Raw genomic sequence first — 169,139 nt, 5'->3', positions numbered from 1 at the left:
GGCCAAGCGCGACTGCGCCACGCCCTCGAGCAGCGCGACGGTCGCGTCGTGTGGCGTGTTGCCACGCAGCAGGGCCATGCCCGCCTGCCGCTGGCGCCGGTTCAACTGCGCAAACTGCGCGATAAAGTTGATCCATTCGGCTGGCTGCATGGCCTGCTCCCTGTGTGGTGGGTATGCAGAGTCAGACAGCAGCGCCAAGGAAAGATTCCTGCATTTCCCCTATTTGTCGATGACATAGCTTTTTTTTTCGCCCGCAACAGCTCAGACGAGGCCGCCATTCGCCCGCAAGGTCTGGCCATTCACCCAGCGTCCATCCGGCCCGGCCAGGAAGGCGACGGCGGCGGCGATGTCCTCCGGCGTGCCCAGGCGCTCCAGCGGCGCCATCTTGCTCATGCGTTCTATGGTGTCTTCCGTCTTGCCGGTCAAGAACAGGGCCGTGGCCGTGGGGCCGGGGGCGACGGCGTTGACGGTGATGTTCTTGCCGCGTAATTCCTTGGCGAAGATAGTCGTCATCGTCTCGATGGCCGCCTTGGTGGCGCCGTAGACGGCATAGCCGGGCAGGGCCAGGCCAATCACGCTGGTCGAGAAATTGACGACGCTGCCGCCGTGGCGCAAGCGCGTCGCTGCCTGGCGCATGGTGTTAAAGCTGCCTTTCACATTGATGGCGAACAGCCTGTCGAAGGTGGCGTCGTCCGTGTCGGCCAGGGCGGGCAACTCGGACGGCATGACGCCGGCGTTATTCACCAGCACGTCGACGCCGCCGAAGGCCGCTTCGGCCGCATCGAACATGGCCTGCACATCGGCCGCATCGGCGACGTCGGCTTTTACGGCGATGGCCTGTCCGCCGTCGGCCGCGATGGCCGCCACCAGCCTCTCGGCCTCGACGTTGCCGCTGGCGTAATTGACGACGACCCGCATGCCGTCGCGGGCCAGGCGGCGGGCGATGGCGGCGCCGATGCCGCGCGACGCGCCCGTGACGATGGCGACCTTGGCGGGGGTGGATGCTGTATTCATGCTGCTTCTCCTGTCATGGTGGGCGGCGCGCAATGCCGCGCCAGTGCAGCCATTGTGATCTTTATCTTGGCATGGATAAAGATGGCAAGGATGGTTTCAGCGTGCAATCTGCATTAACAATGCTGGTGGCGGCTGCCGGACATATACCCTGTATCGGCCAGGCGCGCATGTCCATGGTGAGGAATAGGACGGGCGGATTTTGCGGCCCGCCAGCCCATCCCGGTAAATTGCGCAAAGGAATGAAATATTTCTCAAAGTTAACTTTACACGTCAAATAATTTGGCCCATGATCGCTGCACTACCCCTTTGTCCCCGACCCCGACAAGAAGGAGCGCAACATGCGCCGAGCACCCGTATTATTCCTTGCCCTCGCCATGGCCTTGCTGGCCGCTTGCGGCGTGAGCCTTGAGCAGGCCGCCGTGGCGCCTGTCGCGCCAGTGCTTGCCGAGCTGCCGTCCGACGCCCGGGAGGCCGCCGTGCAGCCAGCCGAGGGCGATGGCCGGCACGCCTACCTGCACAGGGTGGGCGGCCACGACTATGTCAGCCTGAACCAGAGTGGCCCGGAGGGCGGCCTGCCCATCCTGACGGGGGCGCAGCGCCATGTGCGCGCCATCCGCCTGCTGGCTGCCGATCCGGCGCAGGCGCGGGCCATGCTGCGCAGCCTGAAGCTGCCAGCGCACCAGCGCAAGCTGTGGGGAGGGGAGGAAATCGTGCTCGATGCGGCCAGCTACGACATGCTGCAGGCGGCCCGCGGCAAAGGCAAGCCGCTGTATGCCGAGCTCAGGCTGGTAGGACTGGAAAAGTAGGGCCGATAGGCAAACGGGGCCGCATGGCCCCGTTGTCGTGATGCCGCCTGCGAGCGGTTAAATTTCCAGGTTGTCGATCAGGCGGGTCTGCCCCAGCTTGGCGGCGGCCAGCACCACTAGCGGTTCGCCGGCGGCCAGTTCGGCCGCGTTCGGCGCTTGCAGATTGGCGCGCTTGCGCACGGCGATGTAATCCGACTTCCAGCCGCGGCCGTCCAGCAGCCGCATTGTGGCCTGTTCCAGTTCGCCCACGGCCAGGTTGCCCTTGCGTACTTCCTCGGCGACGAAGTTAAGGCCCTTGTACAGTTCCGGCGCTTCCGCGCGTTCGCTTTCCGACAGGTACATATTGCGCGACGACAAGGCCAGCCCATCGTCGGCGCGGTAGGTTTCCGCGGCGATGATTTCCGTCGGCAGCGCGAACTGGCGCGCCATGTTGCGGATGATCATCAGCTGCTGGTAATCCTTTTTGCCGAACACGGCCACGCGCGGGCCGACGCAGGAAAACAGCTTGGTGACGACCGTGCACACGCCTTCGAAGAAGCCCGGGCGGAATTCGCCTTCCAGCGTATTGCCCAGGTCATCGGGCGGGCGCACGCGGTATTCCTGCGGTTCCGGGTACAGTTCTTTTTCCGTCGGGGCGAACAGCACGTACACGCCTTCCTTTTCCAGCTTGGCGATGTCGGCCGCCATGGTGCGCGGATATTTTTCGAAGTCTTCATTCGGCCCGAATTGCAGGCGGTTCACGAAGATCGAGGCGACGACGGGGTCGCCATGCTTGCGCGCCAGGCGCATCAGCGACAAATGGCCTTCATGCAGGTTGCCCATGGTGGGCACAAACGCCGTGCGCAGCTGTCCGCTGAGCTGGTCGCGCAATTCTTCGATGTCGGAAATAATTTTCATGGATTGCTTTCGCTAAAACCCCGTTGTACGGTGGTCAGTGACAAAGGGAAGGGATCAGGCGGGCGAATAGGCCAGCCGGACGTAGATGGGTGCAAACGGTTCTGCCTGCGTGATTTCGATCAGGGTTTCCTTGGCCAGTTCCAGCAGTGCCACGAAGTTGACCACCACCACGGGCACGCCGCCGGCGATGTCGAACAGTTCGCTGAATTCCACGAAGCGCGACGATTGCAGGTGGCGCAGGATGCTCGACATGTGCTCGCGCACGGAGAGTTCCTGGCGGCTGATGCGGTGATGCTGGGTCAGCTTGGCACGCTTCAGCACGTCGAGCCACGCCTGCTGCAAGTCCACCGGTTCCACGTCGGGCCAGGTGGGCGTCAGGCTTTGCTCGATGAAGATCTGCGTGCGCACGAAATCGCGCTCGAACTGGGGGATGGCGTTCAGGTCGTAGGCGGCCAGCTTGATCTGCTCGTATTCGAGCAGGCGACGCACCAGTTCGGCACGGGGATCGCCGCCGTCTTCCTCGACGTCGCTCTTGCGCGAAGGCAACAGCATGCGCGATTTGATTTCGATCAGCATCGCCGCCATCAACAGATACTCGGCCGCCAGTTCCAGGTTGCGCACACGGATCTGGTCGACATATTTCAGATATTGCAGGGTCACCTGCGCCATCGGGATATCGAGGATGTTGAAGTTTTGCTTGCGGATCAGGTAGAGCAGCAAGTCGAGCGGGCCTTCGAAGGCTTCGAGGAAGATTTCCAGCGCGTCCGGCGGAATGTACAAGTCCGTCGGCATGCGCAGCAGGGGCTCGCCATACAGGCGGGCAATGCCCGCCTCGATCGGATCGGCGGCGGGCGCCGCGTCCGCTGTTGCAGATGCTGCAGGGTCGCCGCCCCCGTCGCCGCTAGCGACGGGGGCGGGCGACTCGATGACTGCGCCCGCGCCGGAAGCGTCGGCTTCCGGCGTGACTGCAGACTCTTCAGGCAACATCGTGCCGGTTCCAGGTCTTAGTTCTTGTTCTGGTAAACGTAGGCCTGTTGCTTGATGGCCGATGCCATCTGGCGTTCCTGCTCATCCATGCTGACGGGCGGCTTGTCCCACAGCAGGGCGCGGCCCGCTTGCTGGCCCGCTTCCATGCCAGGGTTCTTGGCCTTCAGTTCAGCGATGAACAGGGTGTGGTCGGATACGTAGTTGGTGTGTTTTGCAGGCAGTTTCATAGTGTCTTCTGAGTGTCTTATAAGTAAGGTCAGCCGGCCGTATTCTACCGCGCCGGATGCACTGGCGGGTTGTTGTATGGGCAAGCCAGGGGCGAAAATGCTAAAAATCAATACCTTAGCAGGCGGCGCATCACCATCGGCGCCGGTTCGGCGGGGTTGGCGTGCGAATATTCCAGTTCCTCGGCCAGGTCGAATTCGAAGGCCGCGTAAAAATCGATGAGCTTGCGCTGGTCGCGCCGCACGGCCAGGCGCAATTCTTCCGCCTGGCACGACAGGCCGTGATGAATGATGGCTTCGAGCAGATGCTGCGACACATTGCTGCCCCGGTAGGCGGGCAGCACGCCCATGCGCGCTATCTTCCAGATGGCGGGATCGCTGTCGAGCGGCATCCAGCGCAAGGAACCGGCCGGCACGTCGTCGATCAGCAGCACGAAGCCGCCGCCGTGGCGCAATTGCTCCGCCACCTGCTCGGCCGTTTCGTGGTGCCCGCTCGATGACGGGGCCACCTTGCCGGCCCACGCGGCGCGGGTCAGCTCGGCAATCAGTTGTGCATCGGCATCTGTTGCTTCGCGCACCACGATATTCATCATCGGTCCTTGTGCGGGCTTAGCGGATGCGCATGCCAGGTTCGGCGCCTGGCCACGGGTTCAGGATGTAGATGCCCGGATTGGCCTTTTCGTCGGCGGCGGATGCAGCCATGACCATGCCTTCGGAAATGCCGAACTTCATCTTGCGCGGCGCCAGGTTGGCCACCAGCACCGTCAGCTTGCCGACCAGTTCTTCCGGCTGGTAAGCCGAGCGGATGCCCGAGAATACATTGCGCAGACGGCCTTCGCCCGCGTCGAGGGTCAGGCGCAGCAGCTTGTCGGAGCCGTCGACCAGTTCGCAGTTGACGATTTTGGCGATGCGCAAGTCGACCTTGAGGAAGTCGTCGATCTTGATCTCGGGCGCCAGCTCCTCGATGGCAGCAGCCGGTATTGCAGCGGCCGGCGCGGGCGCGGCGTCATTGGCGGCGTCGCCGGCCGGCGCGGCAATGGCAGCGGCCGCTTGCGGCGCATCGAACAGCGCTTCGATCATCTTGGCATCCATGCGCGTCATCAAATGGCTGTAGGCACCGATGGTACGGCCCAGCATGCTGTTCGAGACGGCGTCGCCGAACACCTGCGTGTCGGCCCAGCTGAATTCGGCGTCGTTGAGGAACGAAGCCACGTTCTTTGCCACGGCCGGCAGCACGGGCGACAGCAAAATCGTCAGCTGGCGGAACAGGATCAGGGCCGTCGTGCACACGTCGTGCAGCTCGGCCGTCTTGTCCGCGTCCTTGGCCAGGATCCACGGCTTGTTTTCATCGACATACTGGTTGGTGATGTCGGCGATTTCCATGATTTCGCGCAAGGCCTTGCCGAATTCGCGGTTTTCAAAATGCGCGGCAATGCTGGCCTGGCGCTCGACGATGACGCCGTTGACGTCCGCCGTCAGTGCGCGGTTGATCCAGCCTTGCGCGCTGTCCGACAGCGTGGACGCCAGCTTGCCGTCGAAACGCTTGGCGATGAAGCCGGCGCAGCGGCTGGCGATGTTGACGTATTTGCCGATCAGGTCGCTGTTCACGCGGGCCACGAAGTCGTCGCCGTTGAAATCGAGGTCTTCCACTTTCGAGTTCAGCTTGAAGGCGATGTAGTAGCGCAGCCATTCCGGGTTCATGCCCAGGTCCAGGTAGCGCAGCGGCGAAATGCCCGTGCCGCGCGATTTCGACATTTTTTCGTTGTTGACCGTCAGGAAGCCATGCACATTGACTTTCAGTTTGTCGATCACCGGGTGACCGGCGAATTTCAGCATGGCAGGCCAGAACAGCAGGTGGAAGGAGACGATGTCCTTGCCGATGAAGTGGATCTGTTCCGTCGTCGGATCGTTCAAGAGGGCGTCGAAATCGATGCCTTTCTTGTCGCAATAATTTTTCAGGCTGGCCAGGTAGCCGACGGGCGCGTCCATCCACACATAGAAGAACTTGCCCGGCGCATCGGGAATCGGGATGCCAAAATAGGGCGCATCGCGCGAGATATCCCAGTCGGCCAGCTTTTCACCCGCTTCGCCCAGCCATTCGCTGACCTTGTTGACCATTTCCGGTTGCAAGCGGCCTGGCGTATTCAGCCAGCTTTTCAGGAATTCGAAGCAGCGCGGGTCGGACAGCTTGAAGAAATACTGTTCCGACGGCTTCATGACGGGCGTCGCGTTGGTAAACACGGAGAACGGGTTGACCAGGTCGGTCGGCTGGTAGGCGGCGCCGCACACTTCGCAGTTGTCGCCGTACTGGTTCTTGGCGCCGCATTTCGGGCATTCGCCCTTGATGTTGCGGTCGGCCAGGAACATGCCTTTGACCGGATCGAAGAAGCGGTCGACGGTTTTCGTGACGATCAGGCCCGTATCGCGCAGCTTGCGGTAGATCGATTGCGACAGGTCGACGTTTTCCGGCGAGTCGGTCGAATACCAGTTGTCAAAGGCGATATGGAAACCGTCCAGGTACTGGGCGCGGCCGGCGGCGATGTTGGCGACGAATTGCTGCGGCGTGATGCCTTCCTTTTCGGCGGCGATCATGATGGGCGTGCCATGCGTATCGTCGGCGCCCACAAAGTGCACTTCACGTCCGGCTGCGCCATCGCGTTGCATTCGCTGGAACCGGACCCAGATATCGGCCTGGATGTATTCCATGATATGGCCAATGTGAAAAGCGGCGTTTGCGTAAGGCAGGGCAGTGGTGACGAACAGCTTGCGAGTCATGATTGATGCACTTTTGGGATGGATAATAGGGCATTTTAACAGCGGAAACGCAATATGAGCAGATGCAGGGCTGGCAAGTAGTGCTTTTGTCTCCATCGCGCCATGCAAATTTACGCTAGACTGCGCGTATTGCATACGGAGATTGTCATGAGCATCACAGTAGAAGACGTGAAGGCCGCACTGGCCCAGGTTATTGATCCCAATACACATAAAGATTTCGTTTCCAGTAAAACCGTCAAGAATCTGAAGGTCGACGGCGATGATATTTCGCTCGACATCGAGCTTGGCTATCCGGCGAAAAGCCAGATCGACCTGATCCGCAAGTCCGTGCTGGCCGCGCTGCGCGTGCTGCCGGGCGTGGGCAATGTCAGCGTGGGCGTGTCGTCGAAAATCATTTCGCACACGGTGCAGCGCGGCCTGAAGCCGATGAGCAATGTGAAAAATATCATTGCCGTCGCTTCCGGCAAGGGCGGCGTGGGCAAATCGACGACGGCCGTCAACCTGGCCCTGGCCCTGGCGGCCGAAGGCGCCACCGTCGGCATGCTGGACGCCGATATCTATGGCCCGTCGCAGCCGATGATGCTGGGCATCAGCGGCCAGCCGAAGACCCTGGACGGCAAGAGCATGGAGCCGATGGAAAACCACGGCCTGCAAGTGTCGTCGATCGGCTTCATGATCGATCCGGACGAGCCGATGGTGTGGCGCGGCCCGATGGTCACGCAAGCCTTGCAGCAGCTGCTGGACCAGACCAACTGGCGCGACCTCGATTACCTGATCGTCGACATGCCGCCAGGCACGGGCGATATTCAATTGACCCTGTCGCAGAAAGTACCCGTCACGGGCGCCGTCATCGTCACGACGCCGCAGGACATCGCCCTGCTGGACGCGCGCAAAGGCTTGAAAATGTTCGAGAAGGTCGGCATTCCCATCCTCGGCGTGGTGGAAAACATGAGCACGCACATCTGCTCGAACTGCGGCCATGCGGAAGAAATCTTCGGCGCCGGCGGCGGCGCGAAAATGTGCGCGGACTTCGGCGTGGAATTCCTCGGCGCCTTGCCGCTGACCATGGCCATCCGCCAGCAGACGGATTCGGGCACGCCCACCGTGGTGGCCGAGCCGGAAGGCCCGGTCGCCGTGATCTACAAGCAGATCGCCCGCACCATCGCCATCAAGGTGGCGGAAAAGGCCAAGGACATGACCAGCAAGTTCCCGTCCATCGTCATCAAGAACGATTAAGCCTGGCTGTGCCTGAGAGCGCGCCGGCCGGCTGATCCCGGCTGGCAGCGTCAGTCAGCAGTCGCAGTCGAATCGATACCCGGCCTATGCCGGGTATTTTTTTGCGCGGACGGGGGCGGCTTGCCGCGCGGGCCGGATCGTTGTCATATGAGTATTTTTCCTGGCCGGCATGGCGTTGGATAATCGGCAAAATTTCCCTGCTGCACTCTCCATGTTGCACCCTATAATGCAGCTCGCCTGCTGCCGCATGCCTCCCTATCCGCTTCCATTGCCCCGCCCATGAATAATTTCCGCGCCAGTTCCACTTCCACCCGCCACGCTTTCTTGCGGGGAGGGGGCGCGCTGGGGCGGATGATCGACGGCCACGACTGGTCGCGCACGGCGCTGGGGCCGGTGGAAGCCTGGCCGGCGCACATGCAGACGGCCGTGGCCATGCTGCTGCGTTCGCCGATCGCCATGGCCAGCATGTGGGGCGAGGAGGGCATATTGATCTACAACGATGCGTATGCCGTGGTGGCGGGCGAGCGCCATCCGCAGGCGCTGGGCATGTCGACCTTCCTGGCCTGGCCCGAGGCGGCCGAATTCAACGCGCAGGTGCTGCGCACGGTGATGGCGGGCGAATCCGTGCGCTATACGGATATCGAGATGACCATCACGCGCGGCGCCGCGCCGGAACGCGTGTGCTTCAACCTCGATTACTCGCCCGTGCCCGATCCCCATGGCGAACCGGCCGGCGTGCTGGCCATCGTGTATGACACGACGGAGACGGTGCGCGCGCAGCGCTGGCGCCATGGCGAGCATGAGCGCCTGCGCGCCATGTTCGAGCAGGCGCCCGGCTTCGTCGCCATGCTGACGGGCCCAGACCACGTCTTCACCCTGGCCAACCGCGCCTACATGTCGCTGGTGAACCAGCGCGACGTGCTGGGGCGCCCCGTGCGCGAGGCCCTGCCCGAGGCGGCGCAGCAGGGCTTCGTGGCCTTGCTCGACGGCCTGTATGCGAGCGGCGAGACGTATGCCGGTTCGGCTTCGCCGTTCTTCGTCGAGACCAGCGACGGCAGCGCGCCCAGCAAGCGTTTTCTCGATTTCGTCTACCAGCCGATGAAGGACGACGCTGGCGCCGTGTTCGGCATCTTCGTGCAGGGCGCCGACGTGACGGATCGCGTGCTGGCCGAGCAGGCCATGCGCGACAGCGAAAGCACCTTCCGCATGACGGCGCAAGCCTTGCCGAACCAGGTATGGGCGGCGTCGCCCGACGGCATCCTCGACTGGTTCAACGAGCGCGTGTATGCGTACAGCGGCGCGCGCGAGGGCGAGCTCGATGGCAACCGCTGGGGCAGCATCGTGCATGCGGACGACGTGCTCACGGCCGGCCAGGCCTGGCAGCAGGCGGTGCTGGCCGGCGAGATCTATGAAACGCAGTTCCGCGTGCGGCGCCACGATGGCGTGTACCGCTGGCACCTGGTGCGCGCCACGCCTGTGCGCGGCGCGGATGGCACCCTGCAGCGATGGATCGGCACGAATACCGATATCGAGGAACAGAAAAGGGCGAATGAACTGCTGGCGCGCCAGGTCGATGCGCGCACCGAGGAGCGCGACCGCATGTGGCGCCTGGCTACCGACATCATGCTGGTGGCCAGCCTCGATGGCCATGTGGTGGCCGTCAATCCCGCCTTCAGCACCTTGCTGGGCTGGCGCGAGGAGCAGGTGATCGGTTGCCGCCTGGCTGATTTCCTGCCCGGCGACAGCAGCCTGCTGCTGGCCGCCGCGCTCGACGCCTCGGTGCACGGCCAGGGCGCGTTCCGCTGCGAGGCACTGTTCCGGCGCGCCGACGGCGGCGACAGCATGATCGCCTGGACGGGCGCGCACGAAGGCGGCTTCACGCATGCGGTGGGGCGCGACATCACGGATGAACGCGAGGCGGCGGAAGTCGTGCGGCGCAGCGAACTGGCGCTGCAGCAGGCGCAGAAGATGGACACCATCGGCAAGCTGACGGGCGGCGTGGCGCACGATTTCAACAATCTGCTGCAAGTCATTTCGGGCAATTTGCAGCTGCTGGCCACGGAAGTGGGCGACAGCGCGCGGGCGCAGCAGCGCATCGCCAGCGCCCTGGGCGGCGTGACGCGGGGCGCCAAGCTGGCCAGCTACCTGCTGGCATTTGGCCGGCGCCAGGCGCTCGAACCCAAGGTGGTGCGCATCGGCGCGCATGTCGCCGCCATGGACGACATGCTGCGCCGCAGCCTGGGCGAAGAAATCGATATCGACATCACCTTGCCGGAAGGCTTGTGGAAAGTCCTGGCCGACGTGGCGCAGGTGGAAAACGCGGTGCTCAACCTGTGCATCAACGCGCGCGACGCCATGGGCGGCAGCGGCAAGCTGACCATCGAAGTGGCGAACGCCGTGCTGGGGCAGGGCTATGTGGCGCAGCATGCCGACGTCGCGGCGGGCGAATACGTGATGATCGCCGTCAGCGATACGGGCAGCGGCATGAGCGAGGACGTGCTGCGCCAGGCTTTCGATCCGTTTTTCTCGACCAAGCCGGAAGGACAGGGCACGGGCCTGGGCCTGTCGATGGTTTTCGGCTTCGTCAAGCAGTCGGGCGGCCACGTGAAGATCTACAGTGAGCTGGGCAACGGCACCAGCGTCAAGCTGTACCTGCCGCGCGCGCTGGGCGAGGAAGACGTGGCGCAGCCGCCGGACCTGCGCGTGGCGGTGGGCGGCACGGAAACCATCCTGGTGGTGGAGGACGACGCGGAAGTGCGCCACACCGTCATCGGCCTGCTGGGAGAGCTGGGCTACCGCGTGCTGCAGGCGCCCGAGGCGGTGGCCGCCCTCGACATCGTCAAGAGCGGCATGCCCATCGACCTGCTGTTTACCGACGTGGTCATGCCCGGCCCCCTGCGCAGCCCGGAACTGGCGCGCCAGGCGCGCGAGCACCTGCCCGATCTGGCCGTGCTGTTTACCTCGGGCTATACGGAAAACGCCATCGTGCATGGCGGCCGCCTCGATGCGGGCGTCGAGTTGCTGGGCAAGCCCTACACGCGCACGGCGATGGCGCGCAAGATCCGCCATGTGCTGGCCAATCAGCAGCAGCGCAAGCTGGCGGCGCGCCAGCAGGCCAGCCTGGCGCTGTCGCCGCCAGGCGCCCAGCCGCAGGCCGGACTGCGCATCCTGCTGGTGGAGGACGATGAGCTGACCCGCGTCACGACGGCCGAGCTGCTGGGCTACATGGGCCACGCCGTGCTGGATGCGGCGGACGGCGAAAGCGCCATCGCCATGCTGGGCGACAGTGCCGTCGACGTCATGATCACCGATATCGGCTTGCCGGGCATGTCGGGCGAAGCGCTGGCGTCGCAGGTGCGCGCGCGCTGGCCCGCAACGGGCCTGGTATTCGCTTCCGGACAGGACCAGCAGGCCGACATGCCCGGCGCCGTGATCCTGCGCAAGCCGTACGACCTGCGCCAGCTGCAGGACGTGCTGCGGCGCTTCGGCGCGCAGGGCTGATTGCCAGCGTCCCGGCATGCCAATTTGGATTGTCTTTGTCATCATCTTGTCATATCGTTTGCGTATGCTGCCCGGTGCCGAAAAGGGCGCGCGGCGTCCTTGCGAACAATTTTGATGAACGAGCGGATATGACGAAGAATTTTTCCCTTTCACGGCAGCTGGCGCATGCGCTGCTGCTGGTGTCGAGCGTGGCGGCATGCCAGGCCCATGCTGCCAAGGCCGCGCCTGCCACGCCCGCCGCCGCGGCGCAGCCCAAGCTGGTGGTGGTGCTGGTGGTCGACGGCTTGCCGCAGGAGCAGGTGACGCGCTACCGCGACCAGTTCGGCCAGGGCGGTTTCCGCCGCCTGCTGGAGCAGGGCGCGTGGTTCAGCGATGCGCACCAGGCGCATGGCATCACGGTGACGGCCATCGGCCACTCGGCCGTCCTGTCGGGTGCCTACCCGTACCAGCATGGCGTGATCGGGAATAACTGGATCGACCCCGTGACAAAAAAATCCGTGTACTGCACCGAAGACGGCAATTTCCATTACATCGGCGAAGAGACCAGGCCGGACGACGGCACGTCGCCGGCCAAGCTGCGCGTGAGCACCCTCGGCGATGAACTGCGCTACGCCACGGGCGACAAGGCCAAGGTCATCACCGTGTCGGGCAAGGACCGCGGCGCCATCCTGCTGGCCGGGAAAACGGGCACGGCCTACATGTACATGGAAAAGACGGGCAATTTCGCCAGCAGCACCTACTATATGCAGCAGCATCCGCAATGGGTGCAGCGCTACCAGGCGGCCAAGCCGCAGGACCGCTACTACGGCAAGAGCTGGACGCCGCTGCTGGCCGATTCCGCCTATGCCCGCGACGCCCGCGATGACCTGGTGCCGGCCAAGCCCGGCGCGCGCAACACCTTCCCGTTCGCCTACTACAGCGACAGCGGCAACCTCGATGGCGACTATTACAGCCGCCTGAAGGCCGGTCCCTTCCTTGACGAACTGACCCTGGAATTTGCGCGCGCCGCCGTCGATGGCGAGCAGCTGGGCCGCAATCCGGCCGGCGTGCCCGATATCCTGGGCGTGAGCCTGTCCGCGCACGATTATGTGAACCACGCCTATGGCCCGGAAAGCAAGATGTCGCACGACCATCTGCAGCGCCTGGACCGCATGCTGGCCGGCTTCTTTGCCGACCTGGATAAAAAAGTCGGCATGGATAATGTCGTCGTCGTGCTGACGGCCGACCATGGCTTTGCCAACGTGCCGGAATTTACGGAAGCGCGCGGCATTTCCGCCAAGCGCATCGACGGCGACAAGCTGGCGGCAAGCCTGGACCAGCACCTGGCCGGAGCGCTGGGCGTGGACAAGCTGGTGACGACGTGGTCGATGCCGAATATCTACCTCGATTACGCGCTGGCGGAAAAGAACGGCATCCGGCGCGCGCAGCTGGAAAACGCGGCGGCCCGCTTCCTGCTGGAGCAGGATGGCCTGGCGCAGATCTACACGCGCACGCAGATGGAGTCGGGCGCCGTCGCCACGCGCATGGACACGCTGATGCGCCGTGCCTGGAACCGCCAGCTGTCGGGCGACCTGATGGTGGTGACGAAGCCGGCCTGGTATTTCGGCAAGGGCGTGGGCGGCACCTCGCACGGCTCGCCGTATACCTATGACACCAACGTGCCGCTGATGGTCTTCGGCCCGCGCTGGATCAAGCCGGGAGCGTATGGCGAATACGCGGAAGTGGTCGACATCGCGCCGACCCTGGCGCACCTGCTGCGCGTGCGCCAGCCGTCGGCTTCCGAGGGGCGCATTCTGACGGAAGCGGTGCGCTAAGGTCAGCCTGCGGTTGCCCGGGGGCAGACCCGGCGGGTCTGACCCCGGAAAAGGTCATAGCAGCCAGTCGATCGGCAGCACCGACAAAATCGCCACCCCCATGCGCTTCCAGATGCTGGTGCCCGGTTCCGTGTCGTAGCGCGTGGTGCTGCCGTTGGCGTTGCGGGCGATCCAGTACAGCGAACCGTCCGGTGCCAGCAGCACCTGGTAGGCGCGCTGCGGGATCGTGGTGCGCATGGCCTGGCCCAGCTGGCGCGCCAGTACCGGGCTGTCGATGACGAGGCCCATCTCCGTGTTCAATTCGACGGAGCGGGGATCGAAATTGAACGATCCCACGAAGATGCGCCGGTCATCGACCGAAAAAGTCTTCGCATGCAGGCTCGATGCGGAGCTGCCGAAGCGGCCCGGCTGTTCGCGCGCATCGCCTTCCTCCCACGAGCGGCGCGATTCATACAGCAGCACGCCCGCCTCCAGCAGCGGTTTTCGCCACTTCGCATAACCGGCATGCACGGCCGCCACGTCGGTCGCTTCCAGCGCATTCGTCAGCACGCGCACGCCCACGCCCTTGTGCGCCAGCTCGGCAAAGGCCTTCGTGCCAGCCTTGCCGGGCACGAAATACGGCGAAATCAGGTCGAGTTCCTTTTCCGGCACGCCCAGCAGGTTTTCCAGATTGTCCGCCACGCTCGTGCCGGGTTTGGCCTTGTCCAGCACCTTGGCCGGGTCGTCGCTGATCATGCGCGTCCTGGCCCATTCGAAGGCCAGCTGGCGATCCATCAATTGCCGCACGAAGGGCGAGGTGCGCAACGCCCGCACGTATTCCTCGGCCGCCTTGGTGTCGTCGATGCGGTCCGCCTCGGCGGCGATGGTGGCCGCGTCGCCATCCACTGGCCTGGTCAGCAGCAGCTGCGCCGGGTAGGCCGAGGGACTGTTCCAGTAGCGGTCGAATTCATGCGACACCTCGTCGACGACGGGGCCGACGGCCAGCACATCGAGGTCGGCGAACAGCACGTCGCCGGCCGCGCCAAAGTATTCATCGCCCACATTGCGTCCGCCGACGATGGTGGCCTGGTTATCGGCGGTGAACGATTTGTTATGCATGCGCCGGTTGACGCGCGAGAAATCGGTGACAAAGGCCAGCGCGCGCGGCGAACGGGGCACGAAAGGATTGAACAGGCGGATTTCGATATTTTTCTGCTTGCCCAGCATCGTCAGGGTCTGGTCCAGGCCCGACGTGTTGTTATCGTCGAGCAGCAGGCGCACGCGCACGCCCCGTTGCGCCGCCTGGCGCAGGGCGTCGAACAGCAGGGTGCCCGTGATGTCGTTGTGCCAGATGTAGTACTGCACGTCCAGGCTGCGCTGGGCGGCGGCGGCCAGCAGGGCGCGCGCGGCAAACGCGTCGCGCCCGTCGGCCAGCGGGTAGATGCCGGACACGCCCGGATGCTGGGCCGCCAGCGGCGCGATGGCCACGCCAAGCGGCGTGTCGGCCGTGCCGGTGATGACGGTCGATGCCGTGCGCCCATCCAGTGATGGCAGCGAGGCGCAGCCGGCAAGGAGGGCGGATAGCAGCAGCGGCAGCACGAAGCTGGCGCTGCGGGGGAGGGCGGGGGTGTTGGCGGGCATGGCGGGCTTTCATCGAGTTGTGCCGATGGTAGCAGATGCGCATGCCCGCACGCGGGCGCGTGCTTGAAACGGATTAGAGCTGTTCGAGGGCGATCAGCTCGGCCACCGTCTGGCGGCGGCGGATCAAGCGCGATTGCTCGCCGTCGACCAGGTATTCCGCCGCGTGGGGGCGGCTGTTGTAGTTCGACGACATCGACGCGCCATACGCGCCGGCGCCTTCGAAGACCACGTAGTCGCCCACTTGCGCGGCGGGCAGCAGCCGCGTTTCGACCACGCCGCCATCGCGCTGGGTAAACACGTCGCCCGATTCGCACAGGGGGCCGCCGACGACAGTGGCGCATGCGGGGCTGGCATCCAGCGCGCGGCCGTCATGCGCGATGACCGACATTTCATGGTAGCTGCCGTACATGGCGGGGCGCATCAGTTCATTGAAGCCCGTGTCGAGCAAGGTGAAATGGTTGCCGCCCATTTGCTTGGTGGCGCGCACTTCGGCCACCAGCAGGCCGGAATCGGCGACGAGGAAGCGGCCCGGCTCGATTTCCATGTGCACGGGGTGGCCCAGGTGCGCCTCGATCTGCTTGCGCGCCGCATCCCACAGCTGGAAGTAGTGATCCGTGTCGACGGGCTGCTCGCCTTCGCGGTAAGGCACGGACAGGCCGCCGCCCGTGGAAATGGCTTCGATGTCGTGGCCCATGTTCCTGACCAGGTCGACCATGGTGCCGCAGACGGTTTCCAGGTGGCTGTAGTCGACGCCGGAACCGATGTGCATGTGCAGGCCCACCAGGTGCAGGCCATGCGCGCGGATGACGGCCAGCGCCTCCGGCAGTTCTTCATGCCAGATGCCGTGCTTGCTGTTTTCGCCGCCCGTATTGGTCTTGTTGCTGTGGCCATGGCCATAGCCCGGGTTGATGCGCAGCCAGACGCGGTGGCCGGGCGAGACAGGACCCAGCTGGCGCAGCATGTCGACGGAGCCGCAATTGACTTCGATCTTTGCCGCCGCCACGCGCGCCAGGGTGGCGCGGTCGAACAGGTCGCAGGTAAACACCAGGCCGGCGGCGCCGTTGGTTCGCGCCGGCGTGAAGCCTGCCTGCAGCGCGCGCTCGATCTCGCCCAGCGAGACGGCGTCCACGTGCACGCCCGCCTCGCGCATCAGGGTGAGCAGATGGATGTTCGAATTGGCCTTTTGCGCGAAGCGCACGGTGTCGAACTGCGCCAGCTGCGCGATGCGCGCGCGGATGGTGGCCGCATCGTAGACCCACAGGGGCGTGCCGTATTCCTGGGCGAGTTGGGCGAGGGTGGCGTCTGGCACTGGTTTCATGGTGTGGTCTTTGTCATGTGGTGAGATGGCGCCGGATCGCGCGCACGCTGCGCGCTGATCCGGCCTGCATGCAGATGATGGGGCTTTTCTCGGTAAACATAAAATATCCATTTGCGCTGACCTTATTCATTTATGATATGCCCATGACTATCTCCCTGCGCCATATCGAGGTTTTCCGCGCCATCATGACGACGGGCAGCGTGACGGCCGCCGCCGCCATGCTGCATACTTCGCAGCCCACCGTCAGCCGCGAGCTGGCGCGCCTCGAACATTTGACGGGCTTGACCCTGTTCGAGCGCGAGCGGGGACGGCTGCGCCCGACGGCACAGGCGCTGCAGCTGTTCGAGGAAGTGCAGCGCGCGTATTTCGGCCTGGAGCGCATCGTCAGCACGGCCACGGCCCTGCGCCAGTTCGACCAGGGGCAGCTGTCGATCGCCTGCCTGCCCGTGTTTTCGCAGTCCTTGCTGCCGCAGGCCTGCAAGCTGTTTGTCGCCGAGTTTCCCAAGGTGAGCATCAGCATCACGCCACAGGAGTCGCCGCTGCTGGAAGAGTGGCTGTCGGCGCAGCGCCATGACATCGGCCTGACGGAAGTGGGCAATGCGCCGCCGGGCACCGCGCTCGACACCCTGATGTCCGTCGACGAAGTGTGCGTGCTGCCTGATGGCCATGCGCTGGCCAGCAAGGCCGTGCTGCAGCCGGCGGATTTCGCGGGCCAACCCTTCATCAGCCTGGCCGCCGTCGACCCCTACCGGCAGCAGATCGACGCCATCTTCGCGCAGGCGGGCGTGGAGCGGCGCATGGCGCTCGACACGCACAGCGCCGCTTCCGTGTGCGCCATGGTGCGCGAAGGCGTGGGCCTGGCCATCGTCAACCCGCTCACGGCGCTCGACTATGCGGGGCAGGGCTTGCAGATCCGCCGCTTCGGCGTTTCGCTGCCATTCACCGTGAATCTCGTGAAGCCCTTGCACCGGCCCTTGTCGCAGCTGGTGGCCCTGTTCGAACAGGCGCTGCATGCGCAGGCGGGCGCCGTCACGCGGCGCTTGCAGCTGCTCTAGGAACGCCGGTGGAGCGGCGGCGGTCAACAGAGTAAAATGGTGTTTTCTTAATTTAAGCCTGATTACTTCGATGACCACAACCGCTACTCCCGTGCGTACCCGCTTTGCTCCCAGCCCGACTGGCTATCTCCACCTGGGCGGCGCCCGCACCGCCTTGTATAGCTGGGCCTTCGCCCGCCACTTCGGCGGCACCTTCGTGCTGCGCATCGAAGACACGGACGTGGAGCGTTCGACGCCGGAAGCCGTGCAAGCCATCATCGAGGGCATGCAGTGGCTGGGCCTGGACCACGACGAAGGCCCGTTCTACCAGATGCAGCGCATGGACCGCTACCGCGAAGTGGTGGCGCAGATGCTGGCTGAAGGCACGGCGTACCACTGCTATTCCTCGCCCGACGAAGTTGAAGCGATGCGCGAACGCATGCGCGCCGCCGGCGAAAAGCCCCGCTACGACGGCACCTGGCGTCCGGAGCCGGGCAAGACCCTGCCGGCCGTTCCCGCCGACCGCAAGCCTGTCGTGCGCTTCAAGAATCCGCTCGACGGCGACGTCAGCTGGGACGATGTGGTCAAGGGCACCATCACGATTTCGAACCGCGAACTGGACGACCTGGTGATCGCCCGTCCGGATGGCACGCCGACCTATAACTTCTGCGTCGCCGTCGATGACTGGGACATGGGCATCACGCACGTGCTGCGCGGCGATGACCACGTCAACAACACGCCACGCCAGATCAATATCCTGCGCGCCATCGGCGCACCGCTGCCGCTGTACGGCCATCTGCCGATGATTTTGGGTTCGGACGGCCAGAAGATGTCCAAGCGCCGCGACGCCGTCAGCGTCATGGATTATCCGGCGCAGGGCTTCCTGCCCGAGTCGATGCTGAACTACCTGGCGCGCCTGGGCTGGAGCCACGGCGATGATGAAGTGTTCTCGGTGGAGCAGTTCTGCGAATGGTTCAACCTCGATCACCTGACCAAGTCGGCCGCGCAGTTCGACCTGGAAAAGCTCAAGTGGCTCAATAACCACTACATCAAGCAGGCTGACAATACGCGCCTGGCCGGCCTGGCTAGAGCGCAGATGCTGGAAGCCGGTGCCGTCTTCGAAGGCGCGCCGGATCTGGCGCTGGTGCTGGGCATGATGAAAGAGCGCGCGCACACGGTCAATGAGCTGGCTGCCGCCTCGATGCTGTTCTTCCGCGAGCCGCAGCCGGAAGCGGATCTCGTGGCGCAGCACATCACGGATGCGATCAAGCCCGTGCTGGCGCAGTTTGCCGAACGCATCGCCACGGTGGACTGGAGCAAGGAAGCCGTCGCTGCCATGATCAAGGAAGTGCTGGCCGCGAACACCATCAAGATGCCGCTGCTGGCCATGCCTTTGCGCCTGATCCTGACGGGCCAGCTGCAGACGCCGGCCATCGATCAGGTGGTGGTGGTATTTGGCCGCGAGACCGTGCTGGCGCGCCTGGCAAAGTGGCTGTAATCGCCGCGATGTAAGACGCGTAGAAGTAGGCGTGGAAACAGCGTGTGGAAACCGTCCCTATGAAAAGTTGCTCATAGACGAAAAAGGGTATTTGCAGAGTGAAACTTCTTTGCTATACTCTTGTTTCTGCACCAACGGGGGTATAGCTCAGCTGGGAGAGCGCTTGCATGGCATGCAAGAGGTCAGCGGTTCGATCCCGCTTACCTCCACCAGCAGCAAAATCGCAGTCAGGTTTTGTTAGTTGTTGAAGTGGTGCAGTAGTTGTTTGGAAGTTCCGCGGTCCCCATCGTCTAGAGGCCTAGGACATCACCCTTTCACGGTGAGTACAGGGGTTCGAATCCCCTTGGGGACGCCAGGTAGTTGTGTTATAGTAGTGGCAGTTGTTTGTACTGATTGTTGTAAGTTCAGGTTCGTAAAAAGCGGGCTCTGGATGGAAAGCAAGTAGTGGAACAAAGTCGCCAAGTGCGGCTTTTATTATTTCTGCGCCCGGGGGGTATAGCTCAGCTGGGAGAGCGCTTGCATGGCATGCAAGAGGTCAGCGGTTCGATCCCGCTTACCTCCACCAACAGCGCAGGAGTAAAGTAGTAAAACTGTAGTTCCGAGGTCCCCATCGTCTAGAGGCCTAGGACATCACCCTTTCACGGTGAGTACAGGGGTTCGAATCCCCTTGGGGACGCCAGTTCGGTCTGGTGTTGTTGTCGTAAAGAAGTAGCAGTGTTTCTGCGCCCGGGGGGTATAGCTCAGCTGGGAGAGCGCTTGCATGGCATGCAAGAGGTCAGCGGTTCGATCCCGCTTACCTCCACCAACAGCGCAGAAATCACACGATAATCAAAGTCGCCATGGGCGGCTTTTTTTATTTTCGGACGGTTTTCCGCCATACCCCCCCCAGGGGAGTGTGGCTAAGCTGTGAGCGCGCTTGCATGGCATGCAAGAGGTCAGCGGTTAGCTCCCGCCTTACCTCCACCAACAGCGCAGAAATCATACGATAAACAAAGTCGCCTCGAGCGGCTTTTTTTATTTCCGGACGGTTTTCCGCCATACCCCAGGGAGTGTGGCTAAGCTGTGAGCGCGCTTGTATGGCATGCAAGAGGTCGGCGCTTAGCTCCCGCCTTACCTCCACCAACAGCGCAGAAATCACATGATAATTAAAGTCGCCTCGAGCGGCTTTTTTTATTTCCGGACGGTTTTCCGCCATGCCCCCAGGGGAGTGTGGCCAAGCTGTGAGCGCGCTGGCATGGCATGCAAGAGGTCGGCGCTTAGCTCCCGCTTACCTCCACCAACAGCGCAGAAATCACACGATAATCAAGGTCGCCTCGAGCGGCTTTTTTTATTTCCGGACGGTTTTCCGCCATACCCCTCCAGGGGAATGTGGCTAAGCTGTGAGTGCGCTGGCATGGCATGCAAGAGGTCAGCGGTCAGCTCCCGCCTTGCCTCCACCAACAGCGCAGAAATCACACGATAATCAAAGTCGCCTCGAGCGGCTTTTTTTATTTCCGGACGGTTTTCCGCCATGCCCCCAGGGGAATGTGGCTAAGCTGGGAGGGCACTGGCATGGCATGCAAGAGGTCAGCGGTTGGCTCGCGCCTTGTTTCCACTGGCAGCGCAGAAAATTACGTGGCTGGCAAAGCCATCTTGAATGACTTTTTTAGTTCCGCGATTTTTTTCGCCCTTCCTTTTCACTCGCCACTTATTGCATGTCTGCCTTGGGCGCCTGGCGCGGCATATCCGCATCAATTGCATTCCAGAATGCCATTTTTGCCGCTCGTCGTTTTTGGGCGGACATGCTGCTATCGAAAGCTTAAGATATCCTTGGTGCGAACCGTGGGTGGCGGGGCTCGTGCAAGCTGCCGTTTTGACGCCTGTCAGTCACCATGAAATTACTCAACTCCGGAGGTGGAATGTCCCGTTTATTTGCGCGCATATTGTTTGCCGCGTTCTTTTGCGCGCCGGTGGTCGCTGCCGCGACGCCTGCCGCTCCCTTTGATCCCGCTGCCCACAAGTTGCAGGCAGGGCGCATCAACGAAGTGATGGTGCTGGGCACGCCGCACCTGTCGCAGTTGCCGAAGTCGTTTGATCCTGCGCATCTGAGTTTGCTGAACGCGCGTTTGCTGGAGTGGCAGCCGCAAGCCGTCGCCATCGAAGCGTTGTCCGGCCTGCAATGTGCCTATCTGCGCAGCTACCCGCAGCGTTATGCGGACACGATCAAGTCATACTGCTGGGACCCTGCTGCCGCACAAGCGGCCACCGGCCTGGATGTGGTGGCGGCCACCGTGCAGGCGCAGCGTCTGCTGGCCGCGTGGCCGCCGGCGCCCACTGCCGCGCAGCGGCGCACCCTGGCGTCGCTATTCCTGGCCGGCGGCGAGCGTGCTTCCGCGCTGGTGCAGTGGCTGCGCCTGCCGGTGGAGGAGCGGCGGGCGGGCGACGGTCTCGACGAGAAACTGGCGGCCATGCTCAATGACAGGATGCAGCGGCGCGGCGAAGATGTCCTGATCGCCGCCGTCGTGGCGGCAAGCAGCGGGCATGAGCGGGTGTATGCCATGGATGACCATACGGCGGATGAGCCCGCCGAAAACGAGAAGGAAGAGAGGGCTTACGGCGCGGCGCTCATGAAGGCGTGGGACAACCCGCATACGGCGCAGCGCAAGCGCATCAGAGATGAGCTGGAAGCGGCATTGGCGACGCCGGCCGCCGTGCTGGCCATGTATCGCGCGCACAATGCGCCGGCCATGGCCGGGATGGCTTTCCGCAGCGATTTCGGCGCGGCGCTCGAGGAGCCATCGCCACAGCATTTTGGCCGCAACTACGTGGCCTACTGGGAAACGCGTAATTTGCGCATGGCATCGAATATCCGCGAAGTCATGATGGCGCGCCCCGGCATGCGCGTGCTGGTGCTGGTGGGGGCGTCGCACAAGGCTTACCTGGAAGCCTATCTGCAGCAGATGCATGACGTGCGCATCGTCGGCACGGACGCTGTCCTGCGCCAGGGCGACTGATTCCGTTTTCCTGGCTTCCTGTCATCATGGCGTTCCCATGGGGGCGGGAAGTGCAATAAGATGGAAAATAAGACGGCCGGCAGTTGATTTCATGAATCGCTTCGTGTTAAACTTCGCGCACGCTTTTTTGAGGGGCTAAACAAAGCCTTCAACGAAGAGTACGCTGAGAGTAAAACCAGCACAGGTCCCCATCGTCTAGAGGCCTAGGACATCACCCTTTCACGGTGAGTACAGGGGTTCGAATCCCCTTGGGGACGCCAGGATTTAGTTGTAAAGTAATATTGCAGTGCTGAATCGGCCTGACAAGTCAGGCTTTTTTTGTTTCTGCAATATTGCTGTAGTACCGGGTCAGGATGCGAAGTAGTGCATTCAGGACAGATTTCTGTCCCCATCGTCTAGAGGCCTAGGACATCACCCTTTCACGGTGAGTACAGGGGTTCGAATCCCCTTGGGGACGCCAGATTCGCAAGTAGTAGCGCAAGTAGCAAGTAACAGGTCGGGATGCAGGGTAGCGCATCCAGGACAGATTTTCTGTCCCCATCGTCTAGAGGCCTAGGACATCACCCTTTCACGGTGAGTACAGGGGTTCGAATCCCCTTGGGGACGCCAGACCGGCTGAATCAGCCAACAAAAAAGCCGCCTGGTCACAGAGCGGCTTTTTTGTTGTTGGCTGCCATGTCAACGTTTTTTTCTTCCCATTACCTATGCCATTCGCTACCGATCGCGCGCCATCTCTGGCTATCTTCTGTAAAGTTGTCGACAACTACGGCGATATCGGCATTTGCTGGCGCTTGGCGCGGCAGTTGCAGGACGAGCACGGCGTGGCGGTGACCTTGTGGGTCGACGATCTGGCCAGCTTCCAGCGCATCTGCCCTGGCATCGACGTGGCGGCAGAGGCCCAGCAGGCGTCCGGCGTTAGCGTGCGCCACTGGCGCGGCCAGGATGGGGCGTTTGCGCCAGCCGACGTCGCCGATATCGTCATCGAGTTTTTTGCCTGCGACATTCCGCCCGACTATATCAGCGCCATGGCGCAATGCGCGCCCCATCCCGTCTGGCTGAACCTGGAAGGCTTGACGGCGGAAGAGTGGGTCGAGGGCTGTCATGCGCTGACGTCGCCCCGCCACGGCATGATCAAGCATTTCTTTTTTCCCGGCTTCACGGAGAAAACGGGCGGTTTGCTGCGCGAAGCGGCGCTGGACGAGCAGCGCCTGGCCTTCCAGGCGGATGGGGTCGCCATGGCGGCATTCCTGGGTCGCTTTGGCGTGACTGCGGCGGACATGGCCGCGCTGAAGGTGTCGCTGTTCTGTTATCCGTCCGCGCCCGTGGCCGAGCTGTTCGCCGCTTGGCAGGGCGGTAAGAGGCCGGTAGTGTGCCTGGTGCCGGAAGGCGTTGCATTCGACGCCGTTCAGGCCTTTATCGGCGACGATGCGGCGGTGGCAGGCGCTGCGCGCACGCATGGCGGACTCACCGTGCGCGTGCTGCCGTTTGTCCCGCAGGACGAGTACGACCGCCTGCTGTGGGCCTGCGACGTGAATTTCGTGCGCGGCGAAGATTCTTTCGTGCGCGCGCAGTGGGCCGGCAAGCCTTTCCTCTGGCATATCTACGTGCAGGATGAAAATTTGCATCACGTCAAATTGCGCGCCTTCCTGCAGCGCTACGCGGTGGACGGGGAGGGGGTGGTCGACAGCCTCGTGCAGGCGGCGCTGGCCTGGAATGGTGCCAGTGCCGATCCCTTGCCGTGGACGGCGCTGTGGCCCGCATTGCAGGCCGACATGCCGCGCATGGCGGCACGCGCGCAGGGCTGGCAGCGGCAGATGCAGGCCAATGGCGATCTGGCAAGCAACCTGCTGGCATTCGCTGGCGCGTCGAGATAGGCGCTTGCCAAAAATTAAGGTAAAATGCCCGGTTATTTCTAACGTATTTTTAACCGATCAAACGCAAGCTTGCGGCGCTGATGGCACCCAGGCGGCAGATGGTCTTCATGCAACCCACTTTTTACGTACATTCCTATGAAACCCGCAAAAGAAATTCGTGTTGGCAATATCATCATGGTCGACAGCAAGCCAATGATCGTGTTGCGTTCTGATGTCAACGGTTCGAGCCGCACGGGCTTCACCTACAAATGGAAGATGAAAAATCTTCTGACGAACACCCCGATGGAAAACGTGTTCCGCGGCGACGACAAGTTCGACGTTGTTGTTCTGGACAAAAAGCCAGTGACCTATTCGTACTTCGCCGACCCGCTGTTCGTCTTCATGGATGCCGAATACAACCAGTATGAAATCGAAGAAGAAAACCTGGGCGATGCACTGCATTACCTGAAGGACGGCATGGAATGCGAAGCCATTTTCTACGACGGCAAAGCCATCTCCGTTGAACTGCCTACGACCATCGCCCGTCAAGTGGTGTACTCGGAGCCTGCAGTCAAGGGCAATACTTCGGGCAACGTCCTGAAGGAAGCCAAGATCGAAAACGCCATCGACGCACACCGCCACACCGTGCAAGTGCCACTGTTCGTTGCACAGGACGACGTCATCGAAATCGACACCCGTACCAACGAATACAAGCGTGTCGTACGCAACTAACAGATCGTCGCACTGCGATGCATGCAGGGCCCGGCACGCGCCGGCCTGGCGCGCTCCAGTTGTAGATCGTCAAGAAACGCTGCCTTCGGGCAGCGTTTTTTTTTGCTTAAAAAATAATTCCATTAAACAACTATTGAGTTGCTAGGGCTGCTATCCTATGAGGCACGCATTGTTGCGTTAGAAACACTGAAGTTCCCTGGAGATACCATGCAGCGCAGTCACATGTTACGCAATGGCACCTATCCGGGCGCCACGCCTGCGGCCGTGCCCGCGCGCGCTTCGCGTCCCGTGCTGTCCCGTCCCACGGCGCCCGCCAGTCCCATGGCCCATCTGCTCGATGCGGGCGTGCTGCCGCAGCAGCAGATGATGCGGGCCGGCAAGCTCAGTTCGCATGCGCTGACATCGCAATACCTGGCGCGCATCCGTTCCCTGTGCAGTATTGGCGCGCGCGCGCACGCCGGCATCGAAATCAATCCCGACGCCTTGAAAATTGCCCTGGAAATGGACCGCGAACGGCAAGTGCGCAAGGTGCGCGGCCCCTTGCATGGCATCCCCATCGTCTTGCGCGACAATATTGCCACCGGCGACCGCATGAAGACGCGCACGCAGGCGCCAGCATCGTCGCATGCCGGCTGCGATTCGTTCATCGCGTCGCGCCTGCGCGCGGCAGGCGCCGTCATCATCGGCAAAAGCAATTTGCGCCAGTGGGCTGCCGTCAGCGTGCCGCATGCCAGTGCCAGCTGGGCCGGACTGACCATCCTTGCCGTCGATAGCGAGGCGGACGGTTCCATCGTCGCGCCCGCTTCAAGCTGCGGCCTGGTTGCCATCCAGCCGACGGGCAGGGCCGCCCCCGGCCAAGGTGCCGAAGCGGCCACGGCCGGACCGATGGCGCCCAGCGTGCGGGAAGCGGCGTGGCTGCTGGCGGCCCTGTCCGGCGATTCGGGCGCCGATGGCCTGGCGCTCGACCCCGCCGGCCTGCGCGGGCGCCGCATCGGCGTGGCGCGCGCCCTGTTCGGCCAGTGCGCGGAGACCGATGCCGTCATCGAGCAGGCGCTGCAGGTGCTGCGCGAGCAGGGCGCCGAGCTGATCGAAACGATGCCGCCGCCTGCGCCTGCGCCCGCGCCCGCGCCCGCAGCCGATGCCATCGGCGACTTGCTGCGCGGACTCGCGCTCGACGCGCTGGCGGGGCCCACTTGCCAGGGCATGCCGCTGGCGCGCATGGTCCAGCCGCACATTACCGTGCCGGCCGGCATGGTGCGCGGCTTGCCAGTCGGCCTCTCTTTCATCGGCGCACTTCATGCGGAGCCGCAACTGATTGCCATGGCGTATGCCTATGAGCAGGCGACCTTGCACCGGCGCATGCCGGCCTTGCCATCCAGCATTACCGAAGCGCTGCGCTGAACATGAACTTTCTTTCCTTTTAGCTATCTTTTGATATCCTATGCTTGCAACTTTGCTGCTGAGTGCGGTCGTGACTGCCGCTGCCACTCCTTTCGATGTCACGCAACTGTCCGGCAGCTGGTCCGACAGCTTCAATACCAACAGCGTTTGCGACCAGCCGCGGCACTTTACGCGCATGCAGCTGTCTGACGATCATGCGCGCCTGGCGATCTTCAGCGACCGCATCTGGAAAAGCACGCTGGGCGAGACCAACCGCTTCGCGGCCACGGTGGTGGCGGAAACGGAGCGCAGCCTGACTGTGCGCTATGACAATGAAACGCGCCAGGCGGGGAATGGCAAGCTGGTGGAGTGGCAGCTGATCATCGTTGCGCCCGGCGTTTACCGCTGGCGCCAGACGGATTGGCCGGAAGGCAAGGTCAACGGCGTGGTCGGCATCCGCTGTTCTCCCTGATGTGGTCCAGGATGCCGGCGTAGAGGCCGGCATGCCATTCTGCTATGCTGCCGGCATTATTTGCTGCTTTAGGAGATGTCATGTCCGCACGTTTATTGTTGCCCTTGCTTGTCAGTGCTGTCGTGGCGCTGGCTGCCATGCCGGCGCAAGCCCGCACCCCGAAGCTGTCGCTGATCGAGCAGGCGCAAAGCTGTGATGGCGGCGCGTCCTGCCCGTATTTCGCCGACGTCTACACGGCCGACTACGCGTTCCGCCAGGCCTTCAACGTGGCCCTCAAGAAGGCGGGCCTGAAACGGCAGCGCTGGGTGCCGAATGGCGTGACCAGTCCCCTCAAGCCCGTCGAGATCGACGGCAAGGCGCGCCTGCTGAGCAGCGTCTGCGAGCCGCACAATTGCGGCCACCGCTATTCCATCCTGTACGATCCGGCCCAGCGCAGCATGACGGGCGTGTACATGGGCAGCGATGGCAAGGGTGGCTTGCGCACCGTGTATTTCGGCGAGCCCAGCATCGCCGAAGCGGACATGCTGTACAAGAATTGATGCCCGCGCCACTGCATATCTCCAGCGAGCGCGACGCGCTGGATGTAGCCATGATCCACCGCTACCTGAGCGAGCAGTCGTACTGGAAGCGGGGCGTGGCGCTGGAAACGGTGCGCAAGGGCATGGCCAATGCGCTGTGTTTTGGCGGCTATGTGGAGGGCCGCCAGGTGGCCTTCGCCAGGGTCGTCACCGATTACACGGACTGTGCCTACCTGCGCGATGTCTTCGTGCTGCCGGAATACCAGGGAAGGGGTTACGGCCGGCAGCTGGTGGCTGCCGTGCTCGATGACGCGCGCCTGCGCGACGTCGGCTGGATGCTGGGAACCGACGATGCGCACGGGCTGTATGCCAGCTTCGGCTTTGAGCCATTGGCGTCGCCACACAAGTATATGCGCCGCCCCGCGCCGTAAAAATTATCAAAATAGCCTTTAAGTGTCAAGATAACTATTAACATTATTATACATAATAATGTTGCCTTGATAATGACAACATGTCATTATGCGCGCTCTGCGGCCATTGCGCAGCGGTGCTTTGCTGGTGCTGTGCTTTGCCGTCATCCCCGGATGCGGCAAAGGTGGTGAGCGGTCCGATTGTTCGTCCCTTGGCACGTTTTCTCGACACTTTGAAGGAATACATCATGAAACAATATGGCGCCGAGTTTCTCGGCACGTTCTGGCTGGTGCTGGGCGGTTGCGGCAGCGCCGTGCTGGCTGCCGGTTTCCCCGGCCTGGGTATCGGCTTTGCCGGCGTGGCGCTGGCGTTTGGCTTGACGGTGCTGACGATGGCCTACGCCATCGGCCACATCTCGGGCTGCCACCTGAATCCCGCCGTTTCGATCGGCTTGTGGGCGGGCGGCCGTTTTCCCGCCAATCAGTTGCTGCCGTACATCATCGCGCAAGTGCTGGGCGCCATCGTGGCCGGCGGCGTGCTGTACGTGATTGCCAGCGGCCAGGCGGGCTTCGATGTCAGCAAGGGCTTCGCCTCGAACGGCTATGGCGCCCATTCGCCGGGCGGCTATTCGATGCTGTCGGCGCTGGTGATTGAGATCGTGCTGACGATGTTCTTCCTGATCGTGATCCTGGGCGCCACCGACAAGCGCGCCCCGGCAGGCTTCGCGCCGCTGCCGATCGGCCTGGCGCTGACCCTGATCCACCTGATCAGCATTCCCGTCACCAACACCTCCGTCAACCCGGCCCGCAGCACCGGCGTGGCGCTGTACGTGGGCGACTGGGCCACCAGCCAGCTGTGGCTGTTCTGGCTGGCGCCCATCATCGGCGCCTTGCTGGGGGCGCTGGCCTATCGCCTGATCGCAGGCGAGAAGAAATAAGCTGATTTGACCTGATGGCGGTTGCAGGCCGGCTTGGCCCGCATGGCGTCAGCCGGCAGTGCCGCCGGCTGGGCCTGTCGGCTGACGCGCCGCCTTGCCGCACCAAGCCGACCTACGCGCCGCGCCACTCGCTCAGGTAGTGCTGCGGCGTGCGGCCCAGGATGCGGCGGAACATGGCGCTGAAGGCGCTGGGGCTGGCATAGCCGAGCGCGTAGGCAATGGCAGCCACGCCTTCGCCCCGGTCCAGGCGGCAAAAGGCCTCCGCCAGGTGCACCTGCTGCAGCCATTGGCGGTAGTGCAAGCCCGTTTCCTTGGGGAACAAGCGGATCAGGGTACGGGCGCTGGCGCCCGCATCGTGGGCCCAGTCCTCGATGCTGCGCCGGCTGCCGGGCGCATCCATGATGGCCGAGCACACGGCCACCAGGCGCCGGTCGCGGGGCCAGGGAATGGCGATGGGGACGGTGTCGGCGGCCGCCAGTTCCGACAGGATCAGGTGCGCCAGCCAGTCGCCGCGGCCATCGAGCGCATATTCCACGGGTTCGGCCAGCAGGGCCAGGATCAGCTCGCGCAACAGCCGGCTCACTTCCAGCACCTTGCAATCGGGCCCGAAGGTGGCCGCGACCTGCGCTTCGATGTACACGGTGCGCATGCTCAGCTCGCTGAGGATGTGCACCTCGTGCATGATGCCGACGGGAATCAGCAAGGCGCGCCGGGGCGGCAGCATCCACACGCCATGTTCGGTCGTGACGCGCATCACGCCCTCGGTCGCATACAGCAGCTGGGCGCGGATATGGCTGTGCGGCGGCGTGACGTCGCCCGCCTGGTATTGCTTGGACATGGCCGTCACGGGGCGCGGCACGTGCTGGTAGTCGTGCGAATCGGTGCTGCGGCTGAAAGGCATGCCGTTCGCATCGGCCAGGGCAGGGTGGTTGGTGTACATATGCTGGTTGCCGGATGGATTGCCGGGTTTGTCACCGGTTTGTCACTTGCGCGACGATTATTGGAAGTTAGTAGTTCGGTGGCCATACTATACTGGGTTCTTTGCCGGGCCGCCTGCCGGGCCTGCTTATTGCGGAAGAACCATGCACACCACCACGACGTCTCCCGCCGCCATGCCGGCGGCTCCCTCGCTCCAAAGTTCCCAACAACAATCCGGTCTGGCCATGCACATCCTGGGCGCCGTCGCCTTCGTGCATTTGCTCAATGACTTGATCCAGGCATTATTGCCGTCGATTTATCCGATGCTGAAAGCCGAGTTTTCACTCAGTTTTACCCAGGTCGGCCTCATTACCCTGACGTTCCAGTGCACGGCTTCCCTGCTGCAGCCGTGGATCGGCCTGTACACGGACCGCCGTCCGCTGCCCTTCCTGCTGCCTGTCGGCATGTGCTTTACCCTGGCCGGCGTGCTGATGCTGTCCATCGTCTCGACCTTTCCGACCCTGCTGATCGCCTCCGGCCTGATCGGCGTCGGTTCCTCGACCTTCCACCCGGAAGCGTCGCGCGTGGCGCGCATGGCCTCGGGCGGCCGCTACGGCTTTGCCCAGTCGCTGTTCCAGGTGGGCGGCAACGTCGGCTCCGCGCTGGGACCGCTGCTGGCCGCGGCCGTCATCGTGGGCCGCGGCCAGGGCAATATCGCGTGGTTCAGCCTGCTTGCCGTGCTGGCCATCGGCGTGCTGTACAAGGTCAGCCACTGGTATCGCGGCCACCTGGCCAGCTTCAAGCCGAAGGCGGGCGGCCACGGTCCTAACCTGTCGCGCAACAAGGTGATGGGCGCGCTGGGCGTGCTGGCCCTGCTGGTGTTCTCGAAATACATCTACATGGCCAGCCTGTCGAGCTATTACACGTTTTACCTGATCGACAAATTCCACCTGTCGATCGGCGCGGCGCAGCTGTACCTGTTCCTGTTCCTCGCCGCCGTGGCTGCCGGCACCTTCATGGGCGGCCCCATCGGCGACCGCATCGGCCGCAAGCGCGTGATCTGGATCTCCATCCTGGGCGCGGCGCCGTTCACCCTGCTGCTGCCGTATGTCGACCTGTTCTGGACGGCCGTGCTGACGGTGATCATCGGCTTCGTGATTTCGTCCGCGTTTTCCGCCATCGTCGTCTTCGCGCAGGAACTGGTGCCGGGCAAGGTGGGCATGATCGCCGGGATCTTCTTTGGCCTGATGTTCGGCGTCTCCGGCATCGCCGCCGCCGCCATGGGCCACCTGGCCGACGTCTCGGGCATCGCCTACGTGTATAAAATCTGCTCCTATCTGCCGCTGCTGGGCATCCTGACGGTGCTGCTGCCGCATATCGAGCAGGCGAAAAAATAAGACTGCGGCGCCGGCGGGCTTGACGGCCCGCCGGCGCGCATGCGATATTCTCACCATGATTTCCTCCATCCTCATTCCAGTCACTGTCTCCGGCGCCGCCATGCGTGCCGCCGCGCCGTGTCCGTGTACCTGGCCCCGCGAGGATGCGGCCCTGCGCCGATAACGTTGACTCCTCATGCCGATGGCCACAGTGTTGAAAAACCTGTGGCCATTTTCTTTTTCCGCTACGCTCATGAAAGCCTCCGCATGACACTACATTTGTACGATACGTATGCGCGCAGCCTGCGCCCGTTCGAACCCCTCGCCGCCGGCCGGGCGGGCCTGTACGCCTGCGGCCCCACCGTCTACGACTATGCGCACATCGGCAACCTGCGTACCTACCTGTTCGTCGACGGCTTGCGCCGCGCGCTCGAGTTCAACGGCTTGCAGGTGCGCCACGTGATGAATATCACGGACGTGGGCCATCTGACGTCGGACGCGGACAGCGGCGACGACAAGATCGAGGCGCGCAGCGCCCGCAGCGGCAAGTCGGCCTGGGACATCGCCCTTGAATTTACCCGCGCATTCGAGGGCGATCTGCGCGCCCTGAATATCCTGCCGCCCACCGTCTGGTGCCGCGCCACGGACCACATCGCCGAGCAGATCGCCTTCATCGGCGACCTGGAAGCGAAGGGCTACACCTACCGCACGGCAGACGGCATCTATTTCGACACCACGCGCCAGGACAGCTATGGCAAGCTGGCGAATCTGCACCGCGACGGCCTGCAGGCTGGCAAACGGGTGGAGCTGGGCGAGAAGCGCGATCTCTGCGACTTCGCGCTGTGGAAGTTCAGCGGCGTGCCGGGCCAGCGGCAGATGGAATGGGACAGCCCCTGGGGCCTGGGTTTCCCCGGCTGGCATATCGAGTGCTCGGCCATGGCGGAAAAGCACCTGGGCGCGTATTTCGACATCCATTGCGGCGGCGAAGACCATGTGGCCGTCCACCACAGCAACGAGATCGCGCAGACGGAAGCGCGCCACGGCACGCGCCTGGCCAACTTCTGGCTGCACGGCGCCTTCCTGAAAACGGGAGAGGCGAAGATGTCGAAATCGTCGGGCGATTTTCTGCGCTTGCACAGCCTGGTGGAGCAGGGCATCGATCCGCTGGCCTACCGCTACCTGTGCTTGGGCGCCCACTACCGCAGCAGCCTCAATTTCACGGACGAAGCCTTGCGCGCGGCCGCCAGCGGCCTGGCGCGCCTGCGCAGCAGCGTGCACGGGCTGGGCGCGGCGGCTGGCGAGGCCGATCCCGCATGGCATGAGCGTTTTACGACCTGCATCAACGATGACTTGAATTACCCGCGCGCGCTGGCCGTGGCCTGGGAGCTGCTGAAAAGCGACGTGCCGGACGCCGTGAAAAAGGCCACCATGGCCCGCTTCGATGCGGCCCTGGGACTCGACCTGCTGGCGTGGCGCCCGGCGCGGGTGGACGTGCCGCCGCAGGTGCAGGCATGGATGGAAGAGCGGACGGCCGCCCGCGCGCAGCGCCAGTGGGCCGAGGCGGACCGCCTGCGCGCACTGGCGCGCGCGGCCGGCTACGAGATCGAGGATACGCCGCAGGGACAGCGGGCGCGCCTGCTGTGACGGGGGCATCGATGCCAGTGCGGCATAATGGCCGTCTGATGAATGCGGGAGAAGCCGTGAAGCGTGGTGTGCTGTTATTGAGTTGTTGCCTTGCCTTGCCAAACGCCGTCCATGCGGCCAGCGCCTGCCCCGGCTTTCCCGCGTTGGCCACGTCGGGCGAGGCGCTGCTGGCGCAAGTGCGCGCGCTGCCGCCTGTCGGCGTCGACCGCGAAGTGCAGGCGTGCGCCCCGAAAACCGTCATCGATTTTGCCTACAGCGGCGGGGTGCTGTGCCGCTTTGGCGATGAAGCGGAGGCGGCGACGGCCGCCGTCACGCGCCTGGCCGATGGCGGGGAGCTGGTCGAGTACCTGTATCTGTTCCCGTATGCGCCAGAGCGTCACGCGCGTCTGCTGGCGCTGCTGGGCGCGCAGTTTGCGCCGGTCGCCAAGGCGGCCTACCCCGCCTTTTTGCGAGGCGCCACGCCGGGCAAGGAAACCACGGCCCTGTTCATCCACGGCGGCTACTATATCTCGCTGGGCAAGCCCACCGGCGGCGATCCGGCGCAATGGTATTCGAACGTGATCTTTGAAAAGGTGGACAAGCCGGCACTGGGCGTGCGCAAAGTCTGCCAGGACGCCGGCGATGCTTGAAGCGCTAGCCTTTCCGGCCGCCCTGGCCGGCACCGTGGCGCAGCTGCTGCCCATCCTGTCCAGCAAGCTGATGCGCCCGCCGTCGGAAGCCTTCGAGGTGCTGCAGGATGGCCGGCGGCTGCGCATTCCCCTGCGTACCTACCATGACCGCGACGCGCTGCTGGGCGCCGCCGGGCTGCCCGGCGACGCCGGTGTTGCCGCCCTGTGCCTGGGCACGCGACACCATGACGGCCACGTGCGCGAACACTGCGTGGCGCAGCTCTTGCTGCAGGAGCAGGCGTGGACGGTGCCCTTCGTCGTGCACCTGTGCGGCGAATACGTGCTGGAGATCGTCGGGCGGATCGGCGCGGCACTGCCGGCCTGGAATGCGCAGGCGCTGGCGCGCTACCTGCGGGAGAATCCCGCGTATGTCGCCACGCTGCAGCGGCGCGCCGTCAGCTACTGGAACTGCTACTACCGCCAGCAATACCCCATATGGGACGAGTACCCGGGAAGCAGGGCCATGGCGGCCCTGCGCGCATTGCAGGAGCTTACGCCTCGATGAAGCGCATCTTGAAGCTGCGGCCCTTGATGTTGCCGAAGTCGCGGCCCAGCGAATTGCCCGCGTTCAGGCGCTTGAAGGCCGCTTCGGCCACGGATCGGTCGATGGCCACGTAGGTCATGAACTCGAACACGTTGATCTTGCCCACCTGTTCCTTGGTGAGACCGGCGTCGCCTGTCAGCGCGCCCAGCAAGTCGCCCGGGCGCAGCTTGTCCTTCTTGCCGCCCATGATGCACAGGGTCACCATCGGCGCCGGCAGGGCTTCTGCGCCATCGTCCTCGTCCAGTTCCTTCAGTTCGTGCCATTCGACGGCGCTGTTCTGGTATTGCTCGATCAGCTTGACCCATTTTTTCTCGTTCGGCGCGCACAGCGACAGGGCCAGGCCCTTCTTGCTGCCGCGGCCCGTGCGGCCGATGCGGTGGATGTGCACTTCCGTATCCTTCGAGACGTCGACGTTGATCACGGCGCCCAGGTCGGAAATATCGAGGCCGCGCGCGGCCACGTCGGTGGCCACCAGCACGGAGCAGCTGCGGTTGGCGAACAGCACGAGGATTTCATCGCGCTCGCGCTGTTCCAGCTCGCCGTACAGGGCCAGCGCGGAAAAGCCTTGCTGGCGCAGTTCCTCGGCCAGCTCGCGGCAATGCACCTTGGTGTTGCAGAAGGCCAGGGTCGATTCCGGCTTGAAGTGCTTCAGCAGCTTGCCGACGGCGGCATTGCGCTCGTCGAAGCCGATTTCATAGAAGCGTTGTTCGATCTTGTCGTTGTCGTGCTGTGCCTCGACCGTCACTTCCAGTGGATTGACGAGGAAGGATGCCGTGGCGCGGCGGATGTCTTCCGGATACGTGGCCGAGAACAGCAGGGTCTGGCGGCGCGCCGGGCAGGCGCTGACGATGCCGGCGATTTCCTCGTAAAAGCCCATGTCCGTCATGCGGTCCGCTTCGTCCAGCACCAGCGTCTGCACGTGGTTCAGGTTGATGGTGCCGCGGCCGATATGGTCGCGCAGGCGGCCTGGCGTGCCGACGACGATGTGCGCGCCGTGTTCCAGCGAGGCGATTTGCGGGCGCATGGGCGCGCCGCCCGTCAGGGTCAGGATCTTGATGTTGCCAGCCGCGCGTGCCAGGCGGCGCAGCTCATTGGCCACCTGGTCGGCCAGCTCGCGGGTGGGGCACAGCACCAGGCCCTGCACGGCGAACCAGGCCGGATTGAGCTTGTGCAGGATGCCGATGCCGAAGGCGGCCGTCTTGCCGCTGCCCGTTTTCGCCTGGGCGATCAGGTCGCGGCCATCGAGCACCGCCGGCAGGCTTTGCGCCTGGATGGTGGTCATCTCGTGGTAGCCGAGCGAATCCAGGTTGGCCAGGAAGGCGGGCGTCAGCGGCAGGCTGGAAAAGGCGGTAGTGGTAGAGGTGGTATTCATGGAGGGCGTCGCCGGTAAAAAACGGTGGATGGGCACAGTCTACAGGCATTACGCCCTTGTGCGGATGGTGGTGTGGCAGCTGGCGGCAAACGGCCGCCGGCGTTGGTGTGTCAGGTATCAGGCGCCCAGATGGGCAGGCCGGTCAGATCGAGGCCGGCGTCGCGCGTCCACACGGGCAGGCCCGTGGCGTCGGTCGGCTCCAGCAATTCCAGCTGCACCTGTTTCAAGGCCACCTTGCGCACGCGCACGCGGCGCTGCGGTTCCGGCGCCGGCTCTGGCGCGTCGTGCGCTGGCGGCGGGCCGAAACCGGGCAAGTCGATGGTGGCGTTGTCTTTTTTATCTCTCATTTCTGAACCTCTGGTCCCCGGCCGCGAAAACCCGGCGCCGGGGAGCGGGCAAAAAGTTGTCCGCTGTGTGAATACTCTGTACGCTTGGTCCACAAAACAAAAGCCCGGCTACTGGAGTCGGGCTCATGGTTGGGACAACCTGCAGGAAAACTTATCCTGCGGATTCAAGAACCTGTTCGGGCAGGAGGCTGTCTGCTGCTGATGTATTCATCTGCCGGGACAGGTTCAAAGTGCGGCACGCAGTGTATCACAGGCGTGCCGCACTGTGGGTGGCTTATAACGCCTGACAAAACCGTAGCGAGCGGCAGTGAGTTGTGGCTGAGAAGCGCGACTGTGCTTTAGCACAGTGAGCATCGCAGGCCGCAAATCACGGCGCGCAGCAGGTTTTGGATGGCGTTTAGCGGAAGCTCAGGGCACCTGTCAGATCGCCCGGCGGCAGCGCGCCGCGCGCGGCGAAGGCGTCGTTGCGCACCTTCAGGCCTTCGAGCAGGGGCAGGTCGTGCAGGCGCGTGATCAGGCGCAGGATCGACGTGGTGTCATAAAAACTGTGGTCGACGGCGCCTTTTTTCGCGTACGGCGAGACGACGATGGCGGGAATGCGCGTGCCCGGGCCCCAGCGGTCGCCCTTCGGCGGCGCCACGTGGTCCCACCAGCCGCCGTTTTCATCGAACGTGATCACTACGATCATGTCCTTCCACTGCGGCGAGGCCTGCAAGTGCGCGATGATGTTGGCCACGTGCTGGTCGCCCGACTCGATGTCCGAATAGCCGGCATGCAGGTTCAGGTTGCCCTGCGGCTTGTAGAAAGTCACGGCCGGCAGCTTGCCCGCCACGGCGGCGGCGAGGAATTTGTTCGAGATCGGGCTGTCGCCCGTGCCGCCATCGCGCAGGTGTTCCGCGCGCGCGGCCGTGCCGGGGGCGAACTGCTTGAAGTAGTTCAGCGGCTGGTGGTGGAACTGGAAGTTCGGCTTGCTGCCGCCGCCCTTGTGGTCGAGCGCCGCTTGCCAGCCGCCGCCGTACCATGCCCAGCTCACGCCCTTGCGCGACAGCAGGTCGCCGATGGTGTCGTAGGTTTGCGGCGGCAGGGTATTGGCGTCGGCCGGATCGGCGTGCAGCGGGTCGCCGTCGTAGGCGGGACGGATGTAGCTTGGCTGGTAGGGCGGCGCCATGGTGTTGACGGCATAGCCGTCCGGCGTGATGGCGCCGTCGTTGACGTATTTCGGCTTGCCGTCCAGCGCCGAGGCGGGGCAATCGGGCGCGATCGCCAGGCGCACGCCTTGCGGGCCGTCGGACAGCACGGCGATCTTTTTCTTTGCCGCCGTCTCGGACGCGTTGAAGTATTCGTTGGCGCGGCCCGTCACCAGGAACTGGTGGTTCATGTAGGAGCCGCCGAAGGCCGCCATGAAGAAGTTGTCGCACAGGGTGTACTGCTCGGCGATCAGCCACAGGTTCAGGTTTTTCGACGTTTCGCCGTAGTGGCCCATCACCAGGCCGCCGCTGTCGGCCCACGCGGCGAAGCCGTCGTTCTTGCCGCCGTTGATCTGCATCTGGTTGTTGTAGAAGCGGTGCACCAGGTCGCGCGTGATGATGCTCTCCGGCAGTGGCTTGCCGGCCGCGTCGCTCAATTTGTAGGGCGCGTTGGCCAGGCCCGTGATCTGATCTTCCTTGATCAGGTAATCGATGCCGCCGACGTTCTGCTGGTTCGGCACCAGGCCGCCCCAGATCTTCGGCAGGGTGGCCAGCGGCTTGCCGTCGCGGTCCAGCTGCTGCGCCTGTTCCGCCGTGACGGCGGACAGGGGCGCGCTGGTGCCGGGGAAGTTGGCGAACAGGTTGTTGAAGCTGCGGTTTTCCAGGTAGATCACCACCACGTTCTTGACGTGCGCCTTGAGTTTCGCGTCGAGCGATCCCTTGGCGATGGTCTTTCTGGCTGGCGCGGCGTCGGCCAGCGCGGGCAGGCTGGCGGCCAGGCCGACTGCGGAAGCGGCCTGGAAAATGAGCCGGCGCGAGGGATTGGCGGGTTGGTCGGCCGGATCGGCTGGCAGGGCGGGGGCGAGGTCCTTCACACATTCTCCTTGGGTGTCTCTGTGGCACGGGCCGCTATCGCTGCCCGTGAAGCGGAAAATTGTATCACCGGCCCTTGGGTAATGTGAAATATTCGCCCCGTGCCTCCCCAGCCGATTCAGGACATCAGAACTGGTAGCGCACGCTCAAGGCCACCTTGCGCGCCGGGCCGTACATGCCCGAATACCACCAGTCCGACACCGACGCCGTGTACTTCTTGTCGAACAGGTTGGCCACGTTGACGCTCGCCGACAGCTTGTCGCTGACGTCGTAGCGCGCCATCAGGCTGGCCACCGAGTACGCCTTCTGCTCCCAGTGCAGGGTGCGCTCGATCTGCCATGCATCGATGTCCGAATACACGCGGCTTTGCCAGTTCATGCCGCCGCCCACGGTCAGGCGCTGCAGCTCGCCGGGCAGGCGATAGGTGGTCCACAGTTTCACCAGGTGGCGCGGGAAGGTGGTCTGGATCGCCTTGCCCGTATTGTTTTCCGTCTGGCTGTACGACCACGACGCCGACACATTCCAGCCCGGCGCGAGGGCGCCCGTCGCTTCCAGGTCCACGCCCTGGGTCTTGGCGCCCTTGATGGTGCGGTTGGCGGGATTGCTGGTGCCTGGCACGGTGTAGCCGGGGTCCGATTCGGCCAGGTTGCTCTGGCGGATCTGGTACAGCGCGGCCGAGGTGTTCAGGCGGCCATCGAACCAGCCGCTCTTGATGCCCGCTTCGTAGGTCTTGCCCGAGCGCGGCGCCAGCAGTTTGCCATAGCGGTCTTGCGCGGCCTGCGGCTGGTAGATGGATGAATAGCTGGCGTAGAGGCTGTGCGTGGCGTCGATGTCGAACACCAGGCCGCCATACGGCGTGAAGACGCGGCTTTCCGAGGCCGGGGACTCGCCATAAAATGACACGGCAGGCGCATCCGAGATGTAATTCTCGCTGTAGCGCAGCACCTTGGCGCCGGCGATCAGTTTCAGGCGCTCGGACAGGTTCAGGCGCGTGGCGGCATAGGCGCTGGCCTGGCGGCGCGTGCTGTCGTAGGTGACGAAGGTATCGCCAAACACGGGTGCCGCGAGGCGATTCCAGCTATACAGGTTGACGGGGGTCTGCTGGATGTCCTTGTCGAAGCGGCCATCCGTCGTGCTCTGGAAGTCGTTGTAATCCATGCCCAGCGCCAGCTCGTGCTGGCGGCCGAAGGCGCTGAACGGACCGCGCACATTGACGTCCACGCTGTTGACCTTGAGCCGGTAATCGCGGTAGTCGCCGTTCAGCATCAGGCCATCGCCCGTGGCCTGGTCGGGAAAGGCGCTGCTCACGCTCATGTAGACGGCGCGCTCTTCCTGCGACGACTGCACGCGGTTGGCCGAGATTTTCAGCTTCCAGTCGTTCGCCAGCGCGTGTTCCAGAGTGGCGAAGACGTCGGTCGAATTGCTGCCGAAGCGGTTCGATTTGGCGGCCGGGCTGAAGGAACGGGGCAGGTCCGTCATTGCGCCATTGCTGTAGAACAGGGGGAAGCCCAGGTAGGACAGCGAACCCTTCGAGCGGTTGCGCTGGTGCGTCACGCCGGCCGTCAGTTTGGTCGCGGCCGACAGGTCCGCTTCGATCACGCCATACACCACTTTCTTGTCGCGGCTATAGCTGTCGATGATGCTGTCGGCTTCCTCGTACAGCGTGACCAGGCGGCCGCGCAGGCTGCCTGCCTCGTTCAGCGGGCCGGAAATGTCCGCCACGCCGCGCCGCTCGTCGCGGGAAGCCAGTTCGCCTTCGAGCGAGGCCTGGAACTGCGCCGTCGGCTTCTTGCGCACCATGTTGATGGCGCCCGAGGCGTCGCCGGCGCCCGTCATCAGGCCCGAGGCACCGCGCAGCACTTCGATGCGGTCGTACAGCGCCATGTCGGCCAGGCTTTGCGACGGTATCGCGTTGAGGCCCAGGTTTTCCGAGTGCGTGTTGACGCCGTCGAGCTGGTAGTTGGTGATCGCATAGCCGCGCGAGGTAAAGCCTGAGCGTTCGCTGCCCAGCGAGAACAGGGTGATGCCCGGCGTCTGCGCCATCACTTGCGCGATGGTGTTCAAGCCCTGGTCCTGCATGCGCTGCTGCGTGATGACGCTGACTGACTGCGGCGTTTCCCTGACCGACAGGCCCAGCGGCGTGGCCGTGGCGATCGGCAGGGGCGAGACATACGCGCCCGAGCCTTCGGTGGCGTCCTGCTGCGCCTTCACCGATACTTCCGGCATCATGGACAGCGCTTCGCCGCCCGCCGCCGCGTCGGCCGGGCGCAGCACGTAACTGCCATTGGCGCTGCGCTCGGCCTTCAGGCCCGTGCCGCGCAATACGCCGTTCAGGGCGGCCAGCACGTCGTGGCGGCCCGCCAGGCCGGGGGACGTCTTGCCGCGCGTCTGTTCCGGCGTGAAGCTGAGGATGACGCGCGACTGGCTGGCGACCTGGCGCAGCGCGGCGGCCAGGTCGCCCGCGGGAACCTGGAAGTCGAGAGTGGCGGCGGATGCCGCCGCGCTTTCCTGCGCCAGCGCGGGCGCGGGCATGGTCAGCAGCAGGGCGGAACCGACGAAGACGAGCTGGATGGCATGCGCCATGCGCGTGCGCGGCGGGCGTGACCGAAACGGGGTTCGGAAAGACATAACTGGAGACATGGTTACCTTGTGTTGGAGTCGTCAAAAAGAACGTTGCCTACACAGGTCACGCGAGAAACGGAAACGGGTAAGTTTTTTTTGCGGCGCGCATTAACTGATTTCGCGGCGCCGCTGCCGCGCCTCCACCTGCACCCAGTAGCGCGTGCGCAGGCGCACGTCGACGGGCAGGGAGTCGGGCAGCGACAGCAGCACGGCATCCAGGTCGGCCAGCGGGAAGACGCCGGAAATGCGCAATCCCGCCACGGCGTCGTCGCAGCCCAGCAAGCCATGGCGATAGCGGCTCAATTCGTGCAGGAAGTCGCGCAGCGGCATGGCGTCGGCCAGCAGCAGGCCCTGGCGCCAGGCCCAGATGTCGGAGGTGATGGCATGCGCGGGCAGGATATGCTGCGCCGTCATGCCGCCGCCCTGGCCCGCGCGGACGAGCAGCTTGCCATCGCCCCGGCGCGGTGTCAGCCTGACCGTGCCTTCCTCGACGGCGACGGTGGTGCGCTCTCTTTCCTGGCGCACCGAATAGCGCGTGCCCAGCGCCTGCGCGTGGCCGTGCGCCGTCTCGACGAGGAAGGGGCGGTAGGGCACGCCCGTTTCGCGCGCGGTGGCGATGAAGACTTCGCCCTGCGCCAGCTGCAGCAGGCGCTGCGTGGCCGTGTAGCGGATGTTGACGGCGCTGCCGCTGTTCAGGTGCAAACGAGTGCCGTCGGGCAGGGTCACTTCGCGGCTTTCGCCCACGCCGGTGGACAGGTCGGCCAGCGCGGCGCGCGCAAAGCCGGGCGCGTATTCCGAGCGCGCGCCTAGCCAGCCCGTGATGCCGATGGTGGCCATGCATGCCAGCAGCTGCAGGCTTTTGCGGCGCGTGGCCGGGCGCGCCAAGGGGCTGTGCAGCAGCGCCTTGCGGCTGGCCTGGGCATCGAGTCCCTGCAAGCCGCCGCTGACGTGCTCGATATGGCTCCATGCCCGTTCGTGTTCCGGGTGCGCCTGGCGCCAGTGCCGCCAGGCGTTTTTTTCCGCCGGCGTCGCTTCTCCGCTCATCAGGGTGGTAAGCCATTCGGCCGCCTGCATGGCGATGGCCAGGTCGATGGGCTGGCCGTTGGCATAGACTTTCGCGCCGCGCATGTCAGCTTGCCGCGAAATCGGGCACGGCAAAAAAGCACAGCAAATTGGCCTTGCTCAGGTATTTTTTGACGGAATGCGTGGTGGTGCCCAGTTCGGCGGCGATCTCCGCGTAGCTCATGCCGTCCAGGTGGGCCAGCAGGAAGGCGGCCTTGGCCTTGCCGGACAGCCGGTCCAGCGCGCGGTCGATCAGCTGCAGCGATTCGAGCAGGATGGACAGGGTTTCCGGCGATGGCACGCACGCTTGCGGCGCGTGCAGCAGGGCGTCCAGGTAGGCGCGTTCGAGTTCCTCGCGGCGGCAGTGGTTGGCCAGCAGACGGCTGGCGATGGTGGCCAGGAAGGGGCGCGGCTGCAGGATGTCCGCGCTGCTGCGCGCGACGAGAACCTTGATGAAGGTGTCCTGCGCCAGATCGCCCGCCAGCCCCGCATCGTGCAGGCGCCGCTTCAGCCAGCGCAGCAGCCAGGAATGGTGCTCGGCGTACAGCGCGTGAAAGTCGGATGGCGGGGAAGCGGCGGACAGCATATCGATGCGCAATAATCTAAATGAGAATTGTTCTCATTCTAACTGAGCGGCACGCGGCAGGCAATCAGGGAAAGCGCGGCGTTGTTGAAATGCGACTGGGGCATGGCTGCGCGCCTTTGTAAAAGTTTCTGTAGCGCAAGCTTTCATGTGAGAAAATGCGGCTTGTCGATGTGAGGCGGAGCGAAAAGATGATGTGGATGGTTGGCGGTGCCCTGGTTCTCCTGGTCGCCAGATTCTTATGGTTGGCCTATTTTCATCGTGTCAACGCGATGTCGCGCCAGGCTGAAATGATGAACTGGCTCGACATCGGCCGCGTGTCGAATGCGAATGGCGGCAAGGATATTTTGCTGGCGCGTAATGAGCGCGGCGTGAGGATCGACTGGCGCACGGGGGAAGTGTGGCTGATGAATCCGAAAGTGGCCGAGCCGTTCGCCGATTTCCTCGCCGTCGAACGCTGGCTGACCCTGCGCGACATGGCGCCTGCCGCCAGGCCGGTCGACGCGGCGCCCGCGCCCGTGGAACCCGAGCCGGCGCCGGCGCCCGGCCCCGTGCGCGACAGCTTGCCTGCCTTCCAGCAAAAGGTCGACGATTGCCTGGCCAAGGCAGAGGGCGGACAGGAATTGCTGGAAACGAAGCAGGCATTCGAAGCGGGCAGCGATGCTTATCTGGAAGCATCGACGGAATTGAGTCAGGCGGCATTGGAACTGGACGTGTCGCCGGCGATGGTCGCCACGTTTCATATCAGCGCGCTGGCCGCCTTGACGGAAACGACGGGCGCCGACAAGCTGGAGCGGGTGGCGGCCAGCCTGCACGCGGCGGCCCGGCAGATCAGGGTTGCCAGCGTCGAGTAAGCTGGCAGGCACTGGCAAGTCCCTGAAATGCAAAAACCGCTGAATCCCTTGCAGGAGTCAGCGGTTTTTCAGTATTGGTTGCGGGGACAGGATTTGAACCTGTGACCTTCGGGTTATGAGCCCGACGAGCTGCCAGACTGCTCCACCCCGCAGGCGAATTATATACGAGTTTGCTGCATTGCGGGAATGAACTTTGCCTGGCTTGGCATTTCGCTTACTTTTGCTGGAAAACCGTGGCCGTTCCCTGGCGCGTAAACGGCGTGCCCATACGGACTTCCTTGCCGCGCAGTTCGTATGGCAGGAAAGTCATCACCGAATAGCCGTCGCGATGGTCGAGCGCCACGGCTATCGCATCGGATTGTTTGCCGGACGAGGGCAGGGGAACGGTGGCGTCATACACGAGGGCGGTTGCCTTGTATTCGCCGTCGGCGGCGCCTTGCGCAAGCGCGTCCTGTATCAGCTTGATGATGTCGGCGGGCAGCGGCGCCCCATCTTGCTCCTCGCCATCGTATCCGCCGATGGCGACGATCTGGCCGGTAGACAGGATGGCGGCGCCAAACGGCATGAACTCGCCACGCTTTTCCAGTTGCCCGATGGCGAATGGCACGACGAAGTCCTGCAAGCGCCCGTTATCGGCAGGCGCGTCGGGGTGTGTGTGTGCCGCGGCAGGGGAAAGCAGGCAGGCAAGCAGTGCGGCGGTGCGAAGCGGCGACATAGGGGGGGGGCAGGCAAATGAAAGTGGCAATTTAACATGCCAGGATCCTGCATGTGACGCTATGACGCTGCGCAATAGAAAAAGCCGCTGATCTTTTGCAAGAATCAGCGGCTTTCCGGTATCTGGTTGCGGGGACAGGATTTGAACCTGTGACCTTCGGGTTATGAGCCCGACGAGCTGCCAGACTGCTCCACCCCGCAGGCGAATTATAGCGGGGTTTGCTGCATTGCGCAATGGCCGGGTTTCAGGCGCCCGATCAGGCCGCCGCCAGGCGCCACAGCGACGTGACTTCCTGCGAGCGGGCCGCATGCAGGAAGTCGGTGGCGTCCTGCGCGCGCGGGTGGGTGGGTTTTACGTCCAGGCGGTCGACGACCTTCAAGCCCGCTTGTGCGATCCACTCCAGCAATTGCGCGCGCGGGCGCAGGCCCAGGTGCTCGGCCAGGTCGGACAGGATCAGCCAGCCTTCGCCTCCTGGCTCCAGGTGGTCGGCAAGGCCGGCGAGGAAACCGCGCAGCATGCGGCTGTCCGGATCGTAGACGGCATATTCGATCGGCGAGCTGGGGCGTGCCGGCAGCCATGGCGGATTGCACACGACCAGCGGCGCGCGGCCAGCGGGGAACAGGTCGGCCTGCACCACCTCGACCTTGTCGGCCACGTCCAGGCGGGCCAGGTTTTCGCGCGCGCAGGACAGGGCGCGCGGGTCCTGGTCGGTGGCGACGATGCGTTCGATGCCGCGCTGTGCCAGCACGGCGGCCAGCACGCCCGTGCCCGTGCCGATGTCGAAGGCCAGCCTGGCGCGCGCCGGCAGCGGCGCATCGGCCACCAGGCCCACGTATTCGCCGCGGATGGGCGCGAACACGCCGTAGTGCGGGTGGATGCGCTGGCCCAGGGCCGGCAGTTCCACGCCCGTGCGGCGCCATTCATGCGCGCCGATCAGGCCCAGCAGCTCGCGTAGCGAAGCGACGAACGGTTCTTCGCCACGGCCATAGGCTTCATTGCACGCCAGTTTCACATCCGGCGCGCGGCGCAGCGGAATCGTGTAGTCGGCGTCGAAGGGCAGCAGCAGCATGGCCAGGGTGCGGGCGCGCTGCGACTGGGCCTGGCGGTGCAAATGGAACGCTTCCGTGGCGGTGGGTTCCGGTTTCGCCAGCTTGGCGGCCTTGGCCTTCTTGCTGGGCTTGTCGTTTTTGTGGTCGGCGCGCCGCGCCAGCGCCTGCAGCAGCTGGCGCGCGTTCTGGAAGTCGCCGCGCCACAGCATGGCCGTGCCTTCGCAGGCCAGGCGGTAGGCCTGGTCGGCCGTCGTGCGGTCATCGGCGATGACGACGCGCTTGGGCGGCGGCATGCCGCTTTCCGAGCGCCAGCGGGCCGAATGCTCGGCGCCGTTTTCGCTCCAGTGGATCTGCGGATGGACGGTAGGTGAAGAAGTGTCGGACATGGGATTCAATCGATAGAAGGTGGGCGCGCGGCATGGTCGCCTGCGCAGGCCGTCTTCTATTATACGTTGGCACCCGTGCTGGCCGTGCTGCCGGTGGTGTCCGTGCCGTAGGCTTCGGCCAGCGCGCGGGCGCGCGCCTGCGTTTCGGGCGTGGCGTCCGCCGTCTTTTTGCCGGCGTCCAGGGCGGCGTCCGGCTGCACCAGCTTGAGCAGGCGCAAGGTCAGGGTCCCCGCCTGGTCGCCGTCCTTGCCGCTGGCGCTGGCGTCATTGGCGTTGCTGTTGGTGTTGCCATTAAAGATGCTGCTTTGCAATTGCTGGCCCAGCAGCTTGAACAGGTCGTTCAGGTTGCCGCCGAAGTGCGTGGCGGGCAGTTCCCTGGCGGGCAAGCCGGCGTCATCGGAGGACTGGGCTGCCTGCGCATCCTCTTGCGTTTGCGTCAATGCGCCCGCGCTGATGGTCGACTGGTATTGCACTTCCATTTCGAAATCGAAGGTCTGGCCATCGGCCGTGGTGATCTTGCCCTTGCCGAGGAAGCGGGCGTTTTCATCGAGGCTGAAGGCGGCCGCGCTGCTGCTGCCATGCGCGCCCGAGACGCTGGCGCTGCCACTGCTGAAGCTGGAACCGGCCTGCAAATCGACGGAATCGAAGGCAATGCTGGCGCCGTCGCCGAACAGCTGGCGCGTCATGGTGCCGAGGAAATCCTGCGCCGCGTCGACGGTGGCGTTGCCGAGCGCATCGGTGCGCTGGGCCAGTCCCTTGGCCGACAGGTCAAGGCCATTTTTCGACAACGCCACCACGTCTTGCGTGGTGCGCTGCATCAGGGGCGAAGCAGCCAGGCCAGCCGCAGCCGTATTGGCGCCCGCTGCGGGCGGCGTTTGCCCTGCCAGGGTGTTGGCGGCAGGCTGGCGCGAGCCGGAAGTGAGGGCGGGAAGCTGGGGCATGGTCGATTCAAAATGGGCGTAGTACCGTTATTAACGGCGTCTCGCGCCCATTCTTTAACCATTAGTGGTGGTGCGACCAGCTACCGTCCGCCGATTCCAGGTACGACTTGACGGCATCGGCCTGGCCCGTGGCGTGGCGTTTGAGCTCGCCGCACGCGCAAATGCCCTGGTATGGCTGGATATGCGAGCAGGCGGAGACTTTTTGCAGGAAGACCTGCATGGATTTGTGACATTTTACGCACTTGAAGGTGAGGCTGCGGGCGGCTTTCATGGGTTTCCTTGAACTGTTGCGGGGCGTAGGTGGTGTTTACGCGAAGGCGGCGATTTTAACGCACTCCGCCCGTCGTTACACGTTGTTGCATCTGCGCCACGCGCAGGTCAACTGAATCCGTGCCGTGGCGTTGAACGTATATAGGAGGCCGTCTGGCATCCATCGAAGAGGTAGCACCATGGACAAGTGTGACAAGCAACTGCCTGCAAAGCCTGCCAAGGAACTGGTCAGGAAATGGTTGAAAGCGGAGCTGGAGCAGCGCCGGCCGCCGCCCGACCCCGAGCAAATCCGCCGCGAACTGGGCTGGGACATGCTCAAGCTGTGCCGCGAGCCGGCCACCCGCTAATGAACTGCTTGCCTAGCGCACCGTCACCACGCTCCTGCCGCCGGAACCGGGCTGGACCAGGATCTTGGTGGCGATGCGCTCGGTCATTTCCTGCACGTGCGAGATGACGCCCACCTTGCGGCCCATGGCCTGCAAGCCGTCGAGCGCATCCATGGCCACGCGCAGGGTTTCCGTGTCCAGGCTGCCGAAGCCCTCGTCGATGAACAGCGATTCCACGCGCACCCGGTTCGATGACAGCGAAGCCAGCCCCAGCGCCAGGGCCAGCGAGACGAGGAACGATTCGCCGCCCGACAGCGAGTGCACGGAGCGCAGCTCGCCGCCCATGTCCTGGTCGCGCACCATCAGGCCCAGCGACGGGTTGTTCGGGTTGTCGATGCGTTCCAGTTGATAGCGGCGCGCCAGGTGGTTCAAATGCGCGTTGGCATAGCCGAGCAGCACTTCCAGGGTGAATTGCTGGGCATAGTTGCGGAAGCGCTTGCCGTCTGCCGAGCCAATCAGTTCATTCAGGCTGGCCCAGCGCCGTTCGATGCTGGCCTGCGCCTCGATCTGCGCCAGCATCGCCTGCGCGCTGTGGCGCTTGGCGTCATCCTGCGCGATGGCCAGGCGCAGGCGCGTCGCTTCCTGGTTCGCCGCCTGGCGTTCCTGCAGCAGCGAGGCGAGCGCCGCGTGCAGCACGGTCACGTCCGTCTCCAGCCCGTCTGGCGGCTGTGCCAGGTGCGCCGCATGCTGCCGCTGGCGCTCGGCCAGCACGGAAACGGCGGCCGTATGGCGGTCGGCGATCACTTGCAGCGCATCGCGCTCGGCGCGCATGGCCTCCACGGACACCGTCAGGCGCGCGCGCAGGGCGTCGAGCGTGGCGGGCGCGTGGCCGCCATGCGCCTGCTGGAACTGCCGCAGCCAGTCCTGCAGGGCAGCTGCGGCGCTGTCTTCCTGCGCACGCAGGGCGGCCAGGCGCTGCGACAGCTGCGCGCAGGCTTCGTCGAGGCGCGCGCGTTCCTGGCTGGCCGCCTGCGCCGCCGCCTGCCGCTGCGCCAGTTGCGCTTTCGCCGCCGCGATATTGGCGACCAGCGCGCGCTCGACGTCGGCCACGGCCTGGCCTTGCCACAGCGCGTTGCGTTCCGCTTGCAGGGTTTTCAGGTGCTTGTCGAGGGTGGCGAATGCCGCATGCGCTTCCTGCGCCATGTGCTGCGCCTGGCCGGCCGCCAGCGTGGCGCCATCCAGCTGCGCCGTCATGGTCGCCAGCGCATGGCTGCGCTTGTCCTGTTCCGCGTGCTGCTTCAGCCATTGCCGGCTTTCCGTTTCGCGCGCGGCGCGGAAGTCGGCCGGGCCGGCGCGCCAGCTGTCTTTCCAGTCTTCGGCGCCCTCGGCCTCGGCAAACGCGCCATCGAGCTGCGCCAGCAAGCCATCGAGCGCGCCGCGCGCCGTCTCGCCCTTGTCCGTGTTCGCCGCCTGCTGCGCCTGCAGCTGCGCCAGCCGCGCCTGGGCGTCGGCGAGTGCGCCCGTGCAGCGCGCATGCTCGCTGGAGGCCAGTTCGTGCGCCGCCTGCGCCTGCTCGCGCCCGATGCCGGCCTGGCGCAGCGCCGCCTCCTGCTGCGCCAGCGCCTGCAAGCCGGCCGCATTCGCCGCCAGCTGCTGCGTGAACCAGTCCGCGCGCAGCGCCGCGGGCGGCAGCTGCAAGGTGTCCGCATGCGGCTGCCACTGTGCCTCCAGGCTGTCGATGGCGGAAGGCAGGGCGGCCAGTTCGGCCGCCGTCTGCGCCTGTTCGCGCGCGCTCGCGGCCAGCGCGGCCCTGTGCGCGGCCAGTCGCTCCACGTTGGCCCGCGCTTGCGTGCGGCAAGCCAGCACCTGGTCCTGCAAGCTGGCCAGCATCGCCTGCAAGGCGTCGTCGGCGTGGCTGTACGGGTGCTCCAGCGCGCCGCAGACGGGGCAGGGCTGGTCGTCCTGCAGATTGGCGCGCAGCTGCTCCACGCTGGCCGCGCATGCCGCTTCCGCGCCCCGCAAGGATTTCTCCGCCTGCGCCAGTCCCGCTTCCAGCGGCGCCGTTTGCGCCGCTTCCGCCGCCATGGCGGCGCTTGCCGTCTGCGCATCCTGCGCCAGCTGCGCCGCCCTGGCTTGCCACTGCGCCAGCGATTGCTGCTGGCGCGCCAGTTCGCTCCAGGTCTTTTCCGCGCTGGCCAATACGCGCGCGCGCGCCTCCAGCTGGCCGCGCTGTTCCTGCAAACTCTCGCCATCGATGGCGCGCACGGCGGCTGCCGCCGCTCGCCGCTCGTTCTCGCGCGCCGCCAGCACGGCGGCGGCGCTGGCCTGCGCCGCCTGCGCCGCCTGCGCGGCGTCTCCGGCCTGGCGCACCAGCTGCGCCGACTGGGCCACGCTGGCGTCGGCCGCATCGGCTTGCGCGGCGGCCTGGCCGGCCTGGGCGAACAATTGATCCCACAACTGCCACGACTGCGCCAGCGCCTGCCAGTGCCCGTGTGCTGCCAGCCATGCATGCCCCTTTTCCTGTTCCGCCTGCATGCCATGCTGGCGCTGCTGCAGCGCGTGCAATGCGGCGCGCGCCGCGTCGTTGGCCTGGTCGGCCGCCAGCGCGCCATCCTGCGCCTGGCGGTGCGCCGGCAAGTGGGCCGCCATGCCCGCGTCGAGCGCCTTGGCCTGGTCGAGCAGGGGCGCCGCCTCGCGCTGCGCCGCTTCCTGCGCCTGCAAGGCGTCAGCCGCCTGCCGGGCGGCGCCGGCCTGCTGCGCCTCATTGGCCACGGCATGCGCGGCCTGCTGGCGCGCTGTCGCCAGCGCCGTATCGGTGGCGGCGATATCGCCCGCCAGGCGTGCCACGGCGTCGACCAAGGGGCGCGCCGGCTGCAGCAATTCCCACTGCGCCAGCGCCGCGCGGCGCTCGTCGGCGGCCGCGCGCTCCACGGCGGCGCTATCGAGCGCCTCTTGCGCCGCCGTCGCCAGCGTCTGCAGCTTGTGCGTCTCCTGGTGCCAGCGCTGCTGCTGTTCCAGCACGGCCTTGCGCAGGTCGATGGCGTGCAGGGCGGCTTCGGCGGCGACGCCCAGCGCTTGCGTTTCGGCCCGCTCTTCCGGCGACAGGGGACGCTGGTCGGCCAGTTTTTCGCCCAGGCGTTCGAGGATCTGCTTTTCCTTCTTCGCCCGTTCGAAGGCGCGCACGGAGATATCCGTGTAGATGCTGCTGCCCGTCAGGGTTTCCAGCAATTCTCCCCGCTCATTGTCTTCCGTCTTGAGGAAGGTGGAAAATTCGTTCTGCGCCAGCAGCACGGCGCGCGTGAACTGGTCGAATGACAGGCCGATGCGCTTTTCGATCTCGTCCTTGACTTCCGTCTTGGTGCCGCCGATGGGCTGCAGCGCGGGCAGCTGGTGCAAGCTCATGGCGGTCGCCTGCAGCGCGCCTTCCGCCCGGGTGCGAGAGCGGCGCACGCTCCAGCGCGCGCGGTAGCTGGCGCCGTCATTACCGACGAAATCGACTTGCGCGTAGCCGTCCGGCGTCCCGCGGCGCAGCAGGGTGCGCGTATCCTGGGCGTTGACGGTTTCCTTGCCCACGTCGGGCAGGGCGCTGCCGCGGCCCAGCACCTTCAACAGGCGCGGCGTGGCGTCGTACAGGGCCAGGCACAGCGCGTCGAGCAGGGTGCTCTTGCCCGCGCCCGTGGGTCCGCTGATGGCGAACAGGCCCGCGGACGCCAGCGGTTCCTGCTGGAAGTCGACTTCAAATTCGCCGGCCAGCGAGGCCAGGTTCTTGCCGCTGATTTTGAGGATTTTCATGGTTTTTCTTGAGCGGTCATGCGCCGGGCAGCAGCAGTTCGGCCAGGGCCGAGAGGAGTTCGGGCGGCGCGTCCTTGGCGTATTTTTGCCGGTACAGGCGGCGGAAGATGTCGTCGGGCTGCAATTGCCCCAACTGGTCGAGCGTCATGGACTCGGGAGCGCTGCTGCGCGCCGCGCTGGACGTCTCGATCTTCGCCAGGCGCACGCTCTTGCCTTCCAGCGCCGCCTCGATGCGCGTGCGCAGGCCAGGCTCGGGCGCGTCCAGGCGCACGCGCACTTCCAGGAAGGGCTGCGTTTCGGCCGGAGAGTCCGGCAGGTCGAGGGCGGCCAGCTGCGCCAGCACCTCGGCGATCGGCGCCGGCGCGCCGGGCACGCGCAAGAGGGGCACGGCGCGCGGCACGTCGATGGCGCGCACGTCCTTCAGCTGTTCGTCATCGATATCCAGGCACAGCACCTGGTGGCGATAGTGCACTTCCGCGAAGGACAGGGGAATCGGGCTGCCGCAATAGCGGATGTGCCCCTGGCCGCCCACGGCCTGCGCCTTGTGCAGATGGCCCAGCGCCGCATACGCGATGGACGCATCAAAAATCCCCGACGGCAGCATTTCCGTGCCGCCGATGACGATGCGCCGCTCGGAGTCGTTCGACATTTCGCCGCCCACCATGTGGCAATGGCCCATGGCGATGATGGCCTGCCCTGGCTGCCGGCGCGCCAGCGCCAGGTCCGTCAACTGGCGGTACAGCAGGGCGATGCCGCCCAGGTAGGCATCCTGCGCGTCGCCGGCCGGCAGTTTCGGCACGTCGCCGGGGCGCAGGAAGGGCACGGCCAGGCACCAGGCCTGCACCCGGCCGTCGCTGCCGGCCAGCGGCAGCAGCAGGCGCTCCAGGTCGATCTGGCCGTCGTCGCCGCGCAGCAGATGGCCGATGACGTGCGTGCCGTGCGCCGCCAGCAGGGGGCCGGGCGCTTCCAGCCGGCCGGCCGAATCGTGGTTGCCCGCGACGACCACCAGCTGCAGCGCCGGCAGGCGCGCGCGTGCCTGCTGCAGGAACACATACAGCTGCTTTTGCGAGGCGGCCGAAGGGTTGGCGTTGTCGAACACATCGCCCGCGACGAGCAGAACGTCGATCCGTTCGGCCACGAGGGTATCGAGCAGCCAGTCGAGGAAGCGCTGGTGCTCGTAGCCCCGCTCATAATTGTGCAGGGTCTGGCCCAGATGCCAGTCGGAAGTGTGCAGCAGGCGCATGGTGGGGCAAGGGTAGGGAAGACAGGCGCCAATATAGCAGGAATGAGGGGGGGGCAGACCCGGGGAATCCGGCCCCGGCCTTCAATCCACGGTCGCGCCGGCCCGGTAGGTATTGCGCCCATCCTGTTTCGCCTGGTACAGCAGCACGTCGGCGCGCTGCAGCAGCACGGCGGGCGAGATGTCTTCGTCGCGGTAGAAGGCCAGGCCGATGCTGGCGGAAATGCGCACGGTGATGCCTTCCAGTTCGAACGGCTGCTGCATGGCGGCGACGATTTTCTCCGCCAGCACGGCCGCGTCTTCCGGCTTGCCGATCTGCTCCATGATGATGGTGAATTCGTCGCCGCCCAGGCGGGCGATGATGTCGGTGACGCGCATGGTCTGCGTCAGGCGCTGGGCGAAGGCGCGCAGCAGGGCGTCGCCGATGCCGTGGCCGTGCGTGTCGTTGACGGGCTTGAAGCGGTCGATATCCATGTACATGACGGCCATCAGGTGCCGCTGCTGGCGGCTGGCGTGCATGGCGTCGCTGAGTTTTTGCTGGAAGCCGGCGCGGTTCGACAGCCCGGTCAGGGCATCGACCTGGGCCAGTTTCAGCAGCCGCTGTTTTTCGCGCTTCTGCACGGTGATATCCTGGCGCATGACGTGAAAGCCCGCCACCTGCAGGTTGTCTTCGCCGATCTGCGGGATGTAGATCACTTCCATGCAGCGCTCGATGCCTTCTTTTTCGTCTTCTTCCTCGAAGCTCAGGGTTTCCCCCATCAGCACGCGCTCGATGTAGGGCGCCACCGTCCGGTAGCGGTCCTCGCCCACGGTCTCGCGCACGCTCTTGCCCAGCACGTGCCGGCCCGTCAGGCCGAATTCGCGCTCGTAGGCGAGGTTCAGGAAGCGGTAGACCTGGTCCGCGTCGACATAGGCGATCATGGCCGGCAAGGTGTCGGCGATGGTGCGCAGGCGCGCCTCGCTTTCCAGCAGCGCCACTTCCGATTCGCGCAAGGTGGTGATGTCGTCCAGGCTGCCCACGTAGCCTTCGATCCGGCCATCGATGAGGATGGGGGCGATCTTCATGGAGACCCAGACCAGCTTGCCGTCGCGGTGCAGGCAGCGCAGGGTGGACTGGAAGGGCGCGTGGCTGCGCGTGAGCTGTTCCAGCGCCACGTGCATCAGCGGATAGTCTTCCGGGTGCAGCGCGCTGGTCCAGCCGGCGCCCAGCGCGGCGGCGCGCGGCAGGCCCGTGATGGCCTCGAAGGTGCGGTTGGCGTAGGTGCAGCGGCGCTGGCGGTCCAGGCGCACCAGTCCCAGTGGCGAGGCGTCCGTGACTGCGGCCAGCTCCGCCTGTTTCTGGCGCAGTTCCAGCTCCTGCTGGCGGCGCTGCGAGATATCTTCGGCGATGCACAGGATATGCTCGACCTGCTGGCGCTCGTCGAAGACGGGCACGGAGACGGCGTGCAGGTAGCGCAGGCTGCCATCGGACAGGCGCAGCGGCTTCTCGGTATGGTCAATGACGCCCCGTTCGGCCAGGATGGCGCGGTCGTCCTCGGCGTCGTGCAGGCCGAAGTCGGGCGGGAAGGCGGCGCAGTCGGTCTTGCCGATGACGTCGTCCGCCAGGTAGCCCGTGATGTCTTCGGCGGCCTTGTTCCACACTTCCATCTGGCCGAAATTCTCTGGCCGCGCGCTCTTCACGTACACCAGCACGGGCAAGTGGTCGATCAGCGACTGCAGGAAGCTGCGGTTGTCCTGCAGCGCCAGTTCATCGTGCTTGCGCGCGCTGATGTCGCGCGAGGTGACGGCCACGCCGTCCGTGATCGGCACGACCTGGTGGCGCAGCCAGCGCGTGCCGCCCGACGCCAGCGGCAGCTCGAACTCGTCCTCCAGCGGCTGGCCCGTTTCCATCACCAGCAGGAAGCGCTTGAAGAAGCGCTCGCCGCGCAGCAGCGGCACCTGCGGCAGCACGCGCTGGCCCAGCAGTTCCGAGCGTGGCTTGCCCAGCATGTCGGCGGCCCGCTCGTTGACGTCGGCGAAAATGAAGTCCTCCACCGGCTTGCCCGGCGCGGGGCGCCAGGCTTTCAGCAGCAGCACGGAATCGAGGCTGCCCTGGTGCGCGGCGCGCAGCAAGGCCTGCGTTTCCTTGGCTTGGCGGATGCTGCGGCGCAGGCGGGCGCTCTGGCGCGTCAGCAGCGCCGTGAAGCCGGCGATCAGCAGGCTGGCGGCGATCAGCGCGCCCAGGTATACCTTGCGGCGGTGCTCGAAACGGGCCAGGGCCACGGCGCGGCTGACGCCCACCACGGCCAGCAGCGGGTAGCGCGGCAGCTCGCGGTAGCTGTAGATGCGCGAGGTGGCGTCGACGGGCGGCTCGATCACCAGTTCCTCGGGCGCGTGATCCGGCGCGCCGGGCATGCGGAAATCGATGCGGTCGCTGATGATCAGCTGTTCGCCGATGCGCCCCACCGTCAGGCCGCTGTCGCGCGCCACCAGCATCAGCGCGCCGTGTTCGTCGAGGTTCAGGCGGTCGTAGTCGTCGACGAAATAGGTGGGATCGACATGGATGATGATGGCGCCGGCGAAGCGGCCCTGGCCATCGTTCAGGCGGCGCGCCAGGCGGATGGTCCAGTGCTTGCTGGCCGCGTCGAGCATGGGCGTGTCGACCAGGGCCGTGTCGGCCGGATTGGCGGCCAGCGCGCGGAAGAAGGCCTGGTGCGCCAGCTTTTCCGGGAAATACGCGTTGGCGCTGTCGATCACGTTGCCGTGCGCGTCGACCAGCGCGATGGGCAATTCCAGCTTCGATGGCAGCACGCTGTCGAGCAGTCCCTGGCGGCGCGTGAATTCATTGAGGCGCAGCTCGCCGCTGGATTCTTCATATTTGAGCTTGAACAGCTGCGTGGCGTGGTCCGTCTGGCGCAGGATGTAGGCGGTATGGTCGGCCAGGGTGCGCGCCAGGCTCTGGCTGCCGGCGACGGCGTCGCGCACGGCTCCGGCCTGTTCCTGGCCCACCTGATAGATGACGGCGCCCCACATCACCAGCAGCAGCAGGAGCGCGAACAGGGGCACCAGGCTGATGCTGTAGAGGCGGCTGGCGAGGCGTTGCAGGGGTCTCGTTATCGATATCACGGGCACTTGCAGGCTAGAATCATTGAAAAGGGGAGGGCGGGTGGCGCGCATCATAGCCGATATTGGCCACCCTGCGCTGAACCCGTTGCTGTCGCTCCCATCGTCTGTTCGTGGTCTGTCGCTGGCCTTATTCTGCGTTAAATCAAGTAGCTGTGGTGCCACGCACGTTAAAAAAAGCACGCCGCCCCCGGTACGGGCGGGCGCCGTGGCAGAAAAAGTACAATTGCGCCGCCTTCCTCATTAAAATGGGCGCTTCTTCCTCCCATATCGAAAGTTGTCATGCAGAGTAAAAAGCCCGACGCGGCAAGACTGGACAAGATCGTGGCCGAAGCGCGCCGCGCCGCCGACCAGCGCGAGAGCGGCTACCGCGAGCGTTCGCTGAAGATGTACCCGTGGGTATGCGGCCGCTGCATGCGCGAATTCACGCGGGCCAACGTGCAGCAGCTGACGGTGCACCACCGCGACCATAACCACGACAACAATCCGCCCGATGGCAGCAACTGGGAGCTGCTGTGCCTGTATTGCCACGACAACGAACACTCGCGCTACCTGGAAGCGGACCGCGGCGCCGGCCTGCTGTCGGCCGAAGTGGCGCCGGCCACGCACAATCCGTTCGCCGCGCTGGCGGGCCTGATCAAGAAAAAGGACTGAGCGGGCCGCCTGGCCCCGATCCCATGCGCATCCTGCTGACCGAAGACGACCCGCAACTGGGCCGCGCCACGCAGATCGGCCTGGAACAGGCCGGCCATGCCGTGGACTGGGTGCAGTCGGCCGAACACGCCCATACGGCCGTGCGCCTGCACGACTATGCCTGCATCCTGCTCGACCTGGGCTTGCCGGGGCAGGACGGCATGCAGGCGCTGGCTGCCTTGCGCGACAACGGCTACGGCGGCGCCGTGCTGATCGTCACGGCGCGCGACCAGGTGGGCGAGCGCATCGCCGGCCTGGACGCGGGCGCCGACGATTTCATTGTCAAGCCATTCGATCTGGACGAGCTGGCCGCGCGCATCCGCAGCGCCTGCCGCCGCGCGGCCGGCCGCCTGCGCGAGCACCTCGTGCATGGTGAGCTGGTGCTCGATATCGCCGACCGGCAAGTGACGCAGGGCGGCCAGCCCGTGACCTTGACCTTGAAGGAATTCCGCATCCTGCAATTGCTGCTGGAGCATGCAGGCCGGGTATTGAGCCGCGAACAGCTGGAAAAGAACCTGTACAGCTGGGGCGGTGAAGTGGAAAGCAATGCCGTGCAGGTGCACATCCACCACTTGCGCAAAAAGCTGGGGCGCGAGCTGATACGCACGGTGCATGCGATCGGTTACTGCATCGACAAGCCGCAAGCGGCTTGATCAGAAAAACGGGCCGCCCTGAGGCGGCCCGTCGCGGTGATGGCTAAGCGCCCGTCACGGCATCAGAAATCGACAGTGGCCGACAGCCACAAACGGCGCCCGTCCAGGCTGTTGACGTAGCGGTTGGCATAGGTCAATGCCGGTGCGCGGTAAGGCTGGTAGTCGATGAAGTCCTTGTTGAGCAGGTTGTACACGGCCGCGTTCAGCGTGACGCGCTTGTTCAGCTGGTAGCTGCTGCCCAGGTGCAGCATGGTGTAGCCCTTGTAGTCGCCCAGCGCGGCCTTGGCGGCGCGCGTGGCGGCCGAGGTGCCCGGATCGCGGAAGCGCTCGCTGCGGTATTCGCCGCGCAGCCAGCCATTCCATTGCGGCGAGATATCCCACGACAGGCGCGCATTGGCGGCGTGCTTGGGCGTGTCGCTGAGCGGCATGCCCGCGTTGCTGCCGCTCTTCTGTTCGCTTTCCGTGTAGGTGTAGTTGGCGCTGGCCGACAGCGTCTTGCCCAGCGGGAAACGGGTGTTCAGCTCGACGCCGCGCGTGACGGCCTCGTCCACGTTGATCGACTGGCCGAATGCGTCCACATTGGGCCAGTTGCCGAAGCTGACGCAGCCGGGACGGTTCGGCGATGGACGATAGCTGCAGTTGATGAGGCCCGTGCCCGTGGTGATCTTGTCCTTGAATGCATTGTTGAACACGGAGCCGCTGGCCGTCCAGCCGGCCAGGTTGTCGAAATACGCGCCGATTTCCGTCGTCGTGCTCGTTTCCGGCTTGAGGTTCGGGCTGCCGACGAGGGGAATCGTGCCCTGGCCGCCGAAGCCGTTGATGCCTGGCGACAATTGCTCCACGCGGGGTGTCTTGTAGCCCTTGCTGACGCCGCCCTTGATGGTCCAGCTCGGGTTGGCGTTCCACACGGCATACGCGCGCGGGCTGGTCTGGCCGCCGAAGATGCTGTGATCGTCATAGCGTGCGCCGACGGTCAGGGCGACATTGTCCAGCACTTGCCATTCGTCCTCGGCGAACAGGGCTTTTTGCGTGAATTCGAATTTCGCCGGCGCCACGCCGTCCGTCATTTCCGCTTTCCACCATTGCGCGCCGATGGTGGCCATGTGTTTGCCCAATGGCAGTACCAATTTGGTATCGAAGACCTGGCTTTCCACTTCCAGCGTTCGGGCGCTGCCGGCGACGGCGCCCGGCGTGCCTGGCGGGATCGTGCGGCCCAGGGTTTCCGTCTTGTTCACCATGTAGCTGCTGTCGAGCGTGCCGAAGCCGAAGCGGCCCGTATGCGACAGGGTCCACTGGTCGCGCTTGTATTTCTGCTCGGGGCCGTAGCCGCCCTGCACCGACTGCGTGCCCAGCTGGCCGCGCGAATTGTCGTAGGTCTGGCGGCCTGCGTCCGCGTCGAGGATAACCGTGTGGAAGCGGTTCGGCGTGAAGGACAGGCGCGCGCCGAAGTTCTCCACGTCCGAGCGCACGGGGTTGGCGCCCATGCTGGCGGGCACTTCCGCGCCGGCCGCGTTGGGGACGCGGATGTCGGCCGCGTCGCGGCGCTGCTTGCTGCCGCGCAGGGACAGGCCCAGCAGGTCGGTGGCGACAGGGCCGCTCAGGTAGAAGCGGCCCGCCTTGACGTCGCCGAAGTCCGCTTCTTCCTGCAAGGTGTAGTCGGCCGAAACGGAGCCCATCCATTTTTTGCCCACCTTGCGCGTGATGATGTTGATCACGCCGCCCATGGCGTCCGAGCCGTACAGGGTCGACATGGGGCCGCGGATGATCTCGATGCGCTCGATGGCGGCCAGCGGCGGCATGAAGCTCGTCTGCGTGCCGCCGAAGCCGTTCGGCGTGACGTTGCCGGCCGCGTTCTGGCGCCGGCCATCGATCAGGATCAGGGTGTAGTCGCTGGGCATGCCGCGGATGCTGATGTTCATGCCGCCCGTCTTGTCGGCCGCCGCGCCCACGTCGATGCCTTCCACGCTTTCCAGCGCCTGCGTCAGGTTGCCGAAGCGCTCCTTCGACAGCTCCTCGCGCGTCAGCACGGTGATCGAGGCGGGCGCCTGCCTGATGTCCTGTTCGAAACCGGCGGCGGAAACGACGACTTCCGGCATGCTGGCCGGTGTGGCCACCTGGGCCTGCGCAGGCAGGCAGGACAGGGCGGCCAAGGCCAGGGCCAGGGTGGTGGGACGCGGCAGGCGCGCGCGGTGGGTGCGGTTGGACATGCAAACTCCTGATGGTGGACTGGTTATTATTTCGTTGTGGATGTGTGCTGCGAATGGCGTTGCTTTGGTAATGGGAATCATTGGCAAAATAAGAATCATTTACAATTGCGGACCTGGCTTCCCATAAAATATTTCGCTCCGGATCTTGCGCAGAAGTTCTTAAGAGATTCTTAACAAGCCCGCGGCATCATGCAAACTCTTCCTCGGGGTCGCCCCATGCTCATAGTCTCCGCCACCGTTGGCCCGAAAACGCACGTGCATCTGGCGCAGGCGGGCGCATGAACGGGCCGGTCCTGCAAACCTGGTCGCTGCGGCGCAATCTGCTGGCTGTGCTGCTGGGCCTGACCCTGGCCCTGTGGGTGGGCAGCGCCGCCATCGTGTACGTGGAAGCGCGCCGCGAAAGCCAGGAACTGTTCGACCAGTCGCTGATCGAAACGGGGCATCTGCTGCTGTCGCTGGTGGAAAAGGACGTGCGCGAACATGGCTTGACGGGGCCCATCGACCTGCCCCTGCGCGGCCATCCGAACCCCCACCATTATTTGCTGTTCAAGGTGCGCGACGCGCAGCAGCGCGTCTTGTACCGCAACGACGCGGCCTCCGATATCACCCTGTCGCGCAGCGCGCCCGATGGCCTGTCGTGGACGACGATCGCCGGCCAGCGCTGGCGCCTGTATTCGCTGTGGGACCAGCCGCGCAGCCTGCAGCTGCTGGTGGCCGAGCCGACCAGCCACCGCGACGACATCAGCCGCGGCTTCTTTTACCGCATCGCGCTGTTCGGCCTGCTGCTGGTGGCGCTGGCCACCATCGCCATCTGGTGGAGCATCCACCGGGTGTTTCGCGTGCTGCAGGCCTCGGCCGATGAAGTCTCGGCGCGCACGCCGCACGACCTGGCCGACGTCAGGCTGCAAGGCGCGCCCGCCGAACTGCATCCGCTGCTGCTGGAAATTAACCGCCTGTTCGGCAGGGTGCGGCACAGCCGCGACAACGAACAGCGCTTCACGGCCGATGCGGCGCACGAACTGCGCACGCCGCTGGCCGCCATCAAGACCAATCTGCAAGTGCTGCAGCGGGCCCGCAGCGCGGACGAGCGCGACGAATTCATCGCCGGCCTGAGCGCCAGCGTGGAGCGCGCCGCGCGCCTCGTCAACCAGCTGCTGGCGCTGGCCCAGCTCGACCCGCAGGCGCCTGCCGGCGCGACGTTGGCGCCCGGCGACCTGGCGCCGCTGCTGGCGCGGCAGGCAGAAGCCTGGCAGACGCTGGCCGCGCCATACGGGCTGTCGCTGGCGGTCAATGCGGCGCCGGCGCCCTGCGCAATGGACGTGGACAGCCTGCAGATTTTGCTGCGCAACCTGGTCGACAATGCGCTGCGCTATACGCCGGCGCCCGGCAGCGTCGCCGTCAGTTGCGGCGTGGAAGAGGGACGCAGCTACCTGCGCGTGGCCGATACGGGCCCGGGCATCGCCAAAGAACAGCATGCGCGCGTGTTCGAGCGCTTCGTGCGCCTGGTGCAGGTGGAAAGTGCGGCACAGCTGCCGGGCAGCGGGCTGGGATTGTCCATCGTGCGGCGCATCGCCGAGCGGCATGGCGCGCAGATCGTGCTGGGCCCCGGCCTGCAGGGCCGGGGACTGGCGCTCACCGTCATCTTTCCATGACGGCGGCGCCAGCGGTGCTGCAAACGCCTACAGCGACTTCAGGAAGGCCAGCAGCGCATCGCGGTCCGTCTTCGACAGGTTCTCGAAGCGCTGGCGCGCCTTCGTCCCTTCGCCGCCATGCCACAGGATGGCTTCCGTCAGGCTGCGCGCGCGGCCGTCATGCAGGTAGCCGGCCTTGCCGCCATTGCCCATGACCTTTTCCGTGTAGCCGATGCCCCACAGCGGGGCCGTGCGCCACATATTGCCTTGCGCCTGGCCTTCGCTGAACTTGTCGGCCAGCTCGGCACCCATGTCGTGCAGCAGCAGGTCGGTGTACGGGCGGATGGTCTGGTTGCGCAATTCCGCAAACAGATGGCCCGCGCCCGTCTTCATTTCCACCGTGTGGCAGGCGGCGCAACGCATGCCCTGGAACAGCTTCGCGCCGGCGGCCACCTGCTGCGGGTCGACCTTGAGTTCCTCGATCGGCGCCACGCCTTGCGGGAAGCCGCTGGCGATGCTGCGCTGGGCCGGCACGGCCACCAGGGCCAGGTATTGCGTGATCGACTGCAGGTCCGCTTCCGAGATACCGGGCTGCGCGCCGCCGGTTGCGCACGCCGCCGGTCCCGCCATGCAGGCGCGGCTGCGGTAGACGGGCGAGGTGACGGCCATGTCCAGCAGCAGCGCGTCGGCCGCCTGGTGGCGCAGGGTGGCCTTCGATGCTTTCCAGCCGAAGCGGCCCAGGCGCACGGCGCCCGTTTCCGGGTCATACACATAGTTGGGCTGCCCCTTGACGCCATCGGCGTCCGGCGCGCTGCGGGCGCGCGCCAGGATGTCCGCTTCCGGCACGGCTTCCAGCAAGCCCGTGCCGATCATCGGCGGCGCCGCGCGCAGCGAGACGATGGCGGGCACGGGGCCTTCGAAAGCCAAGGCAGGCTTGCGCAGTTCGACTTGCGTGCCATCGGCCAGGGCCACGATGCGCGCCGTGAAGCCGCCCACGCTGACGCTGTTGCCCCAGTTTTGCGGCACGCCGGAAGGTGAGACGGCATTCATCTGGATCGCCGTGCCGTATTGCGGATGTGGCACCTGCTGGCCCGCCGCATTGACGCTGGCGACGCGCACGGCCATGGTGTCGAGGCGCTGGTTCAGGGCCGCGGGCGCCGGGCTGCGGCCATTGTTGACGTGGCAGGCGATGCAGGCCGACTGGCCGTAGCGCTGCCCCTGCAGCTTGACGGCCGGCGCGTAGCGGTCGTTGCCGCCTTCGTTATGCTCGCCGGTGGTGAAGTTCGTGTGCACCAGGCGGCGGCCTTCGACGAAGCGCTGCATATTCTGCATGCCGATATGGTTGTGCGGCTGCTGGAACATGAACAGGGCGTTGTCCGAGTAGTTGTACGACACGGAACCGAGGCCGCCGGACAGGGTTTCTTCCGGCAGCGGCACGGAATTGAGGCGCGGCTGCACGCCGTACCATGGCCGCAGGCCCGCGCCCACCACGTAGGTCCATTCATACGAGTAGTAGCGGATGCCGCCATCGTCGCCTTTCGACGCCATCGAGGCGGTGCTGGAGAACATCGATGGCGACACTTCGATGATGTCGCCCGCCGTCAGCGCGCGCGCCTTGACGTCCGTGCCATTCGGCATGCCGGCCGCATCGAGGCCGCCATGGCCGGGATACTCCTTGATCAGGAGCGTGCAGGCGCCGTTGATGCCGTTGGCGTTCGTCAGCCTGTCGTTGGCGGGATAGGCCATGGGCTTGCAGACGGGGACATTGCGGTCCACCAGTTCGCCGGGCGACATCCAGCCGTAACCCGTCACGCCGGGACGGTCGAAGCCGCGGAAGAAGGCCACGCCGCCGGAGAGGAAGTCGACGGTGGTGTACTGGTTGACGATCAGGGTGGGTCTGGTGACGCCGCGCACCTTGCTGTTGTCGATGATTTCCACGCCCCAGGTGCGGTTCTTGAAGTACTGCGGCACGAAGGTCAGGTAGTTGCCCGGTCCCTTGTCCTGCGGCAGGCCCGTGACGGGGTCGACCGTTTCATTCGGGCCGTAGCCGATTTCGTTCCACTCCTCGCCCCGCTCGCGGCCATGGCGCGCCAGGCCGCGCGCGCCGAAGCGCGTCACCAGGGTGCCGTCGGCCAGGGTGAACTGCAGGCTTTCCAGCGGCTGCGCGGCGGCCGGCAGCGGCGTCATGCCCGTGCCGTCGGCAGGGAACTGCAGCGCCGAGGTGGTGCTGGACGGCAGGCTGTTGTCGCTGCCCGGCGACTTGAAGCTCACTTCCAGCAGCGAGTAGCCGTACTGCGTGGCGCGCGCCACGCCCTGCAGGCGGATGTAGCGGGCATTGGCACCCAGGTTGAAGAATTCCTCGGTGCCGCCGCGGCCATTCGTCACGTAGCGGATTTGCGACCATTGCTGGCCGTCGTCGGACACCTGCAGCGCATACTGCTTGCCGTAGGCGTTTTCCCATAGCAGCTTCATGTAGCCGACGGGCGTCTTCGCGCCGAAGTCGAACTGGATCCAGGCGCCGTCCTCGAACTTGCTGGCCCAGCGCGTGCCCGTCTTGCCGTCGATCGCCATGGCGGCCGACATGCCGTTGTTTTCCACGGGCGAGGAGGTGGCGGCCACGGGGCGGATCTCCACGCCCGGCTGGTTCGGGTCGCCGGTGACGGGTGGCGGCTCGGTGACGGGCGGCGTCTCGGGCGGCAGCGCCGGCGTGCCAGAGAAAGCCTGGATCTCAAAGATGGAATAGCCATACTGGCCCGAGCGCTTCACGCCCTGCATGCGCAGGTAGCGGCCCTGGGCGGCAAAGCCCGTGATGTCCTCGATGCCGCCCTGGCTGTCGTCGACGCGCCGGACGGTGGTCCAGTGCGCATTGTCGTCCGAGACCTGCAGCAGGTAGGCGCTGGCGTGCGCGTTTTCCCACGCGATGTGCACGCGCGTGATGGTTTGCGAGGTGCCGAAATCGAGCGTCAGGTATTCATTGTCCGTAAAGCCGCTGCCCCAGCGCGTGCCATCGTTGCGGTCGATGGCGGCGCTGGCCGACAGGTCGCCCCGTTCCGCCGAACTGGCCGTGGCGGCGACGGGCGTGAGCGCCGTTTCCGACGCGGTCTGCGCCAGCAGGCGCTGTGCCATGGGCGGCGCGCTGGCGGTCTCTCCGCCGCCGCAGGCCGCCAGCAGCATGGCCAGGGCCAGCGGCAGGCCCTGTCCGGAGCGACGCAGGAGGCCGGGCCGTCGTGGCCGTTGCCGAAGCAGGGATGTGTGCATGTTCTCTTCCTTGTTTTTATGAATTAAGCGAGATAGATGAATGAGCGGGACTGGCCGGGCGGCCCGTCTGCGTTTTTCCCTCCACCCGTGCCGCGCCCATGCACATGCGCTTCCGTCACTGCGGCGCCTGGCGGCCGGACGGCGGCCAGGACGATGCGCGGAGGCTGAACAAGGACGGGAGCAGGGCATTTTTAAATTGCCTCACGGCAATATTTTTCATAAATTATAGAAGCATGGGAGGCCTGTCAAGCGGTCCCTCGCAGTTGTCATCAAATCGTCATGCTGCCCTGGTTTTTCGCACTATCGCGGTGCGGAACATGAAAAAAAATACGCGACAGCATGAAAAAAATTCAGGAAAAAATGCCGGGTGCGGCACGGGAATGCGGTATCTTCCAGATATGCCTGCCGATGGCGCGCGCCCCTTTTTTGCTGAGGACTATCCGACCTTGCCGACCATGCCGACACCTTCCGCACCTTCCGCCACCCCGCTGTCCCTCGCCGCCGCCCGCGCGCTGCACCTGGCCGCGCAAGGCCTGCTGCAGGCGCGCCGCAGGAAAGCCGTCAAGGCCGACGTGCTGGCCGCCATCCGCCAGATGGGCGTGCTGCAGATCGATACCATCCACGTGGTGGCGCGCAGTCCCTACCTGGTGCTGTGGAGCCGGCTGGGCGATTACCCGCAGCCCTGGCTGGAGCAGCTGCTGGCCGAGGGCGCGCTGTTTGAATACTGGGCCCACGAAGCCAGTTTCGTGCCCATCGAAGACTATGGCCTGTACCGCCATCGCATGCTCGACCCGGCTGCCATGGGCTGGAAATATTCGGTGAAATGGATGACGGAGCAGGGCGATGCCGTGGCGGCCGTGCTCGAGCACATCCGCGCCAACGGCGCCGCGCGTTCCGCCGACTTCGAGCGCACGGATGGCCAGGCGGGCGGCTGGTGGAGCTGGAAGCCGGAAAAGCGCTCGCTGGAAGTACTGTTTACCTCGGGCGTGTTGATGATCGCCAAACGCCATAACTTCCAGCGCTATTACGACCTGGCCGAGCGCGTGCTGCCGCACTGGCACGACGGCCTGCTGCCGTCCGCGGACCAGGTGCGGCGCCAGCTGCTGCTGGCCAGCGTGAAGGCGCTGGGCCTGGCGCGCGCCAGCTGGATCAGCGACTACTTCCGCACGAAGCAATCGCGGGCCAGCCTGGCGCACGATCTGCAAATGCTGGCGGACGAGGGCGCGCTGCTGCGCTGCAGCGTCGCCGGCTGGGACGATGCCGTCTACGTGCATGCCGCGCATGGGGAATTGCTGCGCGCGGCGGCGGCCGGCAAGCTGGCGCCCACCTTGACGACGATCCTGTCGCCGTTCGATCCCGTCGTGTGGGACCGGCGCCGCGCGCTCGAATTGTTCGGTTTTGACTACCGGCTCGAATGCTATACGCCGGCCGAGAAACGCCAGTACGGCTATTTCACCTTGCCTGTCCTGCGCCGTGGCGCGCTGGTGGGCCGCCTGGACGCCAAGGCGCACCGCGCGCAGGGCCGCTTCGAGATCAAGTCACTGGCGCTGGAAGACGGCGTGCGCATCAGTCCCCGCCTGGCGCAGGACGTGGCCGGCGCCGTGCAGCGCCTGGCGCTCTGGCATGGCTGTCCCGGGATCGATATCGTGCAGGCGCGCCCGGCAGCCTTCGGCGCGCTGCTGGCAGAGGCGCTGCACGACGGCGGCGCTGCCGCAAGGCGGGCCGCATGATGCTGCCGCCGGCTCCGCCCCACCTGCTCGACGCCGACGGCCTGCCCCGGTTTGGCCGCTACACGGGCCAGCTGGGCGCCTTCGACTGGGCCGCAATGGCGCCGCCGTACGCGCGCGGCGCTCTCTGGCGCCTGTTCCACCACAAGCGCTGGCATTACGTGGCCCTGTCCACGCCCGCCCTGTTCTGCGGCGTGGCCATCGTCGACCTGGGCTGGACCAGCACGGCGTTCGCGTATGCCTTCGACCGCCACAAGGGCAAGATCGTGGCTGCCTTTTCGCAGGATGGCGTGCCGGGCCTCTCGGCTGGCGTGGCGCCGCACGCGGGAGGCAGCAGCCGCTTCCGTTTTTTCTCGCAAAAGATCAGCATCGAAGCCCAGCCCCAGCAGCGCTACCGCCTGCTGCTCGACTGCGGCCTGTTCGGCATCGACGCGGAATTCGGCCCGCCCGTCTCGCCCACCCTGCTGGCCGTGGGGCCGGTGGCCGATGGCGGCGCCGTGCACGCCACGCAAAAGTCGGGCGGTTTGGCGCTGTGGGGCACGGTGCGCTGCGGCGCCATGGGCTACAGCTTGGACGATGGCGTGGCCAGCTTCGATTATTCGAACGGCTTGCTGGCGCGCGAGACGGAATGGCGCTGGGCCTCGGCGCACAGCCTGGACCTGGGCTTCAACCTGCAGGCCGGCTATTTCGGCGCGCATGAAAACGCGCTGTGGCTCGATGGCCAGCTGTACCCGCTGGGCCGCGCGCATTTCGATTTCAACCCCGACAACCCGCTGGCGCCGTGGCATGTGTGGACGGACGATGATTTGCTGGACCTGCATTTCAAGCCCGAAGGCGCGCGCCGCGAAGACAAGAATAGGTGGATCGCCGCCAGCCGCTATATCCAGCCCATCGGCACCTTCAGCGGCTGGGTACGCGCCAGCGCGGACAGTCCCAAGCGCATCGTGGCGCAGCTGGCGGGCGTGACGGAAAGCCACCGCTCGCGCTGGTGAGGACGGGCTTTTTCGTGAAATGCACGACAAGGTCAAATTTTTTTGGCAACGCATCCTATACACTGGCGCGTAGCCGCTCCGGCAATCCGCTTCGGCAATCCGCTTCGGCAATCGACAAGGCCAGAACATGAGTATCCGTAATCTCGACAAGCTGTTCAAGCCGGCCTCGGTGGCCCTGATCGGCGCCACGGCGCGCGAACACAAGCTGGGCGCCATCGCCCTCTACAACCTGCTCGGTGGCGGTTATCAAGGCGAGATTTGGCCCGTCAATCCCAAGTACGACGAGCTGATGGGCTTGAAATGCTACCGCAAGCTGGCGCAGCTGCCCAAGGCGCCGGACCTGGCCATCATCTGCACGCCGCCCGCCACCATCACGGCCCTGATCCGCGAACTGGGCGCGCTGGGCACGCGCGCGGCCATCGTCATGACCTCCGGCCTCGATCCGAAGCGCGAACAGTCGCTGCGCCTGGCCATGCTGAAAGCGGCCAAGCCGCACCTGCTGCGCATCCTCGGCCCCAACAGCATGGGCTTGCTGGTGCCGAAACTGGGCCTGAACGCCAGCTTCGCGCACCTGGGCGCGACGAGCGGCAAGATCGCCTTTGTCTCGCAATCGGGCGCGCTGGTATCGGGCGTGCTCGATTGGGCCAATGCGCACGGCGTGGGCTTTTCCAAGTTCATTTCGCTGGGCGGCAGCTACGACATCGACTTCGGCGACCTGCTCGACTACCTGGCCGGCGACATCGACACGGCCGCCATCCTGCTGTACATGGAAGACATCCACGCGGCGCGCAAATTCATGTCGGCCGCGCGGGCGGCGGCGCGCAGCAAGCCCGTCATCGTGCTGAAGGCGGGGCGCGAGGCGGAAGGCGCGGCCATGGCGGCCTGGCACACGGGCGCGCTGGCCGGCTCGGACGCCGTGTACGACGCGGCCATCCGCCGCGCCGGCATGCTGCGCGTGTATTCGGCCGAGGAACTCTTCGACGCCGTGGAAACCCTCACGCATATCCGCGCGCAGCGCGGCGAGCGCCTGGCGATCTTATGCAACGGCGGCGGCCTGGGCGTGATGGCCACGGACGCGCTGGTGGGCAGCGGCGGCAAGCTGGCCGAACTGTCGCCCGATACCGTCATCGCGCTGGAAAAGGCGCTGCCGCGGGGCTGGTCGCACGACAATCCCGTCGGCCTGCCCGGCGACTCGGCCGTGCAGCGCTATGCGGACGCCATCAAGCCGCTGCTCGACGAGCCGCAGGCGGACGCCTTGTTGCTGCTGCACGCGCCCACGGCCATGGTCTCGTCGATCGATATCGCCGAAGCCGTCACGCCGCTGATCAAGGCGACGTCGCGCACGGTGCTGTCGTGCCTGTTGGGCGGCACCACCGTGGCGCCCGCGCGCCAGGTCTTCAACCGGGCCGGCATTCCCACCTACGACACGCCGGAAAAGGCCGTGCATGGCTTCATGCAGATCGTGCAGTACCGGCGCAACCAGGAAACCCTGATGCAGGTGCCGGCGCAGCTGCCCATGTCGGCCACGCCGCGCCGCGCGCGCGTGCGCGAAATCGTCGCCGCCGCGCTGGCGGCCGGCCAGACGGTGCTGGGCGAATGCCGCTCCAAGGAGATCCTGGCCGCCTACGGCATTCCCGTCGCCACCACGCGCATGGCGGCCGACGTGGAAGAGGCGCTGGCCGTGGCGGCCGATATCGGCTATCCGGTGGCGCTGAAAATCCACTCTCCCGACATCGCCCACAAGTCCGACGTGGGCGGCGTGGCGCTGGACCTGGAGACGCCGGACATCCTGCGCACGGCCGCCGCCGCCATGCTCAAGCGGGTGCGCCGCATGCGGCCCGACGCGCTGATCGACGGCTTCACGGTGCAGCAGATGGCGCGCCGGCCGCAGTCGCATGAGTTGATCGTCGGCGTGACGACGGATGCCGCCTTCGGCCCCGTCATATTAGTGGGGCAGGGCGGCATCGCCGTGGAAGTGACGGCCGACCACGCCATCGGCCTGCCGCCGCTGAACATGGTGCTGGCGCGCGACATGCTGGCGCGCACGCGCGTGTCGAAGCTGCTGGCCGGCTACCGCAGCCAGCCGCCGGCCGACATCGACGCCATCTGCTACACGCTGATTCAGGTGGCCGAACTGGTGGCCGACATCGGCGAGCTGGCCGAACTCGACATCAATCCGCTGCTGGCCGACGCGGACGGCGTGATCGCCCTCGACGCGCGCATCCGTCTGCAGCCGGGCCAGAAGAGCGACCGGCTGGCCATCCGCCCGTATCCGCAGGAGCTGGAAGAGCAGGTGACATGGATGGGCCAGCCGATTTTGCTGCGCCCCATCCGTCCCGAGGACGCGCCGCAGCACATGGAGCTGTTCCACGCGCTGGACCCGGACGACGTGCGCCTGCGCTTTTTCACCTCCATGCGCGAGCTGCCCGTGTCGCAGCTGGCGCGCCTGACGCAGATCGACTATGACCGCGCCATGGCCTTCATCGCCACGCACACGGGGCCGGACGGCAAGCCGGAAACCCTGGGCGTGGTGCGCGCCGTGGCCGACCCGGACAATATCCACGCCGATTTCGCCATCGCCGTGCGCTCGGCCCTGAAGGGCAAGGGCCTGGGCCATATCCTGTTCGAAAAGCTGGTCGACTACTTCCGCAGCCGCGGCACGGAAGCGCTGGTGGGCGAGGCCATGGCGCGCAACAAGGGCATGCAGCGGCTGGTGAAAAGCTTTGGCGGCGAGGTCACGCCGTCGGAAGAGCCGGGCGTCGTTAACCTGCATATCGGCCTGCGCTGAGGCCGCAGAAAGCGGGCCGCCGTCCCGCTTGAGTTTGTGCAGGATCAAACCCGCCCATGTCGGTAGTCTTTACACTTTCACTTCCAGGATGATTCATCCGGCACGCTTTGGGAGTGAGTGCATGCTTACTGCAACATATATATTGGTGTCCTTGTCAGTGGAACAGGCCAGCATCCGCATGAGTTTGCTGGCATTTCAGAAGTACATGCATGTGCAATTGCGCCACCAGAGCAGCCTGAGCCTGGCGCAGCTGCAGTACGCGGGGGACTGGCTGAGCCGGCTGTACCAGGGCGGCTACTGGCGCAAGGTGGAGATGTACCTGATTCCCGCCATCCGCCAGGCCAAGCCCCATGCGGATGGATTGCTGGACGAAATCAATGGCTTGAATCACGCGGCGCTGGAAAGCATCAATGCCGTGCAGCGGCACGCGGGCGCCGCCATCGACAATTCCGAACTGCAGGCCGGGCAACTGTGCGCGGCCATCGACGGCTTTTGCGCGGCCCTGCTGCAGCGCCTGGAAAAAGAGGAGCGCGAACTGTTTGCCCTGGCCCGCAAGGTCATCGTGGGCGAGGCGTGGTTCGCCATCGCCTATCAATTCCTGGCCCACGATGCGCGGGCACAGGAAGCGCGCCGCGACAAGGCGCAAGTGCTGCCCTTTGTGTTGCCGGCACCCATGGCGGCGGCTGGCAGTGGTGTGGAAACGGCAGTGCAGGACAGCGCGCCCGCCGTGCCTGCGCCGGCACGGCCGTTGCGTGCGCAGGCTTGAACGGGTAGCGAGCGCACACCCCGCCATGCCACGCTTGCCGGGGGCGCTTTTGTTCCTGTGAGCGGCGTGCCGCCAGAGGAGAAATAGCTAAGGAAAAGATTGGCTTTATTCATTTGATAACTTGTTCAGCCCTGTCCGATGCAATACCCCGGGCTTTGTTATGATGGTGGTTTTGATCCACGCGAAACCCGTCATGTTCGAATTTCTTTTCAAGCGTTCTGCCAGCAAGACTGCCGCCCCCGATCCTGTCGTGGCAGAACAGGCCGCCGCGTCGGCGCAGAGCGCATCGCGCCGCGCCGAACAGGTGGCGCGTGCCCATGCCGTGGCGGGCGACGAAGCCGCCGCTGCCGATTTCATTGTTTCCAGCGAATTTGCCGATGCCCGTTTGATCGCGGCCGAACACGTCCACTCCCTGCCCCTGCTGGAAAAAGTCCACCAGGCCATGCGCAACACGGACCGCCGCGTCGCCAAGCTGATGCAGGGCCGTATCGACCTGATCCGCCATCAGGCGGCCGAAACCCAGCGCGCCCAGGCCAGCATCGACACGGCGCAGCGCCTGTTGAACGATGAAAAGCTGAGCCCGAACCAGGTGGCCGAACTGGACCGCCAGTGGCAAGTCATCAAATCCACGCCGGAACTGGCCACGGCCTTCGCCGCCGCGCGCGCCGCGCTGGCCGCCCGCCTGGAAACGCAAGTGCTCTTGCAGCGCGCCGTGATCGATGCCGTGGGCGCCATGCGCGCGCTGGCTGCCGGCGGCCAGTCCGCCGACGGGCTGGCGCAGGCGCTGGCCCGCCTCGATGCGCAGCACGCGCAACACGCGCAATCGCCTGAGCGCGCTTCCCTGCCGAAACACCTGGAAAGCGACTTCGGCCAGGCGCGCGAACAGGCGCAGTCCGCCCTGCAGGCGCTGCAGCAGCACCAGGCCGTGTTCGATGCGCGCCAGCTTGCCCTGGCCGACTGGCAGGCGCAGGACGCCGCCGCCCTCGACGCCGATGCCTTGCAACGCGCCTGGCAAGCCTTGCCGCGCCTGCCCGAGTCGCCCTTGTCGGACAGCTTGCAGCAGCAATTCGCGGCCTTGCTGGCCAGTGCGCCAGCCCCCGTGCAGGCAGCGCCTGTGGCCGCCGTGCCTGGCGAAGCGGCGGAGCATGCGCCTGCGCCGCGCAAGCCGCGCCAGGAGCACGCCCCCGTCTCGAAGGAAGCGACGGAACAGTTCTTCAAGACCCTCGACGCCATGGAAGCGGCGCTGCAGGAAGGCTTGCTGCACGTGGCGTCCGAGCACGACAAGACCTTGCGCGATACCAAGCATGGCCGCTTGACGCCGGCCCAGTCCGACCGCCTGGCCCATGTGCGCGCGCAGTTCAAGCAGCTGGCCGACTGGGCCCGCTGGGGCGGCAACGTCTCGCGCGAGGAACTGGTCAAGGCGGGCGAGGAACTGCCGGCGCAGCAATTGCCGATGGCCGAACTGGCCAAGAAAGTGGGCAGCCTGCGCGAACGCTGGAAGTCGCTCGACACCTTGTCCGGCCCGGCGCCCAAGTCCCTGTGGGAGCGCTTCGACGCCGCCTGCAGCGTGGCCTATGCGCCGGCCGCCCAGCATTTCAAGCAGCTGGCCGAAGAGCGCCATGGCAATGCGGCCAAGGCCTTGGCCCTGATCGCGGAAACGGCGGCCCTGGCAGCGGAAGAAAGCACGGACTGGAAACACGTCGCGTCAAGCTCGCAGCGCCTGCGCCAGGCGTGGACGCGCCTGGGCACCATCGACCGCAAGGAAAAGAAACGCCTGGATACGGAATTTGGCGCCGCGCTGGACGCGCTGTCGAAGCCGCTGGACACGCAGCGCCAGATCGAGACGGCGCGCCGCGAGCAGCTGATCGTCGAAGTGGGCCTGCTCAAGCCATCCGAGCGCAACACGGTCGACATGCTGAAAGCCCTGCAGGATAAATGGCAGGAGCTGGCCAAGGCCTTGCCGCTGGAACGCCGCGCCGAGCAGGCGCTGTGGCAGCGTTTCCGCGCCGCCTGCGACGATATCTTTGCCAAGCGCAAGGAAACGGCGCATGCGGCCGACCATGAGCGCCGCGAACACCTGCATGCGCGCGAAGCGCTGTGCGCCAGCCTGGAAACGGCCGTCATCCCCGACGGCGACGACAAGGCCCGCACGGCCGCCATCAACCAGTTGCTGCGCGATACGCGCAGCGCCTGGAACGCCACCGGCCCCGTGCCGCGCGCCAGCGAAGCGAAGATCGAGCAGCGCTACCAGGCGGCCGTGGCCGGCGTGCAGGCGCAGGCGGACGCCATCGCCGAGCGCGCCGGCGCGGCGCAGGCCAACGCCTTGCGCGACAAGCTGCGCCTCGTGCAGGCGCTGGAAGCCTCCTTGGCCGATGGCGAGGCGAGCGTCGACGCGCAGGCGTGGAGCGCGCGCTGGAGCGCCTTGCCGGCGCTGGACGCCCAATACGAACGCAGCCTGCAGCAGCGCTTCGCCGGCGCGCAAGCGGCGCTGGGCGAGGGCAGCGCCGCCTACGTGCAGCAGTTGCAAGCCAACCAGGCCCGCCTGCTTGATGAAGTCTTGCGCCTGGAAATTGTCGCCGGCGTCGACAGCGGCGCCGAATTTGCCCGCGACCGCCTGAAAATGCAGGTGGAAGTGCTGCAATCGTCGCTCAAATCAGGCCAGAAGCCGCTCACGCAAGTGTCGCAGCTGATGCAGCTGTGCGCGATTCCCGCCGCCACCGACGCGCGCACGGCCAGCCGCATTGAAACCCTGCTGCGCCGCATCGGAGGCCAGGCCAGATGAGTACCTCCGTCCGCGTCCAGCAGGCCGATTTTGACCTGAGTGAAGAAATCGCACAATTGCGTGCAGGCAACCCCAAGGTGGGCGCCGTCGTCGGCTTCGTCGGCACCGTGCGCGACATGAACGAGGGGCTGGACGTGGCGGCCATGGAACTCGAGCATTATCCGGGCATGACGGAGAAATCCATCGAGGCCATCGTCGAGCAGGCGCGCGCGCGCTGGCCATTGTCCGGCGCGCTGGTGATCCACCGCGTGGGGCCCTTGCTGCCGCAGGAGCAGATCGTGCTGGTGGCCGTGTCGTCCGCGCACCGGGGCGAGGCCTTCGCCGCCTGCGAGTTCATCATCGATTACCTGAAGACGGAAGCGCCGTTCTGGAAGAAGGAAGACACGCCCGAAGGGGCGCGCTGGGTCGACGCGCGCGACAGCGACGAGACGGCCTTAAACAAGTGGGCCGCAAAAGCAAGCGCCATTTGAATCGTACGCGCGCCGCACCGTAGCATTTGCCTTAGTGCATCAGTTTTCTGCTTTGTGTATGCTTGAAAAGTACTGCCTCACCCCAATTTGGTTAACAACTAATTAACCGGGAGCGCTTTTCATGCGACAAGATAAACTGACTACCAAGCTACAAGAAGCCCTGGCCGATGCGCAAAGCTTGGCTGTGGGCAACGACAATCCTTACATTGAACCAGTCCATCTGCTGACGGCCTTGTTGAACCAGGACGACGGCGGCGCCCGCTCGCTGTTGCAGCGCGCCGGCGTTAACGTGGGCGGCCTGTCGAAGGCCCTGACCTCGTCGATCGACCGCTTGCCGAAAGTTTCCGGCACGGGCGGCGACGTGCAGGTCAGCCGCGAATTCGTGGCCCTCTTGAACCTGGCCGACAAGGAAGCGCAAAAGGCGGGCGACCAGTTCGTTTCCAGCGAAATGGTGCTGCTGGCGATGACGGAAGACAAGTCCGACTGCGGCAAGCTGGCACGCGAGAACGGCCTGACCCGCAAGGCCCTGGAAGCGGCCATCGACGCCGTGCGCGGCGGTAACAAGGTCGATTCGCAAGAGGCCGAAGGGCAGCGCGAAGCGCTGAAAAAATACACCCTGGACGTGACGGAACGCGCGCGTCAGGGCAAGCTCGACCCTGTGATCGGGCGCGACGATGAAATTCGCCGCACCATCCAGATCCTGCAGCGCCGCAGCAAGAACAACCCCGTGCTGATCGGCGAACCTGGCGTGGGCAAGACCGCCATCGTCGAAGGCCTGGCGCAGCGCATCGTCAATGGCGAAGTGCCCGAGTCCCTGAAGGGCAAGCGCGTGCTGTCGCTGGACATGGCCGCCTTGCTGGCGGGCGCGAAGTTCCGCGGCGAGTTCGAGGAACGCCTGAAATCCGTGCTGAAGGAACTGGCCATGGACGAAGGCCAGACCATCGTCTTCATCGACGAGATGCACACCATGGTGGGCGCGGGCAAGGCCGAAGGCGCGATGGATGCCGGCAATATGCTGAAACCGGCGCTGGCGCGCGGCGAACTCCATTGCGTGGGCGCCACCACCCTCGACGAGTACCGCAAGTACATCGAGAAGGATGCGGCGCTCGAGCGGCGCTTCCAGAAGGTGCTGGTCGACGAGCCGACCGTGGAGGCGACCATCGCCATCCTGCGCGGCTTGCAGGACAAATACGCGCTGCACCACAAGGTGGAGATCACGGACGCGGCCATCATCGCGGCGGCCGAGCTGTCGCACCGCTACATCACGGACCGCTTTTTGCCGGACAAGGCGATCGACCTGATCGATGAAGCGGCGGCGAAGATCAAGATCGAGATCGATTCCAAGCCGGAAGTGATGGATAAGCTGGAACGCCGTTTGATCCAGCTGAAGATCGAGCGCGAAGCCGTCAAGAAGGAAAAGGACGAAGCATCGTTGCGCCGCCTGGCCTTGATCGAGGAAGAAATCGTCAAGCTGCAGCGTGAATACAATGACTTCGAGGAAATCCTGAAGGCAGAAAAAGCCGTGGTGCAAGGCAGTACGCACATCAAGGAAGAGATCGAAAACGTCAAGCTGCAGATGGAGCAGGCGACGCGCGAGAGCAACTGGCAGAAAGTGTCGGAGCTGCAGTATGGCAAGCTGCCGCAGCTGGAAGCCCAGCTCAAGCAGGCCGACAGCGGCATGCCGAAGGTCGATCCCGATCATCCGAAGCTGCTGCGCACGGAAGTGGGCGCGGAGGAAATCGCCGAAGTGGTGTCGCGCGCGACGGGCATTCCCGTGTCGCGCATGATGCAGGGCGAACGCGACAAGCTGCTGCACATCGAAGAGAAGCTGCATGAGCGCGTCGTCGGCCAGGATGAAGCGATCACGGCCGTGGCGGACGCCATCCGCCGTTCGCGCGCCGGCTTGTCCGACCCGAACCGTCCGTATGGTTCCTTCATGTTCCTGGGACCCACGGGTGTCGGCAAGACCGAGCTGAGCAAGGCGCTGGCGACTTTCCTGTTCGATACGGAAGAATCGATGATCCGCATCGACATGAGCGAGTTCATGGAGAAGCATTCCGTGGCCCGCCTGATCGGCGCGCCGCCAGGCTATGTCGGCTACGACGAGGGCGGCTACCTGACGGAAGCCGTGCGTCGCAAACCGTACAGCGTGATACTGCTCGATGAAGTCGAGAAGGCCCACCCTGACGTCTTCAACGTGCTGCTGCAAGTGCTCGACGATGGACGCATGACGGACGGCCAGGGCCGGACGGTGGACTTCAAGAATACCGTCATCATCATGACCTCGAACCTGGGTTCGCACAAGATCCAGGCCATGGAGAGCGATGATCCCGGTGTCGTGAAGCTGGCCGTGATGGCCGAGGTACGCTCGCACTTCCGTCCCGAGTTCGTCAACCGTATCGACGAAATCGTCGTGTTCCACGGCCTCGACGAGAAGAACATCGGCGCGATCGCGAAGATCCAGCTGAAGATCCTCGAAGAACGCCTGGCGCGCATGGACATGGCGCTGAGCCTGACCGACGCGGCACTGCAGCAAATCGCCGAAGCGGGCTACGACCCGGTGTATGGCGCCCGTCCGTTGAAACGGGCGATCCAGCAGCAGATCGAAAATCCGCTGTCGAAGCTGATCCTGGAAGGCCGCTTTGGCCCGAAAGACGAGATCCGCATCGACGCCCAGAACGGCAACCTGGTATTTACGGGTGCGCAAGTGGGGCTGGACAAGGTGTAATTTACCCCAAAGGCGAACAAAAGCCGGGGTCAGACCCGCCGGGTCTGACCCCAGTTCTACGCTGTGGGGTGTTGGCGCAAGTTAACATCGGCATAATCTAAAGCAGGGCGGTATCAGGCTAGACCTGATACCGCCCTTCTTGTTATGATCGGCACTATTTTCTGACTAATTCCGGAGGCGGTACGATGGCAAACATATGGCAGGCAGGGCAGCGCATTGGAGTGGGATTGACCTTGGCGGCCGCCGTGCTGGCATTGCCTGCCCAGGCTCTGGCCCAGGAAGAGAAGGTCTTGAACATCTATAACTGGTCGGACTATATCGGCGACGATACGATCAAGAATTTTGAGAAGGAAACGGGCATCAAGGTGCGCTACGACGTTTTCGACAATAACGAGATCCTCAATGCGAAACTGGTGGCGGGCAAGTCCGGCTACGACATCGTCGTGCCGACGGCCCAGTGGGCGCGCCTGCAGATCGATGCGGGCCTGTTGCGCAAACTCGACAAGAGCAAGCTGACGAACCTGGGCAACCTGGACCCGAACCTGCAAGCGAAGCTGTCGAAGATCGACCCGAACAACGATTACCTGGTCGACTGGCTGTGGGGCTACACGACGGTGGGCATCAACGTCAACAAGGTCAAGGCCGCGCTGGGCGCGATGCCGCTGCCCGACAACGCCTGGGACCTGATCTTCGACCCGAAATACGCGTCGAAGCTGAAATCGTGCGGCGTCTCCTTCCTCGATTCGCCGTCGGAAGTGCTGCCGGCCGCCCTGCAATACCTGGGCAAGCCGGCGTATTCCAAATCGGCGGCCGACTATCAGGAGGCGGGCAAGGTGCTGCAGGCCATCCGTCCCTACGTGACCCTGTTCAGTTCGTCCGGCTACATCAATGACATGGCCAACGGCTCCGTCTGCGTAGCGCTGGGCTGGTCGGGCGACATCAATATCGCGCGCCAGCGCGCCATCGATGCGAAGAATGGCAACGTGATCCAGGTGCTGGTGCCGAAGACGGCCGCGCTGATGTTCGACACCATGGCCATTCCGGCCGACGCGCCGCACCCGAACAATGCGCACCTGTTCATCAATTACATCCTGCGTCCGCAAGTGCATGCCAGCCTGAGCAACAAGGTGTTTTACGCGAATCCGAATCCTGCCAGCATCAAGTATGTGCGCAAGGACATCGGCGAAAACAAGGCGATCTTCCTGTCGGATGCCGACAAGCAGCGCATGGCGGCACCGGAAGCGACCACGGCCGATATCCGCCGCCTGATGACGCGCATCTATACCAAGTTCAAGACGGGAGTGTAAAAACAAGGATGGCGCGAGAGACGGACTTGTGGCCGTCGCTGGCGCCATGCGATATTGCCGAGGTGAACACTACTCGTGGTAGCGGTCCAACAGCTTGTGATGACTGCCGCGCATTTCTTCGATCAATTCAAAGGCGACGAAGCCGATGATGGCGGCGAAGATGGCGATGAAGAGAAAAACGAGGAAGGTTAACATGGTCTTTCAGCCGCCGTTGGACGGCTGTCCGCTGGGTTGCTCAATGTGCCAGAGCAGCGCTCCAACACGTAGTTGATGCAATTAAACTCTAGCAGATCGGCAGCGCTTTGCAAGGCTGCCGAGTTGTAATTTCCACCAGAATTTGTCCCAGCGCACTTTTTGCGCATTTCCCGGCGTGAGGCCCCTTATTTCACGAACAGGTCATGCGTCATGTCGGCCTTCAGGTCAACGCTGATCGGGGCACCGGGCTCGCGTCGGGAGAACCTGGTCATCCTGCGCTGGCCTTGCGCATTTCCCTGCTTGAACACTCTTACTTTACGACCAGATCATGCGCCATCACGGCCTTCAGGTAAACGCTGATCGGGTCACCGGGCTCGCGCTGGGAGAACCACCACGCGCTGGCCTTGCGCATTTCCCAGTCCTGCACTTCGCCCGTCAGCAGCAGGGCGGCCGCCTGGCCCAGGGTGGGCTGGTGGCCGACGATGAGCACGGTTTCCTTGCCGGCCGGCCAGTTGGCCGCCTTCAGGATGTCTTCCGCTTCGGCGCCGGGCGCCAGTTCCGGCATCAGCTTGAACTTGCGCCCCAGCGCCTCGGCCGTCTGCAGGGTGCGCAGGGCAGGGCTGACAAGGATGCGGCAATTCTCGGAGAGTTGCGAACCGAGCCATTCGCCCATGCGGCGCGCCTGTTTCTGTCCCTTGACCGTCAGTGCGCGTTCCAGGTCGGGCACGCCCGGCTCGGCTTCCGCGTGTCGCCACAAGATGAGATCCATGCTGTGCTCCTCTCTGTTGAAAGTCGAAATACGCTTATTCGCCGACCTCCGCGCCCGGCGTGCCCAGTGTGTGCATCAGGTATTGCTGGGCGCTGAACGGACTCTGCTTGCCGCGCGGCTTGCGGCGCGCATAGTGGCCCGTCGGCTCCAGTTCCCATGCATTTGTATTATCCTTCAAATACGGATTCAGGCCTTCGGCGATCACGCGCCGTTTCAGCGCCCGGTCCAGGATGGGGAAGGCCACTTCCACGCGGCGGAACAGGTTGCGGCTCATCCAGTCCGCGCTGGCCAGGTAGACATCGTGCGCCAGGTCATTGCGGAAGTAGTAAATGCGGCTGTGTTCCAGGAAACGGCCGATCACGGAGCGTACCTTGATGTTTTCCGACAAGCCCGGCACGCCCGGCTTCAGGGTGCAGGCGCCGCGCACGATCAGGTCGATTTTCACGCCGTCGGTCGAGGCCGCATACAGGGCGCGGATCACGGATTCATCCACCAGCGCATTGATCTTCACGATGATGCGTCCGCGCCGGCCCGCGCGGGCGATCTTCGCCTCGTTGCGGATGGCCTTGATGATCTCGCTTTGCAGGCCGAACGGCGCCAGCCACAGGTGGTTCAGGTTGTGCGGCTTGGTCAGGCTGGTCAGATGGATGAACACTTCGTTCACTTCCACGGCCAGGTCCTGGTTGGACGTCAGCAAGCCGAAGTCCGTGTACAGCTTGGTCGTGGTGGGATGGTAGTTGCCGGTACCCAAGTGGGCGTAAAAGCGCAGCGCGCCTTCCTCGCGGCGGATCACGAGCGCGACCTTGGCGTGCGTCTTCAAGCCCACCACGCCGTAGACGACCTGCGCGCCAGCCTGTTCCAGCTTGTCGGCCCAGTTGATATTGGCTTCTTCGTCGAAGCGCGCCATCAGTTCCACGATGACGGTCACTTCCTTGCCCAGCTTCGCCGCCGTGATCAACGACTCCATCAGATCCGAGTTCATGCCCGTGCGGTAGATGGTTTGCTTGATGGCCACGACGGACGGGTCGTAGGCGGCGCTGCGCACGAAGTCGATCACCGTCTGGAACGACTGGTACGGGTGGTGCAGCAGGATGTCATGCTTGTTCAGCGCGGCAAAGATGTCGTTGCCGATGGCCTTGTGCGCCAGGCCGGGGAAGAAAGGCGGGAAGCGCAGTTCGGGCTGCTTGACGTGGTCGATCATTTCCGACAGGCGCACCAGATTCACGGGGCCATTGACGCGGTACAGCCGGCTTTGATCGAGATTGAACTGGTCGAGCAGGAATTGCGACAGTTCCGGCGGGCAGTTGCGCGCCACCTCCAGCCGCACCGAGGTGCCGAACTGGCGGCCCACCAGCTCGCCCTTCAGGGCCTGGCGCAAATTCTTGACTTCATCCTCGTCAACCCACAGGTCGCTGTCGCGCGTGACGCGGAACTGCGAATAGGCGATCACTTCGCGCCCGGCGAACAGGTCCGAGATATGCGCATGGATGACGGAAGACAATAAACAGAAGGACACGCCGTCACCGGAAATGTCATCGGGCAGCTTGATCACGCGGGGCAGCACGCGGGGCGCCTTGACGATGGCGATCGCCGTGCCCCGTCCGAACGCATCCTTGCCGCTCAGCGAAACGATGAAATTGAGACTCTTGTTAACGACTTGCGGGAACGGGTGGGCCGGGTCCAGGCCGATCGGCGTGAGCAGGGGGCGCACCTCGCGGTCGAAATATTCCTTCACCCACGCGCGCTGCGCCTCGTTGCGGTCGCTGTCGCGCAGCAAATGCACGCCCGCTTCGCGCAGGGCAGGCAAGACTTCGTTATTCAATATCTCGTACTGGCGTTCCACCAGCGCATGGCATTCCTTGCCGATGCGTTCCAGATTGGCCGCCAGGGCAGGGTGGCCGGCCAGCGAGCCGCCGATGCTGCCGGCCGCCAGCAGGCTGGCCACGCGCACCTCGAAAAACTCATCCATATTACTGCTGACGATGCACAGGTAGCGCAGGCGTTCGAGCAGGGGAATGTTCGGATCTTCCGCCTGGGCCATCACGCGCCGGTTGAAAGTCAGTTGCGACAGTTCGCGGTCAAGCAAGATGCCCGATTTCGTCACTTCCATGTGCAGTTCAGGTTTCATATTCTTTTGTCTTTGCAGATAGTTAATTCTAGCCGTATTTCATCATGTATGACGTGTTGTGAGTGTAATCATGAAATATGACGTAAGCGTGACATAAGCTGTCATAAAGCGTCGCCCGCCCTGTCATTTTTCGCGTCAAAAATGGCATTTCCCCGGGCGTAGGCAAATATTTCAGGAAATTTGGCGCATGTCATAAAGCTGTCATATTCGCTTGCTAGACTGCGCAGCATTCAACCGGGACTTTGTGCCCTAACAACCCTGAGGACTTGATATGCAAATGAAGCAAATGTTCAAATTTATCGTCGTGGGTGCTTCGGCAGCGATGGCATTTTCTTCCGCTTCCGTCATGGCGGCAGATATGACAGGTGCTGGTGCAACCTTCCCGTACCCAATCTACGCCAAATGGGCTGAGACTTACAAAGCCAACACCGGCAACGGCCTGAACTATCAGTCCGTCGGTTCCGGCGCCGGCATCAAGCAAATCAAGGCCAAGACTGTTGAATTCGGCGCGTCCGACATGCCGTTGAAGGCTGAAGAGCTGGAAGAGTCGGGCCTGATGCAATTCCCGGCCATCATGGGCGGCGTGGTCACCATCGTCAACCTCGACGGCGTGACGCCAGGCCAGCTGAAAATGACGGGCAAGATCGTCGGCGACATCTACCTGGGCAAGATCACCAAGTGGAGCGCTCCTGAAATCGCTGCCGTGAACCAGGGCGTCAAGCTGCCAGATACGGAAATCACCGTGGTGCACCGCGCCGACGGTTCGGGCACGTCCTTCCTGTTCACCGACTTCCTGTCGAAAACCAACCCGGAATTCAAATCGAAAATCGGCGCTGGCTCGGCTGTGAAATGGGCAGTGGGCGTGGGCGGCAAGGGTAACGAAGGCGTTGCTGCCAACGTACAGCGCATCAAGGGTTCGATCGGCTACGTCGAGTGGGCTTATGCCAAGAAAAACAAAATGTCGCACACCCAGCTGCAAAACAAGGACGGCAACTTCCTGCAGCCTGACGACGAAAACTTCAAGGCCGCTGCCGCTTCGGCACCATGGACGCAAACCCCAGGCTTCGGCGTGGTACTGACCGACCAGGCTGGCAAGAACAGCTGGCCTATCACCGGCGTGTCGTTCATCCTGATGCACAAAGTGCAGGCTGACGCAGCCAAGGCCAAGGAAGTCCTGAAATTCTTCGACTGGGCCTACAAGAACGGTGGCGCCGCTGCTGCTGAACTGGACTACGTGCCAATGCCGGCATCGGTCGTGAAACTGGTGCAGGAATCGTGGAAAGCCAACCTGAAAGACGCATCGGGCAAAGCCATCTACTAATGCGATAGCTTGACCAGATAAGTACCGATCCTTGTCCCCGCCAGCAGCACGGCGGGGCAGGGAGTTAGCCAGGACCGCCCGCAAGCCCTTGCAGACGGTCCTGGCTAAAGAAGTAATAATAAAACAAGAGTTCACAACAGCAGTACCTGCAAGCAGTAATACCGGCAGTACCACCCACATCTGGCACACTATGAGCGCACAATCTACCTCTTCCACGATCCCCATGCCAGGCGGCACCATGACCGATTCCATCAGTCACGCGCAGATGCTTTCCACCATGCGCAAGCAGCGCTTCCAGGACTTCATGTTCCACAAGGTGACGATGCTGTTCGCCCTGTCGGTGCTGGTCGTGCTGGTCGGTATCATCATTTCGCTGATCATGGAATCGATTCCGGCCTTCCAGACCTTCGGCCTGCATTTCATCGTGTCGGCCGAATGGGATCCCGTCAATGACCAGTACGGCGCCCTGATTCCCATCATCGGCACCCTGGTGACATCGGTGATCGCCCTGCTGATCGCCTTTCCCGTCAGCTTCGGCATCGCCCTGTTCCTCACCGAGATCTGCCCGGCCTGGCTGCGTCGCCCGCTGGGCACGGCTGTTGAGCTGCTGGCCGGCGTGCCATCGATCATCTACGGCATCTGGGGCCTGTTCGTCTTTGCGCCCCTGTTTGCCGACCACGTCCAGCCGCTGCTGAAGGCTACCCTGGGCAACCTGCCCCTCATCGGCCAGCTGTTCAGCGGCCCCATGATGGGCATCGGCCTGCTGACGGCCGGCCTGGTGCTGGCCATCATGATCATCCCTTTCATCGCTTCGGTGATGCGCGACGTCTTCGAGATCGTGCCTGCCGTGCTGAAGGAATCCGCATACGGCCTGGGCTGCACGCGCTGGGAAGTGGTGCGCAAGATCGTCTTGCCATACACCAAGACCGGCGTCGTCGGCGGCGTCATGCTGGGCCTGGGCCGCGCGCTGGGCGAAACCATGGCCGTCACCTTCGTCATCGGTAACGCCAATAAACTGTCGTGGTCGCTGTTCGCCGCCGGTAACAGCATCACCTCCCTGCTGGCGAATGAATTCGGCGAAGCGCAATCGGCATTGCACGTGTCCTCGCTGTTCTCGCTGGCACTGATCCTGTTTGTCATCACCTTTATCGTCTTATCCGCCGCCAAGCTGATGCTGGCTGGCATGTCCCGCAAGGAAGGCACGAAATGAGCCAAGTAAGCACTCTCGACGTTCCGGCCAAGCCGGCCATGAATCCCGTCTACCGCAAGCGCCTGCTGATGCACCGCGTCGGCATCGCCCTGTCGGTGGCCGCCATGGCCCTGGGCCTGGCCGTGCTGGTGTGGATCTTGTTCACCCTGGTGGTGAAGGGCTTTGGCGCCCTGTCGGTCGATTTGTTCACGCAAACCACGCCAGCCCCGGGCAGCGAAGGCGGCGGCTTGATCAATGCGATCGTCGGCAGCGCCCTGATGGTGGGCCTGGCGACCCTGGTCAGCACCCCGATCGGCATCCTGGCCGGCATCTACCTGGCCGAATACGGCGAAGAAAACAAGCTGGCGCAAGTGACGCGCTTCGTCACCGACATCATGCTGTCGGCCCCGTCGATCGTCATCGGCCTGTTCGTGTACGCGCTGTACGTGGCGCACGTGAAACACTTCTCCGGCTATGCGGGCGCCATCGCGCTGTCGCTGATCGCCGTGCCCGTGGTGGTGCGCACGACGGACAACATGCTGCGCCTGGTGCCGAACAGCCTGCTGGAAGCCGCGTTTGCCCTGGGCGCGCCGCGCTGGAAGGTCGCCACCCTGGTGCGCTTGCGCGCCGTCAAGGCGGGCGTCATCACCGGCGTCCTGCTGGCCCTGGCGCGTATCGCCGGCGAGACGGCACCGCTGCTGTTCACGGCCCTGAATAACCAGTTCCAAAGCTTCAACATGAATGCGCCGATGGCCAACTTGCCGTCCGTCATCGCTTCGTTTGCGATGAGCCCGTACGACAACTGGCGCTCGCTGGCCTGGGGTGGCGCACTGCTGATCACCTTCAGCGTGCTGGCCCTGAATATCCTGTCGCGCACCGTGTTCAGCCAAAAAGTCCCTAATTAAACAGATATCGAGCGAAGCGAACCCATATGAATACGCAAATGAATCCAGCCCAAGACTTGGCACCAAAGAAAAAAACCATCGAGATTTCGGGCCTGAACTTTTTTTACGGCAAAACGCAAAGCTTGCATAACGTCAACCTGGACATCCACGAGAAAAAAGTCACGGCTTTCATCGGCCCGTCCGGCTGCGGCAAGTCGACCCTGCTGCGTACCCTGAACCGCATGTATGACTTGTATCCGGGCCAGCGCGCGGAGGGTTCCATCCTGTACCGCGGCCGCAACGTGCTCGACGCGGACCAGGACGTCAACATGCTGCGCGCCAAGGTTGGCATGGTGTTCCAGAAACCGACGCCATTCCCCATGTCCGTGTACGACAACATCGCTTTCGGCGTGCGCCTGTATGAAGACCTGTCGAAAGGCGAGATGGATGAGCGCGTCGAGTGGGCCCTGAAAAAGGCCGCGCTGTGGGGCGAAGTCAAGGACAAGCTGACGAAGAGCGGCCTGTCGCTGTCGGGTGGCCAGCAGCAGCGTTTGTGCATCGCGCGCGGCGTGGCCGTGAAACCGGACGTGCTGCTGCTCGATGAACCGACCTCGGCGCTGGATCCGATCTCGACCTCGAAAGTGGAAGAGCTGATCAGCGAACTGAAACAGGATTACACGATCGCCATCGTGACGCACAATATGCAGCAGGCGGCACGCTGCTCCGACTACACGGCCTATATGTACCTGGGCGAACTGGTGGAATTCGGCGAAACGGACCAGATCTTCATGAATCCGGCCCGCAAGGAAACGCAGGATTACATCACGGGCCGCTTCGGCTGATCCGCCTGGCATAACGACATACAAGACAACTGAATACGGAGAGACAGCATGATAGGCGAACATTCATCCAAGCAATACGACAACGAACTCGAAGCGATCCGCTCGAAGGTACTGCTCATGGGCGGCATCGTTGAAACCCAGTTCCTTGACGCGATGACCTGCTTTCGCATCGGCAATCCGGAACGCGCCGACCGCGTGATGCGCGAAGACGACGTCGTCAACCAGCTGGAAGTGTCGCTCGACGATGCCTGCAGCCATCTGATCGTGCGCCGCCAGCCGGCCGCCAACGACCTGCGTACCATCATGGCCACCATCAAGGTGATCACGGACCTCGAACGCGTGGGCGACGAGGCGACGAAAATCGCCCGCGTGGCGAAGAATCTGCACAAGCGCGGCAACGGCGTCGTCAACCATTACGAGATGGTGCGCGGCATTGCCAACACGGCCACCGACATGCTGCATGATGCGCTGGATGCGTTCGCGCGCAATGATGGCAAGCAGGCATTACAATTAATTGCACAAGATGCCATCATCGACCATGAGTTTCGGTCTATCATGCGCAACTTGATTACTTTTATGATGGAAGACCCGCGCACGATTTCGGCGGCGCTCGATACCCTGTGGGTGGCCAAGGCCATCGAACGGATCGGCGACCATGCGAAAAACATCGCCGAATACGTGATTTACGTGGTTGAAGGCAAGGACATCCGCCACACCAAGGTGGCTGCTCCCGCCATTTCCGAGGAGCTCCCTGAGTAAGCTTTATGGCATCTGATAAAACCACGGTATTGATTGTTGAAGATGAGCCGGCCATCGTTGAACTGGTGACCTATTCGCTGCGCGAATCCGGCTGGAATTGCTGTTCTGTACAAAACGTCGCCGATGCGTGGGAATTCATCCAGCACCGCACGCCCCATTTGATCCTGCTGGACTGGATGCTGCCGGATCAAACGGGCTTGCGCCTGCTGTCGCGCATCCGCGCCGACCGCAATTTCGCCGCCATCCCCGTCATCATGCTCACCGCCAAGAGCATGGAAGAAGACAAGCTGGCCGGCCTGAACAGCGGAGCCGACGATTATGTCACCAAGCCGTTCTCGCCACGCGAGCTGCTGGCGCGCGCCAAGGCGCTGCTGCGACGCAAGAGCCCGGAACACGCGCAGGCGCCCATGCGCGCCGGCAACGTGGCCCTGGACCCCGTCAGCTGCACCGTGATGATGGATGAGCAGAAGATCGATATCGGCCATGCCGAGTACAAGCTGCTGAAATTCCTGCTGGCCCATCCGGAGCGCGTGTTTTCGCGCAGCCAGCTGCTCGACAAGGTGTGGGGCGACCATGTGGTGATCGAGGAACGCACGGTCGATGTCCACGTATTGCGCTTGCGCAAAGCCTTGAAGGAGGCGGAAAGCCTGATCAAGACCGTGCGCAGCGTTGGCTACATGTTGTCTGAAAAATAAAGCTGGCCTCTATGAATCCGAAATTGCTGTTCTGGGTACCGGCCGCCTTGCGCATGCTGCTGGCGCTGCTGGGCGTGGCCGTCGTCTGGTATCTGTTTGGCGCCACGTATGCGCTGGGCATCGCCTTCGTGCTGATGGCCATGATGGTGTTCGTGCAGCTGTCGTATCTGTTCCAGCTAAGTAACTGGCTGGACAATCCGCAAAGCGCCAAGCTGCCCGACGGCTGGGGCGCCTGGACCAGCATCTTCGCGCGCCTGTACCGCATGCGCCGCGACGACGAGAAAAACCAGGCCGAGCTGACGGAATGGCTGGCGCGTTTCCGCCAGGCAATGCACCTGCTGCCCGATGGCGTCGTCATCATGGATGACGTGCTGTTCCTTGAATGGTGCAACCCGGCCGCCGAGAAGCACCTGGGCCTGACGCACGAACGCGACAAGGGCATGCGCGTCACCAACCTGATCCGCAGTCCCGAGTTCATGGACTACATCATCCTGGGCCGCTACGACCAGCCGCTGACGATCACTTTCCGCAACCGCAAGCTGATCGTGCAGATCATCCCGTTTGAAAACCGCCGCCAGATTCTCGTCACGCACGACGTGACGGAGACGGAGCGCATCGAAATGATGCGCCGCGATTTCATCGCCAATGCCTCGCACGAACTGCGCACGCCGCTGACGGTCATCGTGGGCTTCCTGGAGATCGCTTCCGCCGAGCTGGACCTGGACGCCGCCACGCGCGCCGCCCACCTCAAGCTGATGACGGAGCAGGGCCACCGCATGCAGCATTTGATCGAGGACATGCTGACCCTGTCGCGCCTGGAATCGGTCGACTATCCCCTGCGTCCCGAACCGGTGGATATCAGGAAGCTGATGCAGCAGGTCTTGCGCGATGCCAAGGCGCTGTCGGCCGGCAAGCACGAAGTCAAGATGGAATGCAACGGCCCTGACGTGCTGGGCAGCTACGACGAGCTGTACAGCGCGTTCGGCAACCTGGCCTCGAATGCCGTGCGCTACACGCCGGCCGGCGGCAGCATCACCCTGCGCTGGCAGGATGGCCCGGCCGGTCCGCAGTTCATCGCGCAGGATACGGGCATCGGCATCAGCCCGGAGCATATCTCGCGCCTGACGGAACGTTTCTACCGCGTCGACAAGAGCCGTTCGCGCGAAACCCAGGGCACGGGCCTGGGCCTGGCCATCGTCAAGCACGTGCTGCTGCGGCACGGGGGCACGCTGGCCATCCAGTCCGTCGCCGACAAGGGCAGCAGCTTCATCGTCAGCATGCCGAAGTCCGTCGTCACGCCGCTGAAGGGCGAACTGCTGGTCAAGTAAGCGGGACGGGGGCGGTGCCCCCTGTTTCCCCGGCGACTGGTGCAATGTTGGCAAAAGTCGTTACAATCAGGCCATGACTTTAATCAACGCTTCTTTTCGCCATGCCGGTGCGCAGCAACTGGCGCAGTCGCTGCTCGCCGCGCGCCAAGCTACCTTGTCCCTGTTCGATTGTTATGTGTCCGCCGGGCTCGACGTGGTGGAACGCATGCCGCGCCATGCGCAGCTCAATCCGCCGCTGTGGCAGCTTGCGCACATCGCCTGGTTTGCCGAGTGGTATATCCTGCGCGAAGCCCCGTCCAGCCATCCGGCCGACGCCGTGTATAACTCCCTGCTCACGCGCGGCGACGACTTGTTCGACGCCAACATGCTGGAGCAGCGCGCGCGCTGGACGCTCGAACTGCCCAGCCCCGGCGCTGTGAAGACGTATTGCCACGAAGTGCTCGACCGCGTGCTTGACAAGCTCTCGCGCGAAGCCAATGTCGATGGCGCCCTGTATCCGTACCGGCTGGCGCTGGCGCACGAGGATTTGTGCGGCGAAGAAATGCTGGCTGGCTTGCAATGGCTGGGTGTGGAAGCGCCCGCAACCCTGGCCGCCAGTCCCGCCTTGCCGCTGCCGGCAGGGGAAATCGCCTTTGCCGGCGGCAGCATCGAGCTGGGTTCGCGCCGCGACGCCGGTTTCGCCTTCGACAATGAATGCCCGCCGTATGCCTGCTATGTGGCGCCATTTTCCATCGACGCCGTGCCCGTGTCGAATGCCCAGTACGCCGAGTTCGTCTCGGACGGCGGCTACCAGAACCGCCAGTTCTGGAGCGCGGCCGGCAGCGCCTGGCTGATGCGGCAGGAGCGCTCGTCGCCCCTGTACTGGCTGCGCGAAGCGACGCAATGGCGCACCATGCGTTTTGGACGGCGCACCACCTTGCCGCCGAACGAAGCCGTGCGCCACATCAATCTGTACGAGGCGCAAGCGTATTGCGCCTGGGCCGGGCGCCGCCTGGCGAGCGAGGCGGAATGGGAGTATGCTGCGCTGTCCGGCCATCCGCTGTTCCGCTGGGGACAGGTGTGGGAATGGACGGCGACGCCGTTCGAACCGTATCCGGGCTTTGTCGCCGACGCCTGGCGCGAATATTCGCTGCCGTATTTCATGCAGCACCAGGTGCTGCGCGGCGCCGCCTTCGCCACGCCGCCGCGCCTGCGTTCGCCGCACATGCGCGCCTTTCACGCGCCGGAGCGCGGCGACATCTTTGCCGGCTTGCGCACCTGCTCCTGGTAAAGCGTTCACCGCCGTCACAATTTTCAGGATTTCTTTTGAGTACAGATAACGCCCCGCAGTTCATTCCCAAACGCATTACGCCCACCCCGGAACAGGTCGCCATCCAGACGGCGCAAAAGAAAGTCGTGCTGATCGACGCCAACGCCGGCGCCGCCAAGACGACGACCCTGGCCCTGCGCCTGGCCGAGGCCCTGCACCGGGGCCGCGCGCCTGAACGCATGCTGGCCCTGGTGTTTACGGAAGCGGCCCGCGTGGCCCTGCGCCAGCGCCTGCTGGAAGTGGGCGTGCCGCTGGGCGTCGTCAAGCGCCTGACCATCGATACCTTCGACGCCTTCGCCGCCAAGGTCTTGCAGCAGATGGAGCGCGTGCAGGTGGCGGCCATGCGCAGCGATGAAGAGCTGCGCCCCGTGGCGTGGGAAGCGCTGGAAGTCGTCGCCGAGAAATACGCCGACCGTTACCCTCTGGAAATCAACATGACGAACGGCGCCATCGCCGAATTCCTGAAATTGCAGCTGCGCACCAAGGCGCGCATGGACTTCCAGCATCCCGACTTCGAGAGCAATTCCCTGGAAGACAATCTGGAGCTGCTGGGCATGTCGCGCACGCATTATCTGTGGCTGCGCGAATATGAAGGCTTGCGCGGCGCCGACACGGGCGATATCCAGTTCCGCGCGCCGTTCGATGCCACTTACGACCTCGTGCGCATGCTTGACGGCGATGAACCGCTGCGCCAGCAGTTGCCCGCCTTCCAGATCATCGTGGCCGATGAATTGCATGACTTGAATGAAGCGTCATTCCGCCTGCTGACCATGCTGATCCGCCGCGGCAACGCGTTTTTTTGCGGCGCCGGCGACAAGGACCAGGTCATCTATACGTGGTCGGGCGCCGACCACCGCTTCCTGCGCCAGCGTTTCGAGCAGGAATTTCCCGCCTTGCAGCGCTTGCCGCTGACGGCGTCCTACCGCTACGGCCCGCAGCTGGCGCACGCCGTCGGCGTGCTGAAAAACAAGGCCAGCGTTTCGGCCCTGTCGCGCGCCACCCACATCGAGCTGCTGCAGTACGACCATGCGCAGCCGCAGGCATGCAGCGCGCAGCTGATCGCCGCGCTCGAGCATGCGCATGCGGGCACCACGGCCATTCTCCTGCGCGACCGTGACCAGGCCATCCGCGTGGAAACGGCGCTGTTCCAGAGCGGCATCGCGTATGGCCTGGTGGACATGAACAGTTACTTGCTGAGCCAGGAAGTGCTGATGCTGCGCGGCATGGTCGCCATCGCCCGCAAGGATTTGCACGCGATCAAGAACGGCCCGCGCCGCGGTGACATCCTCGAAGCCCTGGCGGCGTTCGCGGAAATCCCGTTTACCCGCACGGAGTTGCAGCAAGCCAAGGCCGACGTGGCCAATTACCCGGACTTGCTGGAAGGCTTTTTGACCAATCAGCTGGCCAAGTCGCACAACCAGGCCAAGGCGGCCCTGACCGAGGCGGCCGTCGACTACCTGCGCGCGCTGCCCCCCGATGCGCTGGCGGGCGATGCCTTGCAGCACATCTTTGGCCTGATGCAGCTGGAACAGACGGCGCGCCGCATCTATGTCGATCCGGCCCAGGCACGGGTCGTCGCCCGCTCCTTGCACGGTTTCATCGACGTCTGCCGCGAGGCGGGCGTGGCGCTGGGCGGCTTTGCCGGCTGGCTGGGCGAGATGGAAGAGGCCGTAGCCGTGACCAGTGGCAAGGCCAAGGTGGTGATCGCCTGCATCGACCAGATCAAGGGCCTGGAATACCACCACGTGATCCTGCCCTACCTGGCCGTCGATGAATTCCCGCGCAGTAAGACCGACCCGCTGGAAGAGGAAAACCGCTTTTACGTGGCGGCCACGCGCGCGCGCGACAGGCTGAGTTTGCTGACGCCGGAAGACCCTGCCTACCGCAGCCGCTACATCGACGCCTTGCAGCTCAAACAGAAGATTGTTGCGTCCAAGTCATAGATCATTTGTCGTGCCACTGCTTTTTGCGAAAGACGAAAGCGGGCATACTGGACTGGTGTGATTGACAGCAATCTAACCAGACAGGGAGCAAGATATGAACGTGTTTTTGACGGGTGCGGCGGGTTTCATCGGCAGTTCCATTGCGGCGGGCCTCGTGCGCGCCGGCCACCAGGTGACGGGCCTCGTGCGCAAGCCGGAGCAGGTGGCCGAACTGGCCACCATCGGCGTGCAAGGTGTCGTCGGTACCCTGAACGACCGCGAGCTGATCGTTGAACAGGCGAGGGCGGCGGACGCCGTCATCAATGCGGCCAGCAGCGACCACCGCGGTGCCGTGGAAGCCATCATCGAAGCGCTGGCCGGCACGAATAAAGTGTTCCTGCACACGAGCGGCTCGTCCATCGTGGGCGACGCCTCGGGCGGCGAAGGCACGCAGCAGATTTATTATGAAGACAAGCTGCCGGCCCCCACGGCCGACAAGGCGGCCAGGGTCGCCATCGACGACCTGATCCTGGCCAGCGCCGCGCAAGGCGTGCGCGCCAGCGTGCTGTGCAACACCCTGATCTACGGCCATGGCGCCTTGCCGCGCGACAGCGTACAACTGCCGCGCTTGCTGAAACAGGCGCGCAAGAGCGGCATCGTGCGCCACGTGGGGCCGGGCCGCAATATCTGGTCCAACGTGCATATCGACGATGTCGTCAGCCTGTACCTGCTGGCGCTGGACAAATCGCCGGCCGGCACTTTTTACTTTGTGGAATCGGGCGAGGCGGCATTCCGCGACATGACGGCCGCCATCGCCGAAGCGCTGGATCTGGGCCCGGCGCAGGACTGGCCGCTGCCGGAAGCGATCGCCGAATGGGGCTATGAAATGGCATCCTACGGCCTCGGTTCCAACAGCCGCGTGCGTGGCGATCGCGCGCGCAAGCTGCTGGGCTGGCAGCCGCAGGGACCGTCCGTGCTGGAGTGGATCCAGCGCGACATGCTCCATCCGCCGCAGTGACCGGCTGCCTGGGTTGATGCAACTCAGCAAGTGCGTTTCTGTGTGCGCTAGCGAACGGTGAAATTTCGCAATCGGGAGTATGATGGCTTTGCTTGGTTGAGACGCACTGCCGTGAAGTGGGCGGCATGTTCGATCTTCCAGCAGGTCAGCCGGTCGCCTCAAGGATCGGCACCATATTTCTCCACATGCACGTCATCGCGATGTGCATGGGAATCCGCAAGTCGTGTACTGCATTAACCCCTTCAAGGCCGGCGCCAGCCGGTCTTTTTTTTCGCCATCTCTTCCCGCTGTCGCCATCCACCGTCCCGTATCCGCCATTCGCCGAAGAAGGCTGTCGCTGCGCGCCCGTTGCGGGTATCTTTACGCTCGAACAATCCAAAAGGGGGTAGCGTGAAATCTGAACAAGCATATGGCCGGCGTACCCAGCTGCTGTGGGGCGTGCTGCTGATCGCCATCGGCGCCATCATCCTGCTGGACCGGCTCGATGTGATCTTCCTCCACGATTACTATGCACTATGGCATTATTGGCCGGTGATCATGGCCATCTTCGGCCTCAACAAGCTGCTTGCGCCCGTGTCCGCCAGGCAGGTGCTCAGCGGCCTGTGGCTGATATTCTTCGCCGCCTGGTGGTATGTCTCGTACGAGGAACTGTGGAACCTGAATTTTTATAACAGCTGGCCGGCCCTGCTGATCGCCTGGGGCGTGGGGCTGGTGCTGGAGCCGCTGTTGAACAGACACTTTATTGCCTACCGGGAGTCCGAGCATGAAAAATAAACCGCAGATGCACTCGGCCTCGCAAATCGTGCTGGGCGTGCTCGTCATCGGCCTGGGGCTGCTGTTCCTGCTCGATAACCTGGGTTTCATCAATGTGCGCTACACCTTCCGTTTCTGGCCCACCATCCTGATCATTTTCGGCCTGCTGAAAATATCGCAAAGCCGCACGCGTTCCAGCTACATCGTCGGCGGCGTGATGGTCTTGCTGGGCGTGAGCTGGACCCTGAAAGCCATGGGACTGTTCTACGTCAACTGGAGCATGCTGTGGCCGCTGGTGATCATCGCCGTTGGCGTGGCCGTGGTGTCGAAATCCCTGCCCGGCGCGCAGCAGCGGCAGCGGCGCCGGCATTTCTCCGCGCGCCAGGACGGCGCTGCGCCCGCCGATGCGTTCGGCCAGCCCAGGAATGGCGCCGTTTCACTGGACAAGGAGCCGACGGCGACGCCGGGCGCCAGCGCAGCGGCCGATGACGACAGCATCATCGAAGTGACGGCCATCCTGGGCGGCTTCGTGCGGCGCGTCTCGTCGCAGCGTTTCCGGGGCGGCGACATCAACGTCATCATGGCGGGCTGTGAAATCGACTTGCGCCAGGCCTCGATCGAAGGCGAAGCCGTGCTGAACGTGTTTGCCCTGTGCGGCGGCATCACCATCAAGATTCCGCCTGACTGGAGCGTCGTGCTGCAGGGCACGCCCATCCTGGGCGGCTTCGAAGAGAAGACCATCGTGCCGCCGAACCAGGACAAGCGTTTGTACGTGACGGGCTACGCCATCATGGGCGGCCTGGAAATCCGCAACTAGGCGCGCATGTCCGGGGCCTTGTCGAAGCGGCGCGGCGCCGTGGCGGTATTGCTGGTTTGCATGATACTGGGCCTGGCCCTGGCGTCCGTGCTGGCCAGGGTGGCCCACGCGCCCTGGCTGAATGCCGCCTTGCTGGTCGTGCCCGCCACGCTCGTGTATGCGATCGGCACGGGCTTTTCCGCATTTTACCTGTGCCGCGCCTATCCCTTGACCACGCGCCATCCGGCCGCCATCGCCGGCGTGATGGGCGTGGCGGCCCTGTTTGCCGGCTTGCTGTGGGCCACCCTGCTGCAATTTTTGAATAGCGTCAGCCTGCTGCTGGAGGTGCACTGGCTGGGCGTGAACCTGGCGCCCTCGCTGCTGGCCCTGTTTTTCGGCCTGGGCGTGCTGCTGTATTGCCTGGCCGCCGCCGTGCATTATCTGCTGCTGGAATTCGTGCGCGCCAGGATGGCCGAGCAGCGCGGGCTGGAAGCGCAGCTGATGGCGCAGGAAGCGCAGCTGCGCATGCTGCGCACGCAGATCGACCCGCATTTCCTCTTCAATAGCTTGAATTCCATCAGTGCCTTGACGTCCATCAATGCGGCCGGCGCGCGGCAGATGACCTTGCAGCTGGCCAGCTTCTTTCGCCAGAGCCTGAGCATGGAAGCGCACCGGAAGATCACCGTGCAGCAGGAACTGCTGCTGATCCGGCATTTCCTGGCCATCGAGCAAGTGCGTTTCGGCGCGCGCCTGCAGGTCGACGAAAGCATCGACGAGGCGGCGCTGGCTTGCCTGCTGCCACCCATGCTGATCCAGCCGCTCGTGGAAAACGCCGTCAAGCATGGCATTTGCGGCTTGACGGAGGGCGGCGTGATCGCGCTCCAGGTCCGGCGCGCGGGCAGCCTGCTGCAGATTTTGCTGCGCAACCCGGTGGAGGCGGACCAGACCGCGGCGCGCGGCAATGGCGTGGGCCTGGAAAATGTGCGCCAGCGCCTGGCTGGCGCGTATGGCCACGAGGCCAGCGTGCACTGGGCGCGGCGCGCCGACATGTTTGAAGTGACGCTATCGATGCCGGCGCAGACCGGCGAGACGGAGGAAAGATGATGCAGGCAAAAATGCGGGTCGCCATCGTCGACGATGAGCTGCTGGCGCGCGGCGTGCTGCGCGAATACCTGGCGCGCCATGACGATATCGACATCGTGGCCGAGTGCGCCAATGGTTTCGAGGCCGTCAAGGCCATCGCGGAACTGGAGCCGGAACTGGTGTTTCTCGACATCCAGATGCCGCGCCTGGACGGCTTTGAAGTGGCCGAACTGATCGGATCAAAGACGCGGCTGATCTTTGTCACGGCCTATGACCAGTACGCCCTGAAAGCCTTCGAATGCCATGCGCTCGACTACCTGCTCAAGCCCTTCAGCGAACAGCGCTTCGAGCAGGCGCTGGCCCATGCGCGGGCCCAGCGCAGCATGCCGGACGCCTCGGCTGGCGTGCAGGCGGCGGCGCGCGAGGCGGCCACGCGCGCGGCGCCCCTGGACCGCGTGCTGATACGCGACGGCGCCAAGGTCCACGTCATCGCCAGCGCCCGCATCGACTACATCGAGGCGCAGGACGATTACGTCAGCATCCGTTCCGAAGGCAAGTCCTACCTGAAGAGCCAGCGCTTGAGCGAGCTGGAAACCCAGCTCGATCCCGCCAAATTCCTGCGCGTGCACCGTTCTTACCTGCTCAATATCGACGGCATCCGCCGCATCGAGGCGGCGACGAAAGACAGCCACGTGGCCATCCTGCGCGACGATACGCGAATACCAGTGAGCAAGGCGGGCTACCAGAAGCTCAGGTTGCTGGTGGGCTAGCCGGCCAGCTGCACATCCCACCACGTCGGCAGCAGCTGGCGGATTTCCGGGCGCGAAAAGCGGTCATCGATCAGGTAGACGACGCCCTTGTCCGACTGCGTGCGGATGACCCTGCCGGCTGCCTGCACCACCTTTTGCATGCCGGGATACAGATAGGTGTAGTCGTAGCCGGCGCCGAAGATGTCGCCCATGCGCTGACGGATCTGCTCGTTGACGGGGTTGATCTGCGGCAGGCCCAGGGTGGCGATGAAAGCGCCGATCAGGCGCGCCCCCGGCAAGTCGATGCCTTCGCCGAACGCGCCGCCCAGCACGGCGAAGCCGATGCCGCGCGTTTCCAGGCCGAAACGGCCGAGGAATTGCGCGCGCGCAGCATCATCCATGCGACGGGGCTGCTGCCAGATGGGCACGTCGGGATAGTGCTGGGCAAACAGGGTGGCCGTCTTTTCCATGTAGTCGAAGCTGCTGAAAAAGGCCAGGTAGTTGCCTGGCGTCTCCGCATACTGGCGCGCCATCAGCTGGGCGATGGGCAGCAGCGAGGCGGCGCGGTGCTGGTAGCGCGTGGAAATGGTATCGGCCACGCGCACGGATAGCTGTTCCGCCTGGAAGGGCGACTCCACGTCGACCCAGGCCGTGTCGTCCGGCATGCCCAGGGTGTCGCTGTAGTAATTCCACGGACTCAGGGTGGCGGAAAACAGGGCCGTGCTGTGGCTGGCCGCGAAGCGTTCCTTGAGGAAGGGCGCGGGGACGATGTTGCGTATGCAGACGGTGGAGCCGGCATTGACTCCCGTATTCGTTCTGCTGACGTCAAACAGCGAATGGGCGCCGAAACTTTCCGCCAGGCGGTTGATCAGCAGCACGTCAAAGTAAAAGCGCTGCAAGTCCTCGTCCAGCGCCGTCGCGTGCTCGGCCATGTAGTCGCCGATGGCCGTCGCCACGCCTTGCAGGGCGCCAAAGAATTTATCCGGCAGGGCCGCATGCACATGGTAGTCGCCGTCCTGTTCCTTCAGCAGGGCCGTCCACTGGCGCGACAGGCGGTCCAGCGGCTTCTTCAAGGCGTCGGGCGCGAACTTGCGCAGCAGCTTCAGGTTGCTCTGCTGCAGTTCGGCCGTGTACATGCTGCGCGCGCGCGACACCATATTGTGCGCCTCGTCGACCAGCACGTTGACCTTCCAGTCGTGCGCCAGGGTCATGCCGTACAGCATGGCGCTGAGGTCGAAATAATAATTGTAGTCGCCGATGACGACGTCGCTCCAGCGCGCCAGTTCCATGCCCAGGTAGTACGGACAAATACCTTGCTGCAAGGCGATGGCGCGCACGGCTTCCTTGTCCAGGATCAAGCCGCTGGCCAGCGCCACTTCGCGCGCCAGCGGCAAGCGGTCGTAAAAGCCCTTGGCCAGCGGACACGATTCGCCATGACAGGCCTTGTCCGGATGCTCGCAGGCGCTGCTCTTGGCGCTCAGTTCCAGCACGCGCAAGGGCAGCAGCGGCGCGCTGTCTTTGAGGATGGCGCAGGCGTCGAGCGCCATTTGCCGGCCCGGTACCTTGGCGGCGAGGAAAAACAGTTTATCCAGACCGTGCGCGGCCGTGGCTTTCAACATGGGGAACAGGCTGCCCACCGTCTTGCCGATCCCCGTGGGCGCCTGCGCCAGCAAGCCGCAGCCGCGGCTGCTGGCCTTGTACATGGCTTCGGCCAGCTGGCGCTGCCCCGGGCGGAAATCCGCGTGGGGAAAGGCCATGGCCGCCAGCTGCGCATCGCGGCTGGCGCGGTGCGCCAGCTCCTGCTCGGCCCAGTCGAGGAACAGGGCGCAATGCTGCTCGAAAAAGATGCGCAGCGCCTCGGCCGTGCATTCCTCGTGGATCACCGTTTCCTTCTGGCTCACGATATCGAAATACACGAGCGCCACGCGCAGCATGGGCAGGTTCAGCTGCTGGCACAGCAAGTGGCCATAGATGCGCGCCTGCGCCCAGTGCAGCTGGCGGTGGTTGGCGGGCATGGCGTCGAGCTCGCCCCGGTAGGTCTTGATTTCTTCCAGCTGGCGCCGCGCCGGGTCGTAGCCATCGGCGCGTCCCCGCACGTGCAAGGCCCCGAAGTCGCCGGAAAGGCTGATTTCGCGCTGGTAATCATCGTCGCGCCGGCCCGTGACGGTGGCGTGGCCCGCCATGCCTTCCTGCGCCGTGGGCGACGGCGTGAAACGCAAGTCCAGGTCACCCACCTTGGCCGTGAATTCGCACAGGGCGCGCACGGCGATGGTGTAAGTGCCACGGCTCATGCTGCCTCCTGCCATTGCAGGTAGCACACGCTGACGGGCATGGCGTGCCGGGCGCAATAGGCGATCCAGCGCAGCTGGTTGTCTTGCAGGCGGTCGCCCGGTCCCTTGACTTCGATCATGCGGTAGCGCTGTTCCGCCGGCCAGAACTGGATTAAATCAGGAAAGCCGCTGCGGTTGCTTTTAATGTCGAGCAAGATGCGTTCGAACGCTTTTTTCAGGTGCGCGGCGGGAATGCACGCCAGCGCCAGGTCCAGCAAGCCATCGCCCAGCACGTCCCAGCTGACGAACGGCGAGACGATGCCGTGCTTGGCGGCCAGGGTGGCGCGGATGGCCGCCCGGTAGCTGCCGTCGTCCAGCCGGGCCAGGCAGGCGGCGAAGTCGGCGCTGCGGCGCAGGTAGAAATCGGCGCTGTGCAAGTCGGCCGGGCCCCGGTGGAAAGGGTGGAAAAAGGCGCCGGGGATGGCCTTGAAGATGGCGGGCCAGCACAGCAGGCCAAACAGCGAATTGATCAGGGTATTTTCCACGTAGTACACCGGCGCGCCGTCATGGCTCAGGTGCTGCTGCACCACGCCTTCCACATAGCAGGCCTGGCCTGGATGCGGCAGCAGCAGGTCGATGCGCTCCACGCTTGCCGCCGCACTGGCCGCCTGTTTGGCGTGGCCCAGCTTGCGCCGCAGTCGGGGCGCCATGCGCAGCAGTAATTGCTGTTCCGCCTCGCTTTCCGGTGCGGCCAGGGCGATGAGCAGGCGGTCGTAGGCCGCTTGCGCTTGATCATCCTTTTCCAGCACGCGGATGGCGCGCCCGCGCGCGCCCGGATAGCGGCAATCGGCATAGGCGCGGTAGGCGGCGGGCCAGTCCTGGCATTTTTCCAGGTGCTGGCCGATCTGGAAGCACAGCTTGTCGCGCCGGCCGACCAGCCAGGTATTGTCTGGCGGCAGGGGCAGCGCGACCAGTGCCTGCAGCACTTCATCCGCTGGCGCGCCGTCGTTGTAGCGCTCGCGGCACTGGTGCAGCACTTCATAGTGCTCGATATCCTGGCGCGTGCGGAAACCGCGCGAAGCGGGCGAGAATTCCACTTTTTCGTACTGGTACACGCCCAGGTCGGAGAGCACGAATTCCGACCAGTCCTGGTGATAATTGCCAAAATAAATCAGGCGCAAACGGTCGCACAGGGGCTGCATGCCGATGCGGTACAGCACGTCGGCGGACGCAGGATGCCAGGCGGAAAACGCTTGATCCTGCGCATGCTGTTCGCGCAAGGCATCCAGTTGCTCGGCCTTGCGCGCCCCTTTCAGGGGGGCGGCCAGATCGAAGGCCTGGGCGATTTCCGCCTTCAGCAGCAGTTCGAACAGTTCTTCGAGCGAGATGACGGGATCGGCCACCACCCAGCCCGTTGCCAGCAGGGGCAGGGCGGCCGCGCGCGTATCGCCGATTTCCGGGTAATTGAGTTTGCTGGCGCGAAACAGACAACCCTTGCGCATGACGAGGCGCACGAACAGGGCGCGCGACGGCAGGGGCAGCGCGGTGTAGTCGGCGATGAATTGGGTTTCTTCAGCGCTCAGCAGGTCGGCATAGCGCGTGCCGATCCAGCTCAGCACATCCTGGAAATTATCCAGATAGTACAGGGGATTTTCCAGGACTCTCAGCATGGGAATATCAATAGGGCAAGATGCAAGGTGATCGGCTTTACTGTGTTTATATACAGTTTAAACCTTCATCCGCCGCTTGCCCAGCGATTTCATGCTCAGCTGGGCGCGCCGTAGGCAAAACAGCTGTCGAATTTTTCGTAGGGAATGCATTCCGCGCGCAGGCTGGCCAGTTCGATATCGGTCAGCAAGCCCCGGTGCGCCTCCTTGCGTCCTTTCGGCAGCGTCACGTCGTAATCGAGGATATCCCTGGCCAGCAAGGCCTGCAGCAATTGCGCCTGGCGCGCCGTCAGGTAGCGCGCATGCGTGGCCATGGTTTTTTCCAGCTGCTCCCTGAATTCCCCGTCGCTGACCGCGTTGTACGTATCCTGGTCGGCCATGCCCTTGAGCAGCATGAGAAACAGGAAATCGTGCAGATTCCTGGCCAGGTACTGGGCTTCCTCCTGGTCGTGCCACAGCAGCACGACCGGCATGTCGTCGCCTTGCCGGCCGCTGGCGAAAAAGCAGTAGTGGTCGCCGGCGCCCGTTTGCGCGAACGGCATGAAGCGCAAGGCGGGATCGATATGCCGGTAATCCCCGGGATCGGCCAGTTCCTCAAGCGCTGCCGCGACGGCCTTGACGCTCAGCAGTTCGAAATCGTCGGCATGCAGCAGCAGGGTGGGCTGGTCCTTCAAAGTGGGGTAGACCTCCCGGTACCAGTCGGGTCCATATTCGCCCACGTCCAGCATGCCGTCGCGTTCGAGCTGCTTGTAGAGTGGCGGATAGGCAAAGCCATGGGCGCGTTCGATGTCGGAGAGGGTCATGAAGGTCGTCGATTGGTGTCATGGGGATGGCGCGCACTGTAGCATGGGCCGCGTGCCGGCGGCGGCACGGTTGCCGTTCGCCTTCCCCAATTAATAAACAAATTAGTTTACTTATGTGCCGGCCCCGGCTATTCTTGCCGCATCACTATCATCAAGACACCTGTCAAGGCTGCATGAAAAATATCCTCCTGATTTCCGCCGCCTGTTTGCTGGCGCTGCTGTCGACCATAGGCGCGTCCCTGCCGTATCCCATCCTGCCGCCGCTGTTTGCGGCCGAAGCGCCGAATGCCTTCAATAATTTCCTCGGCTTGCCCTCCAAGCTGCTGTTTGGCCTGGCGCTGACCATCAATCCGCTGGGCCTGCTGATCGGCTCGGCCTTGCTGGGGCCGCTGTCCGACCGCTATGGCCGCCGCCCCTTGCTGATGCGCACGGCCGTGGGCGCCGCCATCGGCCACGCCATCACGGCCTGGGCGCTGGTGATCCAGTCGTATCCGCTGTTCATCGTCGCCCGCTTCATCACCGGTTTGCTGGAGGGCAATGGCGCCGTGGCGCGCGCGATGCTGGCCGACCAGCTGACGGGACCGCTGCGCCTGCGCGCCATGTCGTGGCTGAACGGCGCGTTTTACCTGGGCTGGCTGGTGGGGCCCATCCTGGCGGGCGCCACCCTGCACTGGGGCGTGACGGTGCCGTTCTGGATCGCCGCCGGCGCCCTCATGCTCGTCGCCGTGCTGGTGGCCGTGGGCTTGCCGCGTGAAACGCCTTCGTTGCTGACCACGTCCTGGTGGCAGGTGGCGCGCGACCAGCATTCGCTGAACCTGCTGCGCCACGACGAACTGCGCACCCTGTTCATCGTGCAGCTGGCGCTGACCTGCGGCGTGGCCAGCTTTTACGAGTTCTATCCGCTGTGGCTGGTCGAGACAGCCAATTACCATGCGCAGGCGATTGCCTGGGTGAACGTGGGCCTGTGCGGCACCATGACCATCACCTCCTTGCTTGCAGGCGGTCCCAGCCGCCATGCGCCCTTGCTGCGGGCCAGCTGGTATGCCTGCGGCGTGGCGCTGGCCGTGGGCGTGCTAGCGATGGGCAATATCTGGGTGGGCATCGCCGCCATCGTGCTGTTCGGCATTCCGAACGCGCTGTACAACACGGTGATTCAGGGCTGGTGCGCCGAACGCTTCAGCGCGCACGGGCAGGGTGCCGTGATGGGCTTGCTGGCTACGACCTTTTGCATCGCCAACATCGTCGTCGCCTTGAGCGGTTCCGTGCTGACCCTGATCGACACGCGATTGATCCTCATCGCCGGCGCCGGTTCGGCCGCCTGGGCCGCGTGGCGCATGGCGGCCTGGCGCCGGCAGCTGGACGGCGCCGTCGATGCCAAGGCGGTGGCATGAGCGCCAGCACGTCCGAGCAGACCTTGTTCCTGCTCAAAATGCGCGGGCCGCAGACGGCGCAGCAGCTGGCGGCCTTGCTCGATATCACTTCCATGGGCGCGCGGCGCCAGCTGGAAGCGGCGCAGGACAAGGGCCTGGTGGCTTTCGACGACGTGGCCGACAAGGTGGGACGGCCGTCGCGCCGCTGGCAGCTGACGCCGGCGGGCCATGCGCGCTTTCCCGACCGCCATGCGGACCTGACCCTGGAATTGATCGCGCAAGTGAAAGCCCTGTTCGGCGAGGAGGGACTGGATAAGCTGATCGGCGCGCGCGAGCGCAGCAGCGAGGCGGCCTATGCCAGCCTGGTCGATGCGAGGGATGATCTGGCGCGGCGCGTGGGCAGCCTGGCCCGCGCGCGCGACGGCGAAGGCTACATGGCCCATGCGGAGCGTCAAGACGATGGCAGCGTGCTGCTGGTGGAAAACCATTGCCCCATCTGCGCGGCGGCCACGGCGTGCCAGAATTTCTGCCGCTCGGAGCTGGCCATCTTCCAACGGGTATTGGGAAGCGATTGCACGGTGGAGCGCAAGGAATATCTGCTGGAGGGGGGAAGGCGCTGCGTGTACCGGATTACCCCGGTCGATTCCTTGTAGGCCGGATTGGGGGTAGGTCGGATTAGCGCGCAAGCGCGTAATCCGACACCACGGCAAAGCCGGCAATGCGTCGGATTACGCGCGGCCTTGCCCCGCTAATCCGACCTACGTCCTTACTTTTTAGTGGCCTTCGGCTTGGCGGCGGGCGCCGCCTTGTCAGCCGCTGCCGTGGCGCCGGCCGTGGCTTTTTCCGTGGCTTGCGCCACTTGCGCGCTGGCCTTGGCGATCTGTTCTTCCACCGTTTTCACGGCCTGTTTCGTGGCCTTGGTGACTTGTTCGTAGCCCAGGAAGGCGTTGTCGATGGCGGCCTTGACGATGGCCACGGCGTTTTCCGAGCCGGGCGGCACGTTTTTCGTGACGTCGTAGATCAGCGCGCTCAAGTTGCTTTTCGCTTCGGCCACGTGGGCTTCGGCGGCCGTGGTGAATTCCGTGTGGATTTCCTTGATGATGTCGTCGAGTTGCTGCTTGTACGCTTTGGCGCCGGCCACGCCCGGTTGCAGCTGGGCGGCAGCGGCGGCCATGGCGGCCTTCGGATCCTTGGCCTGGCTGATTTCCTTGCCGGCGGCGATGCCATCCTCGATGCCGGACTTGGCGGTGGCCATGTTCAGTGCCAGCACCTGCTCCACGCCTTGCACGGCCTTGGTCGTGAGCGTGTTGAAGGTCATCAGCTGGAATTCAAACAGGGCCTTGGTGGCCGATGCGAATTGTTCCGGATTCGTAAACATGTGGTCTCCTCGGTTTGAATAGATACGTTCTTATCGTTCCATACTCTTTCGACGCCGCATTGCCATCGCTTGCTGTTTTAAGTCATCTAAGCCGGCTGCCCCGTGTTGTCATGGCCCCATTATTTAACAAGCACCGGTTTTTCGCAACGGCTATCTTTGTATGGTCCCGAGGCCAGTTCCCAGCCAAATCCCAAGGTGGATTGGGCGCACGACAGGGTGCCGTCGACCTTGCTGCGCCATTGGTACCAGGGGGCGGGACCGGCCCAGGCGCTGGCGCACAGGGCCAGCAGCATGGTGGCGAAAATGTATTTCATGGCAATGCTCCCTCAAAAAAACGCTGGGGGCATTGTAGCGCGCCCGGGCGTCAGGCGGCACCCGACTGGGGCGCCACGGCAGGCAGCAGCAAGGTGAAGGTGGTGCCGGCGGGGCTGCTGCTGGCGTCGATATGGCCGCCAAGCACGCCCGTGACGATATTGTGCGCCACGTGCAAGCCCAGCCCCGAGCCGCCGGACCCCAGCTTGGTGGTGAAGAACGGGTCGTAGATATGCGTGAGGTCGTCGGCGGGAATGCCCACGCCCGTGTCGGCGATGGACAGGGTGATGTTCCGGCCATCCTCGCTGCCGCGCGCCGTGATGGCGATGCCGCCGCCGCTGCGCCCTTCGAATGCATGGCGCAGGCAGTTTTCCAGCAGGTTGCTCAGCACCTGGCCCAGCGGACCGGGATAGCTGTCCATGGCCAGGTCGTCGGGCACGTCCTGCGTCAGGCTCAGGCTGGCCGCCTTGAGCGGGGTGGACATGGGCAGCATCAGTTCGGCGATGAACTGGCGCAGCAGGAAATGGCGGCGCTGCGAGCTGGCGCGGTCGACGGCGATCTGCTTGAAGCTCGACACCAGGTCGGCCGCGCGCTGCAGATTGCGCAGCATGATGGCGTCCGCCTCGCTGGCCTGCGCCAGATAGGTTTCCAGCTCGGAGCGGCGCAGGCCGTCGAGGAAGCTGGCCTGGATTTCGCGCGTGCGCTCGGCCATGGTGGTGGCCACCACGAGGCCGTTGCCGATCGGCGTATTGAGTTCATGCGCGATGCCGGCCACCAGCGCGCCCAGCGCGGCCAGCTTGTCGCGCCGCACCAGTTCGCCTTGCGTGATGGACAGGTTTTCCAGCGCGGCCGCCAGTTCGCGGTTGGCCTGCTCCGATTGTTCCTTCGCCTGCGTGAGGGCGGCCGTGCGTTCGGCCACCAGTTCTTCCAGATGGGCCCGGTGGCGCTGCAGCTCGCGTTCGTGGCGCATGCGGCCAATGGCAATGCCGGCCAGGTCGGTGGCCGTGTCGATCAGGCCCTGGTCGTGCGCATCGGGACTGCGCACCTCGCGGTAATACATGGCAAACGAGCCCAGCACGGCGCCATCCTGGCCGAAGATGGGGCGCGACCAGCAGGCGCGCAAGCCGAATGGCGCGGCCAGTGCGCGGTAGGGCGCCCACAGCGGGTCGTGCATGATGTCGCTGACGATGACGGGCTCGCGCCGGAACATGGCCGTGCCGCAGGAACCCACGCCGGGGCCGATGGCCACACCTTCGAGCAGGGCCATGTAGTCGGGCGGCAGGCTGGGGCCGGCCGCGCTGTGCATGTGGATGCCGTCGTCGTCGAGCAGCATGATGGAGCAGTACACGCCGCGCGACTGGCCTTCGATCAGCAGCAGCAGCTGGTTCAGGGTGGGAATCAGGGGCGCGCCCTTGGCGACCATTTCCAGCAGGGCGCTCTGGCCCGCGCGCATCGCTTCGGCCAGGTTGCGTTCCGTCAGGTCGATGATGCGCGCATGCACCAGCTGGCGGCCTGGCACGGACAGGCGCATCAGCCGGATTTCGCAGGCGATCGGGTGGCTGTCGCGGTGGCAGCAGGTGGCGCGGAAGACGACGATCTTGCCTTGCAAGGTGGCGCGTATCTTTTCTTCCAGCAATTGTGGCGAGGCGCGCCCATCGGACTGTTTCTTGGGAAACAGCGGTTCCATGCCGCCTTGCAGCAGGTCGGCCAGCGGCATGCCGAACAGCTCTTCGGCCAGGTGGTTGGCGTCGATGAGCAGCTTGTTATCGATGTCAAACAGCAGGACGGCGTCGGGCGAGCCGGCCAGGATGGAGTGGTAATTGACTTCCAGCGTTTGCGGATGCAGGGGGCGCGGCGGCGTGGCGGCAGACGGTGCAGGCGCATCGGCCTTGTGCAGCGCCAGTTCCATGAGGATTTTTTCCGCCACGTCGCGCGCATTGAAAGGCATCTTGATGTAGTCGCTGGCGCCGGCACCCACGCTGCGGCCTTGCTCTTCGGCGCTGGGCTTGGACGACATCAGCAGCAGCGGCACGCCGTGGCGCCCGCCCGCATTGCGCAGGCGCATGCAGGCCGCGCCGATGTTCGTGCCGGCCAGGGCCGCGTCGAGCAGGATCAGGTCGGTGCCGCCGGCGGCCAGTTCCACGCCCTCGTCGACATCGCCGGCCAGTCCCGTGCCCAGGTTGTGCCGGTCCAGCACATACAGCAGTTCGCGCACATCGCTCGGCGAATTGCTGACCAACAGCACATTGGCCCGGTCGGCGATGGAGGAAATCAACTGATTCATGGTGTCGCGCCCTTACGCGTTTCATGGGGCTAGTATTACATCAAGGCAAGGAGGAGTAAACGATAATTCTTGATGACTAAAAGCAATGCGTTTGGGTATGCGTTTGCATGCGGTCAGGCCGCGTGTTGCGCTGCCGGCGCCGCGGCCAGGTCCGCCCGCGCCTGCTCGATGCGCGGGTAGTTGTCCTCGATCCAGTCGACCAGTACGGCCAGCCGCTCGGCCGCCTCGCGTCCCAGCGGCGTCAGGCTGTATTCCACCTTCGGCGGGATCACCATGTAGGCCTGGCGCAGCACGAAGCCGTCGCCGGCCAGCGCTTCCAGTGTTTGCGCCAGCATTTTTTCGCTGACGCCGCCCACTTCGCGGCGCAGTTCGCTGAAGCGGCGCGTGCCGCTCAGCAGCAATACCAGCACCAGCACGGCCCAGCGGCTGGTCAGGTGGCTGAGCACAGCGCGTGACGGGCAGGCGGCGGCCAGCAGGTGCGCGCCCTGGTTCTGGCGGGCGAGGGCGGCGCGCATGCTGGCGCCGGGAGTGTCTGTGGACATGATAGTTGGCCTTGAAAATAAAATTGATTCATACTTACCAAAAGGTACGTACTTACAATAAGTAAGTAATAGTCCTATTATAGGGTTTTACCACCCACGTACCAAGGAGAAATCATGATCGTCATCACCGGCGCCACAGGCAATCTGGGCCAGCACGTCATTGCCAGCCTGCTCGCATCCGTTCCCGCAAACCAGATCATCGCCGCCGTGCGCAACCCGGCCAAGGCTGCCGGCCTTGCCGCCAAGGGCGTGCAGGTGCGCCAGGCCGATTACAACGATGGCGCCAGCCTCGACGCCGCTTTCCAGGGCGCAACGAAAATCCTGCTGATCTCGTCGAGCGAAGTGGGCCAGCGCGCGCAGCAGCACCAGAATGTCATCGATGCGGCCAAGCGCGCCGGCGTCGCCTTGCTGGCCTACACCAGCGTGCTGCGCGCCGACACCACGCCGCTGGGCCTGGCTGCAGAGCACGTGATCACGGAAGCGGCCATCCGCGCATCGGGCCTGCCCTACAGTTTCCTGCGCAATGGCTGGTACCTGGAAAACCATACGGAACACCTGGCACCCGTGCTCGAGCATGGTGTCGTGCTGGGCGCGGCGCAAGATGGCCGCTTCTCGTCGGCCGCGCGCCTGGACTACGCCGCCGCCGCCGCGGTGGTGCTGACGGCAAACCAGCCGCAGGCCATCTATGAGCTGGCCGGCGACCATGGCTTTACCCTGGCGGAATACGCGGCCGAAGTGGCGCGCCAGTCGGGCAAGGCGATCGTCTACAAGGATCTGCCGCAGGCGGACTTCAAGGCGGCGCTGGTGGGCGTGGGCGTGCCGGAAGGCTTTGCCGACCTGCTGGCCGATTCCGATGCGGGCGCGGCCAAGGGCGGCCTGGAAGACAATGGCAGGCAGTTGAGCGCGCTGATTGGCCGTCCGACGACGACCCTGTTTGATGCCGTGAAGGCGGCGCTGGCCAAATAAGGGGAGGGTGCCGCAGGTCGGGAAGATCGCGCGGCATTCTGGAATGAAAAAAGCCGCAAACTCGTGAAAGTTTGCGGCTTTTTTGCGAATTAGGTAATGGTGCCCACGAAGGGACTCGAACCCCTACACCCGAAGGCACATGGACCTGAACCATGCGCGTCTACCAATTCCGCCACGTGGGCACTGATGCTGCTTGTTGCTGCTTACTGCTATGTCTCACTACTATACTGCGGATTACAACGAAAACGACTCGTTGCTGGTGGTGCCCACGAAGGGACTCGAACCCCTACACCCGAAGGCACATGGACCTGAACCATGCGCGTCTACCAATTCCGCCACGTGGGCATTGTGCTGCTAACTGCTGTGCTACCTTACTACTTTTTACTGCGGACCACAACGAAAACGACTCGTTGCTGGTGGTGCCCACGAAGGGACTCGAACCCCTACACCCGAAGGCACATGGACCTGAACCATGCGCGTCTACCAATTCCGCCACGTGGGCATTGTTGCTGCTTGCTGCTTGCTGCTTGTCGCTGCGTGTTCTGCAGCGAGGACAAAATCATAAGGGCTGGCGCGCATTCGGTCAATCAACATTTTGCACTTTTCTTCAAGAAACATGTTTTTTCTTCCGAAAAGCGTCTTTCCCTATGAAAAAAGCGTAAATCTGCCTGTTTTTTCAGCGCTTTTGCGCCGTCGTGGTGCTGGCCGGTGCCTGCCTGGCCATGTGGCGATGCGCGGCGAATGCAGGGGGCGTGGGTGGCGTTGCCCATCTTCGTCGCTCTTTGCCTGCGGATTCGGGGCGGCTGGCATCAAGGAGGGGGGGGGATTGCCGGGGCAAATGGGTATTGAACGCGGTGGCGAGGAGGGCAGCGTGCCTGCGAAGCAAGGTTTTGCCGTGCACATGAAAAAAGCCGCAAACTCGTGAAAGTTTGCGGCTTTTTAGCGAATTAGGTATGGTGCCCACGAAGGGACTCGAACCCCTACACCCGAAGGCACATGGACCTGAACCATGCGCGTCTACCAATTCCGCCACGTGGGCACTGATGCTGCTGACTTACTACTTTTTACTGCTCGAGTATTTGTTGCAAAACAACTTACTGCAACAATTCTGCTATTATAGCGACTTGAAGAGTTTTGCGCCAGATGAGCTTTCGCTCCATACTGCACATCAACCCTGTACCGCTTTCCTGCAACTGCATTCCCGTGAAGGTTTGTCGCTGCAAGAGACCGAGATTATAGAGCAATATTTGCCGAAGTCAAATGCATTGCGCAGCTTTTCTCCTTTTTTTCATCGGCGGGGTGCTTGTACTGTTTCCGCTACGCTGTCCGTTAGGCAAACCAAGGCGTCGTCCGGTACACTACCGGACATCACCGCGTCAATATTGACGGTGATGTCATCGGTCTTTGTTCTCCGTTTGATCACTGTCAATAACAACTATAGAAATACTTTTGAGCCAAAATACCCACACCATCCCCAGCCGGGAGGACATTCTCGGCATATTCCGCAGCGTCAACGCGCCTCTCGATCCGCAGTCTCTCGGGAAAACGCTGCAAGTGCATGCCGATTCCATGGATGTCCTGGTCCGTCGCCTGAAGGCGATGGAGCGCGACGGCCAGCTCAAGTCTGACGCCAGCGGCGTATTCTCGCTGGCAGACCAGAGCGCGCTCGTCGCCGGTCGCGTCACCAGCCACCGCGATGGATTCGGTTTCGTCATTCCCGACGATGCCAGCGCCGACCTGTTCCTGCCTGAGAAAGAAATGCAGAAGGTACTGCATGGCGACAAGGTCATGGCCCGCATCGTCGGCACCGACCGCCGCGGCCGTCCGGAAGGCACGATCGTGGAAGTCACGCAGCGCGCCAACACCCACGTCATCGGCCGCCTGATCCAGGAAAACGGCAACTGGGTGGTGGCGCCCGAAGACCAGCGCATCGGCCAGGACATTCTGGTCACCGGTTCGGTGGGCAAGGCGAAAGCCGGCCAGATCGTCAGCGTCGAGCTGACCGAGCAGCCCATGCGCTTCAAGCAGCCCGTCGGCAAGATCGTCGAAGTGCTCGGTGCCCTCGATGATCCCGGCATGGAAATCGAGATTGCTGTACGCAAATTCAATGTGCCGCACGTCTTTTCCGCCGCCGCCTTGAAGCAGGCGGAAAAGCTGCCATTCGAAGTGCGCGCCGCCGACCTGAAAGACCGTGTCGACCTGCGCGACGTGCCGCTCGTCACTATCGATGGCGAGGATGCGCGCGACTTCGACGATGCCGTGTACTGCGAACCCGTCAAGGTGGGCCGTGCCAACTGCTTCCGCCTGATCGTCGCCATCGCCGACGTCAGCCATTACGTGAAACCGAACGACGCGCTCGATACCGATGCGCTCGAACGCAGCACCTCCGTATACTTCCCGCGCCGCGTGATTCCGATGCTGCCGGAAAAACTCTCGAATGGCCTGTGCTCGCTGAACCCGGCCGTTGACCGTTTGACCCTCGTCTGCGACGCCGTCGTCAGCGACAAGGGCGAACTGAAGGCTTACCAGTTCTATCCCGCCGTCATCCATTCCGCCGCGCGCCTCACGTATGACGAAGTCGCTGCCGTGCTGGGCAACACCAAGGGACCCGAAGCGGCACGCCGCGCGGATATCCTGCCGCACCTGCAAAACCTGGAAGCCGTCTACCGCGCCTTGCTGAAAGCGCGCATGGAGCGGGGCGCCATCGATTTCGAGACGACGGAAACGTATATCGTCTGCAATAGCGCCGGCAAGATCGAAAAGATCATTCCGCGCACGCGCAACGAAGCGCACAAGATCATCGAAGAGTGCATGCTGGCGGCCAACGTCTGCGCGGCCGATCTGTTGCTGCGTAACAAGCACCCCGGCACCTACCGCATCCACGCCAGCCCGACCAAGGAAAAGCTCACGCAAGTGCGCACCTTCCTCAAGCAGGTGGGCTTGAACCTGACGGGCGGCGATACGCCATCGGCATCCGATTACCAGACCCTGATGCAGCAGATCAAGCAGCGTCCCGATGCGGCCCTGCTGCAAACGATGCTGCTGCGCTCGATGCAGCAAGCCGTCTACAGCCCGGACAATATCGGTCACTTCGGCCTGGCGTACGAGGCGTATGCCCACTTCACCAGCCCGATCCGCCGCTATCCCGACCTGCTGACGCACCGCGCCATCAAGGCGATTCTGCAAGGCAAGAAATACGAGCCCAAGCTGTCCGACAAGGTTGTGCTGAACACGAACGTGTCGAACGCCACGCGCAAGCAGCAGGCGAAGGACAAGGCCGACGGCAAGCCGAAGAAGACGGACCTGACCATCTGGGACGCGCTGGGCGTGCATTGCTCGGCCAACGAGCGCCGCGCCGACGAAGCGTCGCGCGACGTCGAAGCGTGGCTCAAGTGCTACTTCATGCAAGACAAGCTGGGCGAAGAGTTCACCGGCACCATCACGGGCGTGACCACCTTCGGCGTGTTCGTGCAGCTCGATACCCTGTTTGTCGAAGGCCTGGTGCACGTCACCGAGCTGGGCACCGATTACTTCCAGTACGACGATGCGCGCCATGAACTGCGCGGCGAACGCACGGGCAAGCGCTACCAGCTGACCGACCGTTTGACGGTGCAAGTGGCGCGTGTCGATCTGGAAACGCGCAAGATCGACCTGCGCCTGGTGACCGAGGCGGAGCAGGCGGGCGAAGAAGCGCCAGCCAAGCCGAACGGCGCCGGCAAGCGCAAGGGCGAAAAGAAATCGATGGTCAAGCCCGGTCCCGCGACCGAGCAGCGCCACGAGATCAAGACCAGCGTCAAGGCTGGCAACGGTTCCGGCAACCGCGCCAATGGCGCCAAGTCCGCAGCCAAGGCCGCGCCGCAGGCCGCCGCGCCGAAGGCAGCCGCCAAGGCCGCGCCGAAGGGCGCGCCGAAGCGCAGCAAGAAACCAGCCGCGGCACCCGCTGCGGCGGCACCACGTGCAGCAAAAACTGTATCAAAATCAAGCAAGAACAAGCGATAAAAGAAACGATAACAAATGAAGAATAAAATGATTTTCGGCTTCCACGCCGTCACCTCGCGTCTGCGTCATGAAGCGTCGTCCGTGGAAGAAATTTTCGTCGATGCCAGCCGTGTCGACGGCCGCATGAAGGACATGATCGCCGCCGCCAAGTCGGCCGGCGTGCGCGTCATGCCCGTCGATTCCTCGCGCCTGGACAAGATCGTCGGCACGCGCCGCCACCAGGGCGTGATCGCCTTCGCCTCGCAGCTGTCGCTGGCGCGCAATCTGGATGAACTGCTGGACGCCATCGACGGCCCGCCGCTGCTGTTGATTCTCGACGGCATCACCGACCCGCATAACCTGGGCGCCTGCCTGCGCGTGGCCGACGGCGTCGGCGCCCATGCCGTCATCGTGCCGAAGGACCGCGCCGTGGGCCTGAACGCCACGGCCGCCAAGGTCGCCAGCGGCGCCGCCGAAACCGTCCCGTACATCACCGTGACGAATCTGGCGCGGACCATGCGTGAACTGAAGGACCGCGGCATCTGGCTGATCGGCACTTCCGACGATGGCGAAAAAGGCTTGTACGAAGCCGATTTCACGGGCCCGACCGCCCTGGTCATGGGTTCCGAAGGCGAAGGCATGCGCCGCCTGACGCGCGACACCTGCGACATGCTCGTCAGCATCCCGATGTTCGGCTCCGTCGAGAGTTTGAACGTGTCCGTGGCTTCCGGCGTGTGCCTGTACGAAGCCCGCCGCCAGCGCATCGCGAAAGAAGGCTAAATAACGTCCAGGGCGGCGTTGCATTGCCTCGCCGTACTTGCGTACTGTCTTCGGCAATGCGCCTTGCCCTGAACGTTTTGTAGCGCTACTTTCATAAGCCGCCGCCCTCGAGGCGGCGCTTGTTTATCTGCCTCTCCGGCAGCACGCCGCCGAATACGCTACCATTTGCGTCTTGTCTCTTACCCATTCAGAAATCCGTCTTATGTTCCACCACCTGCGCGAAGACATCAACAGCATCATCGAACGTGACCCCGCCGCCCGCAATGGCTGGGAGGTGCTGACCTGTTATCCGGGCTTGCACGCCATCGTCATGCACGGCTGGGCGCACTGGTGCTGGACGCGGCGCATGAAGTGGGTGGGGCGCTTCATTTCGTATATCGGCCGCATCATCACGGGCATCGAGATCCACCCGGGCGCCACCATCGGCCGGCGCGTCTTCATCGATCATGGCTTCGGCGTGGTGATCGGCGAGACGGCCGTCGTCGGCGACGACTGCACCATCTACCAGGGCGTGACGCTGGGCGGCACCTCGCTGCACAGTGGCGCCAAACGCCATCCGACCCTGGAGCGGGGCGTCATCGTCGGTGCCGGTGCGCAAGTGCTGGGTAATTTCACGGTGGGCGAGTACGCCAAGGTGGGCTCGAACGCCGTGCTCCTGAAACCCGTGCCGGCCGGCGGCACGGCCGTGGGCAACCCCGCGCATATCGTGCAAAAGGACGTCAACGCCTTGCGCGAAGGCAGCACGGCGCATCTGTTTGCCGCCTATGGCGTCACGCCGAACGGCGACGATCCGCTGTCGAAAGCCCTGCAGGGCCTGATTACGCACGCCGTGGCGCAGGAGCAGCGCATCGAAACCATCCTCGCCACCCTGAAGGCGGCGGGCATTTGCTGCCAGGCCGTGCCTGAATGTGATAAATTTGATTCCGAGCAAATGAACAAACTGGTCGATTAAGGATTTATGCATGAATACTGATGTGACGGCAGCTGACAAAAGCAGCGACAATCCCAATCTGCTCGACCCCTTCGAGATCCGCGTGCTGGCCGTGCTGGCCGAAAAGGAAGCGCTGACGCCGGACAGCTATCCGCTGTCGCTGAACGCCCTGACCAACGGCTGCAATCAATTGTCCAGCCGCGACCCCGTCATGGCCCTGTCCGAGGAAACCGTGTACGACGTGCTGCAGCGCCTGATGCAGCGCAAGTTCGTCAACGGCATCACGCAGGCGGGCGCCCGCGTCGCCAAGTACGAGCACCGCATGCGCATCAAGTGGTCGCTGGAGCAGGACAAGCTGGCCATCCTGACGATATTGATGCTGCGCGGCCTGCAGACGGCGGGCGAGATCCGCAGCCGCAGCGGCCGCGTGCATGACTTCAAGTCCGTGGCGGAAGTGGAGTCCGGCCTGCAATTCCTGATCGACAAATACCCGCCGCTGGTGGCCAGGCTGGCCGTCGCCCCGGGCGCCAAGGAACCGCGCTACGGCCACTTGCTGGGCGGCGAGGAAGCGCTGGCGCAGAGCGAGACGGCGGCCGGTTTTGCCGGCGCCGTCAGCGCGCCGCAGCAGGGCAGCCGTGTCGCCCAGCTGGAACAGGAAGTGCTGCAGCTGCGCAGCGATTTCGACGGCCTGGCGGCGCAGTTCGAGGCCTTCCGCAAACAGTTTGAATGATGGCGCAGGCCGGATGAGCGGGGCCGCCGAGGCGCAGTGCCATCCGGCGCCATCCTTGGCCGGCAAGCTTGTCCGATGATGCCCGGCAAGCTTTTCCGATGACGCGGCGTGCCGCTGCTGCTCCGACCGACGCAACTTTTCCATGACGCTTACTTTTTTGTGCCGCTCCTGCGGCGAGACGCACACGGGCATGCCCAGCTTCGGCGCCGATGCGCCGTGGCTGTACGAGCAAATGACGCCGGCCGAACGGGCCGCGCGCTGCCAGCGCGACAGCGACGCCTGCATCGTCGACGAAACACACTGCTTCGTGCGCGCCACCATCGACATCCCCGTGCATGGCGCGGATGAGCCGTTCAGCTGGGGCGTGTGGGTTTCGCTCGGCGGCGACAGCTTCGACGCCTGGGACGCCTGCTTCCATGATGCGAAGCGTTCGCACATCGGCCCCTTCTTCGGCTGGCTCAGTACCCAGCTGCCCGTCTATCCCGCCACCCTGAACCTGAAGACCCGCGTGCACTTGCGCGACGACGGCATACGCCCGTGCCTCGAGCTGGAACCGACGGACCACCCGCTGGCCGTGGAACAGCGCGAGGGCATCACGGTGGAACGGGTGGCCGAGCTGTACGCGCTGCTTGTGCATGGCGGGCAATGACGGCGCCTGTTCTTTTGCAAACGGCTTTTTTCAGGGCCCGCATGCGTGCGCGAAAGCGGCGGACGTCAGCCGGCCCGCACCACCCGCACGCTGTTGCGCCCGTCGCGCTTTGACGCGTACAAGGCGGCGTCGCCCAGTTCGAGCAGCGCCGCCAGGCTTGCCGGCGGCCGCTCGAACAAGGTGCCGCCCACGCTCAGGGTCACTGCCTTGGGCGTGACAAACGCCTGCTGCGCCATCTGGCCGAACATGCCGCGCAGGGCATCGCCCAGCATCACCACGCTGTCGCTGCTGGCGCCGCGCAGCAGGATCACGAACTCGTCCCCGCCCAGCCGGGCGGCAAGGGTGCCGGGCGGCAGGGTATTGCAGATCATTTCACTGAGCGCCACCAGCAATTTGTCGCCGGCGCTGTGACCGTGCAGGTCGTTGACCTGCTTGAAGTTGTCGATGTCGATCAGCAGCAAGGCGCCGGGGCTGTGGGGCGAGGCCTGCTGCAGCAGCGCGGGGGCGCGCTGGTCCAGGGCGCGGCGGTTGTACAGGGCGGTGAGTGGGTCGCGCGCGGCGAGCTGCTCGATGCGCTCTTCGCGGCGGTGGCGCTCCGTGCCCGTCATGGACAAGGCGATCAGCATGATCGCCATGGCGCCTTCCACCAGCGAGATCTGGATGACTTCGCCACGGAAGGAGGCCAGGTCGACGAAGGCATGCAGCGCCACGGTGGCGCCCGCCTTGGCGCAGTAGAAGAGACCGTGCAGCAGCAGCACGTAGCGCAGCTGCACCGCGCCCACGCTGAGGGAAACGCCGTGGGGACGCAGCAGGAAGCTGGCGCGCAGGCTGATGCCGCCGATGAGCAATGATTGCACGACGAACATCACCCTGGACCACCACGGTTCGTTGGGCAGCAACAGCATGGCCAGCCAGGCGAAGGCCAGCAGATACCACGCGCGCGACAGGCGCATGTCCGTGAACCTGGCGACGCCAGCCAGGAACAGCCAGTGCGCGGCGATCAGCAAGCCGTTGGCAAACCAGATCCCGATCAGCAAAAAGCCGCTGCTGCGCAACAGGGCCAGGACGCAGCCCACGGTGATGACGGCGAACCCCGCGCTCCAGAACAGCAGCGATTTCTCGCGCACGCCGCGCCATTCCACGGCCAGGTACAGTGCGGCGGCAGCCGCCAGGGCGGTCGTGAGGATGAGAATGGTGGAAGGATCGAGTGCCATGGGTCGGAAAGGGGATGAGATTGCTCAGATAAGCCGTGGAAGAGAGGGCCGCTATTTTAGCGCTCTCCAGGACAAGTGTAGCCCATCTTTGTTGACCACAAGTATCAACTATGTGCTGGCATCAAGAGAAAACGGCCAGTGCATGCCAGTGCGTGGCCATGCCGGAGGTGGCAGGACGGGACGATGGCGCGAACGTTGAGGCGCGTGGCGTCGGGCAATGGACCCGCCAGGCTGGCAGGAGAGCGGCTGTTGCCATGCGCAGGGCGGGCGCCGCCTGCTCCCGCCAGAGCCAGATGCGCTCGCCAGGGAGGCATCCGGCCGCGCGGCCGGAGCAAGGGGAAGGCCGTGCCGTCACCGCTCCCCCATCGACTCCGAAAACGTCTTGGTGATCGGTTTCGTCAGATAGCGCAGCACCGTTTTGCGCCCCGTGTTGATTTCCACCGTGGCTGTCATGCCGGGCTGGATCAGGATGGGTTCGCCGTTCTTGCCCATCAGGTTGCGCCCGCTGGTCTTGATCTGCACGCGGTAGTAGGGCTGCTCGTTGCCCTTGTTGTCTTCGCTTAAGGTATCGGCGCTGATGTAGCTGACGGTGCCGCGCAGGCGGCCGTAGATGCCGTAGTCGTAGGCGTCCAGTTTCACGGCCGTGGGCAGGCCCGGCTTGATGAAGGCGATGTCGGCCGGCTTGACCTTCGCCTCGATGATCAGGTCATCGTCGGTGGGCACGATCTGCAGGATTTCCTCGCCCGGCTTGGCCACGCCGCCCAGGGTGGTGAGGCGCACGTTGCGCACGATGCCGTCCGTGGGCGCGTAGATATCCGTCGAACCGAGCTGCTCCTTGCGCTGCGTTACCGTCTGCAGCACGCCGGCCAGGTCTTCCTGGGCTTTCACGAGGTCCGTCTGGCTGTCCTGCAAGTACTTGTTGCGCCGGTTGGTGATCTGCGCCTGGATGTCGACCACCTGCCGCCGCAGCTTCAGCACTTCCGCGCGGCTGACGTCGCCCGTTTCCAGCAGCGGCAAGTTCATTTCCAGTTCTTCCTTGATCAGCTTCATGGCGCTTTCCAGCGCGCCCACTTCCGCCTGCACGGCGCCCTGGCGCTTGGTGAACAAGGTCATCTGGTTGGCGCGGAACTCGGGAAAGGCCTGCAGCTCGGGCGGGAACTTGGGCGTGCCGCCAAATACTTCCGCCTGCAGGCGCGCCACGGTCGCCTTCAGGCCCGCCGCCTTGGCCGTGCTTTCCAGGTAGCTCGTCTCGGCCCGCGTGCGGTCGAAGCGCGCCAGCAGTTCGCCTTTTTTCACCACGCTGCCTTCATGCACGCGCAATTCGCTGAGCACGCCGCCGTCGGCCACCTGGATGATCTGGTTGCGCGAACTGGCGATCACCTGGCCGTTGGCGCGCGTGACCTGGTCCAGCTCTGCCCACGACGCCCACGCGATCACGCCCACCAGTGCCGCCGTGCAGCTCCAGATCAGCACCCGGCCCCGTTTTGCCTCTTGCTGCGTTTCGACTTTGGCCAGTTTCATGCGACGGCTCCCTGCACGGCTGCCTGCGCCACTGGCGCTGGCGACGGGGCGGCAGCCGGCACGGCCTGCGGCTTGCCCGACAGCTTGGCCAGCACGACGTCGCGCGGGCCATCGAGCAGGATCCGTCCCGCCTGCAGCACCACCAGCCGGTCCAGCAGGGGCAGCAGGGCGTTCTTGTGCGTGGTGGCGACCATCGTCACGCCTTCGGCCGCCAGCTCGCCGAGCAGCCCGACGATGCGCGACTCCGTCTTCGCATCCATGGCGCCGGTCGGTTCATCGAGCAGCCAGATGCGCGGCTTGGCCAGCAGCAGGCGCGTGACGGCGATCAATTGCCGCTGGCCGCCGGAGACGCCCCGTCCGCCCTCGGTAATGGCCAGCGCCAGTCCCCGCGGCTGGCCCAGTATCAGCTCGATCAGCCCCGTGCGCCTGGCCGCCGCCAGGATCGCTTCCTCGCCCGGGTCGGCCAGGCCTAATAACAGGTTGTCGCGCAGGCTGCCGCTGAACAGCCGCGTTTCCTGCGGCAGGTAGCCGACCATTTCGCGCACCACGGGCGGCGCCAGCAGGGCCATGTCGACGTCGCCCAGATACACCTTGCCTTCGGCCGGCTGGTACAGGCCCGAGGCCAGTTTCAGCAAGGTGCTCTTGCCCGAGCCGATGGCACCCACCAGGCCGACCCGTTCGCCGGGACGGATGGCGAGACCTTCCACTTCCAGCGCCACCTTTTGCGCGCCGCCATACGTGAAGCGGATGCGTTCGAAGCGCAGGCCCGTGTCGAGGCTGCGCGGCGTCAGCGCGAACTGCGCGTTGTCCGCCTCGTTGGGCAGGCTGATGACCTGTTCCAGGCCGTCGATCGAGGCGCGCGCATGCGCCCACTGCACCATCACGGCGGGCAGCTGCACGATGGGCATCAGGGCGCGGTTGCTGATGATGGTGCAGGCCATCAGGGCGCCCATGGTCATCTGGTTTTCCGCCACGAACCAGGCGCCCATGGAGATCAGGGCCACGTTGGTCAGCTGCTGGAAGGCGGCCGTGATGTTCTGCGACAGGGCCGCGTAGTCGCGGATATTCTGCTCCGCGTGGCTGCTCTCGGCCACCAGTTCGGCCCAGCGCGCCTGCATCATCCATTCGGCGCTGCTGCCCTTGAGGGTTTCCACGCCATCGACGGCTTCCACCAGCAGGCCCGCCTTGCGGTTGCTGGCGTTGAGGTTCTTGCGCGTGTGGGCCTGGATGGCGCGCTGGAACATCAGGCCGCACACCAGGGCCAGCGGCAGGGCCACCAGCGGCACCACCACCAGCCAGCCGCCGATGATGGTGATCATGGCCAGGAAAATCAGCGCGAAGGGCACGTCCGTCAGCACGAACAGGGAAGTGGAGGTGAGCACGCCGCGCACCATTTCAAAGCCTTTTACCTGCGCCGCCAGGGTGCCGACGGAGGCGGGGCGCGCTTCCATGCGGATGCCCAGCATGCGCTGGAAAAACCACTCGGACAGCTCATGGTCGACGTCGTTGCAGCTATGGTCGACGATGCGGCTGCGCACCTGCTTGAGGATGAATTCCAGGCCGATCGACAGGGCCACGCCCACCACCAGCACCCACAGGGTGCTGAAGCTCTGGTTGGGAATCACGCGGTCGTACACCTGCATGGAAAACAGCGAGGTGGCCATGGTCAGCAACGTCACCAGCGCGGTGGCCAGCACGGCGTCGAGAAACACGCTTTTTTTCAGCCACAGCGCCTCGCGCACCAGGCCCAGGGCGCCGGGACGGGTAGCGCTCTTTTCGGGCCGCCGGGGCAGGCCCACGCAGGCCAGGCCGGCCAGCGAGACCAGCTGCAAGGCACGGCCATCGACGCCCTCGCCGCGCCAGGCGCCGTCCGCGCCGCGCGACTGCAGCAAGCCCCAGCCCGTGCTGGCGCTGTAGACGGCGAACGGCAATTCGCCCGGCGTCGGTTCGTGCAGCGGCCGCGCCGTGCCTTCCAGCCCGGCCGCCTGCCAGACGGTGGTGAGCACCGTGCCGGGCGCGCCGTTGTCGTCGATGTCTTCCAGCTGGCGCTGCAAATCGGCCAGGCGGGCGGCGGCCAGGTGCTGGCCCGTCAGCCGCGCGGCGCGGTCGATGAGTGTCAGCAAGCCGTGTTTGATGGAGGTATCCATGCTCTCTCCTGTAGGAATTCTGTGGCGCTCAATTCGCGCGCATCGTGGAGGCGGGCGCCGTGCGCCCGGCCAGGGTGCCTGTCTGCGCGGCCAGGCGCAGGCTGGCGGCGATGGCCTGCGCGCGCGTGTCTTCCAGCGCAAACTGCGCCTGCGTGGCTTCGCGCACGGCGTTGAGCACATCGTTCCAGCTCTTGCGCCCGATGACGTACTGGCGCGCATACGATTCGAAGACTTGCGTCGAGGTGGTGCTCGCTTCGCCCGCGTTGCCCAGGCGCTGGCGGCTCGCCTCGGCCTCGGTCCAGTCCAGGGTAAAGCGCTCGCGCACATCGCGTTCGGCCACGTCGTGCGCGGCGCGCGCGCCTTCGCGCTTGGCCACGGCCGCATCCACGCCGGCCTTGGCGGACAGGCCCGCGCCCGGCTGCGCCTGCAGTACCAGCATGGCGCGCGTGCGGTTGTCGGCGTTGATGCCGCCCGTGGGCTTTTCCACGCGCAGCAGCACTTTCGGCATGTAGGCCGAGCGTTGCAGGGTGATGTCCGAGTCGGCCGCCTGCGCTTCGAAATCGAGACGCCGCAAAGTGGGGGAGTAGGCGATGGCCAGCGGCATGACGCGCTCCAGGCTGGCGTCGGGCAGCGGTTCGCCCACGCCGATGCCGGTACTGCTGACCAGCCGCACGGGCTTGCCGGCCAGCTGCGACAGCTGCGCCAGCGCGCTGTCGAGGGCCTGGCGCGCATTCGACACGTCGTTGGCCGCCTGGTAGGCGCGCGATTCGGCCAGGCGCTGGTCCGTCTGCGAGCTCACCGACTGCACCACGCGGCGCTTGATCATGTCGAGCAGGCGCTGGTGTTCGGCCAGTCCCTCTTCGGCCGAGCGCACGCGGGCCGTCTGGCGCAGCGCTTCCGTGTAGGCGGCGATCACGCGCAGGGACAGGTTCAGGCGTTCTTCCTCGATGGCGGCGCCGGCCGCGTCGAGCCGGCTGCCCGCCGCGTCGATGCCCGCGTCGATGCGTCCGCCGCTCCACAGGGGCTGGTCGATGCGCACCACGCCGCCCGTTTCCTGCGAGCCCGTGGGCACTTCGGCCGACAGGCTGGGGAAGCGCTGCCATTGCGCGCCGTCGAGGTCGGCCCGCGCTGCCGCTTGCGCCGAGCGCCTGCCGGCGATGGTGGGATGGCTTTGCAGCGCCTGCTGCAAGACCTGGTCGAAGCTCCAGGCCGTGGCGCTCTGGGCGCCGGCAAAGGGGGACGCGCTTGCCATGGCCACGGCCGCCAGTACGGCCGCGATGCAGGGCAGGATGCCGGGCCAGGAGCGCCGGCAAGGTTGCGATGCTGGATAACTGCGTAATCTCATCCCGTGTTTTTCCGGCCACGCGGCCTGAAGGTTTTCATGGGTGTCACCGGAACCGCAGGAGCGCGGCGCGACCGCGTTCGCGCCCCTGCGGCCGTGCCGCCTACACGTCCATGGCCAGGACCTCAGACATGGAAGTTCGCCGCCGTCAGCTGCGTGATGTTCACGCCGCTCAGCAGCACCAGCGCCGTGTCGATGGCATTGGCGTTGCTCAGGTCACTCGAGTGATAGACCGTCACGGCGCCGCTGTTTTGCGCATCGGCGATGACGATGTAGCCCTGTCCCGACAAGACGCTGTTGTCGGCCGCGATGGCGCTGGCGGCATCGTGGATCGACACGGCCGTGCTGTCGAAGATGAACAGGTTGTCCGAGCCAAAATCCGTGCCCAGGGTGACGCCCACCGCCACCGATGCCGTCAGGTGGGCGATGGCCGACATGTCGATCACGTCGCCGCCGGCGGCCGGCAGGCCTGTGTGGAAGTCGGCCACCGTCAGCGGATTGTGCAGGGCATTCTGGCTCAGCACGAACAGCTGGCTGGCATCCGTCAGGTCCGCCTGGGCCTGGGCGGCGGCGGCCGCCGCGGCATCGGCATTTGCCGTCACCGTCAGCGCGGCGGCATCCGTCAGGTCCGCGTGGGCCTGCGCCTGCAGGGCGGCGGCGGCTGCCGCGTCGGCCGCCAGGTGCAGGGCGTTGGCGTCCGTCAGGTCGGCCGTGTGCGCCGCTGCCAGCGCCGCTGCCGCAGCCGCGTCGGCGGCCTGGGTGAGCGCCACGGCATCGGTCTGGTCGGCGATGGCTTGCACGGCGGCGGCGTGGGCCGCATCCGCATTCGACACCGCGGCCAGGGCGTTGGCATCCGTTTGGGCGGCAATGGCGTTGGCTTGCGCCAGCGCCGCATCGGCTGCCTGCGCATTCGCATGCGCCTGCGCCGCTGCCGCGTCATCTGCCTGGGCGGCATTGGCATTGGCGTGCGCCTGCGCTGCCGCTGCCGCCGCGCTGGCCGCTGCCGCATCGTCGGCTTGCGCCGCTTGCAGGGCCAGCAGCGAGGCGGCGGCCTGTGCCTGGGCCAATGGTACGGCGGCATCGGCTGCATGGGCAGCGAGTGCCGCCGCCGCCGCGTTGTTGGCGTTCACGGTGGCAGTCGCTGCTGCCGCATCATCGGCCTGCGCCGCTTGCGCTGCCGCCAGCGAGATGGCGGCCTGGGCCGCTGCTGCCGCTGCTGCGTCGTCGTCATTTTGCGCTGCCGTGGCGGCGGCTTGCGCGGTGGCTGCCGCGGCGGCCGTGCTGACGGCCAGGGCGTCGGCGGCGATGGCTGCCGCGTGAGCGCCGGCGGCGGCAGCCGCAGTGGCCGCTGCCTGGTTGGCGGCCGTATCGTCGGCTTGCGCCGCCTGGGCTGCAGCCAGGGCGGCGGCGGCAGCGGCGGCGCTGGCGGCGGCCGTGGCGTCGGCCGCTGCCGCTGCCGTGGCGGCCGCCTGTGCCAGCGAGGCGGCGGCAGCGGCGTCGGCTGCGGCCTGGTCGTCGGCGACGGCGGCGTCATGTGCGGCCTGGGCGTTGGCGGCATTCGTGGCAGCCAGCGCGGCGGCCGCATCGTCGGCCTGCGCCGCTTGCGTGGCTGCCAGGGAAATGGCGGCCGCCGCTGCTGCCGCTGCGGCGGCGACATCGTCGGCATGCGCATTTTGCGCGGCCAGCTGGGCGGCGGCTGCCGCTGCGGCCGTGGTGGCGACGTTGGCATCGGCGGCAAGGGCCGCGTTCAGCGCCAGTTGCGCATTGGCGGCGGCGGTGGCGGCGGCGGCCGCCGTGGCGTCGTCGGCCTGGGCATTGAGCGTGGCGGCCAGCGAGATGGCCGCCTGCGCCGCGGCCGCTGCCGCGACGGCATCGGCGTTCTGCGCCGCGACGGCCGCCGCATGGGCTGACGCCGCATTCGCGGCGGCCGTGGCGGCTGCCGCATCGTCGGCCTGGGCCGACGCCAGCGCCGCGTGGGCGGCGGCGGCATTGGCATTGGCCTGGGCGGCATTATCCGATGCGCTCTGGGCGGCGAGCAGGAGGTTCAGTTTCAGGGTCTTGTCATTGTTCGCATCCAGGGCGTTGGTATCGGCCGTGACGGCGGCATTCAGGTTGGCGACGGCCGCATTGAGCGCGGCGTGGGCGTTGAGGGCCGCCGTGTCGGCCAGTTGCGCCGCCAGTGTGGCGGCCGCCGAAAGCGCCGCCGTGTGGGCGGCATTGGCGGCGGCATCGTCGGCAGCCAGCGCCGCGGCGGCCGCGGCCAGGGCATTGTTGGCCGCCGTGGCGAGGGCCGCCAGGGCGGCGTCGGCCACCAGCGCGGCGTTGGCAAGAACTTGCGCCGCCGCCGCTGCCGCTGCCGTGCTTGCGGCAGTGGCGTCATCGTTCTGCGCAGCCGTGGTGGCGGCGAGCGAGGCGCTGGCCGTCAGGATCGCCGCGTTCAGTGCCGTCGTGGCCGCATTCAGGGCCGCCTGGGCATTGCTCGCTGCCGTCGTGGCGGCGGCGGCAAGGTTGTCGTCGTTCAGGGCCTGGTTCAGCGCTGCCAGCGCGCTGGCTGCCGTCGCTGCGGTGGTGACAACGGCCGCATCGGCCGCTTGTGCCGCTTGCGTGGCGGCCAGCGAGATGGCTGCCGTCAGGGCGGCGGCAGCCGCGGCGGCATCGTCCGCCTGCGCATGCTGCGTGGCGGCCAGCGAAATGGCGGCGACGGCGGCAGCCGCGGCGGCCGCCGTGTCGGCGGCGGTGGCGGCAGCCGCGGCGGCGGTGGCGTTGGTGGCGTTGATTGCGGCAGCCGCGGCGGCGGCATCGTCGGCCAGCGCCTGGTTCAACGCGGCCAGCGCGTTGGCGGCGATGGCGGCGGTGCTGGCGGCGGCGTTATCGGCCAATTGCGCCGCTTGCGCCGCCGCTTGCGAGGCGGCGGCCACGGTGGCGGCCGCGGCGGCGGCCGCATCGTCGGCGATAGCGCCGGCGGTGGCCGCATTGGCCAGGACGGCGGCGGCGGCCGTGGATGCAGCATTCGCGTCGGCGGCCAGGGCGGCATTCAATGCGGCCAGGGCGCTGGCGGCCGTGGCTGCCGTCGAGGCGGCCGCCGCATCGGCCGCTTGCGCGGCCTGGGCTGCGGCCAGCGAGGTGGCCGCCACGCCGGCGGCGGCTGCAGCTGCCGCGTCGTCCGCTGCGGCAGCCGTGGCCGCCGCCTGCGAGGTCAGCGCCAGGGTGGCAGCCGCCGTGGCGGCGTTGTCGGCAGCGATCGCATTGTTCAATGCCGTCAGCGATGCGGCGGCCGTGGCGGCGGTCGAGGCGGCAGCAGCGTCGTCCGCTTGGGCCGATTGCGCGGCGGCCAGCGACAAGGCCGCCGTGGTGGCAGCCGTCGTCGAGGCCAGCGCGGCCACGAGGTCCAGCGGATGGGCGGCCGAATAGGCGGCCAGCGAGGCAGCATGCGCGGCGTCGTTGTTGGCGATGGTGGTCAATGCGGCCGCATCCGTCAGCGCCGCCTTGGTGGCGGCCACGGTGGCGGCCGTGACGTCGAGCGTGTGCTGGGTGCCCAGCAGCACGGCGTCCGTCAGGCCGGCCACGGTGGCGGCGGCCGTGGCGGCGGTGGCGTTCACTGTCGCCACCAGTCCCAGTGCCACGGCGTCCGTCAGGTTGGCCGTCGTTTGCGCGGCAGCGGCGGCGGCCGCATCGACGGTGGCCGTCAGGCCCAGGGCCACGGCGTCCGTCAGCGCGGCGGTGGCGGCTGCCGTGTTGGCCGCTGCGGTGGCGGCCGTCGAGACGGTCCCCAGGGCCACGGCATCGGTCAGGTTGGCCACGGCGGCAGCGGCGCTGGCGGCCGTGTTGGCAGCCGTCGAGACCAGACCCAGCGCGACGGCGTCCGTCAGGTTGGCCGTCGCCTGCAAGGTGGCGGCGGTCGCCGCATCGGCCGTGGCAACCAGGCCCAGGGCGGTTGCGTCCGTCAGTGAGGCAGTGGCGGCCGCCGCGTTGGCGGCGGCGGTGGCCGCTGCCGACACAGTGCCGAGCGCCACCGCGTCGGTCAGGTTGGCAACGTTGGCGGCGGTATTGGCGGCAACCGTGGCGGCGGTGGCGACCAGCCCCAGGGCGGTGGCATCGGTCAGATTGGCCGTGGCCTGCAAGGTGGCGGCCAGGGTGGCGTCGGCCGTGGAAGTCAGGCCCAGTGCGGTGGCATCCGTCAGCGCCGCCAGGCTGGCGGCCGAGGCGGCGGCCAGCGCATCGGCGTTGGAGACGAGGCTCAGCGCGATGGCGTCCGTCTGGCCGGCCGTCGTGACGGCGGCGGCGGCGGCGGCATCGGCTGCCGACGATGCCAGGCCCAGGGCGACGGCATCGGTCTGGTTGGCCACCGATTGCGCCGCCGCCAGCGCGTTTTGCGCCAGCGTATTGGCGGCGGTGAGGGTGTTGACGGTGGCCTGCGCCGCAGTTGCGGCGGCGGCATCGGCGGTGGAGACGAGGCCCAGCGCACCGGCATCGGTCAGGGCCGCCGTGGCAGCGGCTGCCGTGGCGGCCGCCTGTGCGGCAGCGGCGGCGCTGACGGCCGAGATATCGATCCCGCCCAGCAGGGCTGCCGTTTCCGCCGCCGAGACGGCAGCGGCGGCGGTGTTGGCAAGCGCCGTGGCGTCGGTCAGGTCGGCGGTGGCTTGCAAGCCGGCCGCCACCAGCGCATCGGCGTTGGAGATCCCCAGCAGAATGTTGACATCCGTCAGGTTGGCGGTGAGATCGGCATTGTCGGCATCGAGCTGCAAGGCATTCACGGTGGCCGTCAGGTCGACCACGCTGGTCTGGCCGGCCGTGACGTTGGCGGCCAGGGCGGCGAGGTTGGCGAGATTGAAGGCGTTGAGCGCGACGTTGACGTCGAGCAGGCTGGCTTGCGCATTGGCGGCGGCCGCATCGGCGTCAGCCTGGTCGGCTGCCTGCTGCAGGGCGACGACATCGGTCTGGTCAGCCACGGCCTGCGCATTCGCGGCGTCGGTGGCGGCGGCCGCGTCGGCGGCGGCCAGGGCGGAGGCATCCGTCTGGTTGGCCGTGGTTTGCGCAGCCAGCGCGGCGGCGGCATCGGCGTCGGAAATGACTTGCAGGGCGGCTGCGTCCGTCAGCGCGGCTTGTGCGGCTGCCGCGGCGGCCGTGCTGGCGGCCGCGTCAGCGCTGATCTGCAGCGACGCGGCATCACTCTGGTTGGCGGTGATCACGGCATTGGCAGCGGCGGTCGCGGCAGCGGCGGCGGCAATGTCGAGCGCGTTGGCGTCGCTGGCAGCGGCTGTCGCTGCCGCCGCGGCGGCGGCTGCCGCATCGGCGTCGGAAATCACCTGCAGGGCGGCCGCATCGGTCAGGCCGGCCTGGAATTGCGCCGCGTCCGATGCCGCGGTGGCGGCGTCGGCGATCAGGCCCAGGGTAGGCGCATCCGTCATGTTCGCTTGCGCCTGCGCATTGGCGGCGTTTGTCGCGGCGGCATCGGCGGCCGCCTGCAGGGCGACGGCGTCGGTGGCATTGGCGATCGAGGCATCCCAGCCGGCAACACCGGCGGCGGCGTCCGCAGCCATGCTCAGGGCGACGGCATCGGTCAAGCCGGCCTGGGCATTGGCGGCGATCGCCGCATTCGCGGCGGCCGTGGCGGCGATGCCCAGTGCCGCGGCATCAGTGGCGTTGGCTGCCGTGGCGGCATCGGCGGCGGCCGTGGCGGCGGCGTTCGCGGCAGCGGCCAGGGCAGCGGCATCGGTGACATTGGCCAGTTCGGTCGCCGCGGCGGAGGCAGCGGCATCCGCATCGGAGACGAGGGTCAGGGCGGCGGCATCGGTCAGGCTGGCCTGAATGCCGGCGGTGACGGCGGCGTTGGCGGCGGCGGTCGCCGCCAGGTCGAGCGCGGCGGCATCCGTCGCATTGGCCAGCGCCGTGGCGGCAGCGGCGGCGGCGGCATCGTTGGCTGCCACGATGGCCAATGCGGCGGCGTCCGTCAGTGCCGCTTGCGCGTTGGCGGCGGCGGCAACGACATCGGCAGCATCGGCAATCAGTTGCAGGGTAGGGGCGTCGGTCTGGTCGGCCTGCGTTTGCGCCGCACTGTCGGCGGCATGCGCGGCGGCGGCGTTGGCGGCGGCGGCGGCGGCGGCCGCATCGTCATTTTGCGCCGAGGTCGTGGCGGCCTGCGAGGCGGCTGCCGTGGCGGCGGCGGCGGCGGCCGCATTGTCGTCATTCGTGGCGGCGGTGGCCGCTGCCTGGGCGCCGGGAACGACGGCAGCCGTGCTGGCGGCCAGCGCATCGTCGCTGGCGGCGCTATTGGCGGCGGCCAGGGCCGCAGCCGCAGCCGCAGCCGCCTGCGCGGCCAGCTGGTCGTCGAGCGTGGCGGTGTTGGCCGCTGCCTGCGCGGCGGCGGCGATGGCGGCGGCGGCGGCGGCGGCCGCATCGTCGGCCAGCGCGCTGTTGGCGGCTGCCAATGCGGCGGCGGCGGCAGCTACCAGCGTGTCATCGACCGTGATGGTGACCGATTGATGCGTCGGATCGGTGCCGGTGCCCCCGGTGCCGCCCGTTCCGCCCGTGCCGCCGGTGCCGCCGGTGCCGCCCGTGCCCTGGCCGCCGGTGGATCCGCCTGTGCCCGGGCCGCCCGTACCGCCGGTGCCGCCCGTACCTGTTCCTCCCGTGCCACCTGTGCCACCCGTGCCGGTACCGCCGGTGCCCGTTCCGCCCGTGCCGGAACCGCCAGCGGCCGCGCCACCGCCGCCACCGCCCACTGCAGCTACCAGGCCGATGCCGCCGAGAGCACCGATCACGCCGAGGCCGCCCAGGCCGCCGAACGTGCCGGCGCCCGCTCCGCCGGCGCCCGCCGATGCGCCGGCGATATCGACGACGTTGCCGCTGGGGATGCCAGCAGCACCCGCGCCTGCTGCGCCGGCCGCGCCGCCGTTGTTGCTGCCGCTGTCTGGCGCGCCCAGATCGGCGCTGCCGTTGCCGGCCTGGCCCGCAGCCCCGCTGCCACCGCCGGCTGCCGCCGCAGCAGCGGCGATGGCCGCCGCCGCGCCCAGGGCGCCGGCATTGCCGCTATCGGCGCTGCCCATCACTTCCACGACGTTTTCAGGCGGCATGGCTTGGTTGGCATCGGTGGTTTGCACCATCTCGTCATCGTCATACTGCTTGCGCTCGCCATTCTTGGCATTGGCGGCTTTTTTAACGGGTGTCGCGAGTTTGGCGCTTGCGCCATCGGCATTGACGGGAACTTGTGCTGGATTTGGGGTGGTGGCCATTTGAAAATCTCCGGAAGAGGTTATGTTTTCGTTTAATTTTTTAAGGTATTAAAAAATCAATAAATATATTTCGTTTCCATGGTTTCTCCGGCGTGGCTTGGGCCGTGATCGATCTGGGGTGCTATTGATGCCTGCAGTGGCAAGTAAAACATATCTGACTAAAAAACGCTGGTGCAAAAGAGTGGCTGTTAAAAAATTTTAAAAGTATTATTTTTATATTTGTTTCTTGTTGCCGTATTTATTACCTTGCTGCCTGGTTGGAAACTGACTTGTCTGGCGATATTCTCTCTCTGGCTACGTCAATTTCTCTACTGCCGAACTTGCCTTCACTCTGATGGTAGTTTCAATTCTGAAACTTTCAATTTCATTTTGATCACTCTCCATGGCACTATTCTGTCAAGGTTAGCTCAAGGCAATAATCACAGATTGTCACTAAATGCGGGTTTTCTGCTGAATCTGCTATCGCGTTCCAGTATTTCTGCGCCTTTCAACCAAAAACCGTCTCGCTATCAAATTGCTAGTTGTTGCTTTTTGGTGCGTTGATTATCAAATTTGATTGGTAATAAAATACGATAGAAATAATTATTTGTAATTTTTATATCGACTGCAAGGTATCGATTGAATAGTCTTTATATGCGAAGGGGTTTTTTAATAATAACTATCAGAAAGGTAGTTATTCTCGGCAGGGAAAAAACAGGGCGTTGAAATGAAAAACGCCCCGTTTGGACGGGGCGTTGTGCGGCAGGCAGGGCATGGCTTCGCCAGGCGTGGCGTCCGTCTTTGTTGTCAGGCTTCCTCGCGCCAGCGGCGCAGGCGGATGGCGGCGTACATCATTGCCGCGCCGGCCGCGGCGCCAAGCCAGGCGGCGGGCGAGGCCAGGCTGGACCAGGAATTGCTGAACAGGTCGAAGCGCGTCAGCTGGGAACCTTGGGCCAACGCTTCCATCGGCCGCAGCAGTGCCGGCTCGAACAAATACCAGCTGCCGGGGATGGTGCCCAGCAGGGCCCGTCCGATGACATTCATCTGTATCCAGTTGATATCGTTTTCCGTCAGGGTCAGCTTGCCTACCCAGACCGTCAAGATCAGCAGCAGCAGCGGCACGCCGACGGCCCACAGGAACACTTTTGACCTGGCCCAGCTCGATACCATCAGCAGCCAGCCCACGGTAGGCAAGGCCCACAGGCAATACACGGGCAACAGGCCGAACACGCGCAGCGGTCCCAGGTACAGGGCCGGTGAGCTGGCCAGTTCGGCAAACACGTGGATGCCGTTGAGCGCCAGCACGCCGCTCAGTATCAGCACCAGCACCAGCGACGTGAGGCTGGCGGCGGCCGCCACGATCAGCGGCGCGACCAGCAGCGCAATGGCCGCTTTCGACAGCACCGTCTGCGCATCCGAGACGGGCAGCGACTTCCAGAACAGCACGCTGCGGTCGCGGCGCTCGTCAAACAGGGCGCTCAGGCAATAGAAAAACACGAGGAAGCCCAGCGCCAGGAACAGCGGCGCCGCCGTGTAGGTGTAGTTATTGGCGACATGCTCGATGATTTCCGCGCGGCGCGGGCTGAACGTGCGGGTATTGAAAATGGCGCTCCAGGATATTTCCTGGCCATTCACGACCAGCGCCGTGCGCACCTTGGTCTTGGCGATGGTGGCCACCGTCACCAGGACGCCCAGCAGGGTCATGGCGATGCCGATCAGGGCCGGCGTCCACAGCAGCATGCCCTTGTGCTCCCACAATTCGCGCCGGATCAGCCATTGCATCTTCTTCAGGGGGGAAATACTCATTGGTACGATCCTTTCATGGTCGCGACAAACAGGTCAGCCAGGCTGGGCGTGCGCAGTTCGCCCAGGGCGGCCAGCTGGGCACGGGCAACGCCATCGAACAGCATGACCGACTTGCCGAACACGCTGCGTTCGCTGATGGGCTGCAGGGCGCGGGCCGGATTCACGTGCTGCGGCCCCACCATCACCTCGACATAGCGCTCGCCCACCTCTTCCATGCTCGAGGCCAGGACGATCTTGCCGTCGCGGATGAACATCAGGTCGCTGAGGATGTGCTCGACTTCCTCGATCTGGTGCGTGGTGATGACGATGGTCTTGTTTTCATCGAAATAGTCTTCCAGCAGGTTCTGGTAAAACTGCTTGCGGTACAAGATATCCAGGCCCAGGGTCGGCTCGTCGAGCACCAGCAGTTTGGCATCGATGGCCATCACCAGCGCCAGGTGCAACTGCACGATCATGCCTTTCGACATGGCCTTGACCTTCATCTTCGGCGCCAGCCTGGTGTGCGCCAGATAGCGTTCGGCCTTGTCGCGGTCGAAGCGCGGATGCACGCCGGCGATGAAGTCGATGGCGTCGCGCACGCGCAGCCAACCGGGCAAAATCGCCACATCGGCGATGAAGCACACGTCGTCCATCAGCGCGTCGCGCTGCGTGCGCGGATCGCGCCCCAGCACGGACAGTTCGCCGTCGCAGCCCGTCAGGCCCAGGATGGCTTTCAGGGTGGTGGTCTTGCCAGAGCCGTTGGGACCGATCAAGCCGACGATGCGTCCCGGCGCGATATCAAAGCTGATGCCGTCCACGGCCACCCGCTTGCCGTATTGCTTGCGCAAGCCGCGCGCGCTGATAACGCTGTCCTTGTTCAATGCATTCATGCGGTTTCTCCGTGTGCGCCACCGTCGTGGCTGGCTTGCAGTAATTGCTCCAGGTCCAGACCCAGGCGCTTGATGTGCTCCAGCAAGCCCGGCCACTCTTCGCGCAGGAAGCGTTCCCGTTCGCTGGCCAGCAATTTGTCGCGGGCGCCATCCAGTACATACATGCCGAGTCCTCTGCGTTTTTCCACCAGCGCATCGTCGACCAGTTCCTGGTAGGCACGCGACACGGTGATGGGATTCAATTGGTAATCGGCGGCCACCTGGCGCACCGAGGGCAAGGCGTCGCCAGGCTGCAGCGCGCCATCGAGCATCATGCCCACCACTTTCGCCTTGAGCTGGCGGTAGATGGGACTATTGTCATGCCATTCGCCGCTCATGGAATGCGCTCCGATAAGGGGATGGCCGGATGACGCGCAAAAGGTGCAGGGAACATCGGAACTCCTTGGTGAGTTATTGATCTGGTGTTGTAGTTAACTATAACACTAAAAAACACATGCCAACAACCGATGTATTTATATCCATAAGGCAACTATAATATTGTTTATTTGGGAATCTTACTTGATAACTTATGGCGACACTCATCGCCAGCCACCATGAAAGCGGAAATGATCAATCGATATGGCGAGTTGCAAATTATGTTCACGCGCGCCGCTTGCGGCGGCGCCTTGCTGGCGGCGTTGAGCGCCTGCGGCGGCGGTTCCGGCGATGGGGGCACGCCTGCCGCGCCCACCGTGCCGACGGCCGAGGCGCCGCGCTACCTGGTGGGCGGCACGGTGAGCGGGCTGGTGCCCGGTGCCCAGGTGGTGCTGGCCAACGGTGCCGAAAAATTGACCGTCACGGCGAATGGCGCCTTCCATTTCGCCGGCAAGCTGGCGGCGGGCGCCAGCTATGAAGGCAGAATCGAGAGTACTTCCGAAGGCCTCGGCTGCAGCATCGCCAAGGGCGCGGCGACGGTGGGCAATGCGGATGTCAACACGCTCGCCGTGCGCTGCCTGCCTGTGGTGCTGGCCGGCGTGCAGGAAAAAATCCAGAATATTTCCGGAATGGTGCAGGATGCGGCCGGCAATTATTACATTGCCGATGCCGTTCTGCAGGTCATCCATAAAGTCACGCCGGCCGGCACGGTGAGCGTGCATGCGGGCATCCCTGGCAAGCCGGGCGCCGACGATGGCGCCTCTGCCTCCGCCACTTTCCACATGGCGGGCGGCGTTGCCGTCATGGCGATCGATCGCGCGGCAAACCTGTACCTCGCCGACAGTTGCAATGCGCAGCTGCGCAAGATCACCCCGGCTGGCGTGGTCAGCACGGTGGCGGGACAGCGCCGCGCGGCGTGCGACTGGTCCAACACGGCTCCGAGCTTTGCCGATGGGCAAGGGACGCAGGCGCAACTGGGGCGCATCGACAGCGTCGCCATGGACATCAATGGGGATGTCCTGCTGACCGATCCGGACCAGCAGATGATCCGTCGGGTAACGCCGGGCGGATTGGTCAGTTCTGAAAAAGTACTGGATGTGAACGGGTTTTCGATACGGGCCGGCGACGTGGTTGTCGATGCCGGCGGCACGATCTACTTGGGAGAGATGTTTGGCGGCCGCCTCTTTCGGTGGCAGCAGGGCGTCGCCGTCCTGGTGGCGGGAGGATTCAGCCAGAAGGGCAATGATGGCAAGGGCTCGGCCGCCAGCTTTCTTTCCATCCGTGGCATGGCGCTCGGCCGCAATGGCGATCTGCTGCTGTCCGACCGTGACGCCATTCGCCGCGTGACGCCGGGTGGCGACGTGAGCACCGTAATCGGCCGGACAGTGACAGATGCGGCTGGTGCCGCCGCCGGCTTCTCCTACCTGGGCGCCTTGTTGCAAGACAGCTCGGGCGCCATTATCGTCAACGATGCCAATTTACATCGCTTAATCAGCGTCAGCGCGGCAAAGGTATTGTCCCCCTTGTCCTTTCTGCCGGGCAGTATCGGGCCCAAGGACGGTGTGGGCGCTGCGGCTCGTCTGGGCTACGTGGGCGCCGCGGGCATGTGCAGCGATCCTGCGGGTAACGTCTACATGCTCGACCGGGCGAACAAGGTGCTGCGCCGCCTGACGCCAGACGGTAGTTACAGCATCTACGCCGGCATTGCCGGACGCGCGGGCAGCGATGACGGACCACGCGCCAGCGCGACCTTGCGGGCGCCTGTCGCGATCGCCTGCGACCAGGAGGGAGGGGTCTATCTTGCCGACCGTGCCCCTGCTGGTGCTGCGTATAATCTGCGCAAACTCAGCAAGGACGGGGTGGTTTCCACCGACGGGGCGTTGCCCAGCATTCCAGGCATTACCACAACGGAATACCTGCTGGGGGTCGACAAGGATGGCTATGTCTTCTGGCAGGGCTGGGGGCTCGATGGCATTCACCGGCGCGCCCCTGGCGGCGCCTTCACCTCGCTGGTCTCATTTGAAGCCTTGGCACGCTCGCTGGGCGATACGGAGTATGAATGGCAGTACATGCTGCCGGCCAGCATGGTTTTTGACAGCAAGGGCAATCTGTACTTTGATGATGTCGTGCATCAAGTTGTCTTCAAGGTGGACCGTGCAGGCAAGGCCAGCGTTTTTGCCGGCACCCTGAAGAAGAGCGGTGGCGGCGATGGGCCGCCCGGCGTGGGGGGCTTGCCGTTTTCAGGTGCCACCAGCCTGGCCATGGATGCCAGCGACAATCTGTACATGAGCGGCCAGGGCTGGCTGCGCAAGATCGATGCCGCCGGCGTCATTTCCACGCCAGTGTTGCCATGGGGCCATCCTGACGTCGGCATCCTTGCCTATGGCAACAATACCTTGTTTGGCTTCACGATCCAGGCCGTGCTGCAAACACCGTTACCTTAAGTCGTGGCATTCATGCGCGGTTGACGCGCTTGCAGCCGCGCCTGCAGGTCCAGCGCATTGAGCAGGGCGGCGCCTGCCGCCGTGTTGTCGAAGATGCACCAGCTATCCGCGCGCACGGGTGGGTGCAATGCCTTGGCCAGCGCCGCCAGGTATTCTGCGCCATAGTCCGAATAATAGATGCGCGGGCTGCCATGCAGGCGGAGATACGCCGCATCCGTCGTCGGCACATGCGGCCCAGGCTGGCCGGCGGCGGGATCGGCGCGCACGCGCGTGATGCGCCGTTCCATCAACAGTGCCGTGGCTGGCGCAGCAAACCAGCTGGCGTGGCGCGCTTCGCACGCCAGCATGCCGTCGAAGCGTTGCCGCAAGGCTGACAAAAACGTGGCGGCAACGTCCGCTTCAAAATGCAGGCTGGGCGGCAGTTGCACCAGCACGCAGCCGAGTTTATTTTCCAGTTGCATGACCTCTGCCGCAAAGCGCTCCAGTTCCGCCGAGCAGTCGCGCAAGCGCAGCTCGTGCGTGATGCGGCGCGGCAGTTTCACGCTGAAACGGAAGGACTCGGGCACGCTGGCGGCCCAGCGCGCATAGGTGGCGGGCTGGTGCGGGCGATAAAAGGAACTATTGATCTCCACGCAATCGAGCACCTGGGCATAGCGCTGCAGGTGGCTGCCATCGGCTGGAAAATGGCTGGCGGCGGCGCTGGAAATGCTCCAGCCGGCCGTGCCGATCAAGGGCGTGGAAAAGGGCGTGCTCATGCCGCCATTACAGCAAAGTCAGGCGGGCGCGGCTATCGGACAAACGCCCGCGCGGCGGTCGGCGCAGGCCTAGTCGAGGATGTCGCCGTTGAGGTCGTGGCGCGTGATGTTGCCGCGCGCATCGATGGCGATCCAGCCGCCGCGCGGCTGTTCCGGCGGCGTCACGTCGCATTCCCAGTCCGGCAGCACATAGCGCAAGGTATTGTCGACCTGGTGCAGGGCGGGGCGGTGCGTGTGGCCGTGGATCATGACGGTGCTGGCATGTTCGGCAAACACTTGCGCCACGGCATCGGGCGTCACATCCATGATGTCGTACGATTTTTCGCCGTTGTGTTCACGGCTGCTCTGGCGCAAGCCGTCAATAATCGCCTTGCGCTGCGCCAGCGGCATGGACAGGAACTGCTTTTGCCATGCGGGCTGGCGCACCATGGCGCGAAACTCCATGTATTTGACGTCTTTCGTGCATTCGGCGTCGCCATGCAGCAGGATGATGCGCCGGCCGGCAATGGTGGCCACGTGCGGTTCGCTGAGCAGGGTGGCGCCGGCGGCAGCGGCAAAGCCGGAGCCGACGAGGAAGTCGCGGTTGCCGGCAATCCAGTAGACGTGCACGCCCGCATCGCTGACGGCGCGGATGGCGGCCGTCATGCGCGCATTGAACGGGTCTTCCAGGTCATCGTCGCCGGCCCAGTATTCGAACAGGTCGCCCAACAGATACAGCGCCTGCGCATATTGCGCATGGTGTTCAAGGAAAGAAAGAAACGCCGCGCTGGTGCGCGGGTGCGAGTTCTGCAGATGCAGGTCGGAAATAAAGAGTGCGGCAGGCATTGTCATCGTTCAACGCTCCCGTCGGGTAGGGATTGCTTGCTTGCGGGACGCATGATTGCTGCCTGATTTGTCTGGTGTTTTGAATGCATTGTTGACGGTGGCGCTGAAAACCGTAGCGAGAAGCCCAATGCCGGATCGAGTAGCGGAGCTGTATCTTGAGTACAGCCAGCAAACCCGGCAGTGGGCTGCGCAGTCGGCCTGCAGGGCTACCTTAAGCGGCTTCGACTTTTTCGATGACGACGTCGGTCACTGGCACGTCGGCGAACATGCCGGCGCGCGAGGTTTTCACGGCGCGGATGGCGTCGACGACTTCTTTGCCGTCCGTTACTTTACCGAACACGGCATAGCCCCAGCCGTCCTGGCCCGGGTAGTCGAGGAAGCTGTTGTTCTTGATGTTGATGAAGAACTGGGCCGATGCCGAGTGCGGGTCCGACGTGCGGGCCATGGCCAGGGTGTAGGTGTCGTTTTTCAGGCCGTTCTTGGCTTCGTTTTCCACGGTGGCATCGGCTGGCTTCTGTTTCATGCCTGGCTCGAAACCGCCGCCCTGGATCATGAAGCCGTCGATGACGCGGTGGAAAATCGTGTTGTCGTAGTGGCCGGCTTTCATGTAGGCCAGGAAGTTGGCAACCGTTTTCGGCGCTTTTTCAGCGTCCAGTTCAGCGGTGATCTTGCCCAGATTGGTGGTGATGATGACGGAGGTCATGATGATCCTTAATAAATTGGATGAATAATTTGATTTGGCGGCGCCGGCAGGCCGGCGCCGCAAAAACGCTATTTTACAGTTTTGCGGGCGCGGACTTGAGTAAAGTCGCCGATTCGATCACCACGGGCGTGACGGGCACGTTCTGGTGCGGTCCCTTGTCGGCGACGGGCACGGCCTTGATCTTGTCGACCACGTCCATGCCGCTGACGACCTTGCCGAAGACCGTGTAGCCGAAACCGTCGCGGCCAGGGTAGTCGAGCGCGCCATTATCGTTGACGTTGATGAAGAACTGCGCCGTGGCCGAATGCGGGTCGCCCGTGCGCGCCATGGCGATGCTGTAGGTGACGTTTTGCAAGCCGTTTTGCGCTTCATTCTTGATCGGCGCCCTGGTGGCTTTCTGTTTCATGTTCTTGTCGAAGCCGCCACCCTGTATCATGAAGCCATCGATGACGCGGTGGAACACGGTGCCCTTGTAGTAACCGCTCTTGACGTACTGCAAGAAATTGGCCACGCTTTTCGGCGCTTTTTGCTGATCCAGTTCCAGCACGATCTCGCCCATATTCGTTTTCAGGGCCACGTGCGGCGTGGGATCGAGGGCGGCGGACGGGGCGGCAGGAGCGGCGACGACGGCGCCGCCCAGGGTCAGGCTGGCAAACAGGGCACAGAAGCGGGCCAGGAAAGACAGGCGATATGGTTTGGTTTCTTGCATGAAGGCGTCCTTAATCGTTATTTTTCTCTAAACTTGCTTTAATTGTAAAGAAATGAAAATTCGGTTGAACATCGTAAAAACCTGATTCATATCGGGCCAGTATGGTTTTTATCAATGTTATACTTGACCGCTAACGCCCCAATTCTAACAAACAAGAACAACAATATAGCGGGTCGTCCCGTCTCGGCGCACACGGCAGTTCAGTGGCGCGGCACCCACGGTGTCCGCGCCTGTCTGTCGTTTTGCCAGGCTGGCGGCCGCTCCACTTGCAAAGTACGATGAGCAATCTAAAGATTTACAACACCCTGGCGCGCGAGAAGCAGGCATTCGTCCCGATGGAAGCCGGCAAGGTACGCATGTACGTGTGCGGCATGACCATCTACGATTATTGCCATATCGGCCATGCGCGCATGATGATGGCCTTCGACGTCATCTACCGCTGGCTGAAGGCGTCCGGCTTTGACGTTACCTATGTGCGCAATATTACGGACATCGACGACAAGATCATCCGCCGCGCCGTGGAAAACGGCGAGACGATTTCGCAGCTGACGACGCGTTTCACGCAGTACATGGATGAAGACACGGCCGCGCTGGGCATCTTGACACCCGACCACACGCCGCGCGCCACCGAATACGTGCCGCAGATGCTGCGCCTGATCGAGCAGCTGGAAGCGAAGGACCTGGCTTACCAGGGTCTTGACGGCGACGTGAACTATGCCGTGCGCAATTTCCCCCACTACGGCAAGCTGTCGGGCAAGTCGCTCGACGACCTGCGCGCGGGCGAACGCGTCGACGTGAACACGGGCAAGCGCGACCCGCTCGACTTCGTGCTGTGGAAGTCGTCGAAGGAATCGGAGCCGGAAGAAGTCAAATGGGATTCGAAGTGGGGCCGTGGCCGCCCGGGCTGGCATATCGAATGCTCGGCCATGTCGTGCGCCTTGCTTGGCGAACAATTCGACATCCATGGCGGCGGCGCGGACCTGCAATTCCCGCATCACGAAAACGAGATCGCCCAATCCGAAGGCGCGTTCGGCCACACCAGCGTGAATTACTGGATCCATAACGGCTTCGTGCGCCTGGACAATGAAAAGATGTCCAAATCGCTGGGCAACTTCTTCACGATCCGCGAAGTGCTGCAAAAGTTCGATGCCGAAGTGATCCGCTTCTTCATCCTGCGCGCGCACTACCGCAGCCCCCTGAACTACTCGGACGTGCACCTGGACGATGCGCGCCTGTCGCTCACGCGCCTGTACACGGCGCTGGCCGACGTGGCGGTGGAAGCGGGCGCCATCGACTGGAGCGAGGCGCACGCCGTGCGCGTGGCCGAGGCCATGGATGACGATTTCAACACGCCGCTGGCCGTGGCCGCCCTGTTCGACCTGGCAACGGAAGTCAACAAGAGCAAGTCGCCGGCCCTGGCGCGCCAGCTGAAGGGCCTGGCGGGCGTGTTCGGCTTGCTGGAGCGCACGCCGCAGCAATTCCTGCAAGCGACCGTCGGTGCAGCCGCCGGTGGCGAGGACGAGGCCGCGGGCATCGAAGCGGCCATCGCGGCGCGCAGCGCGGCGAAAAAGGCGCGCGACTTTGCCCAGTCCGACAAGATCCGCGCCGAGTTGCTGGCAGCGGGCATCATTCTCGAAGACAAGCCGGACGGCTCGACCAACTGGCGCCGCGCATGATGCCAACGTCCAGGGAAAACGGGGAAGCCCCGGTGGCGGCACAGGTGATCCAGGTGCCGCACTATTGGGAAGAGGCGAAGATCGAGCTGATGAAGCGCGACCGCATCATGAAAAAGCTCATCCCGCAATTTGGCGACCTGCACCTGGTTGGCCATAGCGACCCGTTTACCACCCTGGCCCGTTCGCTGGTGGGGCAGCAGATCACGCCCAAGGCGGCCGATGCTGCCTGGAAAAAGCTGCTGCTGGCCTGCCCGAAATGCACGCCCTCGCAAGTGCTCAAGGCGGGCGCCGAGCAGCTGGCCGCCTGTGGCTTGTCCAAACGCAAAACCGAATACATCCTCGACCTGGCCGACCATTTCAAGGCCAAGCGCGTGCACGCCAGCCAGTGGGACCAGATGGATGACGAAGCCGTCATCGCCGAACTGGTGCAGATCCGCGGCATCGGCCGCTGGACAGCCGAGATGTTTTTGATATTTAATCTGCTGCGACCGAACGTCTTGCCGCTCGACGACCCGGGTTTGATCCAGGGCATCAGCGTCAATTACTTCTCCGGCGAACCTGTTTCCCGCAGCGATGCGCGCGAAGTTTCCGCCAATTGGGAACCGTGGCGCACCGTGGCGACGTGGTATTTGTGGCGCAGTCTCGACCCTGCAGCCGCCCCTGCCGCACCCGATGCAGCCCCCGGCGCACCAGCCGGTACGGTAAAATAAACATAGATGACGCCGCGCGCCCTGGCGCCGTGGCCGGTAAAACCTGGAGGTACAATGACTAAAACGACTTTCCTCAATTTTGAACAGCCGATCGCGGAACTCGATTCCAAGATCGAAGAGTTGCGCTTCGTGCAAGACGATTCGGCCGTCGACATCTCGGAAGAGATCGACCGCCTGGCCAAGAAGAGCCAGCAGCTGACCAAGGATATCTACGCCAAGCTGACGCCTTGGCAAGTGGCGCAGATCGCGCGCCACCCGCAGCGCCCCTACACCATGGATTACGTGAATGAAATCTTTACCGATTTCCACGAATTGCATGGCGACCGCAGCTATGCGGACGACCTGTCCGTCGTCGGCGGCCTGGCCCGCTTCAACGGCCAGCCGTGCATGGTGATCGGCCACCAGAAGGGCCGCGACACGAAAGAGCGCGCCATGCGCAATTTCGGCATGCCGAAGCCGGAAGGCTACCGCAAGGCCATGCGCCTGATGAAAGTGGCGGAAAAGTTCAACCTGCCCATCTTCACCTTTGTTGACACGCCAGGCGCCTTCCCCGGCATCGACGCGGAAGAGCGCGGCCAGTCGGAAGCCATCGGCCACAACCTGTACGTGATGGCGGAACTGAAAGTGCCGCTGATCGCCACCATCATCGGTGAAGGCGGTTCCGGCGGCGCGCTGGCCATTGCCGTGGGCGATGCCGTGCTGATGCTGCAATACTCGACCTATGCCGTGATCTCGCCGGAAGGCTGCGCCTCGATCCTGTGGAAGAGCGCCGAGCGCGCCTCCGACGCGGCCGAAGCGCTGGGCCTGACGGCGCACCGCCTGAAAGCCATGGGCCTGATCGACAAGATCATCAACGAACCGCTGGGCGGCGCCCACCGCGATCCGAAACAGATGGCCACCTTGCTGAAACGCGCGCTGGCCGACACCTTGCGCCAGTTCCACGGCATGAAAACCAAGGACTTGCTGGCCGCGCGCCACGAGAAATTGCTGAGCTACGGCAAGTTCAAGGAAACCACGCCGAGCGAGTAAGCCGTCGTGGGTCGGCGTAGGTCGGCTTAGCGCAGCGTAAGCCGACAAGACGTAAGCCGACAAGACGTAAGCCGACAAGACGTAAGCCGACAAGACGTAAGCCGACAAGACGTAAGCCGACAAGACGTAAGCCGACGCAAGACAGTAAAACACCAGGGACAGTCCGCTAAACGACACCATCCGTTTAGCCGCCTGTCCCTCTTTGCATTCCCGGAGTCCACATTGAAAAAGCAACAAACCGCCACCGTCGCCGATATCTTTGCCAGCGCCATGCACGCCTGCGCGCCGCCAGCCGGCAGCACCGTCGGCATCGCCCTGAGCGGCGGCCTCGATTCCTCCGCCTTGCTGCACCTGGCGCATGCCTGGGCGCAAGAGCAGGGTGTCGCCTTGCACGCCTTCCACGTGCACCACGGCCTGAGCCCGAACGCGGATGCATGGCTGGCGCACTGCGCGCAATGGTGTGCCGGCATGGACATTGCCTTCGAGGCGCGCCATGTCACGCTGGAAAAAAATGCGAAGACGGGCACGGAAGAGGCGGCCCGCAAGAGCCGTTACGCGGCCCTGGGCCAGCTGTGCGCCACGCACGGCGTGCGCCTGCTGCTGACGGCCCACCACCAGGATGACCAGGCCGAAACGGTGCTGCTGCAATTGCTGCGCGGTTCCGGCACGGCGGGCTTGTCCGGCATGGATGGCGCCAACAGCGCGCCCGAGCTGCTGGGCAATCCTGACCTGGTGATGGCGCGTCCGCTGCTGCCCGTGGCGCGCAGGCAGCTCGAAGCGTATGTGGCGAAGCATGCCATCGCGCATATCCACGACGAATCGAACGACGATCCCCGCTTTGCCCGCAATGCCTTGCGGCAGCAGGTGATGCCCGTGCTGGCGCAGGCCTTTCCCGGTTTCCAGGAACGCTTCGCCCGCAGCGCCCAGCATGCGCAATCGGCGCAGCGGCTGCTGACGGAACTGGCGACGCAGGACCTGGCCGCGTGCCTGGACGGCGAGTGCATCGAGTTGGCGAAATTGCGCGCGCTGAGCGCGGATCGCTGCTACAACCTGCTGCGCCACTGGTTCGGCACGCGCGGCTTGCGCATGCCGTCGACGGCGTGGCTGGTGGAAATGCTGGCGCAGTTGCTGGAAGCGCGGCCCGATGCGCAATTGCTGGTGACGCATCCCGATTGCCACGTGCGGCGCCACCGCGACCGTTTATATTTGACGCCCAAGCTCGGCGACCTGGCCGGCATGCGCGAGCGTGACGACGCGGGCATTCCCGGCCTGGAAAAGGCCAGCCAGCAATTTTCGTGGCAAGGCGAGGCCAGCCTGGCGTTTCCCGCATATGGCGGCGTGCTGCATTTCGATGCGGTGGAAGAGGGCGGCCAGGGCATCGACGTGGCCTGGCTGCGATCGCAAGCCTTGAGCATCGATTTCCGTCAGGGCGGCGAGCGCCTGAAGCTGGCCCTGAACCGTCCCACCAAGAGCTTGAAATACCATTACCAGGCGTTCGACGTGCCCGCCTGGGAGCGCGAACGCCTGCCCCTTGTCTGTGCGGCGCAACAATTGCTGTTCGCGGCTGGTATTGGCCTCGACTGTCATTGCCTGAGCTTGCTGGATCGTCCCCGCGTCACCCTGCGCTGGCAGTCCTGCTGAGCGCAGGAGCCGCCGCCACGGCCGCTTGCAAGGCGGCCGGGAAGCGGCTGTTCAAGCCAGCTGGACTGCATGAATTGGTTATTTCCATATGTGTAATTGGTATGAGCTAATGCGCTTTTTAGCTTGTTATTTTGCATTGCGGCATGTAGAGTAAAGCCCTCCTTTTTTATTCTTCTTGAGCGGAAACTTCACTCTTATGGCTTTAATCGTCCACAAATATGGCGGTACGTCGATGGGCTCGACTGACCGTATCAAGAATGTCGCCAAGCGCGTTGCCAAGTGGCACGACGCTGGGCATCAAATCGTGGTGGTGCCATCCGCCATGTCGGGCGAAACCAACCGCCTGATTGGACTGGCCAAGGAAATCATGGATCAACCCGATCCCCGTGAACTTGACATGATCGCCTCGACAGGCGAACAGGTGTCCGTCGGCCTATTGTCGATGGCACTGCTGGCGATCGGCAAACAAGCCGTATCCTATGCTGGCTGGCAAGTCGCGATCAAGACCGATTCCGCCTTTACCAAGGCACGCATCCAGTCGATCGATGACGAAAAAGTCAAACGCGACCTCGATGCGGGCAAGATTGTCATCATTACCGGTTTCCAGGGCGTCGACGAGAACGACAATATCGCGACCCTGGGCCGCGGTGGTTCCGACACGTCGGCCGTGGCCATCGCCGCCGCCATGAAGGCGGCCGAGTGCCTGATCTTCACGGACGTCGACGGCGTCTACACGACCGACCCGCGCGTGGTCTCCGAGGCGCGCCGCCTGAAGACCATCACCTTTGAAGAAATGCTGGAACTGGCTTCGCTGGGCTCCAAAGTGCTGCAGACGCGTTCGGTGGAATTCGCCGGCAACTACCGCGTGCCCACGCGCGTGCTGTCGTCGCTGACCGACCCGATGTTGCCGCTGGAAATAGAAGCCAATTCAGGCACCCTGATTTCGTTTGAGGAAGATACAAACATGGAACAAGCAGTCATCTCCGGCATCGCCTTCAACCGCGATGAAGCCAAAATCACCGTGCTCGGCGTGCCCGACCGCCCAGGCGTGGCCTACCACATCCTGGGACCGGTGGCGGACGCGAACATCGAAGTCGACATGATCATACAGAATCAGTCGGTCGACGGTAAAACGGACTTCACCTTCACCGTCTCGCGCGGCGAATATGCGCGCGCCCTGGCCGTGCTGGAAGCGAACCGCGAATCGCTGGGCGCGGCCAGCATCACGGGCGACGCGAAAGTGTCGAAACTGTCCGTCGTCGGCGTCGGCATGCGCAGCCACGTGGGTGTCGCATCGCAGATGTTCCGCACCCTGTCGGAAGAGGGCATCAACATCATGATGATCTCCACGTCCGAGATCAAGATTTCCGTGCTGATCGATGAAAAGTACATGGAACTGGCCGTGCGCGCGCTGCATAAAGCGTTCGAGCTGGAAAAAGCTTAAAAATGTAAAAATATTGCCCCACGCCCTTGACCAAAGGGGGGGCAATCGATATTATGACGTTCGTCGCTGCAGCGCAGTTAGCTACAGAGATATAGTTGAGTAATCAGCTAGGAGACGTGGCCGAGTGGCCGAAGGCACATCCCTGCTAAGGATGCATACGGCTTATACCTGTATCGTGGGTTCGAATCCCACCGTCTCCGCCAGAATCAAATAAAAAAGCCTCCCCTGCGGGAGGCTTTTTTATTTGTCTGGACGGAACGGTGGGATTCGAAGGGCTGGGCCGTGCCGGCCCGGCCCTCTCCGAATCGCCATTCTGCCGCGCTGCGCGCGGCCGTTGGCCGCGCAGCGGCCAACGCCGTCCCCTCATCTCAGGCCGTAGCAGCCAGCGCAACCCCAACCCCAACCCCAACCCCAACCCCAACCCCAACCCCAACCCCAACCCCAACCCCAACCCCAACCCCAAACGCAGCCCACGCAGCAAAAGCAGCCCACGCCTCCAGCCAACCGTGCGCCGCCCCCCTGCGATACAGTGCAGTCTTCGCCACCCCCATCTCAAACGCCACGCCCATGACCACAAGCAAACACGCCGCGGCAGCCCTGGCCCTGTGCGCCACCCTCTCGCCTGCCATGGCAGCGCCACCGTTCCTGGACGTGCTCGCGTATGAGTATGGGCAGTGCGTGCAGCCGGCGTATCACCAGGCCGATCTGCAGATCTATGACGGTCCTGGCAGCTACCGGCTCAAGGTGAAGGACGAGGCGTATAGGGTCGCCTTGCAGGAACGCATGGGGTTTTCCTTGCAGGCCGGCATCGACGGTCCCGTGGTGGCCGTGGTCAAGCTGGAGCGCCCTCCGGCGGCGCAGTTCCAGGAGCAGGCGCGGTGGCGCGAGCGCGGCCTGCGCGACGTGGCTGAGCGTAGTGGCGTCTCGCTGGAAGCACGGGTGCTTGCAGACGGCGCGCGCCTGCTGATTGTCAATAAAAGCGAGGTAACGGGCAGCTATGTGGGCCAGTCCCTGCTGATCGACCCGCGGCGCCAGTTGCTGATCGACACGGCGTGGCCGAACAAACTGCCGGGCTACCAGGAGCCTGGCGGCATCGCGCTGGTGCGCAAGGTGCAGGATGACGTCTGGCAGCGCATGCAGTCCTGTCAGCCTGCCGCCTGACGCGCGCAAGGCGCGGCCGATACCCCTACACCGCGCACGCGCATAGATAAATAATAATGATTCTCATTTATAATACGATGCAACGGGGTGGATATGGGCAGGCGCCAGCGCGCCGCACGCAGTGGAGGAGGGCAGGATGGGTATCTTGTACGACATCGAGGAGGGCATCGCGCACGAGCACCGCGTGCTGCTGGGCGAGTACGGGCGGGCGCAGGCGCGTTGCGGCGCGATGCAGGCCGAGCAGGTGGCACAGGCTGCCCGTATCGCGCAGCTGGAAGCACAGCTGATGCGCGCGCGGGCGCAGGTCGTCATCCGCGATACGAAGCTGGCGCTGGCCCGCGAGGAGCTGGCCGAGCTGGCCGCCGCCGCGCCGGGCTTGCCCACGCGGGCGCGGCTGGCGCGCAAGGTCGAATGGCTCAGCGAGCGGGTGCAGGACCTGATGCGTGAATTGCTGCGCCTGCAGTGGGTGCCATCGCCTTCCGCTGCACCCTTGCCCACGCTGCAGCCCGACCTGCTAGCCGGCGTGCGCGAGAAAGCCGTGCTGTACGTGGGGCGGTATGTCGAGCGGACCGTCAGCGAGGAGGGGCGGGGTGCCAACGTGGCGCAGCAAGCCATCGAGCAGGCCGGCGGGCGCTTCCTCCATCACGCGGGCGGCGATGACGGCGCCGACGACGTGGCGGCCCTCGAGGCGAGCCTGGTGGCGGCCGACCTGGTGATCTGCCAGACGGGCTGCGTCAGCCACGACGCCTACTGGCGCGTGCATGACCACTGCAAGCGCACGGGCAAGCAGTGCGTGCTGGTGGACCAGCCGCAAGCCATGCATTTCGTGCGCAAGGAAGCGCTGGCCTCGTTTTAGCGTCCGTTTTAACGTCCCCTTAATCCGCATCGGGCACAATGGCCGTCCATTCGACGCCATTGAAAGCGCCCATGCTGTCCCTGCAAATCGGCCCCCTGGCTCTGCCCACGGGCCTGGTCCTGCTGTTCCTTGCCCTGTGCGCCGCCTACGGCGTGGCGTGGTGGCTGCGGCGCTACCGCCAGCTGTCGGACGCCGGTCCCCTCGTTTCCGACATGCTGATCGCCGGGCTGCTGGCGGCACGGCTGGCCTTCGTCCTGCGCTGGCATGAGCAATATCTGTCCGCGCCCTGGTCCATCATCAATATCCGCGACGGCGGCTTCATGGCGCCGGCCGGCATCGCCGCCGCGCTGGCCGTCGCCGCCTGGCGCTGCCGGCGTCCGGCCATGGCGGTCATGCGCCGTCCGCTGGCGGCCAGCGTGGCGGCCGGCGCGCTGGCCTGGGGCGTGCTGAGCGCGGCGCTGGGGCTGGCGTATGACAAGCCGACGGCCTTGCCCGTGGTGGCGCTGCAGACGGTGGATGGCACGCCCGCCAGCCTGGCGGCGCTGGCCGCCGGCAAGCCCATGGTGGTGAACCTGTGGGCCAGCTGGTGCCCGCCCTGCCGGCGCGAGATGCCCGTGCTGGCTGCCGCGCAGCAGGCGCGTGCGGACGTCGTTTTCGTGTATGCGAACCAGCGCGAGGATGCGGCCGCCGCGCATGCCTTCCTGACGCCGTCCGGCCTGGCCCTGCGCAACGTGGTGCTCGACGGCGAGGCCGCGCTGGGCAAGGCGGCCGGCTCCTCGGCCTTGCCGACGACCCTGTTCTATGACGGGCAGGGGCGCCTGGTCGACACGCATCTGGGCGAGCTGTCCGATGCTTCGCTGGCCAGCAAGCTGCAGAAGATCGCGCCGCCCGCGCCATAACGCATATTCCGGCCTTGCCCAGCCGTCCATCCGCGAGGTGGTGCGGCTTTTTTACGTCTTGCGCAATTGCCGCGCTTTCCTGATAGTATACCCCCCTATAGTATTTTTCAGGATGAAGACATGGGACACACGGCGCACAACAAGACCAGGCTGCTGAATCGGATCAAGCGCATCAAGGGCCAGGTGGAAGGCCTGGAGAGGGGCCTGGAAGAAGGACGCGACTGCGGCGACGTGCTGCAGCTGATTGCCGCCGTGCGCGGCGCCGTGAACGGCCTGATGGCCGAAGTCATCGAAGAACACTTGCGCGAGCACGTGGCCAGTCCCGATATCTCCGGCGCCGAACGCGCCCGGGGCGCCGACGACATTGCCGGCATCCTGCGCACCTACCTCAAATAAGGAGCACGCCATGCAAACGCCATCGCTCAAGGAAGACCTCTCCGCCTGGCAGCATGAACATGTGTTTGACAGTGCCAATGGCAAGGCGGAGAGCCGCGCGCGCCTCGTCATGTGGATCACCCTGGCCACCATGGTGCTGGAGATCGCCGCCGGCTGGTGGTACAACTCCATGGCCCTGCTGGCCGATGGCTGGCATATGAGTTCGCACGCGCTGGCCATCGGCCTGGCCGCCTTTGCCTATGCGGCAGCGCGCCGCTATGCGCGCGACCCGCGCTTCGCCTTCGGCACGTGGAAGATCGAAGTGCTGGCCGGTTACACCAGCGCCATCGTGCTGCTGGGCGTGGCCGCGCTGATGGTGGCGGCCTCCGTCGAGCGCCTGTTCGCTCCGCAGGCGATCCACTATCCGCAGGCGATGGCGGTGGCGGCCTTCGGCCTGCTGGTGAACCTGGTGTGCGCGCTGATCCTCGGCGGCCACCATGACCACGGCCATGAGCACGGGCACGGCCACCACGGCCATGAACATCACGAGCAGCATGGCGAAGACCTGAACATGAAGGCGGCATACGTGCACGTGCTGGCCGACGCCGCCACGTCCGTGCTGGCCATCGTCGCGCTGGCGGGCGCCTGGCTGTATGGCTGGCGCTGGCTCGATCCCGTGATGGGTATCGCGGGCGCCGTGCTGGTGGCGCTGTGGGCGAAAAAGCTGATGCGCGACACGGGCAAGGTCTTGCTGGACCGCGAAATGGACCACCCCGTGGTGGCTGAAATCCGCGAGGCCGTGGAAGTGGAAAGTGCGGGCGACACGCCGCGCATCGTCGACCTGCACGTCTGGCGCGTCGGCAAGCAGCTGTATTCGTGCGCCCTGTCGGTGGTCAGCCGCGATGCCAGCCTGACGGCGGCGCGGCTGCGCGCGCGCATCGGCATTCACGAGGAAATCGTCCACAGCACCATCGAGATTATTCGCCGCACTTGACAATGATGGTGAAAAAAGCATGCTGATGCGGGGCGTAGGCAGTATACTGTCCGCTTTTACAGCACAGCGCTGTTCACCAGACAGAGAGAAGTATGAGCACATTACCACCATGCCCGCAATGCAAGTCCGAATTCACGTACGAAGACGGCAGCCAGCTGATCTGCCCCGAGTGCGCGCATGAATGGTCGGCGACGGCCGGCGAGGCGGCGGAAGAGGGCGCCCGCGTGTACCGCGATGCTGCCGGCAACATCCTGCAGGATGGCGACACGGTCAGCGTCATCAAGGACTTGAAATTGAAGGGCGGCGGCGGCGTCGTCAAGATGGGCACCAAGGTCAAGAACATCCGCCTGGTCGACAGCGACCACGATATCGACTGCAAGATCGACGGCTTCGGCTCCATGAGCCTGAAGACTGAATTCGTCAAAAAAGTCTAAGCCCCTCGCCTGCCATACGGCGCGCCGGGCTTCACTCCTGCGCGCCGTTTTTTTCTTCGGACGCCATGCAAATCGACCATCTCCGCCAGCGCCTGCGGGCCCTGGGCGCCAAGCCGCTGCACGAACAGCGCGTGCTGCGCGACTGGATACAGGCGCAGCCGCACGACCAGGGGCGGCGCCGCGCCGAGGATTTCCTGCCGCTGCCCGTGCGCGAGGCCCTGCCCGCGCTCGACCTGGAATTGCAGGGCATGCTGAAACTGCTCAGCACCCATCCGGGCGCGGACGGTTCGGCGCGCCTGCTGGTGGGACTGCGCGATGGCCAGACGGTGGAAAGCGTGCTGCTGCCGCGCGACGGCCTGTGCGTCTCCAGCCAGGTGGGCTGCGCCGTCGGCTGCCAGTTCTGCATGACGGGCCGCGACGGCTTGATCCGGCAAGTCACCAGCGGCGAGATCGTCGCCCAGGTGGTGCTGGCGCGGACCCTGCGGCCCGTGAAAAAAGTCGTCTTCATGGGCATGGGCGAACCCGCGCATAACCTGAACAATGTGATGGAAGCCATCGAACTGCTGGGCACCGAAGGCAATATCGGCCACAAGAATCTGGTGTTTTCCACCGTGGGCGACCCGCGCGCCTTCGAGCGCCTGCCACAAGGACGCGTGAAACCGGCACTGGCGCTGTCGCTGCACACGACGAAGCCCGCGCTGCGCGAACAGCTGCTGCCGCGCGCGCCCAGGCTCACGCCGCGCCAGCTGGTGGACTTTGGCGAATCGTATGCGCGCCTGACGGGCTACCCGGTGCAGTACCAGTGGACCCTGATGGAGGGCGTCAACGATGGCGTGGACGAGCTGGATGGCATCGTGGCGCTATTGAAGGGCAAGTATGCGGTGCTCAACATGATCCCGTATAACGCCATCGACGACTTGCCGTTCCGGCGTCCCAGCTGGGAAAAGGCGCGGGCCATCGCCGCCGCCCTGCACGAGCGGGGCGTGCTGACCAAGCTGCGCGATTCGGCGGGGCAGGACGTCGAAGGCGGCTGCGGGCAGCTGCGGGCGCGCGCGGCGCAGGGCAAGGTCATTGCCATCCGCGCGGCGTAACGGCACCCAGCGTAGAGCCGGGGTCAGACCCCCGGATACGTTGGCACTGAGCTTGACGCCAACGGCGTTGAGGGGCCGACCCCAGTCCTGGCTTATGCCCCGCCCAGCAAATCGTTTTCATTCAAGATCGCAAACGCGATCTCCGGGTGCGCGGCCAGGCAGCGGCGCACGGCGGCGGGGATGGCGGCGCGCGTCTTGCGGCACAGGCCGGGCCGTTCCAGCAGGCGGATCTGGAAACCGCGCACGGTGCGCACTTCGCCGCTGCCGGGCGCGATCTGCAGTTCCACGCCCAGGTTGTCGCGCAAGCGCTGCTGCAGCTTCTTCAGCTGCGCATAATCGCCGATGTTCTCGATATGCGCGAGCAAACGCTTTTCTTCCGTCAGGTTCAGGCGCAGGATGGCAACGTCCGCCTGCGGATCTCCGAGCAGCCGCTCGCGTTCGCAATCGCACAGCTGCGGCGGGCATTCCTTGCGGACTTCAAAGTCGACGATGCGCATGCGGGCATTCCAGTGGCGTTGTACAGGCGATCAAGGCCCGGTCCAGTATCGGCCGGCGCCCGGCGCCTGTCAATCTGCGCCGCAGCATCGCCCGGCGGCACGCGGCATCAGCGCGGGCTGACGATCAGGCGCCAGCGGATCGGACCTTGCTCGCTGCTGTGCTGATGGTGGTTTTGCGGCGGCATGACGTGGCCTTCCGTCGAGACGATTTCATGCGCGCAGCCGTCGCAGCGGTAGATGCCCGAATACGGCACGGCTTCGCCCGGCGACGTCAGTGCATCGAAGCGCGGGTGCATGGAGCGGGCCACGTAGCTGGGGTTCTTGTAGTCGGCCATGGGTGCCTCGGGAAGTGGATAATGGCCCATTCTGGCACACAATCGCGCGCGGCCTTGACCGCGTGGCTTGGCGCGCGCGCCGCGCCGTGTTGTAATGTTGCTCATCCATCCCGAATACGCCAGGCCATGAGAACCCGCATCAAGATCTGCTGCATCGCTTCCATCGACGAAGCGCAACTGGCCATTGCCGCCGGCGCCGACGCGCTGGGCCTGGTGGCGGCCATGCCGTCCGGGCCCGGCCCGATCCCCGACGCGCGCATCGCGCAGATCGCCGCCTGGACGCCGCCGCCCGTGGCCACGTTCCTGCTGACGTCCGAGACGACGGCGCAGGCCATCGCGCAGCATGTGCGCGCCACGCAGCCATCGACCGTGCAGATCGTCGGCCATGTCGACCCGGGCGAAGTGGCGGAACTGGCGCGTCTGCTGCCGCACGTGCGGCGCGTGCAGGTGATTCATGTGGAAGGGCCGCAGGCGCTGGCGCTGATCCCCGCCTACGCGCCCCACGTGCACGCCTTTTTGCTCGATTCGGGCCGCCCCGGCGCGGCCGTGCCGGAACTCGGCGGCACGGGCCGCACGCATGACTGGTCCGTCAGTGCGCGCTTCGTGCGCGCCAGCCCCCGTCCCGTCTTTTTGGCCGGCGGCCTTGATGCCGGCAACGTGATGGAGGCGCTGCGCCAGGTGCGGCCCTACGGCATCGACCTGTGCTCGCGCGTGCGCACGGACGGCAAGCTCGATGTCATGAAGCTGGCCCTGCTGATGGCGGCCGTGCGCGACGCCGATGCGGCGCTGTATGCGGAAGGCTAAGCGGCCGGCAGTGTGGCCATCTCGCGCACGAACGCTTCCGTAAACGCGGCCACCATGCCGCTGGCCGCGCGCGGCGAGATCAGGCCGACGATGGAGTGCGACTCTTCGTCGGGCAGGCCGATGAAGCGCACGCCGGGCGGCGCCACCAGGCGCATGCTGTCCGGGACGATGGCGATGCCCATGTTCGCCTCGATCAGGTTCAGCTGCGACGTCTTGCGCGACAGGGCGCGCGCCGCCTTGGGGAAGAAGCCCTGCGCCAGGCACAGGCCCGCCACCAGGTAGCTCAGGCCGCCCCGGTCCTTGTGCGGGATCGAGACGAACGCTTCATCGCGCAGGGCGGCAATCGTCGTGCGCTGCAGCGCCGCCAGCGGCGAGGCCGACGACACGGCCACCACCAGCTTTTCCGCGAACAGTTCGCGCACGACGATGTTGGCGTGCTTGCGCAGGGTGGGCAGGCGCACCAGGCCCAGGTCGGCGCGGCCTTCTTCGATATCGGCCGCCTGGTTTTCCGACGATCCCTTGGAGATGTCGAGCGATACGCCGGGGAACTGCGCCAGCAGGCGGTTCAACACGGCGCCGATGGCGGGCGTGAGGGTGACGGAACTCGAATGCAGCAGGCGGATGATGCCTTGCGCGCCCTGGCCCACGTGACGCGTCTGGCGCACGGTTTCCTCGATGTCTTCCAGGATGCGCCTGGCCCGCTCATAGAAGACCTGGCCGGCCGGCGTCAGCTCGATATGGCGCGCGTCGCGCGTGAGCAGCAGCGCCTGTACCTCGCTTTCCAGTTCCTTGATCTGCCGGCTCAGGGCCGACTGCGCAATATATAATTTTTCCGCCGCGCGCGAGTAGCTGCCCGCATCGACGATCTCGACAAAATACTTGAACTGTTTGAGTGAAATCAATCGTATGCCTTTTCGAGATCGGTGACTGCCGGATTTGATATTAGCCTGGGCCCCGCAAGCGCGCTACAGTGGATTGGTCTGCTGTCACTGCAAAGGAAAGACCATGCTGGAATTGATCGGGGTGCTGGGGCTGCTCGTCAGTATTATCGCAAAACTGATTTTCGTCCAGATCGGCGGGGCGGCCGAGGGCAAGGAAGACTAGTATGCCAGGGTCGCCACATACGGAGCCGCCAAGCGCAATGCTTGCAGGCGGCAAGCCGGCGCCACCCCATCCCACTCCGTCAACTGCAATCCCGCGTATTTGAGCGCCGCCTCGCGCGCCGCCCACGCGCGGGCCAGAGCCAGGGGGCGCTGCTCGGCAGGGCAGGCGCCCAGCTCGGCGGCCACCTGCGGCCCCAGGTAGTCGCGGGCCAGCGTGAACCAGTCGGGAATGTCCTGCACCCGCATCACGTCGATGCCGACAGGGCCATGCAGGTGGATGGCGGCCAGCGAGATGCCCTCGTCATGGCTGAACGACAGGCCCGCGGCGCGGCCAGCCAGCAGCAGGCGCGGCGCCTGGCCAGGCGTGGACGCCACCTCGATCCCATTCGCATCCATCTGTAGCCATGTCGCCGCCGCCGCGCGCGCGGCGGCGCGCAGGCGCAACCGGGCTTCGGCGCGCGGCAGGACGGCGGCGACGCCGATGACCAGCACGCCGTCGCCCGACAACAGAACCGTATGGTCCATCAGCTGCGCAGCGGTGCCGCCGGGCAGCCCGCCCAGTTGCTGCCGGCGGGGATGTGCTCGCCCTTCATCACCAGGGTCAAGGGACCCAGGCGCGCATTGTCGCCCACCTTGGCGCTGTACAGCACGGAGCTGCGCGGACCCATGTAGACGCGCTGGCCGATCTCCACGTGATCGATCTTCATCACGCGGTCTTCGAACAGATGCGTTTGCGGGCAGGTGAGGGCGTTCAATTCGCTGTAGTCGCCGATGTGCACGCAGTCGAATTCCGTGATGTCCGTCGTGTCCATGTAGACGCCGCGGCCGATCTTGCAGCCGAACAGGCGGAAGGCCAGCGGCAGCCACGGCGTGCCGCGCAGGTAGCGCATGAAGTTGGGCACGGCGATGCCTTCGTACAGGTTGGTCACGCCTTCGGAAACCCAGACGAACGGCGTCCACATGGGCGCCGCATGCTTGCGGTAGCGTCCCAGCAGCAGCCACTTGAACAGCACGACCACGAGGAAATTGCCAATGCCGTAGGCGATGCCGGCAATGGCCAGGTCGCCCACCACTTCGCCCCAGCGCCCGGCGCCCGCGATCGGCATCACGTCCAGCACCAGGGTGTAGCCGACGGCGATCACCACCGCGTGCGGCGCGACGATGCGGAAGGCTTCGATCAGGCTGCGGCCCAGGCGGCGCAGCATGGATGGCTTGAAGGTCAGGTGTTCGGCAAAGCCGCTGACCTGTTCGCGCGCGGGCAGGTGCATGGGCGGCGAGCCCAGCCACGTATCGCCGCTGTGCATCTGTTCATTGCGCGGCGCGTGCGTGTGCACGCCGATCAGCACGTGCTCGGGCAGCACCGTGCCATCGGGGATGTAGCTGCCGTTGCCGACGAAGCTGCGGTGCGAGACGACGGTGGGGCGCATGGTCATCCAGCCGCCGTCGATCTGCTCGTCGCCCAGCATGACGGCGTCGGCGATGAAGGTGTCGTCGCCCAAGGTCAGCATGTCGGGCACCACGCCCAGGGCCGTGGAAATCTCGGCGCCCTTGCCCACCTTGGCGCCCAGCAGGCGGTACCAGTAGGGCGCGAATACGGTGGCGTAAATGCCGTGCAGGACGTTCAGGCTCGATTCCTGGATATGGCTGACCAGCCATTTGGCGCAATAGATATTGCTGTGCACGGGCGAGATGCCGGGCTTGAGGCGCGGCAGCGCGCCCCAGCGGATGGCGGCAGACAGCAGGGCCGTGAGCACGATCAGCACGGCGCTGGCGGGGAAGGCCAGCAGGAAGTAGCGGGCCAGCTGGGTCGTCACGTCGCGGCCCTGCAGCCACGGCATCATTTCGCGCTCGTCGAACCAGTCGATCAGCACGAAGCTGGGGAAGACGGGCATGAAGAACAGCACGGCGATCAGGATCATGCCGAAGCAGAAGAACAGCGTTTCCCCGGTCAGGCGCAGGCGCGAGACGGCGGGGCGGGGCGGCTGGCTGGCACGGTCGTAGGGACCGGTGTCGCGCGCGGGCGAACCCGTGTACACGCGTCCGGCCGGCACCGTGGCGCCGTCGGCCAGCGCCGACTGGCCCTCCAGGTGGCCGAACGCGCCCATGCTGGTATTGCCTTCCAAAATCGCATAGGAGCTGATGCAGCAGTCGTCGCCGATGCGGATCTGGCCCAGCAGCAAACGGCCCCGCTCCACCCGGGCGTTTTCAAAGTTGACGGCATTGCCCACGCTGACGTTGTCGCCGATGGCCAGCAGGTCGGGCGCGCGCAGGGTCATCGAGCCGATGACCACTTCCTTGCCCACCTTGGCGCCCAGGGCGCGCAGCCACCAGCTGTTCAGCGAGGAGCCGCTGAGCAGATAGGCGGGCGCCGATTCAACGAGGCGGTCGGCCAGCCACCAGCGGTAGTACGTGACGCCCCAGAGCGGGTAGCTGCCCGGCTTCAAACGCCCGGCGATCAGCCACTTGCCGGCAATCGCAATGGCAAATTCGGCCAGGGTCGCCAGCAGGAACACGCCGATGGAGGCGGCGATGGCGCGCGGCACCGTGTCGCCCGCGTCGCCCGTGAAGAAGTGATAGGTGAAGAACGGCGCCATCCACTGCGCCATGCGCAGGGTGACGAGGCCCGGCACGGCCGCCGCCTGCGCCGCGCCGCAGATCCAGCGCTTGATGGCCGATGGCGGCGTCCACTCCGCTTCCGGCGTGGCCAGCGCGGGCGCCTCGTTCAAGACGGCGGCGATCTTGCCGATCTGCCGGTTCTGGTAAATGTCGCGCACCGTCATGTGCGCATAGGCGGGATCGGCGCGCAAGGTGGAGGCCAGGCGCGCGGCCAGGAAGGAGTGGCCACCAAGGTCGCTGAAGAAGTCGAGCCGGCGCAAGATCGCCTGGCCCGGGAACAGCTTGGCCAGCGCCGCGAACAGGGCCGCTTCGGCCGGCGTTTCCGGCACGTCCGATTCACCCGCCTCGCCGGCCGGCGGCGCCGACAGGGGCATGGCTTTCAGGGCCTTGCGGTCGATCTTGCCGGAGGTCAGGCGCGGCATCAGCGGCAGCAGCTCGAAGCGGCCCGGCACCATGTATGGCGGCAGGTGCAGGTTCAAGGCAGCGCGCAGGGTTTTCGCCGCCAGGGCGTCTGCCGGCGCATCGTCGCTGCCGACGATGTACGCCACCAGCTGGTCGATGCCGTCGTCCTTGCGCAGCAGGACGGCCACCGTGCCCACGCCTGCCTGCTGCGCCAGCACGGCTTCGATCTCGCCCAGTTCCACGCGGAAGCCGCGTATCTTGACCTGGTCGTCGGCGCGGCCCAGGCACAGCACCTGGCCGTCCGCATCGATGCGCGCCAGGTCGCCCGTGCGGTACAGGCGCGCATCGTCGCAACCCGTGCTCCAGGGATTGGGCAGGAATTTTTCCAGCGTCAGGTCGGGCCGGCCCAGGTAGCCCTCGGCCAGGCCGGGACCGATGATGCACAGTTCTCCCGTTTCGCCGCGCGGCAGCAGGGTCAAGGGACGGTTTTCTCCCGCTTCGGCCACTTGCAGCACCAGCAGGCCGTAGTTGGGCAGCGGCGTGCCGATGGTGACGGGCTCGCCGGGCCGCAATCGCGCCAGGCTGCATGAGACGGTGGCCTCGGTGGGGCCGTAAGTATTGAACATGGCGCGGCCCGGGCGCGACCAGCGCTCGACGAGCGACTCGGGGCACATTTCGCCGCCCAGGTTGATCAGGCGCAGGCTCGGCACGTCTTCCGCGAACAGGGCCAGCAGGGTGGGCACGGCATGCAGCACCGTGACGCGGTTGGCCGCCAGCGCGCGCGGCAGCGCCTCCGGGTCGCCCGAGATGTCCTTGGGGCCCAGCCACAGGGTGGCGCCCACCAGGTAGGCGATCCAGATTTCCTCGAACGACATGTCGAAGGCGACGGAAAAGCCCTGGTAGACGGTATCGGCTTGCACCACTTCCAGCACGGCGTTTTCGCTGCGCAGGAAGTGGCAGATGCTGCGCTGGGAAATCAAGATGCCCTTGGGCTTGCCCGTGGAGCCGGACGTGTAGATCACGTAGGCCGGGTGTTCGGGCTTGACTTCGCCGCGTGCGGGCAGGTGTTCGCCCGGCGCGGCGGGCGCCAGCAGGCTTTCCGCCGTCCATACGGGGCGCTGCATGCCCGCATCAAGCAGGCGCGGCGCGAACTGCGCGCAGCTGACGACGCCCGCGCCATTGGCATCGTCCAGGCACACCTGCAGGCGCTCGACGGGCGTATCTTCATCGACGGGCAGCCAGGCGGCGCCCGCCTTGGCAATGGCCGCCTGCATCAGCAGCAAATGCGCGCCCCGCGGCAGCCACAGGCCGACGATGTCGCCGGGCTTGACGCCGGCCGCCACCAGGCGCGCCGCCGCCAGGCCCGCCTGCGCATCGAGTTCCGCATAGCTGATGCGCCGCTCGCCGTCGATCAGGGCGATGTGCTGCGGGCAGCGGCGGGCCGTCGCTTCCAGCAGGTCTGCCAGCACTTCCTCGCGCAGCAGATCCGGTCGCGGCGGGCCGTACAGGATGTCGGCGTGGTGGGAAGACGTGGAGCCTGGGCTGACTGCGGTGAAATCGTTCATGGATGACGCTTATCTGTGATGCTGAATGAGGAAACAAACGGGCCGCGCGAGGTGCGCGGCACAGTTGATACATTACAGCACGCCAGCCATTTCAGCGTTGCAGAACGGGGAATTTTGCGGGGCTTTTCACAATTATCCTGCGGCAGGCTCAATTGCCATGATTACGGAATGTAAAACGGGGAAACATGGCGCCGATTTGCGCCAGCGTCGGCGCCGCCGGATAGCCGTGCAGAAGGCGGCCGGCCAGTGCCGCATCGCGGCAGCCATCGGGCCGGAACTGCTGCAGCACATAGTGCTTGACACCCTTCGCGGCCAGGCTCGCGGCCAGCTCAAGCAATTGCGCGTCGGGCAGCAGGTCCGGGTGCACGGTGGTGCGGCATTCATGGGCCACGCCGCTGGCAAGAATGGCGTCCAGGCAGGCGCGCGCGGGGTCGCCGCTGCCGGCCACGCGGGTCACATGTCGATAGTCGCTGAACGGCGCCTTGATGTCGAAACCCACCCAGTCGACCAGGGGCAGCACCTGTTGCAGGCGCTGCGGATAGATGCAGGCCGTGTGCAGGCCGATGGCAAAGCCCAGCGCCCTGGCGTCCAGCATGGCGCGTTCCAGCGCCGGGTCCATGCACGCCTCGCCGCCGCTGAAGACGACGGCGTCGACCAGGCCCACCCGGCGGCGCAGCCAGGCCAGCACGTCGCGCCAGGGCATGGCGCCCTCCCGCGTGCGCGGCTGCAGATGGGGATTGTGGCAATAGCCGCAACGCCAGGGACAGCCCTGCACGAAGACCACGGCCGCCAGCCTGCCTGGATAGTCGCTGGCGGAAAAGGGCGTCAGGCCGCCCACCTTCAAGTCAGCCGCCATGGCAGGCGGGCAGGCCAACCTTGGCGCTGGCCTGCGTAAAATACTGGCGCTCGTGGAATTCGCCCTGCTTGCCGATGTTGAACGAGGCGACGGGGCGGTGGTAGCCCATCACGCGCGTCCAGATTTCGCAGCGCTGGCGTTCGCTGTCGAGCAGGGTGATGGCGGGAGTGAAGTCGGGACGTGCATTCATGGCGTTTCCTCCAGTGATGGAACAGGGTGGGCCTGCTTGCGGGCGATCAGCTCCGCGTCGCAGGTGGGGCAGAATTCGTGCTTGCCGGCCAGGTAGCCGTGGCGCGGGCAGATGGAAAAGGTGGGCGTGACGGTGATGTAGGGCAGCGAGAAGCGGCTCAGGGCGCGCTTTACCAGCTCGCGGCAGGCATTCGCGTCCGACAGCGCTTCCGTCATGTACAGGTGCAGTACCGTGCCGCCCGTGTATTTGCGCTGCAGGGTGTCCTGCAATTCCAGCGCCTCGAACGGGTCGTCCGTATGGCCCACGGGCAGTTGCGACGAGTTCGTGTAGTACGGATTGTCGGGCGTGCCCGCCTGCAGGATGGCCGGATAGCGCTTGCCGTCTTCGCGCGCGAAACGGTAGGTCGTGCCTTCGGCCGGTGTCGCTTCCAGGTTGTACATATGGCCCGTCTCCTCCTGGAATTGCAGCATGCGGGCGCGCACGTGGTCGAGCAGGCGCACGGCCAGCGCATGGCCTTCGGGTGTCGTGATGTCGTGCGCGTCGCCGCTGAAATTGCGGATCATTTCATTGATGCCGTTCACGCCCAGGGTGGAAAAGTGGTTGCGCAAGGTGCCCAGGTAGCGCTTCGTGTACGGGAACAGGCCTTGCTGCATCAGCTCCTCGATGGTGCGGCGCTTGATTTCCAGGCTGGTCTTGCCCAGCTCCAGCAGGCGGTCCAGGTCGGCCAGCAAGGCCGCTTCATCGCCGCGCCACAAGTGGCCCAGGCGCGCGCAGTTGATGGTCACCACGCCCAGGGACCCGGTCTGCTCGGCGGACCCGAACAGGCCGTTGCCGCGCTTGAGCAGTTCGCGCAAGTCCAGCTGCAGGCGGCAGCACATGGAGCGGATCATGTTCGGCTTGAGTTCCGAATTGATGAAATTCTGGAAGTAGGGCAGGCCGTAGCGGGCCGTCATCTCGAACAGCCGTTCCGCGTTCTCGCTGTGCCAGTCGAAATCCTCCGTGATGTTGTAGGTGGGGATGGGGAAGGTGAAGACGCGGCCCTTGGCATCACCCGCCATCATGATCTCGATGTAGGCGCGGTTGATCATGTCCATCTCCGCCTGCAGCTCGCCATAGCGGAAATCCATCTCCCGGCCGGCGATCACGGGCACCTGCTCGCGCAGGTCGTCCGGGCAGACCCAGTCGAAAGTGAGGTTGGTGAACGGCGTCTGCGTGCCCCAGCGCGACGGTACGTTGAGGTTGAAGATCAGTTCCTGCATGTACTGGCGCACGTCTTCGTAGCGCAGACTGTCCTGGCGGATGAACGGCGCCATGTAAGTGTCGAAGGAACTGAACGCCTGCGCGCCGGCCCACTCGTTTTGCAGGGTGCCGAGAAAATTGACGATCTGGCCGATGGCGCTCGACATGTGCCTGGGCGGGCCAGACTCGATCTTGCCCGGCACGCCGTTCAAGCCTTCGTGCAGCAGGGTGCGCAGCGACCAGCCGGCGCAGTAGCCGGCCAGCATATCGAGGTCGTGGATGTGCAGGGCCGCCTCGCGGTGCGCCGCGCCCACTTCGGGCGGATACACCTGGTCCAGCCAGTAATTGGCGATGACCTTGCCCGACACATTGAGGATCAGGCCGCCCAGCGAATAGCCCTGGTTGGCGTTGGCGTTCACGCGCCAGTCGCGCCGCTCCAGGTATTCATTGATGGATGCGGCGACATCGACCTGGCCGCGCGGGGTGGGAACTGCATTTGTCGTCATGAAACCTCCAATAAACACAACATGCGGTGTTTTCATGGAGATTAATCACTAAATGTAGTGGCGTCAAACGGCGCCTGCCATTGCCTGGCGAATCCTTGATGCAGGTGAAAAAAAATCCTCAGCGGCTTTTCTTCGCGCCCGCCTGGCGCAGGATCAGCCAGGCGGCGCCAAACCAGGCGGCGCCGCAGATGGCGATGCTGATGACGGAGGCGGGCAGCACGTGCAGCCAGATTTCCAGCGCCGAATAAGTGCTCCAGCTGGCCACGCGCGCGTCGAAGGTGACGTAATTGGCCAGCAGCCAGTACACGGCCAGCATGCCCGTGCACAGGCTGACCTGGCGCAGCACGGGCACCTGGCGGCGCGCAAAGACGGCTTGCAGGAACAGCAGCAGCACGCCGGGCCAGGCGCCCAGCGCTTCGGGCGAGAGGATGGAGAGGGCTTCGGCATCGTAGCCGTCGGCGGGCGATGCCCACTGTATTTGCAGCACGGTGAGGAACAGGGTCAGCAGGAAGATGAGCAGCGGTTTGCGGGGCATGGAAATAGGCAGGATCGGATAAGGGTGGCGCATTTTACAGCGTGGTCAAGCAAGTGGAAAACGCGCCAGCCATGCGTGCATTCCTTCACCTGCGTCAAGGACTGCGCGCCCTGCGCGGCGCTATAGTCTGCACCCTGAGCCGACACGGGAACTGAACATCATGATGCTTGAATCAACCACCGCCACCCGCGTGGCCGGGCCGCTGGAACTGGTCTGTCCCGCCGGCAGCCTGCCCGCCCTGAAAGCGGCCGTCGACAATGGCGCCGACACCGTCTACCTGGGCTTTCGCGACGCCACCAATGCGCGCAATTTCGCCGGCCTCAATTTCGATGAAAAGGCCATCGCCGAGGGCGTGCGCTACGCCCACCAGTACGGGCGCAAGGTTTTGCTGGCGCTGAACACCTATCCGCAGCCGCACAACTGGGCCGTGTGGCGCAGCGCCATCGACCGCGCCGCGCAGGCGGGCATCGACGCCATGATCGTCGCCGATCCGGGCCTGATGGCCTATGCGTCCCAGCACCACCCGCAGCTGCGCCTGCATTTGTCCGTGCAGGGCTCGGCCACGAATTACGAGGCCATCAATTTTTACCACGAACACTTCGGCATCGCCCGCGCCGTGCTGCCGCGCGTGCTGTCGATGGCGCAGGTGGAGCAGTTGATCAGCAAGACGGAAGTCGAGATCGAGGTATTCGGCTTTGGCAGCCTGTGCGTGATGGTCGAGGGGCGCTGTGCGCTGTCGTCGTATGCGACGGGCGAGGCGCCGAACACGCATGGCGTGTGCTCGCCGGCGAAATCCGTGCGCTGGCTGGAAACACCGCAAGGGCTGGAATCGCGCCTGAACGGCGTGCTGATCGACCGCTATGCGCCGGGCGAGAACGCCAGCTATCCCACCCTGTGCAAGGGGCGCTTCGAAGTCAACGACGAAGAGTATTACGCCATCGAGGAGCCGGCCAGCCTGAACACGCTGGCGCTGCTGCCGCAGCTGATCGCCATGGGCGTGCGCGCCGTGAAAATCGAGGGGCGCCAGCGCAGCCCTGCCTACGTGGCGCAGGTGACGCGCGTGTGGCGCGAAGCGATCGACGCCTGCCGCGAGGGCAATGCGCGCTACGCCGTCAAGCCGGGCTGGATGGCGGCCATGGACAAGCTGGCCGAGGGCCAGCAGCACACCCTCGGTGCTTACCACCGATCATGGAAATAGAGGATGAACATGCTGAAGCTTTCACTGGGCCCCTTGCTGTATTACTGGCCGCGCGCCACCGTCTTCGAGTTTTACCAGCGCATCGCCGCCACGGCCGTCGATATCGTGTATCTCGGCGAAACCGTGTGTTCGCGCCGGCATGAGCTGCGCCTGGCCGACTGGCTCGATATCGCCGACATGCTGGCCGCTTCCGGCAAGGAAGTGGTGCTGTCGACGCAGGCGCTGATCGAGGCGGGCGCGGAGCTGGCGACCCTGCGCCGCATCACGGCCAATGGCCGCTACACGGTCGAGGCGAACGACATGGGCGCCGTCCACTGCATGGAGAAGGGCGCGCCCTTCGTCGCCGGGCCGCACCTGAACCTGTTCAATGGCCCCAGCCTGCAATTGCTGGCGCGCCTGGGCGCGCAGCGCTGGGTCATGCCGCTGGAAATGGGACAGACGGCGCTGGCCGAGATGCAGCGCCAGAAGCCGGACGGGCTGGAGACGGAAGTGTTTGCCTACGGCCGCATGCCGCTGGCATTTTCCGCCCGCTGCTTCACGGCGCGCAACCGCAACCTGCCGAAGGACGATTGCGGCTACAGCTGCCTGGAAGAGCCGGACGGCCTGCTGCTGCGCACGCGCGACGAAGTGCCGTTCCTCGTGCTCAACGGCACGCAGACGCAGTCGGCGCTGGTCTACAACTTGGTGCGCGAACTCGACGCCATGCGCGACATGGGCGTGGCCGTGGCGCGCATCAGCCCGCAAGCCACGCATACGGAAAAAGTCATCGCCATCTTTGACCGCGCCCGCCGCGGCCAGGTCAGCGGCATCGGTGCCCAGGCGCAGCTGGCCGCCTGCCAGCCCGCCGGCGCCTGCGATGGCTACTGGCATGGCCAGCCCGGCATGGAACAGCGCACCGCCCATTGACTGTAGCGAAAGGAACCCCATGCAAGATCAACTGGAAAGACTGCCCCTCCCCGTTCCGGCTCCCGTTGCCGCCACTCCCGGCCTGTGCAAAGGCGGACCGTCGTACCGGCTGCCCGAGCCGCTGGCCGACCTGCTGTCCAAGCTGCCGCCATATCCCGCTTCCTGGCTGTTCGTGCAGGGCTTGAACCGCTTGCTGGCGCCGCAGCTGCCCGACGATGTGCGGCGCAGCCTGGAAGGGCGCAGCCTGCGCTTGCGGCTGCTCGACGCGGGCATCGCCTTCGACTTCGAGTGGCAGGGCACGGTCTTCGTGGCCGAGCGCTATGCGGACGTGCCCGAGCTGTGCATCGCCGCCAGCGTGCATGACCTGATGCTGCTGGCGCGGCGCCAGGAAGACCCGGACACGCTGTTTTTCAGCCGTCGCCTGAGCCTGGAAGGCGACACGGAACTGGGCCTGCTGTTCAAGAACACGCTCGACGCCATCGAGCTGCCGCCGTTCGACCTGCATGCGCTGGGGCCGCGCCGCGTGCTGGCCCATTTGCGCGACCGCGGCGCGCGCGGCGGATAGCCGGGGAGGGAAGGGCGCGCCGGGAAGCGTTCAGTGGCGGCAGTGGCCGCAGGCGCCGCTGCACGAGGACAGCTGTTCTTCATCCGTCGCTTCGCCCATGAAGCCGGCGTCGTTGACGGCCGCCAGCAGGCGCTCCTGGGTGGCCAGGCGTTCGTCGAATTGCACGGTGGCGCCGTGGCGCGCCAGCGAGACGCAGACGGTGGCCACGCCGGCGACCGCTTCCAGGGCGCCCGTCAGCCGGTCGGCGCAGCCTTCGTGGTCCATGCCGATGATATTCAAGCGTGCTGTTTGCATGCATACCTCTTGTTTTTCAAATAAAAAAACAGCGTAGGCGAGGGCGCGCAAGCCGTCCAGAGCAGCACGTATAAATATTTTTGTATTTGTACTTTTATTGATCTGGATTAATTCCGCACTGCCGGTCGTCATCCTGACTTGCTGTTGTTTTGTACACAGTTTCCATATTCCAGTCGACAAGCGTGCCTTGCTGCGCGATACTGTTTTTCTGATAAGAGCGCTGGAAAGGAAGGCCCATGCAGCGCCGTTCCCTGCTCATGCTGGCCAGCCTCTGGCCGCTTGATGCCGCCCTCGCCGCGACGGTGGCCGCGCCGCGGCCACTGCTGTATCCGCGCCACCAGGCACATGATGATCCGCAGCAAGATTACGTCACGGCGTTGCTGCAACAGGCGTTGCAACGCTCGGGCCAGGCATATGCGCTGCGCCGCTCCACCTTGCCCATGGTGCAGGCGCGCGCCATCCACGAGATCGCGGCAGGGACGGGCAGCGTGGACATCGTCTGGGCCGCCACCAGCCGCGCGCGCGAGGCGCAATTGTTGCCCGTGCGCATACCCATCGACCGGGGATTGATCGGCTGGCGCGTGGCGCTGATCCATGCGCGCCGACCACAGCTGTTGCGCGGCAGGCGCATGCCTGCTGACCTGGCGCACCTGTCGGCCGGCCAGATGGCCGACTGGCCCGATGCCGCCATCCTGCAATCGAATGGCTTGCGCATCGACACGTCCAGCACGTATGAAGGCCTGTTCCAGCAACTGGCGGCCGGCCGCATCGATTACTTTCCCCGCTCCGTGATCGAGGCGCAAAGCGAGCTGGCCAGCCATGCGTGGCTGCCGCTGGCGCTGGACGCGCACCTGCTGATCCGCTATCCGGCGGCCCTGTACTTTTTCGTCGGGCAGCATCGGCCGGAGCTGGCCCGCCACATCGAAACGGGACTGGAAAAGATGCTGGCCGATGGCAGTTTCGAACACCTGTTCCGGCGCCATTTTGGCCGCGTCACGGATGAACTGAACCTGTCCCGGCGCCAGGTGCTGGAGCTGGTGAATGGGGACCTGACGGAGCAAACGCCATTGGCCCGCAAGGCACTCTGGTACCGTCAAAAACATTACTAATGGTATTGTTGATTCATGTCAAATAGGTACTTCAATCGTGCGCGGCCGATGTGATTAATATCAAGACGAGTTCAACAGAACACCTGTTGACACTTGTAAATATATCGCCGAATATGATTCCACGTTACAACTTTTTCCCGGCGTAGCCCTCGGTTGCAGGTGCTGTGCGGGAAGCCATACGCCCGTTCGTCCGCACGCTGCCGCCAGCCCGGGAACGCCCGATTTCAGTAACCATCCGTTATCATTTCGAAGGTTAGCTCATGCTCGATTCGATCGCGTCGGTATTGCACCAGGTACCGGAATTGGCCTTGTTCCTGGCGCTGGCGCTGGGCTACGCGGTGGGACAGATACGCTTCGGCCCGATCCAGCTGGGCGGCGTGTGCGGCACCCTGATCGCCGCGCTGCTGATCGGGCAAGTGGGCATTACCCTCGACGCCAGCGTGAAGAACGTCTTCTTCATGCTCTTCATCTTTGCCCTCGGCTACGCGGGCGGTCCCCAGTTTTTCGCCAACCTGAATGCCAAGGGCTTGCGTCTGGGCATACTTTGCCTGATCGAAGTGGTGGTGGTGCTGGCGCTGGTCTTGCTGGCCACGCGCATCATGGGCCTGGACCAGGGCACGGCGGCCGGCATGATGGCCGGTGCGGCCACGGAATCGGCTGTCGTCGGCACGGCCACGGATGCCATTTCCAAGCTGGCCCTGCCGGTGGCGCGCATCGCCGAGCTGCAGGCCAACGTCGTCACCGCGTATTCGATCACGTATATCTTTGGCCTGATCACCATCGTCATCATCACCAGCCAGATCTTCCCGCTGCTGCTGCGCGTCAACCTGCGCGAGGAAGCGGACAAGCTGTGGGCGCAGATGGGCGGCGCGCAGGCGGGCGCCGACGACTTGCAGGCGACGCCGGAAATGGTGGGGCGGGCCTACCGCATCAGCCGTGGCGCGGGGCGCCGCCTCGACTCGCTGCAAACTATTTTCGCGGGCCGCGCCAGCATCACGCGCGTGCGCCGGCATGGCAAGGTCTTGCCTCTGGTGCCGGAGCTGCGCCTGCGCGCCAATGACGAAGTGCTGGTGATCGGCCACCGCCCCGCGCTGGTGGCGGCCGAGTCCATCCTGGGCGACGAATTTGCCGACACGACGGGCCTGAACATGGCCGTTTCGGCCGTCGAAGTGGTGCTGCAGCAGGCAGCGCTGGTGGGCCAGCCCTTGCGCCAGCTGGCCTTGCCCGCCGGCGTGCACGTGGCCGCCGTCATCCGGGGCGAACACAGCATGCCGCCGCTGCCCGACCTGGCATTGCAGCGCGACGACGTGCTGCGCCTGTACGGCACGACGGAAGGGCGGGAATTGAACACGGCGCTGGCCGCCATCGGCAAGCGCGTGCCCACGGGCGACCGCAGCAATATTGTCTACGCCAGCATCGGCATCGTGCTGGGCGTGTATATCGGCGGCTTCAGTGCCAAGCTGGGCGGCATTCCCTTTTCGCTGGGCACGGGCGGCGGCGCTTTGCTGACGGGCCTGGTGTTCGGCTGGTACCAGGCGAGAAAGCCGGGCATGCCGGGCATTCACCCGAGCGCGCTGGACATGATGAAAGACATCGGTCTGGCCACCTTCATCGCCTGCGTGGGCCTGGCCTCGGGACCGCAGGCGATCGACCTGATCCGCCAGTACGGCTTGTCGCTGCCCCTGATGGGCGTGCTGATCGCCGCCATTCCCGCCTCGATTTCCCTGTGCGTGGGGCATTTTTTCCTGAAGCTGGAAGCGCCCGTGCTGCTGGGCGCCATCGCCGGCCAGCAGTGCAGCACGCCGGCCCTGTCCGCCGTGCAGAACGCGGCGGGCAATTCCACGCCCTTGCTGGGCTACACGATCACGTATGCCATCTCGAACGTCGTGCTGCCCCTGCTGGGGCCGCTCATCGTGGCCCTGGCCGGTTCCGTGCACGCATGAGGCGCGCGCCGGCGGGCAAGCAGTCATAGTCAAGAATTCCTTCAAAACGAAAGGCGGTCAGCATGGAATGGTTGCACGAGTTATTCAAGAAGTCGCCTGAAATTGCCCTGTTTCTCTCCCTGGCAGTGGGCTACTACATCGGCAAGATCAAGTTCGGCTCCTTCCAGCTGGGCGGCGTCGCCGGTTCACTCCTGGTGGCGGTGCTCGTCAGCCAGGTGGGCGTTGCCATCGATCCCGGTGTCAAATCGGTGCTGTTCGCACTGTTCATTTACGCCGTCGGCTATGAAAGCGGACCGCAGTTCTTCAATTCCCTGGGCCGCCAGTCCGTGCGCGAAATCATCCTGGCCGTGGTGCTGGCCGTGACGGCGCTGCTGACGGTGGTCATCATGGCCAAGATCTTCGACCTCGACAAGGGCCTGGCGGCCGGCGTGGCGGCGGGCGGCTTGACGCAGTCGGCCATCATCGGCACGGCCGGCGACGCCATCGCCAAGCTGGGGCTGGCGGCGGACGAAGTGGCGCGATTGCAGGGCAACGTGGCCGTCGGCTATGCCGTCACCTATGTGTTCGGCTCGTTTGGCGCCATCATCGTCTGCGTCAACATCCTGCCGAAACTCATGGGCCGCACCATCCGCGAAGATGCGATCAAGGCGGAAACGGCGCTGCAGGCAGGCGTGCAGGTGCTGGGACCTGGCCAGACGCCGGCCGCACCCGATCTCATCGGCCGCATCTACGAGGTGGGTCCGGGCGCCGGGCGTTCGGTGGCGGACATCGAAAGCGCCAATCCGAACACGGCCATCACCATCGAGCGCGTGAAGCGCAACGGCCAGGTCATCGACGTCAGCCAGGACCTGGTGCTGGCGGCCGACGACATCGTGCTGCTGGTGGGCCGCCGCGAAGCCATGCTCAGCGTGTCGTCCCAGCTGGGCAAGGAATTGCATGCCGTCGAAGGCATGGAACTGGTGATGCAGCGCCGCGACATGGTGCTGACCAACAAGGTGTATCACAACAAGACGGTGGGCGAGATCCGCAATGCGACGGCGCCGGGCGTGCGTCACGGCATCTTTGTCGTGCAGCTGAGCCGCATGGGCAAGGTCCTGCCCATGCAATCGGAAACCGTGGTGCAGACGGGCGACGTGGTGACCATCTATGGCGCCGAGCAGGACGTCAAGCGCGTGGCGGCCGAAGTGGGCTACATGATCGTGCCAAGCGCCAAGACGGACTTCGTCTACATGGGCGCGGGCCTCGTCGTCGGGCTGCTGGTGGGCTTGCTGGTGGCGCGCATCGGTTCCATCCCGCTGACCCTGGGCAGCGGCGGCGGCGTGCTGCTGTCGGGCCTGGTGTTCGGCTGGTTCCGCGCCAAGCGCCAGACGTTTGGCTACATGCCCAGCGGCGCCGTGCAAATCCTCAAGGATCTGGGCCTGGCCGGCTTCGTTGCCGTCGTCGGCCTCACCTCCGGCCTGCAGGCCGTGGAAACCGTGCGCCAGCATGGCCTGACCCTGTTCGGCGTGGGCGTCGTCGTCACCATCCTGCCGATGATATTGACCATGCTGATCGGCCGTTACGTCTTGCGTTATGACAACGTTGCCGTGTTTGCCGGCGCCTTGTCCGGCTCGCGCAGCGCCAATCCCGCGTTTGGCGAAGTACTGAACGCGGCGCAAAACTCCATCCCCACCGTGCCATTTGCCATCACCTATGCCTTGGCCAACGTTTTCCTGACCTTGCTGGGCCCGCTCGTCGTGGCCTTCGTCTGAGTCAGCGAGCATCAGTACTATCCAGGCCGCCCGCACGGGGCCTCCTCACTTGTCTAATAAGGAGTAGCAGAAATGGATTTCAGTAACCCAGATAAACTCGCCCTGTTGAGCCCATTCGAACTCAAGGATGCGCTGATCCAGACGGCCAAGCAAAGCAACCGCCTGATGCTGAACGCGGGCCGCGGCAACCCGAATTTCCTGGCGACCACCCCACGCCACGGCTTCTTCCAGTTCGGCCAGTTCGCCATGACGGAAGCGGAACGGTCGTATGTGTACATGGAAGGCGTGGGCGGCTTCCCCACGCGCGACGGCATCGAATCGCGCTTTGAAATCTTCGTGCGCCAGCATGCCGACCGTCCGGGCGTGCATTTCATCGAGGCGGCCGTGTCGTACGTGCGCGACCAGCTGGGCCTGAGCGCGGGCGATTTCATCTACGAGATGTGCGAAGCCATCCTGGCGTGCAACTATCCCGTGCCGGACCGCATGCTGCGCCTGTCCGAGAAAATCGTCGGCCAGTATATCCACCGCGAAATGATCGGCGAACACCCGTTCGTCGGCAACTTCGACATGTATGCGGTCGAAGGCGGCACGGCGGCCATGACGTATCTGTTCGCCAGCCTGAAATCGAATCACATCATCCAGGAAGGCGACACCATCGCCCTGGGCATGCCGATCTTCACGCCGTACATCGAAATTCCCCAGCTCAATGACTATCAGCTGAACACCGTACACATCGACGCGCCGCAATCGAACAACTGGCAGTTCACCAGGAAAGAACTGGACAAGCTGCTCGATCCGAAAGTGAAGGCCTTCTTCCTCGTCAACCCCAGCAATCCGCCATCCGTCAAGATCGACGACGAGACCCTGGAATACATCGCCAAGATCATCAAGAAGCGTCCGGACCTGATCATCCTGACCGATGACGTGTATGGCACGTTCGCCGACAATTTCGTCTCCCTGTTCGCCATTTGCCCGTACAACACCATCCTCGTGTATTCGTTCTCGAAATACTTCGGTGCGACGGGCTGGCGCATGGGCGTGGTGGCCACGCATGAAAACAATATCCTGGATGAAAAGATCGCCAAACTGCCGGAAACCGTCAAGAAGCAGCTCGACGCGCGCTACCATTCCATCACGACCGAGCCGCGCAAGCTCAAATTCATCGACCGCCTGGTGGCTGACAGCCGCACGGTGGCACTGAACCACACGGCCGGCCTGTCCACGCCCGTGCAGGCGCAGATGACCTTGTTCTCCCTGTTCTCGCTGATGGACGAGGAACAAAAATACAAGAAGGCGATGAAACATATCGTGCTGCGCCGCAAGCAGGCGCTGTACCGCGAACTGGGCTTGCCGATGGTGCACGACGCCAACTCCGTGCGCTACTACCATTTGCTGGACATGGAATCGCTGGCCGCGCAGATGCATGGCGAGGAATTCTCGCAGTGGCTGCTGAAAAAACTGAAACCGAACGAAGCGCTGTTCCGCCTGGCCGAGGAAACGGGCGTGATCCTGCTTCCGGGCCGCGGCTTCGGCACCACGCACCCGTCGGGCCGCGTCTCGCTGGCCAACCTGAACGAATACGACTACGCGAACATCGGCCGCGCCATCCGTGGCATGGCGTCGGAATTCTTCGCCGTGTTTGAGAAGGAAAAGGGCGGCAAGGGTGACAAGAAGTCGAAAAAGTAAGTTTCACCGTGCTTGATTGACGGCCCCGGGCGCCCCGCAAGAGGCGCCCGTTTTTGCGTGGAAGCGACACTTTCCTGCAGTGCAGGCTGGAATGGACTTCCTTGCATATAATTGCTATTGTGAAAGTATAAACATGGCAATCCCGTGCTTTCCCCTCATTCATTGACTGGACGCTACATGGGCAGATTGCAAGGACATTTATTACTGGCTGGCGCGCTGGCCGCAGCGCTGCCGGCGCTACCGGCCGTGGCGCAAGTGCCGGCCGCCGCGCCGTTGAGCTTTAACGAAGCGCTGCAGCAAGCCGCCGCGGCTTCCGGCGCCGTGCAGGGCGCGGCGCTCGACGTGCGCGCGAAAACATTAAAGGCCGAAGCGCTGTCGAATATCGACGGCCCCTCGGTGGACTTGACGGCGTTTCGCGGCCGTTTGTCGACGGACTTGAATATCGATACGAGCGGCCTGTCCGGCGTGGTGGGCGGCATCGAGTCCGTGCTGCCGCCGATTCCCGGCTTGCCCAGGCCACAGATTCCCAATTCCCTCAGCCGCGAAGTGGTCACTGACCTGACCTCGTTCGGCTTGCTGGGCATGTGGCCCATCTACACGGGCGGGCGCCTCGATGCCGTCAAGGGACTCGCGTCCAGCCTGACCCTGGCCGCGCAGGCGGACCGGGTGGAAGCGGAAGAACAATTGGCCACCCTGGTGGCGCAGCGCTACTTCCAGTTGCTGCTGGCCAAGCGGGTGGTGGCCGTGCGAGCCGAAGTGACGGCCGGCGTGACGGAACACCAGCGCGATGCGGCCAGGCTGGAAAAGGGCGGCCTGATTTCACGCGCCGAGCGCCTGCGCGCCGACGTGGCGCTGGACGGCGCCCGCAGCGACGAGGCGCAAGCGCGCAGCGACGAGGAAATCGCCCAGGTGGCGCTGGACCGCCTGCTGGCCACGACAACGCAGGTGCGCCCCAGCACGCCGCTGTTCGTCAACAGTTTGCCGGTGGGCACCTTGCAATCGTTCATCAGCACGGGCATGCGCGAAAACGCGAACTGGAAAAAGATCGACAGCAAGCGCGTGCAGGCCGAGCAAGCCTTGAAGCTGCACGGCAAGGAATACACGCCCACCGTGTTTGCCGTCGGTAACTACAACTTGAACCGCGGCAGCGAAAAGCTCGTGCGCTCGAACTGGGCCATCGGCCTTGTCGTGGCCGTGCCGCTGGTACACCGCATCAATACGGGCAAGATGATCGCCGCCGCCAAGCTGGACCAGGAGCGGGTGGAGGTGGTGGCGCGCCAGGCCGAGCGCGACATTCCCACCCTGATCGAAAAGAACTGGCGCGCGCTGGAAAACGCCCGCATCCAGTATCTGTCCACGGCGTCGTCGGTGGAACTGGCGCGCGAAAATATCCGCTTGCAAACGGTGGCCTTCCAGCAAGGGCAGGTGACGTCGCTGGAAGTGGTCGATGCGCGCCTGAACCTGGCCAAGGTCGAGACCCAGCGGGCGCAGACGGCCTATAACTATGTGATGGGACTGGCGCAATTGCTGGAAGCGACGGGCGAAACGCAGCGCCTGGGCAGCCTGGCCGCCTCGGCCGATATCCAATTACCTGTGGACACCAAATAATGAGCACTTCCAAAAAACCACTGGCCATAGTCGCCGCCATCCTTGTCCTGGCCTTCGTCGGCTGGGGCCTGTACCAGGCCTTCCAGCCGCAGCGCCTGCCATTGCAGGGGCAGATGGATGCGCAGGAAGTCAACGTCTCGTCGAAGGTCCCGGGCCGGGTGGGCGAGCTGTACGTCAAGCTGGGCCAGAACGTGCAGAAGGGCCAGCTGCTGTTCCAGCTGACCAGTCCGGAAGTGCAGGCGAAGATCGCGCAAGCCACGGCTGCCACGCAGGCGGCCGATGCCGTGGCGAAGAAGGCGGAAGCGGGCGCGCGTCCCGAGGAAGTTGCCGCGGCGAAAGCCAATTGGGAACGGGCGCAAACGGGGGCGAACATCGCCAAGACCACGTATACCCGCGTCAACAATATGTACGAGCAGGGCGTGATCGCCCAGCAGAAGCGCGACGAGGCGCAAGCGCAGTGGCGCGCCGCCGAGCAGCTGGCGCAGGCGGCCCGCGCGCAGTATGACATGGCGCAAAAAGGCGCCCGTCCGGAAGACAAGACGGCCGCCGCGGCCCAGGCGCGCCAGGTGGGCGCCGTGCTGACCGAAGCGGAAATCGCCCTGGCCGAAACGAAGATCGCCGCGCCGGTGGCGGGCCAGGTGAGCAAGATCCAGATCCAGCCCGGCGAACTGGCGCCGCAGGGTTTCCCCGTGATCACCTTGGTGAACCTCGATGACGCCTGGGCCGTGCTGCAGGTGCGCGAGGATGAAATGGGCGCGTTTGCCATGGGCAGCACGCACACGGCCAACGTGCCTGCACTGAAACAGCAAGTGAGCTTCAAGGTCAGTTCCGTGGCCGTGCTGCCCGACTTTGCCACTTGGCGCGCGGC

General features: G+C 64.9%; 133 protein-coding genes, 15 tRNA genes and 1 pseudogene (1 of these 149 cut by a window edge). 85 read left to right on the top strand and 64 right to left on the bottom strand.

Translation table 11 applies throughout. The features are described 5' to 3' along the window. A pseudogene (locus tag ACZ92H_RS19340) lies at positions 1-150 on the bottom strand (IS1595 family transposase); the annotation flags it as partial. Between the two features lie 111 nt (positions 151-261). Further along, positions 262-1,014, bottom strand: coding sequence for a glucose 1-dehydrogenase (locus ACZ92H_RS19335; RefSeq protein WP_465050657.1), 753 nt, complete (start codon positions 1,012-1,014; stop codon positions 262-264). A 338-nt stretch (positions 1,015-1,352) separates the two neighbouring features. On the opposite strand from ACZ92H_RS19335, the gene ACZ92H_RS19330 reads away from it, so the two are divergent. Then, positions 1,353-1,820, top strand: a complete 468-nt coding sequence (locus ACZ92H_RS19330; RefSeq protein WP_465050656.1) for a hypothetical protein — start codon at positions 1,353-1,355, stop codon at positions 1,818-1,820. 57 nt (positions 1,821-1,877) lie between these two features. Here the strand turns inward: ACZ92H_RS19330 and panC are convergent, their stop codons facing one another. The 5 genes from panC to metG all read right to left on the bottom strand — a co-directional run bounded on the left by panC (position 1,878) and on the right by metG (position 6,703). Then, complete coding sequence (gene panC, locus ACZ92H_RS19325; protein WP_131378410.1) at positions 1,878-2,717, bottom strand: pantoate--beta-alanine ligase; 840 nt, start codon at positions 2,715-2,717, stop codon at positions 1,878-1,880. A gap of 54 nt (positions 2,718-2,771) precedes the next feature. After that, the gene (locus ACZ92H_RS19320; RefSeq protein WP_465050655.1) at positions 2,772-3,704 is read right to left on the bottom strand and encodes a segregation and condensation protein A; all 933 of its coding nucleotides are present in this window, start codon (positions 3,702-3,704) and stop codon (positions 2,772-2,774) included. Between the two features lie 17 nt (positions 3,705-3,721). Beyond that, a complete protein-coding gene (locus ACZ92H_RS19315) occupies positions 3,722-3,931 on the bottom strand; it encodes a DUF3460 family protein (protein ID WP_092799753.1) in 210 nt (69 codons plus the stop codon). Positions 3,932-4,038: 107 nt separating this feature from the next. Next, on the bottom strand, positions 4,039-4,518 hold the full coding sequence (locus tag ACZ92H_RS19310; RefSeq protein ID WP_131378579.1) for a GNAT family N-acetyltransferase: 480 nt from the start codon (positions 4,516-4,518) through the stop codon (positions 4,039-4,041). 19 nt (positions 4,519-4,537) lie between these two features. Beyond that, complete coding sequence (metG, locus tag ACZ92H_RS19305; protein WP_465050654.1) at positions 4,538-6,703, bottom strand: methionine--tRNA ligase; 2,166 nt, start codon at positions 6,701-6,703, stop codon at positions 4,538-4,540. Positions 6,704-6,850: 147 nt separating this feature from the next. Between metG and apbC the strand changes: the two genes are divergently transcribed. From apbC to ACZ92H_RS19290, 3 genes are all read left to right on the top strand, one after another. Further along, on the top strand, positions 6,851-7,939 hold the full coding sequence (gene apbC, locus ACZ92H_RS19300) for an iron-sulfur cluster carrier protein ApbC (protein WP_034758315.1): 1,089 nt from the start codon (positions 6,851-6,853) through the stop codon (positions 7,937-7,939). 279 nt (positions 7,940-8,218) lie between these two features. Beyond that, positions 8,219-11,440, top strand: coding sequence for a hybrid sensor histidine kinase/response regulator (locus ACZ92H_RS19295; protein WP_465050653.1), 3,222 nt, complete (start codon positions 8,219-8,221; stop codon positions 11,438-11,440). 128 nt (positions 11,441-11,568) lie between these two features. Beyond that, positions 11,569-13,254 (top strand): alkaline phosphatase family protein, encoded by a 1,686-nt coding sequence (locus ACZ92H_RS19290; protein WP_465050652.1) that lies wholly within the window; start codon positions 11,569-11,571, stop codon positions 13,252-13,254. Positions 13,255-13,308: 54 nt separating this feature from the next. Here ACZ92H_RS19290 and ACZ92H_RS19285 read toward each other — a convergent pair whose 3' ends face one another. Together ACZ92H_RS19285 and lysA are read right to left on the bottom strand one after the other, a co-directional pair. Beyond that, the gene (locus ACZ92H_RS19285) at positions 13,309-14,874 is read right to left on the bottom strand and encodes a phospholipase D family protein (protein ID WP_465050651.1); all 1,566 of its coding nucleotides are present in this window, start codon (positions 14,872-14,874) and stop codon (positions 13,309-13,311) included. A 73-nt stretch (positions 14,875-14,947) separates the two neighbouring features. Beyond that, on the bottom strand, positions 14,948-16,192 hold the full coding sequence (gene lysA, locus ACZ92H_RS19280) for a diaminopimelate decarboxylase (RefSeq protein ID WP_465050649.1): 1,245 nt from the start codon (positions 16,190-16,192) through the stop codon (positions 14,948-14,950). Positions 16,193-16,335: 143 nt separating this feature from the next. Between lysA and ACZ92H_RS19275 the strand changes: the two genes are divergently transcribed. The 18 genes from ACZ92H_RS19275 (at position 16,336) to aqpZ (ending at position 28,020) form a co-directional block, all read left to right on the top strand. Then, positions 16,336-17,247, top strand: coding sequence for a LysR family transcriptional regulator (locus ACZ92H_RS19275; protein WP_465050648.1), 912 nt, complete (start codon positions 16,336-16,338; stop codon positions 17,245-17,247). A gap of 70 nt (positions 17,248-17,317) precedes the next feature. After that, positions 17,318-18,724: a glutamate--tRNA ligase gene (gene gltX / locus ACZ92H_RS19270; RefSeq protein ID WP_465050647.1), complete on the top strand. Its 1,407-nt coding sequence runs from the start codon at positions 17,318-17,320 to the stop codon at positions 18,722-18,724. 136 nt (positions 18,725-18,860) lie between these two features. Next, positions 18,861-18,936: transfer RNA gene (locus tag ACZ92H_RS19265), tRNA-Ala, on the top strand. A gap of 67 nt (positions 18,937-19,003) precedes the next feature. Continuing rightward, positions 19,004-19,079 (top strand) — tRNA-Glu (locus tag ACZ92H_RS19260). Positions 19,080-19,213: 134 nt separating this feature from the next. Next, a tRNA-Ala gene (locus ACZ92H_RS19255) sits at positions 19,214-19,289 on the top strand. 38 nt (positions 19,290-19,327) lie between these two features. Continuing rightward, positions 19,328-19,403, top strand: a tRNA-Glu gene (locus tag ACZ92H_RS19250). Between the two features lie 50 nt (positions 19,404-19,453). Further along, positions 19,454-19,529: transfer RNA gene (locus tag ACZ92H_RS19245), tRNA-Ala, on the top strand. A gap of 1,093 nt (positions 19,530-20,622) precedes the next feature. Further along, on the top strand, positions 20,623-21,717 hold the full coding sequence (locus ACZ92H_RS19240; protein ID WP_465050646.1) for a DUF5694 domain-containing protein: 1,095 nt from the start codon (positions 20,623-20,625) through the stop codon (positions 21,715-21,717). A gap of 184 nt (positions 21,718-21,901) precedes the next feature. Further along, positions 21,902-21,977 (top strand) — tRNA-Glu (locus ACZ92H_RS19235). A 124-nt stretch (positions 21,978-22,101) separates the two neighbouring features. Next, positions 22,102-22,177: transfer RNA gene (locus ACZ92H_RS19230), tRNA-Glu, on the top strand. A 73-nt stretch (positions 22,178-22,250) separates the two neighbouring features. Further along, positions 22,251-22,326, top strand: a tRNA-Glu gene (locus ACZ92H_RS19225). Between the two features lie 95 nt (positions 22,327-22,421). Then, complete coding sequence (earP, locus tag ACZ92H_RS19220; protein WP_465050645.1) at positions 22,422-23,591, top strand: elongation factor P maturation arginine rhamnosyltransferase EarP; 1,170 nt, start codon at positions 22,422-22,424, stop codon at positions 23,589-23,591. A 135-nt stretch (positions 23,592-23,726) separates the two neighbouring features. After that, entirely contained in the window at positions 23,727-24,302 is a 576-nt protein-coding gene (locus ACZ92H_RS19215) for an elongation factor P (RefSeq protein ID WP_092799733.1), read from the top strand. Positions 24,303-24,509: 207 nt separating this feature from the next. Further along, positions 24,510-25,703: an amidase family protein gene (locus ACZ92H_RS19210; RefSeq protein WP_465050644.1), complete on the top strand. Its 1,194-nt coding sequence runs from the start codon at positions 24,510-24,512 to the stop codon at positions 25,701-25,703. Between the two features lie 70 nt (positions 25,704-25,773). Further along, positions 25,774-26,154, top strand: a complete 381-nt coding sequence (locus ACZ92H_RS19205) for a hypothetical protein (RefSeq protein ID WP_131378432.1) — start codon at positions 25,774-25,776, stop codon at positions 26,152-26,154. An 80-nt stretch (positions 26,155-26,234) separates the two neighbouring features. Further along, complete coding sequence (locus ACZ92H_RS19200) at positions 26,235-26,693, top strand: Ivy family c-type lysozyme inhibitor (protein ID WP_465050643.1); 459 nt, start codon at positions 26,235-26,237, stop codon at positions 26,691-26,693. Continuing rightward, positions 26,693-27,103 (top strand): GNAT family N-acetyltransferase, encoded by a 411-nt coding sequence (locus tag ACZ92H_RS19195; protein ID WP_465050642.1) that lies wholly within the window; start codon positions 26,693-26,695, stop codon positions 27,101-27,103. Before ACZ92H_RS19200 ends, ACZ92H_RS19195 begins: the two co-directional genes overlap by 1 nt. Positions 27,104-27,330: 227 nt before the next feature. Further along, positions 27,331-28,020, top strand: coding sequence for an aquaporin Z (gene aqpZ / locus ACZ92H_RS19190; RefSeq protein ID WP_101480520.1), 690 nt, complete (start codon positions 27,331-27,333; stop codon positions 28,018-28,020). A gap of 112 nt (positions 28,021-28,132) precedes the next feature. Here the strand turns inward: aqpZ and ACZ92H_RS19185 are convergent, their stop codons facing one another. After that, a complete protein-coding gene (locus ACZ92H_RS19185) occupies positions 28,133-28,960 on the bottom strand; it encodes an AraC family transcriptional regulator (protein ID WP_465050641.1) in 828 nt (275 codons plus the stop codon). A 142-nt stretch (positions 28,961-29,102) separates the two neighbouring features. Between ACZ92H_RS19185 and ACZ92H_RS19180 the strand changes: the two genes are divergently transcribed. From ACZ92H_RS19180 to ACZ92H_RS19165, 4 genes are all read left to right on the top strand, one after another. Further along, positions 29,103-30,335 carry an MFS transporter gene (locus ACZ92H_RS19180; RefSeq protein ID WP_131378440.1) on the top strand — a complete coding sequence of 411 codons (1,233 nt, stop codon included), beginning with the start codon at positions 29,103-29,105 and terminating at the stop codon, positions 30,333-30,335. Positions 30,336-30,581: 246 nt separating this feature from the next. Further along, on the top strand, positions 30,582-31,958 hold the full coding sequence (gene cysS / locus ACZ92H_RS19175; RefSeq protein ID WP_465050640.1) for a cysteine--tRNA ligase: 1,377 nt from the start codon (positions 30,582-30,584) through the stop codon (positions 31,956-31,958). A gap of 95 nt (positions 31,959-32,053) precedes the next feature. Further along, positions 32,054-32,587, top strand: coding sequence for a hypothetical protein (locus ACZ92H_RS19170; protein ID WP_465050639.1), 534 nt, complete (start codon positions 32,054-32,056; stop codon positions 32,585-32,587). After that, positions 32,580-33,131, top strand: a complete 552-nt coding sequence (locus tag ACZ92H_RS19165) for a hypothetical protein (protein WP_465050638.1) — start codon at positions 32,580-32,582, stop codon at positions 33,129-33,131. The genes ACZ92H_RS19170 and ACZ92H_RS19165 overlap by 8 nt, the downstream gene beginning before the upstream one ends. On the opposite strand, the gene dbpA is transcribed toward ACZ92H_RS19165, so the two are convergent. From dbpA to ACZ92H_RS19135, 6 genes are all read right to left on the bottom strand, one after another. Then, positions 33,118-34,542 carry an ATP-dependent RNA helicase DbpA gene (gene dbpA, locus ACZ92H_RS19160; RefSeq protein WP_131378448.1) on the bottom strand — a complete coding sequence of 475 codons (1,425 nt, stop codon included), beginning with the start codon at positions 34,540-34,542 and terminating at the stop codon, positions 33,118-33,120. The genes ACZ92H_RS19165 and dbpA overlap by 14 nt on opposite strands. 110 nt (positions 34,543-34,652) lie before the next feature. Further along, entirely contained in the window at positions 34,653-34,889 is a 237-nt protein-coding gene (locus ACZ92H_RS19155; protein WP_131378450.1) for a hypothetical protein, read from the bottom strand. A 397-nt stretch (positions 34,890-35,286) separates the two neighbouring features. After that, positions 35,287-36,951 carry an acid phosphatase gene (locus tag ACZ92H_RS19150; protein WP_465050637.1) on the bottom strand — a complete coding sequence of 555 codons (1,665 nt, stop codon included), beginning with the start codon at positions 36,949-36,951 and terminating at the stop codon, positions 35,287-35,289. 124 nt (positions 36,952-37,075) lie between these two features. Further along, positions 37,076-39,532 (bottom strand): TonB-dependent siderophore receptor, encoded by a 2,457-nt coding sequence (locus ACZ92H_RS19145; RefSeq protein ID WP_465050636.1) that lies wholly within the window; start codon positions 39,530-39,532, stop codon positions 37,076-37,078. Positions 39,533-39,679: 147 nt separating this feature from the next. Then, complete coding sequence (locus ACZ92H_RS19140; protein WP_465050635.1) at positions 39,680-40,699, bottom strand: FecR domain-containing protein; 1,020 nt, start codon at positions 40,697-40,699, stop codon at positions 39,680-39,682. A 1-nt stretch (position 40,700) separates the two neighbouring features. Beyond that, complete coding sequence (locus ACZ92H_RS19135; RefSeq protein WP_131378458.1) at positions 40,701-41,219, bottom strand: sigma-70 family RNA polymerase sigma factor; 519 nt, start codon at positions 41,217-41,219, stop codon at positions 40,701-40,703. Between the two features lie 287 nt (positions 41,220-41,506). Here ACZ92H_RS19135 and ACZ92H_RS19130 point away from each other — a divergent pair, with 287 nt between their 5' ends. Beyond that, positions 41,507-42,070: a hypothetical protein gene (locus ACZ92H_RS19130; protein WP_465052364.1), complete on the top strand. Its 564-nt coding sequence runs from the start codon at positions 41,507-41,509 to the stop codon at positions 42,068-42,070. 75 nt (positions 42,071-42,145) lie between these two features. On the opposite strand, the gene ACZ92H_RS19125 is transcribed toward ACZ92H_RS19130, so the two are convergent. The 6 genes from ACZ92H_RS19125 to ACZ92H_RS19100 form a co-directional block, all read right to left on the bottom strand. Continuing rightward, positions 42,146-42,222: transfer RNA gene (locus ACZ92H_RS19125), tRNA-Met, on the bottom strand. A 62-nt stretch (positions 42,223-42,284) separates the two neighbouring features. Further along, entirely contained in the window at positions 42,285-42,677 is a 393-nt protein-coding gene (locus ACZ92H_RS19120) for a hypothetical protein (RefSeq protein WP_465050633.1), read from the bottom strand. Positions 42,678-42,908: 231 nt separating this feature from the next. Then, positions 42,909-42,985, bottom strand: a tRNA-Met gene (locus tag ACZ92H_RS19115). Between the two features lie 56 nt (positions 42,986-43,041). Continuing rightward, positions 43,042-44,220 carry a methyltransferase gene (locus ACZ92H_RS19110; protein WP_465050632.1) on the bottom strand — a complete coding sequence of 393 codons (1,179 nt, stop codon included), beginning with the start codon at positions 44,218-44,220 and terminating at the stop codon, positions 43,042-43,044. Positions 44,221-44,279: 59 nt separating this feature from the next. Further along, positions 44,280-45,161, bottom strand: a complete 882-nt coding sequence (locus tag ACZ92H_RS19105) for a hypothetical protein (RefSeq protein WP_465050631.1) — start codon at positions 45,159-45,161, stop codon at positions 44,280-44,282. A 61-nt stretch (positions 45,162-45,222) separates the two neighbouring features. Next, positions 45,223-45,432, bottom strand: a complete 210-nt coding sequence (locus ACZ92H_RS19100; RefSeq protein ID WP_092799693.1) for a hypothetical protein — start codon at positions 45,430-45,432, stop codon at positions 45,223-45,225. 178 nt (positions 45,433-45,610) lie between these two features. Between ACZ92H_RS19100 and ACZ92H_RS19095 the strand changes: the two genes are divergently transcribed. Further along, on the top strand, positions 45,611-45,778 hold the full coding sequence (locus tag ACZ92H_RS19095) for a hypothetical protein (protein ID WP_465050630.1): 168 nt from the start codon (positions 45,611-45,613) through the stop codon (positions 45,776-45,778). Positions 45,779-45,790: 12 nt separating this feature from the next. On the opposite strand, the gene ACZ92H_RS19090 is transcribed toward ACZ92H_RS19095, so the two are convergent. The 3 genes from ACZ92H_RS19090 to ACZ92H_RS19080 all read right to left on the bottom strand — a co-directional run bounded on the left by ACZ92H_RS19090 (position 45,791) and on the right by ACZ92H_RS19080 (position 53,894). Further along, the gene (locus ACZ92H_RS19090; protein WP_465050629.1) at positions 45,791-49,549 is read right to left on the bottom strand and encodes an AAA family ATPase; all 3,759 of its coding nucleotides are present in this window, start codon (positions 49,547-49,549) and stop codon (positions 45,791-45,793) included. 16 nt (positions 49,550-49,565) lie between these two features. Then, on the bottom strand, positions 49,566-50,792 hold the full coding sequence (locus ACZ92H_RS19085; RefSeq protein ID WP_465050628.1) for an exonuclease SbcCD subunit D C-terminal domain-containing protein: 1,227 nt from the start codon (positions 50,790-50,792) through the stop codon (positions 49,566-49,568). 81 nt (positions 50,793-50,873) lie between these two features. Further along, the gene (locus ACZ92H_RS19080; protein ID WP_465050627.1) at positions 50,874-53,894 is read right to left on the bottom strand and encodes a PAS domain S-box protein; all 3,021 of its coding nucleotides are present in this window, start codon (positions 53,892-53,894) and stop codon (positions 50,874-50,876) included. A 279-nt stretch (positions 53,895-54,173) separates the two neighbouring features. Here ACZ92H_RS19080 and ACZ92H_RS19075 point away from each other — a divergent pair, with 279 nt between their 5' ends. Together ACZ92H_RS19075 and ACZ92H_RS19070 are read left to right on the top strand one after the other, a co-directional pair. Continuing rightward, positions 54,174-54,545: a YajD family HNH nuclease gene (locus ACZ92H_RS19075; RefSeq protein WP_034755042.1), complete on the top strand. Its 372-nt coding sequence runs from the start codon at positions 54,174-54,176 to the stop codon at positions 54,543-54,545. A 23-nt stretch (positions 54,546-54,568) separates the two neighbouring features. Then, positions 54,569-55,237: a response regulator gene (locus tag ACZ92H_RS19070; protein WP_131378472.1), complete on the top strand. Its 669-nt coding sequence runs from the start codon at positions 54,569-54,571 to the stop codon at positions 55,235-55,237. 62 nt (positions 55,238-55,299) lie between these two features. On the opposite strand, the gene ACZ92H_RS19065 is transcribed toward ACZ92H_RS19070, so the two are convergent. After that, positions 55,300-57,444, bottom strand: a complete 2,145-nt coding sequence (locus ACZ92H_RS19065) for a TonB-dependent receptor domain-containing protein (RefSeq protein ID WP_465050626.1) — start codon at positions 57,442-57,444, stop codon at positions 55,300-55,302. A 278-nt stretch (positions 57,445-57,722) separates the two neighbouring features. Between ACZ92H_RS19065 and ACZ92H_RS19060 the strand changes: the two genes are divergently transcribed. Then, a complete protein-coding gene (locus tag ACZ92H_RS19060) occupies positions 57,723-59,096 on the top strand; it encodes a sensor histidine kinase (protein WP_465050625.1) in 1,374 nt (457 codons plus the stop codon). A gap of 27 nt (positions 59,097-59,123) precedes the next feature. Here ACZ92H_RS19060 and ACZ92H_RS19055 read toward each other — a convergent pair whose 3' ends face one another. Next, on the bottom strand, positions 59,124-62,333 hold the full coding sequence (locus ACZ92H_RS19055; RefSeq protein WP_465050624.1) for a di-heme oxidoredictase family protein: 3,210 nt from the start codon (positions 62,331-62,333) through the stop codon (positions 59,124-59,126). A 455-nt stretch (positions 62,334-62,788) separates the two neighbouring features. Between ACZ92H_RS19055 and ACZ92H_RS19050 the strand changes: the two genes are divergently transcribed. The 8 genes from ACZ92H_RS19050 (at position 62,789) to ACZ92H_RS19015 (ending at position 75,893) form a co-directional block, all read left to right on the top strand. Beyond that, entirely contained in the window at positions 62,789-64,063 is a 1,275-nt protein-coding gene (locus ACZ92H_RS19050; protein WP_465050623.1) for a winged helix-turn-helix domain-containing protein, read from the top strand. Beyond that, positions 64,060-65,052, top strand: a complete 993-nt coding sequence (locus ACZ92H_RS19045; RefSeq protein ID WP_465050621.1) for a DUF2804 domain-containing protein — start codon at positions 64,060-64,062, stop codon at positions 65,050-65,052. The genes ACZ92H_RS19050 and ACZ92H_RS19045 overlap by 4 nt, the downstream gene beginning before the upstream one ends. Positions 65,053-65,179: 127 nt before the next feature. Continuing rightward, on the top strand, positions 65,180-67,840 hold the full coding sequence (locus ACZ92H_RS19040) for a bifunctional acetate--CoA ligase family protein/GNAT family N-acetyltransferase (RefSeq protein ID WP_465050620.1): 2,661 nt from the start codon (positions 65,180-65,182) through the stop codon (positions 67,838-67,840). A 121-nt stretch (positions 67,841-67,961) separates the two neighbouring features. Continuing rightward, positions 67,962-68,606, top strand: coding sequence for a hypothetical protein (locus ACZ92H_RS19035; protein ID WP_465050619.1), 645 nt, complete (start codon positions 67,962-67,964; stop codon positions 68,604-68,606). Positions 68,607-68,799: 193 nt separating this feature from the next. Further along, the gene (locus ACZ92H_RS19030; protein ID WP_465050617.1) at positions 68,800-71,388 is read left to right on the top strand and encodes a DUF349 domain-containing protein; all 2,589 of its coding nucleotides are present in this window, start codon (positions 68,800-68,802) and stop codon (positions 71,386-71,388) included. Next, positions 71,385-71,858 (top strand): molybdopterin synthase catalytic subunit MoaE, encoded by a 474-nt coding sequence (gene moaE / locus ACZ92H_RS19025; protein ID WP_131378488.1) that lies wholly within the window; start codon positions 71,385-71,387, stop codon positions 71,856-71,858. Before ACZ92H_RS19030 ends, moaE begins: the two co-directional genes overlap by 4 nt. Before the next feature lie 121 nt (positions 71,859-71,979). Next, a complete protein-coding gene (clpB, locus tag ACZ92H_RS19020; protein WP_314625085.1) occupies positions 71,980-74,586 on the top strand; it encodes an ATP-dependent chaperone ClpB in 2,607 nt (868 codons plus the stop codon). A gap of 185 nt (positions 74,587-74,771) precedes the next feature. Then, a complete protein-coding gene (locus tag ACZ92H_RS19015) occupies positions 74,772-75,893 on the top strand; it encodes a polyamine ABC transporter substrate-binding protein (protein WP_131378492.1) in 1,122 nt (373 codons plus the stop codon). 69 nt (positions 75,894-75,962) lie between these two features. Here ACZ92H_RS19015 and ACZ92H_RS19010 read toward each other — a convergent pair whose 3' ends face one another. From ACZ92H_RS19010 to ppk1, 3 genes are all read right to left on the bottom strand, one after another. Continuing rightward, entirely contained in the window at positions 75,963-76,088 is a 126-nt protein-coding gene (locus ACZ92H_RS19010; RefSeq protein WP_264372559.1) for a hypothetical protein, read from the bottom strand. 310 nt (positions 76,089-76,398) lie between these two features. Further along, positions 76,399-76,857, bottom strand: coding sequence for a phosphohistidine phosphatase SixA (sixA, locus tag ACZ92H_RS19005; RefSeq protein ID WP_131378494.1), 459 nt, complete (start codon positions 76,855-76,857; stop codon positions 76,399-76,401). A gap of 34 nt (positions 76,858-76,891) precedes the next feature. Next, positions 76,892-78,985, bottom strand: coding sequence for a polyphosphate kinase 1 (ppk1, locus tag ACZ92H_RS19000; RefSeq protein WP_465050616.1), 2,094 nt, complete (start codon positions 78,983-78,985; stop codon positions 76,892-76,894). Between the two features lie 271 nt (positions 78,986-79,256). Between ppk1 and pstS the strand changes: the two genes are divergently transcribed. The 14 genes from pstS to ACZ92H_RS18930 all read left to right on the top strand — a co-directional run bounded on the left by pstS (position 79,257) and on the right by ACZ92H_RS18930 (position 93,654). Continuing rightward, positions 79,257-80,306 (top strand): phosphate ABC transporter substrate-binding protein PstS, encoded by a 1,050-nt coding sequence (gene pstS, locus ACZ92H_RS18995; RefSeq protein WP_465050615.1) that lies wholly within the window; start codon positions 79,257-79,259, stop codon positions 80,304-80,306. Positions 80,307-80,544: 238 nt separating this feature from the next. Beyond that, a complete protein-coding gene (pstC, locus tag ACZ92H_RS18990) occupies positions 80,545-81,516 on the top strand; it encodes a phosphate ABC transporter permease subunit PstC (RefSeq protein WP_131378500.1) in 972 nt (323 codons plus the stop codon). Beyond that, positions 81,513-82,400: a phosphate ABC transporter permease PstA gene (gene pstA, locus ACZ92H_RS18985; RefSeq protein ID WP_131378503.1), complete on the top strand. Its 888-nt coding sequence runs from the start codon at positions 81,513-81,515 to the stop codon at positions 82,398-82,400. Before pstC ends, pstA begins: the two co-directional genes overlap by 4 nt. Positions 82,401-82,438: 38 nt before the next feature. After that, positions 82,439-83,221: a phosphate ABC transporter ATP-binding protein PstB gene (gene pstB, locus ACZ92H_RS18980; protein WP_373631409.1), complete on the top strand. Its 783-nt coding sequence runs from the start codon at positions 82,439-82,441 to the stop codon at positions 83,219-83,221. 48 nt (positions 83,222-83,269) lie between these two features. Then, complete coding sequence (gene phoU, locus ACZ92H_RS18975; protein ID WP_034778131.1) at positions 83,270-83,980, top strand: phosphate signaling complex protein PhoU; 711 nt, start codon at positions 83,270-83,272, stop codon at positions 83,978-83,980. A gap of 5 nt (positions 83,981-83,985) precedes the next feature. Further along, positions 83,986-84,675 (top strand): response regulator, encoded by a 690-nt coding sequence (locus ACZ92H_RS18970; RefSeq protein WP_034755074.1) that lies wholly within the window; start codon positions 83,986-83,988, stop codon positions 84,673-84,675. Between the two features lie 11 nt (positions 84,676-84,686). Continuing rightward, on the top strand, positions 84,687-86,003 hold the full coding sequence (gene phoR / locus ACZ92H_RS18965; protein WP_465050614.1) for a phosphate regulon sensor histidine kinase PhoR: 1,317 nt from the start codon (positions 84,687-84,689) through the stop codon (positions 86,001-86,003). A 73-nt stretch (positions 86,004-86,076) separates the two neighbouring features. Further along, on the top strand, positions 86,077-87,273 hold the full coding sequence (gene senA, locus ACZ92H_RS18960) for a selenoneine synthase SenA (protein ID WP_465050613.1): 1,197 nt from the start codon (positions 86,077-86,079) through the stop codon (positions 87,271-87,273). A 35-nt stretch (positions 87,274-87,308) separates the two neighbouring features. Next, positions 87,309-89,255 carry a UvrD-helicase domain-containing protein gene (locus ACZ92H_RS18955; protein WP_465050611.1) on the top strand — a complete coding sequence of 649 codons (1,947 nt, stop codon included), beginning with the start codon at positions 87,309-87,311 and terminating at the stop codon, positions 89,253-89,255. A gap of 94 nt (positions 89,256-89,349) precedes the next feature. After that, entirely contained in the window at positions 89,350-90,252 is a 903-nt protein-coding gene (locus ACZ92H_RS18950; protein WP_465050610.1) for an NAD-dependent epimerase/dehydratase family protein, read from the top strand. A gap of 390 nt (positions 90,253-90,642) precedes the next feature. Then, positions 90,643-91,026, top strand: coding sequence for a LiaF transmembrane domain-containing protein (locus tag ACZ92H_RS18945; protein WP_465050609.1), 384 nt, complete (start codon positions 90,643-90,645; stop codon positions 91,024-91,026). Next, positions 91,016-91,822 carry a LiaI-LiaF-like domain-containing protein gene (locus ACZ92H_RS18940; protein ID WP_131378517.1) on the top strand — a complete coding sequence of 269 codons (807 nt, stop codon included), beginning with the start codon at positions 91,016-91,018 and terminating at the stop codon, positions 91,820-91,822. The genes ACZ92H_RS18945 and ACZ92H_RS18940 overlap by 11 nt, the downstream gene beginning before the upstream one ends. Before the next feature lie 6 nt (positions 91,823-91,828). Beyond that, a complete protein-coding gene (locus ACZ92H_RS18935; protein WP_465050608.1) occupies positions 91,829-92,905 on the top strand; it encodes a sensor histidine kinase in 1,077 nt (358 codons plus the stop codon). Between the two features lie 11 nt (positions 92,906-92,916). Then, positions 92,917-93,654 carry a LytR/AlgR family response regulator transcription factor gene (locus tag ACZ92H_RS18930; protein WP_465050661.1) on the top strand — a complete coding sequence of 246 codons (738 nt, stop codon included), beginning with the start codon at positions 92,917-92,919 and terminating at the stop codon, positions 93,652-93,654. Here ACZ92H_RS18930 and ACZ92H_RS18925 read toward each other — a convergent pair. From ACZ92H_RS18925 to ACZ92H_RS18915, 3 genes are all read right to left on the bottom strand, one after another. After that, positions 93,651-95,924 carry an ATP-dependent DNA helicase gene (locus ACZ92H_RS18925; protein ID WP_465050607.1) on the bottom strand — a complete coding sequence of 758 codons (2,274 nt, stop codon included), beginning with the start codon at positions 95,922-95,924 and terminating at the stop codon, positions 93,651-93,653. The two genes, ACZ92H_RS18930 and ACZ92H_RS18925, sit on opposite strands and share 4 nt — an antisense overlap. Beyond that, positions 95,921-97,573 carry a VRR-NUC domain-containing protein gene (locus ACZ92H_RS18920; protein WP_465050606.1) on the bottom strand — a complete coding sequence of 551 codons (1,653 nt, stop codon included), beginning with the start codon at positions 97,571-97,573 and terminating at the stop codon, positions 95,921-95,923. Before ACZ92H_RS18920 ends, ACZ92H_RS18925 begins: the two co-directional genes overlap by 4 nt. A gap of 95 nt (positions 97,574-97,668) precedes the next feature. Then, the gene (locus ACZ92H_RS18915; RefSeq protein ID WP_465050605.1) at positions 97,669-98,373 is read right to left on the bottom strand and encodes an SMI1/KNR4 family protein; all 705 of its coding nucleotides are present in this window, start codon (positions 98,371-98,373) and stop codon (positions 97,669-97,671) included. Between the two features lie 173 nt (positions 98,374-98,546). Here ACZ92H_RS18915 and ACZ92H_RS18910 point away from each other — a divergent pair, with 173 nt between their 5' ends. Together ACZ92H_RS18910 and ACZ92H_RS18905 are read left to right on the top strand one after the other, a co-directional pair. Beyond that, entirely contained in the window at positions 98,547-99,764 is a 1,218-nt protein-coding gene (locus ACZ92H_RS18910) for an MFS transporter (RefSeq protein WP_465050604.1), read from the top strand. Beyond that, a complete protein-coding gene (locus ACZ92H_RS18905) occupies positions 99,761-100,396 on the top strand; it encodes a helix-turn-helix transcriptional regulator (RefSeq protein WP_465050603.1) in 636 nt (211 codons plus the stop codon). Before ACZ92H_RS18910 ends, ACZ92H_RS18905 begins: the two co-directional genes overlap by 4 nt. Positions 100,397-100,509: 113 nt before the next feature. On the opposite strand, the gene phaP is transcribed toward ACZ92H_RS18905, so the two are convergent. From phaP to ACZ92H_RS18885, 4 genes are all read right to left on the bottom strand, one after another. After that, a complete protein-coding gene (phaP, locus tag ACZ92H_RS18900; RefSeq protein ID WP_465050602.1) occupies positions 100,510-101,121 on the bottom strand; it encodes a TIGR01841 family phasin in 612 nt (203 codons plus the stop codon). A gap of 119 nt (positions 101,122-101,240) precedes the next feature. Then, positions 101,241-101,435, bottom strand: coding sequence for a hypothetical protein (locus ACZ92H_RS18895; RefSeq protein WP_131378534.1), 195 nt, complete (start codon positions 101,433-101,435; stop codon positions 101,241-101,243). 50 nt (positions 101,436-101,485) lie between these two features. Further along, entirely contained in the window at positions 101,486-103,717 is a 2,232-nt protein-coding gene (locus tag ACZ92H_RS18890) for an ATP-binding protein (RefSeq protein ID WP_465050601.1), read from the bottom strand. Between the two features lie 113 nt (positions 103,718-103,830). Beyond that, on the bottom strand, positions 103,831-104,259 hold the full coding sequence (locus ACZ92H_RS18885; RefSeq protein ID WP_465050600.1) for a winged helix-turn-helix transcriptional regulator: 429 nt from the start codon (positions 104,257-104,259) through the stop codon (positions 103,831-103,833). A 114-nt stretch (positions 104,260-104,373) separates the two neighbouring features. Between ACZ92H_RS18885 and ACZ92H_RS18880 the strand changes: the two genes are divergently transcribed. After that, entirely contained in the window at positions 104,374-105,225 is an 852-nt protein-coding gene (locus ACZ92H_RS18880) for an SDR family oxidoreductase (RefSeq protein ID WP_465050598.1), read from the top strand. A gap of 97 nt (positions 105,226-105,322) precedes the next feature. On the opposite strand, the gene ACZ92H_RS18875 is transcribed toward ACZ92H_RS18880, so the two are convergent. The 5 genes from ACZ92H_RS18875 to ACZ92H_RS18855 all read right to left on the bottom strand — a co-directional run bounded on the left by ACZ92H_RS18875 (position 105,323) and on the right by ACZ92H_RS18855 (position 106,264). After that, a tRNA-Leu gene (locus ACZ92H_RS18875) sits at positions 105,323-105,407 on the bottom strand. Between the two features lie 78 nt (positions 105,408-105,485). Beyond that, positions 105,486-105,570, bottom strand: a tRNA-Leu gene (locus ACZ92H_RS18870). Between the two features lie 72 nt (positions 105,571-105,642). Next, positions 105,643-105,727 (bottom strand) — tRNA-Leu (locus ACZ92H_RS18865). Positions 105,728-105,812: 85 nt separating this feature from the next. Further along, positions 105,813-105,995, bottom strand: a complete 183-nt coding sequence (locus ACZ92H_RS18860) for a hypothetical protein (protein WP_465050597.1) — start codon at positions 105,993-105,995, stop codon at positions 105,813-105,815. Positions 105,996-106,179: 184 nt separating this feature from the next. After that, positions 106,180-106,264 (bottom strand) — tRNA-Leu (locus tag ACZ92H_RS18855). A 410-nt stretch (positions 106,265-106,674) separates the two neighbouring features. Between ACZ92H_RS18855 and rnr the strand changes: the two genes are divergently transcribed. From rnr to ACZ92H_RS18830, 5 genes are all read left to right on the top strand, one after another. Continuing rightward, on the top strand, positions 106,675-109,224 hold the full coding sequence (gene rnr / locus ACZ92H_RS18850; RefSeq protein WP_465050596.1) for a ribonuclease R: 2,550 nt from the start codon (positions 106,675-106,677) through the stop codon (positions 109,222-109,224). 15 nt (positions 109,225-109,239) lie between these two features. Further along, positions 109,240-109,983 (top strand): 23S rRNA (guanosine(2251)-2'-O)-methyltransferase RlmB, encoded by a 744-nt coding sequence (rlmB, locus tag ACZ92H_RS18845; protein WP_071324394.1) that lies wholly within the window; start codon positions 109,240-109,242, stop codon positions 109,981-109,983. Positions 109,984-110,185: 202 nt separating this feature from the next. Next, positions 110,186-110,935 carry a serine O-acetyltransferase gene (cysE, locus tag ACZ92H_RS18840; protein ID WP_131378539.1) on the top strand — a complete coding sequence of 250 codons (750 nt, stop codon included), beginning with the start codon at positions 110,186-110,188 and terminating at the stop codon, positions 110,933-110,935. A 10-nt stretch (positions 110,936-110,945) separates the two neighbouring features. Next, positions 110,946-111,644 (top strand): YceH family protein, encoded by a 699-nt coding sequence (locus tag ACZ92H_RS18835; protein ID WP_131378540.1) that lies wholly within the window; start codon positions 110,946-110,948, stop codon positions 111,642-111,644. 142 nt (positions 111,645-111,786) lie between these two features. Continuing rightward, the gene (locus tag ACZ92H_RS18830) at positions 111,787-112,293 is read left to right on the top strand and encodes a DUF2199 domain-containing protein (RefSeq protein ID WP_131378542.1); all 507 of its coding nucleotides are present in this window, start codon (positions 111,787-111,789) and stop codon (positions 112,291-112,293) included. A 65-nt stretch (positions 112,294-112,358) separates the two neighbouring features. Here ACZ92H_RS18830 and ACZ92H_RS18825 read toward each other — a convergent pair whose 3' ends face one another. The 8 genes from ACZ92H_RS18825 to ACZ92H_RS18790 all read right to left on the bottom strand — a co-directional run bounded on the left by ACZ92H_RS18825 (position 112,359) and on the right by ACZ92H_RS18790 (position 128,780). Beyond that, positions 112,359-113,507 (bottom strand): GGDEF domain-containing protein, encoded by a 1,149-nt coding sequence (locus ACZ92H_RS18825; protein ID WP_465050595.1) that lies wholly within the window; start codon positions 113,505-113,507, stop codon positions 112,359-112,361. 351 nt (positions 113,508-113,858) lie between these two features. After that, positions 113,859-115,028 (bottom strand): HlyD family type I secretion periplasmic adaptor subunit, encoded by a 1,170-nt coding sequence (locus tag ACZ92H_RS18820; protein ID WP_465050593.1) that lies wholly within the window; start codon positions 115,026-115,028, stop codon positions 113,859-113,861. Continuing rightward, the gene (locus ACZ92H_RS18815; protein WP_465050592.1) at positions 115,025-117,175 is read right to left on the bottom strand and encodes an ATP-binding cassette domain-containing protein; all 2,151 of its coding nucleotides are present in this window, start codon (positions 117,173-117,175) and stop codon (positions 115,025-115,027) included. The genes ACZ92H_RS18820 and ACZ92H_RS18815 overlap by 4 nt, the downstream gene beginning before the upstream one ends. 28 nt (positions 117,176-117,203) lie before the next feature. After that, a complete protein-coding gene (locus ACZ92H_RS18810) occupies positions 117,204-118,520 on the bottom strand; it encodes a TolC family protein (RefSeq protein WP_465050591.1) in 1,317 nt (438 codons plus the stop codon). Between the two features lie 122 nt (positions 118,521-118,642). Continuing rightward, the gene (locus ACZ92H_RS18805; protein ID WP_465050590.1) at positions 118,643-125,749 is read right to left on the bottom strand and encodes a hypothetical protein; all 7,107 of its coding nucleotides are present in this window, start codon (positions 125,747-125,749) and stop codon (positions 118,643-118,645) included. Between the two features lie 786 nt (positions 125,750-126,535). Then, positions 126,536-127,534: a hypothetical protein gene (locus ACZ92H_RS18800; protein WP_465050589.1), complete on the bottom strand. Its 999-nt coding sequence runs from the start codon at positions 127,532-127,534 to the stop codon at positions 126,536-126,538. After that, entirely contained in the window at positions 127,531-128,403 is an 873-nt protein-coding gene (locus ACZ92H_RS18795; RefSeq protein WP_465050587.1) for an ABC transporter ATP-binding protein, read from the bottom strand. Before ACZ92H_RS18795 ends, ACZ92H_RS18800 begins: the two co-directional genes overlap by 4 nt. Further along, positions 128,400-128,780: a GntR family transcriptional regulator gene (locus tag ACZ92H_RS18790; RefSeq protein ID WP_131378558.1), complete on the bottom strand. Its 381-nt coding sequence runs from the start codon at positions 128,778-128,780 to the stop codon at positions 128,400-128,402. Before ACZ92H_RS18790 ends, ACZ92H_RS18795 begins: the two co-directional genes overlap by 4 nt. Before the next feature lie 396 nt (positions 128,781-129,176). Between ACZ92H_RS18790 and ACZ92H_RS18785 the strand changes: the two genes are divergently transcribed. Further along, positions 129,177-131,261 (top strand): NHL repeat-containing protein, encoded by a 2,085-nt coding sequence (locus tag ACZ92H_RS18785; protein WP_465050586.1) that lies wholly within the window; start codon positions 129,177-129,179, stop codon positions 131,259-131,261. Here ACZ92H_RS18785 and ACZ92H_RS18780 read toward each other — a convergent pair. The 4 genes from ACZ92H_RS18780 to ACZ92H_RS18765 all read right to left on the bottom strand — a co-directional run bounded on the left by ACZ92H_RS18780 (position 131,258) and on the right by ACZ92H_RS18765 (position 134,253). Then, the gene (locus tag ACZ92H_RS18780; protein ID WP_465050585.1) at positions 131,258-132,016 is read right to left on the bottom strand and encodes a DUF72 domain-containing protein; all 759 of its coding nucleotides are present in this window, start codon (positions 132,014-132,016) and stop codon (positions 131,258-131,260) included. The genes ACZ92H_RS18785 and ACZ92H_RS18780 overlap by 4 nt on opposite strands. 69 nt (positions 132,017-132,085) lie before the next feature. Further along, positions 132,086-132,841, bottom strand: coding sequence for a UDP-2,3-diacylglucosamine diphosphatase (locus tag ACZ92H_RS18775; RefSeq protein ID WP_465050584.1), 756 nt, complete (start codon positions 132,839-132,841; stop codon positions 132,086-132,088). 211 nt (positions 132,842-133,052) lie between these two features. After that, positions 133,053-133,544 carry a peptidylprolyl isomerase gene (locus ACZ92H_RS18770; RefSeq protein ID WP_131378567.1) on the bottom strand — a complete coding sequence of 164 codons (492 nt, stop codon included), beginning with the start codon at positions 133,542-133,544 and terminating at the stop codon, positions 133,053-133,055. A 73-nt stretch (positions 133,545-133,617) separates the two neighbouring features. Further along, a complete protein-coding gene (locus ACZ92H_RS18765; RefSeq protein ID WP_465050582.1) occupies positions 133,618-134,253 on the bottom strand; it encodes a peptidylprolyl isomerase in 636 nt (211 codons plus the stop codon). Between the two features lie 278 nt (positions 134,254-134,531). Between ACZ92H_RS18765 and cysS (ACZ92H_RS18760) the strand changes: the two genes are divergently transcribed. From cysS (ACZ92H_RS18760) to ACZ92H_RS18700, 13 genes are all read left to right on the top strand, one after another. Beyond that, positions 134,532-135,929 (top strand): cysteine--tRNA ligase, encoded by a 1,398-nt coding sequence (cysS, locus tag ACZ92H_RS18760; protein WP_131378571.1) that lies wholly within the window; start codon positions 134,532-134,534, stop codon positions 135,927-135,929. Further along, complete coding sequence (locus ACZ92H_RS18755) at positions 135,926-136,639, top strand: DNA-3-methyladenine glycosylase family protein (protein WP_442906278.1); 714 nt, start codon at positions 135,926-135,928, stop codon at positions 136,637-136,639. Before cysS (ACZ92H_RS18760) ends, ACZ92H_RS18755 begins: the two co-directional genes overlap by 4 nt. A 54-nt stretch (positions 136,640-136,693) precedes the next feature. Continuing rightward, positions 136,694-137,668, top strand: a complete 975-nt coding sequence (locus tag ACZ92H_RS18750; RefSeq protein ID WP_034756951.1) for an acetyl-CoA carboxylase carboxyltransferase subunit alpha — start codon at positions 136,694-136,696, stop codon at positions 137,666-137,668. A gap of 222 nt (positions 137,669-137,890) precedes the next feature. Then, complete coding sequence (tilS, locus tag ACZ92H_RS18745) at positions 137,891-139,309, top strand: tRNA lysidine(34) synthetase TilS (RefSeq protein WP_465050580.1); 1,419 nt, start codon at positions 137,891-137,893, stop codon at positions 139,307-139,309. Between the two features lie 196 nt (positions 139,310-139,505). After that, positions 139,506-140,753 carry an aspartate kinase gene (locus ACZ92H_RS18740; protein ID WP_092799589.1) on the top strand — a complete coding sequence of 416 codons (1,248 nt, stop codon included), beginning with the start codon at positions 139,506-139,508 and terminating at the stop codon, positions 140,751-140,753. Positions 140,754-140,863: 110 nt separating this feature from the next. Next, positions 140,864-140,956, top strand: a tRNA-Ser gene (locus ACZ92H_RS18735). A gap of 364 nt (positions 140,957-141,320) precedes the next feature. Beyond that, positions 141,321-141,914 carry a hypothetical protein gene (locus ACZ92H_RS18730; protein ID WP_465050579.1) on the top strand — a complete coding sequence of 198 codons (594 nt, stop codon included), beginning with the start codon at positions 141,321-141,323 and terminating at the stop codon, positions 141,912-141,914. A 136-nt stretch (positions 141,915-142,050) separates the two neighbouring features. After that, positions 142,051-142,770, top strand: a complete 720-nt coding sequence (locus ACZ92H_RS18725) for a DUF2325 domain-containing protein (protein ID WP_131377420.1) — start codon at positions 142,051-142,053, stop codon at positions 142,768-142,770. A gap of 71 nt (positions 142,771-142,841) precedes the next feature. Then, a complete protein-coding gene (locus ACZ92H_RS18720; protein WP_465050578.1) occupies positions 142,842-143,669 on the top strand; it encodes a TlpA family protein disulfide reductase in 828 nt (275 codons plus the stop codon). Between the two features lie 120 nt (positions 143,670-143,789). Continuing rightward, entirely contained in the window at positions 143,790-144,065 is a 276-nt protein-coding gene (locus ACZ92H_RS18715) for a metal/formaldehyde-sensitive transcriptional repressor (RefSeq protein WP_131377413.1), read from the top strand. 10 nt (positions 144,066-144,075) lie between these two features. After that, positions 144,076-145,038, top strand: a complete 963-nt coding sequence (dmeF, locus tag ACZ92H_RS18710) for a CDF family Co(II)/Ni(II) efflux transporter DmeF (RefSeq protein ID WP_465050577.1) — start codon at positions 144,076-144,078, stop codon at positions 145,036-145,038. 92 nt (positions 145,039-145,130) lie between these two features. Further along, positions 145,131-145,472, top strand: coding sequence for a zinc ribbon domain-containing protein YjdM (locus tag ACZ92H_RS18705; RefSeq protein ID WP_034784061.1), 342 nt, complete (start codon positions 145,131-145,133; stop codon positions 145,470-145,472). Between the two features lie 65 nt (positions 145,473-145,537). Beyond that, positions 145,538-146,563 carry an RNA methyltransferase gene (locus ACZ92H_RS18700; protein ID WP_465050575.1) on the top strand — a complete coding sequence of 342 codons (1,026 nt, stop codon included), beginning with the start codon at positions 145,538-145,540 and terminating at the stop codon, positions 146,561-146,563. Between the two features lie 92 nt (positions 146,564-146,655). Here ACZ92H_RS18700 and ACZ92H_RS18695 read toward each other — a convergent pair whose 3' ends face one another. Continuing rightward, positions 146,656-147,060: a hypothetical protein gene (locus ACZ92H_RS18695; RefSeq protein WP_131377404.1), complete on the bottom strand. Its 405-nt coding sequence runs from the start codon at positions 147,058-147,060 to the stop codon at positions 146,656-146,658. A 107-nt stretch (positions 147,061-147,167) separates the two neighbouring features. Continuing rightward, entirely contained in the window at positions 147,168-147,395 is a 228-nt protein-coding gene (locus ACZ92H_RS18690; RefSeq protein WP_092799567.1) for a hypothetical protein, read from the bottom strand. A gap of 126 nt (positions 147,396-147,521) precedes the next feature. Here ACZ92H_RS18690 and ACZ92H_RS18685 point away from each other — a divergent pair, with 126 nt between their 5' ends. Next, the gene (locus tag ACZ92H_RS18685) at positions 147,522-148,199 is read left to right on the top strand and encodes a phosphoribosylanthranilate isomerase (RefSeq protein ID WP_131377401.1); all 678 of its coding nucleotides are present in this window, start codon (positions 147,522-147,524) and stop codon (positions 148,197-148,199) included. Here ACZ92H_RS18685 and ACZ92H_RS18680 read toward each other — a convergent pair. The 7 genes from ACZ92H_RS18680 to ACZ92H_RS18650 form a co-directional block, all read right to left on the bottom strand. Continuing rightward, positions 148,196-149,101, bottom strand: a complete 906-nt coding sequence (locus ACZ92H_RS18680) for a LysR family transcriptional regulator (RefSeq protein ID WP_131377398.1) — start codon at positions 149,099-149,101, stop codon at positions 148,196-148,198. The genes ACZ92H_RS18685 and ACZ92H_RS18680 overlap by 4 nt on opposite strands. A gap of 198 nt (positions 149,102-149,299) precedes the next feature. Further along, positions 149,300-149,827, bottom strand: coding sequence for a 4'-phosphopantetheinyl transferase superfamily protein (locus ACZ92H_RS18675; protein ID WP_465050574.1), 528 nt, complete (start codon positions 149,825-149,827; stop codon positions 149,300-149,302). Continuing rightward, complete coding sequence (locus ACZ92H_RS18670; protein WP_465050572.1) at positions 149,827-153,885, bottom strand: Pls/PosA family non-ribosomal peptide synthetase; 4,059 nt, start codon at positions 153,883-153,885, stop codon at positions 149,827-149,829. The genes ACZ92H_RS18675 and ACZ92H_RS18670 overlap by 1 nt, the downstream gene beginning before the upstream one ends. Positions 153,886-154,033: 148 nt before the next feature. Further along, complete coding sequence (locus ACZ92H_RS18665) at positions 154,034-154,741, bottom strand: anaerobic ribonucleoside-triphosphate reductase activating protein (RefSeq protein ID WP_465050571.1); 708 nt, start codon at positions 154,739-154,741, stop codon at positions 154,034-154,036. Beyond that, positions 154,731-154,931 carry an anaerobic ribonucleoside-triphosphate reductase gene (gene nrdD / locus ACZ92H_RS18660; RefSeq protein WP_131377386.1) on the bottom strand — a complete coding sequence of 67 codons (201 nt, stop codon included), beginning with the start codon at positions 154,929-154,931 and terminating at the stop codon, positions 154,731-154,733. Before nrdD ends, ACZ92H_RS18665 begins: the two co-directional genes overlap by 11 nt. After that, positions 154,928-156,676, bottom strand: coding sequence for a ribonucleoside triphosphate reductase (locus tag ACZ92H_RS18655; protein ID WP_131377383.1), 1,749 nt, complete (start codon positions 156,674-156,676; stop codon positions 154,928-154,930). The genes nrdD and ACZ92H_RS18655 overlap by 4 nt, the downstream gene beginning before the upstream one ends. A gap of 118 nt (positions 156,677-156,794) precedes the next feature. Further along, on the bottom strand, positions 156,795-157,211 hold the full coding sequence (locus tag ACZ92H_RS18650; protein WP_465050570.1) for a hypothetical protein: 417 nt from the start codon (positions 157,209-157,211) through the stop codon (positions 156,795-156,797). 160 nt (positions 157,212-157,371) lie between these two features. On the opposite strand from ACZ92H_RS18650, the gene ubiU reads away from it, so the two are divergent. The 3 genes from ubiU to ubiT are packed head-to-tail and all read left to right on the top strand — an operon-like array spanning position 157,372 to position 159,880. Further along, the gene (gene ubiU, locus ACZ92H_RS18645) at positions 157,372-158,409 is read left to right on the top strand and encodes a ubiquinone anaerobic biosynthesis protein UbiU (protein ID WP_465050569.1); all 1,038 of its coding nucleotides are present in this window, start codon (positions 157,372-157,374) and stop codon (positions 158,407-158,409) included. Between the two features lie 9 nt (positions 158,410-158,418). After that, positions 158,419-159,315 (top strand): ubiquinone anaerobic biosynthesis protein UbiV, encoded by an 897-nt coding sequence (gene ubiV, locus ACZ92H_RS18640; RefSeq protein WP_465050568.1) that lies wholly within the window; start codon positions 158,419-158,421, stop codon positions 159,313-159,315. Positions 159,316-159,334: 19 nt separating this feature from the next. Continuing rightward, positions 159,335-159,880 carry a ubiquinone anaerobic biosynthesis accessory factor UbiT gene (gene ubiT, locus ACZ92H_RS18635; RefSeq protein ID WP_131377370.1) on the top strand — a complete coding sequence of 182 codons (546 nt, stop codon included), beginning with the start codon at positions 159,335-159,337 and terminating at the stop codon, positions 159,878-159,880. A 30-nt stretch (positions 159,881-159,910) separates the two neighbouring features. Here ubiT and ACZ92H_RS18630 read toward each other — a convergent pair whose 3' ends face one another. Then, a complete protein-coding gene (locus tag ACZ92H_RS18630; RefSeq protein ID WP_131377367.1) occupies positions 159,911-160,174 on the bottom strand; it encodes a heavy-metal-associated domain-containing protein in 264 nt (87 codons plus the stop codon). A gap of 236 nt (positions 160,175-160,410) precedes the next feature. Between ACZ92H_RS18630 and ACZ92H_RS18625 the strand changes: the two genes are divergently transcribed. The 6 genes from ACZ92H_RS18625 to ACZ92H_RS18600 all read left to right on the top strand — a co-directional run. After that, a complete protein-coding gene (locus ACZ92H_RS18625; protein ID WP_465050567.1) occupies positions 160,411-161,283 on the top strand; it encodes a substrate-binding periplasmic protein in 873 nt (290 codons plus the stop codon). A gap of 260 nt (positions 161,284-161,543) precedes the next feature. Beyond that, entirely contained in the window at positions 161,544-163,226 is a 1,683-nt protein-coding gene (gene aspT, locus ACZ92H_RS18620; RefSeq protein WP_131377362.1) for an aspartate-alanine antiporter, read from the top strand. Positions 163,227-163,288: 62 nt separating this feature from the next. Further along, the gene (gene aspT / locus ACZ92H_RS18615; RefSeq protein ID WP_465050566.1) at positions 163,289-164,977 is read left to right on the top strand and encodes an aspartate-alanine antiporter; all 1,689 of its coding nucleotides are present in this window, start codon (positions 163,289-163,291) and stop codon (positions 164,975-164,977) included. 72 nt (positions 164,978-165,049) lie between these two features. Continuing rightward, positions 165,050-166,663 carry a bifunctional aspartate transaminase/aspartate 4-decarboxylase gene (locus ACZ92H_RS18610; protein WP_131377358.1) on the top strand — a complete coding sequence of 538 codons (1,614 nt, stop codon included), beginning with the start codon at positions 165,050-165,052 and terminating at the stop codon, positions 166,661-166,663. Between the two features lie 177 nt (positions 166,664-166,840). Then, a complete protein-coding gene (locus tag ACZ92H_RS18605; RefSeq protein WP_465050565.1) occupies positions 166,841-168,271 on the top strand; it encodes a TolC family protein in 1,431 nt (476 codons plus the stop codon). Continuing rightward, on the top strand, positions 168,271-169,139 hold the 5' portion of the coding sequence (locus ACZ92H_RS18600) for an HlyD family secretion protein (RefSeq protein WP_465050564.1). It continues 106 nt past the right edge of the window; 869 of the gene's 975 nt are visible here — the first part of the coding sequence; the start codon lies at positions 168,271-168,273; the stop codon falls past the right edge of the window. Before ACZ92H_RS18605 ends, ACZ92H_RS18600 begins: the two co-directional genes overlap by 1 nt.

The sequence above is a fragment of the Janthinobacterium foliorum genome (genome assembly GCF_978021625.1).
Note: the sequence above shows the minus strand (reverse complement) of the source record. Positions and strands in the feature narration are given on the sequence as shown.

What these genes read in the sequence shown, in the direction of transcription:
- earP (WP_465050645.1), top strand. Translation starts at nt 22,422, where the DNA reads ATGCCATTCGCTACCGATCGCGCGCCATCTCTGGCTATCTTCTGTAAA.
- ACZ92H_RS19135 (WP_131378458.1), bottom strand. Translation starts at nt 41,219, where the DNA reads ATGCTGTCCGCCGCTTCCCCGCCATCCGACTTTCACGCGCTGTACGCC.
- ACZ92H_RS18780 (WP_465050585.1), bottom strand. Translation starts at nt 132,016, where the DNA reads ATGAGCACGCCCTTTTCCACGCCCTTGATCGGCACGGCCGGCTGGAGC.
- ubiT (WP_131377370.1), top strand. Translation starts at nt 159,335, where the DNA reads ATGCAAGATCAACTGGAAAGACTGCCCCTCCCCGTTCCGGCTCCCGTT.
- ACZ92H_RS18675 (WP_465050574.1), bottom strand. Translation starts at nt 149,827, where the DNA reads ATGGACCATACGGTTCTGTTGTCGGGCGACGGCGTGCTGGTCATCGGC.
- ACZ92H_RS19085 (WP_465050628.1), bottom strand. Translation starts at nt 50,792, where the DNA reads ATGCGCCTGCTGCACACTTCCGACTGGCATCTGGGCCAGACCCTGCAC.
- ACZ92H_RS18725 (WP_131377420.1), top strand. Translation starts at nt 142,051, where the DNA reads ATGGGTATCTTGTACGACATCGAGGAGGGCATCGCGCACGAGCACCGC.
- ACZ92H_RS19040 (WP_465050620.1), top strand. Translation starts at nt 65,180, where the DNA reads ATGAGTATCCGTAATCTCGACAAGCTGTTCAAGCCGGCCTCGGTGGCC.
- ACZ92H_RS18790 (WP_131378558.1), bottom strand. Translation starts at nt 128,780, where the DNA reads ATGAGCGGCGAATGGCATGACAATAGTCCCATCTACCGCCAGCTCAAG.
- ACZ92H_RS18695 (WP_131377404.1), bottom strand. Translation starts at nt 147,060, where the DNA reads ATGCGCATCGTCGACTTTGAAGTCCGCAAGGAATGCCCGCCGCAGCTG.
- ACZ92H_RS18700 (WP_465050575.1), top strand. Translation starts at nt 145,538, where the DNA reads ATGCAAATCGACCATCTCCGCCAGCGCCTGCGGGCCCTGGGCGCCAAG.
- ACZ92H_RS18720 (WP_465050578.1), top strand. Translation starts at nt 142,842, where the DNA reads ATGCTGTCCCTGCAAATCGGCCCCCTGGCTCTGCCCACGGGCCTGGTC.
- lysA (WP_465050649.1), bottom strand. Translation starts at nt 16,192, where the DNA reads ATGAAACCAGTGCCAGACGCCACCCTCGCCCAACTCGCCCAGGAATAC.
- ACZ92H_RS19310 (WP_131378579.1), bottom strand. Translation starts at nt 4,518, where the DNA reads ATGAATATCGTGGTGCGCGAAGCAACAGATGCCGATGCACAACTGATT.
- ACZ92H_RS19295 (WP_465050653.1), top strand. Translation starts at nt 8,219, where the DNA reads ATGAATAATTTCCGCGCCAGTTCCACTTCCACCCGCCACGCTTTCTTG.
- ACZ92H_RS18625 (WP_465050567.1), top strand. Translation starts at nt 160,411, where the DNA reads ATGCAGCGCCGTTCCCTGCTCATGCTGGCCAGCCTCTGGCCGCTTGAT.
- ACZ92H_RS19010 (WP_264372559.1), bottom strand. Translation starts at nt 76,088, where the DNA reads ATGTTAACCTTCCTCGTTTTTCTCTTCATCGCCATCTTCGCCGCCATC.
- ubiU (WP_465050569.1), top strand. Translation starts at nt 157,372, where the DNA reads ATGATGCTTGAATCAACCACCGCCACCCGCGTGGCCGGGCCGCTGGAA.
- senA (WP_465050613.1), top strand. Translation starts at nt 86,077, where the DNA reads ATGACTTTAATCAACGCTTCTTTTCGCCATGCCGGTGCGCAGCAACTG.
- ACZ92H_RS19185 (WP_465050641.1), bottom strand. Translation starts at nt 28,960, where the DNA reads ATGTACACCAACCACCCTGCCCTGGCCGATGCGAACGGCATGCCTTTC.
- ACZ92H_RS19065 (WP_465050626.1), bottom strand. Translation starts at nt 57,444, where the DNA reads ATGTCCAACCGCACCCACCGCGCGCGCCTGCCGCGTCCCACCACCCTG.
- ACZ92H_RS18730 (WP_465050579.1), top strand. Translation starts at nt 141,321, where the DNA reads ATGACCACAAGCAAACACGCCGCGGCAGCCCTGGCCCTGTGCGCCACC.
- ACZ92H_RS18810 (WP_465050591.1), bottom strand. Translation starts at nt 118,520, where the DNA reads ATGAGATTACGCAGTTATCCAGCATCGCAACCTTGCCGGCGCTCCTGG.
- ACZ92H_RS19240 (WP_465050646.1), top strand. Translation starts at nt 20,623, where the DNA reads ATGTCCCGTTTATTTGCGCGCATATTGTTTGCCGCGTTCTTTTGCGCG.
- ACZ92H_RS19285 (WP_465050651.1), bottom strand. Translation starts at nt 14,874, where the DNA reads ATGCCCGCCAACACCCCCGCCCTCCCCCGCAGCGCCAGCTTCGTGCTG.
- apbC (WP_034758315.1), top strand. Translation starts at nt 6,851, where the DNA reads ATGAGCATCACAGTAGAAGACGTGAAGGCCGCACTGGCCCAGGTTATT.
- cysS (WP_465050640.1), top strand. Translation starts at nt 30,582, where the DNA reads ATGACACTACATTTGTACGATACGTATGCGCGCAGCCTGCGCCCGTTC.
- cysS (WP_131378571.1), top strand. Translation starts at nt 134,532, where the DNA reads ATGAGCAATCTAAAGATTTACAACACCCTGGCGCGCGAGAAGCAGGCA.
- rlmB (WP_071324394.1), top strand. Translation starts at nt 109,240, where the DNA reads ATGAAGAATAAAATGATTTTCGGCTTCCACGCCGTCACCTCGCGTCTG.
- ACZ92H_RS18605 (WP_465050565.1), top strand. Translation starts at nt 166,841, where the DNA reads ATGGGCAGATTGCAAGGACATTTATTACTGGCTGGCGCGCTGGCCGCA.
- ACZ92H_RS18820 (WP_465050593.1), bottom strand. Translation starts at nt 115,028, where the DNA reads ATGAAACTGGCCAAAGTCGAAACGCAGCAAGAGGCAAAACGGGGCCGG.
- ACZ92H_RS19200 (WP_465050643.1), top strand. Translation starts at nt 26,235, where the DNA reads ATGTCCGCACGTTTATTGTTGCCCTTGCTTGTCAGTGCTGTCGTGGCG.
- ACZ92H_RS19335 (WP_465050657.1), bottom strand. Translation starts at nt 1,014, where the DNA reads ATGAATACAGCATCCACCCCCGCCAAGGTCGCCATCGTCACGGGCGCG.
- sixA (WP_131378494.1), bottom strand. Translation starts at nt 76,857, where the DNA reads ATGGATCTCATCTTGTGGCGACACGCGGAAGCCGAGCCGGGCGTGCCC.
- ACZ92H_RS18705 (WP_034784061.1), top strand. Translation starts at nt 145,131, where the DNA reads ATGAGCACATTACCACCATGCCCGCAATGCAAGTCCGAATTCACGTAC.
- cysE (WP_131378539.1), top strand. Translation starts at nt 110,186, where the DNA reads ATGTTCCACCACCTGCGCGAAGACATCAACAGCATCATCGAACGTGAC.
- ACZ92H_RS19140 (WP_465050635.1), bottom strand. Translation starts at nt 40,699, where the DNA reads ATGCGCGGCGCGAAAGTCTATGCCAACGGCCAGCCCATCGACCTGGCC.
- moaE (WP_131378488.1), top strand. Translation starts at nt 71,385, where the DNA reads ATGAGTACCTCCGTCCGCGTCCAGCAGGCCGATTTTGACCTGAGTGAA.
- ACZ92H_RS19055 (WP_465050624.1), bottom strand. Translation starts at nt 62,333, where the DNA reads ATGCACACATCCCTGCTTCGGCAACGGCCACGACGGCCCGGCCTCCTG.
- ACZ92H_RS19330 (WP_465050656.1), top strand. Translation starts at nt 1,353, where the DNA reads ATGCGCCGAGCACCCGTATTATTCCTTGCCCTCGCCATGGCCTTGCTG.
- ACZ92H_RS19130 (WP_465052364.1), top strand. Translation starts at nt 41,507, where the DNA reads ATGATGAACTGGCTCGACATCGGCCGCGTGTCGAATGCGAATGGCGGC.
- ACZ92H_RS19145 (WP_465050636.1), bottom strand. Translation starts at nt 39,532, where the DNA reads ATGGCGCATGCCATCCAGCTCGTCTTCGTCGGTTCCGCCCTGCTGCTG.
- ACZ92H_RS19095 (WP_465050630.1), top strand. Translation starts at nt 45,611, where the DNA reads ATGGACAAGTGTGACAAGCAACTGCCTGCAAAGCCTGCCAAGGAACTG.
- aspT (WP_131377362.1), top strand. Translation starts at nt 161,544, where the DNA reads ATGCTCGATTCGATCGCGTCGGTATTGCACCAGGTACCGGAATTGGCC.
- ACZ92H_RS18835 (WP_131378540.1), top strand. Translation starts at nt 110,946, where the DNA reads ATGAATACTGATGTGACGGCAGCTGACAAAAGCAGCGACAATCCCAAT.
- ACZ92H_RS18740 (WP_092799589.1), top strand. Translation starts at nt 139,506, where the DNA reads ATGGCTTTAATCGTCCACAAATATGGCGGTACGTCGATGGGCTCGACT.
- ACZ92H_RS18800 (WP_465050589.1), bottom strand. Translation starts at nt 127,534, where the DNA reads ATGAGTATTTCCCCCCTGAAGAAGATGCAATGGCTGATCCGGCGCGAA.
- ACZ92H_RS18830 (WP_131378542.1), top strand. Translation starts at nt 111,787, where the DNA reads ATGACGCTTACTTTTTTGTGCCGCTCCTGCGGCGAGACGCACACGGGC.
- ACZ92H_RS19215 (WP_092799733.1), top strand. Translation starts at nt 23,727, where the DNA reads ATGAAACCCGCAAAAGAAATTCGTGTTGGCAATATCATCATGGTCGAC.
- ACZ92H_RS18690 (WP_092799567.1), bottom strand. Translation starts at nt 147,395, where the DNA reads ATGGCCGACTACAAGAACCCCAGCTACGTGGCCCGCTCCATGCACCCG.
- ACZ92H_RS18940 (WP_131378517.1), top strand. Translation starts at nt 91,016, where the DNA reads ATGAAAAATAAACCGCAGATGCACTCGGCCTCGCAAATCGTGCTGGGC.
- dmeF (WP_465050577.1), top strand. Translation starts at nt 144,076, where the DNA reads ATGCAAACGCCATCGCTCAAGGAAGACCTCTCCGCCTGGCAGCATGAA.
- panC (WP_131378410.1), bottom strand. Translation starts at nt 2,717, where the DNA reads ATGAAAATTATTTCCGACATCGAAGAATTGCGCGACCAGCTCAGCGGA.
- aqpZ (WP_101480520.1), top strand. Translation starts at nt 27,331, where the DNA reads ATGAAACAATATGGCGCCGAGTTTCTCGGCACGTTCTGGCTGGTGCTG.
- nrdD (WP_131377386.1), bottom strand. Translation starts at nt 154,931, where the DNA reads ATGAATGCACGTCCCGACTTCACTCCCGCCATCACCCTGCTCGACAGC.
- ACZ92H_RS19275 (WP_465050648.1), top strand. Translation starts at nt 16,336, where the DNA reads ATGACTATCTCCCTGCGCCATATCGAGGTTTTCCGCGCCATCATGACG.
- ACZ92H_RS19045 (WP_465050621.1), top strand. Translation starts at nt 64,060, where the DNA reads ATGATGCTGCCGCCGGCTCCGCCCCACCTGCTCGACGCCGACGGCCTG.
- ACZ92H_RS18770 (WP_131378567.1), bottom strand. Translation starts at nt 133,544, where the DNA reads ATGACCTCCGTCATCATCACCACCAATCTGGGCAAGATCACCGCTGAA.
- ACZ92H_RS18905 (WP_465050603.1), top strand. Translation starts at nt 99,761, where the DNA reads ATGAGCGCCAGCACGTCCGAGCAGACCTTGTTCCTGCTCAAAATGCGC.
- ACZ92H_RS18895 (WP_131378534.1), bottom strand. Translation starts at nt 101,435, where the DNA reads ATGAAATACATTTTCGCCACCATGCTGCTGGCCCTGTGCGCCAGCGCC.
- gltX (WP_465050647.1), top strand. Translation starts at nt 17,318, where the DNA reads ATGACCACAACCGCTACTCCCGTGCGTACCCGCTTTGCTCCCAGCCCG.
- clpB (WP_314625085.1), top strand. Translation starts at nt 71,980, where the DNA reads ATGCGACAAGATAAACTGACTACCAAGCTACAAGAAGCCCTGGCCGAT.
- ACZ92H_RS18795 (WP_465050587.1), bottom strand. Translation starts at nt 128,403, where the DNA reads ATGAATGCATTGAACAAGGACAGCGTTATCAGCGCGCGCGGCTTGCGC.
- ACZ92H_RS19180 (WP_131378440.1), top strand. Translation starts at nt 29,103, where the DNA reads ATGCACACCACCACGACGTCTCCCGCCGCCATGCCGGCGGCTCCCTCG.
- ACZ92H_RS19110 (WP_465050632.1), bottom strand. Translation starts at nt 44,220, where the DNA reads ATGTCCGACACTTCTTCACCTACCGTCCATCCGCAGATCCACTGGAGC.
- ACZ92H_RS18935 (WP_465050608.1), top strand. Translation starts at nt 91,829, where the DNA reads ATGTCCGGGGCCTTGTCGAAGCGGCGCGGCGCCGTGGCGGTATTGCTG.
- ACZ92H_RS19035 (WP_465050619.1), top strand. Translation starts at nt 67,962, where the DNA reads ATGCTTACTGCAACATATATATTGGTGTCCTTGTCAGTGGAACAGGCC.
- ACZ92H_RS18665 (WP_465050571.1), bottom strand. Translation starts at nt 154,741, where the DNA reads ATGGCGGCTGACTTGAAGGTGGGCGGCCTGACGCCCTTTTCCGCCAGC.
- ACZ92H_RS19105 (WP_465050631.1), bottom strand. Translation starts at nt 45,161, where the DNA reads ATGCCCCAGCTTCCCGCCCTCACTTCCGGCTCGCGCCAGCCTGCCGCC.
- ACZ92H_RS18925 (WP_465050607.1), bottom strand. Translation starts at nt 95,924, where the DNA reads ATGAGCCGTGGCACTTACACCATCGCCGTGCGCGCCCTGTGCGAATTC.
- pstS (WP_465050615.1), top strand. Translation starts at nt 79,257, where the DNA reads ATGCAAATGAAGCAAATGTTCAAATTTATCGTCGTGGGTGCTTCGGCA.
- pstB (WP_373631409.1), top strand. Translation starts at nt 82,439, where the DNA reads ATGAATCCAGCCCAAGACTTGGCACCAAAGAAAAAAACCATCGAGATT.
- ACZ92H_RS18765 (WP_465050582.1), bottom strand. Translation starts at nt 134,253, where the DNA reads ATGCAAGAAACCAAACCATATCGCCTGTCTTTCCTGGCCCGCTTCTGT.
- ACZ92H_RS18685 (WP_131377401.1), top strand. Translation starts at nt 147,522, where the DNA reads ATGAGAACCCGCATCAAGATCTGCTGCATCGCTTCCATCGACGAAGCG.
- ACZ92H_RS18670 (WP_465050572.1), bottom strand. Translation starts at nt 153,885, where the DNA reads ATGAACGATTTCACCGCAGTCAGCCCAGGCTCCACGTCTTCCCACCAC.
- pstC (WP_131378500.1), top strand. Translation starts at nt 80,545, where the DNA reads ATGACCGATTCCATCAGTCACGCGCAGATGCTTTCCACCATGCGCAAG.
- ACZ92H_RS18915 (WP_465050605.1), bottom strand. Translation starts at nt 98,373, where the DNA reads ATGACCCTCTCCGACATCGAACGCGCCCATGGCTTTGCCTATCCGCCA.
- ACZ92H_RS19015 (WP_131378492.1), top strand. Translation starts at nt 74,772, where the DNA reads ATGGCAAACATATGGCAGGCAGGGCAGCGCATTGGAGTGGGATTGACC.
- ACZ92H_RS18610 (WP_131377358.1), top strand. Translation starts at nt 165,050, where the DNA reads ATGGATTTCAGTAACCCAGATAAACTCGCCCTGTTGAGCCCATTCGAA.
- ACZ92H_RS18805 (WP_465050590.1), bottom strand. Translation starts at nt 125,749, where the DNA reads ATGGCCACCACCCCAAATCCAGCACAAGTTCCCGTCAATGCCGATGGC.
- ACZ92H_RS18890 (WP_465050601.1), bottom strand. Translation starts at nt 103,717, where the DNA reads ATGAATCAGTTGATTTCCTCCATCGCCGACCGGGCCAATGTGCTGTTG.
- ACZ92H_RS18880 (WP_465050598.1), top strand. Translation starts at nt 104,374, where the DNA reads ATGATCGTCATCACCGGCGCCACAGGCAATCTGGGCCAGCACGTCATT.
- phaP (WP_465050602.1), bottom strand. Translation starts at nt 101,121, where the DNA reads ATGTTTACGAATCCGGAACAATTCGCATCGGCCACCAAGGCCCTGTTT.
- ubiV (WP_465050568.1), top strand. Translation starts at nt 158,419, where the DNA reads ATGCTGAAGCTTTCACTGGGCCCCTTGCTGTATTACTGGCCGCGCGCC.
- ACZ92H_RS18825 (WP_465050595.1), bottom strand. Translation starts at nt 113,507, where the DNA reads ATGGCACTCGATCCTTCCACCATTCTCATCCTCACGACCGCCCTGGCG.
- ACZ92H_RS18860 (WP_465050597.1), bottom strand. Translation starts at nt 105,995, where the DNA reads ATGGGCAACGCCACCCACGCCCCCTGCATTCGCCGCGCATCGCCACAT.
- pstA (WP_131378503.1), top strand. Translation starts at nt 81,513, where the DNA reads ATGAGCCAAGTAAGCACTCTCGACGTTCCGGCCAAGCCGGCCATGAAT.
- ACZ92H_RS19070 (WP_131378472.1), top strand. Translation starts at nt 54,569, where the DNA reads ATGCGCATCCTGCTGACCGAAGACGACCCGCAACTGGGCCGCGCCACG.
- ACZ92H_RS18775 (WP_465050584.1), bottom strand. Translation starts at nt 132,841, where the DNA reads ATGCCTGCCGCACTCTTTATTTCCGACCTGCATCTGCAGAACTCGCAC.
- ACZ92H_RS18715 (WP_131377413.1), top strand. Translation starts at nt 143,790, where the DNA reads ATGGGACACACGGCGCACAACAAGACCAGGCTGCTGAATCGGATCAAG.
- ACZ92H_RS19155 (WP_131378450.1), bottom strand. Translation starts at nt 34,889, where the DNA reads ATGAGAGATAAAAAAGACAACGCCACCATCGACTTGCCCGGTTTCGGC.
- ACZ92H_RS18650 (WP_465050570.1), bottom strand. Translation starts at nt 157,211, where the DNA reads ATGCCCCGCAAACCGCTGCTCATCTTCCTGCTGACCCTGTTCCTCACC.
- ACZ92H_RS18970 (WP_034755074.1), top strand. Translation starts at nt 83,986, where the DNA reads ATGGCATCTGATAAAACCACGGTATTGATTGTTGAAGATGAGCCGGCC.
- phoR (WP_465050614.1), top strand. Translation starts at nt 84,687, where the DNA reads ATGAATCCGAAATTGCTGTTCTGGGTACCGGCCGCCTTGCGCATGCTG.
- ACZ92H_RS19315 (WP_092799753.1), bottom strand. Translation starts at nt 3,931, where the DNA reads ATGAAACTGCCTGCAAAACACACCAACTACGTATCCGACCACACCCTG.
- ACZ92H_RS18630 (WP_131377367.1), bottom strand. Translation starts at nt 160,174, where the DNA reads ATGCAAACAGCACGCTTGAATATCATCGGCATGGACCACGAAGGCTGC.
- ACZ92H_RS18755 (WP_442906278.1), top strand. Translation starts at nt 135,926, where the DNA reads ATGATGCCAACGTCCAGGGAAAACGGGGAAGCCCCGGTGGCGGCACAG.
- ACZ92H_RS19050 (WP_465050623.1), top strand. Translation starts at nt 62,789, where the DNA reads ATGCCGACACCTTCCGCACCTTCCGCCACCCCGCTGTCCCTCGCCGCC.
- metG (WP_465050654.1), bottom strand. Translation starts at nt 6,703, where the DNA reads ATGACTCGCAAGCTGTTCGTCACCACTGCCCTGCCTTACGCAAACGCC.
- ACZ92H_RS19320 (WP_465050655.1), bottom strand. Translation starts at nt 3,704, where the DNA reads ATGTTGCCTGAAGAGTCTGCAGTCACGCCGGAAGCCGACGCTTCCGGC.
- ACZ92H_RS19090 (WP_465050629.1), bottom strand. Translation starts at nt 49,549, where the DNA reads ATGAAAATCCTCAAAATCAGCGGCAAGAACCTGGCCTCGCTGGCCGGC.
- ACZ92H_RS18920 (WP_465050606.1), bottom strand. Translation starts at nt 97,573, where the DNA reads ATGCTGAGAGTCCTGGAAAATCCCCTGTACTATCTGGATAATTTCCAG.
- ACZ92H_RS18930 (WP_465050661.1), top strand. Translation starts at nt 92,917, where the DNA reads ATGCGGGTCGCCATCGTCGACGATGAGCTGCTGGCGCGCGGCGTGCTG.
- aspT (WP_465050566.1), top strand. Translation starts at nt 163,289, where the DNA reads ATGGAATGGTTGCACGAGTTATTCAAGAAGTCGCCTGAAATTGCCCTG.
- ACZ92H_RS19165 (WP_465050638.1), top strand. Translation starts at nt 32,580, where the DNA reads ATGCTTGAAGCGCTAGCCTTTCCGGCCGCCCTGGCCGGCACCGTGGCG.
- ACZ92H_RS19030 (WP_465050617.1), top strand. Translation starts at nt 68,800, where the DNA reads ATGTTCGAATTTCTTTTCAAGCGTTCTGCCAGCAAGACTGCCGCCCCC.
- ACZ92H_RS18750 (WP_034756951.1), top strand. Translation starts at nt 136,694, where the DNA reads ATGACTAAAACGACTTTCCTCAATTTTGAACAGCCGATCGCGGAACTC.
- ACZ92H_RS19290 (WP_465050652.1), top strand. Translation starts at nt 11,569, where the DNA reads ATGACGAAGAATTTTTCCCTTTCACGGCAGCTGGCGCATGCGCTGCTG.
- ACZ92H_RS19195 (WP_465050642.1), top strand. Translation starts at nt 26,693, where the DNA reads ATGCCCGCGCCACTGCATATCTCCAGCGAGCGCGACGCGCTGGATGTA.
- ACZ92H_RS19100 (WP_092799693.1), bottom strand. Translation starts at nt 45,432, where the DNA reads ATGAAAGCCGCCCGCAGCCTCACCTTCAAGTGCGTAAAATGTCACAAA.
- ACZ92H_RS18910 (WP_465050604.1), top strand. Translation starts at nt 98,547, where the DNA reads ATGAAAAATATCCTCCTGATTTCCGCCGCCTGTTTGCTGGCGCTGCTG.
- ACZ92H_RS18950 (WP_465050610.1), top strand. Translation starts at nt 89,350, where the DNA reads ATGAACGTGTTTTTGACGGGTGCGGCGGGTTTCATCGGCAGTTCCATT.
- ACZ92H_RS18655 (WP_131377383.1), bottom strand. Translation starts at nt 156,676, where the DNA reads ATGACGACAAATGCAGTTCCCACCCCGCGCGGCCAGGTCGATGTCGCC.
- ACZ92H_RS19210 (WP_465050644.1), top strand. Translation starts at nt 24,510, where the DNA reads ATGCAGCGCAGTCACATGTTACGCAATGGCACCTATCCGGGCGCCACG.
- ppk1 (WP_465050616.1), bottom strand. Translation starts at nt 78,985, where the DNA reads ATGAAACCTGAACTGCACATGGAAGTGACGAAATCGGGCATCTTGCTT.
- ACZ92H_RS18885 (WP_465050600.1), bottom strand. Translation starts at nt 104,259, where the DNA reads ATGTCCACAGACACTCCCGGCGCCAGCATGCGCGCCGCCCTCGCCCGC.
- dbpA (WP_131378448.1), bottom strand. Translation starts at nt 34,542, where the DNA reads ATGAATACCACCTCTACCACTACCGCCTTTTCCAGCCTGCCGCTGACG.
- ACZ92H_RS19075 (WP_034755042.1), top strand. Translation starts at nt 54,174, where the DNA reads ATGCAGAGTAAAAAGCCCGACGCGGCAAGACTGGACAAGATCGTGGCC.
- ACZ92H_RS19060 (WP_465050625.1), top strand. Translation starts at nt 57,723, where the DNA reads ATGAACGGGCCGGTCCTGCAAACCTGGTCGCTGCGGCGCAATCTGCTG.
- ACZ92H_RS18815 (WP_465050592.1), bottom strand. Translation starts at nt 117,175, where the DNA reads ATGGATACCTCCATCAAACACGGCTTGCTGACACTCATCGACCGCGCC.
- phoU (WP_034778131.1), top strand. Translation starts at nt 83,270, where the DNA reads ATGATAGGCGAACATTCATCCAAGCAATACGACAACGAACTCGAAGCG.